General features: G+C 40.9%; 196 protein-coding genes, 3 tRNA genes and 2 rRNA genes (1 of these 201 running past the window's edge). 90 read left to right on the forward strand and 111 right to left on the reverse strand.

From position 1 onward, the window contains the following. On the reverse strand, positions 1 to 872 hold the beginning of the coding sequence (gene gyrA / locus AC3KVK_RS08460; RefSeq protein WP_490311968.1) for a DNA topoisomerase (ATP-hydrolyzing) subunit A. Its footprint begins 1,810 nt before the window's first position; the window shows 872 of its 2,682 coding nt (coding positions 1–872); it begins with the start codon at positions 870 to 872; its stop codon lies beyond the left edge, outside the window. A gap of 155 nt (positions 873 to 1,027) precedes the next feature. Here gyrA and ubiG point away from each other — a divergent pair, with 155 nt between their 5' ends. From ubiG to yfaE, 5 genes are all read left to right on the forward strand, one after another. Then, positions 1,028 to 1,735, forward strand: a complete 708-nt coding sequence (gene ubiG, locus AC3KVK_RS08465) for a bifunctional 2-polyprenyl-6-hydroxyphenol methylase/3-demethylubiquinol 3-O-methyltransferase UbiG (protein WP_490311967.1) — start codon at positions 1,028 to 1,030, stop codon at positions 1,733 to 1,735. Beyond that, a complete protein-coding gene (locus tag AC3KVK_RS08470) occupies positions 1,735 to 2,385 on the forward strand; it encodes an HAD family hydrolase (protein ID WP_490311966.1) in 651 nt (216 codons plus the stop codon). Before ubiG ends, AC3KVK_RS08470 begins: the two co-directional genes overlap by 1 nt. A 401-nt stretch (positions 2,386 to 2,786) precedes the next feature. Next, complete coding sequence (gene nrdA / locus AC3KVK_RS08475; RefSeq protein ID WP_490311965.1) at positions 2,787 to 5,069, forward strand: class 1a ribonucleoside-diphosphate reductase subunit alpha; 2,283 nt, start codon at positions 2,787 to 2,789, stop codon at positions 5,067 to 5,069. A 55-nt stretch (positions 5,070 to 5,124) separates the two neighbouring features. Further along, entirely contained in the window at positions 5,125 to 6,255 is a 1,131-nt protein-coding gene (nrdB, locus tag AC3KVK_RS08480; protein ID WP_490311964.1) for a class Ia ribonucleoside-diphosphate reductase subunit beta, read from the forward strand. Then, entirely contained in the window at positions 6,255 to 6,518 is a 264-nt protein-coding gene (gene yfaE, locus AC3KVK_RS08485; RefSeq protein ID WP_490311963.1) for a class I ribonucleotide reductase maintenance protein YfaE, read from the forward strand. Before nrdB ends, yfaE begins: the two co-directional genes overlap by 1 nt. On the opposite strand, the gene AC3KVK_RS08490 is transcribed toward yfaE, so the two are convergent. Further along, positions 6,515 to 7,051 (reverse strand): YaeQ family protein, encoded by a 537-nt coding sequence (locus tag AC3KVK_RS08490; protein WP_490311962.1) that lies wholly within the window; start codon positions 7,049 to 7,051, stop codon positions 6,515 to 6,517. The two genes, yfaE and AC3KVK_RS08490, sit on opposite strands and share 4 nt — an antisense overlap. A 163-nt stretch (positions 7,052 to 7,214) precedes the next feature. On the opposite strand from AC3KVK_RS08490, the gene AC3KVK_RS08495 reads away from it, so the two are divergent. Beyond that, a complete protein-coding gene (locus tag AC3KVK_RS08495) occupies positions 7,215 to 9,623 on the forward strand; it encodes a TonB-dependent receptor (protein WP_490311961.1) in 2,409 nt (802 codons plus the stop codon). Between the two features lie 56 nt (positions 9,624 to 9,679). On the opposite strand, the gene AC3KVK_RS08500 is transcribed toward AC3KVK_RS08495, so the two are convergent. From AC3KVK_RS08500 to AC3KVK_RS08540, 9 genes are all read right to left on the reverse strand, one after another. Further along, positions 9,680 to 10,297, reverse strand: a complete 618-nt coding sequence (locus tag AC3KVK_RS08500; RefSeq protein ID WP_490311960.1) for an FKBP-type peptidyl-prolyl cis-trans isomerase — start codon at positions 10,295 to 10,297, stop codon at positions 9,680 to 9,682. A gap of 50 nt (positions 10,298 to 10,347) precedes the next feature. Then, complete coding sequence (locus AC3KVK_RS08505) at positions 10,348 to 10,752, reverse strand: hypothetical protein (protein ID WP_490311959.1); 405 nt, start codon at positions 10,750 to 10,752, stop codon at positions 10,348 to 10,350. A 50-nt stretch (positions 10,753 to 10,802) separates the two neighbouring features. Continuing rightward, positions 10,803 to 10,893, reverse strand: a tRNA-Ser gene (locus AC3KVK_RS08510). 66 nt (positions 10,894 to 10,959) lie between these two features. Next, positions 10,960 to 11,337 carry a hypothetical protein gene (locus AC3KVK_RS08515; RefSeq protein WP_490311958.1) on the reverse strand — a complete coding sequence of 126 codons (378 nt, stop codon included), beginning with the start codon at positions 11,335 to 11,337 and terminating at the stop codon, positions 10,960 to 10,962. A gap of 150 nt (positions 11,338 to 11,487) precedes the next feature. After that, the gene (locus AC3KVK_RS08520; RefSeq protein ID WP_490311957.1) at positions 11,488 to 12,861 is read right to left on the reverse strand and encodes an SLC13 family permease; all 1,374 of its coding nucleotides are present in this window, start codon (positions 12,859 to 12,861) and stop codon (positions 11,488 to 11,490) included. Next, entirely contained in the window at positions 12,849 to 13,865 is a 1,017-nt protein-coding gene (gene nagZ, locus AC3KVK_RS08525) for a beta-N-acetylhexosaminidase (RefSeq protein ID WP_490311956.1), read from the reverse strand. The genes AC3KVK_RS08520 and nagZ overlap by 13 nt, the downstream gene beginning before the upstream one ends. 7 nt (positions 13,866 to 13,872) lie before the next feature. After that, on the reverse strand, positions 13,873 to 14,421 hold the full coding sequence (locus tag AC3KVK_RS08530) for an NAD(P)H nitroreductase (RefSeq protein ID WP_490311955.1): 549 nt from the start codon (positions 14,419 to 14,421) through the stop codon (positions 13,873 to 13,875). Positions 14,422 to 14,479: 58 nt separating this feature from the next. After that, on the reverse strand, positions 14,480 to 15,166 hold the full coding sequence (locus AC3KVK_RS08535) for an HvfX family Cu-binding RiPP maturation protein (protein WP_490312047.1): 687 nt from the start codon (positions 15,164 to 15,166) through the stop codon (positions 14,480 to 14,482). A 78-nt stretch (positions 15,167 to 15,244) separates the two neighbouring features. Next, positions 15,245 to 17,206, reverse strand: coding sequence for an FAD-dependent oxidoreductase (locus AC3KVK_RS08540; protein ID WP_490311954.1), 1,962 nt, complete (start codon positions 17,204 to 17,206; stop codon positions 15,245 to 15,247). Positions 17,207 to 17,374: 168 nt separating this feature from the next. Here AC3KVK_RS08540 and sppA point away from each other — a divergent pair, with 168 nt between their 5' ends. Together sppA and ansA are read left to right on the forward strand one after the other, a co-directional pair. Next, positions 17,375 to 19,243: a signal peptide peptidase SppA gene (sppA, locus tag AC3KVK_RS08545; RefSeq protein ID WP_490311953.1), complete on the forward strand. Its 1,869-nt coding sequence runs from the start codon at positions 17,375 to 17,377 to the stop codon at positions 19,241 to 19,243. A 39-nt stretch (positions 19,244 to 19,282) separates the two neighbouring features. After that, entirely contained in the window at positions 19,283 to 20,293 is a 1,011-nt protein-coding gene (gene ansA / locus AC3KVK_RS08550) for an asparaginase (protein ID WP_490311952.1), read from the forward strand. A 47-nt stretch (positions 20,294 to 20,340) separates the two neighbouring features. On the opposite strand, the gene gnd is transcribed toward ansA, so the two are convergent. Beyond that, complete coding sequence (gene gnd, locus AC3KVK_RS08555; RefSeq protein WP_490311951.1) at positions 20,341 to 21,714, reverse strand: NADP-dependent phosphogluconate dehydrogenase; 1,374 nt, start codon at positions 21,712 to 21,714, stop codon at positions 20,341 to 20,343. A gap of 376 nt (positions 21,715 to 22,090) precedes the next feature. Here gnd and pyk point away from each other — a divergent pair, with 376 nt between their 5' ends. Continuing rightward, positions 22,091 to 23,524 (forward strand): pyruvate kinase, encoded by a 1,434-nt coding sequence (gene pyk, locus AC3KVK_RS08560; RefSeq protein WP_490312046.1) that lies wholly within the window; start codon positions 22,091 to 22,093, stop codon positions 23,522 to 23,524. Between the two features lie 97 nt (positions 23,525 to 23,621). Next, entirely contained in the window at positions 23,622 to 24,623 is a 1,002-nt protein-coding gene (locus tag AC3KVK_RS08565) for an ATP-dependent 6-phosphofructokinase (RefSeq protein WP_490311950.1), read from the forward strand. Here AC3KVK_RS08565 and AC3KVK_RS08570 read toward each other — a convergent pair. The 7 genes from AC3KVK_RS08570 to AC3KVK_RS08600 all read right to left on the reverse strand — a co-directional run bounded on the left by AC3KVK_RS08570 (position 24,620) and on the right by AC3KVK_RS08600 (position 32,032). Further along, on the reverse strand, positions 24,620 to 25,444 hold the full coding sequence (locus tag AC3KVK_RS08570; RefSeq protein WP_490311949.1) for a LytR/AlgR family response regulator transcription factor: 825 nt from the start codon (positions 25,442 to 25,444) through the stop codon (positions 24,620 to 24,622). The two genes, AC3KVK_RS08565 and AC3KVK_RS08570, sit on opposite strands and share 4 nt — an antisense overlap. Beyond that, positions 25,437 to 26,513, reverse strand: a complete 1,077-nt coding sequence (locus AC3KVK_RS08575; protein WP_490311948.1) for a sensor histidine kinase — start codon at positions 26,511 to 26,513, stop codon at positions 25,437 to 25,439. Before AC3KVK_RS08575 ends, AC3KVK_RS08570 begins: the two co-directional genes overlap by 8 nt. A 143-nt stretch (positions 26,514 to 26,656) precedes the next feature. After that, positions 26,657 to 28,213: a SulP family inorganic anion transporter gene (locus AC3KVK_RS08580; RefSeq protein ID WP_490311947.1), complete on the reverse strand. Its 1,557-nt coding sequence runs from the start codon at positions 28,211 to 28,213 to the stop codon at positions 26,657 to 26,659. Positions 28,214 to 28,374: 161 nt separating this feature from the next. Then, positions 28,375 to 28,833, reverse strand: a complete 459-nt coding sequence (locus AC3KVK_RS08585) for an Lrp/AsnC family transcriptional regulator (RefSeq protein ID WP_086745093.1) — start codon at positions 28,831 to 28,833, stop codon at positions 28,375 to 28,377. A 76-nt stretch (positions 28,834 to 28,909) separates the two neighbouring features. Continuing rightward, positions 28,910 to 29,554: an MBL fold metallo-hydrolase gene (locus AC3KVK_RS08590; RefSeq protein WP_490311946.1), complete on the reverse strand. Its 645-nt coding sequence runs from the start codon at positions 29,552 to 29,554 to the stop codon at positions 28,910 to 28,912. A gap of 1 nt (position 29,555) precedes the next feature. Beyond that, positions 29,556 to 31,304, reverse strand: coding sequence for a M14 family metallopeptidase (locus AC3KVK_RS08595; RefSeq protein WP_490311945.1), 1,749 nt, complete (start codon positions 31,302 to 31,304; stop codon positions 29,556 to 29,558). 14 nt (positions 31,305 to 31,318) lie between these two features. Continuing rightward, entirely contained in the window at positions 31,319 to 32,032 is a 714-nt protein-coding gene (locus AC3KVK_RS08600) for a substrate-binding periplasmic protein (RefSeq protein ID WP_490311944.1), read from the reverse strand. Between the two features lie 106 nt (positions 32,033 to 32,138). Here AC3KVK_RS08600 and AC3KVK_RS08605 point away from each other — a divergent pair, with 106 nt between their 5' ends. Further along, positions 32,139 to 32,966: an SDR family oxidoreductase gene (locus AC3KVK_RS08605; RefSeq protein WP_490311943.1), complete on the forward strand. Its 828-nt coding sequence runs from the start codon at positions 32,139 to 32,141 to the stop codon at positions 32,964 to 32,966. A 64-nt stretch (positions 32,967 to 33,030) separates the two neighbouring features. Here the strand turns inward: AC3KVK_RS08605 and rplT are convergent, their stop codons facing one another. The 4 genes from rplT to thrS all read right to left on the reverse strand — a co-directional run bounded on the left by rplT (position 33,031) and on the right by thrS (position 36,316). Beyond that, a complete protein-coding gene (gene rplT / locus AC3KVK_RS08610) occupies positions 33,031 to 33,390 on the reverse strand; it encodes a 50S ribosomal protein L20 (protein WP_490311942.1) in 360 nt (119 codons plus the stop codon). A gap of 15 nt (positions 33,391 to 33,405) precedes the next feature. Beyond that, positions 33,406 to 33,606, reverse strand: coding sequence for a 50S ribosomal protein L35 (rpmI, locus tag AC3KVK_RS08615; RefSeq protein ID WP_086745099.1), 201 nt, complete (start codon positions 33,604 to 33,606; stop codon positions 33,406 to 33,408). Positions 33,607 to 33,788: 182 nt separating this feature from the next. Beyond that, the gene (gene infC, locus AC3KVK_RS08620) at positions 33,789 to 34,349 is read right to left on the reverse strand and encodes a translation initiation factor IF-3 (RefSeq protein ID WP_490311941.1); all 561 of its coding nucleotides are present in this window, start codon (positions 34,347 to 34,349) and stop codon (positions 33,789 to 33,791) included. Between the two features lie 56 nt (positions 34,350 to 34,405). Next, complete coding sequence (gene thrS / locus AC3KVK_RS08625; RefSeq protein ID WP_490311940.1) at positions 34,406 to 36,316, reverse strand: threonine--tRNA ligase; 1,911 nt, start codon at positions 36,314 to 36,316, stop codon at positions 34,406 to 34,408. Positions 36,317 to 36,567: 251 nt separating this feature from the next. Between thrS and AC3KVK_RS08630 the strand changes: the two genes are divergently transcribed. Further along, complete coding sequence (locus AC3KVK_RS08630) at positions 36,568 to 37,557, forward strand: endonuclease/exonuclease/phosphatase family protein (protein ID WP_490311939.1); 990 nt, start codon at positions 36,568 to 36,570, stop codon at positions 37,555 to 37,557. 66 nt (positions 37,558 to 37,623) lie between these two features. Continuing rightward, positions 37,624 to 38,076: a DUF3010 family protein gene (locus AC3KVK_RS08635; protein WP_490311938.1), complete on the forward strand. Its 453-nt coding sequence runs from the start codon at positions 37,624 to 37,626 to the stop codon at positions 38,074 to 38,076. Positions 38,077 to 38,147: 71 nt separating this feature from the next. On the opposite strand, the gene AC3KVK_RS08640 is transcribed toward AC3KVK_RS08635, so the two are convergent. From AC3KVK_RS08640 to cobU, 4 genes are all read right to left on the reverse strand, one after another. Next, a complete protein-coding gene (locus AC3KVK_RS08640) occupies positions 38,148 to 39,407 on the reverse strand; it encodes an amidohydrolase family protein (protein WP_490311937.1) in 1,260 nt (419 codons plus the stop codon). A gap of 13 nt (positions 39,408 to 39,420) precedes the next feature. After that, positions 39,421 to 40,803 carry an amidohydrolase gene (locus tag AC3KVK_RS08645; RefSeq protein ID WP_490311936.1) on the reverse strand — a complete coding sequence of 461 codons (1,383 nt, stop codon included), beginning with the start codon at positions 40,801 to 40,803 and terminating at the stop codon, positions 39,421 to 39,423. Between the two features lie 121 nt (positions 40,804 to 40,924). Further along, entirely contained in the window at positions 40,925 to 41,521 is a 597-nt protein-coding gene (locus tag AC3KVK_RS08650; RefSeq protein WP_490311935.1) for a histidine phosphatase family protein, read from the reverse strand. Further along, complete coding sequence (gene cobU / locus AC3KVK_RS08655) at positions 41,518 to 42,084, reverse strand: bifunctional adenosylcobinamide kinase/adenosylcobinamide-phosphate guanylyltransferase (RefSeq protein ID WP_490311934.1); 567 nt, start codon at positions 42,082 to 42,084, stop codon at positions 41,518 to 41,520. The genes AC3KVK_RS08650 and cobU overlap by 4 nt, the downstream gene beginning before the upstream one ends. Before the next feature lie 162 nt (positions 42,085 to 42,246). On the opposite strand from cobU, the gene cobT reads away from it, so the two are divergent. The 4 genes from cobT to AC3KVK_RS08675 all read left to right on the forward strand — a co-directional run bounded on the left by cobT (position 42,247) and on the right by AC3KVK_RS08675 (position 45,208). Next, positions 42,247 to 43,242: a nicotinate-nucleotide--dimethylbenzimidazole phosphoribosyltransferase gene (gene cobT / locus AC3KVK_RS08660; RefSeq protein ID WP_490311933.1), complete on the forward strand. Its 996-nt coding sequence runs from the start codon at positions 42,247 to 42,249 to the stop codon at positions 43,240 to 43,242. Beyond that, positions 43,239 to 44,021 (forward strand): adenosylcobinamide-GDP ribazoletransferase, encoded by a 783-nt coding sequence (locus AC3KVK_RS08665; RefSeq protein WP_490311932.1) that lies wholly within the window; start codon positions 43,239 to 43,241, stop codon positions 44,019 to 44,021. The genes cobT and AC3KVK_RS08665 overlap by 4 nt, the downstream gene beginning before the upstream one ends. Then, entirely contained in the window at positions 44,014 to 44,610 is a 597-nt protein-coding gene (gene cobO / locus AC3KVK_RS08670) for a cob(I)yrinic acid a,c-diamide adenosyltransferase (protein ID WP_490311931.1), read from the forward strand. The genes AC3KVK_RS08665 and cobO overlap by 8 nt, the downstream gene beginning before the upstream one ends. 232 nt (positions 44,611 to 44,842) lie before the next feature. Next, positions 44,843 to 45,208, forward strand: a complete 366-nt coding sequence (locus AC3KVK_RS08675) for a DUF3718 domain-containing protein (protein WP_490311930.1) — start codon at positions 44,843 to 44,845, stop codon at positions 45,206 to 45,208. A 63-nt stretch (positions 45,209 to 45,271) separates the two neighbouring features. Here AC3KVK_RS08675 and AC3KVK_RS08680 read toward each other — a convergent pair whose 3' ends face one another. Beyond that, a complete protein-coding gene (locus AC3KVK_RS08680) occupies positions 45,272 to 45,973 on the reverse strand; it encodes a DUF445 domain-containing protein (protein ID WP_490311929.1) in 702 nt (233 codons plus the stop codon). Positions 45,974 to 46,186: 213 nt separating this feature from the next. Between AC3KVK_RS08680 and AC3KVK_RS08685 the strand changes: the two genes are divergently transcribed. Then, on the forward strand, positions 46,187 to 47,059 hold the full coding sequence (locus tag AC3KVK_RS08685) for a fructosamine kinase family protein (RefSeq protein ID WP_490311928.1): 873 nt from the start codon (positions 46,187 to 46,189) through the stop codon (positions 47,057 to 47,059). 57 nt (positions 47,060 to 47,116) lie between these two features. Beyond that, positions 47,117 to 47,320 (forward strand): CPXCG motif-containing cysteine-rich protein, encoded by a 204-nt coding sequence (locus AC3KVK_RS08690; RefSeq protein WP_086745114.1) that lies wholly within the window; start codon positions 47,117 to 47,119, stop codon positions 47,318 to 47,320. A 48-nt stretch (positions 47,321 to 47,368) separates the two neighbouring features. On the opposite strand, the gene AC3KVK_RS08695 is transcribed toward AC3KVK_RS08690, so the two are convergent. After that, on the reverse strand, positions 47,369 to 47,992 hold the full coding sequence (locus AC3KVK_RS08695; RefSeq protein ID WP_490311927.1) for a riboflavin synthase subunit alpha: 624 nt from the start codon (positions 47,990 to 47,992) through the stop codon (positions 47,369 to 47,371). 69 nt (positions 47,993 to 48,061) lie between these two features. On the opposite strand from AC3KVK_RS08695, the gene AC3KVK_RS08700 reads away from it, so the two are divergent. The 4 genes from AC3KVK_RS08700 to AC3KVK_RS08715 all read left to right on the forward strand — a co-directional run bounded on the left by AC3KVK_RS08700 (position 48,062) and on the right by AC3KVK_RS08715 (position 50,684). Beyond that, positions 48,062 to 49,411, forward strand: coding sequence for an MATE family efflux transporter (locus AC3KVK_RS08700; protein WP_490311926.1), 1,350 nt, complete (start codon positions 48,062 to 48,064; stop codon positions 49,409 to 49,411). Next, entirely contained in the window at positions 49,395 to 50,402 is a 1,008-nt protein-coding gene (locus AC3KVK_RS08705; protein WP_490311925.1) for a DUF3080 family protein, read from the forward strand. Before AC3KVK_RS08700 ends, AC3KVK_RS08705 begins: the two co-directional genes overlap by 17 nt. Before the next feature lie 102 nt (positions 50,403 to 50,504). Beyond that, a tRNA-Val gene (locus AC3KVK_RS08710) sits at positions 50,505 to 50,581 on the forward strand. Positions 50,582 to 50,607: 26 nt separating this feature from the next. Next, positions 50,608 to 50,684 (forward strand) — tRNA-Val (locus tag AC3KVK_RS08715). A gap of 262 nt (positions 50,685 to 50,946) precedes the next feature. Here the strand turns inward: AC3KVK_RS08715 and AC3KVK_RS08720 are convergent. The 5 genes from AC3KVK_RS08720 to AC3KVK_RS08740 all read right to left on the reverse strand — a co-directional run bounded on the left by AC3KVK_RS08720 (position 50,947) and on the right by AC3KVK_RS08740 (position 56,365). Further along, entirely contained in the window at positions 50,947 to 52,191 is a 1,245-nt protein-coding gene (locus AC3KVK_RS08720; RefSeq protein WP_490311924.1) for a DEAD/DEAH box helicase, read from the reverse strand. 191 nt (positions 52,192 to 52,382) lie between these two features. Next, positions 52,383 to 53,492, reverse strand: a complete 1,110-nt coding sequence (locus tag AC3KVK_RS08725; protein ID WP_490311923.1) for a hypothetical protein — start codon at positions 53,490 to 53,492, stop codon at positions 52,383 to 52,385. A gap of 325 nt (positions 53,493 to 53,817) precedes the next feature. Beyond that, positions 53,818 to 54,471: an HAD-IB family hydrolase gene (locus tag AC3KVK_RS08730; RefSeq protein ID WP_490311922.1), complete on the reverse strand. Its 654-nt coding sequence runs from the start codon at positions 54,469 to 54,471 to the stop codon at positions 53,818 to 53,820. 113 nt (positions 54,472 to 54,584) lie between these two features. Further along, complete coding sequence (locus tag AC3KVK_RS08735) at positions 54,585 to 55,556, reverse strand: L-threonylcarbamoyladenylate synthase (protein ID WP_490311921.1); 972 nt, start codon at positions 55,554 to 55,556, stop codon at positions 54,585 to 54,587. Next, complete coding sequence (locus AC3KVK_RS08740; RefSeq protein WP_490311920.1) at positions 55,553 to 56,365, reverse strand: DUF6671 family protein; 813 nt, start codon at positions 56,363 to 56,365, stop codon at positions 55,553 to 55,555. Before AC3KVK_RS08740 ends, AC3KVK_RS08735 begins: the two co-directional genes overlap by 4 nt. A gap of 335 nt (positions 56,366 to 56,700) precedes the next feature. Between AC3KVK_RS08740 and AC3KVK_RS08745 the strand changes: the two genes are divergently transcribed. Next, entirely contained in the window at positions 56,701 to 56,841 is a 141-nt protein-coding gene (locus AC3KVK_RS08745) for a hypothetical protein (RefSeq protein ID WP_490311919.1), read from the forward strand. Between the two features lie 116 nt (positions 56,842 to 56,957). Here the strand turns inward: AC3KVK_RS08745 and lodB are convergent, their stop codons facing one another. Together lodB and lodA are read right to left on the reverse strand one after the other, a co-directional pair. Further along, positions 56,958 to 58,064: a lysine-epsilon-oxidase maturase LodB gene (gene lodB / locus AC3KVK_RS08750; protein ID WP_490311918.1), complete on the reverse strand. Its 1,107-nt coding sequence runs from the start codon at positions 58,062 to 58,064 to the stop codon at positions 56,958 to 56,960. A gap of 2 nt (positions 58,065 to 58,066) precedes the next feature. Further along, a complete protein-coding gene (gene lodA / locus AC3KVK_RS08755; RefSeq protein ID WP_490311917.1) occupies positions 58,067 to 60,301 on the reverse strand; it encodes a CTQ-dependent lysine 6-oxidase LodA in 2,235 nt (744 codons plus the stop codon). Between the two features lie 457 nt (positions 60,302 to 60,758). Here lodA and AC3KVK_RS08760 point away from each other — a divergent pair, with 457 nt between their 5' ends. Next, positions 60,759 to 60,899 (forward strand): hypothetical protein, encoded by a 141-nt coding sequence (locus AC3KVK_RS08760; protein ID WP_490311916.1) that lies wholly within the window; start codon positions 60,759 to 60,761, stop codon positions 60,897 to 60,899. 150 nt (positions 60,900 to 61,049) lie between these two features. Here the strand turns inward: AC3KVK_RS08760 and AC3KVK_RS08765 are convergent, their stop codons facing one another. Genes AC3KVK_RS08765 through AC3KVK_RS08775 form a run of 3 tightly spaced genes read right to left on the reverse strand, consistent with a single transcriptional unit; the run spans position 61,050 to position 62,563 of the window. Continuing rightward, positions 61,050 to 61,277, reverse strand: a complete 228-nt coding sequence (locus AC3KVK_RS08765; RefSeq protein ID WP_490311915.1) for a hypothetical protein — start codon at positions 61,275 to 61,277, stop codon at positions 61,050 to 61,052. Between the two features lie 27 nt (positions 61,278 to 61,304). Continuing rightward, entirely contained in the window at positions 61,305 to 62,003 is a 699-nt protein-coding gene (locus tag AC3KVK_RS08770) for a DUF2589 domain-containing protein (RefSeq protein WP_490311914.1), read from the reverse strand. 38 nt (positions 62,004 to 62,041) lie between these two features. After that, entirely contained in the window at positions 62,042 to 62,563 is a 522-nt protein-coding gene (locus AC3KVK_RS08775; RefSeq protein ID WP_490311913.1) for a DUF2589 domain-containing protein, read from the reverse strand. Between the two features lie 277 nt (positions 62,564 to 62,840). Here AC3KVK_RS08775 and AC3KVK_RS08780 point away from each other — a divergent pair, with 277 nt between their 5' ends. Together AC3KVK_RS08780 and AC3KVK_RS08785 are read left to right on the forward strand one after the other, a co-directional pair. Beyond that, positions 62,841 to 63,521: a hypothetical protein gene (locus AC3KVK_RS08780; RefSeq protein ID WP_490311912.1), complete on the forward strand. Its 681-nt coding sequence runs from the start codon at positions 62,841 to 62,843 to the stop codon at positions 63,519 to 63,521. Positions 63,522 to 63,708: 187 nt separating this feature from the next. After that, positions 63,709 to 63,849 carry a hypothetical protein gene (locus AC3KVK_RS08785; protein WP_490311911.1) on the forward strand — a complete coding sequence of 47 codons (141 nt, stop codon included), beginning with the start codon at positions 63,709 to 63,711 and terminating at the stop codon, positions 63,847 to 63,849. A 141-nt stretch (positions 63,850 to 63,990) separates the two neighbouring features. Here the strand turns inward: AC3KVK_RS08785 and AC3KVK_RS08790 are convergent, their stop codons facing one another. Then, the gene (locus AC3KVK_RS08790) at positions 63,991 to 65,199 is read right to left on the reverse strand and encodes an erythromycin esterase family protein (protein ID WP_490311910.1); all 1,209 of its coding nucleotides are present in this window, start codon (positions 65,197 to 65,199) and stop codon (positions 63,991 to 63,993) included. Between the two features lie 254 nt (positions 65,200 to 65,453). Between AC3KVK_RS08790 and AC3KVK_RS08795 the strand changes: the two genes are divergently transcribed. The 3 genes from AC3KVK_RS08795 (at position 65,454) to AC3KVK_RS08805 (ending at position 66,477) form a co-directional block, all read left to right on the forward strand. Then, positions 65,454 to 65,609, forward strand: a complete 156-nt coding sequence (locus AC3KVK_RS08795; RefSeq protein ID WP_490311909.1) for a hypothetical protein — start codon at positions 65,454 to 65,456, stop codon at positions 65,607 to 65,609. Between the two features lie 10 nt (positions 65,610 to 65,619). Beyond that, positions 65,620 to 65,799, forward strand: coding sequence for a hypothetical protein (locus AC3KVK_RS08800; RefSeq protein ID WP_490311908.1), 180 nt, complete (start codon positions 65,620 to 65,622; stop codon positions 65,797 to 65,799). A 315-nt stretch (positions 65,800 to 66,114) separates the two neighbouring features. Next, a complete protein-coding gene (locus AC3KVK_RS08805; RefSeq protein ID WP_490311907.1) occupies positions 66,115 to 66,477 on the forward strand; it encodes a hypothetical protein in 363 nt (120 codons plus the stop codon). Positions 66,478 to 66,551: 74 nt separating this feature from the next. Here AC3KVK_RS08805 and AC3KVK_RS08810 read toward each other — a convergent pair whose 3' ends face one another. The 3 genes from AC3KVK_RS08810 to AC3KVK_RS08820 all read right to left on the reverse strand — a co-directional run bounded on the left by AC3KVK_RS08810 (position 66,552) and on the right by AC3KVK_RS08820 (position 69,688). After that, positions 66,552 to 67,592, reverse strand: coding sequence for a hypothetical protein (locus AC3KVK_RS08810; RefSeq protein WP_490311906.1), 1,041 nt, complete (start codon positions 67,590 to 67,592; stop codon positions 66,552 to 66,554). Between the two features lie 11 nt (positions 67,593 to 67,603). Then, positions 67,604 to 68,482 carry a nuclease-related domain-containing protein gene (locus AC3KVK_RS08815; protein ID WP_490311905.1) on the reverse strand — a complete coding sequence of 293 codons (879 nt, stop codon included), beginning with the start codon at positions 68,480 to 68,482 and terminating at the stop codon, positions 67,604 to 67,606. A 294-nt stretch (positions 68,483 to 68,776) separates the two neighbouring features. Next, positions 68,777 to 69,688, reverse strand: a complete 912-nt coding sequence (locus AC3KVK_RS08820; RefSeq protein WP_490311904.1) for a YeeE/YedE thiosulfate transporter family protein — start codon at positions 69,686 to 69,688, stop codon at positions 68,777 to 68,779. Positions 69,689 to 70,069: 381 nt separating this feature from the next. Between AC3KVK_RS08820 and AC3KVK_RS08825 the strand changes: the two genes are divergently transcribed. The 5 genes from AC3KVK_RS08825 to dndE all read left to right on the forward strand — a co-directional run bounded on the left by AC3KVK_RS08825 (position 70,070) and on the right by dndE (position 77,279). Then, complete coding sequence (locus AC3KVK_RS08825; protein WP_490311903.1) at positions 70,070 to 72,112, forward strand: DNA phosphorothioation-associated putative methyltransferase; 2,043 nt, start codon at positions 70,070 to 70,072, stop codon at positions 72,110 to 72,112. Positions 72,113 to 72,231: 119 nt separating this feature from the next. Continuing rightward, positions 72,232 to 73,317, forward strand: a complete 1,086-nt coding sequence (gene dndB, locus AC3KVK_RS08830; protein ID WP_490311902.1) for a DNA sulfur modification protein DndB — start codon at positions 72,232 to 72,234, stop codon at positions 73,315 to 73,317. Beyond that, positions 73,314 to 74,939 carry a DNA phosphorothioation system sulfurtransferase DndC gene (locus AC3KVK_RS08835; RefSeq protein ID WP_490311901.1) on the forward strand — a complete coding sequence of 542 codons (1,626 nt, stop codon included), beginning with the start codon at positions 73,314 to 73,316 and terminating at the stop codon, positions 74,937 to 74,939. The genes dndB and AC3KVK_RS08835 overlap by 4 nt, the downstream gene beginning before the upstream one ends. Then, positions 74,936 to 76,927, forward strand: coding sequence for a DNA sulfur modification protein DndD (gene dndD, locus AC3KVK_RS08840; protein ID WP_490311900.1), 1,992 nt, complete (start codon positions 74,936 to 74,938; stop codon positions 76,925 to 76,927). Before AC3KVK_RS08835 ends, dndD begins: the two co-directional genes overlap by 4 nt. 1 nt (position 76,928) lies before the next feature. Next, the gene (dndE, locus tag AC3KVK_RS08845; RefSeq protein WP_490311899.1) at positions 76,929 to 77,279 is read left to right on the forward strand and encodes a DNA sulfur modification protein DndE; all 351 of its coding nucleotides are present in this window, start codon (positions 76,929 to 76,931) and stop codon (positions 77,277 to 77,279) included. A gap of 31 nt (positions 77,280 to 77,310) precedes the next feature. Here the strand turns inward: dndE and AC3KVK_RS08850 are convergent, their stop codons facing one another. The 6 genes from AC3KVK_RS08850 to dptF form a co-directional block, all read right to left on the reverse strand. Then, positions 77,311 to 78,522, reverse strand: a complete 1,212-nt coding sequence (locus AC3KVK_RS08850) for a hypothetical protein (RefSeq protein WP_490311898.1) — start codon at positions 78,520 to 78,522, stop codon at positions 77,311 to 77,313. 2 nt (positions 78,523 to 78,524) lie between these two features. Beyond that, positions 78,525 to 80,474: a ParB N-terminal domain-containing protein gene (locus AC3KVK_RS08855; RefSeq protein ID WP_490311897.1), complete on the reverse strand. Its 1,950-nt coding sequence runs from the start codon at positions 80,472 to 80,474 to the stop codon at positions 78,525 to 78,527. 130 nt (positions 80,475 to 80,604) lie between these two features. After that, positions 80,605 to 81,726 carry a PIN-like domain-containing protein gene (locus AC3KVK_RS08860; protein ID WP_490311896.1) on the reverse strand — a complete coding sequence of 374 codons (1,122 nt, stop codon included), beginning with the start codon at positions 81,724 to 81,726 and terminating at the stop codon, positions 80,605 to 80,607. After that, a complete protein-coding gene (gene dptH, locus AC3KVK_RS08865; protein ID WP_490311895.1) occupies positions 81,716 to 86,770 on the reverse strand; it encodes a DNA phosphorothioation-dependent restriction protein DptH in 5,055 nt (1,684 codons plus the stop codon). The genes AC3KVK_RS08860 and dptH overlap by 11 nt, the downstream gene beginning before the upstream one ends. Further along, on the reverse strand, positions 86,751 to 88,049 hold the full coding sequence (dptG, locus tag AC3KVK_RS08870) for a DNA phosphorothioation-dependent restriction protein DptG (RefSeq protein ID WP_490311894.1): 1,299 nt from the start codon (positions 88,047 to 88,049) through the stop codon (positions 86,751 to 86,753). Before dptG ends, dptH begins: the two co-directional genes overlap by 20 nt. A gap of 3 nt (positions 88,050 to 88,052) precedes the next feature. Beyond that, complete coding sequence (gene dptF, locus AC3KVK_RS08875) at positions 88,053 to 89,645, reverse strand: DNA phosphorothioation-dependent restriction protein DptF (protein ID WP_490311893.1); 1,593 nt, start codon at positions 89,643 to 89,645, stop codon at positions 88,053 to 88,055. Positions 89,646 to 90,189: 544 nt separating this feature from the next. On the opposite strand from dptF, the gene AC3KVK_RS08880 reads away from it, so the two are divergent. Beyond that, positions 90,190 to 90,684 carry a DUF1842 domain-containing protein gene (locus AC3KVK_RS08880; protein WP_490311892.1) on the forward strand — a complete coding sequence of 165 codons (495 nt, stop codon included), beginning with the start codon at positions 90,190 to 90,192 and terminating at the stop codon, positions 90,682 to 90,684. A 301-nt stretch (positions 90,685 to 90,985) separates the two neighbouring features. Here the strand turns inward: AC3KVK_RS08880 and AC3KVK_RS08885 are convergent, their stop codons facing one another. Both AC3KVK_RS08885 and AC3KVK_RS08890 read right to left on the reverse strand, forming a co-directional pair. After that, positions 90,986 to 92,914 carry a M6 family metalloprotease domain-containing protein gene (locus AC3KVK_RS08885; protein ID WP_490311891.1) on the reverse strand — a complete coding sequence of 643 codons (1,929 nt, stop codon included), beginning with the start codon at positions 92,912 to 92,914 and terminating at the stop codon, positions 90,986 to 90,988. 177 nt (positions 92,915 to 93,091) lie between these two features. Beyond that, positions 93,092 to 93,850 carry a hypothetical protein gene (locus AC3KVK_RS08890; RefSeq protein ID WP_490311890.1) on the reverse strand — a complete coding sequence of 253 codons (759 nt, stop codon included), beginning with the start codon at positions 93,848 to 93,850 and terminating at the stop codon, positions 93,092 to 93,094. A gap of 219 nt (positions 93,851 to 94,069) precedes the next feature. Here AC3KVK_RS08890 and AC3KVK_RS08895 point away from each other — a divergent pair, with 219 nt between their 5' ends. Together AC3KVK_RS08895 and AC3KVK_RS08900 are read left to right on the forward strand one after the other, a co-directional pair. Beyond that, positions 94,070 to 94,837, forward strand: a complete 768-nt coding sequence (locus AC3KVK_RS08895) for a substrate-binding periplasmic protein (protein WP_490311889.1) — start codon at positions 94,070 to 94,072, stop codon at positions 94,835 to 94,837. A gap of 252 nt (positions 94,838 to 95,089) precedes the next feature. Beyond that, on the forward strand, positions 95,090 to 96,292 hold the full coding sequence (locus AC3KVK_RS08900) for a phospholipase D-like domain-containing protein (protein WP_490311888.1): 1,203 nt from the start codon (positions 95,090 to 95,092) through the stop codon (positions 96,290 to 96,292). Between the two features lie 11 nt (positions 96,293 to 96,303). Here AC3KVK_RS08900 and AC3KVK_RS08905 read toward each other — a convergent pair whose 3' ends face one another. Beyond that, a complete protein-coding gene (locus AC3KVK_RS08905; protein WP_490311887.1) occupies positions 96,304 to 96,852 on the reverse strand; it encodes a DUF6436 domain-containing protein in 549 nt (182 codons plus the stop codon). Beyond that, a complete protein-coding gene (locus AC3KVK_RS08910) occupies positions 96,836 to 98,302 on the reverse strand; it encodes a methyl-accepting chemotaxis protein (RefSeq protein WP_490311886.1) in 1,467 nt (488 codons plus the stop codon). The genes AC3KVK_RS08905 and AC3KVK_RS08910 overlap by 17 nt, the downstream gene beginning before the upstream one ends. A gap of 287 nt (positions 98,303 to 98,589) precedes the next feature. On the opposite strand from AC3KVK_RS08910, the gene AC3KVK_RS08915 reads away from it, so the two are divergent. The 4 genes from AC3KVK_RS08915 to AC3KVK_RS08930 are packed head-to-tail and all read left to right on the forward strand — an operon-like array spanning position 98,590 to position 102,121. Next, positions 98,590 to 99,618, forward strand: coding sequence for a MipA/OmpV family protein (locus AC3KVK_RS08915; protein ID WP_490311885.1), 1,029 nt, complete (start codon positions 98,590 to 98,592; stop codon positions 99,616 to 99,618). Positions 99,619 to 99,627: 9 nt separating this feature from the next. Then, on the forward strand, positions 99,628 to 100,053 hold the full coding sequence (locus tag AC3KVK_RS08920) for a DUF3019 domain-containing protein (RefSeq protein ID WP_490311884.1): 426 nt from the start codon (positions 99,628 to 99,630) through the stop codon (positions 100,051 to 100,053). A 26-nt stretch (positions 100,054 to 100,079) separates the two neighbouring features. After that, complete coding sequence (locus AC3KVK_RS08925) at positions 100,080 to 100,805, forward strand: response regulator (RefSeq protein ID WP_490311883.1); 726 nt, start codon at positions 100,080 to 100,082, stop codon at positions 100,803 to 100,805. A 5-nt stretch (positions 100,806 to 100,810) separates the two neighbouring features. Continuing rightward, positions 100,811 to 102,121: a HAMP domain-containing sensor histidine kinase gene (locus AC3KVK_RS08930; protein WP_490311882.1), complete on the forward strand. Its 1,311-nt coding sequence runs from the start codon at positions 100,811 to 100,813 to the stop codon at positions 102,119 to 102,121. A 54-nt stretch (positions 102,122 to 102,175) separates the two neighbouring features. On the opposite strand, the gene AC3KVK_RS08935 is transcribed toward AC3KVK_RS08930, so the two are convergent. From AC3KVK_RS08935 to lrp, 7 genes are all read right to left on the reverse strand, one after another. Next, positions 102,176 to 104,173 (reverse strand): alpha-amylase, encoded by a 1,998-nt coding sequence (locus AC3KVK_RS08935; protein WP_490311881.1) that lies wholly within the window; start codon positions 104,171 to 104,173, stop codon positions 102,176 to 102,178. A 156-nt stretch (positions 104,174 to 104,329) separates the two neighbouring features. Continuing rightward, positions 104,330 to 105,634, reverse strand: coding sequence for a serine--tRNA ligase (serS, locus tag AC3KVK_RS08940; RefSeq protein WP_490311880.1), 1,305 nt, complete (start codon positions 105,632 to 105,634; stop codon positions 104,330 to 104,332). A 10-nt stretch (positions 105,635 to 105,644) separates the two neighbouring features. Next, complete coding sequence (gene crcB / locus AC3KVK_RS08945) at positions 105,645 to 106,031, reverse strand: fluoride efflux transporter CrcB (protein ID WP_490311879.1); 387 nt, start codon at positions 106,029 to 106,031, stop codon at positions 105,645 to 105,647. Further along, complete coding sequence (locus AC3KVK_RS08950; protein WP_490311878.1) at positions 106,018 to 107,361, reverse strand: replication-associated recombination protein A; 1,344 nt, start codon at positions 107,359 to 107,361, stop codon at positions 106,018 to 106,020. Before AC3KVK_RS08950 ends, crcB begins: the two co-directional genes overlap by 14 nt. After that, a complete protein-coding gene (lolA, locus tag AC3KVK_RS08955; RefSeq protein WP_490311877.1) occupies positions 107,354 to 107,974 on the reverse strand; it encodes an outer membrane lipoprotein periplasmic chaperone LolA in 621 nt (206 codons plus the stop codon). Before lolA ends, AC3KVK_RS08950 begins: the two co-directional genes overlap by 8 nt. An 18-nt stretch (positions 107,975 to 107,992) precedes the next feature. Further along, on the reverse strand, positions 107,993 to 110,545 hold the full coding sequence (locus AC3KVK_RS08960) for a DNA translocase FtsK (protein WP_490312045.1): 2,553 nt from the start codon (positions 110,543 to 110,545) through the stop codon (positions 107,993 to 107,995). A gap of 63 nt (positions 110,546 to 110,608) precedes the next feature. After that, positions 110,609 to 111,103: a leucine-responsive transcriptional regulator Lrp gene (gene lrp / locus AC3KVK_RS08965; RefSeq protein ID WP_490312044.1), complete on the reverse strand. Its 495-nt coding sequence runs from the start codon at positions 111,101 to 111,103 to the stop codon at positions 110,609 to 110,611. A gap of 129 nt (positions 111,104 to 111,232) precedes the next feature. Here lrp and ald point away from each other — a divergent pair, with 129 nt between their 5' ends. Beyond that, positions 111,233 to 112,351 carry an alanine dehydrogenase gene (ald, locus tag AC3KVK_RS08970; RefSeq protein ID WP_490311876.1) on the forward strand — a complete coding sequence of 373 codons (1,119 nt, stop codon included), beginning with the start codon at positions 111,233 to 111,235 and terminating at the stop codon, positions 112,349 to 112,351. 134 nt (positions 112,352 to 112,485) lie between these two features. Here the strand turns inward: ald and pssA are convergent, their stop codons facing one another. Beyond that, positions 112,486 to 113,817 carry a CDP-diacylglycerol--serine O-phosphatidyltransferase gene (pssA, locus tag AC3KVK_RS08975; RefSeq protein ID WP_490311875.1) on the reverse strand — a complete coding sequence of 444 codons (1,332 nt, stop codon included), beginning with the start codon at positions 113,815 to 113,817 and terminating at the stop codon, positions 112,486 to 112,488. 260 nt (positions 113,818 to 114,077) lie between these two features. Between pssA and trxB the strand changes: the two genes are divergently transcribed. From trxB to infA, 4 genes are all read left to right on the forward strand, one after another. Then, positions 114,078 to 115,028, forward strand: a complete 951-nt coding sequence (gene trxB / locus AC3KVK_RS08980; protein WP_490311874.1) for a thioredoxin-disulfide reductase — start codon at positions 114,078 to 114,080, stop codon at positions 115,026 to 115,028. A 111-nt stretch (positions 115,029 to 115,139) separates the two neighbouring features. Then, positions 115,140 to 115,856 (forward strand): leucyl/phenylalanyl-tRNA--protein transferase, encoded by a 717-nt coding sequence (gene aat, locus AC3KVK_RS08985; RefSeq protein WP_490311873.1) that lies wholly within the window; start codon positions 115,140 to 115,142, stop codon positions 115,854 to 115,856. Next, positions 115,849 to 116,553 carry an arginyltransferase gene (locus tag AC3KVK_RS08990; protein WP_490311872.1) on the forward strand — a complete coding sequence of 235 codons (705 nt, stop codon included), beginning with the start codon at positions 115,849 to 115,851 and terminating at the stop codon, positions 116,551 to 116,553. Before aat ends, AC3KVK_RS08990 begins: the two co-directional genes overlap by 8 nt. A gap of 90 nt (positions 116,554 to 116,643) precedes the next feature. Then, the gene (gene infA, locus AC3KVK_RS08995; RefSeq protein WP_009839780.1) at positions 116,644 to 116,862 is read left to right on the forward strand and encodes a translation initiation factor IF-1; all 219 of its coding nucleotides are present in this window, start codon (positions 116,644 to 116,646) and stop codon (positions 116,860 to 116,862) included. 127 nt (positions 116,863 to 116,989) lie between these two features. Here infA and AC3KVK_RS09000 read toward each other — a convergent pair whose 3' ends face one another. Both AC3KVK_RS09000 and AC3KVK_RS09005 read right to left on the reverse strand, forming a co-directional pair. Continuing rightward, positions 116,990 to 117,655, reverse strand: a complete 666-nt coding sequence (locus AC3KVK_RS09000; protein WP_490311871.1) for an RluA family pseudouridine synthase — start codon at positions 117,653 to 117,655, stop codon at positions 116,990 to 116,992. Positions 117,656 to 117,897: 242 nt separating this feature from the next. After that, complete coding sequence (locus AC3KVK_RS09005) at positions 117,898 to 120,027, reverse strand: UvrD-helicase domain-containing protein (RefSeq protein WP_490311870.1); 2,130 nt, start codon at positions 120,025 to 120,027, stop codon at positions 117,898 to 117,900. 255 nt (positions 120,028 to 120,282) lie between these two features. On the opposite strand from AC3KVK_RS09005, the gene AC3KVK_RS09010 reads away from it, so the two are divergent. Beyond that, a complete protein-coding gene (locus AC3KVK_RS09010; protein WP_490311869.1) occupies positions 120,283 to 121,878 on the forward strand; it encodes a mechanosensitive ion channel family protein in 1,596 nt (531 codons plus the stop codon). A 55-nt stretch (positions 121,879 to 121,933) separates the two neighbouring features. On the opposite strand, the gene AC3KVK_RS09015 is transcribed toward AC3KVK_RS09010, so the two are convergent. The 3 genes from AC3KVK_RS09015 to AC3KVK_RS09025 form a co-directional block, all read right to left on the reverse strand. Further along, a complete protein-coding gene (locus tag AC3KVK_RS09015; RefSeq protein WP_490311868.1) occupies positions 121,934 to 123,640 on the reverse strand; it encodes an MFS transporter in 1,707 nt (568 codons plus the stop codon). A 223-nt stretch (positions 123,641 to 123,863) separates the two neighbouring features. Beyond that, the gene (locus AC3KVK_RS09020) at positions 123,864 to 124,718 is read right to left on the reverse strand and encodes a hypothetical protein (protein ID WP_490311867.1); all 855 of its coding nucleotides are present in this window, start codon (positions 124,716 to 124,718) and stop codon (positions 123,864 to 123,866) included. A gap of 22 nt (positions 124,719 to 124,740) precedes the next feature. Continuing rightward, positions 124,741 to 125,589 (reverse strand): hypothetical protein, encoded by an 849-nt coding sequence (locus tag AC3KVK_RS09025; RefSeq protein WP_490311866.1) that lies wholly within the window; start codon positions 125,587 to 125,589, stop codon positions 124,741 to 124,743. 215 nt (positions 125,590 to 125,804) lie between these two features. On the opposite strand from AC3KVK_RS09025, the gene AC3KVK_RS09030 reads away from it, so the two are divergent. Continuing rightward, positions 125,805 to 127,109: an NAD(P)/FAD-dependent oxidoreductase gene (locus AC3KVK_RS09030; RefSeq protein WP_490311865.1), complete on the forward strand. Its 1,305-nt coding sequence runs from the start codon at positions 125,805 to 125,807 to the stop codon at positions 127,107 to 127,109. Between the two features lie 36 nt (positions 127,110 to 127,145). Here AC3KVK_RS09030 and AC3KVK_RS09035 read toward each other — a convergent pair whose 3' ends face one another. The 3 genes from AC3KVK_RS09035 to clpS all read right to left on the reverse strand — a co-directional run bounded on the left by AC3KVK_RS09035 (position 127,146) and on the right by clpS (position 131,047). Then, the gene (locus tag AC3KVK_RS09035) at positions 127,146 to 128,006 is read right to left on the reverse strand and encodes an IS982 family transposase (RefSeq protein WP_248532008.1); all 861 of its coding nucleotides are present in this window, start codon (positions 128,004 to 128,006) and stop codon (positions 127,146 to 127,148) included. A 426-nt stretch (positions 128,007 to 128,432) separates the two neighbouring features. Next, complete coding sequence (clpA, locus tag AC3KVK_RS09040; protein ID WP_490313052.1) at positions 128,433 to 130,697, reverse strand: ATP-dependent Clp protease ATP-binding subunit ClpA; 2,265 nt, start codon at positions 130,695 to 130,697, stop codon at positions 128,433 to 128,435. Positions 130,698 to 130,729: 32 nt separating this feature from the next. Beyond that, on the reverse strand, positions 130,730 to 131,047 hold the full coding sequence (gene clpS / locus AC3KVK_RS09045) for an ATP-dependent Clp protease adapter ClpS (RefSeq protein ID WP_490313051.1): 318 nt from the start codon (positions 131,045 to 131,047) through the stop codon (positions 130,730 to 130,732). A 212-nt stretch (positions 131,048 to 131,259) separates the two neighbouring features. On the opposite strand from clpS, the gene cspD reads away from it, so the two are divergent. The 9 genes from cspD to AC3KVK_RS09090 all read left to right on the forward strand — a co-directional run bounded on the left by cspD (position 131,260) and on the right by AC3KVK_RS09090 (position 140,069). Next, positions 131,260 to 131,478, forward strand: coding sequence for a cold shock domain-containing protein CspD (gene cspD, locus AC3KVK_RS09050; RefSeq protein ID WP_490313050.1), 219 nt, complete (start codon positions 131,260 to 131,262; stop codon positions 131,476 to 131,478). A 327-nt stretch (positions 131,479 to 131,805) separates the two neighbouring features. Continuing rightward, on the forward strand, positions 131,806 to 134,034 hold the full coding sequence (locus AC3KVK_RS09055) for an NADP-dependent isocitrate dehydrogenase (protein WP_490313056.1): 2,229 nt from the start codon (positions 131,806 to 131,808) through the stop codon (positions 134,032 to 134,034). 92 nt (positions 134,035 to 134,126) lie between these two features. Continuing rightward, positions 134,127 to 134,750: a pseudouridine synthase gene (locus tag AC3KVK_RS09060; RefSeq protein ID WP_490313049.1), complete on the forward strand. Its 624-nt coding sequence runs from the start codon at positions 134,127 to 134,129 to the stop codon at positions 134,748 to 134,750. Continuing rightward, a complete protein-coding gene (locus AC3KVK_RS09065; protein ID WP_490313048.1) occupies positions 134,750 to 135,187 on the forward strand; it encodes an NUDIX domain-containing protein in 438 nt (145 codons plus the stop codon). Before AC3KVK_RS09060 ends, AC3KVK_RS09065 begins: the two co-directional genes overlap by 1 nt. 78 nt (positions 135,188 to 135,265) lie before the next feature. Further along, positions 135,266 to 136,366, forward strand: a complete 1,101-nt coding sequence (gene mnmA, locus AC3KVK_RS09070) for a tRNA 2-thiouridine(34) synthase MnmA (RefSeq protein WP_490313047.1) — start codon at positions 135,266 to 135,268, stop codon at positions 136,364 to 136,366. Continuing rightward, positions 136,363 to 136,968 (forward strand): high frequency lysogenization protein HflD, encoded by a 606-nt coding sequence (gene hflD, locus AC3KVK_RS09075; protein WP_490313046.1) that lies wholly within the window; start codon positions 136,363 to 136,365, stop codon positions 136,966 to 136,968. Before mnmA ends, hflD begins: the two co-directional genes overlap by 4 nt. 32 nt (positions 136,969 to 137,000) lie before the next feature. Next, entirely contained in the window at positions 137,001 to 138,368 is a 1,368-nt protein-coding gene (purB, locus tag AC3KVK_RS09080; protein WP_490313045.1) for an adenylosuccinate lyase, read from the forward strand. Between the two features lie 80 nt (positions 138,369 to 138,448). Continuing rightward, positions 138,449 to 139,597, forward strand: a complete 1,149-nt coding sequence (locus tag AC3KVK_RS09085) for a JmjC domain-containing protein (protein ID WP_490313044.1) — start codon at positions 138,449 to 138,451, stop codon at positions 139,595 to 139,597. A 13-nt stretch (positions 139,598 to 139,610) separates the two neighbouring features. Further along, complete coding sequence (locus AC3KVK_RS09090) at positions 139,611 to 140,069, forward strand: GNAT family N-acetyltransferase (protein ID WP_490313043.1); 459 nt, start codon at positions 139,611 to 139,613, stop codon at positions 140,067 to 140,069. Here AC3KVK_RS09090 and AC3KVK_RS09095 read toward each other — a convergent pair. From AC3KVK_RS09095 to AC3KVK_RS09115, 5 genes are all read right to left on the reverse strand, one after another. Continuing rightward, positions 140,053 to 140,481 (reverse strand): DUF4826 family protein, encoded by a 429-nt coding sequence (locus AC3KVK_RS09095; RefSeq protein ID WP_490313042.1) that lies wholly within the window; start codon positions 140,479 to 140,481, stop codon positions 140,053 to 140,055. The two genes, AC3KVK_RS09090 and AC3KVK_RS09095, sit on opposite strands and share 17 nt — an antisense overlap. Positions 140,482 to 140,597: 116 nt before the next feature. Beyond that, positions 140,598 to 141,128: a DUF924 family protein gene (locus AC3KVK_RS09100; protein ID WP_490313055.1), complete on the reverse strand. Its 531-nt coding sequence runs from the start codon at positions 141,126 to 141,128 to the stop codon at positions 140,598 to 140,600. Between the two features lie 11 nt (positions 141,129 to 141,139). Further along, entirely contained in the window at positions 141,140 to 142,369 is a 1,230-nt protein-coding gene (locus AC3KVK_RS09105; RefSeq protein WP_490313041.1) for a lipoprotein-releasing ABC transporter permease subunit, read from the reverse strand. Continuing rightward, the gene (lolD, locus tag AC3KVK_RS09110) at positions 142,366 to 143,064 is read right to left on the reverse strand and encodes a lipoprotein-releasing ABC transporter ATP-binding protein LolD (RefSeq protein ID WP_490313040.1); all 699 of its coding nucleotides are present in this window, start codon (positions 143,062 to 143,064) and stop codon (positions 142,366 to 142,368) included. The genes AC3KVK_RS09105 and lolD overlap by 4 nt, the downstream gene beginning before the upstream one ends. Continuing rightward, the gene (locus tag AC3KVK_RS09115; protein WP_490313054.1) at positions 143,057 to 144,271 is read right to left on the reverse strand and encodes a lipoprotein-releasing ABC transporter permease subunit; all 1,215 of its coding nucleotides are present in this window, start codon (positions 144,269 to 144,271) and stop codon (positions 143,057 to 143,059) included. The genes lolD and AC3KVK_RS09115 overlap by 8 nt, the downstream gene beginning before the upstream one ends. Positions 144,272 to 144,556: 285 nt before the next feature. Here AC3KVK_RS09115 and AC3KVK_RS09120 point away from each other — a divergent pair, with 285 nt between their 5' ends. The 4 genes from AC3KVK_RS09120 (at position 144,557) to AC3KVK_RS09135 (ending at position 149,886) form a co-directional block, all read left to right on the forward strand. After that, a complete protein-coding gene (locus AC3KVK_RS09120) occupies positions 144,557 to 146,227 on the forward strand; it encodes a SulP family inorganic anion transporter (RefSeq protein ID WP_490313053.1) in 1,671 nt (556 codons plus the stop codon). A gap of 77 nt (positions 146,228 to 146,304) precedes the next feature. After that, complete coding sequence (locus AC3KVK_RS09125) at positions 146,305 to 147,063, forward strand: substrate-binding periplasmic protein (protein ID WP_490313039.1); 759 nt, start codon at positions 146,305 to 146,307, stop codon at positions 147,061 to 147,063. A 165-nt stretch (positions 147,064 to 147,228) separates the two neighbouring features. After that, the gene (locus AC3KVK_RS09130) at positions 147,229 to 148,767 is read left to right on the forward strand and encodes an AbgT family transporter (RefSeq protein ID WP_490313038.1); all 1,539 of its coding nucleotides are present in this window, start codon (positions 147,229 to 147,231) and stop codon (positions 148,765 to 148,767) included. Positions 148,768 to 148,956: 189 nt separating this feature from the next. Then, the gene (locus tag AC3KVK_RS09135) at positions 148,957 to 149,886 is read left to right on the forward strand and encodes a tetratricopeptide repeat protein (RefSeq protein WP_490313037.1); all 930 of its coding nucleotides are present in this window, start codon (positions 148,957 to 148,959) and stop codon (positions 149,884 to 149,886) included. Positions 149,887 to 149,889: 3 nt separating this feature from the next. Here the strand turns inward: AC3KVK_RS09135 and upp are convergent, their stop codons facing one another. The 4 genes from upp to AC3KVK_RS09155 all read right to left on the reverse strand — a co-directional run bounded on the left by upp (position 149,890) and on the right by AC3KVK_RS09155 (position 155,202). Beyond that, entirely contained in the window at positions 149,890 to 150,522 is a 633-nt protein-coding gene (gene upp / locus AC3KVK_RS09140) for a uracil phosphoribosyltransferase (RefSeq protein WP_490313036.1), read from the reverse strand. A 19-nt stretch (positions 150,523 to 150,541) separates the two neighbouring features. Further along, positions 150,542 to 151,183, reverse strand: coding sequence for a lysoplasmalogenase (locus AC3KVK_RS09145; protein ID WP_490313035.1), 642 nt, complete (start codon positions 151,181 to 151,183; stop codon positions 150,542 to 150,544). 101 nt (positions 151,184 to 151,284) lie between these two features. Then, the gene (locus AC3KVK_RS09150) at positions 151,285 to 154,149 is read right to left on the reverse strand and encodes a TonB-dependent receptor (RefSeq protein ID WP_490313034.1); all 2,865 of its coding nucleotides are present in this window, start codon (positions 154,147 to 154,149) and stop codon (positions 151,285 to 151,287) included. Between the two features lie 456 nt (positions 154,150 to 154,605). Further along, positions 154,606 to 155,202, reverse strand: a complete 597-nt coding sequence (locus tag AC3KVK_RS09155; protein WP_490313033.1) for a TetR/AcrR family transcriptional regulator — start codon at positions 155,200 to 155,202, stop codon at positions 154,606 to 154,608. Between the two features lie 157 nt (positions 155,203 to 155,359). On the opposite strand from AC3KVK_RS09155, the gene AC3KVK_RS09160 reads away from it, so the two are divergent. The 5 genes from AC3KVK_RS09160 to fghA all read left to right on the forward strand — a co-directional run bounded on the left by AC3KVK_RS09160 (position 155,360) and on the right by fghA (position 162,673). Then, positions 155,360 to 156,550: an efflux RND transporter periplasmic adaptor subunit gene (locus AC3KVK_RS09160; RefSeq protein ID WP_490313032.1), complete on the forward strand. Its 1,191-nt coding sequence runs from the start codon at positions 155,360 to 155,362 to the stop codon at positions 156,548 to 156,550. A gap of 2 nt (positions 156,551 to 156,552) precedes the next feature. Then, complete coding sequence (locus AC3KVK_RS09165) at positions 156,553 to 159,714, forward strand: efflux RND transporter permease subunit (protein WP_490313031.1); 3,162 nt, start codon at positions 156,553 to 156,555, stop codon at positions 159,712 to 159,714. 73 nt (positions 159,715 to 159,787) lie between these two features. Next, positions 159,788 to 160,573, forward strand: a complete 786-nt coding sequence (locus AC3KVK_RS09170) for a PIG-L deacetylase family protein (RefSeq protein ID WP_490313030.1) — start codon at positions 159,788 to 159,790, stop codon at positions 160,571 to 160,573. A 76-nt stretch (positions 160,574 to 160,649) separates the two neighbouring features. Beyond that, positions 160,650 to 161,780, forward strand: coding sequence for an S-(hydroxymethyl)glutathione dehydrogenase/class III alcohol dehydrogenase (locus AC3KVK_RS09175; protein WP_490313029.1), 1,131 nt, complete (start codon positions 160,650 to 160,652; stop codon positions 161,778 to 161,780). Positions 161,781 to 161,827: 47 nt separating this feature from the next. Further along, a complete protein-coding gene (gene fghA / locus AC3KVK_RS09180) occupies positions 161,828 to 162,673 on the forward strand; it encodes an S-formylglutathione hydrolase (protein WP_490313028.1) in 846 nt (281 codons plus the stop codon). 68 nt (positions 162,674 to 162,741) lie between these two features. Here the strand turns inward: fghA and AC3KVK_RS09185 are convergent, their stop codons facing one another. From AC3KVK_RS09185 to msrA, 3 genes are all read right to left on the reverse strand, one after another. Beyond that, the gene (locus tag AC3KVK_RS09185; protein WP_490313027.1) at positions 162,742 to 164,439 is read right to left on the reverse strand and encodes a carbon starvation CstA family protein; all 1,698 of its coding nucleotides are present in this window, start codon (positions 164,437 to 164,439) and stop codon (positions 162,742 to 162,744) included. A 239-nt stretch (positions 164,440 to 164,678) separates the two neighbouring features. After that, entirely contained in the window at positions 164,679 to 166,643 is a 1,965-nt protein-coding gene (locus AC3KVK_RS09190; RefSeq protein ID WP_490313026.1) for a methyl-accepting chemotaxis protein, read from the reverse strand. Positions 166,644 to 166,743: 100 nt separating this feature from the next. Next, positions 166,744 to 168,033, reverse strand: a complete 1,290-nt coding sequence (gene msrA / locus AC3KVK_RS09195) for a peptide-methionine (S)-S-oxide reductase MsrA (RefSeq protein ID WP_490313025.1) — start codon at positions 168,031 to 168,033, stop codon at positions 166,744 to 166,746. Between the two features lie 136 nt (positions 168,034 to 168,169). Between msrA and AC3KVK_RS09200 the strand changes: the two genes are divergently transcribed. Then, on the forward strand, positions 168,170 to 168,970 hold the full coding sequence (locus AC3KVK_RS09200; protein ID WP_490313024.1) for a transporter substrate-binding domain-containing protein: 801 nt from the start codon (positions 168,170 to 168,172) through the stop codon (positions 168,968 to 168,970). On the opposite strand, the gene AC3KVK_RS09205 is transcribed toward AC3KVK_RS09200, so the two are convergent. Then, positions 168,934 to 169,365 (reverse strand): GNAT family N-acetyltransferase, encoded by a 432-nt coding sequence (locus AC3KVK_RS09205; protein ID WP_490313023.1) that lies wholly within the window; start codon positions 169,363 to 169,365, stop codon positions 168,934 to 168,936. The genes AC3KVK_RS09200 and AC3KVK_RS09205 overlap by 37 nt on opposite strands. 141 nt (positions 169,366 to 169,506) lie before the next feature. Here AC3KVK_RS09205 and AC3KVK_RS09210 point away from each other — a divergent pair, with 141 nt between their 5' ends. The 8 genes from AC3KVK_RS09210 to AC3KVK_RS09245 all read left to right on the forward strand — a co-directional run bounded on the left by AC3KVK_RS09210 (position 169,507) and on the right by AC3KVK_RS09245 (position 179,975). After that, the gene (locus tag AC3KVK_RS09210) at positions 169,507 to 170,085 is read left to right on the forward strand and encodes a PilZ domain-containing protein (protein WP_490313022.1); all 579 of its coding nucleotides are present in this window, start codon (positions 169,507 to 169,509) and stop codon (positions 170,083 to 170,085) included. 85 nt (positions 170,086 to 170,170) lie between these two features. Continuing rightward, complete coding sequence (locus AC3KVK_RS09215; RefSeq protein WP_490313021.1) at positions 170,171 to 171,208, forward strand: agmatine deiminase family protein; 1,038 nt, start codon at positions 170,171 to 170,173, stop codon at positions 171,206 to 171,208. Between the two features lie 4 nt (positions 171,209 to 171,212). Continuing rightward, positions 171,213 to 172,100: a carbon-nitrogen hydrolase gene (locus AC3KVK_RS09220; protein ID WP_490313020.1), complete on the forward strand. Its 888-nt coding sequence runs from the start codon at positions 171,213 to 171,215 to the stop codon at positions 172,098 to 172,100. Between the two features lie 84 nt (positions 172,101 to 172,184). Then, positions 172,185 to 175,655, forward strand: a complete 3,471-nt coding sequence (gene mfd, locus AC3KVK_RS09225) for a transcription-repair coupling factor (RefSeq protein ID WP_490313019.1) — start codon at positions 172,185 to 172,187, stop codon at positions 175,653 to 175,655. A 5-nt stretch (positions 175,656 to 175,660) separates the two neighbouring features. Beyond that, on the forward strand, positions 175,661 to 176,524 hold the full coding sequence (locus AC3KVK_RS09230) for a CsiV family protein (RefSeq protein ID WP_490313018.1): 864 nt from the start codon (positions 175,661 to 175,663) through the stop codon (positions 176,522 to 176,524). Positions 176,525 to 176,535: 11 nt separating this feature from the next. Further along, positions 176,536 to 176,784 (forward strand): DUF3862 domain-containing protein, encoded by a 249-nt coding sequence (locus AC3KVK_RS09235; RefSeq protein ID WP_490313017.1) that lies wholly within the window; start codon positions 176,536 to 176,538, stop codon positions 176,782 to 176,784. 276 nt (positions 176,785 to 177,060) lie between these two features. Then, positions 177,061 to 178,263 (forward strand): type III PLP-dependent enzyme, encoded by a 1,203-nt coding sequence (locus AC3KVK_RS09240; RefSeq protein WP_490313016.1) that lies wholly within the window; start codon positions 177,061 to 177,063, stop codon positions 178,261 to 178,263. 140 nt (positions 178,264 to 178,403) lie between these two features. Beyond that, on the forward strand, positions 178,404 to 179,975 hold the full coding sequence (locus AC3KVK_RS09245; RefSeq protein ID WP_490313015.1) for an amidase: 1,572 nt from the start codon (positions 178,404 to 178,406) through the stop codon (positions 179,973 to 179,975). A gap of 41 nt (positions 179,976 to 180,016) precedes the next feature. Here AC3KVK_RS09245 and AC3KVK_RS09250 read toward each other — a convergent pair whose 3' ends face one another. Together AC3KVK_RS09250 and arfA are read right to left on the reverse strand one after the other, a co-directional pair. Next, positions 180,017 to 180,571: a GNAT family N-acetyltransferase gene (locus AC3KVK_RS09250; RefSeq protein WP_490313014.1), complete on the reverse strand. Its 555-nt coding sequence runs from the start codon at positions 180,569 to 180,571 to the stop codon at positions 180,017 to 180,019. 53 nt (positions 180,572 to 180,624) lie between these two features. Next, a complete protein-coding gene (gene arfA / locus AC3KVK_RS09255; protein WP_490313013.1) occupies positions 180,625 to 180,822 on the reverse strand; it encodes an alternative ribosome rescue factor ArfA in 198 nt (65 codons plus the stop codon). Between the two features lie 414 nt (positions 180,823 to 181,236). Between arfA and hemH the strand changes: the two genes are divergently transcribed. Beyond that, positions 181,237 to 182,256, forward strand: coding sequence for a ferrochelatase (gene hemH, locus AC3KVK_RS09260; protein ID WP_490313012.1), 1,020 nt, complete (start codon positions 181,237 to 181,239; stop codon positions 182,254 to 182,256). A 49-nt stretch (positions 182,257 to 182,305) separates the two neighbouring features. Further along, positions 182,306 to 183,163: a CPBP family intramembrane glutamic endopeptidase gene (locus tag AC3KVK_RS09265; protein ID WP_490313011.1), complete on the forward strand. Its 858-nt coding sequence runs from the start codon at positions 182,306 to 182,308 to the stop codon at positions 183,161 to 183,163. Positions 183,164 to 183,195: 32 nt separating this feature from the next. Here AC3KVK_RS09265 and AC3KVK_RS09270 read toward each other — a convergent pair whose 3' ends face one another. The 7 genes from AC3KVK_RS09270 to AC3KVK_RS09300 form a co-directional block, all read right to left on the reverse strand. After that, entirely contained in the window at positions 183,196 to 184,047 is an 852-nt protein-coding gene (locus tag AC3KVK_RS09270) for an SMP-30/gluconolactonase/LRE family protein (protein ID WP_490313010.1), read from the reverse strand. Between the two features lie 104 nt (positions 184,048 to 184,151). Continuing rightward, entirely contained in the window at positions 184,152 to 186,584 is a 2,433-nt protein-coding gene (locus AC3KVK_RS09275) for an NERD domain-containing protein (RefSeq protein ID WP_490313009.1), read from the reverse strand. Positions 186,585 to 186,730: 146 nt separating this feature from the next. After that, on the reverse strand, positions 186,731 to 187,006 hold the full coding sequence (locus AC3KVK_RS09280; protein WP_490313008.1) for a hypothetical protein: 276 nt from the start codon (positions 187,004 to 187,006) through the stop codon (positions 186,731 to 186,733). A gap of 136 nt (positions 187,007 to 187,142) precedes the next feature. Next, positions 187,143 to 187,754, reverse strand: a complete 612-nt coding sequence (locus tag AC3KVK_RS09285) for a DsbA family protein (RefSeq protein ID WP_490313007.1) — start codon at positions 187,752 to 187,754, stop codon at positions 187,143 to 187,145. Between the two features lie 349 nt (positions 187,755 to 188,103). Further along, positions 188,104 to 188,814 (reverse strand): outer membrane protein, encoded by a 711-nt coding sequence (locus tag AC3KVK_RS09290; protein WP_490313006.1) that lies wholly within the window; start codon positions 188,812 to 188,814, stop codon positions 188,104 to 188,106. 125 nt (positions 188,815 to 188,939) lie between these two features. Then, complete coding sequence (locus AC3KVK_RS09295) at positions 188,940 to 189,680, reverse strand: substrate-binding periplasmic protein (protein ID WP_490313005.1); 741 nt, start codon at positions 189,678 to 189,680, stop codon at positions 188,940 to 188,942. Between the two features lie 218 nt (positions 189,681 to 189,898). Beyond that, positions 189,899 to 190,792 carry an N-acetylmuramoyl-L-alanine amidase gene (locus AC3KVK_RS09300; RefSeq protein WP_490313004.1) on the reverse strand — a complete coding sequence of 298 codons (894 nt, stop codon included), beginning with the start codon at positions 190,790 to 190,792 and terminating at the stop codon, positions 189,899 to 189,901. Between the two features lie 97 nt (positions 190,793 to 190,889). Between AC3KVK_RS09300 and AC3KVK_RS09305 the strand changes: the two genes are divergently transcribed. The 4 genes from AC3KVK_RS09305 to AC3KVK_RS09320 are packed head-to-tail and all read left to right on the forward strand — an operon-like array spanning position 190,890 to position 194,398. Then, positions 190,890 to 192,035 carry an anhydro-N-acetylmuramic acid kinase gene (locus AC3KVK_RS09305; RefSeq protein WP_490313003.1) on the forward strand — a complete coding sequence of 382 codons (1,146 nt, stop codon included), beginning with the start codon at positions 190,890 to 190,892 and terminating at the stop codon, positions 192,033 to 192,035. Beyond that, positions 192,032 to 192,781 (forward strand): 5-oxoprolinase subunit PxpA, encoded by a 750-nt coding sequence (locus tag AC3KVK_RS09310; protein ID WP_490313002.1) that lies wholly within the window; start codon positions 192,032 to 192,034, stop codon positions 192,779 to 192,781. Before AC3KVK_RS09305 ends, AC3KVK_RS09310 begins: the two co-directional genes overlap by 4 nt. Next, complete coding sequence (pxpB, locus tag AC3KVK_RS09315) at positions 192,774 to 193,463, forward strand: 5-oxoprolinase subunit PxpB (RefSeq protein WP_490313001.1); 690 nt, start codon at positions 192,774 to 192,776, stop codon at positions 193,461 to 193,463. The genes AC3KVK_RS09310 and pxpB overlap by 8 nt, the downstream gene beginning before the upstream one ends. Further along, positions 193,460 to 194,398 (forward strand): 5-oxoprolinase subunit C family protein, encoded by a 939-nt coding sequence (locus AC3KVK_RS09320; protein WP_490313000.1) that lies wholly within the window; start codon positions 193,460 to 193,462, stop codon positions 194,396 to 194,398. Before pxpB ends, AC3KVK_RS09320 begins: the two co-directional genes overlap by 4 nt. Positions 194,399 to 194,422: 24 nt before the next feature. On the opposite strand, the gene AC3KVK_RS09325 is transcribed toward AC3KVK_RS09320, so the two are convergent. After that, positions 194,423 to 195,646, reverse strand: coding sequence for an alkaline phosphatase family protein (locus tag AC3KVK_RS09325; RefSeq protein WP_490312999.1), 1,224 nt, complete (start codon positions 195,644 to 195,646; stop codon positions 194,423 to 194,425). A gap of 81 nt (positions 195,647 to 195,727) precedes the next feature. Continuing rightward, on the reverse strand, positions 195,728 to 197,065 hold the full coding sequence (locus AC3KVK_RS09330; protein ID WP_490312998.1) for a DEAD/DEAH box helicase: 1,338 nt from the start codon (positions 197,063 to 197,065) through the stop codon (positions 195,728 to 195,730). Between the two features lie 200 nt (positions 197,066 to 197,265). Here AC3KVK_RS09330 and AC3KVK_RS09335 point away from each other — a divergent pair, with 200 nt between their 5' ends. Then, on the forward strand, positions 197,266 to 197,421 hold the full coding sequence (locus AC3KVK_RS09335) for a DUF2986 domain-containing protein (RefSeq protein WP_490312997.1): 156 nt from the start codon (positions 197,266 to 197,268) through the stop codon (positions 197,419 to 197,421). Here AC3KVK_RS09335 and AC3KVK_RS09340 read toward each other — a convergent pair. The 3 genes from AC3KVK_RS09340 to aceK are packed head-to-tail and all read right to left on the reverse strand — an operon-like array spanning position 197,418 to position 200,664. Further along, positions 197,418 to 198,335, reverse strand: coding sequence for an apurinic/apyrimidinic endonuclease family protein (locus AC3KVK_RS09340; protein ID WP_490312996.1), 918 nt, complete (start codon positions 198,333 to 198,335; stop codon positions 197,418 to 197,420). The genes AC3KVK_RS09335 and AC3KVK_RS09340 overlap by 4 nt on opposite strands. Positions 198,336 to 198,349: 14 nt before the next feature. After that, entirely contained in the window at positions 198,350 to 198,871 is a 522-nt protein-coding gene (locus AC3KVK_RS09345; protein WP_490312995.1) for a DUF4240 domain-containing protein, read from the reverse strand. A 29-nt stretch (positions 198,872 to 198,900) separates the two neighbouring features. Beyond that, positions 198,901 to 200,664, reverse strand: a complete 1,764-nt coding sequence (aceK, locus tag AC3KVK_RS09350; protein ID WP_490312994.1) for a bifunctional isocitrate dehydrogenase kinase/phosphatase — start codon at positions 200,662 to 200,664, stop codon at positions 198,901 to 198,903. Positions 200,665 to 200,781: 117 nt separating this feature from the next. Between aceK and AC3KVK_RS09355 the strand changes: the two genes are divergently transcribed. Both AC3KVK_RS09355 and AC3KVK_RS09360 read left to right on the forward strand, forming a co-directional pair. Further along, the gene (locus AC3KVK_RS09355) at positions 200,782 to 201,729 is read left to right on the forward strand and encodes a LysR family transcriptional regulator (RefSeq protein ID WP_490312993.1); all 948 of its coding nucleotides are present in this window, start codon (positions 200,782 to 200,784) and stop codon (positions 201,727 to 201,729) included. Positions 201,730 to 201,859: 130 nt separating this feature from the next. Further along, entirely contained in the window at positions 201,860 to 202,387 is a 528-nt protein-coding gene (locus tag AC3KVK_RS09360) for a hypothetical protein (RefSeq protein WP_490312992.1), read from the forward strand. 15 nt (positions 202,388 to 202,402) lie between these two features. Here AC3KVK_RS09360 and AC3KVK_RS09365 read toward each other — a convergent pair whose 3' ends face one another. Then, positions 202,403 to 203,683 carry an isocitrate/isopropylmalate family dehydrogenase gene (locus AC3KVK_RS09365; RefSeq protein ID WP_490312991.1) on the reverse strand — a complete coding sequence of 427 codons (1,281 nt, stop codon included), beginning with the start codon at positions 203,681 to 203,683 and terminating at the stop codon, positions 202,403 to 202,405. Positions 203,684 to 203,960: 277 nt separating this feature from the next. Continuing rightward, a complete protein-coding gene (locus AC3KVK_RS09370) occupies positions 203,961 to 207,161 on the reverse strand; it encodes an HD domain-containing phosphohydrolase (protein ID WP_490312990.1) in 3,201 nt (1,066 codons plus the stop codon). A 177-nt stretch (positions 207,162 to 207,338) separates the two neighbouring features. Here AC3KVK_RS09370 and AC3KVK_RS09375 point away from each other — a divergent pair, with 177 nt between their 5' ends. The 4 genes from AC3KVK_RS09375 to AC3KVK_RS09390 all read left to right on the forward strand — a co-directional run bounded on the left by AC3KVK_RS09375 (position 207,339) and on the right by AC3KVK_RS09390 (position 209,430). Further along, complete coding sequence (locus tag AC3KVK_RS09375; RefSeq protein ID WP_490312989.1) at positions 207,339 to 207,641, forward strand: YkgJ family cysteine cluster protein; 303 nt, start codon at positions 207,339 to 207,341, stop codon at positions 207,639 to 207,641. A gap of 258 nt (positions 207,642 to 207,899) precedes the next feature. Next, complete coding sequence (locus tag AC3KVK_RS09380) at positions 207,900 to 208,616, forward strand: YebC/PmpR family DNA-binding transcriptional regulator (RefSeq protein WP_490312988.1); 717 nt, start codon at positions 207,900 to 207,902, stop codon at positions 208,614 to 208,616. A gap of 91 nt (positions 208,617 to 208,707) precedes the next feature. Further along, a complete protein-coding gene (locus AC3KVK_RS09385; protein ID WP_490312987.1) occupies positions 208,708 to 209,049 on the forward strand; it encodes a HopJ type III effector protein in 342 nt (113 codons plus the stop codon). A 90-nt stretch (positions 209,050 to 209,139) separates the two neighbouring features. Next, positions 209,140 to 209,430: an Lpp/OprI family alanine-zipper lipoprotein gene (locus AC3KVK_RS09390; RefSeq protein ID WP_490312986.1), complete on the forward strand. Its 291-nt coding sequence runs from the start codon at positions 209,140 to 209,142 to the stop codon at positions 209,428 to 209,430. A 72-nt stretch (positions 209,431 to 209,502) separates the two neighbouring features. Here AC3KVK_RS09390 and AC3KVK_RS09395 read toward each other — a convergent pair whose 3' ends face one another. The 6 genes from AC3KVK_RS09395 to AC3KVK_RS09420 all read right to left on the reverse strand — a co-directional run bounded on the left by AC3KVK_RS09395 (position 209,503) and on the right by AC3KVK_RS09420 (position 217,291). Beyond that, positions 209,503 to 212,208, reverse strand: a complete 2,706-nt coding sequence (locus AC3KVK_RS09395) for a DUF349 domain-containing protein (RefSeq protein WP_490312985.1) — start codon at positions 212,206 to 212,208, stop codon at positions 209,503 to 209,505. Further along, positions 212,198 to 212,479: a YeaC family protein gene (locus AC3KVK_RS09400; protein WP_490312984.1), complete on the reverse strand. Its 282-nt coding sequence runs from the start codon at positions 212,477 to 212,479 to the stop codon at positions 212,198 to 212,200. The genes AC3KVK_RS09395 and AC3KVK_RS09400 overlap by 11 nt, the downstream gene beginning before the upstream one ends. A 5-nt stretch (positions 212,480 to 212,484) precedes the next feature. Beyond that, positions 212,485 to 212,808, reverse strand: coding sequence for a hypothetical protein (locus AC3KVK_RS09405; protein WP_490312983.1), 324 nt, complete (start codon positions 212,806 to 212,808; stop codon positions 212,485 to 212,487). Positions 212,809 to 212,885: 77 nt separating this feature from the next. After that, on the reverse strand, positions 212,886 to 214,562 hold the full coding sequence (locus AC3KVK_RS09410; RefSeq protein WP_490312982.1) for an alanine/glycine:cation symporter family protein: 1,677 nt from the start codon (positions 214,560 to 214,562) through the stop codon (positions 212,886 to 212,888). A gap of 37 nt (positions 214,563 to 214,599) precedes the next feature. Further along, complete coding sequence (locus AC3KVK_RS09415; RefSeq protein WP_490312981.1) at positions 214,600 to 215,724, reverse strand: M14 family metallopeptidase; 1,125 nt, start codon at positions 215,722 to 215,724, stop codon at positions 214,600 to 214,602. Between the two features lie 121 nt (positions 215,725 to 215,845). After that, positions 215,846 to 217,291: a glyceraldehyde-3-phosphate dehydrogenase gene (locus tag AC3KVK_RS09420; RefSeq protein WP_490312980.1), complete on the reverse strand. Its 1,446-nt coding sequence runs from the start codon at positions 217,289 to 217,291 to the stop codon at positions 215,846 to 215,848. A gap of 142 nt (positions 217,292 to 217,433) precedes the next feature. On the opposite strand from AC3KVK_RS09420, the gene AC3KVK_RS09425 reads away from it, so the two are divergent. Then, the gene (locus AC3KVK_RS09425; RefSeq protein WP_490312979.1) at positions 217,434 to 218,231 is read left to right on the forward strand and encodes a DUF2989 domain-containing protein; all 798 of its coding nucleotides are present in this window, start codon (positions 217,434 to 217,436) and stop codon (positions 218,229 to 218,231) included. A gap of 57 nt (positions 218,232 to 218,288) precedes the next feature. Here the strand turns inward: AC3KVK_RS09425 and ihfA are convergent, their stop codons facing one another. The 7 genes from ihfA to AC3KVK_RS09460 form a co-directional block, all read right to left on the reverse strand. Then, on the reverse strand, positions 218,289 to 218,588 hold the full coding sequence (gene ihfA, locus AC3KVK_RS09430) for an integration host factor subunit alpha (protein WP_009840442.1): 300 nt from the start codon (positions 218,586 to 218,588) through the stop codon (positions 218,289 to 218,291). A gap of 2 nt (positions 218,589 to 218,590) precedes the next feature. After that, on the reverse strand, positions 218,591 to 220,978 hold the full coding sequence (pheT, locus tag AC3KVK_RS09435; protein WP_490312978.1) for a phenylalanine--tRNA ligase subunit beta: 2,388 nt from the start codon (positions 220,976 to 220,978) through the stop codon (positions 218,591 to 218,593). Between the two features lie 14 nt (positions 220,979 to 220,992). Next, positions 220,993 to 221,973, reverse strand: coding sequence for a phenylalanine--tRNA ligase subunit alpha (pheS, locus tag AC3KVK_RS09440; protein WP_490312977.1), 981 nt, complete (start codon positions 221,971 to 221,973; stop codon positions 220,993 to 220,995). Positions 221,974 to 222,075: 102 nt separating this feature from the next. Next, a complete protein-coding gene (gene hda / locus AC3KVK_RS09445; protein ID WP_490312976.1) occupies positions 222,076 to 222,786 on the reverse strand; it encodes a DnaA regulatory inactivator Hda in 711 nt (236 codons plus the stop codon). Beyond that, positions 222,787 to 223,839 carry a DUF2066 domain-containing protein gene (locus AC3KVK_RS09450; protein WP_490312975.1) on the reverse strand — a complete coding sequence of 351 codons (1,053 nt, stop codon included), beginning with the start codon at positions 223,837 to 223,839 and terminating at the stop codon, positions 222,787 to 222,789. 237 nt (positions 223,840 to 224,076) lie between these two features. Next, positions 224,077 to 224,191, reverse strand: a 5S ribosomal RNA gene (gene rrf, locus AC3KVK_RS09455). A 130-nt stretch (positions 224,192 to 224,321) separates the two neighbouring features. Beyond that, positions 224,322 to 227,205: ribosomal RNA gene (locus AC3KVK_RS09460) — 23S ribosomal RNA — on the reverse strand. Positions 227,206 to 227,258 lie beyond the last annotated feature (53 nt).

A 227,258-nucleotide genomic window follows, 5' to 3' on the forward strand; every position in this document is an offset into this window, starting at 1 on the left:
AATGCGCTGATCCCTTCTATTTTTTTATCTTTAACTAACTCCGCTATTTTTTCAATTAAGCGGGCTTTATTGACCTGATATGGAAGCTCATCAACGATGATAGTTTCTTTACCTTTATCATCAGTCTGAACTTCGGCATTTGCTCGAATATAGACCTTTCCACGCCCCGTTTTATAGGCTTGTTCAATGCCTTTTTTTCCACTGATAATTGCTGCGGTCGGGAAATCAGGACCCGGAATATATTCAAGCAATTCATCAATGGTAATCTCTGGATTATTGATGAGCGCTAAGCAACCATTAATAACTTCATTAAGATTGTGCGGGGGAATATTTGTTGCCATACCAACAGCGATACCTGACGAACCATTCACTAATAAGTTAGGGATTTTTGTCGGTAATACCGCAGGTATTTTTTCAGTGCCGTCGTAGTTATCAACATAATCGACGGTTTCTTTTTCAAGATCGGCCAATAGCTCATGAGAAACGCGCGCCATTCTAATTTCGGTGTAACGCATCGCAGCTGCCGAGTCACCATCAACAGAACCGAAGTTACCTTGGCCGTCTACTAGCATGTAACGAAGAGAGAAAGGCTGTGCCATACGAACAATGGTATCATAAACAGCAGAGTCACCATGTGGGTGATATTTACCGATTACATCACCGACGACACGGGCAGATTTTTTATACGGTTTGTTCCAATCATTCTTGAGTTCATTCATCGCAAATAAAACACGGCGATGAACTGGCTTTAAGCCATCACGAACATCAGGTAAGGCACGCCCTACAATTACACTCATTGCATAATCGAGGTAAGAACCTTTGAGTTCGTCTTCAATATTAACTGGAAGGATTTCATTGGCGTGATCAGTCATGTTGATTTCACTTCCTTCAGTCGACTAAAAATTGTTAATCATTATTGTTGTCGGTACCATGCTACCACATAAATATAAATTTTACAGGGCGTAAAGAGGTGTGTTTTTGTGTTTTCACCTTATATAATGCGCCCAGATTAACGAGGAACCTTTTTATGACCGAACATCAAAATGTAGATCAAGATGAAATTGCAAAATTTGAAGCAGTCGCACAGCATTGGTGGGATCTCAATGGCGATTTTAAACCTCTACACGATATCAACCCACTCAGACTCGATTTTATCATGGATAAAACGAATGGCTTATTTGAACTGAATACACTAGATGTGGGTTGTGGTGGGGGTATTTTAAGTGAGAGTATGGCCCGCATGGGTGCAAAGGTAACGGGTATCGATATGGGTCTGGAGCCGTTGAATGTTGCAAAACTTCATGCACTCGAAGCTGGAATCAAGCTTGAATACCAACAAACTACCGCGGAGGCATTTGCAGCTAACAACCCTGCTCAATTTGATGTCGTGACCTGCATGGAGATGCTCGAGCACGTCCCCGATCCTCAATCAGTCATAGCTTCAGTTGCAAAACTGGTTAAACCTGGCGGACATGTATTTTTCTCTACTTTGAATAAAACCGTGAAGTCGTACCTATTTGCGATATTAGGCGCAGAGAAAATTTTAAAGATGGTACCTGAAGGCACTCATGACCATGATAAATTTATCCGGCCAGCGCAACTCATCACTTGGGCTGAAGCATATGGCTTAAAAGTGCGTGCAAGCAATGGTCTTAGTTATAATCCACTCTCAGGCCAGTATAAACTCGGTGCAGATGTAAGCGTCAATTATATTCTTCATTTTGAGAAGCTGTAATGACGACTTCATCCATATTGTTCGATTTAGATGGCACATTACTCGATACCGCTGATGATCTAGGCGCAGCGCTAAATCATGTTTTAAAGGCGCATAATTTCCCGCCGTTATCTTCGCAGCAATACACACAGCATGCATCGAATGGTAGTGTAGCATTATTACAGGCTGGCTTTGGTGAAGATTGGGCCATTCAGCCCCAAAAAAGCCTTAAAGCTGAGTTTCTTGATTATTACCAACACCACATTGCCATTCACACCCGTTATTACCCAGATATTGAACGTGTATTGCTTAAACTAAACGAACTGGCTATTCCTTGGGGCATCGTCACAAATAAACCGACCTATCTCACGCAACCTTTGTTAAGCCACTTTGCGCTGTTAAATGAATGTGCCGCTGTTGTATGCGGAGACACCTTGCCCGTTGCAAAGCCTTCGCCAGAACCCATCTTATTAGCTTGTCAGCAACTTAATATCAACCCAGCTGACTGTTTATACCTCGGTGATGCTCATCGAGATATCGAAGCGGGATATAATGCCGGGATGAAAACAGCTATTGCTAGCTGGGGGTATCTACCAAAAGATCTCATTCTATCAACTTGGAATGCTGATTTAGTATTCAACGATGCTCAACAACTAATCAACTACATATAGTGTTTTTAAGTAAGGTTAATCACTATATGTAGTTTTTATTCTTTCGTAAGTGCTGAGTTTTATATTGCACAGTGTTAAAAATAATCAACAAAATAAAAAAAAATAAATATTTAATTATTCAAGATCATTTGTTGATTTTTAATTATTTCTAATGAATCAAAAGGCAAAAGGTTAGTGTTAACTAACCTTTTAATTTTATCGCCAACTTATCCACAATCTGACTGAGATCTGTCCCTTGCAAATAAAATCATACCACTCTATCTTGTGATCCAGAATTGAGTTGCACCCATATATAGTGTTTAAAAGCTAAACAACTTAATGCGCTTAATAAGTACACAGGCCTACCGCCTAAAACTAAAACAATAAATTTCGCTAACACCCTAGGAAATGCAGGCATATATATGAACCAACAGCTATCTGTGAGCAAACGCGATGGAAGAAAGGAATCGCTCGATCTTGATAAAATCCATCGTGTCATTACATGGGCCGCGGAAGGACTAAATAACGTCTCGGTCTCACAAGTTGAATTAAAATCTCATATCCAGTTTTATGACGGTATCCGTACTGAAGATATTCATGAAACAATCATTAAAGCAGCCGCTGATCAAATCTCAAAAGAAACACCTGATTATCAATTTTTAGCTGCCCGTTTAGCTATATTTCACCTTCGCAAAAAAGCTTATGGACAATTCGAGCCACCAAAGCTTTATTCTCATGTAGTTAAAATGGTTGAAGACAAGCGATATGATGCACATCTTTTAGCTGATTATACAGAAACTGAATTTGAAGAACTTGAGAATGTGCTCGATCATGATAGAGATTTAACATTCAGTTATGCCGCTGTTAAGCAACTAGAGGGAAAATACTTAGTTCAAAACCGAGTCACAGGTGAGATCTATGAAAGTGCACAATTTTTATACATTTTAGTCGCTGCGAGTTTATTTGCTAAATATCCGAAATCTAATCGTCTTGATTATATTAAACGTTTTTATGATGCAGTCTCGACATTTAAAATCTCGTTACCTACTCCAATCATGGCTGGAGTGCGAACTCCCACGCGCCAGTTCAGTTCATGTGTATTGATTGAATGTGGTGACAGTTTAGATTCAATTAATGCAACATCTTCAGCAATTGTGAAGTATGTGAGTCAACGAGCGGGGATTGGCATCAATGCAGGTCGTATCCGAGCACTTGGTAGCCCTATTCGAAATGGTGAGGCGTATCACACTGGCTGTATTCCTTTTTATAAGCATTTCCAAACAGCTGTTAAAAGTTGCTCTCAAGGCGGTGTACGTGGCGGAGCTGCGACTTTATTCTACCCGCTTTGGCATTTAGAAGTTGAAAACTTACTGGTATTAAAAAATAACCGTGGTGTCGAAGATAATCGCGTTCGTCACTTAGACTATGGCGTGCAATTTAATAAATTAATGTACAGCCGCCTAATAAAAGATGAGTATATCACCTTATTCAGTCCATCTGATGTACCAGGCCTGTACGATTCATTCTTTGAAGATCAAGCTGAGTTTGACCGACTATACGTCCAATATGAGCAAAATGAGCATATCCGCAAAAAGCGTATTAAAGCGATTGAGTTATTCTCTATGTTTGCGCAAGAGCGTGCGAGCACTGGTCGTATTTACTTACAAAATGTCGATCACTGTAATACTCACAGTCCATTTGACTCAAAAGTTGCGCCTATCCGACAGTCAAATCTATGTCTCGAAATAGCCTTACCGACTAAGCCATTGCAGCACGTAATGGATGAAGAAGGTGAAATAGCTCTATGTACCTTATCTGCATTCAATTTAGGAGCTATCGATGACTTATCTGAACTGGAAGAGCTAGCTGAATTGGCCGTACGAGCACTGGATAACCTTCTTGATTACCAAGACTACCCTGTTCCAGCTGCTAAAAATGCTACGATGAATCGTCGTACTTTAGGAATAGGCGTTATTAACTATGCCTACTATTTGGCGAAAAATGGTAAAAAATACTCAGATGGCAGTGCAAATAGCTTAACTCATCAAACGTTTGAAGCAATTCAATATTATCTGATGAAAGCTTCTAATGAATTAGCAAAAGAAAAAGGTGCATGCCCTAAATTCCACGAGACAACATACTCTCAAGGGATCATGCCAATTGACACCTATAAAAAAGATCTTGATACAGTTTGCTCAGAGCCACTCAAGCTAGATTGGGATAGTCTTCGAGAGAGTATCCAAGCTCACGGTATGAGAAATTCGACTTTGTCTGCACTGATGCCATCAGAAACATCGTCGCAAATTTCAAACGCAACCAATGGAATCGAGCCGCCGCGAGGTCACGTGAGCGTCAAAGCAAGTAAAGATGGTATCTTAAAACAAGTTGTACCAGAATATGACAGACTCAAAGATCAATATGAATTACTTTGGGATATTCCTTCAAATGATGGCTACCTTCAGTTAGTTGGCATTATGCAAAAGTTTGTTGATCAAACTATTTCTGCCAACACTAACTATGATCCGGGTAAATTTGAAGGTGGGAAAGTCCCAATGAAATTACTACTGAAAGATCTTTTAACAGCATACAAATATGGGGTTAAAACACTGTATTATCATAATACTCGTGACGGTGCAGCTGATGCACAAAATGAGATCGCGCCGGATGCCGATGATGATTGTGCCGGTGGTGCGTGTAAAATTTAATTAAATTACTGGGCAAGCTCTCTTGCCCAGCTTCTGTTTGCCTTTGAGAAAATTTATGTCTTATTCAACTTTCAGCCGTAATCATAACGATCAATTAAAAGAACCCATGTTTTTCGGTCAATCAGTGAATGTGTCACGTTACGACCAACAAAAACACCCTATCTTCGAAAAGCTAATCGAAAAACAACTTTCATTTTTCTGGCGACCAGAAGAAGTCGATGTCAGCAAAGATCGACTTGACTTTCAGGGTCTTCCTGAGCATGAAAAACACATTTTTTTAAGCAACTTAAAATACCAAACCTTGCTTGATTCTATTCAAGGTCGTTCACCAAATATTGCCCTACTACCGATTGTTTCATTGCCAGAGCTCGAAACTTGGATTGAAACTTGGTCATTTAGTGAAACCATTCACAGCCGATCTTATACCCACATCATTCGAAACGTAACAAAACAACCTGAGCTAATCTTTGACGATATAGTCAATAATGATCGTATTATCGAACGTGCTGATGAAGTTACGCGCTATTATGATGATTTAATTGAGTTTACTTCAATTTATAACTTATATGGTGAAGGTAAACACATTTTAAATGGTGAGACAGTAGTCATTAACTTATTTGAGTTAAAGAAAAAACTTTATCGCGCTATTATGTCCGTGAATATATTAGAAGCAATCCGTTTTTATGTCAGTTTTGCCTGTTCTTTTGCATTTGCTGAACGTGAATTGATGGAAGGCAACGCTAAAATCATCAAATTAATTGCACGTGATGAAGCCCTACACCTTTCAGGTACCCAGCACATACTTAATATCATGCAAGAAGGAAGTGATGATCCTGAAATGTCAATCATCGCTGCGCAGTTACGTGATGAATCTATCGAGATGTTTAAAACTGCCGCTGAGCAAGAAAAAGAATGGGCGCAATATCTCTTCAAAGACGGATCTATGATAGGTTTAAATAAAGATATTTTATGCCAGTATGTTGAATATATTACCAATGTTCGTATGGCAGCTATTGGCTTACCACAACAATACGCGATTACTAGTAACCCAATACCTTGGATTAACTCTTGGCTAGTATCAGATAATGTCCAAGTTGCACCACAGGAAGCTGAAATAAGCTCTTATTTAGTGGGTCAGATTGACTCACAAGTTGAGGCTTCAGACTTTGGTGACTTTGACTTGTAATGAAGCAAGTTAAAATCATTAATACCGATCAGACTCTAAATTATGAGTCTGATCGTCATACCCTGCTTGAATTCTTAGAAATACATGACATACCAGTTCAATACCAGTGTCGAGAGGGTTATTGTGGCGCATGCAGGTGCAAGCTCAGCCACGGTAAAGTTGAGTACCAGCAAGAACCGCTAGCGTTTATTCGCGAAGGTGAAATTTTATTGTGTTGCTCAAAGCCAACAGATGATATTGAACTAACACTACCATTCATTTAATAATTTATTTCACAATCTTGATTTAACGATGTTTCGTAATAACCTAAATTATTACTGATCGTTAATTTATTATGCTCGATGATCACAGACCAATCGAGTCGTTTAGAAATGTCAGTTCTTAACTGATTTAAAAAACCGATATCTATCGCGATTATTTTAATTTTATGTTTATCCAGATAACCTTTCATATCGTTTAGCCAATCCGTTGCTTTTGGCGTAATTAAGACTACTTGGCTTGCGAGTTGACAGGCTTTATCTAGTCTTTTTTGTGAAGGAAACCCCACATCCACCCACAAATTGTAATCCCCGATTTCATTTTGCAGACCAAGATCTGGATGAATGGGTTGATCATTGTTTTTAGACCAGCACGTACTTTCTAAAGGCAATAAACAATAACCGATTAATTTTAATAGAAAATGCTCGAGATCTTCTTTTGGTAGCAATGAAATAGTGACATCTTTGTGCTCATAACGATGATGATTGATATCAGAGACATCAAGATGTGCCTTAAAAACGATTTGCTTATTAGCCATGAATCTACCTCATATCATTGACTCCCTTTAAGTATAGAACATGAAGCAAAAACTGAGCCGTTTGAATAAACGTCTTAATAAAATATGTTATACCATAACAACAGTTGATTTGTTTTTTTATGCGATGTTACAATATATCAATTATAAATAATGAAGTAACACGATGAAACACACACTTTTATATGCAACGATTATCAGTGCTTTAGGCTTAACTCAAGCCCAAGCAGCGCAAATCAACGGTCAGGTCTTAAATGAAAACCAGCAACCAGTCTCAGGTGCTAGCATTCATATCCACGGCAAAGATAAAGCGGTTTATAGTGATGAGAATGGCTATTTTACACTGAATATTGATGCTCAAGGTCAGCTACACATATCAAAAGATGATTATATTGACCAACGTATAGCTGTTGAAGAAAATCAAAGTGATCTCATCGTTCAATTACTAAAATCATCCATCGAAACAGTGACTGTTTATGCCTCGGGTTTACATAAAACCAATATGGATATGGCCTCCCCTGTCACTGTTCTCAGTGGCGATACATTAAAGAACAAGTCACAAGCTACATTGGGGGAAACTTTAAAAGGTTTGCCTGGCATTAACTCAACTTATTTTGGTCCTGTCTCTTCTTCACCGATTATTCGGGGTCTCGATGGTCCTCGGGTAAAAGTATTGCAAAATGGTTTAGACAGCAGTGATGCATCGCGCATCGGTGCAGATCACGCTACAACTAACGAATCTCTCACCGCACAACAGATCGAAGTCCTTCGAGGCCCTGCAACTCTTTTATATGGTTCTGGCGCAATTGGAGGAGTTGTAAATATTGTCGATCAACGCATCCCAACAGATCAACTTGATGCATTTCAAGGAGCGGGTGAAATTCGTTATGACACTGTCTCTGAAGGCAAAACCGCTGCAGTAAATTTAGCGACTGGAACTAATGGGTTTAATATTAACCTAAATGCGTTAAGACGACAGTCTGAAGATTATAAAATACCTAAAATGCATGTTGATGATCACCATGACGAACACGAAGAAGAAAGCCATGATGAAACACATGAAATAGTGAATAGAATTGAAAATACATTCATTGATTCAACAATTTTTGATTTTGGCGCAAGTTATGTAGCCGAGCACTTAACGCTGGGTCTGTCATACGGGAACATCAATACAGAGTATGGCATCCCAGGTCACGAACATGACCACGAACATGACCATGACCATGACCATGACCATGAAGAGCATAATGAAGAACCTGAGGCTGAACATCATGTTTATGCTTTATTAGAACAAGATCGCTGGCAAGCGCTAGCTGTATACACACCTCATAACGCCATAGTCGAAAAAGTAGAAGCTAAACTTGGCTTCACCCGTTATCAACATGCTGAAATCGAAGATGGTTTTATTGGTACCACATTTAAAAATGATACAAATGAAGGCCGACTATCTATCGAGCATACTCTTGGGCAATGGCATGGTATTGCTGGTTATCATTACTACCATTCTGACTACGAAGCGTTAGGAGATGAAGCATTCAGCCCTTCTTCTAAAACCACACAAAACGGTTTATTCGTATTACAAGAGCGCAAAGTGGGTGATATTACAATCGAGTTAGGAGCACGTTATGAACAATTCAAGCTCGATGCCGCAGATATTGAATTAGAGCATGGGCATGACGAACACCATGAAAATGAAGCACATGATGACGAGCATCATAGCGAAGCAAGTTATAATGAAACATTCGATAACTTGAGCCTTTCCGCAGGCCTCGTATGGCACTTTGCACCGGGTTATTCGAGTTCATTTAATGTCACCCATTCCGAGCGAGCTCCTTCTTCAGCTGAGCTTTTGTCAAATGGATTACATATTTCCACTGGAACGTATGATTTAGGATTAGGCTATGAAATAGAAGATGGCGAAATTCATTTTGAAGCTGACCACATCCAGCAAGAGACGGCCAACAACTTCGATTTAACCTTTAGAAAATTTTCTGGTGATTTTGGTTTCACTGTAAATTTATATTATAACCAAGTCGATAATTTTTATTTCCAACAAGCAACTGAATATGCATTTGATAGCCATGATCATAAACTTGTTCACATAAGTGAAGCAGACGAAGGTGCAGCGGCGGTATACCATTACGCAAGTCAAGATGTGACTCTATATGGATTAGAATATGATCTGCACTATGCATTTTCATCTGATGTAGTAGTCAAAGTATTTGGTGATCATAGTCAAGTTCAATTTGATGATGATAGTTATCTTCCAAGATTACCGGCCAATAAATTAGGCACTGCTGTAGATTGGAATATTCAAGACATAAGATTAACAGCGTCAGTCACACATTATTTTGAACAAGATAAGATTGCTTTCAATGAATCAATAACTGACTCATATAGTTTGGTTGATCTTGGGGCTGACTATCAGTTTAACATTAATAAAGTTGATGCTAATTTGTATCTCAATATAAATAACTTAACTGATAAATTAGCTTTTTCACACAGCTCGTTTATTAAAGATATTGCCCCACTACCCGGTCGCAATATCGCATTAGGGATCCGCGCCTACTTCTAGAGCGGATTTAAGAGATAAAAAAAAGCCGCATTAGCGGCTTTTTCTTTGTTTATAAATTAGATAATTTCTAATAACTCAACATCAAATACAAGTGTTGAGTAAGGTGCGATTGACGCGCCTGCTCCACGTTCACCATAGGCAAGATCGTGTGGTACATATAAACGCCATTTTGAACCAACAGCCATCATTTGTAATGCTTCAGTCCAGCCTTTAATGACGCCACCAACCGGGAATTCAGCCGGCTGACCACGGTCATATGAGCTGTCAAAAACAGTACCATTAATTAGTGTACCGTGGTAATGAGTGCGTACTGTCGAATCAGCTGTTGGCTTGTCGCCTTCACCTGTTGTAATTACTTCATACTGTAATCCAGATGCAGTCACTGTAACTTCTGCACGAAGTGCATTTTCAGTAAGAAAAGACTCGCCTTCTGCCGCTAACACTTTAGCTTCTTCTTCACGACGAGCTTGAATTTGAGTATTGATCTCTTCAAAAGCAGCTTGAATGGCTGGGATTTCTACTTGGAAATCAGCGCCTGCGTAAGCATCTTTCATACCTTCAAATACAGAGTTTAGGTTTAAACCTTCAAAAGGATTGCCTTTTAATTGTTCACCCATTTGTAAACCAATACCGTAGCTTGCTTTTTCAGCATTATTTGTAAATTTTTCTGACATAATTTCCACTGATTTATCGTGTAGTTAAAAATGTAATCTTACCATAATTTCTAATCAGTTTTTGCTTTGTTTGTCTCTAAAGCCATTAAAAACCTTATTACTTCAAAAACAATTGGAAGAGCAATGATGGTAAAGATAAAAAAGGGTCGTTCTAGTAACACAGCGAAGCCATTGCCAACATCACTTTGTATCCATGTAAACAAACCACTTGCTACAAGTGTTGTAAACCAAACACAGATCCGAGGATGACGTGTTTCATGTTTGATAATGAGATGGCTAAACAACGCCATATATAAGCATATAAAGCCAGAGGCTTTGAGGTGCATAAAATCTAAAGTCAACGCATCAGGGTACGCATCAAAGATAAGGCGGGTTACTACACCATATCCCGTAAAATACAAAGCACTGCCTGCCAGCCATTTGAGAAGTTTAAGTGGGTAGCCGTTCATAAACATAACACTCCTAAACGAAAAAAACCGCCATATAGGCGGTTTTGGGAATGAGGTGGCGGAGAGATAGGGATTTGAACCCTAGATAGGCTACAAACCTATGCCGGTTTTCAAGACCGGTGCATTCGACCACTCTGCCATCTCTCCGTTATGGGGCGCATGATAATCACTTCCAGCTAATGTGTAAAGTAATAATTTGATTAAAACCAATAATTAATAATATTGAGGCGGTGTACGAGCAAAAATTGCACTGATAATACAAATAATCAAACCACCCACAATGAAGAAACCTAGTTGGATCCCTAATTGTAAATCGCCAAACAACCCATCATTGACACTATTGACGAATAATAAAGGTGAGACACTCAAAGAGAAAACGGTAAAACACACCTTAAATGCGCGATTAAAACTGAATCGTTTGCTTGAAGCCATCTGCCAAGTTAGCAAGATGATTATCGTACTTATCGCGATGAGACTCACTTGAGTGCTATTTGAGTAAATGGCCAAACCTGCTGTAAAGCTGGCCCCACATACGCCCCAAATAGCCCATAGCAGCCAATTTTCTTTCTCACGATAAAAAAGATTATTCATCTTGTTAGCCTCTGTTTTTATTTTTATCACACCACAATAACAAAAAATGTACAATTTAAAAACTGACAAATCATATTTATTGTACTAGCACTTCACTTTTTGTATCAGTGGCGTCGATTAACTCAACATTTAAGATATATATGTAAATGTTTAAAACAACAGTACTAAGCAAACACATGAAATTATCACTGCTAGCAAAATATTAAGTAACATCCCTTCTCTGACCATATCTGCAATTTTTAGTTCACCGCTAGCAAATACAATCGAGTTTGGAGCTGTCGCTACCGGTAAACAAAAAGCACACGAGCAACTTATTACAACGGGGATCATTAATAACTCAATCGGTAAATTAAGGGCCATTGCTGCAGATGCTATAATTGGCATTAGCAATGTTGCGGTCGCAGTATTTGAAGTGATCTCTGTCAAAAATGACACACATAAAGTCATCCCGAGCAACATAAAAAATACAGGTAATGTGCCTAATAAACTCAAATAATCACCAATTAATTGGCTTAAACCACTGCTGACAAACGCACTGGCAATACAGATCCCGCCCGCAAATAACAACAACATCCCCCAAGGAATTGTTTTAGCATGCTGCCACTCCAATAACTTTCCGCCTTGCCCATTAGATGTAATGGCCATCAAAATGACACCAAACAAAGCGACGGTCGAATCCCCAACTTGAGGTAAGTCTAATGCAGTAGACCACCCACCAAAGGGTTCTTTACGAAACACCCACAAAAATGCTACCAAGGCAAAAATAACCAGTACCCTGATTTCTGCTTTTTGCCACGGACCACTTTTTGGCACGTGGATTTCGCTTGATAACGTTATACCTCTTGTTAACCAAAGCGCACATAATGGAATTGAAATAACGATAATCGGCACTGCGACCTTCATCCATGAAACAAAGCCATATTCTTTTCCTGTAAATTGTTCATAAACAGATGCAAAAATAACATTCGGTGGCGTCCCGATAATTGTGCCAACTCCTCCTATCGATGCGGAATACGCTAACCCAAGTAATAACGCAATTTTGAATCGGGTATTGTCAGTCGTCACACAAATAGCCAGAACAACTGGTAACAGCGCGACAACCGTTGCAGTGTTCGATATCCACATTGAAAGGAGTGCCGCTGTCACCATGATAGAAAAGACAATCCGTTGTGCACTTTGTCCACCAATCAGCTTTATAATATTAAATGCTAGGCGCTTGTGAACTTGAGATTGCTCGATTGCAATCGCCAACATAAACGCGCCCATCAATAAAAGAATAACGTGATTGCCAAGTGCACTGGCTGCTGTTTTATGTGTTATGACCCCTGCAAGTGGAAACAAAACAAACGGTAATAACGATGTTAATGGGATCTCTATGGCTTCAGTAATCCACCAGTAACCAGTCAGCGCCGTTATTGCTAATGTATAGACGATAGGTTGTGCAAGACCCACGTAAGAGGTCCACCCTCCTACAACTAATGAAAATATCAATCCAAAACAGATGTGAGAGTTTAAAAAGCGCATTGATCACTCAGCTTAGCAATAATTGTCTGAGCGTGTTTCCACATAGCGTCAGTCTTAAGTTCTGTCATCGTCAGATGTGTGGATGCAAGGTAATTTATAGCTCGCTTCCCATGGTGCTGGTATTCTCGAATAGATAACCCGTCAAGTACTTGATACAGGCCATCAGGCTCATTGCATACTAATGCAATATCACACCCTGCATCGAGGGCAAGTTTAGTCCGCGTAAGGTAATCACCCATTTGAACGGCACCTTGCATACCTAAGTCATCAGAAAACACCACTCCGTTAAATTGCAGCTGTTTTCTCAAAACAGATTGTAACCAAAATGAAGAAAAACAGGCCGGCTTATCATCACACTGAGAATAAATAACATGAGCAGGCATTACACCATCACAGAGTCCGCTAGCCATTAACTGAGAAAACACTGATAGATCATGTGCAAATATTTGTTCTTTTTGTCGTTCATCAATAGGCATTGCAATATGAGAATCAGGACCAACAGAGCCATGGCCAGGAAAGTGCTTTACGACATTTTTCATCCCACAACGTTTCATGCCAGCGATAAATTGCGAAGCATAACGAATTACTTCATCAGGCTTTGATGCAAAAGCGCGGTTGGTGATCACTTCGGAAATACCATTAATATCAAGCACGGGCGCAAAACTAAAATCAACCCCATGTGCGCGTAATTCAGCACTTAAAGTAAAACCAAGCGGGGCCAAAATATCTTCGCTGCCTAAACCTTGTACACGACCAGCATCAGCCATAGCTGGTATCGCCGAAAAGCCCTCTCTAAATCGTTGTACCCGCCCACCTTCATGATCAACACTGATCAATAAAGTCGGCGCCACCGCTTTGATTTGTTTCGTCAGAGTCAGTATCTGCTCATTATCTTCGTAATTTCGAGAAAATAAGATCACACCTGCAACGAGTGGATGTTGTAATATTTCGACTTCATGCTGTTCCAGCAAAAGACCTTTGATGCCAGTTAAAATCGGACCCATCGTTGCCTCAAAAATCTGTGAAAAATTGTTCAGGTGTCAAACGACGAAGCTTTTTATGTTGAATTTCAGGGGTTCCCAGATACAAAAAACCCACTAACTCGTCATCTTCGGCTAAGCCCAACGCTGCTTTTACAATTGGACACTGTGCATAATGTCCGGTTCGCCATACACCGCCCAGCCCTTGTGCAAACGCAGCCTGTTGCATCGCAAACACAGCACAACCTGCAGATTGAACCTGCTCGATCCGTGGCACTTTATTACTTGGGACATATTTAGCGATGCAAATGATAACTAAAGGAGCCCTGAGTGCTAACGTTTTGGCTCGTTCAATGTTTCTATCGTCCAAGTTCGAGGCGACAGCAGAACGATAGAATAACTCTCCGAGCCGCTCACGACCGGTTCCTGTCACAAGTTGAAATTGCCACGGCGTTAATGCGCCATGATCTGGCGCTAACAGTGCCGCATTTTGAATGTTTATAAGTTGTTCAGCTGATGGGCCGGGTGAAATAAGTCGAGCATCAGATTGACGGTGTAGCAGTAGTTCGAGTGCGTCCATAATTTGTTATTCATTAAATTTTTTCTAAGAATAACAAATTATGTTCTAAATGACAGTGTTAGCCTTTGTCCAAGTAACGTTTTATATAATGATCGACACTTGTCCAGCGACCCCCGCCTGTAAAAAATATACTCAATAGCATGACAAAATACATGGCCGAAAACTCAATACCATTATTCAGTATCACAGGTTGACCTGTTTGGTACAGATAATTAGTATTGCCATACTCTTCGTTGATTTCTTTGATTTTGGTCAGACGTTTTTGAGCTTCTAGACTATTTTTCAAGCTTTGTTCTGCTCCTGGAATTGAAAGCCAGTCATAAACCTTTGCCGCACTTGTATTTGGATTTAACGGGGTAATTGCAAACCAACCATGGTTCCAGTGAACCGTCGTCGCCGCCACAATCATAGTGATCATCAAAGGGATAGTCACAAAACGGGTCAGTAAACCTATAAGTAATAACCACCCTCCTAAAAATTCACTCCAAGCAGCCAAAAACGCTAATATATCAGGAAAAGGAAGCCCTAGACCCCATTCTGTATTGCCAAACCAGTTGACCACATTTGGATCTGCAAGTAGCGCTTCGGTAATCGATTGCCACTCTCCACTGAGCCCCAGCTTACTATAGCCTGCAATAATAAGAACAGGCGCAAGTATCAAACGCAGTATGAGAGGAACTATTCCATCCAATTTCTTTAGATATGAAAACAGATTTGTATAACAAGAATAAGCAGCTGTAAGCATAGATGAGGCCTTTGATTTGAGGTCTAATAAAGTCATCTTAGTAGACCTCATCATAACGGGAAATATTTCAATCAAATGCTAAATAGATCGCGCTACCATTAAAGCTTCATAGATTGCACGCTTAGCATCAATGGCTGAAGCCAGTTTTGCTCCGCCAATAATATGGCAATTTGCCTTATCTTTTAGTGGTTCAAAGAGTTCATCATTAGACACTTGTCCAATGCAGGCTATCACAGTATCAACATCTAAAAAGCGTTGTTCGCCTTTGTGCTCAATTTCTAACCCTTTATCAGAGTAACTGACATAATTGGCTTCTGCAATTTGTTCAACATTTTGTTGCTTTGCTACAGCCCGATGGATCCAGCCAGTCGTTTTACCTAAATCTGAACCAAACCGCCCTGCACTGCGTTTTAGCATGTAAATTTTTTCTAATGCTTGATGTGTCTGCTCTACACCATCGATCCCCCATTGGGATTTAAACTGTGAAATCGACTTATTTTTTTGTTCTGTTAGAAAGGCAACCATATCAAAGCCGATCCCTCCTGCTCCTAAAATAGCCACTTTTTGACCTATTTCGACTTCACCACGAATCACTTCGTCATAGGCCACAATTTGCTTATTATCGTCACATCGTATGTTTGCAATCCGAGGGCGTACACCTGTAGCAAATACAACATCTTGATAATCATCTAGCATAGATTCTTGATATGCAGTGTTTAAACAGACTTTTACACTAAGACGTGAGAGTTCGGACTTAAAATAAGTCAATGTATAATTAAAATCTTCTTTACCTGGCACACGCATAGCGAGTTTGAACTGTCCCCCCATTTCACTGGCTTGGTCTATTAGAGTAACTGTGTGCCCTTTCTCAGCTAAATAACACGCACATGCCAACCCGGCAGGGCCTGCACCAACAACAAGGACCTGTTTGGCTACCACTGCCTTGTTTAATGGATATTCTAATTCAAACCCTGCTCGAGGATTCACTAAACACGTTGCGCGTTTCCCTTTAAATACATTATCTAAACAGCCCTGATTACAAGCGATACAAATATTGATATTGTCGCTTTGCTTGTTCACATATTTATTAAAAAAAGCGGGATCAGCAAGCAATGGTCTGGCCATCGAAATTAAATCCGCTTTTTCTTCTGTGAGAATTTGATTTGCAAGCTCTGGGGTATTAATACGATTCACTGCAACAACAGGCACATCGACACATTGTTTTAAAAATTTCGATGCATCTTGAAACGCTCCTTGTGGCACCATACTGGCAATAGTTGGAACTCGGGCTTCATGCCAACCAATCCCCGTATTAAATATATCAACTCCCGCGGCTTGCAGTGCTTGGGCTTGGGCTTTTACTTCATCAGGCGTTGAGCCATCTTCAACTAAATCTTGAACTGACAAACGAAATACAATGATGAATTGCTCAGAAACAAACGCTCTTACTGCTTTAACTATCTCTACGGCAAAACGCATTCTATTGTCATTCGTTCCACCATATTCGTCAGTACGCTTGTTAGTACGCGGCGCCATAAACTCATTAATCAAATACCCTTCAGAACCCATAATTTCAACACCATCGTAACCGGCCTGTTCAGCCAACTTAGCCGATTTAGCGAAGCCTTTAATCGTATTTTTAATAGCATTGGGGGACATTGCTTTTGGTTTATATGGATTAATCGGTGCTTTAATCGCGCTTGGCGCTTGGTTAAATGGGTGATAAGCGTATCTTCCAGCATGTAACAGCTGCAAACAAATTTTGCCACCGGCTTGGTGCACAGTGTCAGTAACAGAGCGATGCTTTAATACATCTATCCAGCTATTAAAAGTCGATGAGAAAGGGGTGAGTTTTCCTCTTAAGGTTGGACTGTAACCACCGGTTATAATCAGGCCGACACCACCTTCAGCACGCTCTTTATAAAATTCATTGAGCTTTTTGCGGTTGCCCCAACCTTCTTCAAGCCCTGTATGCATTGACCCCATGACTAAACGGTTTTTTAATTGGTTATTTTTTAGTTTTAATTGTTGTTCTAACACAATATGCCTTATTTATACTGGTCGTACCTGTAGCCAACATTAGCTTTTTTTACCGTGAAGTACAAGATAAACACTTCGTAACTATTTAGATTTAAGTTTAAGAATAAAATCGGTTACTATTAAGTTATAGATATATAGTTGTATCAAATCTACTTTAAGGACATGATTTTGATTAAAAAATTCTTCTTACTCATTTGGAATACGTTAAACTTCTCACGGCGTTTAATTTTAAACTTGCTGTTTTTGGTCATAATAATCAGCATCATCGTGGGTATTAACTCTGATGAAGGTAAAGTCAACATTGCCCAAGGCTCGGCTCTTGTCTTGAACTTATCTGGCCAAATAGTTGAACAAGAAACATATATTGACCCAGTAGAAGCTGCGTTAAGCGACTCTATGGGGCAAAATGACCAACCGCCAGAAGTACTATTAGATGATGTTATCAATGTCATCAATGATGCTGCGCATAACCCGAAAATATCAATATTGGTGCTTTCTTTGCAAAATATGCAAAACGCACATCTTAATAAACTCCAAGAGATCAGTCTTGCACTGGAAAATTTCAAAGCTCAAGACAAAAAAATAATTGCAACCGGTGATGCTTATAGTCAAGCACAATATTACCTCGCGTCCTATGCTGATGAAATTTCAATGCATCCTTATGGTTGGGTTGGCGTTGAAGGGTATGCGATGTATCCGCTTTATTTTAAAGAAGCCCTAGAAAAGTTATCCGTTTCTCAACATATATTTCGGGTGGGCACGTTTAAATCTGCTGTCGAACCATTTATTCGTAATGACATGTCTGAAGCTGCCAAAACCGCTAACCAAGAGTGGTTAGGAGCTTTGTGGCAACAATATAAAACGGATGTTGCAAAACAGCGTGGTTTCGAACTAACGAATTTTGACGAGTCAATGACACAGTTTTTAGACAAATTTTCTAAAGCTGAAGGCGATTCTGGTCAATTCGCTCTGAATAACGGCTGGGTAGATACACTAAAAACCAAAGAAGAGATACGCCAAGATTTAATCGCCCTAGTTGGTCTTGATAAAGAAGGCAAATCATTTAAGCAGGTCTCGTTTCAAGATTATTTATCAACGATCAAAATGCCTTTTCCTTTTGAAAACCCGATGACTGAAAAAGTAGCTGTCGTTGTCGCTAAAGGCAATATTGTTGATGGTAAACGAAAAGCAGGTGAAATCGGTGGTGATTCTACAGCCGCACTTCTTCGCAAAGCACGTCTAGATGAAAAAGTTAAAGCTGTCGTACTTCGGATTGATTCAGGTGGTGGTAGTATGTTTGCATCTGAGGTCATACGTGCAGAAGTATTGGCATTAAAAGAAGCCGGTAAGCCCGTAGTGGCATCGATGAGCTCAGTCGCAGCCTCTGGTGGTTATTGGATTGCTTCAGCAGCAAACGAAATCTGGGCTGCACCGAGTACCATTACGGGTTCTATTGGGATCTTTGGGACAATTATGACTTTCGAAGACTCAATGGCACGCTTAGGTGTGTATTCTGATGGGGTTTCGACAACCGAAATGGCTGGTTTTTCACCTCTACGGGAATTGAATCCACAATTAGGCAATATGATTCAAATGAGTATTGAACGTGGTTACAGTCGTTTTCTTGGTATAGTCGCAGAAGCCAGAGGAATGAGCATTGAAGAAGTCGATCACGTTGCTCAAGGGCGGGTTTGGATCGCGACTCAAGCGAAAGAATTAGGATTAATTGATAAACTTGGGACTAAAAAAGAGGCCATCGAATCGGCAGCAAAATTAGCAAGTCTTGAGTTTTATGACGTTATAACCATAGAGCAAGCTCTCACACCTCAAGAACAGTTCATGAAAGAGCTGCTTTCCAATACACATGTCCAAGCCATGATTGGCCAGCCTCATTCTGAATTCGAATATCAGGCTGGACTTCAGTCAAACCTAAAAACTGTCATGTTACGTTTACAGCAAGAGGTGAAGTCTCTTGACCAATACAATGACCCCAATGGTGTCTATGCGCGTTGCTTAGTCTGTAATTTAGCGCAATAACCTTCTATACTAGCCCAGTTATTTAACTGGGCTAGTATTATGAAAAAGAAACGAATTTACATCGCCTACACCGGCGGCACAATCGGGATGAAAAAATCAGCACAAGGCTATATTCCTGCCGAAGGCTACCTCACCCAAACGGTCGAAAATAATGCCGAATTCAATCGAGATGAAATGCCCTATTTCGATATCCATGAATACAGCCCACTGATAGATTCTTCAGATATGTCTCCTGCTCATTGGCAACTTATTGCAGATGACATTAAAGCCAAGTACCAAGACTATGATGGCTTTGTTGTTTTGCATGGTACTGACACCATGGCTTACACAGCTTCAGCACTGTCTTTTATGTTTGAGAATTTAACTAAACCAGTGATTGTGACCGGCTCACAAATTCCATTGTCTCAACTGCGTTCGGATGGGCAAGTAAATTTATTAAACGCGATGTTTTTAGCTGCTAATTATCCCATTGCTGAAGTCAGCTTATTTTTTAACAACCAGCTATTTCGCGGTAATCGAGCCACCAAAGTACATTCTGATGGGTTTAACGCATTCGGTTCGCCCAATTTTGAACCCTTAGCGCTTTCTGGGATTAATATTGAATTGATCAATGGAAGCCTAAGCCCATTTATCGAGAGTCAACTTGAAGTCAGTGAAATTACCCCCCAACCTATTAGCGTGCTTTATTTATACCCAGGCATTAATACTGAGATTGTTCGCAGCATGCTAAATGATCCCGTTAAAGCACTCATTATCATGAGCTTTGGCGTCGGAAACGCGCCACAAACCCCCAGCTTATTAGCTGAATTAGAAGCCGCTGCGAAACGTGGAGTCGTTATCATTAATTTAACCCAGTGTTTGAAAGGCAGTGTGAATATGGGCGGCTACGCAACTGGTAACGCATTACTCAATGTTGGTGTGATCTCAGGGTACGATATGACGCTTGAGGCATGTTTAACAAAATTGCATTATTTATTCAGTAAACAATTAGAAGTCGAAACAATCAGACATTTGATGCAAGATAATTTACGGGGTGAGTTAGAGCGCTAATATTTAAAGAACGAAAAAAAGGCCATGATATTCATGGCCTTTTTATACTAGCGAACTTTTGCCTCTATTTCGGCTAAATCAGTTAAGTGACATAATTCACCAGCGTGGGTGACTAAACCATGCTCTCCAAAATAATCTCGTTGAGCTTGAACTAAGTGTCCATTGCTGGGCGTCGATAACGTTGCATAATAAGTTTGGCTGGCTGCCAGTACAGGAAATGCTAAACCAGTAGATAATGCGATTCCCGAGATATTACGCAGTGCCTGTACTTCAGAATCTAGGCCATCAATAAACTCGTTACCTTCTGCAACTTGATCTAAGTAATCGGCACGAATAATACAACCTGCGCGCCAAGTTTGCAGCGTTTTAGATAGGTCAACTTTCCACTGATGTGTACGTGATGCCCCTTTTATCAAGGCTAAGCCTTGGCGGTAACACAACAGGCTAGCAAAATGAAATGCTTGCTTTAATTCATCTAAATCTAAATTGGCAACCGTTGTTTGACGTGGTTTATACGTCATTTCTTTTGCTGCGTGGGTTGAATACGTGTTGGTTAAATGGCGTGCCTGCACGGCTGCAACCAATGATGGTACAGCAATACCCAGTTCAAGTGCATTCTGTGCAGTCCACAGGCCCGTTCCTTTCGCACCAACTTTGTTATCAATCAAGTCAACTAAAGGCTCATTGTTGCTGCTTTCGAGTTTTAGGATATGGCTAGAAATAGACAGGAGATAACTATTAAGTGAAGTTTCAGACCACGTATCAAAAATTGCAGCAATTTCTTGTGGACTTTTACCAGCACCTAAACGAAGTAAATGATACGTTTCTGCTATGAGTTGCATCAATGCGTATTCGATGCCGTTATGCACCATTTTCACAAAATGACCACTGGCAGACTGACCGACACGAGCAAAGCATGATTCACCTCGAAAGCTTGCTGCAACTTTCTCTAAAGCAGGTTCAACACGCTCCCAACCACCTTCAGAGCCGCTGGCCATCATTGCAGGGCCATGGCGAGCACCTTCTGCACCACCAGAAATACCCATAGTAGCGAACTCAAATTTATTCTGGTATTTAAGTTTTCGTGCTATGCCATCTTTGTAATTACTGTTGCCACAATCGACAATTAAGTCTGCAGGTTCAACGCCTGCTTCTATTAGCTCTTCACAAACTCGTTCAACCAATTCACCAGCAGGAACTAATAACAAAATTGAACGAGGTGTATCAAGGCGTTTAATCATGTCGGCTAAATCGGATACGATATGGAGTCTTTCAGATAAGCCTTCTGATTTTGCAATACTTAATAGATCTTCACCCGCGTCTGGGTTTTTATCATAAGCAACTAATGTTATCCCTTTTTCGATTAAATTGAGTGCTAGGTTTTTACCCATCACACCTAAACCAACTAAAGCGACCTGCATGTAAACTCCTCATCGACACAGTTGTAAACCAAACTATCTTTGGCTAGAAAATATAAATACGCATACTCTAAAGGCGCGCATTATAGGTCATTATACCTAGCTTTCAATGGACTGATTAAAAATAAAATAAAAATTTCGTCTATTAATGACATTTGTCCGTGACTTTCGTTTAAAAATTGATTAAAGCACTCAGTTTTACTCTATGCCCCTGCCATTATTCAAATGACATTTTAATGACAATTGATTCTCCGATTGACCGAGGCTGACACCGGTGTCATAATCAAATCATAAATTTTAGATAAGTATTCATTTTTCATCAATTAAAGTGAATGTTGAATCGATTTCATATTTTGCAACGTATCAACTGGAGAACATGATGCCTAGACGTACCAAAATCGTCGCTACACTCGGACCTGCAACAGATAGAGACAATAACTTAGAAAAAATTATCGAAGCTGGTGTCAATGTCGTTCGTTTAAATTTCTCTCATGGTGTTGCCCAAGATCACAAAGACCGTGCGCAAGCGGTTCGCGATATTGCACAAAAACTAAAAAAGCATGTTGCTATCCTTGCAGATTTACAGGGGCCTAAAATCCGCGTATCAACTTTCAAAGAAGGTAAAGTGGTTTTAGAAGTCGGCGCAACTTTTGTGCTAGATGCTGATATGGCCAAAGGTGAAGGTGATGTCAATGCCGTCGGGATTGATTACAAAGAGTTACCGCAAGATGTCACCAGTGGCGATTTATTGCTGCTTAATGATGGATTAATTCAATTAACCGTTGATCGTGTTGAAGGTCAACGTGTGATCTGTACCGTCACAATCGGTGGCGTGTTATCAAACAATAAAGGGATTAATCGTTTGGGCGGCGGTCTTACGGCCCCTGCTTTTACCGCTAAAGACGAAGAAGATTTGATCACCGCCTCTGAAATTGGTGTTGACTATATTGCAGTCTCTTTCCCTCGTAGTGGTGATGATATGCGCCATGTACGCGCTCTTGCTGAAAAAGCGGGTAGCAACGCACAGTTATTAGCCAAAATTGAACGTGCTGAAGCGGTTTCATCTGTTGAAGCTATTGACGATATCGTTTTAGCATCCGATGCTGTCATGGTTGCTCGTGGTGATCTCGGCGTCGAAATTGGCGATGCTGAACTCGTAGGTAAACAAAAATTGATTATTAGTCGTGCGCGTTCGTTAAACCGCGTGGTAATTACTGCCACACAAATGATGGAATCAATGATTGATAACCCTATGCCAACACGTGCTGAAGTCATGGACGTAGCGAACGCGGTTATTGATGGTACTGATGCAGTTATGCTTTCAGCTGAAACGGCCGCAGGAGATTACCCTGTTGAGACTGTAAAGGCAATGGCACGTGTGTGTGTTGGCGCTGAATCACAGCCAGAAACTAACGTGTCAAAACATCGTCTTGATAGCATGTTTGCTGATACTTCAGAGACATTAGCGTTATCTGCTATGTACGCGGCTAATCACCTAAGTAGCGTAAAAGCCATTGTGGCTTTAACTGAATCTGGTAACACTGCAAAGCTTATGTCTCGTATTAGCTCTGGCTTACCCATTTATTCGTTATCACGACATGCCTCAACGCTTGGTCAAACGGCTTTATATCGTGGTGTATACCCTGTGTATTTTGATTCTACCCATTGCCATGATGACACTGTCACTCAAGCTTTAAACACATTAAAACAGCTAGGTTCATTAAATGTTGGCGATCAAGTCATCCTAACACATGGTGATTCGATGGAAACGGTCGGTGCTACGAATACATTGAAAATTGTTACTGTAAAATAACCGTACCTATAATTTTGAATAAAAAAGCGAGCTTAGCTCGCTTTTTTATTCTCTTTTTTTTACTATTTCAATTATTTCGAATTCGGATCTTCACAACATGAGTACACTCAAACGCATTGGCTTGCTAACATCTGGTGGAGATGCGCCCGGTATGAATGCAGCCATTCGCGCAATCACCCTGAAATGTGTCAATGCTGGTTGGGACGTAATAGGAATTGAAGCGGGCTATAATGGGCTCTTTTCACAAACAAGCCGAGTGCTTACTTGCCGCGATGTCGATAATATTATTCAACGCGGAGGCACAATATTAAAAACAGCTCGATGCCAAGCTTTACGAGAATCAAATGGTCCGAGTCTTGCCGCCGAGCAGCTCGAGCGGTTAGCCATCGATGCACTGATTGTCATCGGTGGTGATGGCAGTTTTCGTGGTGCAACTCAGATTAATAAGTACTGGCCAAAGCCTATTATCGGGATCCCTGGCACCATAGATAACGACATCAATGGTACTGATCAGACAATCGGGTTTTGGACTGCGATTGACACGGCATTAAATTGCATTGATAAAATTCGAGACACCGCAGATGCCTTTGAGCGGATTTTTGTTGTTGAAGTAATGGGCAGAGATTGCGGATTTATTGCGATGGAATCTGGAATTGCCTGTGGTGCAGAGCAAATAATTTGTAAAGAAATTATTGATAACGAGGCGACTTTCTTATCTGAACTTTACGCTTCCATTAGACATGCTGTTACTTGGCGACAGACACAAAGTTATGTCATTGTCATCGCAGAAAATGCGCTCTCTATCAGTGCGCACACTCTCGCCGAAGAAATTAAATTATACACAGATGTGGACACTAAAAGTGCGATTTTGGGCTACGTGCAACGCGGTGGCGCACCGGTAGCGATGGACCGTGTTTTAGCAACTCAGCTAGGTATTGCTGCTGTTGATGCATTAAAACATGGGAAATCAGGAATTATGGTTGGCACTGAAAACAATACAATCGTAGAGGTGCCATTAGCCAATACGGGCTTGAAGAATAAAGCTAATCAAGCCCTAATAAAACGGTTGAAACAATTTAATTTTGATTTAACTGACTAGCTCGCCAACGCGGATTTCACTTTGTCACGATAACTACGACTGACTTTGAGCTCTTGACCATTTTCCAATACCAACTGATATTCGCCACTCACTTGGGTGACTAACTTGGTAATTTGTTTGGTATTAACGATCGCACTACGGTGCACGCGAACAAACAAATTAGGATCAAGCTCTTGCTCCAGCTCTTTCATCGTTTTACGTAATATATGTGTTTTACCATCTGAACAATGCAAACACATATAATCACCTGCCGCATCAACCCATTGAATGGTTGCAGCAGGGACACGAATAATTTCGCCCTGCTCTTTAACCGCTATCGATTCCGGATAACGCTTATCGTCAAGTTTCGCACCAGTGGCAAGTTTCTTTAAAATATCTTCACAGTCATTGCCTGTGATCCCTGCTACAAAACTGGCTAACTTTCTTTTATGAACCTGGTCTTGCTGTGTTTTAATGTGAGAGTGCACTTTGTCTACCGCCTGTTTTAATCGATTTTCATCAACGGGTTTTAGTATGTAATCCAATGCATGAACGTCGAAGGCCTTTACAGCATATTGATCAAACGCAGTAACAAACACGATAGCAGGGAGAATCATGTCAAAATTAAGCAACGTTTTAACCACTTCAAAACCATTCATACCTGGCATTTGAATATCTAAAAAAATAAGATCCACTTTTTGGCTTTTACAGACGTCTATCGCCTCTTTACCATTTTTACATAATGCGATTACGTCTAATTCAGGATAATCTGTCAACCTTACTGCCAGCCCTTTACGAGCCAAAGGTTCATCATCAACAATAATCGTTTTTATGTTAGTCATGCTTTTTTGCCCTTTCATAAGGAACACGAATGTTAATTTTTAATCCTTGCGGCTCATTGTCTGCGAGTACAAAGGAATAATTGTTGTCATAGAGCGTTTTAAGTCTGTCTTTGGTGTTAGCTAAACCTACACCTGATAATTTCGCAAGCTCACCTCTGATAATATCAGTCCCGGGGCCATTGTCACTGACTTCTAGTAAAAGCTCGTTAGCAAACACTTGGGCGTTTATTTGTATTTGCCCGCCCGTCTCAAGCGAAGCAATAGCATATTTTATTGAGTTTTCAATTAAAGGCTGCAAAATCAAACTTGGAACTAACGCTCTATTTGCTTGTGCGCTAATATCTACTTCAACTGATAACCGATCTTCAAAGCGCACTTTCTCAATCTCAAGATACAGCATTAATGCATGAATTTCTTGTTCTAAAGGCACTTTTCTGATCGGATCAGTATTGAGTGTATAACGTAAAAAATCACTTAAACGTGAAACCATTTGATTGGCGTTCTTATTTTCTTCGACCAAAATCAGGGTCGATATTGCATTAAGTGTATTAAATAGAAAATGAGGGTTTAATTGATAACGCAGCATTTTTAGCTGTGCTTCATGGGCCATCGTGTTTGCTTTAAGCGCTTTTTGTTTTTCACTTTGAAGAAGCTGATAGTACTTGACTCCAAAATACAAACCACTCCAACACAAAACAATATAGACAGAATCAAGTCCTTGCTGAAAATAATAAAACCATTCCGTAGGCCGGTAACCGTGACGATATATTTCCCACAAGTTAAACTTTTGTACCACCGACCAAAGTGTACCCACGACATAAGACGCACTAAACACCACCCCTAACAAGACTAACGGCTTGGCATTCCAAATACGCCGGTAAAGGTATCGTAATGGGATAGTCATCAAACAACCTGCATAGGCATTTAAAATGATGACAAATATATAAATATCACGCATTTCAAACACTTTAGAACCGATATAATTTAATAACGCATATCCTAGCCAGCCTGCAACCTGCAAGACCCAGAAAAATTTATGTCGGTTTTCTACTAGTTGTTGCCAATTCAAAATATAAGACGATCTTGTTGAATGTTTTAAACATTATAAAATGTTCCGTTAATAAAACACTGTTAATCATCTTGCTTTTATTACACCTTAACGCAAACAAAAAAGGCGCCTTAGCGCCTTTTTTGATTCGAGTAAAAAGTTGATTAACCGAGTTTATCCGACACTACTTTATAGGTTGGATCTTCGATCACATTGTATTCAACTAAGTCCGATGCTTTTTCTAGTAATTGCGTACAGTCTTGACTTAAGTGTCTTAAATGCAGCTTTTTACCCGCTTTTGTATAGCGTTCTGCCAAGGTATCAATCGCATCTATGGCACTGTGATCGGCAACACGACTATGTTTAAACTCGATAATAACCTCATTAGGATCATTCTTAATATCAAATAACTCTAAGAAGTTTTTCACTGAGCCAAAAAATAATGGGCCATGTAACTCATAGACTTTTGAACCTTCTGAGTCGATATAAGCAGAAGTATAAATGTGCTTTGCATGTTGCCAAGCAAACACTAAAGCTGACACGATTACACCTACACATACCGCAATAGCTAAATCAGTTACGACTGTCACACCTGAAACCAATACAATCACAAATGCGTCTGATTTAGGCACTTTATTCATAATACGTAAGCTCGACCACTCAAACGTCCCTAGAACAACCATAAACATCACGCCAACTAATGCCGCAAGAGGGATCATTTCAATCAGGCTAGAAGTAAATACAATAAAAACCAGTAACATTAAAGCCGCAGTAATACCTGATAAACGGCTACGACCACCAGAATTAATATTAATCATCGATTGACCGATCATCGCACAGCCGCCCATCGCACCAAACACACCACAAGTTACATTGGCAGCACCTTGCCCAATACACTCTTTATTTCCATTACCACGAGTTTCAGTGATTTCATCAATTAGCGTAAGCGTTAATAGAGATTCAATTAGACCAATCGCCGCTAACACTAATGCATATGGGAAAATAATTTGTAAAGTTTCAAGATTAAACGGCACATTCGGGATATGGAAAGTCGGTAAACCGCCAGCCAGTGTCGCGCTCGCATCACCAGTCATACCTCGTAAGAAATCAACGACAGTCCGCGCTTCTAGATCAAAACCAATGACAATACCAGTAACAACAACGATTGCAGCCAGAGAAGATGGAATTGCAGTGGTCAGTTTTGGTAAAAAATGAATAATAGCCATCGTTAATGCAACAAGGCCGAGCATGATATAAAGTGCCTCACCTTGCATCCACTGCATCACACCACCTTCATCCGGCGTTTTAAACTGGGATAACTGAGCCAGAAAGATTACAATTGCAAGACCGTTGACAAAGCCAAGCATAACTGGGTGTGGGACCATTCGAATGAATTTACCGAGTTTAAAAATGCCAGCCATAATTTGCAGAAAACCCATCAACAGAACGGTCGCAAATAGGTACTCTACACCGTGATCGATCACTAAGCTGACCATTACCACCGCTAAAGCCCCAGTAGCACCCGATATCATACCTGGACGACCACCAAAAATAGCAGTAATTAAACCAACAATAAAAGCCGCGTACAAACCGACTAACGGATCAACATGTGCAACAAAGGCAAATGCGACAGCTTCAGGCACCAGCGCTAAAGCGACCGTTAAACCTGAAAGTACATCATTTTTGGCCGATTTAGGTGCTCGACTCAGCAAATTAAACATTAATTATCCCGTTCCTGTTGGTTTATTCTAAAAAAATGGTTGCAAATTTTAGCAAAGAAACAGTTTAGCTACAATTAAACCCTTGGTTTTAAGCTTAAAACAAAAATGACAGTACATGATGCAATTTCATCATGTACTGTCATTTTTTAGATAGCTTTTAATTATAACGGGAGCGCAGTACTACGTTTTACGCAGGTCATCGTAACGTTTGAATGGACTTCTTGCACGTAATCTAAGCTCAGTAATTTGTCTCGTACAAAATGCTCATAACCTTCAATCCCTTTTGAGATAATCCGTAACATAAAGTCCATTGTGCCAGCCATACTGTAACACTCTGTTACCTCATCATAACTCATGATGAGCTCTTCAAATTGCGCTAACTGGGCTCTGCCATGACTAGACAATCGAACATGGGCGTATACAAGCATATCAAAGCCGAGTAGTTTCGGGTCCAATAATGCGACTTTATTTGTGATGTAGCCTTCTTGTTCGAGACGTGCGATACGTCGCCAACAAGGTGATTGTGACAGACCCACCTTATCAGCAATTTCTGCAGTTGATAAACTGGCATCTTTTTGTAGCAAAGCCAAAATCTGGCGATCAACTTGATTCAATGACATTATTAATTCTTTATTTAATCAATAGTTAGTAAAATTATATAGGTGAAAAACCTATATGTCTGTTATTTTGTTTAAATTAACCAAATTGTCCACTGACATACGGGTTAGTTTGTTTTTCCCTCCCAATCGTAGTCGTAGGTCCATGCCCTGGATAGACAGTAAAGTCATCAGGTAAGGAAAAAAGCTGTGTTTTAATCGAATTGATAAGCGCTATTTGATCGCCTTTAGGAAAGTCGGTGCGACCAATTGAACCTTTAAATAATACATCGCCCACTATAACGCTATGACTCGGTTCATGAATTAAAACAATATGCCCAGGTGTATGCCCCGGGCAATGGCGCACAGATAAATGTTGCTTACCAAATACTATTTCATCATCATGGACTAGCCAACTATCGGGCATAAATGTGTCGATAGGTGAAAAGCCAAACATTTGCGCTTGTTGTGGTAAGGCATCAAACCAAAATTTATCATCTTTATGTGGCCCCATTATATTTACACTAAAATGAGCAGCAAGGGTGCGAGCGGCCCCGACATGATCTAAATGGCCATGTGTCAAAATGATAATCTTCAAATTACACTGATTAATTTTAACTAGATTTATCAAAACCTCAGGATCCCCACCAGGATCAACTAAGACCGCTTCTCGTGTCTGTGGACAAATTAGTAAGCTACAATTTTGTGCAAAAGCAGTGACTGGCTGAATGTTAATTTTTAGCATATTAAAACTCAAGTAAGACTGGGTATTTTAAATAACCCTGATCATAATAGGGGGTGTGCTGATATAACCAGGCTGCACGCTTTTCAGGCGAGGCGGCAAAATCTACATCCGTGGCTAATTTATTCTGAAACACTTTATCAAGCGCAGTATTGTCTGCGAGCATGTTAGTCGCATAAGGAACAAGAGCATAATTTTCGACATACTCAGTACGCTGAAATAAGGTATTAAAAAAGCCCCATTGAAAAAAGGAATCAACAGCTTGTGGATGGAGTAAGTGTGCAGCTAACTTCCCTAAAGGCTGGTTTGTGTCCACTCTAAACCACGTGTTATCGAGGCCCATGTTTATAATCGTCTGATCGAAATGTGCGTTGACGCGCATCCGCCCTTCAAAGGGCAATGAATCAAATTGATAGTTAGAAATTACGAGTTGAGTCAAAGTTTGTTGCCCCGCATGAGAAACGGGTGAAACCTTTAGCCCCTGTATCTTTAATTTAGCGACGATTTCTTTATACTGCGGTGGAATATAAAAGCTTTTAGGTATATCAAAGATATCGGCTGGCTCTTTTTGCCAAAAAATTGGTAACTGCTCAAACAATTCAGCTTTACCCAGGTATCTAACCTCTTTTTGGCCTGTTAATTGGCTTTCGAAGTGACTAAAACTGATCCCTTTGAAATCAATATGCTCGGCTGTTCGGCTGTAATTTCTTCGTCCGACTAACTGACTTGGTAAGTCTATTTGTTCTCGTATGACCGACTTTTGAAGTACATGTTGGTGTTTGGCTAAGGCGTTTATAGATGCTTCAAGAAAAACATAAGTCCCTAAAACCCTTTGTTTGTAAGGTTTTAGGGAATGGTTTTCTACTAATATTGTGGGTAGATTGCGTAAGTCACCCCAACCATTTGAGAAACGAGGTGTGGCAACCCAGCCCGCTAAGCCCTCTTTAATATTTTGTTTATTCATTACAAATACGAGTGGCCCTGGTATATGTCCCATCCGCTCTAATGCGTTATCAATATCAGGCTTCAAATAATCATCGAGTACCTGTGAAATTTTAGGGGCATTACTGGCAAACGTTGGCATATAACCATACGTCACATCATATTGATAATCTGCACCATCTGTCACATGTACATCGATGTATAAGTCAGGTTGGTAATCATTAACAGCTTTAACTAAAGCCGACACTTCGGGCGTGTCCAGTTTAGTAAAGTCTCGATTCAGGTTCAAATTTTTTGAATTAGTACGAAAGCCCATCTGTGTTGGGCCTCGTTGATTGATTCGATTAAAAGTAGAGCTTCGTTCGTGACCATCAACATTTAGAATGGGAATAAATAAAATGTTCACTTTTTTTAATAATTCACGTTTCGAAGATGTTGCAATATCTCGTAACAACATAAACCCCGCATCCTTACCGTCAATTTCACCACTGTGGATACCGGCTTGAATCAACAATGTGGGCTTATTCTCAGGACTCTTATCGATAGCTTTCAACATCAAGATTTCGCGATTCTGATCACTGATCCCAATCGTTTCGATGCTAAAAATATCTGGGTATTCAATCGCCAGTTTTTTTAAATAGGCCATTGTAGAATCATAATTCGGGCTGTCCTGCCCCTCAGATAATTCAAACGCCGTGGCTAAAGTGTGCGATGGTTGCATTAACTGGGTACTTTTGCCATGCCAAGGCAAATTGGGTGGTAAATGAAAATCCGCGCTTAATGCGGCTGACAAAGCTAATATCGAAAGCATCGGTGTTTATTCTCTTATAATTTGTTATCTGCTTTTAGCTGTCGTAAAGACTGGTTAAAAAGTGAAATGCCCTGTGCACAGCCGGCATACTTTTGGCTGCATACTAAATAAATCGGTTGTCTCGAAAGATAATCGACATGCTGAAACTGAAGTTGATTAATTTCGCCTAAGAACCAGTCATTGAGCAAATTTTTTGCGACCAATGGCTCAACAAGCAAGATATCTGTTTCTCCTGCTAAAAACCTTTTTAACCCTTCGTAATCAGATTGTGATTCTACAATTGATAAAAATTGTTTATAGGCGTCAAATTGTTTGCCGTAGCTATAGCCGCGAGTCAACCCAATTTTATATTTTCTCAACTGATCTAAGCGCTCAAATTGAATCGCTTTATCCCGCTTAAATACCAAATCAGTCTCTAAATAATCGATGGGCTGTGAATAAATCCAATCAAGTTCAGTGTCTTCTGATTTATACCACATAAATGTGAAACCCTGACCTTGGGCAATTTTATACTGGGTTTCTGGCCAGCTCATAAACTCGAACTTTACTTGTCGTTGATGATGTGCAAATACCGTTTTGACGATTTTTCCGAGAGAGCCTTTATCATAACGTCTCCCATCGATATACGGAGGGTAATTATCAACACTTAAAATTATTGATTTAGGCTCTTCAGCTTTGAGTCCAAAAATCATGACTAATAAAGACAAGCTTATAAGCACTTTGTGCATGGGATTTATCCTCTTGCATCGGTAAATTCACATTAGCATAATCTCATAGCGTAACAAAAACTATGATAAGCTCAACTAAACCTTTAATAACAATGATTTTTAAAACATGAGTCAATCAATTTTAATTACTGGCTGCTCTTCGGGGATAGGCCTTTATTGCGCTCAGAAACTCCATGAACAAGGTTATCTTGTCGTGGCTAGTTGTCGACAACTCGAAGATGTTATCCGTTTGAAGTCTCTAGGCTTACATTGTGTTCAGCTCGATTTAGCTTGTACTGAGAGTATCACGCAAGGATTAAAAGACGCTCTTAGTATTACCAACGGTCAATTAGATGCGCTATTTAACAATGGCGCATTTGGCCAACCTGGCGCAGTAGAAGATTTACCAACTCATGCATTAAGACAACAATTTGAAGTGAATTTATTTGGTTGGCATGAATTAACTTGTCAGGTTATCAAAATAATGCGCAAACAACACCATGGCCGAATTATACAAAACTCATCCGTGCTTGGGCTGGTATGTTTACCTTATCGAGGTGCGTACAATGCCAGTAAGTTTGCATTAGAAGGGCTAACCGATACTCTCAGACTCGAACTTAAAGGTTCTGGTATCCAAGTTAGTTTAATAGAACCCGGTCCAATAGCGTCAAAATTTAGAGCAAATGCCCTCAAGGCTTTTATCAACAATATAAAAATAGAGTCGAGTGCTCATAGACATAATTACTTAGCTCAACAACAGCGATTAGAAAGTCAAACTAAACCTCAGCCTTTCACACTTGGTCCTGATGCCGTATTTAAATCACTTAAACATGCCCTCGAAAGTAAAAAAGCTAAGCCACGTTATTATGTCACTTTTCCGACCTACCTTTTTGGTTATTTAAAACGTATTTTATCGACTCAAATGCTTGATCAATTACTAAGTAAATCTAAATAATTAAATTTTGACCACAAAAAAGGGAACCTAAGTTCCCTTTTAACGTTTGCTTTTAATCAAAAGCTTACGCTGATAGACCTTCTTTAGCTTTAGCAACTAATGCTGCGAAAGCAATTTGGTCATATACTGCGATATCTGCAAGGATCTTACGATCGATTTCTACAGAAGTCTTTTTAAGACCGTTGATGAAACGGCTGTAAGTAAGACCATTTTGACGTGCAGCTGCGTTGATACGTGCAATCCATAATTGACGGAAAGTACGTTTCTTCGCACGACGGTCACGGTAAGCATATTGACCTGCTTTAGTAACCGCTTGGAATGCTACGCGATAAACACGTGAACGTGCTCCGTAGTAACCTTTAGCTTGCTTTAAAACTTTTTTGTGACGTTGACGTGCGATAACACCGCGTTTAACTCTTGCCATGATTAAAAACTCCTATTAAGCGAATGGTAACATACGTGAAACTAAACCAACGTCACGTTTGTGAACCATTGTCTTAGGACGTAAGTGAGACTTACGCTTAGAAGATTTCTTAGTCAAAATATGACGAAGATGCGATTGCTTACGCTTGAAACCGCCAGAAGCAGTCTTTTTGAAACGCTTTGCAGCGCCACTGTGGCTCTTTAATTTATAGCCCATTGCAATTACTCCATGAGATTGCATTAATATTAAGTAAGCAGGCGGCTGAATAAATTCAACACTTTTAAGGCCTAACTCACTCGCTAATCCGGCGAATGCGATAAAACATTACTTTTTTGCCGGTTAAATCAGGTGAAACGTTTCAGTTTACTTGTAAACCTGATTTAAATTCGATTACTGATTTATTTTTTCGCTATTGGAGCCATCATCATCACCATTTGGCGACCTTCGACTCTGTTAGGGAAAGACTCTACAGATGAGATATCTTCTAAATCAGTTTTAATTCGGTTCAATAAAGCAATACCAATTTCTTGGTGAGCCATTTCACGGCCACGGAAACGAATGGTGATCTTGGCTTTATCGCCGCCTTCTAGGAATTTACGTAAATTACGTAATTTCACATTGTAGTCACCATCATCAGTACCAGGACGGAATTTAATTTCCTTAATCTGGATCTGTTTTTGTTTCTTCTTTTGCTCTTTTAGTTCTTTGCTTTTTTCGAAAATGAACTTGCCGTAGTCCATGACCTTACAAACAGGTGGCTCAGCATTGGGGCTGATTTCAACCAGATCAACTCCGGCTTCATCTGCCATAGCTTGTGCGTCACGTAATGACACAATACCAGCTTGTTCGCCATCTATATCAATTAGCCTGACTTCTTTGCCTGTAATGTCTTCATTGATCCGATTTTTCTGAGTCGATTGTTGACCCTTCTTTCCGCCTCTAATGATGCGTTCCTCCAAGAGATACTAAATTAAACAAAGCGCGTAATTGTATATTAATTACGCGCATTGCACTATTAAATTCTATTATTTATTTCGTCAGATAATTTGCTTATGAAATCATCTACTTTGAACTTACCTAAGTCATCACCAGAACGAGTTCGAACTGCAATTTCATTCTGCTCAACTTCTTTATCCCCTACGACTAATAAGTAAGGGATTCTCTTCAAAGTATGCTCCCTGATTTTAAAGCCTATCTTCTCATTTCTCAAGTCAGCACAGGCTCTAAATCCAAGTTTATTCAATTTTTCTACAATTTCGTGGCAATAATCAGCTTGTTTATCAGTAATATTCATTACTACAACCTGTTTTGGCGCTAACCACGTTGGGAATTGGCCTGCATATTCTTCAGTCAAAATACCGATGAAACGCTCAATTGAACCTAAAATTGCACGGTGAATCATGACTGGTGTACGTCTTTCGTTGTTTTCGGCAACATACGTTGCACCTAAACGACCTGGTAATGCAAAGTCAAGCTGCACTGTACCACATTGCCACGCGCGATCTAAGCAATCATATAAAGTAAATTCGATTTTAGGACCATAAAATGCGCCTTCACCGGGAAGGTAGTCAAATTCAATTTCATTGGCAGTTAAAGCTTCTGCCAAGGCTTTTTCAGCTTTATCCCACATGTCGTCGTCACCAATACGCTTTTCAGGGCGTGTAGATAACTTAACAACGATCTTTTCAAAACCGAACGTTTCGTATGTATCGTAAACCATTTGAATACAAGACGACACTTCGTCCATAATCTGCTCTTCAGTACAGAATATGTGAGCATCATCTTGAGTAAATCCACGAACACGCATCAAACCATGCAACGCACCAGATGGTTCATTACGATGACAGCAACCAAACTCAGCCATACGTAATGGTAAATCACGGTAAGACTTTAAACCTTGATTAAATATCTGAACATGTCCAGGACAGTTCATTGGTTTAATTGCATACTCACGCTTTTCAGACTCTGTCGTAAACATGCCATCTTTATATTTATCCCAGTGACCAGACTTTTCCCACAGAGCACGGTCCATCATCATTGGACCCTTCACTTCTTCGTATTTGTATTCGCGTAATTTTTCACGAACAAAGTCTTCAAGCTCGCGGTAGATACTCCAGCCATCATTATGCCAAAACACCATACCTGGCGCTTCTTCTTGCCAATGCCATAAATCTAACGCTTTACCAATTTTACGGTGATCTCGCTTTTCAGCTTCTTCTAAGCGTTTTAAATAAGCCGCTAATTGTTTTTTATCAGCCCAAGCGGTGCCATAAACACGTTGCAACATTTTATTATCTGAATCACCGCGCCAATAGGCACCCGCAACCTTCATAATCTTAAAATGATGGCAAAACTTCATGTTTGGTACATGGGGTCCGCGGCACATATCGACATATTCTTCGTGATGATACAGACCAGGACGGTCATCACGGCTAATATTGTCATCTAGAATTTCTATTTTGTATTCTTCTCCTCGTGCTGCAAACGCATCACGAGCTTCTTGCCAGCTTACTACTTTCTTAACAACATCATAATTGGTCTTTGCAAGTTTAAGCATGTGCTTTTCAAGGGCATCAAGATCCTCTTGTGTCAGTGAGTGCTCCATGTCGATGTCATAATAGAAGCCATTGTCAATTGTTGGACCAATAGCCATTTTCACATCGGGGTAAAGTTGCTTGATTGCATGCCCTAATAAATGCGCGCAAGAGTGACGAATGATTTCTAATCCATCATCGTCTTTAGCTGTAATAATTTGTAGTTGGCTGTCTTGAGTTATTAAGTGACACGCATCAACACGTTCACCATTAATTCGCCCGGCGATCGTTGCTTTAGCAAGGCCAGGACCAATGTCTGTTGCAACATCCATTACAGAGACAGCTTGTTCGAATTGACGTTGACTACCGTCAGGAAGAGTAATAATTGGCATGATGTTTCCTTTCTACAGTGGTGATCCCTACAATGCATCACGTGTAGCAGTAAAATTAAAATAAAATACAACGCATAAAACACTTTTACGAGTAAGCATTTGGCTGCATGTGTAGTTTCGAAAACTACAAAAAGGCATTTTGTCTTTTTTAACGTATAATTACAAGATTAAATAAGGAGATAACGACAGCCTATTTTGACATCTACCGAATTATTCCCATACTTGGGTGATGATAAACAAAAGATAGTCCAATGTCCGAGCTGTTACTGCCCACTAAAAATCTGCGGATTGCATCATTAAATTTATTCAATTACGCAGCTCCACCTTTTAGTTATTATCAACTTGATGATCACTACAGCGCACTTCAATGGCAAGAAAAAAACGACTGGCTCTCTCAACAATTACAGGCCTTAAACGCTGATGTAATTGGCTTTGAAGAAGTGTTTAGTGTCGATGAATTACGGGCTGTTTGTGCATCCCACGGTTTAATCTATTTTGCCACGGTGACAACTCCAAAAATAGACTCAGATGATCCCTTTCTATTTTTTCGCCCCGTGGTTGCCATCGCATCAAAATATCCCTTTATCTCCACACATTCAGTGCAAGCAAGTCATTCGTTATTATCCGCGCTCAATTTACCCACAGACTTTCAATTTAACCGTTTACCAATCAAAGCGGTGATTAACATTCCCGAGCTCGGACATACTTGCTTTTTTGTCGTTCATTTAAAATCAAAGCGTCCAACCCCACTATCGCATTATACTGATAGCCATTATTCACCTGATTCCTACGCCAATGCATTATTAAATGAAACCATCGGTCGGTATCACAGCGATATGCAACGGACATTAGAGCTAGCACTCATATTTAATGACGTAGTCAAAACCCAAACCAAGCAAAAGGTACACACCATTGTCATGGGTGATTTAAACGATCAAATTAATGCCGATGGCTTAGGTTTTATTTTCAATGCTGTGCCCGACGACCCCAATCCGGAGCTTGCCACACTAGGGTTAGTTGATACCTGCTATGCGACTAAAACTCGACCTTTTACCCATTATTACCGCGGTGAAGGGAAAGTACTCGATTATATTCTCATCGATAAGATGATGAGCCATCCAGATTCAAATTTTGACGTGTACTACCATTCATGTGACCAACATATTGTTAATACCTCACCTCAAACACAAAAAGTAAGCAGTGATCATGCATTGATATATATCGATATCGTTAAAAAATAAAATCTTCACGACAATAAAAAACATTCGATGATATACTAAAAAAAATTTAGTTTACCGGATTATACAATGAGAACATGTGGTGTAGAAATCAAAGGCAGTGAGATTTTACTGTGTCTATTAAGTAAAGAAGACGATGTTTTTGATATTCGCGACGTGCGCCAAACACGCTTTACCTTATCTAACTCTAACGACGCAGAACAAGTAAAAAAGTTTCAATTTGATTTCAAAAAATTACTTGAGGACTATCAAGTCGATACTGTTGCAATCAAACAACGTCCACATAATGGTAAGTTTGCAGGAAGCGCTGTTGGTTTTAAAATGGAAACAGCCATACAACTAATTGAATCTATCAATGTTGTATTATTGTCAGCCAACGACATCAAAGATCAACTTAAGCGCAATCCATTACCCATCGATTTTGAGTCAACAGGTCTCAAAAAGTTTCAAGAGTCTGCATTTATTTCAGCTTACGTTGAGATTATGGAACGTACTTACCCTCGTTCTCAAACGGAAAATTAATCATTTTATACAAACAAAAAACCGCTTAATATTCATTAAGCGGTTTTTTTAAGATCGTCTTTCAATCAATCTTACTTAGTATACGCGCGTGGAAGCACCGATTCTGTAGTATAACGCTCTGCTAGCTTATCCTGACGAGATTGAGTGCCGTAAAGCTCGCCACCAATCCACATTTTCTCAACTTTTGTGCTTATCTCAAATGGATCGGCACTCCAAAGGACTAAGTCAGCCGCTTTGCCTACCGCTATTTGACCTGCATCAATACCAAACACCTCAGCAACATTTGCAGTGATAGCTTTTAATGCTCCTTCAGGTGACATCCCATTAGCAACTGCAATCCCCGCTTCATATCGAAGTTGATACATATTGTGGCTCGCATCACCAGCAACAGTAAGTAAGACTTTCACACCTGCTTTTTCAAGAACGCCCGCCGTAGTGAGTGACGAATGTAACGAATCGAAGCTGCCAGGTAAATTAGCTACTGTACTAATAATTACGGGTATATTGGCATCTGCCAACTGCTTAGAAATTAGCTGTGCGTCATGTGCGCCGGCAAACACTAGCTTTAATTTTTCAAACTGGTTTTTCAGTTTAATTAATTCAAGCATGTCTTGTGCACGTGACACTTCAACGATGAGGGGTTTGTCCCCTGTTAATAACTCAGTTAAAATCGTTTCTTTTTTAGACGGATCTTTATCATCTTTATCGTCTTTATCGTCTTTTTTCGATTTCTTAGCCGCTTTAGTTAATTTCTTTTCTTGGCCTTCTAAAGTATCAATGAGCTCTTGTAGGCTATATGCACGAGATCCTTTACTGCGCTCACCTAACTCAACTAACACCGCGTTACGCGGAATTAACACACTATCAAACTTACCCGATAGATCGACTACAGAGGTTAACCCTGCAAAAATCTCATCCCCACCAGAAGGGGCTATCACATCGCGAGTAATCCCACCTTTGCGTGCATAAGCAATCAGACTTGAGCGAGGATTAAACGCTAAACTCGGATCAAAGCCAATGTCGGCTTTTTTATCACCTGCATCACGTGATGCAGCAACAGCCCCCACTTCAACCAACCCTAATTGATTAAGCGAGCTAATAATTCCAGGGCTTAATATTTTACCCTTCGCATCAATCATTTGCGTAGCATTGTGAGACTCAGGGTTAATTGCAATAATTTTCCCTTCATCTATGACGACAGTGGCACCTTCAAGAGTTCCTTGTTCTGCCACAGTGTAAACAGTGGCATTAGTAATAGCCACTGGCGCTGCAAATGCAGAAAATCCTGACAATAAGGCAACAGCTAAAATAGACTTTTTAAAACCATTCATTTTTATCATTTCCTTATCGCTGACCTAACATGAAATCACTTTTTGCTTGGTATTTTTCATCAAAACGATCAAATACTTTTGCGCCATCAATAAATACTTGCTCTGCATGCGCATAAACGCTAAACGGGTTTTGATTCCAAATAACCACATCCGCTTGCTTACCAGCTTCAATAGTGCCGGTTTTATCTAAGATACCCAAAGATTTTGCTGGATTAGCGGTAATCCAGGTAATCGCATGTTCTTCTTTGATGTCATAACCAATGTGATTACCGCTGGTCATCGCTTTAGCGGCTTCTTGGTTTAAACGCTGAATAGTCGTATCAGAGTCTGAATGTACAATTGCACATGAGTTTTTGACCGCATCAACGATAGCAATGTTCTCATGCACCATATCGTAGGCTTCCATTTTAAAGCCCCACCAATCTGGCCAAAGTGCTGCACAGTTTTTATTTTCAGCCAGTAAATCGGCAATTTTATACGCTTCGATACCGTGATGGAATGTACCAGCGTGATAACCAAACTCTTTTGATAAATCGATCATCATCGCCATTTCTTCGGCTTTATAACAATGATTGTGGATCATGACCTCACCATCTAACACACCTTTAAGTGTATCAAGCATTAAATCACGCTTTGGTGCTTCTGGATTTTTTCCAGCCGCGTAGTCGCGGTCATACTTTTCCCATGCCATTTTATATTCAGTTGCTAACACAAACGCATCACGATAACCGGCCATATTTCCCATACGGGTTTGAGGCGCCACACGGCGGCTACCATATACACGTTTTGGATTTTCACCACAGGCCATTTTTAAGCCGTATGGGGCTTCTGGGAATTTCATTGCTTGCATCGTATGTGCAGGCACATTTTTAAGCGTGACCCCACGACCACCAATTAAGTTGGCTGAGCCTGGTAATATTTGCATTGTTGTAATACCGCCGGCACGGGCGGTATTAAAACCTGGGTCTTGTGGCCATACTGAGTGCTCGACCCATACCTCTGCGGTAACTGGGCTAGTCATTTCATTGCCATCTTGATGCGATTCAACACCTGGATTTGGGTAAGCCCCCAAATGAGAGTGAACATCGATAATACCTGGCGTTACCCATTTACCTTTCGCGTCTATCACTGTTGCACCATCTGCAATTAAGTCTTGGCCGATTTGACTAATTTTTCCGTCAACGACTAACACATCGGCATCATCTAAACGCTCACCAGTGCCAGTTAATACCACGGCATTTTGAATTAATGTTTGTGTACTCGGTAAAGCTTGATACGTGCTCGGATACGGATTCTTATTGATTGAAATTTTTGGATCTTGAGGACCGGACTCATTACAGCCAACCAGCGCTGCGCTAAGAGCTATCATCATCACCGATGGGGCAAAGTGTCGCATTATTGTTATTCTCCTTTTTATAGATAACAACACTTTAGCGAACAATCAAAGAGATTGCGATTCATTGGCGGCAAAATCACAAAGAATAAAGGTGAATCAAGGCAAGTTTTAGTATCAATATTTACAGAGACAAAGTTAAGGTTAATTCCTTGTCACCACTTGAGAAACATTCAAATAACAACAAAGAAGCGAAACCTATTTTAACTGATAAATATCCGCTTGTTTTATCTGAAAAATGAAAGCCTAAACTTCGCGCTAATACACTTCGCATCACTCCTGCGTGGGTGACAATCAATATCCGCTTACCTTGATGTTCGTGCACAATATTTGTAATCGCAGACCACACTCGTTTATCAAATTCCTGGGTACATTCGCCATTAGGGATAGTGTTCAAATATGGGTGGGCAAAATATTGCTCTGCCGGGCTGTTTTTCTCACTAAATAGGCTTGCATAAAATTGGCCATCCCAATCACCGAAGTTAATTTCAGCGAGTCTATGATCGACTATTAACGCAAATGCTTGCTGATTTTTATATTCCTTTGCAAACTGCAAACAGCGGATTAAAGGGGACGAAATAATGACATCAAATGCCATGTCACCTACTGCTTGTGCCATTTGTTCTAACCCTTGTTCAGTGACGGGATCATCAGTCACCCCTCGTAAGATCTCGCCACCTGCGACTTCCCCATGCCGAAGAAAATATAAATACGTATTCATTGCAGTTCCTTTAATCTAACAGGCAAACCTGCAACAACCAAAGTCACAGAATCGCAGCTCTGTGCTAATGCTTGGTTAAGCCAGCCTTGATAGTCTGCAAATACTCGGGATAACGGGTTATCTGGGGTAATAGAAAACCCAACTTCATTAGATACTATTACCACAGTGCCAGTAAATTGGTGTAAGGCGAGCAGAAATTGTTGTTTAACGAGATCAAATTGATGCTCAAAATCCTTACGGAAATCGGCACCATAATCAGTATATCTCTGTTTTTTTGAGACACAATATAACCAGTTATTCAACCACAACGTCATGCAATCAATCAAGATTGTATGATTGCGGTAACGTGTATCACAGAGGATTTGATGTAACTGTAGTGGGCATTCGACGGTTAACCATCCACGTGGCCGCTCTTGCTGGTGGAGCGAAATACGATGCTGCATTTCTGAATCAAGAGGCTCTGCCGTTGCGACATATACCACACTTAAACCCGATTCTTTCGCAAGCTTTTCAGCTAAGCGACTTTTACCCGAACGTACACCACCTAAAATTAAGTGCTTCATAACTTTCTCTAGTTTTTATGATTAGTGTACCAAATATTGAGAATATAATAATGTTCTAAACTCATACCTTCACAGTTCTTTTGCTAGTTTTACTCTGGATTCTTTCTGGTATGCGCACTGAGATTTCCCTACAATAGGGCAAACAATACACTAGGCGTTGCGATGTCAGCTTACCAAACTATTATTGATCAAAAGACAAAACCGCCAGGCTCCCTTGGCCAGTTAGAAACTCTCGCGTTAAAAATTGCGCAGAGCCAACAGTCGAGCACGCTGACGTTGTCGGCTCCCCATATGTTGATTTTTGCAGGAGATCACGGGATCAGTCAGCACAATATCAGTATCGCCCCAAGCGATGTGACAGCATTGATGATGAATAATTTCTTGCAAGGTGGTGCGGCTATCAATTGTTTTGCTCGTACTTTGGGATGGCAACTTCAAGTTATTGACTGTGGTACATTAACCGATATCAACCACGCAGAGTTAATTAAGAATAGATTAGGGTTTCGCTGTGGCGATATCAGTCTCGAACCAGCACTCACCACGCAACAATGGCACCAAACTGTCGCATTCACAGATCAATATATCGCTTCACTTCATCGTAAAGGTTGTAACTTAGTCGGTCTAGGTGAAATGGGAATTGGCAATACCAGCCCCGCCTCAGCTATCTTGGCTGCACTTTTACATTGCAATGCTGTTGATATCGTTGGCCAAGGAACAGGTATAAACAATGAGCAACTGATACGAAAACAGCAACTCGTGCAATCTGCACTTGACCGATATAGCGCCCACCCTTCGCATCGTCCTCTCGATACACTTTTACAGCTCGGTAGCTTCGAAATTGCGCATTTAGTAGCCTCGATGTTGAGTGCCGAGCGCCATCAAATGATAATGGTCATTGATGGGTTTATTGTCACAGCGGCAGCCATGCTTGCAATCAAACTTAATCCTCAGTGCCAGAAATGGATGATTTTTGCACATTGCTCACAAGAGCAGGCCCATAAAGTGATGCTAGAGTCACTCAATGAAACCCCTTTACTCGACTTGGGTTTACGTCTTGGCGAAGGTACGGGGGCCGCATTAGCATTACCCCTAATCCAATCTGCGGTGAGTTTTTATAATGACATGGCCAGCTTGAATGATTTAGGCATTGAGTTGTGACCCATATCAAACAGCAATGGACTGTATTTTTAATCGCTCTGGGGTTTTTAACTCGCATTCCTATTGGCACAATTGACTTTAGTGCGGACAAACTCAATCAAGCGAGTCGTTATTTTGCGCTTGTAGGCACTATTATAGGACTTATTTGTGCCTCAGTTGTATGGGCTGTTAGCCAGTTTTTAGATCTCCCTACTGCTATCTTTTTATCTATGATAGTGGGGTTTTATCTCACAGGCGGTTTTCATGAAGATGGGCTCGCCGATGTGTGTGATGGTTTTGGTGGCGGTTATACCCCTGAAAAAAAACTCACTATAATGAAAGACTCCCGGCTAGGAACATACGGCACTTTAGGATTAGTAAGTGCGATCGGGCTTAAATTTTTACTCTTGTGTCAGTTAACACATCCTATGCTTGCCTTAGTTTTAATGCACACGTTAAGTCGGGCTACTGCAACATCCATTATTTATTCATCGCGTTATGCATCAGCTGATTTAAATAACAAGACAAAACCTTTAGCCCAACAAATGAATATAACATCATTGCTTGTACTCGCTCTGACATCACTGATGGTTTTGCTGATTCTCAATACGCTTTACCTCAGCGCCCTACAAGTAACTGCCCTAGTCTGCGTTTGTGTAACTGCACGGCTGATATTAATAAAATGGTTCGAACACCACTTAGGTGGCTACACGGGAGATTGCTTAGGTTTCGCACAACAAGTTATCGAAATTTTGGGGTATGTTACCCTTATTTTAGTATTAGGAAACTCACATGTCTGATAAGAACGAACGCCATAAAGCGCGACAAGAAAAACTCAAACAAGCCGTTGATGAAAAAATTGCCAAAGCACAAACAGTCAAAGGCTTACTTATTGTTATTACCGGTAATGGAAAAGGAAAATCGACATCCGGTTTTGGGACAATCGCGCGCGGCGTGGGCCATGGCTTAAAATGTGCTGTGGCTCAATTTATCAAAGGCAATTGGGAGTGTGGAGAACGTGAATTGTTAGCCCGCAATGGGGTTGATTTTCATGTAATGGGGACTGGCTTTACTTGGAATACACAAGACAGAGAGTCTGATACCCTCGCAGCCGAGGAGATTTGGCAAAAATGTGAGGCCATGCTCAAAGATGACACAATTGATTTAGTTTTGCTCGATGAGCTGACATATATGGTTACTTACGATTATGTTTCATTAGAGCGTGTAATAACGGCTTTAAATAATCGCCCTGCGATGCAAAGTGTTGTCATCACAGGGCGTGCTGCTCATCGTGAATTAATTGAGTTAGCCGATACCGTATCAGAAGTTCGCAACGTAAAGCATGCGTTTGATTCTGGTGTAAAGGCCTTAAAAGGAGTCGATTGGTAACCAAAATATTATCGCTTTCAACATCATCACGTGCTCTTTGCTATCCAGCCAAGAGCACCATAGCTAAATTAATTTCGTCTCTTTGTAATAATTAACCTGCTCTTTTCAAAGCTATTCTTATTGAGATGTGTCACCATTTCACACTTGCTTACACCTTGTAGCGGACTGTTAACAGGAATTAATTCCATTTGATGCATACTTAAACTCGTCAACTCACATAAGGACGAGCATCATGAACACTATCACTCAAGTATTTTGCTTCACCGTAACAACCATCGCTTGTTTTGCAACTTTTACCAGCGAGGCTCATGGCAATAAATTTGTCGCGGTAGACAGTAGCCCAAGTACTGAACTTTGCATGGCTGTGGCATCAAACAAACCAATAAACCTAATCAAGCGTATCAACGATTATTCAATGACTCGAAAATCAGTCAGTAAGGTCGTCAAATGCAATAATATGCCGATAGCAAGTTTCGCTAAAGTGTATGAGCTTGACCGTACAGGTCGTTTATTGAAATACGAAAATGCGCCGTCTATTTCGATTAAGGATATCGCCATGCTAAATAAAGATAATATCGTGATTGCAGGATCACGCTAAATGTTCAAACAAAAAAACCACTTTGGTATAGCAAAGTGGTTTTTCTAATCTTAAAAAATATGCCTACACAAAGCTCGCAAGTAAACCAAAAGCACCACCAAAAACGCCCCCCCACAGAACCAACCATCCAAGGTGGGTTTTAATCATAGTTTGCACCATCTCTTTAACCATTTTCGGGGTGAGTTCGGCTAGACGCGCATCAATGATCTGAGCGACCTTTTCTTGTAAATCTCCCATCAACTCAGGTTTAACCAACTGATTTTTTAGCATTTCATTAAATTCGTCAGTTTCTGAGATAGCAATAATTGAGGTTTTCATTTTTTCGATAAATGGCGCTTTCATTGGTTGCAGTGCTTCTGTACCGCCAAACATAGCAAGCATGCTACCAAATTGAGACTGCTCGACTACCTCAACTAAATTATCAAAGGCGGGCCCTAAATCTATCTGCTCGATTATTGGAGAAAGTTCAAAATGATGCGCTTGACCATTTTGCTCACTCATAAATTTATTAATGTTCTCTTGTGTAAAAAATTGTTCCATTATGAGTGTTTTTATCGCGGTTTTAAACTCTTCGAATTTCGCAGGGATCACCCCTGACCCATACAGAAAGGGCACTTTCTCAAATAACATGTGGACCGCAAGCCAATTAGTGAAAGCGCCAGATAAGGCAAACAAGCCGACAGTTAACAATAAAGTGTGATTGATACCATAGCCAACAATCACTAATACACAGGCCAATAAATTAGTTATAACGCTTTTATTCACATAAACCTCTAATTATTGCGTTTAAAACGACCGTATTGTAAGCGCTGTAGGCTTTTTACCACAAGTGGTTAATCTATAATTATTTGTTGAATCTTTACAATACGCTAGTCAAATAAAAGCCTAGATAAATACTATCCGTTTTAGTTATTTTTGCCATACTTAGGTCTGTATCATCCACTCAGTCTTGTTCTTAAACTAAATAGCGAATTGATTATGTGGCACGCCATTTCAAAACACATTAGCGAACAACTTGGTATTCCTTTTATCATCACCCATAAAGAGCAACTCAATTTAAGCTCACGTAGCATCACCTTCATAATTAGTGATGATAAACATCAGTTTTTCGTCAAAGTTGATGAACCACAAAAGCTCGAACAATTTGAAGCTGAAGCCTACAATCTCAAAGAACTTACGCTCCACAGCACCTTATTTATTCCTGACTGTATTTGTTATGGCTTAACTCTGAACCATAGTTTTATCGTGCTCGAGTGGTTGCCACTCACCAATCAAGCTGATGACAATTGGTTCGAAATGGGTCAATCAATTGCGCTCATGCATAAAAAACACGAACAAGCGATGTACGGCTGGCCAGATGATAATTTCTTAGGCCAAACAACTCAAACCAACCGTTGGCATAAACATTGGGATATATTTTTTGCCGAGCAACGGATAGGTTGGCAATTGCAATTATTGGCTGAAAAAAATCTTAATTTTTGTGATATCGAAGATTTTATTGAACTAACAAAAACGACATTGCATTCACATGTTGTACAGCCTTCATTACTTCATGGGGATTTATGGCGCGGAAACGTCGGGTTTGTTGATGGGACTCCAGCCTTATTTGATCCAGCATGTTATTTCGGAGATAGAGAGCTGGATATTGCCATGACGCAATTATTTGGAGAATTTCCCGCTGAGTTTTATCTCGGGTACCAAGCGCAGTATCCATTAAGTGTTTCTTACGAGCAGCGCAAACCTTTCTATCAGCTCTACCATATTTTACAACATGCCAATGCGTTTCAAGGCCACTACTTAATCGAAGCCAAAGAGAAAATCGCCGAGTTATTACGAACTACGACAAGGTAATAAGTGACAAATAGGCTACACTTTAATTAATGCAAAATGCACAATAAAGTTGGCTTTATGAAAGACCATAAAATGCAATCAATTAGCTGCCCACATTGCGGACATCATGTATTTGTTGAAATTGACACAACGTGCGGTGATCAAGATTACTTCGAAGATTGTTCAGCTTGTTGCAATCCGATCCATCTCAATATGCACATTAATGACCTTCATAATACGATTGAACTACATGTTGACAGTGACGATGAGCAAGTTTTTTAGTTTAAAGCCAAGCTAACATCGCTTGGCTTTAAACCTTATCAGGTAACTTTAGCGATTTTTCATATAACGCTCAATCGTTTCAACGATAGTGTATGTCTGTTGATCGACTTCAATATTAACTAAATCCCCGTGCGACAATAGCCCTAAGTTAGTCACTTCGAGTGTTTCGGGGATTAAATGCAAATAAAAACCGTCATCGTTGACTTCACCGACAGTTAAACTTGCGCCATTCACAGAAACAAAGCCTTTATGTAAAATATACTTCAACCAACGGGGCGCTATGGTCAAATAAAAATAGCAATTATCGCCAGTATGGCTCACCACCTGAAGTTGTGCGGTGGTATGAATATGACCCGACACGATGTGACCGCCTAATTCTGTACCAAACGTAACCGAACGCTCTAAATTGACTTGATCACCTTGCTTCAGTGAACCTAAATTAGTCAAGCGTAGCGTTTCGTCAATCACATCAAAATGTACTTGTCCGACGACATCTTTCATACCCAATTCATAATGCACAACTGTTAAACAACAACCATTAATGGCTATACTCGCGCCAATATCAAGTTGATTCAAATAATGCCCAGAAACCGATAAAACTAAACGTTTAACCCCTTCACTTTGCGTGACAGACACCACCGACGCTTTCGTTTGTACAATACCGGTAAACATTTTATTTTCCTTCTCTCAACCAATTTAGATTACAATCGCTTTTTTATTCTTTGAGCAGTCATTATCATCATGAGATTCAGCCCGTGGGAAGCAAAGTATTTACTTAAACTTGCCCTACCCGTTTTTATTGCCCAAGTCGTACAAGTCCTTATGGGCGTGGTCGATACTATCATGGCCGGTCAAGTCAGTCCCACTGATTTAGCTGCTTTATCGATTGCGACTGGCTTGTGGATTCCTATCTTGTTGACACTTCAAGGAATATTACTTGCACTGACGGGGATTGTCGCTCATTACCATGGCGCAGATGACCAAACGAGTATTCGTGAACAATTGTACCAAGCAATATACTTGGCCGTTGTCTTGACGGGAATGGGGTTATTAGCAATCACGTGGATCAGCATTCCTATCAGCTATATCGATATGGAGCCTGCTGTTGCAGCAATGAGTTTAGACTATATAAACTTTGTGAAATACGGCTTACCGGCATACCTGATTTTTTGCACATTTCGTAATGTATCCGAAGGTAAAACACTGACCAAACCTGCGCTGTATATCAGTGTACTGGGCTTAGCAATCAATGTTCCGGCCAATTATATTTTCATCCATGGTTATTTTGGTCTGCCCGCACTAGGTGGTGCTGGCTGTGGCATTGCCACTGCGCTAGTTTTTTGGGCGATGGCAATAGGCATGATCACCTATACTTATTTCAGTAAGAAAATCAACGGCCGTTTTTTATTAAAGCAACCAATCAAACCTGATTTACGAGCCATGTGGAACATGTTTAAAATGGGGATCCCGATATCTCTAGCGACCTTCTTTGAAGTCACCTTGTTTGCGTGTATACCGCTGTTCATTGCCAGCATGGGCGCTGTCGTAGTTTCTGGTCACCAAGTAGCGGCCAGTGTTTCGACTGTCTTATTTATGATGCCACTGAGCCTCTCGATGGCAATTTGTATTCGCGTAGGTAATTTAGCTGGCCAACAAAACTTTGAGCAGATGAAGCAAGCAATTTTTACCAGCTTCATGCTTGCAATTGGTATATCAGCCATCGTGGCATCAATCACATATCTCGGTCGTGACTTTATTAGCAGTATTTATTCTGACGATCCTGAGGTAATCATATTGGCCTCATCTATTTTAGTCCTCGCGTGTTTTTATCAATTGCCCGATGCACTGCAAGTGGCTGCCAATGGGGTATTACGCGGATTAAAATACACTAAGCCCATTTCGTATATCACCTTTGTTTCCTATTGGATGATCGGCTTCAGTTTAGGCTACGTATTAGGACGAACTGACTTAATTGTGCCAGCAATGGGCCCGCATGGATTTTGGCTCGGGATTATTTTGGGTCTTACAGTGGCGGCGATTTTAATGCTAATTACCGTTAAAAAGCGGATTAATAATGAGATTTATAACTAGCTTAATTACCTGTTTATTACTCGGTGGGTGCGTTGAAGCCCCCACTGATACGTACCAGACCTATCAATATCGCCTACAAAACGTCTATGAGTTTTCACTCATAGCTGCTGAGCCTTTACACCCTATTGATGTAAAAAGTCAGTGGCGTTCAGCTCAAACGGCCACTTTTAGCTTGCTTGAACTAAGTAGGATAAATCATTGTAAGCTCAGCCAATTTATTGCCCATCATAATTCTCAACTGGGCAAAGTTGCTGTACCAAGTGAACAATTAAAATATCAATTAAACTTTGTAAAACACGCACCTCATTGTATCAAGCAACTCGAAAACGGAAAAATAAAGAGCACTCTTTTAGCTATCGAGCAACAAAAGCAAACAGAGTTGTACAGCCAATTTAAACACGTGTTATTAACAGAAAAAGAAACGCGCTCTCTATTCCAGCTCAGTAATCAGCTAAACATTGATGAAGCAGCAGGTTTAAATTCGACGATAGAAGCGCTCGCAACTTTAGTGTCATTAGATAGAAAAATTAATAATCAAGCATGGGATGAAATCATGCCAGATTCCCTCACTCATGCCCTAGCCAAGTTAAATCGTACTCAGTTCACTAGTAAATTAATTGCTAGCATGCAACAGCAAATTAATTTAAATAACCAGCTGACTGCCTCATTGCACCAAATTGATTTGGCGTCCCTTTGCCCAAGCGGAAAAAATAAAAATAAAGCCACTATTTTCGCAAACGTGTTTAGCCAATTTTACCTAAAGAAACTACAAGGCTACCAAGCACAGTTGACCCAACAATTTCGACAATTATCGCCGTACTTATCTACGCTTTGGCATGACGAGCACAATCAATTTCTTTCACCTGAGCTCGTTCGGTTAATCGGCTCCGTGAATGAACCAAACTTAGAACAACAACTTAGTAACAGTGCCAAACAGCATGTTCAATGGTGGCAAACTTTCTTTAAACAATGCAATATCTCACCGAAATGAATAAAAAAACGGCAAACAAATCAAATTATTAAATTCAAGCTTGATCCCAATAACAACTCGCTATATATTAGCGACCTGTTCACGAGACAAATGAACAATTGTACGACCGTAGCTCAGTTGGTTAGAGCACTACCTTGACATGGTAGGGGTCGGTGGTTCGAATCCACTCGGTCGTACCAACTCTTCACGAGTTAAAGCCTGCAATACAACCGTAGCTCAGTTGGTTAGAGCACTACCTTGACATGGTAGGGGTCGGTGGTTCGAATCCACTCGGTTGTACCAAATTCCTGATTACTGCCTTTACTAAATTTAAAGTCTGATTCTAAATTCTGTTAAACCTAACGTTTCATTCCAATTCTAATGCAATACTCATTTAATATTTGAGAAACAAACAATCCATTTTGTTACTTAATACAGGCCAGCAGCATCATTCCTTTTCGTTTTTAGCTGCGGGTGCACCCCGCAACAAGAACTTCATTATTATTAGTAAAATAGCTTGTTGATTTAAACCTAACTAACCTAATTACCTACAGTAAGTTTGATATTACCTTTTGCCCTTTCGCTTTTGTGATTTACCTCTGCGCTGACGCGGCTCTGGACTAGGTTCGAAGTTGCCATACTCGTCATCATCGTGTTTACTGGATTTTTTAGAGGGTGGCGTGGGTGCAAATTGTGGAATAATTTCGCGCAGCAAAGTTCGATCTATCAGTCGCTCAATCGCATTTAACTGCTTTGTTTCATCGCTGCTGAATAATGAAATCGCTAGACCAACAGTTCCAGCACGGCCAGTCCGGCCAATCCGGTGAACATAATCTTCAGGCACATAAGGTAAATCAACATTAATGACACAAGGCAATTGGTTTACATCAATTCCGCGCGAGGCGATATCGGTTGCAACTAACACTTTAATGTCACCTGATTTAAATCCTTCAAGGGCATGAGTGCGAGCATGTTGGGTTCGATTGGCATGGATAGATGCACTGTTGATCCCCACTAGATTCAATTGTTCTACCAGCGTATCAGCGCCCTGTTTGGTTCGACTAAATACCAACACTTGACGCCATTGATACTTCTTAAGCAAATATATCAACACTTCAGTTTTTCTGGGTTTCTCAACCGCGTAGAGTGTTTGTTTAACCGTGTCGACCGGACTGTTTACAGGGCTAACCTCAATCACCTGTGGGTTAATCAGCATGTCTTTAGTCAGCATTTTGATTTCATCAGAAAACGTTGCTGAAAACATTAAGGTTTGTCGCTTACTTGGCAATAAAGTTTGGATACGATTAATGTCATCAATAAAGCCTAAGTCCAACATTCGATCGGCTTCATCTAATACAAACACTTCAAGCTGCTCGAAGTTAATGGCGTTTTGATTATACAAATCAATCAATCTGCCAGGCGTCGCGACCAATATATCGATACCAGCTTCTAACTGCGCGATTTGAGGCTCTATTCTGACACCACCAAACACCACCGCAGAACGAATGGCCAAATAATTACTGTACAACTGCACACTTTTCGCAACTTGAGCTGCGAGTTCTCGTGTGGGCGTCAGGATAAGTGCACGGACAGAATTAGCGGTAGGAGCAGAGCCCGTTGATAACAATTGTAACAAAGGCAAGGTAAAACCAGCCGTTTTACCAGTGCCGGTATTAGCCACAGCCATGACGTCACGTAAACTAAGCACAGCAGGTATTGCTTGCGTCTGGATCGGGGTCGGGATTGTATACCCTTGCTCTGTAACCGCTTGTACTAACTCATTTCCTAAACCTAACGCGTCAAATGACATATGTTCACTTTAATTTTACTAACAATACTGAGCGCTATTATGCCTGTTTGAGTAGTACAAACCCTAATAATTTGTGATAGAGCCAACGAGTTGCATTAAAGTGCGGTATGACATTGTTGCTACATCTTTATACACGATGAAGATCCTAACTTTTCAACCTATTACACACAACTAGCTATAGGTTAATTCCCTTAGCTGTTAGCCTTGATTAAAAAGTGGCGATTAAGCCACAGTTTAAAATCAACTTCATAATTTAAATAAAAGTCGATGACTAACGCTAAAATGTCATCTTCTTCTAGTAATCGACAGGTTTCTTTTCGTTCTTCTCGAAGCAAAGCTCTGAGTAATAACAGTCCTTTATCTTCCATAAAGAAAAAAGTTAGCCATAGTTTGCCACTCATATAATAACGCGAGGTATCGTTAGCGTCCCATTGCTCTTGCGAGTTTACAATGGTCTGGAAACTTTCATACTGCAACAGCTGTTCATTTGTTTCGTCAAAATCAATTGTGGCTTGATGGGCACCACTTTTAACCATAGATGAAAACAGCTCAGCTAAGCCTTCATTGATTGCCCGCGGCATGACACCAATCAAATGAAAATTAAGACCATGGATTGCTTCGTGGATAGTGGTCTCCATCGCTTGTTGATCATTTTGATACTTGATAAACGCAGAATCACTGCCATGAAAAAACAGCCCTTGGCTAGTACCTGGCACATAATTGTCGATAAACATTGCACCAAAAAAGTCGTAGGTTCTTTGATCTGGCAGCATAATCATTTTTAAGTTGATTTGGCGCTTTGCTCTGATATGAAAGTGACTGCTATACAACTCGTAAACGTAAAAAAGTCTTGCTTGCAGTTCCTTTACGAACTCAGCGCTTAAATTTTTTGCATAAAGGGTGACACTAACATCATTATTAATCTCGATTTGATGCGCTTTAAAGTTGCTATTTAAGGCTTCAATCTGTTGTTGCCAATTAGTTTGTTGTTCAAGCGCAAAATCCGAAGTATCACAACGATGACTTTCTTGCTGAGAGTCTGTTATGTGTTGCTTTAGCGGCCTTGAAGCTAAACTTGGTTTTTCATAATTCGCTTTTTCGACTTCAGTATGACTTTCTTCATTTTTGGATTCAATTGATTGTACAGAGCTTAACTCAATAGATAGCCCATTAAGCGTGCTCATAAACTTAATAAATTGAAAGCGTATGACCAATACACAGACGACCAACAAAATAACCACTAACATGAACCACATTAGCCGAGATTTTTTACGTGTTTGGGCATTTTTAGAAATTGCCATAAAATAAAGCCCTTTTTAAAAATTTAAAAGCAACAATAATGAGCAGTTGAATACAATAAAGAAAACTCAGCAGTTATTCACCCAATGCACAATAAAAATGAATTGACGTAAAGTAAACAGATATAAGCGCACGCCAACTACTGTACGTGCACAGAGTGACAGATACAAAGCCGACCACAGGCAGATAAAACAAGCACATTACCCTACCGCGAAACAAAATCATTTTACCTTCTTCGCAGCTACGATTTTTAATTAGCACCACTAAAGTATGATGTGTTCTAGATGGTATTTCTTACTAAGTGCTGTCTGGACTTTCCAGTCTTAGTTAATCTATATTGGTTATTTTTTGCCAATTCATGTACTTTTCATCAGCAATCGCCAGCATGGCCAAATCTTCTTCTGTATCGCCGTACGCATAAATTGTCGAAAAATCGGTTAAATCGAATAGTTGTTTAACTTTATTTACTTTTTCTTGATTGCTGCAATCTGTTTGTTTAAACAGACCCGTAACAAAACCATGCTTAACCTTGACCTGATTGCACAATAAAAGTAAACCATGTTGCTTGCACCAATGGGACAAATACACATCAAGCGAGGCCGACACCACCACAACAACATCCCCTTTTGTTTGATGCATACGAATTTGAGCTAGTGCGTTCTCGCGCAGATATTGAGGGATCACTTCGTGAGAAAAACGACAACCTATCTTATCAACGTCACTAAAGCGCCGCCCAGCCAAACCTAAAAAAGCCGTCAGCTTTCGAAGTTTAATCGGACTAAATAAACCTCGTCGATACAATAAATAAAAAGGCAGTACAATCAGGTTACCCAACCACTTACGATACGTTGGCGCACTAAAACGCAAAAATACACTAAACATTTCCCGTTCAGTAATGGTGCCATCAAAATCAAATAATGCGAGGTTTGGTTTGTGTGTCGCCGATGTCATTATGTATTGATTAAAAAGATAAAACGCCATACTAACTCAAACTAACCCATCACTCATACCGTTAAATTCAATAAATGGGCTTTTCAAAACAAAAAAAGCACGAACCCGTAAGGCACGTGCTTTTTAAACTTAAAATGAGTTGATTAAATCACTGCGGCTGCGCGGCTTAGCCTGTCGTGGACGGCTCCCCACTGTTCATCACTGGGTGGTTGCTCTAACCAAATTTCGTTCACACCTAGCGCATCTGCAGCGGCAAGCTCACGGAACAAGCGCTGCCCGTATTCCTTCGCATCGCTCGGCATCGCAATCATGCGCGCATTTTCTGTTGCTTCAAATTCAGACAAAATCAGCACCACAATTGATTGAGACTCTGTATTAAGTGCTGTTTTCAACTGCGATGTCGTCATCACTTTTAATAAGGTATTGGGCTGATAGTGTGCTTTTACGTTGCCCGGTACCGCTACATTATGTTTTTTAGGCTGCGTGACTGGTTGGCCAATCACAGCGCTTATTTCTTGCGCTGAAATAGGGCCAGCTCTGAGCACTTGTACATTATCACTTGTTAAATCAACAATGGTCGATTCGAGGCCATGCTCGCAATCTCCGCCGTCCAGTACTGCTGCTAACTTGCCATTTAACCCTGTCATCACATGCTCAGCACAAGTGGGGCTTAGCTTTTTGTAAGGATTGGCCGACGGCGCCGCAATCGCTAAATTATGCTCTTTGAGTAACGCCAATAACGCTGGGTGGGCCGGCACACGCAATCCGACCGTGCTTAAACCGCCAGTGACCACATCATTGACATCATCGGCTTTATTGAGCAACACAGTCAGTGGTCCAGGCCAAAACGCTTTGGCTAATTTTAACGCCGCATCAGGGACCGAACGTCCCCAAACATGCAATTGATCTTCACTGGCTAAGTGCACAATAAGCGGGTGATTTTTTGGGCGCCCTTTCGCTTCGAAAATTTTTGCGACAGCCTGCGGATTACGCGCATCTGCTGCTAAGCCATAAACGGTTTCGGTAGGCACAGCAACGAGTTCACCTTGTTCAATCAAGCGTGCTGCTTCGCCTAAGTCAGCAGGTTGTTGTGCAGATAATAAAACGGTTTTCATGGGTTACACCTTGGGCAAAAATCTGGCTGAGCATAAGGTTCAGCCACAGAGTTCATTTGGGTATAGTCACAATGACCACACTCCGAAATACGGGTTTTAATTTTATCGGTCGCAGTATGACACAACTCGCACGGTAAGCCAGTTTCAAAGCGATCAGGCCAAAAACCTGGTGACTGGCAAGACGGACATTTGCACAGTAGTCGCTCGACTAAATTTTCCGCAGCTTTTCTGATATGCGCTTGACGAGCCGGGCATTGATGCGCTCGTAAGTCATAGCTTAATTTTACCGTGCCTCGTTCAAGCCAATGGCTAAGCTCACTCTGCACATCATCAACTGTCAGCCCTTTTTTAACTTCGCTTAACTGATCCGCTAATTGTAATACCAAACCTTGATTTTTTGGCACGTCACTCAAAAATGCTGTCGCCTCTTCGAGTTGTTTTACATCGATACCTTTAACCAAAATAGGACCTGTAAATTGGCCAATGACGCGATGACTGGTTTTGCTATCTACATAAGCAATTAATTCACGATTAAACGTTCCAAATCCGTAAGGTCCGGGGCTAAAGCTCCCCTCACTCCCTAGTCCGGCGTTTAACCCCGTTAGTTCGATTGCTAACAGTGCTTTTTCAAAGGCGCACTCTTTAGCGCTTTTTAACCGAGGTGGCTCCCCAGTAAAACTACCCAACGAGTCGGTATCAAACTCAGTAGTTAAGACAACGGTTGACGCTAACCTTTGTGCAAATACGGGCCCTATCTGCTCAAGTTTACCATGTAAGGTTAACAATGCGATGCGATCATCAAAGCTCATAAGTGCGCCACCTAAAAATAAACAGGCTGTTACGGTAACCCGCCGCCACAACGACAGACAGGCCACAAGTATAAAAAGGCGCTATTGTGCTAATTCCCATTGATGATGTAAAGCAAATATTCAGGCCATCTTTGGTTCAAAATGATTTTGATTAGCCAACCCCCTATTCAAGCCATGAGCACATGGACCATCACGCCAATTGACCCACGAACACCGCAATCAACCACTCATCACTTAAGCTAAAACACTCAACGCATTCTGTCCTATTGTTACTTCAACGACACGGCAAACAGCCAATTTAAACAACGTTATAAAAGAGTAAAAAGGATATCATTATGAACACTTCAACATTAGAAATCACACTGGCAACATCTTTAACAGCATTAGTAATTGGTGGGTTAGTTATCGCAGGTATGGCAAGTGCTCTTGTGGTCGGCACCATTGTAGGTGGCATGGTAGTACTTGCAACTCGTTAATACAGCTGGCTAAAAAAACTGGCCAAATCAAATTTCAACTCAAAAGGCCTCGCCTATGCAGTTTTACAAACGTGAATAAAAAAGCACAGTACCATTTGGAACCGTGCTTTTTTAATTTAAGCAAAACGTCGTTGCCAAAAATCAGCGTGTCGCCACCTTACCTCTTGTTGGTACACCTGTTTATGTATTTGGCGGTAGTTTTCGAAGTTTTTCACAACATCTTGATGATACACAGTCAAAGGGCCTGTTGATTGCTGCTTCATCGTTGCATCAATTGCTTTGGCAGCAAAGCACGCTGAGCTCATCGCAAACCCAAGCCCCATCGAAGAAATCGGATCAAACGCCGCCGCTGCATCACCAACAGCGACAAAATTGTCAATGTTTCGACCTTCACTCAACTGAGAGCTTGCATTACGCAGCCACAATTTATCACTCAGGCTTTGGCTACCACTGATCCTTCCTTTCATGTAGGTTGTACTGGCTAAGGCATGATTCCATTTTTCATGCTTGTTTAATTGATGGCGTTTAACCAGATCCATATCAGTAAAAAACGTGACCACAGCTTGGTTATTAGGCAAGTTTGCACTGTACCACCAACCATATTCAGTTGTTTCAATCAATTGGTCGTGCGATAAATCAAGCCCTGTCACATCAACAAAACATCCAACACCAATCAAGTCATCTTTTTTGTGCCGCTCAATGCCGATGGATTTACTCACATGCGCATTTCTGCCACTGGCATCAACCAAAAATTGCGCTTTTATCTCAATCGCACCGCGCACACTATGCTGCATTCGCACTAACCAATGGTGATTAGTTTGTTGTTCAAAACTAATTTGTGCGCAATCAAGTAATACGTGGCCACCGACTTCAACAAAATTGTACAAGAGCCTAGTATCAAATTCTGAACGCTGTAATTGATAAGTGTCACCTGCTGCGGTAAACAAACTACTGTGCTCGTTTGCATGTTGACTGCCCCAATAACTTGTTGTGCCGTAATTTTCGCTTACAAACTCACTTTGAGGATGAATATCAGCCACTTGTAAGTAATCCATAAATTCAAAAATACTGGCAGTAACATGTTCGCCAACACGTGTGTGTTGCAAATCACTGTTATCAATGATCAACACTTCTTTATTTGCATGATTGCGTAACGATAACCCGCAGGCGGCCCCAGCAGGGCCCGCCCCAACAATCAGTACATCGACTTCATGTTGTTCCATTGTTAACGCCTTACTGTTGTACCAGAGCGAGGCAAGCCCAAGCCTTGTGCACAGACTTTAATGGGCGAAAAAGCGCGTTCAGAAAAGTACTCAACCATTAACTTTCCTTTTTCGCTTTTTTGTTCAATTACTTGCCGATTATCATTAATAAAGAACACAGGCACCGACGTCCCATCATCACTCGGGTTTCCTGTTAATTGGCTCGTTGTGACTTCTTTGTATTCGAACAATTCATTGTTTCGTTCTTGTTCAGTAAAGTATGGAAAACCCGAGTTTTGAGCATTCTTATTACGAATAAACGCTAATGCAGACCAATGTTCAACCATTTGCGTAAAGCTATTGATCCCTCTTTGATAATTGACTTGCTGACCCGCACTCAGGTTATTTTGCGCCTGACCCAGTTGTGTTGTTTCGCCCGTTAAAACATCCCAAGGGCTTTGTGGTGGCCACCAGTAACTATAATAAGTTGGCGTAAGCGGTTGCGGTTTTGAAGTGGTCTCGGTCAGTGTTACCTGCTCAGTCGAGCCAAGTTGGATGGTTTCTTCATTTAAATCGTTTTGATTCTCTGAGTTTACCGTCGCAATCGAGGCGTTTAGATTCGCTTTTACCGCAACAGAATCTTGATCCCCTTTTGCTAAACTAAGCTGCCAAGTTTGCGTCGTTTTAGTGATTTGTTCTGTTTTCAAGGTCGCTTTGTTGATTGAAGGCTCAGTGAAATTCACAGATTGCACAGTACATTGAAAAAAGTCAGCTTGCCACGGGCATGCCATGCGCTTAGTTAAATCACCTGGCTGGCAGCCTCCGCCTTCACATTCATCTCGCGAAGGTGTTAAACCGCTCTTGTTATACGCCCCTAATCCCCCTTCATCTGCGATCACGTACGCAGACTCATATAAATTGGGGTTTTGTAAACTCCACGTGACTTCGATCCCAGGACACATAGGTAAACCAACACAATTGCCCACACTGGCTTTATCTAACGGATGCACCGCAAATTCAGCTGGCTCAGGTGTATCTTCAAATTTGCCTTGCGCCCACTGGCCTAGTAAAAATAGTTGCGTGTTATCAAGCGCCATAAATTTTTCGACTGTGGTGTTACTGACCGAATTACTACCTGAATTCATTGGCATCATAGGTAACTCTCCACCATGTGCATGGCTAAAGAGGTTTTCTTGTGGTTTTTCGACTGCGCCAATTTTAGGATCGGGCTTTCTGAAGTAATCGTAATAAGCTTGGCGTTTAGCGCGACTTGCCTCAGAGTTATCGGCAAAATTAAATTGATAACTAAAAAACCCACTCATAGACTGCACATTCGCAACCCATTGATAATTACTGATACGCTCAATAATTGGCAAGATATCGCGTTTATAGTTGGCAATATAATCAAAATTAAAATGCCCATTTGCAAATAAATCGGGGGCTAGGTTTTTATAGCGCACCCCAATATCAAAAAACGTGTCGTCTAAGCTAGAAATATTGACAATTTCTGGGGCAAAATCTGGCGAGCCTACAACCACCCACGCTTTAAGGGTTTTTGTCGTACCATCTGTATAGTTGACTTGGCAATATACCGGCCCATCGGCTGTGTCATCGTGCCAAGTATCTGAGCCACCATAGCTGGTTAACGCTTCATCTCCACCAGCATGACCATAACCACCAAATACGATTAAACGCCCTTTTTTATCTGTTTTCAACGTGCCCAAGGTTTTAATCGCAGATCCATACTTTGGTTCATCTGATGGGAAAGAAGCATGTTGGTAATCAGCCGGAACGGAGCTGCGATCAAAATCAATGGGCGTCGCGTTTGCACCAGAAATTGTGCGTGGGCCTGGGTCGATAATTAAACTTTGACGATTAGGTTCGTTGGCATTTCTAAGCGGTACTTGCCTTGCCTGATAGCTGTTTTGAGGACCATAAAGCAAGTTTCCTTGTAATTCACTGTATTGATACCAGGCAGCTTTTTTATTTGCTAAATGGACTGTCCACACCATAGAAGCTATTTGTGAATTCTCTAACGTTATTTCTGTATTACCATCAAACACCTTAAATACTTGGCCTTGGCGTTTAATTCGTCCGGCCTTATCTTTAAAGTACGTGACAGGTAAAAGTGTCTCAGGATCAAGCGGCAAACCACCGATTGTCTCAGGGCTTAAACATTCACTACTGTCGTTATTTTTGAGTTGCTCACTATTGCCTAATCGGGCGACGCCCACAGAGGGATGGATAGCTAGATTCATCGTCTTTTCCTTGATTGATTAACAGGTTATACGAGGGACCCAATTCCAAATGAAAAAGGGACAAATAAACGTAAAACGAAGTGTAGTCCATTAAATAGAAACAACCCTGATAATTGGCCACCAAAGCGTATTCCCGCTGTACACATTTAAGTATTTACTCGACCAATTAAATACAACAAATTGATTTATAAGTATTTTAATTTGTAGGAATTTAATATAAACACACTAAGGTGTAATAGACTGTAATAAACATACACGCTAAACCACCTTACTCACTTGGATTAAAACCACCCATTAAAAATACTCAACAGCTCTAAAATTTGCCGTAAATCACCGCGATTATCCATTCATCACTTAAGTAAAAACACCCTCAATAATCTGACCTATTGTTACCTCAACGACACAGCAAACACTGAGTCAAACACACACTACATACACTTTTTAAAGGACATAGATTATGAACAATTCAATTTTTGATATCAGCATGGCAACCGTATTAACAGGCGCAGTTGTTGGTGGTTTAGTAATAGCAGGCATGACAAGCGCGTTAGTGATTGGCTCTGTCGTTGGTGGTGCCGTGGTTTTGGCAACGCGTTAACCTCATAGAGCTGTACACCACAAAAAACACTTTTTAATTGAGAAAAATACAAGGTTTCGCCTATGCAGTCTGATCAGCGCGAATAAAAAAGCACTTAAATCTAACCGATTAAGTGCTTTTTTAGTTTTCGCTTTGCCATCGAGTGATTAACTATATCTCGGCGACACTCGACTCTTTGGTTTTCATACCGTCGAGCTTATTTTTTAAATTCGAAAACTCATTCACGCCCTTCGCTAACACTTCTTTGCTTTCATCTGCCACGCCAATACAGGCAAAACAGGTCCCACACGAAAAAGACTGCCCTGCGGCAAGCAAGCGCGCATCAATCGGAATTGTCCCCACTTTACAAGCTGGACAGGATATAGATGTAATCATCATTTCTCCTTTTTATACTGAATAGACAAACTAAGTTGGTTGACCTGACGATGTGACTGTTGGCATCATAATGGGCGACACATTTTTAGCATAAGCATCAATAATCGTGGTCACCCCTTTCGGTAATGGCAATTGACCCGCATGCACTGCGACATGATATTTGGCCGAATTACTTGAACTGTAATGGCTGTCTTGTTTGGTGCTACTTGATGAATCGTGCGAGACGCTCCCAGAAATACTCACTTTAAATGGCCCAAAGCCCCCGCTCCCGGTAAATTTTCCGCCAGCATGGGTGCTACTGGCAGTTTCATTGCTGTTGTTTTGGCTTGAACTCGATTTCACTTCCATATCAAAGGTGATATCGACGCTGTCTACTGCTAACGAATTAAGCGGCACAATCGTCAACAGAGGAAGCTCAAATACAGTGCTGACTTCTTCAATTCTTGTTGGTTGCGCCTCGACAGGCTGCGTTGGTGACGCCCCCCCTGTTCCAGCAGGAGTTGCCGGAGTAATGACACCACGTTTTAATATCATACTGATCATCACTGGATGAAATGATTTTTGCTCACTGGTGGTATCTTCTTTAAAACACGTGGTCATTAAAAACTCAACTTGAGTCATTGCCATTTGTGAGTTTGCTTGAGCTGCCGACATCAGTGGTCCGCCAATCAGCGCCCCCATTGGCAGGCCCGAAAACTGCTGCGCCATTGATAAGAGTTGTTGTGCCATACGTTCGTTCCTCTTTGTTGGTATGGAGTGTGATATTGTTAGTTAGGTACTTGAGCACGGAGTACTTTTTCGTAACCTTCAATAATGGTTGTTACCCCTGTTGGTTTTCCTCCAGGTGCAATCTTTATTTTGACTCGGGCATTGTGCGCACCCTGTGTTGAGCTGCCCGAACCAAACATCGACTTTTTATGACTTGGAAACCCCACTAATAAATCGCCGTCTTTTTCTATAAACTCCATATCTATGTCTATTTCCATTTCAGACAGCTGAATATTATTTACAGGTGACAACGCAATTAAAGGCACGTGTACATCATGGGTGGCCGCCCCTTCGGCATTTTCGGTCGGAAACTGTAACTTGACCGACTTGGGCACCAAATTGACAAAGTCATCGGGACTTAACGCGGCATCTTGCTCGGCTGCATGCTCGGCCTCTTGACGAGATTGTTTTTCTACATGGAAATAAGTCATTAATGTTTGGAAATTTTGCTGAGACACTGAAAATGCAGCTAACTCAACAGAATTTTGAATTGCAGACACTAAGTCCGAAAATTTGATCACGCTCTCAATCCTTTCAATCAATACTCATTAGGCATCTTGAGGCCCTGCTCTCAATGCCTTGCTATTAAAGGTTTAACCTAGTACCTAAAACAGAAAATAAATATTACACCGTATTACAGCAATCGTTAAAAGTTGTTGTTAAAAACGCTTGAGGAAACAAAATTTAAAACAAGAGAACACCATAAATTAATCAGGTTGTATGACAGAAAACAAAAACTGAAGCATGTTTTTAATTGATTTTTTCGGTACAATCATCGAAAAAACAACAAGGAACCCCATGTTCAGATCCCTTTTAATCGCGACTGCATTACTGTGTGTAATGGCCTGTAGCGACCAAGTAAATACCGCGCAAATTGAGGCGAAACATATCTCAAGTTATACGGCTAATTTACGCAATGTGATGATTAATCATTATAATTTGATGAGCCAAGTACAGCATCCTGTGCAATCTCACGAGAAACAACAAAAAACCTTGGCCGAAATAAAGCGCGTAAAAACTGAGTTTGAACAATATACCGATCTCGAAACGCTTCAAATCATAGTGACGCTTTACGATACTGCACTTAATCAGCTGTTTATCCGCAACTTACAACTACTTGAGCTCTCTGCCCCACTGTGGGTGTCAGATCCTAATAGGCGTTTTAACCTCACCCAAGACGAGTATTATTTTGAGCACCAACAACGCTTAACAGATTTAATCAATATGGTGGATGAATTTGACAGCCTCATGCTCGAGCACCTTGAATTTGTTAGGCAAGATATGATGGCCAGCAGCTTAACCAAACAACAGCGTACTCGTGTTTGGCCTGATTTGCAGTCGATTGTCGGTGGCTATTTAAGCTCAATAAAGCCGACTATTCATAGTTTAAAAGGCTCAGCAAAAGTCCAACGAGCCCACTCAGAAAAGCTGTATAACCAAGCGAAAGATTTCTACAACCAAGTTGAAACGCAATCTTAAGTTTGTTGCAGGGTTAACCGTCAATGGTTGGCTCTGCTCTTCCCTTTTATTGACCCCTAATCACCGCGATTATCCATTCATCACTTAAGTTAAAACACCCTCAATAATCTGACCTATTGTTACCTCAACGACACAGCAAACACTGAGTCAAACACACACTACATACACTTTTTAAAGGACATAGATTATGAACAATTCAATTTTTGATATCAGCATGGCAACCGTATTAACAGGCGTAGTTGTTGGTGGTTTAGTAATAGCAGGCATGACAAGCGCGTTAGTGATTGGCTCTGTCGTTGGTGGTGCCGTGGTTTTGGCAACGCGTTAACCTCATAGAGCTGCACACCACAAGAAACACTTTTTAATTAAAAAATACAAGGTTTCGCCTATGCAGTCTGATCAGCGCGAATAAAAAAGCACTTAAGTCTAACCGATTAAGTGCTTTTTTAGTTGTCAGTCAGCCCATTTATTATTGATTTTGTACAGAGGGTGTCACAGATGCAAAATGAATGAGGGTGTCCCACTTATGAGCGACAGTACTCACTGGCACACTTAATTGATAGTTAACAAACAGCACCTCATCATCACTATGCTTTTGAGCTAATTGCTCCGCATTTACTACACAGACCTGACACTGTGCCTTATTGAGTGCATATTCAACACTGCCTTGTTTAAATTCAGGTACGGTTTTGGTTTGCATATCAATAAAGTCAACATACTCACCCGTTCCTCCGGTAAAATGGCTAACATAATATTGCTCACCAAATTCAGCTAGCATCACTTGCCCTGCATTGGCCGTTTCGCTTGCGCGGTCTTTTTGAATATGAAATGTATGAGCCCAAATAACCATTTTTGCTTTGGGCTGCTGTTTAGCCAGCCAAACCAAATTGTGACCCATTTCATGGCTTCGCGGATCGGCCAATTGCCACTGACGTTGCGCCTGCGATTTTAAGCCCACTAACACCCGCTGCCAAAAGTCGGGCCGTTGTTCGATTTTTTCTGCATGGGTGATCAACGCATCAAAGTCTGCAAAAAATTGCTCTGAATTTACTGGTTGGGTACTGTTTATTTCAAGCACTTTTTGTATCGTTTCAGCTAATGTATGCCATTGTTGCTGATTAAATTGTTCATTAAATGGCGGTAACACTTGCTGTAATTCACTGACTAGAAACTTGGCTGATATCCCCCCCGTTAATTGCGAATCAAACCCCACTAATTTTAAAGGCCGACTTGTTTGATGAGAGCGCTCAATGTAATCAAACAAAGGTTTTAACTCTGCACTATTGGCATACATATAAAAAATATTACCCGGCGCATTTTTAGTAATGGATTGTTGTCGGGTTAAAAATTGACGATACAGCCAATCGACGTCAAACAGGCCACTTTCGAGGGCTAAGACATCAAAGCCATGATCTTGATGTAAAGTTTTAACGACCTCGCGTTTAAAGCTAAATACATTCCCCGCACCGTGACTTTGCTCACCCAGGGCCACATACTGATGTTTTCCGGCCGTTTTTGCTAGCATCTGCACGGCTTCATCAATCCCAGAACTCATGTATAACGGTTCGGCTTTATTATCAGCCAGTCGTGTAGCGGGTTCAGCCGTAACTGGTAACGTTAAAACACAAGCTAATAAAATACTGGCCTTTGCTACAAACGGTTTAAAATGAGCGTTCATGATGGTTCCCTATAAAAATTAAGGCCCATACTCTACCTTTGCAACGTATTTTGTACCTCGAGACTTTAGTCTTATTTTTGTATTTTCAATAAAACTTTAGGCCAAACAAATTTATCCTTCATTATTGCCCTTAATCACCGCAATTATCCATTCATCACTTAACTAAAAACACGTGCCAGCTTGTGACCTATTGTTACCTCAACGCAAGGCAATTACAGCTTTGGTAGATTAAAATAAACACAAGGAACATCAACATGAACGTATCTAAAATCGACATTACAATCGCAACAGCGTTAACAGGTTTAGTGGTAGGTGGGTTATTAATTGCGGGGATGGCAAGCGCATTAATCTTAGGCACTTCAATTGCCGCAGCGATTATTATCGACAATAAATTACAACAAACAGCTTAAGGAGATCATCATGAAAGTGAACACGCTTATGGGCATTACTTTTACCGTGATTGCACTTGGCACCCTAGCCGAAGGCTACAACCTTGCCAATCACCAAGAAATGGCCAAGACAACTTGTAAAACTAAAGAACAGATTAAACACGTCGACAGCAAAGGATTTAAATGTAAGCAGACTCAACAAAACATATAAGGCGCGCCTATGCCATTTAAAGCAACGCATAAACTCGAATAAAAAGCACTTAACCAACAAGTTAGGTGCTTTTTTTAGTTTGAAACGTCCCTCAGGCATCATCATTTCGAATTAATAAAGCAGATCCCCTGCTCGCTTAACAAACAGCAATACAAGCACCCTCAACGCAGCCCACTCAACATCACTTGTACCTATTTTGTAATGGGGTGTAATAACATTCGCTGGTTCCTCACTTAAGCTTCATGACGTTAGCAACAGTCGCTAACAAAGGAACAAACCAGCGTATTTAACGCATTTTTTTGAAGGAATATAATTATGGCTATTTCAGCTTCGTTACAAATTTTCAATTCTACGAGTAACAACATTAAAATTACCAGTGTCGGAAAAGTGAATGATGATGCAACCTTCGCAGGTATAGAAATCGGCGACATTATTAAACCGGACTGTTCAGAAACACTCGCGATGGGTAATTCATCGGTATTTATTGCCCCACGTGGCTGTGGCGCAGATGTAAGCTTTGTGATTGCCAACGACAATATCGATATTGGCGACATTCATTTAGATATCCCAGCAGTTGGTAAACATCACTTTACGTTCGCCAATGAAGATGTCATTTCGTATGAAGTGTCTAACCCAAGTGGCAATAACTACATTGTGCGTGTATCAGTCAAAGGCTAATACATGATGGAGGCCTAGTGCACGAGGCCTCCTTACATTGACACTCTCAATCACGTAACAACATGCTTGGTCACTCAACTCAATGGTTCTGTTTTAGAAAAGCGACAAATGGGCGCATCGCTACAGGTTAATGTTTTGGTTCGGGCTTGCATATTGATTTCTTCGACCACTTTTTCTAAACAAAATGGGCAATTCATTCTGATTTTATCGTGCACGCCGTCTTTTTTGTCGTCATCAATGGGTTGGATAAGAATGGCTTCGGCCCCAGTTTTGGCCGCTGAAGTTGTATCTGCCGATAAGTGCAACGATGCTGACGTAGGAAACTCAATCACCTGATTATGCTTGTACTGTTTGTTTTTGTTGCGTTTGAATACCGCATAACAAAAAGCAAACACCACAATAAAAGCCAACCACCAATAGACAAAAACCAACGCCAAAAACTCACGCCAGTAGTCGCTAACATTCTGTTTATTAATAAGATTAAAAAACGCATACCAAGGTGGCGACTCAGTAACGCTTTCAGGAGTTGTCAATATTTGGCCATTGCCAATATGCGCACCACTGAGAGATACGTTAAGCGGGTTGACCGGAACAGGCGGAAAACTTAACGCACCGCTATTTACCGCCCAAAATGTTTCAAAATGACTTTTTTGTTGCCGCTTGTCTTCACTACACCAAACAAAGTCGGCATAACTAATATTTTTAACTCTGCATTTTTCAGGAATCACCAAAAAGCTCAGCCATGCATCGCCTTTACTCCCTTCATACAAGGCATTATTGGCAGACATATCTGGAAATTTTTGGCTCAGGATTTCCCAGTCTTTTTGCGCTTGCAACGCCAGCTGTTGTTGGCGTTGATTATAACTCAGCCCCTTCGGCTCCCCCGACGCCCCAGCAAAGCGCTGACCTGAACAATGTCGCGACAACTCTATAAACAAATAGTCATCGCGCTTACGAAGCCGCTCACCTTCACTTGCAGAATAACCCGCACGCTGGCGGGCTCTAATTTGCTCGCGCTCATTTTTAATTGATTCACAACGAGCACGAGAATACTCCGCCTGTACAGTACCACTAAACAACAACCCAACTAGGCTAAACAACAAAGTCCATTTCATTTTTATTCTACTTATTTACCAGTTAAACAACGTTGCACGACTTGATAACACACTGCATTGATTTGCATAGGATCTAGCGGTGTACCGCGCAGCGTCGGGATTGTTTTTTCTAATTGCTTATGATTAACAACAGGAAAAGGCGGTTTAGATTTTAAAGTTACAAACCATCCAGGAAAAACAAGCAAAGGCATCACATTAAGTGATATACTACATGCTTTGTTTAACCACGTTGCCACCCATTTAGCTTGGCGTTCGGCTTGTTCAAGCGGCTCTTTTTCAAACCAAGACGGAAAATTTAGCTGATTATTTTCAAAGCTCATTACATAATCTTTCTGGCCGTTTTTTGCATCGTTGGTACGTTTATGACGCCCTTTGGTTTCGACTGCAAATACACCATTAGGCCCAACCACTAAATGATCAATATTAAACCCATCAGCTTGAACATCATGAAAAACTTGGTAACCCGAAGATTGTAACTTCATTAGTTTACTGGCTACTGCTAATTCTGCATCACGACCAAGTTTTAGCTTGATAAGCTGATCTGTATATTTCCAAGCTTTTACACAACCATAAATCACACCAAGCCCAATTCCTATCATCACCGATATAGTAGTGGGCTCCATAAACGAAATATATTGAGAACCAACAAACACTAAAGGCGAAGTCGTAAGTGCCGTGATGCCCACAGCCAGCCCCATCACTTCTATTGACGTATCTTGAATTTGCGAATTAAGAGCCTGAGCAGGCATACGGATTAGTTGACTGCGTTCAACCGGAAGGCGGTTTTTTCGGTTATGAACAAATATACGAGCAAATAAAACACCAAATACAAGGTATATTCCACCGACAAAGCTCAAAAAAATGAAAGTATTGACTAGCCAATTACTCATAATTCCCTTTACGACATAAAATAAAAAATGTGGACTTTATACCATATAATAGAGTTTTCCACTTGATATATTTTATATGCTATCTGTCAGATTTTAGAGAATTGATAGGTCATTAAGAGGGAGTTTGCGATTAAAATATAACACCAGTTTCCAAACGGAATATAAAGCCCCATTATATCCCTTGAAAAGCTAATTTAATAATCAAAAGAAAAATCCATGTTTTAGATTGACAATTCTATGTGCTTTAAATTTTGTTCAAATTACTTGATTAAAAAATTATGGATTAAGTCACTATTATGACATTTTAATTACCGCCTTAAGTTTAAATGTCAATATAATACCGAGTAACATACTAATTACTGTCGAAAATCCTGCAGGAGACAAAGAAGGTAGGCCCAACAGTAGTTGACTATCATTGCCGCCATTCGCTGTCGCTGCACCTATTCCCATTAAAATACCAGCAAATAAATGAAAAAAACACTCTTGCCGTGACAAAATAATCAATCTGAAAGTTTTAGTTTTTAGCGCTGCGATCGCCATACCTAGCAATAATGACACAATTAAAACCATTCGTTGCCATGATGGATAGTTCGAAACACTTTTCGACCAAAAAGCTAAGGAACTGTCTTTTAAAAAGCTACTCGGTGTCCACAGAGGTTCAATCATAAAAACTACACTCGCCATTAAGCCAATAGTGAGTATCATAAACCATATTTTTCTGTTCTCTGATGACATAAAACACAGTAACAAAACAGCCAAGAAGCTAAATGCCATCAAAATAAAAATATGAAAACCATAATCAACCGTAAACAAAACATGCTTTGCTTTAGGTACAAACTTGACTAATAACACCCAACCTATAAACCATCCAAACACAGTCGCTAACATTTGCGTGTGACCCCGTGCTAATTTACTAATAGTAGAAACACCGCAACCATTATTGATACACGCACCAATACCAAACAAAAAACCACCAACAGCAGAAAATATAGAAAGCTGATTTGAAATAAAGCTGAGTGAAAGCCCCATACTGGTCGCGAATAGCATCGTTAACCAAACAAACGACCCGCTAAATAAAATAGCTAATAAAAAAAGAGGCTTACCAGATAGAAACTCATTTACACCTCTCACTAAACATAAACCCGATGTTTGTGCCAAATACCCCAGTGAAAAAATCAGTGATCCACTGATAATTAGTAACAGCATTACAAATACCCAGTATTCAAATAATTTTTTAGTATGGTTTATTCTCTATAAAATTGTTGAAGTACAACACAATTAGAGAACTATTTATGAATAATGTTTATTAATACTAATGCTTGAACAATTTTCAACTGAGCCAAAGTTTTTAAATGGTTCCTTTTATTATCAATTATTGATAGTTTAAACAGAATCTTACGAGACTTGAAAGCAAGTAACGACCAATGCAAAACAACAAAAATGGCCAATGGCTTAGTAGTAAAGAAACACAAGCTCACCTTAAAATTACCGGCTGTAAGCTGATGCATTTACGAGAAACTGGCAAGTTAAAATTCGAAAAAAGAGGCCGCGTATTCTTTTATTATTTTGACAAATAAACCAATAAACATGAACTTCCCTGAATATAAAACGCATGTAAAAAGCCTACAACATGGTAAAAAGTTACCTACAGCTATTTACCTTCATAAAAGTGCGCTCAGTCACACGCTACCTAAGCAACTATCTGAATTTTTAGAAAAAGTTATTTTATTACTCGATTTAAGCAGCCCTTGGAACCTTATAAAATTTTATAAACGTGACTACAAACTAACCCTGCTGAATTACCCTGATTTTGACAGCTACGCATACCCAGAGCTAATGCAAAGTATCACGATTGATCTTGTTGAAATGAGATTTAAAAAAACTGATTATTCAAATTCAGATAACCCACCTATTTTGCATCGAAAAGAAACGTTTGTTTTAGATACTTACCCTCACACTGAGTTATTTAAAGCAATCACAAAAGAAGGCGTTGATATTGGTTTATATCAAAATACTAAAACGATTGGTTTTAAACAAAACTGGCAAAAATTAATTAAAAAGTCAGGCCATTCGCTTGATGATAAAGGCCGTCTACACCCATTAAATACGATAACAACAGCTAGTACTAAAACTGATTCCAACCAAATAAACACAATTCAGCGCCACCTCACAGCGATTAATCGTGACCGTTTATCAGCACCTTTTCAACGACTCGCCAAGCATGGGTACCTCAATGGTGAATACTCTATTCTCGATTATGGTTGCGGTTTACAAGATGATTTAAGAGAACTCGAAGCGCACGGGCTCGATATAACAGGCTGGGATCCTGTGCATTTACCAGACGGTAAAAAACATCCTAGTGACATTGTGAATTTGGGCTTTGTCCTCAATGTGATTGAAGACCAAAACGAACGTAAAGATGCTTTAATTCAGGCTTTCCAACTTGCGAATAAGTTATTAGTTGTATCTGTAATGCTCATTAACGAAGCAAAGCTTGAGCAGTTTAAGCCCTTTAAAGACGGTGTGATTACTAAATGGAATACGTTTCAAAAATACTTTAGCCAGAGCCAAATTAAAACGTATATTGAAACCATACTAGGCCAAAACAGTATCACGTTAGGGCAAGGAATAATTGCCGTTTTTAAAGACAAACAATTAGAAGAGCAACATCACCTCGAAAAACAATACAACAGCTTAAATTGGCAACATATCACGGTTAGGCCAAAAATAAATCAAAGCCCAAAAAAAGCAGCTCCAAGTTTAATTGAAAAACACACCCCTTTGCTCGAAACATTCTGGCAACACTGCTTACACTATGGCCGAATACCCAGTAACGACGAATTTGAACTGAGCACACAAATTCGTAAACATTTTGGCAGCCACAACAAAGCCTTTCACCTATTAACAGACTTATTTAACTTAGAAGAATTAGAACAAGCAAAACAAAAACGAAAACAAGACTTACTCGTCTATTTTGCATTGAGTTTATTTGGAAAGCGTCAAGCCAAAAGCCATCTACCACCAAGGTTAATCCGCGACATTAAAAATCAATTTAATAGTTTTAATGATGCACTAGACCAAGCACAGAGCTTACTCTTCAGCGTTAACCAACCTATATTAATCGGTCAAGCTTGTTACCATGCCTTTGAGCAATTTAATATTGGGACTCTCAGCGATAACCACTCTTATATCTTTCCCGCATCACTACTGAACAAAATGCCCAGTGTTATAAGGGTATATGTTGGCTGTGCAGCACAACTGTATGGTGATTTAGATGAGATAGACCTGATCAAAGTCCATATGCGCTCAGGTAAATTGACCTTACTTAAATACGACGATTTTTCTAAGCCGCTCCCATTACTGACGGAACGAATCAAAATTCGTTTAATCGACCTTGATATCGACTTTTTCTTTTACGGTGATGACTACCCTTACCAACCCTTGTACTCAAAAATTAATTATTTAAGTAAAGACAACAAAGAATATGCAAAGCAGAAGAGGTTTGATAAAAAACTGGCTGATATGCTTAGAGGTGTTGAAAAAGCAGAATGGCCCAATTGGCCTATTCTGCTTAAAGTATTTAACTTTTGGAAAGTTGAATTAAAGGATGGGAAATTTTATAAGGTTTAAGGAAATCTTCATTTATTAGTTATAAATATGCATTATTTATTAAAACGGAACAATAAAACCTGTATTTATCACGTAAGGTACGTAATAATATTACGTACCCCACGTGATGAGACTAATTTATGAGCAACCTTGAAAGCAATTATTGTTACAGCTTCCCCGCAGTTCGAGGCCAGCAGGCTGGCAAACCATTTTATATAGCAACTTGCCCTTTAAGGCTCATACCAAAAATATTCATGTATGACGAAGAAGAAGTCCCCGTTGAGCTTAGAGCACAACGTACTTTAAATAAAAGTCGCATTCCTGAAATGGCACGTTACTTAGTTGAATCACCTCACGACTATGTATTTTCAGCTATTACTGCCTCAATCGGCGCAGAAATTGACTTTATTGAAGTCGATAAAAATAGCAACATTGGCAACCTAAAAGTTCCCATGGATGCACAAATTTTAATTAACGATGGGCAACATCGTCGCGCAGCTATTGAAGAAGCTTTAAAAGAGCGCCCTGAGCTCAGTCAAGACAACATAGCCGTACTATTTTTTGTAGACGAAGGTCTAGAGCGCAGTCAACAAATGTTTGCCGATTTAAATAAATACGCTGTACGCCCTAGCCCATCGCTTGGCACCATGTACGATCACCGTGACCAAGCGTCTGAACTTGCACGTTATTTAGCCTTAAATACAAAACCTTTTGCTGGCTTTACCGAGTTTGAACGCTCTACAATTGCCGTTAAAAGTAGTAAACTGTTCACCCTAAGCGGTATTAAACAAGCAAACCGTGTTTTACTTAGCAAAGGAACCAAAGAAGGCTTTAACGAAGACGAAAGGCAAGTTGCAGCTAACTTTTGGGAAGCACTTAACATTCATATGCCTGAGTGGATTCAAGTTCAAAACAAACAGCTTTCTGCAGCTGAGTTTAGGCAAGAATATATTTCAGCACATGGAATTGGTCTTCAAGCACTTGCACTAGTTGGTAGAAGCTTATTAGCAATGAGTGAATCAGAAAAACAAAGCAAACTTAAGTTAATAGCGGATATTAATTGGCTCAAAAGTAATCCCGCTTGGGCACATAGAGCGATGCAACACGGCAGATTATCTAAAGCAATGAGCAATATTTTCCTCACCAGTATGCAAATTAAACGCGAAATAGGCCTTCCTCTTTCAAAAGAAGATGTGCAAAAAGAGAATGAATACTTAAACGCATGAAATTATTAAATCAGTACGATCTACAAGACTACATCGAATTTATCGAAAACGAATCGTTTGCAGGTAGTCAATTGCATGACTTTGTAGCCGACACTCAACGAGTTTACATGGCCGATAAGCGACCATGGGTATTAGGTTACAGTGGCGGCAAAGATTCATCTGCCGTAATGACTCTAATTTACTTTGCATTACTAGGTTTAAAACCTGAAGACCGCCATAAGCCTGTTTTTGTCGTCGCGTCCGACACCTTAGTAGAAACACCAATGGTGGTTGATCACGTCGATAAATCTTTAAAGCTTATTGAAGAAGGCGCAAAGCGCGAAGGCTTACCAATAACCTCACATAAAGTAGTACCTAAATCTAATAATACGTTTTGGGCTAATTTACTAGGTAAAGGCTACCCTGCCCCAACGCGTAACTTTCGCTGGTGTACAGAGCGAATGAAAATCGACCCTGTTAGTACGTTTATTAAAGAGCGCGTAAGTGAATACGACGAAGTGATTGTTGTATTAGGCTCTCGCTCGCAAGAAAGCGCGTCGCGTGCGCAAGTAATTAAAAAGCACAAAATCGATGGCTCTGATCTCGCCGTACACACTACTTTAAGCAACGCTTTTATTTACACGCCGATTGATACATGGAGTGTTGATGATGTTTGGAAAATACTACGTCTCTGCCACTTAAAAACCGAAGAAACGCCATACGGCACTAAAAACAAATGGTTTGATAAGTACGACCTCGAATGGGAAAACCCATGGGGTGGTAAAAACCTTGTGTTATGGAACCTATACAAAGACTCATCAGGCCAAGGCGAGTGCCCAATGGTTATCGACGAAACCACACCATCGTGTGGTAACTCTCGTTTTGGTTGTTGGACATGTACCGTAGTAACGCGCGACCGTGCAATGGAAAGCCTCATTCAAAACGGCGAGCAGTGGATGACACCACTACTCAAATATCGCAATATTTTATCGCGTAGTACATCGCCTAAGCTTAAAAAGAAATACCGTAACCATATTCGTCGCGATGGCCGTTTAGCGTTTAAAACCCTAAAAGAAGACAAAGAGCGCGTACTAACAGACGACTACACAACAGGCCCGTATTTACTAAAATATCGCCAGCATGCCATGCGTTTACTGCTTAATATACAAAAGCAATTTAACGACCAAGGCCGTGATGTAGAGCTAATTACCGTTGATGAATTACACGCAGTAAGGCACGAATGGTTTAACGATCCTAACGAGCCTGATTGGGACGATACCCTTCCCGGTATTGTATTTGATGCGCTAGGCATAAAGCTCGACTGGACAATAGACGACTCTAACCAATTTAGCTTAACCGAAGGTCAATTACTTAACGACATTGCACCTAAGCATGGCGTATCGCCACAAATGGTTAAAAAGCTAATAGACGTTGAAACTCAAATGAGTGGCCTTGCCCGCCGCACGGGTATTTTTAATCGTATTGGCCGCTTAATACAGCAAGATTGGGAAAGCGCCGAAGCTATTATTGCCTCTAATTTAGATATTCGTCAGAGCCAAATGCGCCAAAGTAACGAAGTAAAAGCGCTAGAAGACGACCTAAAACAAATTACTGCATTGCTCAAAGCTGAGGGCATAGAATGATTTTTAAAACACTGACCCTAAATAACTTTCGAGTTTTTAACGGCCAAACGACTATAGATTTAAACCCGCGTAAAGTAGGCATGTTTGAGCGCCCTATTATTTTATTTGGGGGCTTAAACGGTGCAGGTAAAACCTCTATTCTTACTGCTATTCGTTTAGCCTTATTAGGTAAGCGTGCGTTAGGTGCTGTAATCACTAAAAAAGATTACCTCAGCTACTTAAACGAGCAAACTAATAAAACAGCTACCAAAGCCAATAAAGATGCCGAGGGCAGTATAACCCTTAGCTTTACCCATACTCACCAAGGCATACATAACCTATACGAAGTAACCCGTAAGTGGCGACTTGAAGGTGACGAGCAAGTCTTTTTGACTATTAATGGCGAACAAGATTCCTCATTAAACTCAGAGCAAGTACAAGCTTTTTTGCATGAAATCGTCCCGCCGGGTATTGGCGATTTATTCTTTTTTGATGGTGAAAAAATAGCTGAGTTAGCAGAAGATGATACCGGCTCTTACTTAAAAGAGGCCGTACAAAAGCTGCTTGGCATCGATATTATAAACCGCCTCAGCAACGACCTTGATATTTACCTAAAAGGCCTAGGCGCAGAAACTGCCGATAAAGACACGCTTAAAAAGATTAAAGCCGCAGAAGATCAAAAAAAGAAAATTACACAACAAGTAAATGCTACAATGGATAAAGCCGACAGCATTGGTGCACAATTAACCGAGCTTAAAAACAAAATAGCCGCCAAAGAGCACGAAATACAAGCCCAAGGTGGCGCATGGGCTAAAACCAAAGATCAAGAGCAAGCACAAGCCTCTGAGCTTATTGAACTTGAAAAAGAGCTAACCGCTAAAATACGCCAAGAGCTAAGCGGCAGCCTACCAATGGCACTTGCGCCAACAGCTATGCAAAATTTAATTGAACAGCTAACCAGCGATCAAAAAATCAAGCAAGCCAAAGCATTTGGTAACGAGCTAGTACAAGCGCTACCTAATCTTGAAAATGCGCTTAATCAAAAGTTTGATGCCCAAAGCAGCGATATAATGGCAACTGTAAATAGTTACTTTGGTCAGCTTGTAAATCAAACCGCGCTTGCCGAGCCAAAACTTGATATTTCAGACTCTGAATTTGCACTTATAAACGCACAAGTTACAGAGGCTTCGCAGTCGCAAGCGTTAATAAAAGAGCTATCGACAGCGCTTACTCAAACACAAAATAAATTAAGCTCACTTTCAATTAATATTGAGCGTGCCCCCGATGCTGCCGACTTACATGAGTTATATACATCGCTGCGCGAACTTGAAAAGCAACGCGATGCTACAAGCAAAGAGTACATAAGCGAACTATTAAAAGCTAAAGAGTTTAAAGCTAAAGAGTTAGAGCTAGCTAAACGCCTAGAGAAAGACTACGCCAAGCTTAAAAACAACCACTCAGCCGATAAAGCCGTTGAGCGTGTTGAGCTAAGCCAATATGTATTGCAAGACTTTAAACACGCCCTTACAGAGCTGCGTGTAACGCAATTAGAAGAGCTATTTGTAAAAGCATACCGTAAGCTTGCCCGTAAAGAAGATTTAAAACTTTCAGCTAAAATAGACCCAAACAGCTTTGACGTAAACCTAGTCGATGCCGAAGGCGTTATTATTAACCGTAAATCAATGTCGGCAGGTGAAAAACAAATATTTGCCTTCGCTATTTTAGAAGCACTTGGCAAGCTTTCGGGTAAAGTACTGCCAGTGGTAGTAGATACGCCACTTGGACGTTTAGATTCAAAGCACCGCGATAAACTTATTAGGCACTACTTCCCAGAGGCCAGCGAACAAGTAATACTGCTTTCAACCGATACCGAAGTAGACGAAGATTTTTACCAAGCTATTGAGCATAAAGTGTCTCACGCGTTCGAGATTGAATTTAACCAACATACTAATTGTTCAACTCTGCGAGAAGGTTACTTTTGGGCAGAGCTTGCACAGGAGGCTATATAACATGCTCCCACAAACTATGTGGCTTAATAAAGCCGTAGAAGAACAGCTTCAAACCCTAAAAGGCAAAACAGGCGTTACACCAAACGTAGCAGCCCGTATCGCGTTTTTTCGCTCTATCGAAAAGGGATTTATATTCAATAAAGAAAAAGACTACAAGCTTTCTGGTAGCCTTAAACTTGATAAATTCACGTGGCTAGGTAAAACCCAAATGGTGACTGAGCTATTACTCAAACAGCGCTACCCTGAGTATTCTGATAAAGAATTACAAACAGCTTGGGCAGCGCACGTTGAGGATGGGATTTCCAGCATTAGAAATAAAAATACTAATCAATTTTTTAAAGTTGTATCTTGAACGAAGTTTTAAAGCTCAAGCCAATTGAGCTTTAAGCCAAGTTAAAACCTTTTGAAAGCAACCCTTTATGTAAGTCATTATCTAAATAAACCCATTCTAAGTCGCACTTACTAAAGAAAGTACTATTCGAATTAGATTCTATCTCAAAAATAATATTCCTTATCGTATCTATGGCTGTCTCGGCCCTAGCTTTAGTCAATGATAAATAACCATGTCCATAGAATGATATATTACGATAACTAACTATAGAATCAACTTCATTCTCTAGGTGGGTCGGCAGAGTACCAGGATAGAAAAGCTTAAAACAGCCCCAAATAGCACCGAAGCCATTAGCATTTAACCACTTCCCTTTATCATTTTTTATCTTTATCCTCTTATTATGAGGTTTTGCCATAAAGTGTTTCATCAAGTAACCAGTCAAATACACCTCCAAAACTCGGACACACATAGCTAAGCAAACGGCTATTTTATTGGAGCTATATAAATTCTTAGCCACTATGTGGTAATAGAAAGCTAAATGATAAAAAACTTCTGAATCTTCACTTTTCTCATAGTAGATATGGCTCAATCTTTCAAGCCTTTTTATATATGTAACCCTCTGATTCAATAAAAAAGATACTTCGCTGGTCAGAAACCTATTATCCTTTAGAAGCTGAAGAAGCCTATTTTTATACTCGTTAAAAGACAACTCCATAAGCCTGTCCTTTTCGCATAGTGTTAAATAATGATTATCACAACTAGTTGAAGGATTTAAAAATAATAGTTCATAATTTATAAAGTTAGATAGCTTTCTTATAACTCTTTTATAGATAATATTAATATATGGATCTTCAAATTTTATTACCGAAGAGCCACTTATGATACCTTTCTTCGTGTACAAACAACTATCATAGAGTTTCGTTAATAGCTTAATACCTTCATATTTAGCTTCCACTAAAAAAGCTTTAACATTGCCAACTGAATTAACTCCGTAAAATAAATCGTTAAGTTTTAACAATGTTTTTAAATTGACATATTCATTTAATTGAACTTTATTTTTTTCATTCAGAGGTATGAAACTGAAGTCAAAAAAGTCACACAATGGGTGACTTGTCAGAATTCGTTTAATATCCCTATAAGTAACAGACGTACCAAAAACAACAAACTCATAATCTTTAACTGGTCGAGTTAGAATAAACTCACTTAAAACATTTGTTATTTTTGTAACACTATCTAATTTATCAACAACAATAAAAACAACCATAATTAATTAACTATTGTTAAATCAAATCCAATTAAATTTCTAAGTTCCTGTATTGCTTCTTCTACCTCCTCAGAAACATAATTAGATACTAACTTTTCGAAAGTATAGTCAATATCTGTCTTGTCTATTTTCCCAGCTTTCACTTTCGTTAAGCTTATCTCGAACATTCTCTTTGCTTGATCAAGCTCTTCTATTTCATCTTCAGTAAGTAGAGAAGATCTAACATATTCAACCTGAAATGATTTTTGTCTATTTTCTTTATATTTAACAAAATAATCATTTAGTGCTTTTTCAGAGGTACCTTCTAGCTCGTCGACTACACTATCAATATTTTCATGAGTCATATTATTTTCAAGTAGGATTTCTCTAATATTTAATCCACTTAAGTTTCCAATAATTAAGTCATGTATATTCTTTTTAGTGCCTTCTCCTTTTTTTATCCCTCCGTCCAGCCAAATATTATACTGACAAAATTTATTACTCAGTGATAATAAACCAAGTTCATCCGTTAAAGCTTTGTTTATAACAATGATTGCAAAATCAGTAACAACCTCTGCATTATAGTAAGCTCGCAATTTAGTTAATAATGTATACCAAACATTAAAGAATGCTCTCTGAAACAGTGCATAATTTATTACCATTGTTACATTATTTTTTCTAAATTGCTGGGAATCAGATAAAAGCTGAGCGTAAATATCTTCGATTATTCCTTTTTCATCACTAGGAATAGTAGTTGCATTTAAAATTGCTTTGTGAACTATTTTATATTTTGTTGAATTGTTAGTACCACATGTTTTTTCTTCTATGGCATTCAATAAAGCAACATGCTTATCAAAACAGCTCCTGTATACATCGATGCCCATTATAAATGTATAAATTCTTTCAACCAATGTTCTAGAAATAACATCATCAAAAAAAGCTCTTTGAGATAGATCAAAGTTTTCCCACTCAATTTCAACTTCATTATCTAAAACATAATTAATTACTCTTTGTGAGTTCCCAATTGTTTCCGATAATGCTTTTTCAATGATGCCTATGCTTGTCACGCTATACCTTTTAGTTAAGACAGTTGCATCTTTTTTACTCTTAGTATTCCATTCAATTGCTGAGAGAGTTTCCCTGCCATAGTCGCTATCACGAATTATCTTATCGCAGAGCTTTCTTATTGCCACTGAACTTATATTGTTATCCTTTAATAAAATAGTAAAGTGCCCGCCAACCTGCTCCATTGTTGCATTTACATCTACAAACAAATGCCGAAATACTTCAGTAGATGAAGGTACTCTATTTATTTGATTAGGTTCAGTTGCGTTAGGAGGAAATACAATACATACAGGTAAGTGAAGATCTTCCAATGCCGATTTTTTATCTGAATTTAACATTTCTTTAATTGCAAATAATCGATGTTGGCCATCAATTACAACTAACTTAGCTCCATCACTATTTGTGTTCAACCCTATTTCTACAGGGGACTTTTGGACTCTGTAATCACCTAACTTACTAGACTGTTTCAGGTTTTCATCAGAAAAACCTTTAATCTTAAATAAATCGCCCCACCTAGATTCAACAAAAGCACCGTCAATATTATCTTTTCTTTCAGGGTAGTAAGTTAGTATTTCATCGTCTTTTACTCGCAAAATAGCTACTATTATAGGCGGAAAAAATACTATATTTGACTCTAGTTCTGTTGAACTCTTATTTGATGGATATATATATTCCGCAAGCTCTTTACGGGCTCTATCTTCATCGATATCACGCTGCATCATCATCTCGAAATCCAAACTATTACTAACTAATTCCCTTGCAAATGTTAGATGCTTCAAGTCTTCAATATCAAATGAAGTTAATACGTAATCAACGGGAAAAGAGCCTGCTGCTGAAAAATTACCAAACGTTCCTGTTCTTTTCAGTTCAAAAGTATCTCTAGGTGCAAAGCCTTTTAATTCACTCATAACTTTCTCTTTATAAATTAATGATTTTTCAATTTTGCTTATTAGTTATCAAACCCTGTGCCTTTAATTTTTTAATCAAAATATGAAGGCAAGATTTTTCTTAAGCTCTGAATTTAAAACAATTACAAAGTTACCTTAGTTCATATAAACCACTTTCTACTCGCTTAAATATATCTTTTTTCCCTAAATAAGCTTTAACATCAGAGCAATGGTTACAAATAGTCCTGAGAATTATTTTTTCCCATGTAGGAGGTAAGTCTCGCTCTGTATTTTCGTAAAAATGTCTACTAATTTCCTTTAAAGCCAGCGGTCTATTATAGCAGTAAAACACTTCTAAAATTTCCTCTAGCCAACCAGAATTATCTTTGAAATTTAAGTTTGTAATCTCTGTAGTAGTCTCTTTTGATAGTTTGCGTTTCAGCTTTGGTTCGAAGTACCGTTGAAAATTTGGTAGTGAAAGTGCATAAAAATCGTGACCAGTTTTAAGCTTGAATTCGTTAATTAACTCTGGGTGTACTCTTCCGAAATCCTTTGATTGCCAATCAGGCTTTTCATCACCAGTTACAAAAATTAGCGCAGTTTGGCTATCTATAGCCTTATCGATTAATTGACTCCAAAGTATGAAATCTCCATATTTTGATTCAATTTTTGTACCTAAATAACTATAAGTGATTTCTTTCCCATAATCATCAAATCCCGGTGGTATATTATGCAAATACCTATATTCACCTTCTTTCTCCAACTCACACATTTTATCTAGAGAATAATTTTCACCAACAACTCCATCAAAAATTTCGTAAACTTGATCTATAACTTTATCATCTCGTTTAGTTTTTTTATGCTTTTGGAAATGTTTTTCAATAATATTACTTATCTCATGAAAGTGAGGACCCAGCTCAGCCTGCAAGGGTGCTAGCTCACTATTTTTCCCTCCAACCTGAGCTAACCCTCTAACTCTTTTTCTAAATGAGTCAAAATCACTTTTAAACATTTGAACTGCTTTGCCTTGCGTCTTAAAAGTAGATTTTCTTTGTAAGTTAAATTCTAATGCTACTTGATGAGGCAACCAAACCTCAAAAAAGTCATTTCTTTTTAGTGACTTGATTTGAGAAACAATGTCATTAGCGATTTTCTTTTCATAACGATATAAGTTTAATAAAATATTTGTGTCAAAGACAACTGTCACTTTTTTACTTGAAAGAATATATTTTTCTAAATAATTATCATCAAAACCTGGGAATTTACTCCTCATTCAATAACTCCCAAAACGCTTTATCTTTAATGCGCTTGATCTGTTTTTCACCATCAATGTAAAGGCTGGTGTGCTTTTCAAGCTCGCGGATGTTTTTCATCAGTAGCTCTTGCTCTGACTTATCATCTTTGTTGAATATACCTTTAATATCTTGGGTTTTTATTTGCGCAACGCGATGCACAATCCAACTTAATATGTAGGCAGAATAATCATTTTCGCTGGTCTTGAAATGGGTGATATCTTGGGTTGATAAAATAACCCCCACGCCATATTCACGACCTTCTTTTAATATTTTGCGTAGGCTTGGAAAGTTTTGCGACATGAAGTTGTCGGCTTCATCAACCAGTACCAATTTAGTAACTTGTCTAAAGTCGCCTTGTACTTCTGGTTTACCTTGTTTTTGCATTTGCGAATAAAACAAATCAAGTGTCAGGGCCACAACTAGGTTTTGTATTTCACCTGGGTAGCCCGCCAGCTCAACTACGGTAATGCCATCTACAAGCTCGTAAAGCGACATACACTTGCTAGTATCATCTTCAAATATTTCAAGCTCACATATGCTCTCAAGCGCTGCGTAAAGTGAATCTTCCGCTGGCTCGCTATCTAAAAACAATGACCACAAATCAGCCATAGTCGGTGCAGCTTTGCTCCATGTAGATTTATTCGCTTTATGAATACCTGCCAAGTCGTAAGCATCGCCAATTAATTTACGTAACTTAAGCTGTTGCTTAGTGCCTAAGTTAAACGCTTTGCCCATAGTCTCTGAAAAGCCACGTGCTGTGTGCACAGGCAGCATGGGTGTATCACCAAATAAACTAAGCGGGTTATATGGAAGCTTATGTAAATTAAACTTTTTACCATTGGTGGCATCAATAAACTTATCGTCTACATAATCCGATTTGTAATCAAATATCAGTATGCCAATTGGTTTACCATCAACATTATTGTGCTGATTGCGATAAAGCTGCGTCACTACTGATTTAGTACACTGTGTTTTACCAGTGCCCATAGTGCCGATAATACCTGAGTTGGTATTCATAAATTTAGCGGTGTTAGTTGGCTCCCAGTACACAGGCTCATTATTTTGCATAACATGGCCAACAAGCACTTTTAATGAGTCTGTAGCCGCAGGCTTTACAACAATGCTTGGTGCTGCTTCTTCGGCAACTTTAGGTAAAACATCATCTACAGGTTTTGGTTTATCTGGGTCTATTTTTTCAATGGGCTTTATTGGCGTCACACTACTTTTATTTACCACTTCGCCTTCAAGTATGTATTGCTCTGATATATAACAAAGCTCACTACTTTGAATGTTAGAAAGTAATGTTTGTAGTGGCGTGCTTATAAAACGGTTTAAGTTAGCGCTTGGTAGTATGATTTGTAGAATATCGTCTTCAACGGTGTATTCTTCTTTGGCAAAATCGGCGTTTTCAAAAAATGCCATCATAAAACCTTGCGGGTAGTCAGCTAAGTCGGCAACTTGGTAATCACCTTGTAACCACCATTCACGATTATTTTGTAGCTCGTTAAAGTAGCCATTCTCGTAAACTTTGTATAATTCAAACTTATCAACTTGCATCAATACTTGACGAATAAACAAGCCTCGGTATAAATGCCCTGCTAGATCGTCACGGCCAAATAAGTTTTCGACTAAATAACGCTTAAGCTCTTTAGCTTGTTGAATGCCTTTGCCGTGTGTGCGCTTTTTACCAATTTTAACTTCAAGCGGTAGCAAGTACATGTTGCTACCTTTAAAGCCAACAAATAAAACGTCATCAGATATAGCGCCGCTTTTTATATTTTGTGAGTAGCGCGAGAAGTCGCTATCACTCATTTTTAAGCCAATATTACCTGCTACACGTAGCATTTCGGCCACACTCATTGGCACCCATGTAATATCGCTTTGATGCAGCAAACAGTTTACGTATTTATAAGCACCTATTATGCTTTTTTTCTCTTTTCGGTCGTTGTCGTTACTGGTGATCATTTTTAGTAACCATTCACCATTAAAGGCATTAAATTCGTCTATTAGGCCTTTAATACCTTGAGAAAGTACTTGGTCGTATAAGTCTCGGCGCTTGGTAACGGTTATCGCATCGTAATTTGCTGAATTAGTAAAGTTGTCTGAGTAGTGGATGAGTACCGCATCTTTTTGACCTTTAAAAAACTCAAGTGTGACTTTAGGATCAATAATCACCGTCCATACGGAGTTTTCGTATACCCCATCAAGCAGCTCTGACAGCTGCCCCGCCACTTTTAAACCTAAGCCATTACTAGTTTCGTACTTTTGCCCGCACCATGCAGCTTTTGCCAAGCTGTTAAATTGACTACTTAGTTTTAATGTAGCTGTACTGTCAACATCGAGTTTATTTAGGCCAAAGGTTGTAAAGTAGGTTTGTTGCTCTTGATATGCGGTTTCACCAGCTAATAAGCCATGACAGGCAACGCCTGTTTTTTCGGTCAGTACATCAACTGGCACTGGCTCTACTGTTGTATCGTTACGTACAAAACTAATGTGTGCATAATTAAATGTTGGTTCTTGTGCATTGAGCTTAAACTTACTGTACGTAATGCGATTTTTGAGCATGTCAGCAATGGCATCGGCTTTGTCTTTTTCGCTACCTAGATCAGCTATCTCTTTTAGTTCGTCATAGCTTGGCGCATCGGCAAAATCATCAAAGTAAGTACGTTGTAGTGCTTTGTCGTAAATATTTACGTGAATACGGTTTGCTTCGTCAGGTGATTTCTTTTTTAGATAATCCACTAAGCCCAAAAACAATGCTGTATTGTTGCCATTGTTTATAGAATTAATATAAACGGTCTCTTTACTGCCTTTATCAAAAAGAACATCAAACGCTTTAGTAAACTCACTCGTTTTTTGCTTTACTAATGGGCGTACATATTCAAGTGCAGCTTTTTTATTAGAAACTAGCTTGCACCACATACGGTTATCAGCCACAGCTTGATTGTATGCAAAACCGTCTGTTGCATGCCATACAAACGGTAATAAGCCTTCGGCATTTAAACGTACAATTGTGGCTTTAGGTAAGGTATTAAAACTACTGTCGTTTTCATCACTGGCACGTGTTACCAGTTGAGAAAAATAAGCGAGTGTTAATGGGTGCAGCGGTGTTATGTATTCTTGATCTTCAAATTCAGCAATACCGATATTCACTAGCATATTAGCTTGTGGTGATAACAGGGATTTGGTTTCTAACTTAGTAATGTGAGCTAAATAGCTTTCAACAACCTTAGTTGCTAAACCTAAAAACTCGGGACCCCACGAGCAAGTACTTATAAGTGCCTTTCGCTCGTCTAGGTAATCAAATAGTGATTGATAAGCTGCAAATAAATCTGGGAATGCGCTTTCAATATTGTCTAATGTAACTTCTGGCCTACCAGCGGCTTCTGTTGCAAGTATGCGCTCATCTTGTAGTTTTGCTTCCCAATTTAATAGGTTTTTTCGCATGCCTGTTGGGTTTAAGTCTTTCCCGTCAATAACCACCTTTTCTTTAGCGCGGTTATATAAGCCATTAAAATTATCATTGTATAAACGGTTAAACAGGTTGGTGTCTAACACGAGCGGTAAGCTTAACGTGTCTGACGAAACAGCGCCGTCCACTTCAAAATTAAGTACATGCGACCCACTTTGTACTGCAAAAGTTAAGCTGTCTGTTTCATTGGCAAACTGTGCGAAGTCTACAGTTTGAAAATCTTGCACTGAAAATGTTTGGTTTGAATGAGTAACTGTTGTGAGTTGTCCCTGCTCTGCAATTTTTAAACTACCTGCATTAGTTTGTAGAGTAATGAGTTGTTTTTTAGGGTGTGTTGCAAGCAAAAAGCTATCAGCTAAATCATCAAGATAAAAAGCACCTTGCGGTATAACTAACACTCTGTACTTAAAGCGCTCTTGTGGTTTTTCGCGTTTAAAATCAACACTAAAATAAAGTGGCTTATTATCAAACGACCCTGAAATTTCAGCAATACTTCGCTTTTGCGAGCGGTTATTTACATCAAGGATAATTTCTTCTTTAGTGTGCTGTAGTTTTAATTCATTTTTTTGAATTTTACCGCCAACAAAACTAGCTTCAATTTTAAAATCGGTTTTGCCCTCTGGCATTTGAATAATTAAATGACGCTCTTTTTTGCTTTCTCGGGCTATAAAGTCAATATCGGCTATTGTTTCACTTTCGAAAGACAGTAGGTTTTCTTTATTATCTCGCCGCTCTTTAAGGATGGCTCCAAAGTCTAGCTCCTCCCACTTCTGACCGTCTGCAAAATGGGTATTTACAAACTTTTCACTGAGGTCTAAGTCGCCCAATTTTTCTACAAGCTCTTGTGGGTATTTTTCGACTATTTCTCCAATATACCCGTATAACTGGTGGTTTTGTGACAAACGCTTATCGATCTGGTCTGTATCGTCCCAGCTGACAATCGTGTTATCGTTAAATAGACCTAATTCGCTAAATTGAATCACACCATCTTCTAACGCATCATAAAGTTCGGTAAAACCAAACATGGTGGCACCATCTTCAATGATTAGTTTAAAGCGATGATCGAGCAGGCACTGAGATACTTTGTCAGTGCCGCTAATTGATAAAATAAGCTCGCTGAGTGATTTTTTTATTGTTGAGGGATGCCACACTTCCCCAGTTTTTCCTAAATCACGTGCTGAGTTAATTAAAGTATCTAAATAAGAGTTATGAATAACGAGTAATGCACAGTCTTTTAAAGGGCCATCTTGCGCTGATACTAAATCGCGTAAATGCGAGATAAAGTTTTCACTTAGCCCTTGCGCACTTTCGCTATGTACAACAGGTATTAACGTAGAATTACCAAAAGTGATAGCTGGCAGTGTTTGATCTATGTCATTTGTTTTCAATTCAACGCTTGTATCTGCCTTATTAAGCATTGCCTGATAAAGCTTTAAACTATTATCGCTATCTGGTGAGCGAAACTGAAAGCGACTTTCGCCTTCAAAACCCTTAGTTGCCCACTGACAAAAATGATCAACTAAAAAGTCTTCATATAGTTTTTTTGACATAAACTGCATCTCCACTGTCACTCATTCTTTCTACATTGCCCATTCTTTCAAACAAATCGATCAAACACTCTTCACTACTTTTATCAAAAAACACACCGCGTTTTTGAAACTCAATTAACAACTCGTGGAGTCTTAACTTTTCGTTTTCACCAATACACAAATTCGTAAGCAACAATAGGTAGTCTTGGTTTAATACTAAGAATGAGCCTGCTCTGCGGCGGTTTTGCTCAAAAGGCTTGATTAAGGTTTCACGAGTTGCTTTTACAAAATTGTTAAAAGCAGTTTCACGCGTGGCACCTTTTTTAAATTGCTCAGTAAAAAGCTTGGCTAAATAACTAATTGCTTCACTTAGCGTCCCCGCTGGAGTTTGTTGACTCGTTAAATTTCTATCAATATAAAATTCGGCAGCATAATTGTTTAAAGCGTCGATATCACTATCAGTGAGCTCTTCAAATAATTGCCATAAAGGACTTATCGTTATTTTTGCATCTTGTAGGCTTTCATTTAGAGCCAAATATGGAAAAAGTGAATAGCTAGATTCAATCACTTGCTTGTGCCCATGGAGTTGCAATTTTGTGCGCTCTTTACTGGCTTTTTCGTTGTCTAAGATAAAATAGCAAGGTTTTACCTCTGGCTCTTGTGCCCAGCCTTTTATATTGAGTGATAGTTGTGCGGTATATAAAAAACCATACAGCTTTAAGAAGGCTTTAATATTTTGTAAAAAATGTTCTGGGTGGCTAACTAAAAAAACTAAGTCTTTTTGGAATTGGTCTGTTAAAAAAGGCAGGTAAGCACTATGTTGTTTGCGAACTTTTTGATTTTTATTAGTCACAAGTGGCGAGTCAAATACCTTTTTAACCTCTTGCTCTAAAAAGTTAAGCTGTGCTTTTGGTGCATTTGTAACTTCAACACCACCCATTAAACTATTAAATAATGACGTTAAACGTTCGTCTCCTGAATTACTTTTGTCAGGGTTCAACACTTTTAACGCTTGCATCTCAGGAGCTATATTTAGTACTTGCTCATTATCAAAATACATTTTTTCGATAACATGCCATAACGGTTCGCCATCTAGCTTATTGGTAAAATGCGTTTTACATAGTTTTTTAAAATCTTCTAGTGACTCAATATTTTTTTCCAGTTTAAGACTGTGTAGAGACTTGATGAAAAAACCAACTACCGTTTCCCAATCATACTTATTGTTAGCGCTATTAGCTGAAACAGGGAAATAACTAGCAGCACTATTATTTTTTGGCTTTAACTCTTCTAATAATGGCATTTATTAACCCTCACTAACCATAATATCTTCATCATCTAGTTCTAAATGATATTTACCATCAACACCTGTAATGACTATTTCTGTTGCAACTTTTGCTTTCTGTACGATTTCCGCAGCTAACTCATCTAGCAGTATTACCGAATTCTTGTCATGTTTATTAGGTCGATAACCATTGTTTATATTAATCAGTAGTGACAAAAGGTTAATATTAATTGGCAGCTTAAACTTTTTATCTTGCAGCTTTAAATGTGCATTAAAAAATGCACTACTGGTGGTTGTAGAGTTCGCAATAGATTTAGCATCCATAGTTAAATCTGCTGGTGCTGCAATTTGGTAATCACCAAAATCTGAAAGTAAAAAGAACTTTTTACCTAACTTTGGTGCATTTCGATTTATGTAGGTACGAATAGCTGAGATTAGGGTGTCTCTATAAAACTCTTTTAAACTGTTTTTTTGCTTGTTGTCGCCGCTGTAAGACTTATGTAGCTGGTAGACAGAGATATAGCTTTCGATTAATAATTCGTTAAAGTCATCAGTAAAATTTTGATGATAATTATTAGCAAACTCATCATATTTAAGTAAGTAAAATAAACGCAGATACTGAGCTCCGCTTTCAATATTTGTAATACCGAACTGGTTTAATGCATTTTTAAAAGTATCAAACTTTGCATCAGGCAAACCTAGATCGAAAGCTAGAATAAAACGGTCGACTTCTTTAGTACGAAGGTGCGCGGGGTCAAAATTCTCAATTTTATTAGCAAGCTCGTTATCCCCACCTGCAAATAAGTTGTCGAATAAATAGCCTTCTCCGAGTAAAAGCTCATGAACAAAATCAAGTAATGCTCGCGCAGTTAAAAACTGATCTCGCATTAAACGCGCTTTGAATAGCAGGTCAATAATCACTTTTTGGACAGAAGGTAAACTGAGTAATTCGAAGTTAGCGATAAAGCGTAACGTTGAAACATCGTTTTGTTGTAGTTTTTCTTTTTCAATAAGCTGGCGAATGATGTTATTTTCTTGCTGTGTAATTCTTTGTAGGAGTTTTTTTGCAAAATCACATTTATAACCATCATCTCCTATTTCAAACTTTGGAAAATCTTCAAAATTAATAAAAATAGCAATGTCATCTTTGATATTTTTATTTTTAAGATATGCACTGACTTTACTACGAATAAATTGATTTTGACCTTCTTCAGCGTAATTACCTAACATACCGGCGTTTATTCCAACTACCAATGGTCTGTTTGATGCTTCAAAATCATTGAAGACTTTATCTAATGTTTGAATTGCAGAACCTTGTGGGTCAAAGCTGTGAGTAGCATCTAAATGGAATTTAATCCGTGAGCCAAAATTAACTTTAGCTTTTGTTAAAAGTTCAGATTTACCATCACCACTACTACCACATAAAAAAAGTACTTTTTTGTCGTTTGCCCCAAAACTCGAAATAGTGTTATTTACCACTTCTTCTATAGGCATTTGAATGTATAAATAAGACTTAATTTGATCGAGTAAAGACTCTTTCTTATCTGTTCTCTCTGTCGAAACAGCATACGGTGAGGCTTTTGATAAAACACTGAGGGCTTCTATTAATCGCATTTTTAAAACCTATAGACAGGTGGCTGCGCTACAACCACACTTTGGTTAATTAAGGTTAGAGTTTTAGTGTGGGTCACTATGTGCAAACATATAGTTTGCTTGGTGCTTGCATGCTGATTGTAATAATCGAGAGTGGTGTCCGTTTTGTTGGCAGTCATCCGCGGGTCCTTTGCGTGATTTATTGTTGTTTTATATCGCTCAGTCGCGGTTTTGATAATTTGTAAATGGCCATTAAATGAGTGCCTGCATAGTGAGCACGTTATGTTTGAACAAGCACGCTATTTTTGAAATGTATCATAGTTTTTTAATATAAAACAACTAATTGAGCCCTATTAACGCTGGTACTTTAGCCTTATTTGAAGTCTATTCTTTACCTAGTGGCTATGTGTTAACTGCGCAACCAAGCGTGTTTACAGAATCTCGATGTAATAGCGTGTAATAATTTTACCTCTCAGTTGTTCTAAGTTAGTAGTCATTGTGTACCCATTACTTTTATCCGTTTGATTGTCGAGTGGGCGTTTTTGCTATTGGTATAGGGATAGTTATGGCATCGATTGCAGCTGGGATTGGATTATTTCCGTTAACGTATCATGTGTGTAGTAATACCAAAGGATCTGACACGCTCGCAGTGAATGAGTTGCTGCTGCACTTTTTACTCGATACCAGTAAACATACTATTAGTGGCGTTGCGCATATTATTGGTTGTGATAGCCACTCTACCCTTGATTCGTCCTCGTTTATTTATGGTGATTGGTGTGTGAACACCGAGCAAGACATGTCGCCCATTTTAGTGGTCGCCGATGGGGTGTTTCCGTATGCGGTGTTTGTAGATAACACCCCTGCGGAGCGCGAAAATTTAAAGCTAACCTTGTCGTTAAGCGATGATTGGCAAACGGGGTTTGCGAATGTGGCCTATTTTGAGGCGGGCCGTTGGCTTGAAATGAACTCCGCCCACGTTACGCTTTCGGCCTGTTGCGATGTTGAACAGTTGATTGCGTTAAGTCATAGCCACCAGCCGTATAAAATGTCGGGTCATTAGTTTTTTGGTTGTGTGTTTTTATGTTTTTATTCCTCCTTTTTTAGATCCTGTCGCGGGGTCAACCCGCTGCTACGGGTTGGTGCCTAACCGTAAATCTTGCGTGCGTCTTGTATGTGTCGATTATTCATCACGTTTGTAGCTGCGACTTTATGTCGCTACTTTTTAAGTTGATGATTGTGTGCGGTGTTTAAGAGCTGTCGCGGGGTAAACCCGCTGCTACGGGTTGGTGTTTAGCCGTAAAGCTTAATGGCTTCGCGCATATGTCGAGTGTTCAACGTATTTGTAGCAGCGGGTTGTTGGTTTATTTCGTTACGGTTAAGGTGTAATTACCTGCTCCCGAATACGAATACACAACAAAGCGGTAGTAGCCAGAACTTGCGTTGTAGCTAATTTGCTCGGTCGATGTCGGTGTTTCAGACAGTGCCACTTGTTGCCACGCACCGCCCTGCCAGCGTTCAATTTTCAAATCGAAGTCGGCGTTACTTGGGCCCGTAAGATCAAGAGTCATCGCGCCACCAGCGTACTGAAACCATGTGCCATTCGGCTCGATGGCTTGCTGTTTATCTTGCAAGTTGCCGGTATAGGTTTCGCCTACTGGTGGTTCGATTACACTGCTACCTACCGTAAAGCTCACTGTTTTATCAGGTGCGCTAATATTGCTGATGCTTAGGCCTGAGTCTTGACCATTCCACCATAAGGCGTTGGTTCCCCGTGATGTTTGTGCATTGGGCAATGTGCTCGAAAACTCCCCGGCATAAGCAAACAAATCGGTTGCATCGCCGCGATTGCGTTTGTATTCGGGGTCTCGGTTGCCATCTGCGTGTTCCATTTGAATGTATGGTTTCCATTCATTTGAATTATTGCCTTGGCTATCGACATGCCAAATCGCTAAACCTTGGTCTGGTTGTTCTGAGCTTTGCCCAGACTGATGAATCGCTTCGATGTAAAACGCTTCGTTTGTTTTAGCTGGATTGGTCCATTTATAGGCGGTGTTGCTGTCTGAGGTATGGCTCAATGTACCTGTTGGCGCGTTACGATTAATGGCTGGGTTGAGCTCAGTGACCGTATCCCACCCAGCAAGTGCACGAAAGTGGGCCACCGGTGGTGTAGGTTTAAAGCGGTTTGTGCTACCAATAGCCCCGTAACCCATGACGCCAAAGCTTGCGACTGAGCCTTCAGAGCTGCCATCGTAGTCATATAAATCTGGCCAGTTAGTGATGAGATGCCCTGATTCGTGAACAAATGTACCAATTGCTAGACTGCTGCGCATATCGGTGACTTGGTAGCGATCGGTACATACACCATCGGCACAAAAGCGTGGGCTGAGTCTGGCCATGTGCGGCCATAACCCTTTTGACCACGCACTGTCTGAGTTACCGGCATACAAAATATTCAAGCCGCGTATGCCCCCTGAGCTATTGGTGGTCAGGCTTGCAAAGTTAAAACCTTCTTGGAACTCAAGCCAATTGAGCGCTTCGCTGATCAACTCTTGTGTGCGCACAGTGGAGCTTAGGCTTGAATCTGCATAATACGCTTTGTTCTTTTTCGCGGTGTAATACCGCGTTACTGTGTTGGTGTAGTCTAATTTGTTACCTGATACACTTTTGAAATAGCCCCGAACAGACTGTGCATTGCCAAACTCGTTGTAGTTGATGTCGTTTAAAAAACGTTCAACTTGCTGTTTACTAATACTGCCGCGCTCATCAGGAAAATCGATAATAATGGTCAGCCCTTTTACGTTACCGCTAATTTGCGTGTTCAGATCAGAAGTCTGATCAACGCTGGGGTGCCTCGGTTGGTCAACAGGCTGCAGAGTCAACGTGTCATCCTTGTGATCAAAAGCTGTATGGCCAAGCAGCTTTTGCATTTTTTCGGCCACCAGCTTGGCTTTAGCATCAGTGCTGAGCCCTCGTTGACTGTGTGCCGATAACGGTTCGAGTTGCTGTTGTTCCACCTTAATTTGATTACTGACCAACTCCCCGGTTGATTCTAACCCCGTCCCCGCAAGATTGACCTTGGCATACGCCATGCCACCTAGTGTGTTATCAAACATTACTAAACGGCCATCTTGGGCACGCTGCTCGGCATAATAGTCGTTACCATTAAGCGTTAACGTGATTTCTTCACCATTGGGTTGTTTAAATGTGTATTGAGTGTTGTGATATGGAATGGCTGCAAATGCGTTTGCGCAAACCACTGCCGCTGCACAGAGTGTCAATTTTACCTTCATGTTGTTCCCTTCAATTCAAATTACCCGTATTAGGTAATTTAAATTTACATAAAATTCACACTTATTAAAGTATGGCGTCAACATTTTAGGGAAACACTTACCTAATTTTGTATCGATTTAGATACAACGTGCGACGATTCTGTTGATTTCTCTGTTGAGTCGTGACTTCGGCCTGTTCTACCTTTTAGCGAGCATGGTTGCCTGACAAGGTGCGTGGGTTAAATCCTCGCATAAACGAATTCGCCAAGGCGCCTCTTCATGTTTTAGCGCTGCAAATTTTTCATACTCTGTTAAGGTAAAAGGGCCGATGACTACTTGGTAAAATTTTCCTGTTTTTAATAATTGTGGCTGATGTTTTTGGTATTCTTTACGTCTTATTTTGGCATAACTCTGTTGGATAAATGTGCCGACAACGGCATAAAGTTCGGGGATTTCATCAGCTGGAATTAACCGATCGTAAAACTGATCTGTGCGTGATGTGATTGATTGCAATGGTTTAGTTTCAAGCGGCTCTAATCTCTGGTTGTTAAATCCTACAGCAGTGAACTGTGTGATCGCTTTTAATGTCACTGCGGGTGCAGCAGTGTCTGGCTGATTTACATTGGTCGGGGGCACTGCTTGAGTGCTAACAGGCTGCTCAATGGCTTGGCTGTTGAATGCGTTTAAACGCCATTTATTATCGGCTTTTAAAGGATTGGGTGAGTTTAACACCGCAATATAGTCTTGAGTGGGCGCTAAACAGGCTTGTTGACCGAGTGCTAGCCGATGTAAGGCGCAATCTTGCGAGGTAACTTGCGAAATAACATGATCTGTCACAGATTTACCCGTAAACGAATAGCTCAACGCACTAACTCCAAACGAGACCAAGTGTAAAGTTGCACAACCAGACAAGGCTAAACATATTAGTGTAATTAACAGCGCTTTAAACATATTCATAACAGACCACACAACTACCATTGATTGTATTTTAAACAGCAAGGTTTATTCCAACTTACAAGGCTGGCACCCTTTTAAGTTATCAATCACTTATCAATTGGTTAGCAGCCTTGATTACAGGCAATTTTTTGACAATCACATTTATCGCGCCTTAAGGTTCGCGCAAAATAGCTTATCAACCATAATTAAACCATCTCGATTGTATTTTAGGGGATTGGTTTGGCTCGCTTAATGATCGCTTTGTTGTGGTGTTTGTGTTCGTTTAGTTTTTTTGCTTTTAGCAAAACATACACTGTGCTCAGCTATGATGGCGCAAACCCGCCTTATAGCTATTTTGAACATGGACAAATAAAAGGGATTTTTCCTGATATTTTTGCACGACTCAGTGAACTAACCGGGCACGAGTTTAAATTTATTGCTGTCTCGGTGATGCGAGGTCAACAACTCTTTAATCAGGGACTCATTGATATTGAACCGGGGATCAATCCTATCTGGCGTCAGCATAACGAAGTAGCTGGGGTTTACAGTATCGATTACATGTTTTCTCGCGAAGTGATTTTAGCCCGTGAGGCTGAAACGGTTCATCAGCCAGAACAACTCTATGGTAAAGTGATTGGTGTGGTACGTGGCTATAAATATGGCGAGTTTGAACGCCATTTTGCGCCAGATAAACTAATTAAGATTGAAAATTTATCTGAATCACTGCTACTAGCACAACTGCAACATCAACGAATCGATTATGTCTTGATTGGTGATGTCACTGCTTATTATTTTATAAAAATGAACCCTAAATATCAGAGCTTTCATTCTATTTACCAAGTCAGTAAGTTGCCTGTCGCAATGCGGATGCAACCAAACCTAAGCTCGTTACTTGAGCAAATGAATCACGCCCTTGAGACCATGATTAAAAATGATGAATTTGGCGCCATTTATAATCGATATATTTATCGTGGTCTTTCAAGTTCCACTCAGGCCGAACACCCCTAGCCCCTGTGTGCTACCAGCAAATTTATTAATTCGTTAGATATATACTAATCAACCGCCTCACTGCAGCTTAAATATCAATAACATCATAAGATATGTACTTAAACATGTCCCGTGAGACAAATGAATTACACTGGTGTTTTAATTTTGCACTTAATGGAAATTAAATTAATCTGCCACTGTTATTCTTGCCATCAGTGCAATAAAGTACACTCTCTACGATTAAGCCACTAATAATACTAATTAAAGGCAATTATGTTTTGTATTAAACAATCTGCCGCAGCATTGCTGTGTTGTGTTTTAATGCCCTCGCTTTGTTGGGCAGACGATATTCAAGTTTTTTTTAATCGTGCCGTCAATCCTCCAGCTCAGCAGGCCAACCTTGAGCATAAAATTATAGAAGTCATTGGCTCTGCCAAGTCCAGTTTGTACATTGCAATCTATGACCTTGATTTACTCGCTATTTCGCAGGCGATTGTTGCAGCAAAGCAACGGGGGCTTGACGTGCGTTTAATCACCGATAAAGACAATCTCGGTACTGATAACCACCTTGCTCTGAGCACATTATCTCAAATGGACGTGCCGTATATTGATGATACTGAAAACGGGTCGAAAGGTTCGGGGATCCAACATAATAAGTTTATTATTGTCGATAACCAAACCGTCTTAACAGGCAGCACCAACTTTACTCAATCCGGTATTCACGGTGATCTCGATCAGCATGGCACCTTAGTCAGCCAGGGCAATGATAACCATATTGTGATCATCGAATCTGTCCAATTAGCAGAGCAATTTACGCAACAATTTAATCTAATGTGGGGCGATGGACCTGGGCTCCGTCAAAACTCATTATTTGGGCTAGCCAAGCCCGATCATGCCTTGACGACCGTTTTTACGAGCAATGATAACATTCGGATTGACGTACAATTTACGCCTCAATCGCCCACTCTTTATAGCGGCTCTAGCCTAGACTCAATCGAAAAAATAATCCTCACAGCCAAAAAGCGGATCTACCTCGCACAATTTGTGATTAGTAGTCAAAATATTGCCGATGCGATGTACCGCCGCCACCAGCAAGGTGTCGTGGTAAAAGGAATTGGCGATGCTTCTTTTTTTTCACGATATTATTCTGAGTTTATGGATATGAAAGGCATTGAAAAACGCAATCAAAAAGGACAAGTCGAAACAGATAGTTTTACAGGGCTCGCCAATCAGGTTTGGCTAAAGCCCGCAGATGTTCGCATTGCTAATCTGGCTGGTGGCGATAAATGGCATCACAAATATCTGATTATTGATAACGTCGTTGTGACGGGTTCACATAATTTAAGCGGTGCCGCAGCATTTAAAAATGATGAGAATATTGTTGTTATCTATGATACTCAAACAGCCTCAGAATTCGCCGCACATTTTGATCATTCGTTTTGTTTAGCGGGTAAAAATCGTAACTGCTTGTTGTAACTTGATGGACTTTAACTGGTCGGGCAATAACAGCCTTTGGCTTGATTGATCACTAAGGCAGAATTAAAGCCTTTTTGTAAATTGTTGAGGACAGTCGCAACGACATCGGTGTTTTGTGTGCAGGCAAACCCTTGCCCGTATGGCCCTAAATACGCTAATTCCCCTTGTTGATTGATCATCAGTACCGCCGGTGTCGAGGGTATAACAGCCCTTAGTGAGTCGGTTAATTTTAAACTAACCAGATTGACGCCCAATGTTTCTGCTTGCGCGCTTAACTTACTCATATGAGGTTGGCTAGTCAGATTGCACCGACAGCCTTCTTCAGTAAACTGAAATAAGGTAACGCTTTTTGATGGCGTTACTTGGTCTAATTGCGCGTTCTGCTCTGTCAATACAGCCTCAACAATCTCTTGATGAGAAAGCTTTTCAAGTAATTGATTCGGGTCAAATTCAACCACTTTTTTACTAATGAAAAAACTGGCAGCAACTAAGGTGACCAACAGCCATGCTGCAACGAGCCAATAATGTGGCGGTGTTGCGGTATCATTTAAAATTCGCAATATTACGCTCGAGCGTTTCTATTGAATGTTTAATTTTATCTGTTTCACTCGACAGCAAAGATATTTGATGTAAATCATCGAGGCTCGCTTGTTTCATATTATCCGTACTCGACGCTATGCTGGCTGTCGTGGATGATTGTTCATCCACCGCACTTGCAACTGAGCTGGCTATATCACTCGATAAATTAACCAATTGAGACGCTTCTTTCATCTGTTTATTTGCTTCATTTGCAACTGCGAGCACCCCATCCACAATTGAAACACAATCCTGCATCGCGTCGGTTGAACTTTTCGAGTAAGTCGTTAGCTCAGAAATTGTTTTAGCAATTTTTGTTGTGCTGTCTTTAGTGCGATTTGCCAATGCCCTCACTTCATCTGCCACGACTGCAAAGCCTCGGCCTTGTTCTCCCGCTCGAGCCGCTTCAATGGCCGCATTAAGAGCAAGTAAATTCGTTTGTTCGGCAATACCGGTGATTTCAGAAAGCACTGACGTAATGACATCACTGGCTTTAGCTAATTCTTGAATTTGACCGCTAGTACTATTGAGAGCTTCAAGTAATACGTTATTTTTATTGTTAATTTCCGTAATATTACGTTCAGAGCTCTGAGTCAATTGGTTTGCTTGTTCCATTTGGTTGCTGAGTTGGTTAGTTTGATTGGCAATCATATTGACGGTATCGAGTAATTGTTCAACTGACTGAGCAATATGTGCGTTTTCTTGTTTGCGAATTGATGCAGAGGCAAATAACGATTCTTTTAAACTGGCTAGATGATGAGTATTGTTTACTAAATCATTGGCTTGATTTTTAGCATCGCTGATCAGAGTATTAAGTAATACCAATAACTGATTAAAGCCATTTAAGGTGAGGTTATCTTGCGCATTGGCTCGCAACGACAAATCAATTGCTTGCTTATTTTCGGTCAATTGTGCTGTGACCGTTGAGAGCTCCCTGCCCACGTGGCTATCATCGCGCATTGTTTTTGCAATATAACCCGCAATTATCGATTCAACAATGGCATACACGGCATGGATCAGCACCGTTGAAAACATCAAACGGTCTTGATCAAAAATATACACACCAACATTGTTAACTTGCATAAAGTAAAAAGACAAATGGTGAACTGCCACAACCGCTATCGCGGTAATGAATACCTTCCAGTCACTGAAAATTATCAGAAACGCCATTAAAATAAATATTTCAAAATGCACTTCGATCAAGCCATTCATTTGATGGATATGTAAGCAGGCAAAAATCATGGCACCTAGGGCGGCTGCATGGCGAGATAACGCACTATCAGGCACGGTTTTAATTAAGTAAAGCGGTACCAGCAAAGCTGGTAAACCTATTGAAATCATGGCTAAGTATGTGTCATAAACAAAAGACATCGCCACAGACTCGATAAAAAGTGCAATAAAAAGCACAAAAAACAATTTACTTTGTGTAGTCATATTTAATCCAAACGCTCAATCATATTGACACTCGTTTAAGTGAAAATAGCCCGCTCAATACTGATCTTAACTGTAGTTAAGCTGACTTAGAGTACCAAATAAGAAGTTTACTTTTTGTGGGTTATCAGCCTTAGCTTCAATCCCTTATTGTGTACCGTGCGCTAATTTGCTGTAATGATCGCTTAACTGATACAAAGTGATACATTTGCACAAGATGTGATACGTCTTTTTGTCTGGCATCTCCATAGACTAAGGGCATCTTAATAAAAAACGTTCACAGGGATTTTATGACACACTTACCAAAAACATTGCTAGCACGTCTTATTTCAAGCGCTTTATTTCTCAGCCTATCTTTTTATAGTCTGGCGTCAGAGCCAAACGATGTGGATCCAGCGACACCAATCGAGCAAGCCCCCTTACCAGATAATAAACCTCGCTCTCAGGACGATTTTCGCCAAATTTTAATCGACTTTGAGAATGACCAAATCAGCAAATGCAGCATAAAATGCACGAGCAAAGACACGCATAGCATTGAAATTAACCGTGATGATGAAAAACAAGCCGAAGATGAAGATGTGCATTTTCGCTTTGAATCAAACCCTCGCGATGGCTTTTACCTCGGCCTCAGTGCAATCAGCACCTTTGGTGATGACTTTCGGTATTTATCTGTCGACGAGCCCAGCTCAGAATTTGATATCGACCTCAATTATCGTTTGCAATTATTAGGGTTTTTTATTGAAGCACCAGGCCTTGCAACGCGCAGAATGCATGGCATGTATTCATTACCTGCTTGGGGCTTTAACCTGATTAACACACCCACTTGGTCATTTGATGTGTTTTATCAGCGCGATAACAAGGGCATTGAAGGACTCGAGGGCTTAACTGTACAAAACCTACATAAACGAGGTGGTTTTAGAGCATCTGGTTATTTCGAAAATAGCCAAATGGAAGTCATCTACTCTCCTTTTAGCCGCAATGAAATTGGCAGTGATGGCGTAGAAGCGTCCCTTTCTTATCGGTACGATGGGCAGTTTAAAAATTGGAGTTACTATGCCAATGTCGGGATGCAATATCGTTCACGTGAGGTCATTCCACATGAAAAGACCTTGTTTGAGTATGATTCGCGCACAGGTTTGTCTAAAAGTGCAGGCCTAAGCCACAGCGCTGAAGTTGGCTTTGAATATCCGTTGTCGACTGATTGGGTTTTTGGTACTTTTGTTAATTATACGGAGTTATCTGACCGTGTCAGTTTAGATCGGCCCGAAGCGGTAGAAGATGGCTTTCGAGCTGGTTTAATTCTCAGTTTTGTTTTTTAAGGTGGCCTAATGAAACACTTTATTAAGCAAACCAGCCACAGAGCCGCTCATTCATTTAGCAACGTAATCGCCTTCTTATTGTTAACCGCTGCGGGGATCAATATTGCTAATGCGCAAGAGCAGCAATTAACCTTAATGCCGACTCAGTGCGTAGCAATGCAACAAGGGCAAGATTGTTATGTCACTATTGAACTTAACTGGTCCAGCCAAAAAACGGATGATTACTGCCTTTATGCAACAAATAAAGTCGCCCCGTTACAATGCTGGCAGACCAGTCAACAAGGGCTGTTTAAAGGGGAAATTAAAACCTCTCACTCCATTGATTTTCAATTATCCACTCCTGATCGAACTGTGATCCTATCGACGGCTCAATTAACAGTCGCCTGGGTTCATAAAAAGAAAGGCAAACCCCGGACTTCTTGGCGATTATTTTAATCGCCAAGACATTTTAAGGCCAAGAAATGGACTCAACACATCACCCACATTTATTGTTAGTCGAAGACGACATCGAACTTGCACAATGGATCAGCGAATATTTAACCGCACGGCAATACACAGTGACCTGTTGTCACCGGGGAGATGAGGCGGTTGAATTGATAAAATCTCTTAATCCTGATTGTGTGTTACTCGATGGCATGCTGCCCGGTATGGACGGTTTTGATGTGTGTAAGACAGTGAGACCCGACTTCATTAACCCAATCATCATGATCACAGCCCGAGATGAAGAAATCGACGAGATTTTAGGGCTAGAAATGGGTGCGGATGATTACATTACTAAACCTGTTCGCGCACGTGTGTTACTTGCACGGATCAAAGGCCTACTGCGTCAGCAAGAGCGCTTAGGCTCACAGACAGCTCATGACGAAGCCAATTGCGAGCGATTTTTACAATTTAATGGCTTGCACATTAATGAGTTGAACCGGACTGTGACACTCAATGACGAGCCTATCAAGCTTTCATCAAATGAATTCGACGTCTTGTGGTTTTTAGCCCAACGAGCCGGCGAAGTGGTGTTACGCGAAGCTTTAGTGAGCCATTTTAGAGGTTTTGAATACGATGGCTTTGACCGCTCGATTGATTTGCGGATTTCGCGGATCCGTAAAAAACTCCACGATAACTCAACACAGCCTTTTCGAATTAAAACCATTTGGGGCAAAGGCTATTTATTTGCAAGCGATCAATGGTAATTGCAATGCGTAATTTAACCGTATCTTTATTATTGATGGTACTGATCGCCACTATCGGGCTTGGTTGGGTCTTTGATTCGTTTTATCAATATTATGCCCATGACAATCAACAAACCGATCAGGATCCGATTATGGTGGTTGAGCAGCTAGGTCTACAAATCGCACGGACTGTCGATCAGCTCGACGACCCACAGTCTTTCATCAACCAGTGGCCGACGCAGCAAGATTACACACTGTCATTGGCTGAATTTGATGCAACTCCCCTTCCCGAGACGTTGCGCCAATCATTGAGACACGGCGAACCCTTGTTACTCGAGACTGCACTCAATTTATCGTTTTATTATTTTTTACCCCAGTCAAACAAGCTGCTAATTTTAAATTCACCACCCATGCAACTCACTAGTCAGCACTCTTCATTGAGACTTTTAATGACAGGCGCCTTTTATTTAACGGTGCTCGCATTGATGGTGGTATGGTTAGTGCCGTTAGCTAAACGTTTATTAGCGATTCGCAAAGCTGCCACTTTATTTGGCCAAGGTCAGCTTGGACAACGCATTCAAGTCAGTAGTATTTCATATATTCGCGATATTGAAATCGAATTTAACCATATGGCTGATCGCATCGAAGCCTTAGTACAAGATGTAAAGTTACTCAGCAGTGCCGTTTCTCACGATTTACGTACCCCTTTGGCTCGTATTCGCTTTGGCATTGATACTTTACAAGAAGAAGACGATCCAATCATGCGCAAACGCTACGAGCAGCGCATTAGTAATAATGTCGATGAAATGGTTAATTTGGTAGAAACGCTACTCAATTATGCCCGCTTAGATCAAGCCATACTTAAACTCAACAAATCAGCCTGTGACTTAAATCAACTGATTGAAGAGTGTTTAAAAAATAAGGCTCATGATGCTATTGCTATTTCGTTTATTCCTGCCATCAGTCAGCCAATTATTTACGGTGATCGAGCTTATTTAATTATTTTATTGAGTAACTTAATCGAAAACGCACTGCAATATGGCCTAACAAAGGTGGCCGTGCGAATTGAACAATTCAACAATAGTGTCACTGTGTGTATTGAAGATGATGGGCCCGGCATTGCAAAAAACGAGCTACAGAGCATTTTGAAACCCTTTATTCGAGGTGAGCAACATCGGCAAACCACGAAAGGCTTTGGCATAGGTTTGGCGATTGTATCGCGCATCTGTGAGTGGCATCAGGCTGTGTTATCAGTCGAAAACGATAGCCAATTAGGTGGGGCATTATTTCGGATAAATTTTAAAACGACTCAAAACAAAGTTCATCCAGATATATAAAGTTCGGAGTTAATAAGCCCGAACTTTCGGGCCTATTAACATATAAACTCACTGTTAGTTAAAATTCACATGTTGCGAGTGGTGTTTACCAAATTCAAACACATTCAATTTACCGCACTGGGCGAAGTGGTTTTTACTGATGTAAGGTGCGTTTGCTTGTTCAATATCTCCTTCCCAACCTTGGCCATTTTTTACAAAGGCTTTTAGTTCAAACCAGCCATTAACTGTATTGCTGCAATCCATTTGTACATCAAGCAACCAATAGTGTGCACCAAAGGTATTGAGCGGCGTTTCTCCGTAACCATGCTCTCCCACAGTTTTGCGGCTGCCCCAACTTGTCGGCCATAAATTAGTTGTCCAATCAAGTGGGCTGCCTTGTGCTTGATTTGATTGAGATGGTTGCGCACCTTGCCAATCGAGGGTTGTATCACCTTGCTTCCAAGGTGACGTGGTCGGATTCAGCCAGTTATTATGGCGAATAGCGAACGAACAATCTCCCGGGTTGTTATCACAATTTCGACCGATTGATGCCGCAAATTGATGGTCAATCCCACCACGAATAAACATATCTTGGCCATTTTGAGTCTGTGCCTTAATCAGCACGGCTGTTCGCTGCCAATTTGGCTCTACAACCGCCGTAAGCAACCGACTGCTGTTATGAATTGCTATCGCATTCATGCTGCTGACATTGACGAATGCCACGCCATCATTGTTAACTGTAATCACCGCACCGCTGCACTGCTTTTTATCACTCGACAAACTGCCTGAAAGCACATCACAATACTGCCCTGCAGCCAGCCCTGTTTGTAAAGACGCTTGCATAGGACTTGCTTCTCGGTTGATCGCTACAAAGCCCTCTGTACCACGAGAGAACGCAATTTGGTTATTACCATTGTCCCACCAGTGATTGACTTGCCATGCTGAGGCCGTATTGTTTCTAAAATCTACCGCACCTGCAATCATGTCTTTACGATGCTCACACTGCCAGCCATCAGCAGTGCAGTTAACCTGACCATTTTGATGAACTGACTGGGTTGGGCCTCCGGCATCTGTATCATGATGAAAATTGTAACTCGACATCACTTTTGGGTAACCATATGGATAAGCCAGCATAAATACATTAGCCAGTTCATAAAGTTTGCCATCTGCAAACGTAACTACATTACCAGCCCCCCCATGACCACGTTGATTATCATGGTTATCAACAAACACCACCGCTTTGTTGCTTGGCATCATGCCCCATGCTTGACCAAATTGGCTCAACCAGGCGAGTTTCCCAGTTTTAAATGTCCGGCCAAGCTCTTTGCTGTATTTAAATTCCGTGACTAATCCATTATTAAAATATTCACTGGCTGATACCGCTTCACTGCCTTGATCGATCACTTCTTGAAATATTAGGGGTGCTCCATTAACCTTGGCTAAAATGCTGGCGATGTCGCTGCTCGGCATATGTTTAGATGCATCTAAACGCATCCCTTTGACCCCTAAATTAACTAAGTCATTTAAAAAGCCTGCTAAGGTGTCTTGCACATAGTTTGATGCTGTATCCAAGTCAGCTAAACCCACTAACTCACAATGCTGAACGCGCCATGGATTATTGCCATAATCCTCACCATTAATCGCACAAGTCTCATGAAAATCTTGAGGGCTGTAGATTGGGTATTGTTTATTTGCAAACGTGTTACCCGCCACCCCAACGCCACTGCCTGCGGCCATGTGATTGATCACAGCATCCACATAAATATCTACTCCGACAGCCTGACAGCGTCTCACCATATTGGCGAACGCTTCGCGATCCCCCCCTCGGCTTTGAATTTGATAACTGACTGGTTGGTAGCGCGTCCACCATTGATCACCAACGATGTGTTCATTAGGCGGAGATACTTGCACAGCAGCATAACCTTTAGGGCCTAAAAACGTTTCGCATTCGTTAGCAATATCCTGCCAATTCCATTCGAATAAATGCACAAATGTGGTGGGTGTGGCCTGCACCACGGGTGTCTGTAACAGCATAATGCTGGCTGCTAAGGCGCTAAAGGTCATGTTTTTCATCGTGTGTTCCTTTATTATTATTTACATTTCAATAACAATAGCGAACCTTTATCAGAAACACCCTTTGAATACGTATGCATTGTTTATATATTGTCTGCTTGCACACAAAAAAACCAGCATACGCTGGCTTTTTTAAGTGCTATATAATCGGTGGAATTATTTAGCAATCACCTCAACACCGCCCATGTATGGCTGCAGCACTGACGGCACCACAATCGAACCATCGGCTTGTTGATAGTTTTCAAGGATCGCAACCAATGTGCGGCCTACCGCGAGTCCTGAACCATTTAAAGTGTGAAGTAATTCTGGCTTTTTCTCACCTTTACGGCGAAAACGTGCTTGCATACGACGGGCTTGGAAATCACCCATGCTCGAACACGATGAAATTTCACGATAAGTGTCTTGTGCTGGCAACCATACTTCTAAATCGTACGTTTTAGTTGAACCAAAGCCCATATCACCCGTACATAACACAACTTTTCGATACGGTAATTCAAGACCTTGTAGAATTTGCTCTGCATGACCTGTTAATTCTTCTAACGCAGCCATTGAATCCTCTGGTTTAACCAACTGCACTAATTCAACTTTATCAAATTGATGCTGGCGGATCAGACCGCGCGTATCGCGGCCATAGCTCCCGGCTTCACTACGAAAACATGGTGTATGAGCCGTTAATTTAATTGGTAACTCGGCTTCATCATAAATTTCGTCACGTGCACAGTTTGTCAGCGGTACTTCTGCCGTTGGAATTAAACTGAAACCATCATGCTCAACGCCATCATCGTCCACTAACCCTTTGGTGTGAAATAGATCAGCAGCGAATTTTGGTAATTGACCTGTACCAAATAAACTGTCTTTGTTAACTAAATACGGCACATACATTTCTGTGTAACCATTGTGGTCTGTATGCGTATCTAACATGTATTGAACTAACGCTCGGTGCATACGAGCGATTTGACCACGCATAACGGTAAAGCGTGCACCGCTTAATTTTACACCCGCTTCAAAATCAAGCCCTTTATTCAAGCTTTCGCCTAAATCGACATGATCTTTCACTTCAAAATCATATTGCTTAGGCGTGCCCCACGTTAAAATTTCAACATTTTCTGATTCATCTTTTCCTTGCGGGACTGATGCATCTGGTAAATTTGGTAACGTCGCAGAGATGGCTTGTAATTCAGCCAGTACTTCGTCTTGGGCCTTTTTAGCTGCGTCAAGTTCATCACCTAATTTGCCCACTTCTGCACGAAGTGGCTCAATGTCTTCACCACGGGCTTTAGCTTGACCAATTGCTTTGGAGCGAGTGTTACGTTCGTTTTGCAATTCTTGAGTTTTAACTTGTAGCGCTTTTCGTTGTTCTTCTAACGCAGTAATTTGAGCTACATCAAGCGTAAAACCACGACCCGCTAGGCGAGTGGCTGCTTCTTCGATATCTTGACGTAAAAATTTTGAATCTAACATATTCTATTTTTTAACCTTTTTGCAAAACTAACTGTATGCCCAACCACGCTACAAAAACACAGCATACAACATTGAGTGTGACGTTAAGCGCCATTTTCAGCCATTGACCTTGTTGCATGAGCAATAAAGTATCCAGTGAAAATGTCGAAAATGTGGTCAACGCACCTAAAAAACCGATCCCGATAAGACTTTTTGCAGGGCTAACAGAAATGACACCTTTTTCGATTAGCCCAAATAACATGCCCATCAATAATGAACCCAGAATATTAACTGTCAGGGTGCCAAAAGGGAATCCCTTTCCAAGAAGTTTTATTGCCAGATCGTTGATAAAAAAACGCAAACAAGCACCTGTGGCGCCTCCCGTTGCGATAAATAAATACAGTTTAATTGTGTCCATAACGCTTTTGGTTACTGTGTTGGTTCTGTTGTGACAGATAATCGAGTTTGTCTTTTATTTGTTTTTCAAGACCACGATCTGTTGGTTGATAATACTGCTTATCTTTTATCGCTTCAGGGAAGTAATTTTCGCCTGCTGCGAATGCACCTGGTTCGTTATGCGCATAACGGTACTGAGCACCAAAGCCTAACTCTTTCATCATTTGGGTCGGCGCATTTCGTAAATGTTCGGGCACTGGGTAGCTGGGTAAATTGGCTGCATCTTGCTTAGCTTGATTAAATGCGGTGTAAACAGCATTACTTTTTGCTGCGCTAGCTAAGTATAAGGTGGCCTGTGCAATCGCTCGCTCCCCTTCGCTTGGTCCGACACGGGCAAAAATATCCCACGCATTGAGTGCCACTTGCATGGCTCTCGGATCAGCATTACCGATGTCTTCGGTGGCAATCGCCAGCAAACGCCTTGCTACATACAATGGATCGCCACCGCCAGCTAAAATACGGCAATACCAATATAAGGCGGCATCAGGATCCGAACCACGCACAGATTTATGAAACGCAGAAATCAAATCGTAAAACTCATCTCCCCCTTTGTCATATTTAGCGAGATGTGTGGGTAAAACATGAGCCAACACTTCTGCGTCGATCACTGTGTGACCATTTTCTTGCTTAGCTAAATCGGCTGCTTGCTCAAGTAAATTAAGCAATTTTCTCGCATCGCCATCGGCTGCTGTGCAAAGGGCCTCCTTAGCAGATTGAGCAATGACGATATTCAATGATTTGAGGCCAATTTCAGCCTCTAACGCTCGTTCAATAACTGAGAGTAAATCAGCGTTATCAAGTGATTTAAGCACGTAAACGCGCGCGCGCGATAAAATAGCATTATTGAGTGCAAAAGATGGATTTTCGGTGGTTGCACCGACAAACAAGAAGGTGCCATCTTCAATGTGGGGCAAAAATGCATCCTGCTGCGATTTATTAAAGCGGTGAATTTCATCAACAAATAATAATGTGCGTCGGCCTTGGCTTTGTAACGCGAGCTTGGCGGCTGCAACACTTTCTCTGATCTCTTTTATGCCTGATGTCACTGCTGACAATTGAATGAATTCTGCTGTAGCATGGTGCGAAATCAACTCTGCTAAGGTCGTTTTGCCTGTTCCTGGTGGACCCCAAAGTATCAACGAGTGACAACGCCCCTGAATAATGGCTTGATGCAGCGGCTTGTCAGCAGCGAGTATATGTTGCTGCCCACAGTAATCAGCGAGTGTTTTCGGCCGCATCCGTGCTGCCAATGGCCGCACGTCTGGCGCGAAGTTAAAATCAAAATTACTCACCTTGAGTTTGATCGTCTACCGCGACGCCCTCGGGTAACACAAACTCAAACAAATTCGACATCAAAGGTTGGTTGAGTTTTCTGTCTTTAAAGCTAAAGTGAGTTTGCTGGCCTGTCGCATCTAAAATACTGATCTGACTAAACCCCAGACTGTTTTGATCAAATTGAATATCTAAACGCTTTACTTGGCTGTCTTCATCATTGATCGGCGTGAGCTGATACGTATTGGCGTCGTAAACCACAGAATAATTCAGCCAAAGCGATTCATCTTGATGATGAGTCAGTAACACAAAGGGCGTGCTGCTAATTAAGCTTTGAGTATCCATGATGGTGACTTGCTCAGCAAAGCTGTCAAAATAATAAGTACGTGGGCCAGAGCTCACTAACAACGTTTCTTCAGGGCTGATTTGTTGCCAGCGCATCTGATTGGGTTGCTGCAATTGCAATGTCCCCGTCACCTTCTGCAACACATTATGCTGCTCATCAGTGACAACTTGTTCAAATTGAGCGTCAAAGCTACTTATTTTGCTCAATTGTTGTTGTAAATCGGTTTTGGCATCAGCCCACAACATTGGGCTTAGAAGGAATAAAGAAGATAAAAAAATTCGTTTCATGTATATACCTATAAAAAATTAATGCGCGCCATTATTTGGCGATAAGACTTCACGAGTACCATTGTGCCCCGGCGAACTAACTATCCCGGCGGCTTCCATTTGTTCAACTAAACGTGCTGCACGATTGTAGCCAACCCGTAAGCGTCGTTGCACGCTCGACACCGATGCGCGACGGCTTTCTATGACAAAAGCAACCGCTTCGTCATATAGCGGATCTTGTTCTGCATCATCGCCCCCTTCTGGCGCTTCGCCCGGTAGCAGCACATCTTCAACCGCATCGCCGTTTAAGATGTCTTCGATATAATTAGGCTTACCACGTGCTTTCCAATCATTGACCACCGCGTGAACTTCATGATCATCGACAAACGCACCATGAACACGAACTGGCACACTGGTACCAGGTGGCAAATAGAGCATGTCTCCCATTCCCAATAAGTTTTCTGCGCCTTGCTGATCTAAAATAGTCCGTGAGTCGATTTTAGACGACACCTGAAATGCCATACGAGTTGGAATATTCGCTTTTATCAAACCCGTAATCACATCAACAGATGGGCGCTGAGTCGCGAGCACTAAATGTATGCCTGCTGCACGGGCTTTTTGCGCAATACGGGCAATCAACTCTTCGACTTTTTTACCCACGATCATCATCATGTCAGCAAATTCATCAATCACGACGACGATGGCGGGCAATTTCCCAAGTTCTGATGCTTGCTCAGCCATGCCATCACTTTGCTTAAAAAGAGGATCTAAAATAGGCTGACCCGCCGCAATGGCATCGGTCACTTTTTGGTTATAGCCTTTTAAGTTTCGGACTCCCAAAGCTGACATTAGCTTATAACGACGCTCCATCTCACCGACACACCATCTGAGCGCATTAGCGGCTTCTTTCATGTCGGTTACGACTTCACAGAGTAAATGTGGGATCCCTTCATACACAGAAAGCTCTAGCATTTTCGGATCGATCATAATTAATCGAACATCATCTGGCGTTGATTTATAGAGTAAACTAACAATCATTACATTAACGCCCACTGACTTTCCTGAACCTGTTGTTCCCGCGACTAACAAATGCGGCATTTTGGCTAAATCAACAACAACAGGTACACCCGCAATATCTTTACCTAGCACCATCGACAAGGATGATTCATTGTTCGTAAATTTAGGGGCACTAATCACCTCTGATAAGCGCACCACCTCACGGTATTTATTCGGTAATTCGATACCGATGTAAGTTTTACCTGGAATAACTTCTACCACACGTACACTTATCGCTGATAAAGAACGGGCTAAATCTTTGGCTAAACCAGTGATTTTTGACACTTTAACGCCTGGAGCAAGATCGAGTTCAAATCGAGTAACCACTGGACCTGGATAGACTCCAACCACTTTAGCTTGGACACCAAAATCAAGCAACTTAACTTCGACCAGCTCAGACACCGCATCCAGCTCTTCTTGTGAAATCGGGTTTTTCTTTTTATCTGGACGGTCGAGTAAATCAAGTGTCGGCATTGGTGTGCTAGGGGGTTTATCTTCAAGCAATGCTTCAAACTTTTCTTTCGCCGTCGGAGGCGGTACATAAGCAGGTTTATTGGGCGTGGGCATCACAGCCACATCATCTTGTTCAACTGGTATCGACTGCTCAGGAAAGCTGCTATCTATGGGCTGCAATTCATCCAGAGCATTAAGCGCAGAGCGTGTATCTATTGGTTCTTCTTCTAATGCACTAAATGATAAATCATTGTTTATCATCTCATCGAGTTCATCGAATGCCGGATGGGGTTGAGCCGCCGATTGATATCCTTGCTCTGATGGTTGTTCTGTTACGGAGGTTGGGTCAGTTGCACTATCTGTGGTCGCAGTTGCGAGCTCTTGCGGTGCTAATTCTGGTAAATCAAGCGGATCAACCTTGCCACTGACCAACGCCGTAGGCTCAGCGCGTTTGTCTTCTATTGCCGGCTTTGACTCTTGCAAAGCCCGATGTTGTTGCCAAACTTGTGGTTGTTTGTGCAGCCAAAGCCCAACTTTCACAACTTGTGCGCCGATAAAATCAACAAATTCAACCCACGAAACGCCTGTGAGTAAGGTCAATCCAACAAAAAAGAAGCATAAAAGTAATAAGCTAGTACCTGTGAAATTAAACGCTGGCATCATAGCATTGGCTATCACATCCCCCACTACCCCGCCGGATGAAAAGTAAAAAATATCATCGAAGTTGATACTACTGATAGCAGAAGCGGATGTAACAAAAAATACTAAGCCTAACACACGTAAGCCCATCGTCATGTAATCGAGCTGTAAAAGCTTATGCGGGCGCTTAAAACAAAAATATCCCAACATTTGAATAGCTGCAGGGACAAAAAAAGCAAGCCAACCAAAAGTGAACAGCAAAATATCGGCGATCCACGCGCCTGCTGTACCTGTAATATTTTTCACTTTAATAAATTCGCCAGTCTGTGACCAAGAAGGATCAGCAGGATCAAAACTGATTAGCGCGCACAAAATAAACAACGCTAATGTTGTGCTGATAATTAATCCTGTTTCGAGTAAGCGCTGGACACCATTTAGGCGCATAGTCCGTTTATCCTCAAGCATTTAAAACCTTTTTATTATCTTTATACCTTATCAGGAAATTGCTTACCTTGCACCGGGTTTTAGTGGTGACATATCTTCGTTTTTCACCTCTTCCATCACCACATAAGTGCGACTTTCACTGACGCCGGGTAAGGTTAACAAGGTGTCTCCTAGTAGCTGCCTATAAGCGGCCATATCTGCCACACGAGTTTTTAATAAAAAATCAAATTTACCAGATACTAAATGGCATTCTAGTATTTCATCGTGCATTTTGACTGCTTCATTGAAATCTTTAAAGACATCAGGGGACGTTTTGGTCAATGTTATTTCGACATAGACTAAAAGTGCCGCACCAATTTTTACCGGATCTATAATCGCTTTGTAACCCCGAATAAACTTCTCTCGCTCGAGCTTTTTAACTCGCTCTAGACAAGGTGTTGCACTTAAGCCTATACGCTTTGCTAATTCGACGTTTGAAATTCGTCCGTCTTTTTGTAATTCAGCTAAAATCTTTTTATCGATACGGTCTAGTTGATGTGCACTGGATGCTTTAACCATATAATTCACTACCAATTTATAAAATACAGAGTTTTCCACTGTATTTTACCTTTAATATAGTGAACAAATAAAGTATTTAACGAATATACTAGTCGAATTACAAAACCATGTTCAAAGAGGCTTTTTATTATGATTATCGGTGTACCTAAAGAAATCAAAAACCATGAATACCGTGTAGGTATGGTCCCTGGCAGTGTGCGTGAACTTATTAATCACGGCCACAAAGTATTTGTTGAGCACAATGCAGGTATTGGTATTGGTTTTACCGATGAAGATTATCAAGCAGCAGGTGCTGAAGTATTAGCTACTGCCGCTGACGTTTTTGCGACTGCAGAAATGATTGTTAAGGTGAAAGAGCCTCAAGCTGTTGAGCGTGCAATGTTACGTGAAGATCAAATCTTATTCACTTACTTACATCTTGCACCTGATTTACCGCAAACTGAAGACTTAGTTAAAAGTAAAGCAATCTGTATTGCTTACGAAACAGTGACTGATGCACGTGGCGGTTTACCACTTCTTGCACCTATGTCTGAAGTTGCTGGTCGTATGTCTATTCAAGCTGGTGCACAAGCACTTGAAAAATCTAACAATGGCCGTGGTATGTTACTCGGTGGTGTGCCAGGTGTTGAAGCGGCTAAAGTCGTTGTTATCGGTGGCGGTATGGTCGGTGCAAATGCTGCACAAATGGCTGTTGGTATGGGTGCTGATGTTGTTATCTTAGATCGCAACATTGATGTGCTTCGTCGTTTAGATGCTCAGTATGGCAATAAAATCAAAGCCGTTTATTCAACAGCTGACGCATTAGAAAAACACGTACTTGAAGCTGACTTAGTGATTGGTGGTGTATTAATTCCAGGTGCTGCAGCACCAAAATTAGTCACGGCTGAACACATCAAAAACATGAAGCCTGGTTCAGCGATTGTTGACGTAGCAATTGACCAAGGTGGGTGTATTGCAACGTCTAAAGCAACAACTCACGCTGATCCAACTTATATCGTTGATGACGTTGTTCACTACTGTGTTGCAAACATGCCAGGTGCTGTACCATTGACATCAACATTTGCTTTGAACAATGCGACTTTACCATTCATCATTAATCTAGCAAACAAAGGTTATAAGAAAGCATTATTAGATGATGCTCACTTCCGTAACGGCTTAAATGTTTACAAAGGCCATGTAACATTCAAAGAAGTTGCAGAAGGGTTTGGTATGCCATATGTAACAGCATTAGATGCATTAAATGGTTAATCACCTATCAAATGAAAAAAGCAGCCTCGGCTGCTTTTTTTATGGTTCAAATTTAGCTGTGGCATCTGACAACTTATGCTATCAAACAGTCAAGGCACATAAATAGCACCTTGACTTTTTATCCTAGCAACATGTTATATAAAGCGCTTGATAATAAAATCCACTTTGACACGTTTCGCCTGACCGAGGATTTTGCGCACCGGCTCAGGGTAATGCTCGATTGTGTCGATTTCAGCATAACTGTTAATTTCTGTACAATGCGCCAAGATTTGCTGTTTTTCTTTTTCTAGATCAGCGGCTAAATGGCCATGTGGATCTGTCAGTAAAATCCCATTTTCGATATCCAAGCCCCAGGCTCGGGGATTAAGATTATGCCCAGTCATCAAATGAACCTTTTTGTCTACACTGATCCCTTTAAGATGAAATGAGTTTGTATCGTGTTTCCACAGAAAAACTCGTAACTGCTTTGATTCAACAAACTGATGCTTTCTCTCTAAAAAGCGTTGCAAGATAGTCTCATATAAATACGGCAATGCACCAATCTTGCTGAAACGCTCTTCAGGCGGAATGTAGAAATCGTTCGCAGTTTTATCCCCAACCACAATCGTGACTTTGATTCCTTTTTTCAACTGTTTGGCCAGAATGCGGAGCAAAGGTGCCGGGAAATTAAAATAGGGCGTATATAAAATCAGCTCATTCTCTGCTGATTGGAATAACTGTTTGATCACTTTGTTTAATTTATTTCCACGACGGCCTAAGCCTAAATAAAGCTGCGCATGAAGATCGTCTTGGGTTTGATTAGTCGCAGAAGCATAGCTGGCCGTCTTGAGAAACTTAACTAGCTTTCTGTGGCGCATTTTAAGTTCAACAAATTTAGGTACTGGTTCTATATCCAGTCTAGGGACAGCTTCACTTTGAACAAACGCCGCATTTAAAAAGTCAACCATGGCTGTGGCCAGCTCGGGCTGACGAATTACAAAGTAACGATCGAGTCGATAGCGTTCGGCATGTTGGCAATACACATTGTTCAAACTCGCCCCGCTATATAAAACGGTATCATCAAAAATAAAGCCTTTTAGGTGTAATACGCCAAACAATTCTTTGGCTTTAACTGGTACCCCTAAAATTTGTACATTTGACTGATATTGCTCGTTATAGTTTTGGTAAAAAGCGGCATTGCCCCCTTGTGCTTTCGCGCCAATTAAACCACGCTGTGCACGGTGAAAATCAACAAACACTTTAATATCCAATTCTGGGCGAGCCAAAGAGGCTTGGTGCAACGCGGTCAAGATCTCTTGCCCAGCTTCATCATCTTGTAAATAAAGAGCTGTGATGTAAATGCGCTGGGTGGCGGTGGCAATTAAAGACAATAAGCGAGATTTATATTGCGCTGCACTAAACAGGACGTCTATGTCCGAAGCATTTAGCCCATAACCGGGCTGTTGTTGCCATAAAACTTTTTGCACGTATCAACACCTTTACTAACGTTACTGTTTCTCAAACCGTAAGAACTTACGAACATATCAAAAAAAAATGGTGCGGTCATGAAATAACGTCAAATCCTTGTTTACTCGTATAAATAAAGCACAATTTACACAGTTAAGTACACTTTATTGAACAACTTTAGTTTTTTATAAAAAAAGATTTATCGATTTTATTTTACATCCTGCTTGTTTTTCTTAGAATCGGCGCAATAAATAAGCCAAAGGCAATTAGGAAGAATTCAATGAGCACCACAAAACACTGTAAATTACTTATCTTAGGTTCGGGTCCCGCTGGGTACACGGCTGCGGTCTACGCTGCACGTGCCAACTTAAACCCTGTTTTAATTACTGGTATGCAACAAGGTGGTCAGTTGACGACCACCACTGAGGTTGAAAACTGGCCAGGTGATGCACACGGGTTAACAGGCCCTGCATTGATGGACCGCATGAAAGAGCATGCTGAACGTTTTGAAACTGAGATTGTTTTTGACCATATCCATACTGTGGATGTCAAAAACCGTCCGTTTACGCTGACTGGTGACAATGGTGTCTATACCTGTGATGCGTTAATTATTGCAACCGGTGCGTCTGCGACTTATTTAGGCCTTGAGTCTGAAGAGAACTTCAAAGGTCGTGGCGTGTCAGCGTGTGCGACCTGTGATGGTTTCTTCTATCGCAATCAAAAAGTAGCGGTTGTAGGTGGTGGTAATACCGCTGTAGAAGAAGCGCTATACTTATCGAACATTGCCTCTGAAGTACATGTGATCCACCGCCGTGATACTTTCCGCAGTGAAAAGATTTTATCTGATCGCTTAAAAGATAAAGCCGAAAATGGCAATGTTACTCTTCATTTTAACCGCACTTTGGATGAAGTCTTAGGTGATGAGATGGGTGTGACTGGCATGCGTATTAAAGCAACAGACTCTGATACCACTGAACAATTAGATGTGGCGGGTGTGTTTATCGCGATTGGTCATAAACCAAATACTGAAATGTTTGTTGATCAGTTAGAAATGAAAGATGGCTACTTAGTTGTTCAATCTGGTTTACATGGCAATGCAACTCAAACCAGTGTTGAAGGTGTCTTTGCAGCAGGTGATGTGAGCGACCATATTTATCGCCAAGCAATCACTTCAGCGGGTACTGGTTGTATGGCAGCCCTAGATGCAGAACGTTATTTAGATAACCAATAAATAAGAGTAAGCCGATAAAAACCCTTGCCGCGTCAGCACAAGGGTTTTTTTAGCTCGTTTTATAAGTGCGATTTGTTAATATAGTTCTCTATCTATTCTTAATGGACTTTCATGAACAACACTTTATTCCAACTTTCTGAACAGTCTTTTACCTTTCCTGACCCGCGTTTAGCATTAAGTGATCCTGATGGATTACTCGCAATTGGAGGTGATTTAACCCCCAAAAGATTGATCAATGCCTATCAAAATGGCATTTTCCCATGGTTCAATGAAGATGACCCCTTGATGTGGTGGTCACCAAAAGAGCGTGCAATTATTGAATTGGATGAATTTCATATCAGCCGATCAATGAAAAAATTTCAGCATAAACATAAATTTACCGTTACTGTTAATCAAGCCTTTCCAGAGGTAATGTTTGCATGTCAACAACAACGAATAGATGCTGAAGGGACATGGATCACTGATGAAATGGAACATGCCTATTATCGCTTACATCAATTAGGATTGGCGCACAGTGTTGAAATATGGTTTGAAGAACAACTAGTCGGTGGCTTGTATGGGGTGATGCAACGACATGCATTTTGTGGTGAATCGATGTTTCATACAATGGCTAATACTTCTAAATTAGCATCATGGGCATTGGTTAATTGGTTAAAAAGACACAATGCCGCTTTCATCGATTGCCAAATTATGAACCCGTATTTGGCATCGCTGGGCGCAAAAGCCATTTCCAGAGAGGCTTTTTTAGCTAAATTACATCAACCATGGCCTACGCTTAACTTATCAAACATGTGGCAGGCGCAAACTCTGGATAATATCTATGACTAATCGGATCCCCATCAAGTTGGGATTGAGCCAACCGCTCCCTTGTAGTTATATTGATGGGCAGCAAGAGCAGCTATTAGTTACCATGGATGAAATATGTAACACCCCTACTTATTTTGAGCAATTGCTCGCGATGGGATTTCGCCGTAGTGGAGACCAAATTTATCGCCCTCATTGTCCAACATGTCAAAAGTGCCAAGCCGTACGCGTGCTCGCCGATTTATTTACCCCTTCAAGATCTCAAAAGCGTAAGCTCACTTATCGTAATAAGCACTTTAGGGTCCAGTATAGTGATGTCATTCAACCGCACTATTATCCCTTGTACGAACACTATATCAACTTACGCCACAGCGACGGCGCTATGTTTCCCCCCAATCGTGCTCAATACGATAGCTTTATTGCTTGTAGTTGGTTATCGATTGTTTATATTGAGTTATGGGATCAGGATAAACTGATTGCTGTGGCAGTCACTGATAAGTTACCAAACGCCCTTTCTGCTATTTATACGTTTTTTGATCCTGACTATTCAAAAGCGGGGATCGGCAGCATTATGATCATGGAGCAAATCAAGCTTGCGCAGGCACTTGCTAAATCTTACGTCTATTTAGGCTTTCAAATTGATGAATGTGCCAAGATGAATTACAAAAATCAGTATAAAGCGCAGCAAATCTTACGTTTTGACCATTGGCAAGACAATTAATTTACAAATATCGGCTCAGCCGCTTTACTTATGCGACTGTTTTGGGCAAAATCTGCAGCTTCAAACAGACTAAGAGGTGTTACGCTAAACATGGCGAAAGAAGACGTAATTGAAATGCAAGGTACGATCCTTGACACTTTACCAAATACTATGTTCCGAGTTGAGCTGGAAAACGGTCACGTGGTTACTGCTCATATTTCTGGAAAGATGCGCAAAAACTACATCCGCATCCTAACAGGTGATAAAGTGACAGTTGAAATGACACCTTATGACCTAAGTAAAGGTCGCATCGTTTTCCGTGCCCGTTAAGCACCAGAATATATAGATTGGGCTTTGATAGCGCAATCTCGTTTTGCAAAACAAAACGAACAAACCTTAGGCCAGTTGTTTCAACTGGCTTTTTTATTGCCTGTTATTTCATTCTTTTGTCAGCCATTTAAAAAGGGCACTCTGCTCGAGCTGTAATTAGCTGATTACTGATCGGATGGCTAAATGTGATCTCTGAGGCATGGAGCATTAAACGCTTGGCCGCTTGCTGACTATTACCCTGACTATATAAATCGCAGCCTAAAATAGGATGACCAATTGCTTGACTGTGGATCCTCAACTGATGCGTTCTTCCGGTCAGTGGTTTGAAAAGTACCGTGCTGGAATTTGAGTGCGGGCAAAAATGTAATACCTGATAGTGACTCTTTGCCTGTTTACCTTGTTGATGACAAATAATTTGTCTTGGAAACTCCCCTTTTGCTATGGGTAAGTCAATCATACCATCAATGGTGCTTAACTGCCCTTGCAGTATTGCTTTATAGTGTTTTTTGATTTGACGTTGCTGAAATTGCTTCATCAAAATTGCATTGTATTGCTTTGAAAGTGCTACAAGCATAATGCCTGATGTTCCAAAATCTAATCGGTGTAACAAGGTCGCGGTTGGAAAGTCTTGCCTAATTCGATAATGCACCGAATCAAAGTTAAGCGGGTTTTTACCTGACAAGCTAAGTAATCCACTGGGTTTATTAATCAGTAAAAGGGCTTCGTCTTGATAGAGGATCTCTACTGGGTGTTCGCACGGCGGTGCGATAAAAGGATCGGGTAATGTTTGCACGCTTAACGACTCAAAATAAAACAGCGCTCAGTGTAACGGCTTAAGCACGAATTAAAAAGATTGCATTACTAATACGCACAACAAACTGAGTGTAGCGAGCTGTAAAATACGTATTTTGCACTGTAAGCCTCGAACTTGTTGTGTTTTTTTAATGATCTGTAGCTCTAAGGCTTTGCAATATTGTTGGCTGATCATCTTGCCTCCAAGTGTAATTGGGTTAATGTGTAATCATGCGCCATCCTTTAAGCACCTATGGTAGATCTATCGGCCTCAATTGATATATCTTGACTGATTTGTATTTGATTTAGATGAACCGGATTATCTAAGAGCTCCAATAAAAAAGGGCTTTTCTTTGCAAAGGGCGCAACTAAATAAACATGATGCTTCGCTCGGGTTAACGCGACATAAAACAGTCGTCTTTCTTCTGCAAAAGCAAACTCATTCTCAGGAGCTAAAAAGATATCAAGCAGCCAATGATTCTGTTGTGTTGATGGAAAACCGTGTTTTCCTGCGTGTAACCCCATTATAATTACTGAATCAGCCGTTTTCCCTTTACTAGCATGCATGGTCATAAACTGTATATCTAATTTCATAAACCGTCGCTGCAAGGCATGTCTAAATGGTAAATCAGGGAGCATAAAATGATTACGTGCCAATACAAAAATACACTTATCCCCTCTTTTACTACAAGCTTCGATACTGTGCAGTAACACACTCTCCCCGTTGATCAGTGCATTATCCGGGGTCAGGATACTCACGCACGCTTCTTTTACCTTTACATGACTCACCAGCTGCTTTTTTATCTGATTGGGGTTAGTTAAAATAAACGGTTCAGCAACCTGTGAAATTTTATTGTTGAAACGGAAAGTCGTAGTTAATTGATGGTGAGTCGCTGTCCCAAAGTAATGTTCAAATTGAGTGGTCAATCTGATATCAGCGCCATTAAACCGATAGATTGCTTGCCAATCGTCTCCTACCGCAAATAGATTTGCCTGCGGGTGCTGTTCAAACAAAGCTTTGACTAATTGTGCTCTTGATGCCGAGATATCCTGGAACTCATCGACCATTAGGTATCGCCAAGGACTATTAAATTGGCCATTTTTAACATAGTGAGTCGCACGGGTAATCATATCGTCATAATCGATAGCTGCGTCCTGATTTAACAGTGTTTGGTAATAACTCAATAAAGGCATGAGTAAATTTAATGTGAGCTGTAAAACAGGTTGTAATGTAGGGTTGATCTGCGCTTTTAAATGTTCAGGTTCAGCACAACCTTTATATAACGGCACCATTTTGCACAATAGCGCAGCCAATTCGATGACTCTTCCCTGCTCAGTGAGTCGCTTGATAAATTGTAGCGAACTTTCTTGATCTTGTTGGCGTGTTTGCACTGCCAAAGTGAGATTAAAATACTCAATTAACTGACTTTGATAGCTTTCTTCTTGGCTGAGTAATCGGATGAAGTGCTGTTTGAGTTGATGAGTCAATGCCTCACGATTATCGGCATACTTTGACAATACTGGGTGTTTTGCTTCTACTTCTGTCACTATCGCTAATGCGAGGCTATGAAATGTGCGACTTTTGACCTGTTTATGCTTTAGCGCCAAGCCTAAGCGCTGATCCATTTCGACGGCTGCTTGTTTACCATATGCTAGTAATAAACATTCTGAAGTTTTGGCCTGTTCGCTTTGCAATAAATAGGCAACTCGAGCGACTAAGACACTGGTCTTACCCGTTCCAGCTCCCGCTATAATCAGATTAGCATCATTATCTAACAGGCATGCTTTGACTTGATTATCGGTCAGGGGAGTTTGCTCAATTGCATTAAAGAGCGATTTGTAAAGTGTAGTCTGATGACGGATATAGCGTTCTCTTATCGCGCTTATTGCTGATGCATCTAGGCCTTTGTAGGTGATGAGTTTGTCGACGAGTAGAGAAATATTTGAATCGAGCGGGTGCGTTTTCGCCCATGGCAACCAACGCTGTGATTGTTCATTAATAATTGCCCGAATAACCACAAGGTGAGAGTCTCGAATAAAACGCCCTTGCACCATCTGGGCTATGTCATTAAATGCAATTTGCAGTGCCTGACTATGATGCTTAAGCCAATACGATAAAGCTGCACTCTTATGGTTTTCATAACTGTTCACGGTTAAACAGCTAATCGAGAAGAACTGCTCACCCGTTTTAATAGTCACTGAGCAACCAGACCAGCCCAATTTAAACGCTAAAGGCTGGATAATATCTCGCCAAGGTAACGTCTGAAGCTGTCCATTTTGATAAAAGTGAACAGCCTGCTCATCAATAATTAGTTTGCTAGCGACACCAAAAAGACGAGCAAAAATATGGGCCTGTAAAATAAACGTGTTCAATCTTCATCTCTACAACTTATAAGCATTGCAAGTATAACGATTTGAACAACAACAGACGAAAGCTTTTGGCTCTCACGCCTTTAATTGAAGACTGTTTGGTGTTTTATCAGTCAATTTGTCTGACAACATCGATTTAAGAATTAAGAACAAGCTTTTTTGAGTTAAAAATACATGGTTTCGCCTACGCTAAAAAGTGTCCTATCCCACCAGTCAGTGATAATATTCGATGTAATTATTTTTAAAGGATTGATATCAATGGCTTTTGCCCTGCGTTGTTTTTTTACATTATTATTGACGCTGAGCTTTACACTCCAGGCGTCCTTGACAAGTATTGCGACTCCCATTTCAAGCGAACCACAAGCAGAAGAGAGCGCCGTCAAACCCTATAATTATCAAGATATCCTTAGACGTGATACCCCTCGGGGTGCATTACAAGGATTTTTAGACTCAGCTTATAAGCAAGATTTTAAAACCGCAGCCGAGTATCTTGATGTACGTTATTTGCCTGATAATCTCGCCAAACAAGATGCCGAACTTTACGCAAAGCAACTACAAGCAATCATCGAACGCAATATCTGGGTTAATTTTAGCGAAATTAATGACACGCCAGCAGGCATGGCCAATGATCGTCTACCTGAGTACAGAGACACATTTGGTACGATTCAAATCAATGGGCAACAGATAGACCTGTACCTACAAAAAGTGCCAAACAAAGACATTGGTTTTATCTGGAAAATCTCTAATGCAACGCTCGCAAAAGTCCCCAAGCTCTATCAAGATCTTGGCTATGGCCCTCTGGTCGAATGGTTTATCGAGAACACACCTGAAGGCTATTTATTTAAGTTAAACTTATGGGAATGGGCGCTTTTACTGTGTTATTTATTTTTTGCTTTGCTCATTGTGATCCCAATCACTTGGTTGATTAAATGGTTTATTCTTCGCAGCGAAAACCAATTTAAGTTAGAAATTAGTGCGATTGTCACAGGCCCATTTCGCCTATTTTTGGCACTGGCTCTTGATCGAGCTTGGTTAGCCAATACCACACTCTCGGCATTAGCCACTGAAATTATCGATAATGGCGTGCTGTTTGTTCTTACTATTATGTGGTTAGTTTGGTCGTTAATTGGATTATTCCAATCTATTTTCCGTGAACACTTAATTAAAAAAGGCAATAAGCAAGGTGCATCATTACTGCGTCCTTTAGTTAATTTTGTACGAGTTATTTTATTAATACTCGCTCTTTTAATATGGCTTGAATCGCTCGGCTTTAATGCTGGCGCAATTTTAGCCGGTATGGGGATTGGCGGTGTTGCAATTGCGTTAGCGTCAAAGCAATCCATTGAGAACTTAATTGGCACAATGACACTTTATTCTGCTGCACCAATCAAAGTCGGTCATTTATGTAATTTTGGCGCAATGCGGGGAACAGTTGAAGAAATAGGCTTGCGCTGCACACGTATTCGAACCGTTGATCGTTCCGTCATTCATGTGCCCAATGCAAAGCTGGCCGAAATGGAAATCGAAAATATCTCTGAGCGTGAGAAAATCCGCTTTAAAACCGATATTCGTTTAGATTACTCAACCACTACCGCTCAGCTCAAAGCCATTACTGCTGATATTAAGTCATTACTTGAAAGCCATGAATTAGTTGATGAAAGTCCATTACGTGTCACCTTTAAAGGGTTTGGACAACATGGATTAGAAATCAATATTTTTGCATATCTGGGTACAACTAACTTGCCCAAGTACCAAATTGCAGCTGAAGAATTACAGTTCGGTATTATGGATATTGTTGCCAAGCATGGTTCGAAAATCGTGCCGATTATGCCGTATTTTCCCCCTAGCATATAAGGTTCTGTTTGCTCGAACACATACAAAGACCGCAGCTCTCGCTGCGGTTTATTTATTAAGTAGTGAGCGTTTGGCTTGAAAAACCGTCTGCTCTACGCGTGAGTTTCGCATCAAACCACATCAAAAATACCGCAGTAACTCCTCCTATAGCTGCAAAAATCCCCCACATCATCATCGGCATGTTGGCTTTTTTCGCAAGATCCGCATACAACCAACCAGATAAGAGACCTGCAAATAAATTTCCTAATGCCATCGAAACAAAATAGTAACCCATATACATTGCGGTATTTTCTTTTGGTGCGATAGCAGCGACATATTCTTGGCTTTTAGGCGAAGCCACCATCTCACCTAACGCAAAGACCAAAATCGATGTCACCATGAGCGTGCCTCCTAATAACATGCCATGCGCTAAACCTCCCATTATGTAACCTGCGGCCACTAACAGCGTACCGACAACAATCACTGGCAGAGCGTTTAATTGGTTACATAATTTACTAATCATGATTTGGCATAACACAATTAAAGCGAAGTCTAAGTTTATTAAATATTCTGGGTTAACTTGACGATATTGATTAATCCAATCACTGGTTAATTGTGATGCAGTTGAAGTGTGATTTATCACCCCACTGAGCCCTTCTTTAATTGCTTCAGGTGGCACCATCACTTTGTAATTAACCAAATCAAAATACAGGGCCTGAACATAGACTGGATCATTAACATCCCCTTGAAGCACTGCCTGTTCAATAAATTCAGTGAGTTTTTCTGGGTTAACAGCGGCTAAAAAGTCTAACCAACTCGGAACGAATTCTTTGATAATCAGAACTAAATCCTGAGTGTTGACAAAATCACGTATATACAACGGCGTAGTGATAAATAACTGTAAATACATGGTCCAAAACCCTGTTAATATCAGCAAATAAGTAACAAAATTTTTATTACCCACCTTGATTTTCTCTTGATACCAATATCCACCCGAAACGTTATTAACCATGCGACTCCAGACAACATTCAGTAATACCCACAACAGAGTGAATTGAATAAACATCGTAAAACTGATGGCACCTTTTGCTGCAATCATAATTGCGATGATTAAAGGCAGTACAAATACCGCTAAGCGACCATTTCCTAAGACTTGTTGCGCTTGTGATAAGACTGTTTTGAAACTTTCCGTACGAGTGGTTGTTTGAGGTTCATGGTAGAAAAAGATCACAGGAATAAAATTCAACACTATCCATAATGATGACATTATAAACACCATATCCCAGCCTATCACTCGCATGTACCCTGCAATCAACGGGCCTAAGAAACCACCAACATTAACCATGGTATAAAAAATTCCAAACCCTAAACCGCGATTTGTATCATCCGTCACACGACCGACTGTACCGACTACAATCGGCTTAAAACAAGCGGCACCTATCGCAACCGCCAAAAACACAGCGCAAAAAGACCAAAACTCCGTGACTTGCCCCAACAAATAGTAACTCGGGGCCATGATCGAAAATGAGACAATAAACATTTTTTTGTAGCCATAACGGTCCGCTAATGCGCCTGTAATAACCGGAAACAGATAGAGTAAAAATGGAATCATCCCTTGTAGAAATCCTCGCTCTTTATCACTAAAGCCCAGACCGCCTTGGGCTATTGGACTTGTCATGTAAAGCGATGACAGTGTGAAAAATCCATACCAAGCAAGACGCTCGAAGATTTCCATGGTGTTGGCGACATAAAAAGTTTGCCCAAAGGCAGTACGTTGGCTCATAATTGACAGCTATTATTGAATATAATATACAAAATATATTTTATATCTGGCAGATGCAACTTATTTAAGAAAATGTCTGAAAGGGGAATGTGAAAGCGTAACGTCACATTACGCTAGCTAATCTTTAGAAATTAAAAATAAAGAGTGACAGTGGTAAACCTGCACAAGTGATAAAAGTAAATAACACTTCTGTCATACTGGTTTAATGTAAAGGGGCTTTACATTACGGGCTTTCAAGCCAATTTAGTCCATATTCGGTTTGATAAAGGCTTAATAACTCAACAGCTTGTGCTTCAGAAAAGTGTTGATAATGATAGTCTTTTAACCACTTCTGAAATGCCGGAGTGTGATAAAGCTGATTAATTTCACCGATCACTTTTTCGCCTACTTTTGATTGACTACAAACAAAATACCCCGCTTCATTGGTCTCGTATTCTGAAATATTAATACTATAAGGTTGGATATCGGATGGTAATAGGTATGTATCAACGACAGATTGATATTCCACAATAAAATCTAAACGCTCTTTCATTAACATATTAACTAGCTGTTGATGGCTATTGATACCTTCAATAAAAACTAAATTATCTCGGTTAACATCGGCAGAGTAATTGAGTGCGCCCAAATAAGCTTGGGCTACTAAGCCTATTTTATGATGTGCAGACAAAGAGGCAAGGGATGCTGTTTGTGAAAAAATTAATAACTCAGGATTAACAAAAAACAGTTTTCGTTTAGGGTAGATGGAAGAAGGGAAATGTGAAAACAACATGGCTTTAGCACGCTGTGGATTCTTTAAAATATTATATGAGCAATAATCGCCTTCATTTTCTATTAGACTAATGCCTCTACCTAACGTTGTTTTAAATAGATCGGCGTCAAATTCTGGTGCTAATGCAACGTAAATCATTTGAAAAAGTGTCTTTTCTAACGGTTCATATTCAAACTCCCCTACTCCAACAGAACGAGACATAAAGTGCATTGTTTGTACTTTTTGACCTTCTTTTTCAATTGCCTCAGCAACACTAAATAATGTAAATGGAAAAAACAGCATCAAAAAAAATAAGCTTCTGAGTAACATAAGCTGACCTTACTTTTTAGGGTTACACTTTCACTTTAACCGCTTCTTTGAGTACAAAAATTGATTTTAATCGCTCAAACCAAAATGGAGCACCTAGTGAAATTAAAATAATAGAACAAATCAGGCCAAACATACGATTTAAAAAAGTAAACCAATCAAATTGGTTATTTTGATGGGGTATAAAGTATTCCATACCATGAGGCCAGACACTTAGCGATACTATCTCTGCTTTAATGAGAGTATGGCTCAGACAACTCAATTGTTGTTCGGTCGTTTTTGTACTCAAACATGAATTTTGGATACTTTTTGAAAATTGCTCGTGATCACTTACGCTGACAGCGATCCCTTTTTCCATCAAGGTAATTGTATTCAGCTGTAGTGATAAAACCAATAGACTGGAGCAAATTAAGGCACTGATGTGTGTCAGCCGCCTAAATCTAAATCGCATTTCAACTTCGATACGCGAAAAATAAGCCGCTAGTGTATCAAATAATTCTCTTTTAACGGAGGCTGTACATTCAATGTGGCGCAGCAAAACAATCTCAATTGCCTGCTGAACTTCTAAGAAACTGACTTCACTGCGCTCAAAAGAGCAAACTCTGAACTTAGTTTTAAGCGCTGGTTGCAATAAGCGAAGCAGAGCAATGTTAACTTCGTTTTTAAGGTCAGGCTTATTAACCACTTTGTTACTATCATGTGTATCGATCAAGTCAACACAATAGCTACCTATTGCATGCAACCCTAAAATTAAATTTTTCTGTCGCCACGAGGTACACTTTTGGATAACTTGAACACAACTACTGACGATTAAGCTCATAAATAGCATGGTCGTACAGAGTATGATTAACATCCCTATTATTTGAAAAATCATTTAAAATCATCATTATAATCTTTTCCAATAGTTGAGCATGTTTTGTTAATAAACTCAATATTGAACCTCTGTCACCGTTTAATTTTATTTTAAAAAATTATTACAATTAACTTATATCTTCTTTTCAATTGTTTTGGCACACTCAAAATGTTTCTAAGAGGTATTAAAGGGCTGACGCATTAAAGTCATCCCTTTAATACTTTTGAGGAATTAACATGTCAACAAAACGTCCAAAAATTGTGATTGTCGGCGGTGGAGCTGGCGGGCTTGCACTGGCAACACAATTGGGTCACAAATTAGGAAAAAAAGACCACGCAGAAATTTTTCTAGTAGATAAAAATCGAAGTCATATATGGAAGCCTCTATTGCATGAGGTCGCCACAGGCTCCCTTGATGCTGATTTAGATGGCGTCATTTATAGTGCTCATGCAGCGAAGCATTCTTACCGATTTGTTTTAGGAACATTTATCGATTTGAATCAACAAGATAAAACTGTCACGTTAAGTGCTTTATCAGATGAAGATGGCCATGAGATCCTACCGCAACGCTCTATGGATTATGATTATTTAGTTTTAGCGATTGGTAGTGTCTGTAATGATTTCAATACTCCTGGCGTAAAAGAACAGTGTTATTTCCTTGATTCCAATCAGCAAGCAGAGCGTTTTCAACATGCCCTACTGGATAATTTTACCCGGGTCCATCAAACGAGTGATTCTCACACCCCTTTGAAAATTGCAATAGTCGGTGGTGGGGCCACAGGAGTCGAACTATCAGCTGAGTTATACCATGTGACGGATTTACTCAAAATGTATGGCTTAACCAATATGACAGCGAGTAAATTACACATTAGCTTAATAGAGGCTGGACCGAGGATTTTACCGGCATTATCAGAACGTATTGCAATCTCAGCCAAACGCGAATTACATAAATTAGGTGTCAATATCCTCGAAAATACGCAAGTCAAGGCTGCATTTTCCGATGGCTTCATGATTCAAGATGAACATCGAATTGAAGCGGATATTATGGTTTGGGCGGCAGGCGTTAAAGCACCGGATTTTATAAAAAATTTAGCGTTTTTCGAGCGAACCCGAAACAACCAGATTAAAGTGAATGACTTTTTACAATCAACCGTTAATGACACCATATTTGTTATCGGTGATTGCTGTGCTTTTACACAAGCTGATGGTTCTCAGGTTCCGCCTAGAGCTCAATCTGCACATCAGATGGCAAACACTGTCAAAAACAATATAATCGCCTGCGTTGAAGGCCGTGCCCTTCAAAAATTTAACTATCAAGACCATGGTTCTCTTGTTAATTTATCGCGTTTTAGTACAGTGGGTAGTTTAATGGGTAATTTAACTAAGAACAGTTTTTTTATTGAAGGCAAAATTGCAAGAATGATGTATATCTCGTTATACCGAATGCATCAACGCGCTATCCACGGTGTTTGGCGAACGATGGGCTTATGGCTTAGCGAAAAAATGCTGCGCATTGTTAGACCAAAAATGAAATTACATTAATTAATTTATGTAATTAACCTCAGATCTGCATAAGAATTAAAGCCGAGTCACTTTTATACTCGGCTTTTTAGTCTGAAAAGTATAGGCAATTAATCCAGCCATTAAATTAACCATAAATGAGATGCAGCTGCGGTGCCTTGTGTGGTCTATTTGAGCCATATTTTTCAGCTGGTCGAAAACTGTTTCAATGATGAAACGCTTTGATAACATCGCTCTATCCCAAGATGATATTGGCTGACGTTTCATATTACTTCGTTGACCTGTAATAAAATCAATGCCTTGCTCAGCAAGTTCCGCTTTTAAGTTTGCAGATACATAACCTTTATCAGCGTATAAACTACCTGTAACATTATCAACCATATCTAATACCGGCTGTCTATCATCAACATTCCCAGCTGTCACTTTTACAGCTAATAAACCCCCTTCATCATTCATGATGAGGTGAAGTTTAAAGCCATAAAACCAGCCCATTGTTCCTTTGCCTCGTTTGGCTTCTCCCGCGAAAACTTGGTGACGAGGAATACGCATGTTGTGACACACCTTGAGAGAAGTGGAATCGATAAATGCAATGCCTGTTGGTTTATCAAAGCGCTGCTTCAGATAGCTGCACAGAGCAGGTAACGTGGCCTGAAGTAACTTCAACATACGTGTATAACTGACTAAATCAGGAAAATAATGTCGCCAATACTGACAAACAAATTTGGTGTAGTAAGTTTTAAAATCGCGATAACCTGATTGATGAAAAGCAATTAATATAGTCATCACTTCGCTAGAGGATAGTCGAGATGGCTTAATGCGTTGCTTTTCACCTGATTCTATTAGGTGTTTAAGCCATTGAGGTTCAAACAATAAACAAAAATCATCGACATCTACGTAAATTGCATCTAAGTTATTCATGCCCTTGCCTCGGTAATCTTATGTTTCTTGGTCGAAAGATCTGATCACCGCAAGGGCATTTAGTTCCATTTCTTATGTGCGGCTCAGGTTAATTATCGGCGGCTCAACAATTAACGTTGAGTCGAACGCACATAATACAAAGAGTGAATTGATTTTACTCATCCCTGACTTTAGTTATCTACGCAACCCACTGCCACTACCACTACCACTACCACTACCACTACCACTACCACTACCACTACCACTACCACTACCATGTATCATTCGCGTCTCAGAAGCTGTTAGCAACTAAACCAGGCTGAAATATCGGCCATTATTTTGTCATTGTATCTTTAAACTAGCAATTTCTGACAAACAAAGCGTCCCACCGATACAAGCGGCATAAAAAAAGCCCAGTTAAACTGGGCTTCTGATTCATTTTAAAAATTACACTGTGGCAAGGTTACCTTCAAAGGTAAAATCGAGTTTATTATCCTTAAGATTAATTTTAACTGTGCCGCCTTCGGTAAGTTCACCAAACAAAATTTCATTCGCTAAAGGTTTTTTCAATCTTTCTTGAATTACGCGTGCCATCGGGCGCGCACCCATTGCTTGATCATATCCTTCATTTGCTAGCCATTGGCGTGCCTTCTCTGACAATTCAAGGCAAACAGATTTCTTATCAAGCTGTGCTTGCAATTCGACAATAAATTTATCAACAACTTGTAAAATCACTTCTTCGTTAAGATGATTGAACCAAATAATATTGTCTAAGCGGTTTCTAAATTCAGGGGTGAAAGTTTTATTGATTTCAGACAACGCATCATGTGAATGGTCTTGTTGTTTGAAGCCAATTGATTTACGGATTGTTTCTTGTACACCCGCATTAGTCGTCATCACTAAAATAATGTTTCTAAAATCAGCTTTACGCCCATTGTTATCTGTCAATGTACCATGATCCATCACTTGCAGCAGGATATTAAAAATATCAGAGTGAGCCTTTTCTATTTCATCCAACAACACCACTGCATGGGGTTGTTTAATCACAGCTTCTGTGAGTAAACCACCTTGCTCAAAGCCAACATAGCCAGGAGGCGCACCGATCAGGCGGCTAATCGCGTGACGCTCCATGTATTCAGACATATCAAACCTGATTAAATCAACCCCCATACATTTAGCAAGCTGCTTGGTGACTTCGGTTTTCCCCACCCCTGTTGGACCTGCAAATAAGAATGAACCTATCGGTTTGTCCTCACTCGACAAGCCTGAGCGAGATAATCTAATCGCGGCGGTGAGCGCATCAATAGACTCGTCTTGCCCAAACACCACCATTTTAAGGTTACGGTCAATGTTTTTTAAGGTTTCTTTATCCGACGAAGAAACACTTTGCTGAGGGATACGCGCCATTTTTGCAATGATTTGCTCTATATCTGCCACACCGATGGTTTTTTTGCGTTTCGACGCCGTCAACAAGCGTTGGTTAGCACCTGCCTCATCAATCACATCGATTGCTTTATCAGGTAAGTGACGTTCATTAATGTATTTAGCACTGAGCTCTGCAGCAGCACGTAATGCTTTTTGCGTATAACGGATTCCATGATGCTGTTCATAACGTTCTTTTAAACCATTTAAGATTTTTGTCGTATCTTCTACTGAAGGTTCAGCGACATCTATCTTTTGGAAGCGTCGTACTAACGCACGATCTTTTTCGAAAATATTTTTAAACTCACCGTATGTAGTTGAGCCCATACAACGGAGCTTTCCGCTCGATAGTAACGGTTTAATTAAATTCGAGGCATCCATCACACCACCTGAGGCCGCACCAGCGCCGATAATAGTGTGTATTTCATCTATGAATAAAATGGCGTCAGGTTCTTTTTGAAGCTGTTTTAGCAATGTCTTAAACCGTTTTTCAAAATCTCCGCGGTATTTTGTACCCGCTAATAGCGCCCCCATATCCAAAGAGTATACAACAGCGTCTTTGATGACTTCTGGCACATCGTCATTAACAATGCGATAAGCAAGCCCTTCAGCAATGGCCGTTTTACCGACACCAGCTTCACCGACCAATAACGGATTATTCTTTTTACGACGACATAACACTTGCACAGCACGCTCAACCTCAGCATCACGTCCTATTAAAGGGTCAATATGACCTTGTTCAGCTTGCTGATTTAAATTTGTCGTAAAATTAGAGAGTTGATTCGATTCTTCTTGCGGAGATTCAAGTATTTCATCCGACATTTCATCATGCTCTTCGTCATCATGATGAGAGTCCAGTTTTGAAATACCATGAGAGATATAATTAACAATATCAAGCCGAGTAACGTCATTCTTTTTAAGTAAATAAACGGCCTGACTTTCTTGCTCACTAAAGATTGCAACCAATACATTCGCACCGGTTACTTCGTTCTTTCCTGATGACTGCACGTGAAAAACTGCGCGTTGTAAAACTCGTTGGAAGCCAAGTGTTGGCTGGGTTTCTCGATCTTGCTCAAGCTCGGGAATTAAAGGTGTTGTTTCATCAATAAAGTCAGACAAGGATGACTTTAACGAAGGTAAATCGGTGCCGCAGCCCGTTAACGCTTCAATGGCGGCTGGGTTATCAAGCAAAGCTAATAGTAAATGTTCAACCGTCATGAATTCATGGCGACGGGTTCTCGCTTCACGAAAAGCTGAGTTTAGGGTAATTTCAAGATCTTTGTTTAGCATAGGCAACTCCTAACAGCTCAGAATATATCTGGTTATACCTGCTCATAACTACAAAGCAGTGGATGCTCGTTATCACGTGCGAATTGATTAACTTGAGCCGCTTTGGTTTCAGCAATTTCTGCAGAATACACACCGCACACTGCTCGACCCTCATAATGAACTTTAAGCATAATCTCTGCCGCTTGTTCATTCGTCTTATTAAAAAACTTCATGATTACTTCTATGACAAAATCCATAGGGGTGTAATCATCATTATTTAAGATTACTTGATACTGTTTAGGTGGCTTAAGCTTTTGCTTTTCACTGTCCTTTACGGTATCGATTACATCTGACTCTTTATAACCACTCATAATATTAATATAGTCATCTCATGGGTTCTCAAGCAAACTTGAGAAGGAAAATAATAAAAAAATATTTGATTAAAAAAACAACCAAAAAACACTTGACTGATTGCTCATTTAAACTACAGTCGTTTATGAACATGGTTAGTCACTAACCAGTTTACCAATTTATAGTTGTTTAGAATAACTAAATTAGTCAACTTATAGAAGGATGTAGAAGTATGGCTTGCGGAAAAGTCAAATGGTTCAATAACGCAAAAGGGTTTGGTTTCATTGTCGCTGATGGTCGTGAAGAAGATATCTTTGCTCACTTTTCAACAATCACAATGGATGGTTACAAAACCCTAAAAGCTGGCCAAGACGTTACATTTGAATTGCAGGAAGGTCCTAAAGGGCTTCACGCAACGAATATAGAACCAAGTGGTGAAATACTCGAGTGAGTGTTTTTTAAGCAATAAAAGCGGGTTAACCCGCTTTTTGTTTTTTAAAGTTAGCCCATCCAATTTTGTGTTTCTTCTTATACTATTCGGTAATAAGTATCCCCCTGTTTTATTTACTAACTCACTGATATACTAATGCGCGAAAACGTGATTGGATTAAATAACTATTTTTATGTGCCGTTTAAATCCAGTTTCAAATTGTCCATCTAACATGGCTTTAAGTGTTCTTGTTATTGGATACCTCTAATTGACTTACTCTATTTATACTGAGTAGCAATGAAATGCATTGTTGATTAAGGCGTTTACGCCCACACTTTAGGAAGAATGATGACTACAAAAACATCAAAGATCATATACACAAAGACCGACGAAGCGCCGGCTTTAGCAACGTATTCTCTTTTACCAATTATCCAAGCATTCACCAAAGTTTCTGGTGTTGAAGTTGAAACGCGTGATATTTCTCTAGCTGGTCGTGTTATTGCAAACTTCCCTGAGTACCTTACCGAAGAGCAGCGCATTGGTGATGCGTTAGCTGAACTAGGTGATTTAGCAAAAACACCTGAAGCAAATATTATCAAACTCCCTAATATCAGTGCATCAGTGCCTCAGTTACAAGCCGTTATTAAAGAGTTACAAGCACAGGGTTACGCGTTGCCTAACTACCCAGAAGAAGCAAAAACTGACGAAGAAAAAGCGATTAAAGCAACTTACGACAAGATTAAAGGCAGCGCTGTAAATCCAGTTCTTCGTGAAGGTAATTCAGATCGCCGAGCACCAGGGTCTGTAAAACAATACGCAAAAACAAACCCTCACTCAATGGGTGCGTGGGATAAAAACTCCAAATCTCACGTAGCAAGTATGACTCAAGGTGACTTTTTCTCATCAGAGCAATCAGTCACAGTTGAACAAGCAACTGATGTACGTATCGAACATGTTGCCACAAATGGCGAAACCACTGTTTTAAAAGCAAGCACACCACTTTTAGCAGGTGAAGTAATTGATTCTTCAGTATTAAGTGCTGCAGCTTTACGCGAGTTTCTAGAGCTTGAAATTAACAATGCTAAGCAAGAAGATGTACTTTTATCTGTCCACTTAAAAGCGACCATGATGAAAGTATCTGACCCAATTATTTTCGGTCATGCTGTAACGGTATTTTTCAAAGATGTTTTTGCTAAACACGCAGCACTTTTTGCAGAACTGGGTGTTGATGTCAATAACGGTCTAGGTGACGTGTATAGCAAAATTCAAACATTACCATCACAAAAGCGTGAAGAAATTGAAGCTGATATCGCCGCCGTTTACCAACAACGACCTGCACTTGCTATGGTTGATTCAGATAAAGGCATTACGAATCTTCACGTTCCTAGCGATGTTATCATTGATGCGTCGATGCCTGCTTGTATCCGTTCTTCAGGTCAAATGTGGGGCCCTGACGGCCAATTAAAAGATACTAAAGCAATCATTCCTGACCGTAGCTATGCCGGTGTTTACCAAGCAACCATCGATTTTTGTAAAGAGCATGGTGCATTTGATCCTACAACCATGGGTAGCGTGCCTAATGTTGGTCTAATGGCTCAAAAAGCGGAAGAGTACGGCTCGCACGACAAAACGTTTGAAGTAGCCGCAGCCGGTGAAATTCGCGTAGTTGACACAAACGGTTCTGTATTACTACAACACGCTGTTGACCAAGGTGATATCTGGCGCATGTGTCAAGTTAAAGATGCACCAATTCAAGACTGGGTTAAACTTGCTGTTAACCGCGCACGTTTATCGGATACCCCAGCAGTATTTTGGTTAGATGAAAACCGTGCACATGATGCCCAGTTAATCAAAAAAGTAAATGCATATTTACCGCAGCATGACACCACGGGTTTAGAAATTCATATTCTTTCTCCAATCGATGCAACGAAATTTTCGCTTGACCGTATTAAGCAAGGCTTGGACACTATTTCTGTAACAGGCAACGTATTGCGTGATTACTTAACAGATTTATTCCCTATCCTTGAACTTGGCACCAGCGCGAAAATGCTTTCAATCGTGCCGCTAATGAATGGTGGTGGTTTATTCGAAACAGGCGCAGGTGGTTCAGCGCCTAAGCATGTTCAACAGTTCGAAAAAGAAAACCATTTACGTTGGGATTCTTTAGGTGAATTCTTAGCGTTAGCCGCATCTTTAGAACACCTAAGTGTGACCGCTAACAATGACAAAGCTAAGGTATTAGCCGACACACTAGATGAAGCGACCGCTAAATTCTTGCAAGAGAATAAATCACCTTCACGCCGTGTTAATGAGCTAGATAACCGCGGAAGTCACTTCTATTTGACTCTTTACTGGGCTCAAGCGTTAGCAGCACAAACAACAAATGCTGAACTAGCTGGAATTTTTGCAACGCCTGCAGCTGAGCTTGCAAACAACGAAGCCACTATCGTAAACGAATTAAACTCTGCACAAGGTGTGAGTGTTGATGTAAACGGCTATTACTTCCCAAGCGATGAGCTTGCAAGTAAAGCAATGCGCCCAAGCGCCACCCTTAATACAATTATCAACAATATCTAATTGATAGTTGATTGAAACAATCAGGGCACTTCGGTGCCCTTTTTTATTTATCTCGGTATAATTAGCTTATTAATCGATTTCAGAGTGACCTTATGCCTTCTCACCAAAGTAGACGCCCTCCTGTTTCACGTAAAAAACCCAATCAGAAATTCGTTAAACCACGTCCGGAAGAACAAAAGATCGTACTGTTTAATAAACCATTTGATGTGTTGTGCCAGTTTACCGATCAAGAAGGCCGTCAAACATTAGCTGATTTTGTCTCAATTAAAGATGTATATGCAGCTGGGCGGCTAGATCGTGACAGTGAAGGATTATTGGTGCTGACCAATGACGGGCAACTACAAAATAAGCTGGCTTCCCCTAAACATAAAACTAGTAAAACTTATTGGGTTCAAGTTGAAGGTGTCCCTTCTGAGCAAGCTATCATATCATTGTGTCAAGGTGTCGAGCTTAAAGACGGCATGACCCTGCCCGCAAAAGTCGAAATCATGGCTGAACCTACAATCTGGCCGCGCACGCCCCCTATTCGAGAGCGGCAAAATATTCCTACGACTTGGTTATCAGTGACATTGACTGAAGGAAGAAATCGACAAGTACGACGAATGACGGCACACATTGGTCATCCAACTTTACGTTTAATCCGCTACCGCATTGGCAAATGGACTATCGATGGAATAGAAAATGGCCAATGTAAAGATGTCTCTAAGGTCAAATAATGCATAAACCGAATGTGACTGTCGCCGCTGTTGTTCAATACCAAGATACTTACCTTTTTGTAATAGAAAAAGACAAAGCATCTAACCAACAAGTAATCAATCAACCCGCTGGGCACTTAGAACTCAATGAAACGCTTATCGAAGCCTGCCAAAGAGAACTATTTCAAGAAACTGGTTTGAGTTTGACTCCCGAAAGTTTCATAGGTTCATATCGATATCTCGCCCCGACAGGCACTGACTATTTACGGTTTTGTTTTTATTTTCAGATCGATAGCTTAAGTCAGCCTCTCGCGCCACAGGATAAAGATATCGAACAAGCGCTTTGGCTAACAAAAGATCAACTCAAACACTACTCCTTACGTAGCCCATTAGTCCTGCAATGTATTATCGATGCAGAACAACGACCAAGGATAAGCCTCGATTATATTTGTGGTTAATTAGCATTAAGTTACCATTTAGCCGTCCGCAATTGCGTGCTACAATATGCGCCTTTAAAATCTTTAGTTAGTATCACTATGAGCGACAACAGTAACATCAAAGTCATCGTCGGTATGTCCGGTGGTGTCGATTCTTCCGTTTCAGCCTACTTGTTAATGCAACAGGGGTATCAGGTTGAAGGTCTTTTCATGAAAAACTGGGAAGAAGATGATACTGATGAATACTGTGCGGCTGCCGACGATCTCAAAGACGCGCAAGCCGTGTGTGAAAAATTAGGGATCCCACTCCATACCGTTAATTTCGCGTCTGAATACTGGGATAACGTGTTCGAGTATTTTCTTGAAGAATACAAAGCAGGCCGTACACCAAACCCCGATATTATGTGTAACAAGGAAATTAAATTTAAGGCCTTTTTACAATTTGCAGCTGAAGCCCTCAATGCAGACTTCATTGCAACCGGTCATTATGTTCGTCGAGCCTTACGTGATGATAAATATGTCATGTTGCGTGGTGATGATAATAACAAAGATCAGAGCTATTTCTTATACACGCTCAGTCATGAACATTTAGCCCAAACCCTTTTCCCTGTCGGCGAAATCGAAAAGCCTGAAGTACGTCGTATTGCTGAAGAGCAAAACCTTATCACCCATGATAAAAAAGACAGTACCGGGATCTGCTTTATTGGTGAGCGTAAATTTAAAGATTTCTTACAAAAGTTTTTGCCGGCGCAGCCGGGTAAAATCGAAGATACCGACGGCGAGGTTGTGGGTGAACATGAAGGCCTGATGTACCACACGCTAGGCCAACGAAAAGGTCTATTAATCGGTGGAATGAAAGAAGGCTCTGGAGAGCCTTGGTATGTGGTTGATAAAGATCTCGAACGAAATGTTCTAGTGGTTGGTCAAGGGAAAGATCATCCTCGCCTGTTTGCCAATGGTTTAATGGCCAACCAGCTTCACTGGGTTGATCGCATGGGTCCTAAAACAACTTTACGCTGCACTGTAAAAACACGTTATCGTCAAACAGACGTGCCATGTACCCTACTTGTTGGTGACGATGGCTATGCCCGTGTATTATTTGACCAGCCAGAAAAAGCGGTCACACCCGGACAATCTGCGGTGTTTTATTTAGACGATGTTTGTCTGGGTGGCGGTATTATTGATTCGGTAATAAAATGAGTATTCACAATCAAGTAATGGCACTGGCTGCAATGTGCCAAGTTGCAAAATATGTTCAAAAAGTAGCGCAGTCGGGCCAGCTGAATGACCATGATCTCGACATCATGTTATTAAGTTTAATTCAAACAGATCCAGACAGCCCTGAAGAAATTTATGGTGCTCATGCTAATTTACGTGAAGGATACCGCCTTGTTGTTCAACAACTAGAAAGTGGCGCTGAAAAAGATATTGAAATGGTCAAGTATGTCGGGGGATTGATTCAACTAGAACGTGCACTCAATGCTAAACCACAAAATATGGCCTTACTAGGTAACCGCCTTGATGACATTAAACGACGTTTGAACCATTTTGATATCCATGATGAAACAATCATTGCGAGTTTTGCCGATATCTACGCCGAAGTAGTCAGTCCCCTTGGCCAACGGATCCAAGTTTTTGGCAAACCAACGTTACTTTCACATAAGCCTGTTCAAAACAAAATTCGAGCCTTATTACTTGCCGGGATCCGTGCTGCGGTTCTTTGGCGTCAAATGGGTGGCAAACGTCGCCACTTCTTTTTGGCAAAAGGTAAAATTGTTACAACTGCAAAATCAATGTATTAACTTAAGATCTTACATTATTATTAGGAGCTATTATGGAGCTTTCAGCGTTAACCGCTATCTCCCCTGTTGACGGTCGTTACGGCAGCAAGACATCAGAACTTCGCAGCATTTTCAGCGAATTTGGTTTGATCAAATACCGTGTTACGGTTGAAGTTCGTTGGTTACAAGCACTGTCTCGTGCTGAAGCCATTGCTGAAGTCCCTGCTTTTAGCGATGAAGCCAATGCAATTTTAGATGCCATCGTCACTGACTTTTCTGAAGCCGATGCGGCGCGTGTTAAGGAAATCGAACGCACCACTAATCACGATGTTAAAGCGGTTGAATACCTTCTAAAAGAAAAAGTAGCCGATAATACAGAGCTTCATGCTGTAAACGAATTTATTCATTTCGCATGTACGTCTGAAGATATTAATAACTTATCTCACGCACTCATGTTATCTGAAGCCCGTAGTACGGTCTTATTGCCTTACTGCGATCAGCTATTAGATGCAATTAAAGGCCTTGCTAACGAATACCAAGCTATCCCAATGATGACTCGAACTCACGGTCAGCCAGCTTCACCTTCAACTATGGGTAAAGAAATGGCTAACGTGTACGCGCGTTTAAAACGTCAACGTGACCAAATTGCCAATATCGAAATGTTAGGTAAAGCAAATGGCGCAGTCGGTAACTATAACGCCCACTTAAGTGCATATCCAAATTATGATTGGCATGCACATGCTGAAGCCTTTATCACTGGTCTAGGAATTACATTCAACCCGTTTACAACACAAATTGAACCGCATGATTACATTGCGGAGTTATTTGATGCTGTTGCACGCTTCAATACAATCTTAATCGATTTTGACCGTGATGTTTGGGGATATATTGCACTCGGTCACTTTAAGCAAAAAACTGTCGCTGGTGAAATTGGTTCATCAACGATGCCGCATAAAGTGAACCCGATTGATTTCGAAAACTCAGAAGGTAACTTAGGATTAGCCAACGCTATATTTGGTCATTTAGCACAAAAATTACCAATTTCTCGCTGGCAACGTGACCTTACAGACTCAACGGTATTACGTAATTTAGGTGTCGGTATGGGTTATGCGGTTATCGCTTATCAATCAACACTTAAAGGGATCAGCAAGTTAGAAGTGAATGAAGCGAAGTTACTTGAAGAATTGGATCAGAACTGGGAATTACTCGCAGAGCCAATTCAAACAGTGATGCGTAAATATGGCATTGAAAAGCCATACGAAAAGCTGAAAGAACTGACGCGCGGTAAACGTGTTAATCAACAAATCATGGCTGACTTTATTGATGGTCTTGAGCTCCCAGAAGAAGCAAAAGTCGAGATGAAAAAATTAACGCCTGCTAACTACATTGGCCGTGCTATTGAGTTAACGAATACTCTATAATAGCGCCAAAGGCACTGTTTAATAAAAGCGAAAGGTCTGCCTTTCGCTTTTTTTTTCCCAACAATGTGGATATCCGTAATATGTATGAATTAACCATCAATGGTTTAACCAAGCAACAATTTCTTGACCAATACTGGCAAAAAAAACCGCTATTGATTAAAAAAGGATTCAATAACTTTGTTGATCCACTCAGTGCAGAAGAACTCGCCGGTTTAGCTGTTGAAGAGTGCGTTGAATCGCGAATTGTCACCAACCATCAAAACCAGTGGCACGCTCATCATGGACCCTTTGAAGACTTTTCGCTCTTAACAGATAGCCATGCCACTTTACTGGTTCAAGCAGTTGATCATTGGCACCCAGAGGCCGCTGAGCTATTAGCCCCTTTTCGCTTTATCCCTAATTGGCGAATCGATGACTTAATGATTTCATATTCCACGCCTAGGGGAGGAGTTGGCCCACATCTCGATCAATATGATGTATTTATTATTCAAGGCGAAGGCAAGCGCCATTGGCGAGTCGGCGTAGCCGAGCAAACTCTCGATGAAGTGATCCCCTGTAAAGATTTACTGCAAATCACCCAATTTGATGCGGTCATTGATACAGTTTTAGAACCTGGTGATATTTTGTATATCCCGCCAGGCTGTCCGCATGAAGGCTATGCAACAGAAAACGCTCTTAACTATTCAGTCGGCTTTCGTGCTCCCAATCAAGTTGATATGCTTTCATCATTCAGTGATTATTTAATCGATAATGAGCTTGGGAAAGAGCGCTACAGCGATCCCGATTTATCAATGCCTTCATCAATTGGTGAAGTAACTCACTCTGAATTTTTACGTATTCAAGCATTACTACTCAATCAAATTCAACAAACAGAACATTTACAAACCTGGCTGGGTCAATTTTTGTCATCTGCCAAACACGAAATGGATTTAGTCGCGCTTGATGAGCCTTATACTATTGATGAGGTCAAAGAGCTGTATCATTCTGATGATATTACTCTACATCGCATCGGTGGTTTGCGCGCGATTTATCAGCTACAACCTGATAGCCTCTTATTAAGCATTAACGGTACTAATTATAATTTACCATTAAATCAGTTGGATGATGCAAAATTGTTAACGGATTGCACCACCATCACATCCGACCAGTTAAAAAGTTCAATAAACAAGCAAGTTTTCATGCAAACCTTAACTACACTTATTAATGAAGGCTACTGGTATATCGAGTAAATAAGGGGTGTATATGTCTTACCACGTTCATCAAGTTAACTGGCTTAATTGCCAAAAAGAACTCAAGGAGATACGTGAGAAAGTATTTGTTTACGAATATCATATCCCTAAAAATGTCGAGTTTGACACCCTGGATAATCTGGCAAGACATATTATTTTAAAAAATGAGCATGAAGCGGTCATTGCCACAGGCCGCTTAAGTGATGATGGACTAATGAGTCGAGTTGCAGTGCTAGCAACGCACAGAAATCAACAAGTATATAGAATAGTTTTTAGCTTTTTAGTCGAATTAGCTAAAAAGCAAGGGATTGAAAAGGTGTCATTTAACTGTATTTTGCAAGAAACCGATAAATTTTTAAATGCTGGGTTTGAAGCACAAGGCCATGTATTTATGGAGGCCGGGATCCCAAGACTACGCTTGAGTTGTCCCGTTTCCACCTTTAATCCCGAGCCTTTTACGCTGGTTCATTAGTCCAAAGTTCATCTTTTTCGAAAAACTCATATAAACCGTGAGCTCGATTAACCAATAGGTTTGCAAAGTCGAGTTGCGTTTGTTCTTTTATGCCACTTTGGACAATCTCATCTGCTTTAAGTTGCCATTGAAAAGAAAAGTGACGAATTGCATCACGCGCTGTTGCAGCAGCTGTTGCTTCAACATGATCTGTCGGTAAACGACCAGAAATGACCCAATACGATTTACCATTTTGCGATTTAATTTTCCACACAGCAAAAAATGGTGCTAAATAACGGCTCTCTTTATCAAACACTGACTGAGGAATGATCCCTTTAGACGCTAAGTGTTTTTGCGAGTTTTCGAATGTGTCACGTTGCCATTGTGCAATTTGCTGCTCTGTCGGCTGAGTTGCGGTATTTGTTTGTTCCATTATTACTTCTCCGAATGGTTTGCACTTACTCTATGATGTTATCATGCTGTTATCAAGTATTTAGCCCGAAACTCAATCTGAAAACTGCCAAACGTTTAAAACTCCAGCAATTCAAACTAAAAATGGCTGTTGCCCTGCTTTATAAAGCGCAGTTCAGCAGGTGTTGATTTCCTGTCAAGTGCCTTGTTTCGATGAGGGTAACGTTGAAATTGCACAAGTAGCTCTCGATGAGCAAGCTCAAATGGTTCTTGTGCTGTACCACGAAACAAGCGCATAGCGATGTCATGAATACGCAAACTTTCACTGTGCATAAATGGCAGATACATAAATGTGCGTTCTGTAGCTGTTAAAACGGTATCAAATCCTTTTTCGATTGCAAATTGACTTAATGTCAATGCCTGAGGATCACTGGCAAACGCTAACGCTTTATCACGAAACATATTGCGGCTAAACTGATCCAATATAATAATTTCGCATAAACTACCCTGAGCATTATCGCGCCAATGACTCAGCTCACCGTTGACAGCAGCTTGATGATACGCATAAAAACGCTCAGTGATTAATTGATCAAATTCTACCGACTTTTTAAACCAATCTGATGGCTGACACTCTTCAAACCAAAAATTATAAATAACGTTAAAATCCATCATTTCTCTCCTTATTGACCCAGGACTTTTGCAGGATCGATTCTGCTAGCCTGCCAAGCAGGATAAAATGTCGCGATGCAGGTCATCGTCATCGTCACTGCCAAAATCAGCAACACATCACTGATGACAAGTTTAGAAGGTAGAAATTCGACAAAATACGCACCGGCTAACACATTTGTACCACTTAGCTGATTCCACCATAAAAATAGGTCAGGGATCCAAATCGCTAAAATCACGCCGATCAAAGTGCCAAAGCCCATTCCTATCAATGCTTGTGATAAGCCTTGGTAAATAAACGTGCTAATAATCACCCTATCGCTGGCTCCCATTGTTTTTAGAATCGCGATATTCGCCTGTTTTTCTTTCACTTCCATCACTAAAGTCGAAACTATATTAAAACTCGCTACTGCAATAATTAAAAATACCACTAAATAAATAATGGTCCGGACCATTTGTATATCCTGATACAAATTTCCTTGACTTCTAAACCACGTATTTACATACACATAATCAGTTAATTTCGCCCCAGCAGACATAGCAATTTTATTTGCCGAAAAAACATCGGTGACCGCTAATCGCAAGCCACTAACTTGATCATTGGTATAACCCAATATTTTTTGAGCTTGCGCTAGACTGATCAGTGCACTGCTTTGGTCAACAGGTCCACCCATTTCTATCAGTCCGACTACCTTCAAGCGTTGTTTTTTAGCTGCCGATAAGCTGTTATCTTTAGTCAAGTCAGGCAACAACAAAGTAACCATCTCCCCGATTTCGACACCAAGTTGTTTTGCAACTTGCTTTCCTAAAATCACCTCACCGTCAGCCAATTCACTTAACTTAATTGCGTTAATATAATCTGCAATCTTCGATACTTGGTTCTCATATTCTGCTGAAATGGCACGGATTTCGACCGCTTTTAACTGTGTTTTAAATTGAGCCATTCCATTGAGTTTTATAACAGGCGCAGCCGCACTGACTCCCGGTTGCGCTTGTAATAATGCGATCTTTTGCGGCCAATTCCTGATCGCTTGATCGGGCGCATCATATTCGACATGCGGGATAACCGACAGTAACCGCTCTTCCAGCTGTTGCTGAAAACCATTAAACACCGATAACGCGACTATCAATACCGTGATCCCGAGTGCAATTCCCGTACTTGATGCTTTACCGATAAAACCAATAAAACCATTCGCATGTTTTGCTTGCCTAAAACGACGACTTAAAAAATAGCTGAGTCTCACGCTGACCTCGCCTGCGAATGATACTTTAACCTGCCTTCATCCAAGTACGCGCTTTTACTCAATTTTGCCGCTAATTCCAAATCATGTGTGACAACGATAAAACTGGTTTTAAGCGTCTGATTTAATTCACTAATTAATTGATAGATATTGAGCGCATTGTGTTTATCGAGATTTCCTGTTGGCTCATCTGCAAGGACTAAAGCGGGTTCATTCACTAAGGCACGAGCAATCGCTACTCGCTGGCGCTCGCCACCGGACAACTCAGAAGGCTTATGATGTAATCGGTGACTTAACCCAACTTTTTCTAGCATATCAGATGCTTTCTCATGTGCTTGTTTAGCCTTCATCCCTGCAATTAATAGTGGCATTGCTGTATTTTCTAATGCAGTAAACTCCATTAACAGATGATGGAATTGGTAAATAAATCCTAAATGTTGATTGCGAAACTGGGCTTGTTCTTTACGAGACAGCGCGCGAATATCTTGTTCTAAAATCGTCATTTTGCCACTGGACGCCTGATCAAGCGTTCCCAAAATATGAAGCAGCGTACTTTTCCCCGAGCCAGAGCTCCCCACTATCGCTAATGTTTCACCTTGCTCTAGTTGCAAATCCACCCCATTGAGTACACCTGTACTGAGCTTACCATCTTGATAGACTTTGCTTATTTGCTGGCAATTGACAACTAACTTATTCATATCTTAATACCTCTGCCGGCCTAATTGCGGCGGCTTTTGCTGCGGGATATAACGTAGCGAGAAAACTCATCGCGATACTACTGCTAATAATGAGTGTTAACTGGACCGGTTCAAACAATACTGGTAACGCTGCACCGCCTAAAAAGTGTAAGCCTACGGCGGACAAAATTTCATTAATATTGGCTGCAAATAACAAACCTAAACTTGCCCCAATAAATGTACCAAGTACACCATTATATAAACCTTGCACAATAAACACTTGTTGAATTTTCGCCGGAGCTAACCCTAATGTTTGTAAAATAGCCACTTCAGATTGCTTTTCACCCACCATCATTATCAGTGCAGAAACGATATTAAATACCGCGACCAGGACAATTAGGCCCAATAGCAGAGACATAATCCGTTTTTCCATCGCAACTGCACTAAATAACGTGCCTTGTGTTGCCCGCCAGTCACGGGTCTTAAACTGGCTAAATTTCGCCTGATAATCATTTAATACATCATCAATTAAAAATGCATCATCAAGTTCAAAAGCTATTTCAGGTACTTGAGTCGGCGATGTTTTGAGTAAGCGAGATACAAACTCACCACGAGTAAATGCCAACGCAGTATCCACTTCCGAGCCAGTCGAAAATGTTGCGACTAATGTAAAAAGTCGTTGACTAGGTACGCGCCCTACTGGCGTAAAGCTCGATGCTGCAGGCACAATCACGCGCACTTGATCTCCGACTCGCAGATTTAATTTATTAGCCAAATATTGACTCATAGCAATGCTATACCGAGACGAAAACAAGCGTTGCCACTGCCCTTGAGTCATTTTTTCTTGAAGTGCCGCAAACTGCTCAGTCAAAAATACACCTTGTAATAAAATTGGCCTTATTTCAGCACTCGTTTGCAATAGCGCCTCAGCTTTTACATACGGTGTTACGTGATTAATTCGCGGATCGGTCTTAAAACCTTGAGAGAATAACTCTACATCTTCTAATGTATGGTTTTGATTTTCTAAACTAATATGAGGAATATAACCCAACATACTTTTTTTTAGTTTATCTTCAAAACCATTCATTACAGATACAACGGTGATTAATGCAATCAGACCCAGTGTGATACCCGTTATTGAAAAAAAAGAAATAAACGAAATAAATGCATTGCCTTTGGCTGCGCGACTATAACGAAGCCCTATAAACAAACTAACAGGTTGGTACATCAATAAGTTCCACATGACACTTTGCCAATAAATGTAATGGGATTCTAACATTAAAATCGTTCGTGTCTCTGTGAGTGGGCAACATATTTATGTAAATATTTGTTAGAGTTAAGGCTGCTAGCACTTCGACGCCAAGCCCCTACAACGCCTTTTTTGAACAGCTCTGATCAGTTAAAAAAAACGGCCTTATTAACGCCGAAGGCTACCATCACACAGATAGGGTGTTAAAATGCGCCAGATTTTTCTTTCGAGGTTTTAACATTGTCTTTTCAACGCTTTGCTCATATGAATGTTAAAGGTGATTTATTCGGTGGGGTAACCACTGCAATAATATCACTTCCTTTAGCCCTCGCATTTGGTGTCGCATCAGGTGCAGGTGCCGAAGCAGGCATATGGGGTGCCATCTTAGTTGGCTTATTTGCCGCTTTGTTTGGTGGCTCAACCTCGTTGATTTCAGAACCGACCGGCCCAATGACTGTGATTATGACAGCGGTTTTAACCACTATGGTCGCAAAATACCCTGAGCAAGGCGCAGCGATTGCTTTCACTGTTGTTATGATGGCCGGTGCATTTCAAATGCTACTTGGGGCATTAAAGCTCGGTAAATATGTCACCCTTATGCCCTATAGTGTAATTTCAGGGTTTATGTCAGGCATCGGCGTAATATTAATTATTCTTCAATTGGCACCATTATTGGGCCATGCAGCCCCAAATGGGGGTGTAATAGGCACGATTTCACACCTTCCAGAACTGATTTTTGATTTACATTTTTCTGAATTATTTTTAGGGGCACTCACCTTAGGAATATTATTTTATTTACCAGAAAAGTACCGCCGAATTGCCCCGCCCCAACTTGTTGCTCTTGTTGCTGTTACACTCATTTCAATTATTTTATTTGATCAAGACAGTATCCGCCGAATTGGTGAAATACCAAGTAGTTTACCTGCCTTAGTCCTGCCGACCTTCTCGTGGGATCTGCTAACCAGCATGTTAATCGACGCGCTTGTTTTAGGTACATTAGGGTGCATAGACACATTATTAACTGCCGTAATTGCCGACAGTTTGACACGCACAGAACATGATTCAAATAAAGAGCTAATTGGCCAAGGCGCTGCGAATATGATTTCAGGTTTGTTTGGCGCGTTACCGGGTGCTGGAGCAACAATGGGGACGGTTGTAAATATTCAAGTCGGTGCTCGATCTCCGCTTTCTGGTATAATTCGTGCCCTTATTTTAATGCTCGTTGTCTTTGTTGCTGGGAGTTTAACCCAGCCAATCCCGATGGCTGCGCTAGCTGGCATCGCAGTATATGTTGGCTTTAATATTCTTGACTGGAGCTTTTTACACCGCGCCCACAAAGTCAGTATGCAGCAAACTTTCATCATGTATGGGGTGATGTTTCTGACGGTCTTTATCGATTTAATCGTGGCGGTTGGTTTAGGGGTGTTTATTTCTAATATTTTAGTGATTGAACGTTTAAGTCGTGAGCAGGCTAAAAATGTCCGTGCGATCAGTGATGCTGACGATGATGATGTGCCTTTAACTAAACAAGAGCGACGTTTACTTGACCAAGCAAACGGACAAGTGCTGTTTTTCTATTTATCTGGACCAATGATTTTCAGTGTATCAAAAGCGATATCACGGCAACATACCTCTGTCAGCCAATACCAAGTAATGATTCTAGATTTAAGCGATGTCCCGATGATTGACGTTACCGTCGGGTTAGCGCTGGAAAATGCGATAAAAGATGCCATTGATGCGCATTGCGAGGTTATTATTTATTCGCCCAATACCGATGCAAACGATAAATTAGACCGACTTGGAATCAACCAGTTGATCCCTGAAAACCAATTTGCTCATGATCGTGTTTCAGCCCTAAATCATGCGTTAGCCATTATTGAAACTCATAATGACGCAGCAGTGAGCAATGAAAAATCACCAGAAAAACCCGATTAGCAGCCGTATTTAGTACTTGCTTAATCGGCTATTACCACGTTAATGTGGCGTCAATTAATGATTACGAGTGAACCTATATGAAGGTGTTCTGTCTGTGCTTAATTTTATTTTCAACCCTTTGCTCAAGTCAGACGGTCACTTTTGTTGCTGAAGAACTCCCTACATTTCATTACTTTAATCAGCAGAACCAACCTGAGGGTGCATTAGTTGATGTCGTACATGCGTTAGCACAGCATACAGACTTAACTGTCAATATCGAACTCATGCCCTTTGCTCGGGCTTACCACCAAACTCAAATTGAGCCCAGTACGTTGTTGTTTTCGTTATTGCGTACGCCAAGCCGAGAAAAGCAATTTAAGTGGCTCGGTCAAACGTATCAAACCACCGCTTATTTAGTCGGCTTAAAAACCAAACCAAATAATCTTAGCTCGCTTGAACAGGCAAAGAAGCAGACTGTTGGTACCATCCGTGGTTATTACAGTGAAACCTTTCTAAAACTTCAAGGCTTTACAGAAGAACAAAACTTAGTTTTAAGCGTTAATTTTGACCAAATGTGGCATTTATTGTTTAAAGATCGAATTGATTATGTGTTAACAAATACAATTGCACTTGAGCGCGAACTCACCAGCGCTAATTTGCCTCCGGACGCTGTCGAACAAAAGCTAGCAATTAAAGACTTTCCACATGATCTCTACATTGCGAGTCATATAAAAATCAATGCTGATGTTGAACAACAAATTATTAAAGGGCTTGCTGAAATTAAGAAAAATGGTGAATACCAGCGTATTTTATCACGTTGGGGATTAGCACAGCCGACATTCACAACAGCACCATAAACGGGTGTGATGAACACATATTAATGATTGTTTGACTCATATTGTTCATAATTAATGCGTTTGTTCCTCTTCCCTCGCTTTTTTGTGCTGTTTTATCGAGAATGATTTTGATTTTTTGCTAATGAAGGTAGTATTTAAGCCCAAACACAGTAAATGGATTAAAACATGGATAAAACAAACAATTTAAAGCCAAGTTTGATCAATCGATTTTTAAACTCGATTGAACGTTTGGGTAACACTTTGCCAGATCCGGCAATGATTTTTTTAATGGCGATGCTACTCATTTGGGTTTTGTCAGCGTTATTTTCAAATACACAGTTTGATGCGATTGATCCACGTACTGGCGCTCCAATCGTTATTCATAATTTACTCAGTGGTGATGCCCTAGCTGGTTTTTTGGCCTCATTAGTTAAAACCTTTACAACGTTTGCTCCATTAGGTGTGGTATTAGTTGCAATGTTAGGTGTCGGTGTTGCAGAGCATTCAGGCTTTATCAACACTGGCTTAAAATTGATGTTAAAACGGACGCCTAAATTTTTACTGACGCCTTCTATCATTTTAATTGCTATTGTCAGCCACACCGCAACAGATGCTGGTTATGTATTAGTCATTCCATTGGCGGGCGTTATTTTCTATGCCATGGGTCGTCACCCATTAGCAGGGATCGCAGCGGCTTTTGCAGGTGTCAGTGGCGGGTTTGGTGCAAACTTTATCCCTTCCGGTATTGACCCGTTATTGCAAAGCTTTACGCAAAGTGCAGCCCGTATTATTGATCCTGAAATCGTTGTTAATCCATTAAACAACTGGTTTTTTGCCTCTGCCTCAAGTTTATTTATTGTTTTATTAGGCTGGTATATTACCGATAAAATTATCGAACCTCGCCTAGCAAATACTAAAGTGGATGGCGACACAAATGAATTACCGTCTTTTGATGAGGCGACACCGAAAGAGAAAAAAGGCTTTGTGATTGCTTCATCAGTGATGCTTGCGGGTGTGGCGTTGCTAGCATATACCTCATCGTTACCTGATTCACCACTGCGTAGCCCATCAGGTTCGCTCACCGAATTCACAGCCCCGCTAATGCAATCTATTGTACCGCTTATCTTCCTGCTTTTTTGGATTCCAGGTGCAGTATACGGGTTTGTAACAGGGGCATTCACATCAAGTAAGGACATGATTGATGCGATGAGTAAATCTATGTCGTCGATGGCTTACTATATTGTTATGGCTTTTTTCTGTGCATTGTTTATTGCGGCTTTTTCTAGTTCAAATCTTGGTGCATTAATGGCGATTGAAGGTGCAGAAGTCTTAAAAGCCCTTGCGCTGCCAAGCACAGTGACAATTGTCGGAATTATTTTCTTAACAGCTTTTGTTAACCTTTTTGTCGGTTCAAGCTCGGCAAAGTGGGCATTACTGGGCCCCATTTTCGTCCCTATGTTAATGCAATTAGGCATTTCACCTGATCTTTCTCAAGCAGCCTACCGAGTAGGTGATTCAAGTTCAAACATCATTACACCGCTGATGCCTTACTTCCCCTTAGTCGTGGTGTATTGCCAGAAATACGTTAAGGATACAGGGATTGGTACGCTTATCGCATTAATGTTGCCTTTCTCAATTGCATTTTTAATTGGTTGGACGTGTTTCTTATTAGCTTATTGGGCGATTGGCGCTCCCCTTGGCTTACAAGCAAGCTACACCTATTAACTAAAATTAACCATCAAACGGGCTGCCTTTTTAGGCAGCCTCTTTATTTGTGATAAAACATTTTTCTTTTTTATCATTAAACTAGCGCTCAATTTCGTCTTCCATATTTACATTGTGTTACAGACACCTCTTGCTTCTCAAGCCCTTTAACGATACCGTTTCATCAGTTCAATATTTAGGATCATCTGGATGCCGTTTTTTATCCGCCTGATCAGTGTTATTTTGTGTCTCAATCTGATTGCTTCAGTCCACGCACACCAGACTGCTTTCACGCGTTTTGAATCTGTCTGTGATTTAACAACCTCAGATTGTTTGGTCGAATTGCAAGGCGCATTAGATTCATTAGAACCATATAGCCCCAAATGGTTTGACACAAAACTCGCAATGTTAGAGTTATTGTTTCAATTACATCAATACGACGCCCTCTACAGATACGCCACGGCTTTAGTCACCGAGCCCGCACTACCGAAGACATTTTTAACCCAAGTCGAAATTTATTTGGCTAAGTGCCTGTATCACATGGGTAAGTCCGTAGAGGCTACAAATATTCTTAATCACGCAATTGTGCAACTTGAAAGCCTTAATAATACGTTACCCGATCCGACACGTTTAATTGATATTGCAAATTTATTGCATGTAAATGGGGATCCTCAGCGGGCTTTTCGTATTTTAGTACGTTTAGAAAGCCAACTTGGTAAACGCTATCAGCCCTTGTTTAACCGAGAGTTATATGCAAATTTAGCTCAAGCTGTAACGAAGTTAAGCGACAAAGAGCTCGCGATTGACTATTACACGCAAGCCTTATATTGGTCAAAATTAGTGGGGGATAAGCAACAAGTGGCCGTTATTCAGGCCAATATTGGCATGATGTATCTTCAATTACAAAATTACCAGCCTGCAGCGGAGGCCTTTACGATTGCAGTCACTATTGCGACGGATGCTCAAGACCTCCCGAATAAAGCTGTCTACCAGTTACGCTTAGTCGAATCTCTGCTGGCACTTTCTGAGCTTGACCAGGCTCAGTCACAGTTTTCATTAATCACGGTCGCTCACCTGCCTACTTTCAGACAGGATTTGTACCAAAGCCTAAAGCAAAAAATTGCCAAGCCATTACGATAAAAATTAGTCCTCTTTTGTACCAAAAATTTTGTCGCCTGCGTCACCAAGACCCGGAATGATATAGCCTTGTTCATTCAAATGGCTATCAATGGCCGCACAATAAATACTGACATCAGGATGAGCTTGTTCCATTGCAGCCAAGCCTTCTGGCGCAGCGACCAATACCAACGCTTTAATATCAGTGCACCCAGCCTCTTTCAAAAGCGCAACAGTCGCAATCATTGAGCCCGCCGTTGCTAACATCGGATCAATAATCAGTGCGGTACGATGGGCCATATCGGACACAAGACGGTCAAAATAAGGCACGGGTTCTAACGTCTGTTCATTACGGTATAGTCCTACCACACTAATTTTGGCTGCCGGGATCATCGATAATACGCCATCTAGCATGCCGACTCCTGCTCGAAGGATAGGTACCACCGTCAGTTTTTTACCCGCTATTCGCTGACCTGACATTTCTGCATTCCAGCCAGTGAAAGAGTAACGTTCCAAAGGCAGTGATTGAGTCGCTTCATAAGTAAGCAAGGCCGCCACTTCATTACTGAGCTGTCGAAATTCACGTGAACTCAGTTTTGCTTGGCGTAATAAGGCCATCTTATGCTGAACCAATGGGTGGTCAATGGCTTTAATGGTCATAATTTTCCTTCAAAATGTATTAGCGCGGTGATAATAAACCCAGCACCAGTAATGTTTGCGCTAAATAATAGCTACTGAGGACAATACTATGGCTGATTGGCCATGATTTTACAAAACGCGAAAATCCCAGCACCGAATCTGAAAATAAGAAGTACAAGGCCCCTATCAAACATAGATATTGTGATGAAGAATGACTTCCTGATAATGCGAAGCTTCCCGCACAGAGCACCATTAATTGAAGCACTAATCCATAGGCGACAACCGGCAACTGTAATTGGCCAGCCTTAGGTAAAATTACATATAAATAACCTGAACCCACCAGCATTAAACCAATAAGTAGCCCTAAATGAATTGTCAGTGGCGCAGCATACAAAAATGCGCTGATATACAGCATGTGCGCAATAAAAAAGCTCACTAATCCTGCCAGAAACCGATCGGACCGCAACATTAAAAAGATATCGCCTAACAGGCTAAAGACCAAGGCAAAGATCACCAAAGCTGTAAACGTGTCAAACGCTGGCCAAGTTAAATATTGAGCCAAAAAAATAATGCTCAAGGTTGTTGCAGGTTTAAGCAGGTATGCGGCCTGCCAGACTCGAAAGTAATCGGCGATAATATGGGCCACTGCAAGCGCGGCAATAATATAAAGTAATGTGGTCATCGTCACTGTTAAATTTTACAAAAAACCATCATATCAAACTTTTTTGCTGACCCAATAAAAAAGCGACCTACTCGGTCGCTTTAATGTCTTAAATCGTTAGCTTAAAAGCGATACGAAACAGAGCTGTAATAGAAACGACCAATATTATCATAACTGGCACTGCCCGCTCCCGTACCTGTTGTAACACCAGGCAAATCACGATCAAAAATATTATCTACCCCGACAGAGACACTTAGCCCAGAATCAAATGCATAGGCAATGCTCATATCTGACACTAAGTAACTGCCATAGTACATGATGTCTGATGGGTCAGGGTTCGTAATCAAGTCTTGCTGGTTATATAAATCCACATCACTTAAATATCGGGTTTTCCAATTAGCTGTCCATTCATCTTGTTGATATTCAACACTGAAATTTTGTTGCCACTTAGCTTCACCGACGGTTCCTGCATTTTCTTCAAAATCATTGGGATTGTCTTGGAAGGAATAAGTCTTGCGCGATTTTAAATACGTCCCTACTAGCTTGGTTTTAAAATTACCTGCCAGAGCTTCGAAATCATACCCTATCTCAAAATCGATTCCGGTTGCATTTTGTGCCGCCACATTTTGACTAATTGAGGTAATCAATTTCAATTCATGATCCGCAGGATCACGTGCTATTAATTTACAAAATTGATTGTCAATGCCCGTTGACGAATCAACACAGCGATCTAGAATGTTTTGAGCTGATACGCTTGAAATTGCATCATCAATCTCAATCGACCAGTAATCCACAGTCATCACCAAACCATCGATAATTTCAGGCTCGTACACGAAACCAAAAGTGAAGCTCGTTGACTCTTCAGGCTTCAAATCTGGGTTGCCTCCACTTAAACCTTCAATACTCGATGCCGTTGCTGTCGGATCAAAGTCAGCGGGGATCCCAAGTGCCGCACAATTTTGTACTCTAATAGCTGATTGCGCATATTCAACACTACACGGATCGTTTACACGGAAATACGTTTGATTTTGCGGGCCAAATAATTCGCCTATATTCGGTGCGCGTAATGCAATTGAATACGTGCTGCGTACCCGCACTTCATCATCAATCGTCCAATCTAAACCTGTTTTCCAACTGGTTGCATCCCCGATAGAGCTATAATCCGCATAGCGAATAGCGAAGTCAAAAATTAGATCTTGAATTAAGAACTGATCAACAATCAGCGGGACGGTAAACTCTGCAAAAATTTCTTTGACATTAAACTCGCCGTGCTCCTCTTGTAATGAGTTCAAAAACGTTGCACCTGTGGCAGCAAACGCATCAGGGACACTATCGCTTTGTTCTTTACGATACTCAACCCCAGCCGCAAAACCCACAACACCTGCAGGCAAATCGAATAAGGCGCTATTAGACACGCTGGCATTAAACACTTGTTGTGTAATGGTTGACTCAGAGACTGAGGTTGTATTAAACCACTGCTTTGCTTGCTCATTGACGGCACCGTAACCGAAAATACTGGTTGGTACGCAACCCGCTGCCCGTGCTTGTTCGTCACGACACACAGCCTCACCATCGACTAAAATGGCATCAATACTTTGTGCAAAGTTTTTACGAATTAAATTATTATAATTTGTTTGCTCAAGCGTGGTCTCACCATGAACAAAATACGTGTCAAACCCCCAATCATCATTTAAATAGCCGTCAAAACCTGTGACAAAACGAACTGTCTCACGTTCGTTCTTTTCTAAGCGACGGCCTGCATCTTTATTGAAACGGTGAATATAAATCGCGTCTTGCTGAGTCTGTTGCATCAGCGTACGTAAACTATCATCAATGTAGGCATTATCAGCTGTGATAGTCAACGCAGACCCATATTCAAAAAATGAAGGCTGCCCTTCGCTGTTCGCTTGGCTATTAACATATTTTGCATCGGCATAAAATTGTACATCGTCGTTAATGTCATAGTTTGTTTTGAAACTAATGTTATAACGGTCAAAATCGGGCTGTAGATCGTTGTATTCTTTTAAATTTAAGAGCTCACAGTTTGTACAACGCCCCCATTCTCCGTAGGTCGTGCCTAACTCTTGTGGACGAACTGAACCATCGGGATTGAAAATATACCAATTAATGCCATCTTCTTGTGATAAGTAAAAATTCCCTGCTATTGAGCTATCGTACCACCCTGTATTTGCGACAGTGATACGATCAGGGATACCGTCGTGAATTGTTTGACCATTTTCGTCTTTATAATCCCCATCGGCAGGGTTTCTAACTGCCATGTAAGGCGTACGAGTCAGATCGCGCTCTGTTGCATTCAGTGCATTTTGGCTTGATAATTCAAACGCTATCGCCGCATTACCGCGCCCTTCGGCATAATCTGCACCATACGAGAAGCTCAGTTTATTATTCTTGTATGGATTGTCTTCTGCTTTGCCTGCGGTCAGGCTGATATCTAAACCTGTGATATCTTTTTTCAGCCTGAAGTTCACCACACCTGTGACAGCATCAGCACCGTACACAGCAGAAGCCCCACCGGTAATAATTTCGACCGAATCAACCCATGCCGTTGGAATCGTATTGGTATCAACCGATGCGGAACCTGCGCTACTCGATACATGGCGTTTGCCATCTACTAATACGAGCGTTCGGTTCGCGCCCATGCCACGAAGGTCCAGTAAATTAAGCCCAGCAGTGCCGATATAATTGCCTGAGTTAGCCAAAGAATAGGTATTGGCGAGTGAAGGCAGTTCGTTGAGAGCCTCACCGATATTCATTGCACCTGTAGCTAGTAGTTCTTTACCACTAATTGAAGTCACGGGTGATGGCGCTATCGCACCTTCGCGAAGAATTCGTGAACCCGTAACTTGAACGCGTTCAATACCGGCTTCTGATTCAGCTGCGATGACAGGTGAGCTAAACGTTGAAAGAATAGCACTTGAAGTTAAACCTAAAGTGATCGCGCGCGCGAGTAAATTTACTTGTAACATATGACCTCATAAAAATTACAATAGTTAACAAATATTTATTAAAGCGTTAAGCATTTAACTTATTAAATATCAGTTAGATAGTGTTTAAATGTTTCATAGTGAGGTTACATTAAAATTCATTTTTACTAGATATAAATGCAGATTTTTATGATTATTTTGCACCTAAGTGATGACAAAACAACCAAACAGCGCAATAAACAATCGTGGCGAACTTTATTTTTAGCTGATAGAACTGCAATATGGATTTGCTAAAGTCGCAACACCGAATGATAGGATTAAGCCGCTACATGATTAACTTATTAACAAGTAGACACAGTAAAGAGCTTATGATGCTTAAAATAGCCGCAAAAATCACAGCTATTGACATCATTTAAAAAAGAGTAAGCGATCCCCCGGACTCAAAAACAGCCTATTTATTAACAATAATTCCCAAAGTAATACTTGTTATAAACTCAGTTATGCCTGCAAACCTGCAGTAAATAACTGGCATGTTTGTGTGATAAATTGCTCTAACTCATCATCAGGTAAGGCCGGTTGCCAGCGTATTGCTTGCTCCCAAAAAGTTAACTTTTTAATTCCACCAAAAAATAACGCGGAGATAAAACGAGGTTCATACAGCCCTAATGCCCCAGCTTCTTTCGCTTGGATAAACCATACTTGTAAGCCTGCTTCACAATTTTTAAATTGCTCGTCTAATTTTTTTGCTCGACTATGACTACGCATGGATTCGATAATCACTATTTTAGATAAGCGTAAATAATCCTCATCTGAACTGAGTGATACAGATAAATAAGCTAAATTTTTTAGCTGACTCGCCACATCAAGCTCAGCGTCATAAGCCACACAGCATAAGCTTGCTATACGCTCGAGTAATAAAGCCACCACCGCATCAAAGAGCGCATCTTTAGATGAATAATGCTTATACAATGTACGTTTGGATACCTTTGCACGTTTTGCAATTGCTTCCATAGTAGTCGCGACCATGCCCTTTTGCGCAAATTCTGTGATTGCAGCGCACAACACATCGTTATGTTTATCTATACTTCTAACCATTATCGCCCCCGATTACACCAAGGGGATTATAACTAATTTTAATTAAATAGGTCAGTAAAAAGTACACGTAATCGTTTACCCCGCTAAATAATAGGTATACACTTGCGTTTACTTTTCAATATGACAACGATCCCTTTTAAGCTGGAGCTTTTTAATAATGACACGTTTTTCGTCCCTTTGGCCCACTTCTTTGTTAGCTGTTTCAGTTCTGACTTTACTGACAGCGTGCTCAGAACAGCACCCCGATGCAGCCGCGCACGCCATGCAACCTGCGATGGTGTCGGTTTTATCGGTTCAACCAACCACCGCTGAGTTTTCAATTGAATTACCTGCCACCTTGTCGGGCTCAAAAGAGGTTGAAGTCAGGGCGCGTGTTGCCGGAATTTTAGAATCGCGTAATTTCTCAGAAGGTGAAAAGGTCCAAAAGGGCCAATCGCTTTTTACCCTCGATCTGCAGCCATTTTTATTAGATGAGTCACTCAATCAAGCTCAACTGCAAGCAGCTCAAGCGAGACTCGATCAAGCCAATCGAGAAGTCAACCGTTTACAAACATTACGTAAAGAGCGTTCGGTTTCTCAACGAGATTACGACAATGCTGTTTCGGACTTAGAAATTGCCCAAGCAGAAATCAAGTCAAGCCAAACTCGCCTTAAAGAGGCCCAGCTCAATTTACAATACGCTCGGGTTGAGTCACCTGTCAGTGGTGTACTTGGTCGAGAATTTGTTTCTGAGGGTACCTACGTACCAGGCCCAGAATTACTTTTAACACAAATTACCCAACTAGATCCCATCCGTTTACGGTTTGGTTTATCAGAGCGTGAACAACTAAATATGCGTGAAGATGTAGCAGCCGGGCAATTGATTTTACCTGAGAATGGCCATTGGACCACGCATATACAATTACAAAGTGGCAGCATGTACCCGCTTGCTGGCTCCGTTAATTTCAGTGATGTCCGGATCAATCCATCAACGGGCACAAGTGAAATGCAGGCTATTATCCCAAACCCTGATTACCAGCTACGGCCAGGGCAATTTGTAACAGTCATTTTAAGTGGAGCTAAGCGCGACAACGCCATCGTAGTCCCGCAAAAAGCGGTGCTTGATAATGGTATGGGGAAATTTGTTTATCGAATGATTAAAAATGATCAAGGGCAAACAATTGCAAGCCCGACCCCTGTTGAGGTGGGAGAATGGACATCCCACAGCCAACAAGGCGTAAGTGGTAATTATTGGATCATTCGTTCAGGCTTAAATGCAGGTGATCAAGTCATTGTAGATGGAATGGCCCGGATCTTCTTCCCTGGCATGCCCGTTGCGCTTTCTCCTGCGACTGCTGCGAAGGAATAACTATGTTTTCACGATTTTTTATTGATAGACCCATTTTTGCCTTTGTTATCTCGATTGTGATCGTTTTAGCAGGTTTAGCAGCAATGCGTGCGCTGCCCATCGCCCAATATCCTGAAATTGCCCCACCAGTCGTACAAGTGACGGCTGTTTACCCTGGTGCATCTGCTGCGGTGCTTGAGCAAACAGTGGCTTCGCCAATTGAAAACGCCATCACCGGAGTGGAAGGCATGATGTATATGTCTTCAAACTCCACCAGCTCCGGTGTCACCACGGTCGAAGTAACATTTGAAATTGGCACTGACATCGACCAAGCTGCAGTTAACGTTAATAACCGTGTTAAACAGGTTGAAGCCCGGTTACCTGAAGAAACACGCCGCCAAGGGGTCATTGTCCAAAAAGGCTCATCGAGCTTTTTACAAGTGCATGCTTTCTACTCGCCAGATGGCACACGCGATTCTTTATGGACATCTAATTTTGTCACTATGAATGTGCTGGATCGGATTAAACGCATTCCTGGCACGACTAATGTGCAAATTTTTGGCGCAAAAGACTACGCGATGCGCATTTGGCTTCGCCCTGATTTAATGAGCCAACTCAAAGTCACTGTAGAAGAAATTACTCATGCAGTACGCAGCCAAAACTCCCAATATGCAGCGGGTAAAATTGGTTCGACGCCAACATCAAGTTCGCCCCAAGAAATCGTCTATAGTGTGACCGCACAAGGACGTTTATCGACCGCTGAAGAATTCGCTAACATTATTATTCGCGCAAACCCTGATGGCAGCAACTTGCGTTTAAAAGATATTGCCCGAGTTGAACTTGGCTCAAAAGATTACGACTTCAATGGCACCATTAATGGAAAACAAGCCGTATTACTGGGAATATTCTTACAACCGGGTGCCAATGCCCTTGATGTCGCTGCGCAAGTTAATCAAACAGTTGATGAGATTAAATCTCAATTTCCAACAGGCTTAGCGCACCTAACTCCATACGACACCACTCGTTTTGTTGAAGTCTCGATACGTGAAGTCTTGATCACGCTTGTAGAAGCCATGGTACTGGTTTTCTTGGTCGTTTATTTATTTTTACAAAATTGGCGTGCAACCTTAATCCCAACCTTAGCTGTACCAGTGTCATTACTGGGTACTTTTGCGGGTTTGTACATGTTAGGTTATTCGATCAACACCTTAACCTTATTCGGTATGGTGCTGTCGATAGGTATTGTGGTCGATGATGCTATTGTTGTGCTTGAAAATGTTGAACGTTTAATGCACGAAGAAAAACTCAGTCCTCGCGATGCGGCCATTAAAGCAATGCAAGAAGTCAGCGGCCCCGTCGTTGCGATTGTGTTAGTGCTGTGTTCTGTGTTTGTGCCCATTGCCTTTTTAGGTGGATTAACTGGCGAATTATTCCGTCAATTTGCTATCACAATTTCAATAGCCGTGAGTTTATCAGGGGTGGTCGCCTTAACCATGACCCCTGCGCTCTGTGTTTTAATTCTCAAGCCTGAACATAAACAAACTGCGAAATTTTTCTTATGGTTTAATAATTGGTTCCATCGCGTCACGGGTCACTATGTTAACGCTGTTAGTTTTTTTGTTCGTCGTGGTGTACTGGGTTTCGTACTTGTTGCGGGGATGATTGCACTCACTGTGGGTATTTGGCAAAAAACACCCGGTTCGTTAGTCCCAGATGAAGACCAAGGGTTTTATATCTCTGCGATATTTTTACCTGATGGCGCATCTTTGGAGCGTACTGAAGAGGTAGTACAACAAGTAATTGCGGCCGCAAAATCTAACCCCGCAAACGAAAATGTCATCGCGTTTACTGGTTTTGATTTTATTGGTGGCGGCTATAAAAATAGTGCTGCAACCTTATTTGTAACTCAAAAACATTGGGATCACCGTGAAGTCACCAGCAAACAATTGGTCGGTGAATTATTTATGAAAACCGCAGGGATCAAAGAAGCCTTAGTGCTGGCTTTTAATCCGCCGCCGATCTTTGGTTTGGGCAGTACGGGGGGCTTTGAGTTTTACATCCAAAATAAAGGTGCGGGAGGGCCTGAAAAGCTTCAGCAAGCAATGGGCATGATGATGGGCGCAGTCCAACAAAGCCCAATCATTGCCGGTATTCAAACACTGTGGCGTCCAAATACACCCCAGCTCAATGTCGACGTCGATCGTGAACAAGCCCGAGCAATGGGAATTGAAATCAACGATGCCTTTACAGCACTATCTGGCACACTTGGGACCGCTTATATCAATGATTTCAATAAATTTGGTCGTGCATGGCAAGTTCTAATGTCTGCTGAGGCCAGCTTCAGAATGTCGCCAGAGGATATTGGCCGTATTTATGTCAAAAATAACCAAGGTGAGATGGTGCCGATTTCCGCGTTTGCTAACATAGCCCATAGTCGTGGACCAGACAGCCTCAATCGATACAACAATTTACCCGCGGTCAAAATGCTAGGTAATGCGGCGCCAGGTTATAGCTCAGGCCAAGCGATTGCTGAACTCGAACGCATTGCTAAAGAAGTGCTGCCTCCTGATATGACTTATGACTGGACTGGCACTGCGTTTCAAGAAAAACGCAGCTCTGGTACCACAGGTCTTGCGCTTGCAATGGCTGCAATTATGGTGTTTTTGATTTTGGCTGCTCTGTACGAGCGTTGGTCATTACCTTTTTCTGTGATGCTTGCTCTGCCTTTTGGCACGTTTGGAGCGTTAATTTCTGTGTGGATTGCGGGGTTAACAAATGATGTCTACTTCCAAATTGGGTTAGTCACTTTATTAGGCTTAGCCAGTAAAAATGCCATTTTAATCGTTGAATATGCGCTGATGAAATACCAACAAGGTTGGTCTGCCAGTGCTGCCGCACTCGAAGCGGCACGTTTGCGCTTTAGACCGATTATTATGACCTCATTAGCATTTATTTTAGGTGTTGTGCCTTTGGTGATTAGCTCAGGAGCAGGTGCTGGTGCTCGCCATAGTGTTGGAACTGGCGTGATGGGTGGCATGATGGCTGCAACCTTCTTGGCTATTTTCTTTGTGCCCTTGTTTTTTTATTGGCTGACAGAGCGTCGATTCTTTGAATCGCGAAATAAACAAGCGCTTAAAGATGAAATTGCTCAACATCACCAACAAGCGAACACACAAGCAGATTAAACTGTTATCATTAAACATAAAAGCAAGCTTCGGCTTGCTTTTATGTTATTGACTAAATAAATAGGAGAGATCAATGCGTCACTGTCTGTGTTTACTGTTGGTACTCTTGGCTGGCTGTGCTTTGTACCCTACGCCTGCTCCGACAGTTATTGCTGTTTTTGCACATCCTGATGATGAAACATGGATCGCGGGAACGTTAATGCATTTACAACAGCAGGGCATAAACCTTGTGCCGGTTTATGTTACATCTGGTGACCGCGGTTCCGATCGTTCAGGTCGAGGTTTAAACGGTCCAGCTTTAGCTAAAATCAGAGAGCAAGAGACTCAACAGGCACTATTTAACCTCACCTTGCCTGAAGCAATTTTTTTACGCTACCCCGATGGGAATACCGCATCGCATCTTGAAGCAATTGCCAACGACATCAATGCAATCAGCAAGCAATACCAAGCACCGGTGATGTTATGTTTTAGCCAAGGTGGGATCACTCAAAATAGTGATCACGTTGCGCTGGCCGACCTCTGTCAGTCACAATATTCAGACCATTTACTGGTATTTAGTTTATCGCAAACACGTGCCAATATCCTTGAGGCCACAGCTCAATCGCATCACTTTCAATACCCAATCAAATCAGCAGTCAGCGATTCGCTCATTAGCCACCGAATTGGTATCGAGCCGTTTAAAACGCAAAAAGTTAACGCGCTTGATAGTCACTCAACACAATTTCCGAAGATGATGGTGCAAGCCTTTGCTGATTTTGTCGATCAGGCTCCATATGAAGAATTAATTGTTACATCACCTTCAAACCGGGTTCAAAAAGTGCTTGATGCTTTGTCAGCCCAGAACCATGAATCCCATTAATTTAATCATGTAAGCCATTGATTAAATATTATAAACTAACCGTATTTCGTCTACTCTCACTAGCAAGGACACCATAATGGAAAACCAATTTATAAAATCAAAAGCCGCCATCGCTTGGGGGCCAAATCAGCCATTATCGATTGAAGAAGTCGATGTGATGCTACCAAAATCAGGCGAAGTATTAGTTAAAATTATCGCTTCTGGCGTGTGTCATACTGATGCTTTCACTCTCTCTGGCCAAGATCCTGAAGGGGTGTTCCCTGCCATCATGGGCCATGAAGGTGCGGGGGTGGTACAAGCTGTCGGCGCAGGCGTCACCTCTGTTGCAATTGGTGATCATGTTATTCCTTTGTACACGCCAGAATGCGGCGAATGTAAATTTTGTACATCTGGAAAAACCAACCTTTGTCAGAAAATTAGAACCACACAAGGCCAAGGCTTAATGCCAGATGGCACGACTCGTTTTTATAAAGATGGTCAGCCTATTTATCACTATATGGGCACATCGACATTCTCTGAATACACTGTTTTGCCAGAAATTTCATTAGCGAAAGTGAACAAAGCAGCGCCGCTAGAAGAAATTTGTCTGCTTGGTTGTGGTGTCACCACGGGCATGGGCGCGGTAATGAACACAGCAAAAGTACAAGCTGGTGATACGGTCGCCATTTTTGGATTAGGGGGTATTGGCCTCTCTGCCATCATTGGGGCACAAATGGCCGGTGCAAAACGCATTATTGGAATTGATATTAATACGAGTAAATTTGATCTCGCGACAAAACTCGGTGCAACTGAATGTATCAACCCGAAAGATTACGATAAACCGATCCAAGAAGTCATCGTTGAAATGACAGATGGTGGGGTCGATTTTTCATTTGAGTGTATTGGAAATGTGGATGTGATGCGCTCTGCGCTTGAGTGTTGTCACAAAGGCTGGGGGGAGTCCATCATTATTGGTGTGGCCGGTGCCGGTCAAGAAATTTCGACCCGCCCTTTCCAGCTTGTCACAGGCCGAGTTTGGCGCGGCAGTGCATTCGGTGGTGTTAAAGGCCGCTCTGAGTTACCTGAAATTGTCGAACGTTATATGGCTGGTGAGTTCAAACTTGATGATTTCATTACCCACACTATGGCCCTTGAAGACATTAACTCAGCCTTTGAGTTAATGCACAACGGCGAAAGCATCCGCTCAGTCATTCATTTTGATAAGTAAACTTCAGAATTTTCAGCACCCGAAGAGGGTGCTGAATAAGGTATGTTATGACGATTAGATTAATCAGTGAAAATAAAGTTGCAGGTGGTCTTCACCAGCAATTTGAATTTGATTCTGTTGCATTAAATAGTACCACGCGATTTGCAATTTTTTTACCGCCGCAAGCCATTTCGGGGCAAGCTGTGCCTGTTGTTTATTGGCTATCAGGATTGACCTGTAACGATGAAAACTTTATGCAAAAAGCCGGCGCATTTAAAACGGCTGCCGAACTTGGACTGTGCATTGTAGCGCCCGACACCAGCCCTCGAGGAGTGAATATTCCCGATGATCCTGACCAGAGCTATGATTTTGGTTTAGGCGCAGGCTTTTACGTCAATGCCACCCAAAAACCTTGGACGACCCATTACCAGATGTATGATTTTATTGTTGATGAGTTACCTTGTGTGGTCGAAAACCATTTCACAGTCACGACTGAACGCGCTTTATCTGGTCATTCTATGGGTGGACACGGTGCAATGATGATCGGCCTTCGAAACCCAGGTCTTTACTCATCCATTAGCGCATTTAGTCCAATTTGTCAGCCTAGCCAATGCCCATGGGGGATCAAAGCTTTCAGTGGATATTTAGGTTCAGATACACAAACATGGCGTGCGTATGATTCTACAGAGTTAATGAACACGGTTGACCAAGAACAGTTTATTCCTTTATTGATTGATCAAGGCGATAAAGATAACTTTTTACAAGTGCAGCTAATGCCAGACGAACTGATCAGCGCCGCCAAGGTTCGTCAATACCCGTTGACGTTTCGTTTGCAAGAAGGCTATGACCACAGTTATTACTTCATTAGCAGCTTTATCGATGATCATTTACGTTTCCATCATCAACATTTTTAATCAGCCAGTAAGTTATCAGGCACAAAAAAGGTTTACCTGTGGTAAACCTTTTTTGTTATCAATAGAAGCTATGTGTTTTCGGGTTCATTGTCGGTCAAAGAGACTGACTGCTTATTATGTTTGGCAATCACCGACCACGCCTCGAGCATCACCATGACACAGACAATAAGAACAATTGCGTCAATGCTGACCAATAACCAATTACCTTGTTGGTAATATTCTGCAAGTTTAATTAAGCCAGCTAAAAACGCCATAGTTAAAACAAATACCATAGGGATTAACGTGTAGCGCGCTGGTTTACCCATTTTGATTAACATCACGGAGATCACTAACAAAGTTAAACTTGCCAAAATTTGATTCGTCGAACCGAATAATGGCCAGATTATCATTCCGCCAGAACCGGACGAACCACCGGCACCAAATGCAAGTAATAAACAACAGCCTACAGCCAATAACGTTGCGATTACGCCATTTTTGATCAATTTAATATTATAAATATCACCCCATTCTTGAATGATATAACGTTGTAAACGTACCCCAGAGTCCATAGTCGTGCCAGCAAATAACACCACCATAACGGCTAAAAGAGTGGATGCGAGTTCTTTGGGGATCCCCCACCCACTTTGGATTAAATTAGCGCCACCTGTAATAAACGCACCAACGCTGCCCGCGCCAAGATGGCTATACACTTCGTGCCATTCAGCTGGTGAAAGAGCAAGGGTAACACCACTAACCGCGACTATGGTGATTAGAGCCAAGGAGCCCTCGCCCACCGCACCTAAATAGCCGACAAATCGTGCATCTGTATCTTTATCTAATTGTTTTGAACTGGTGCCCGATGACACAATGCCATGGAAGCCCGACACCGCACCACAAGCAATGGTCACAAACAGAAGCGGGATTATACTCGGTGTATCAACAGCGACCTGTGTATTAAATGCAGGTGCGGTAATATCAGGCATAAATAAAAATACAGCCCCATAAAGAAGGAATAAACCAACCAATAATTGCACGCCATTTATAAAATCGCGTGGTTGTAACAGTACCCATACCGGTAATAACGATGCAATTGCAGCATAAACAAATAAGATAATAATCCAATTGGCTTTATCCGATAAACCAAACATTTCCGTAGGTAAAGCAAGCGGCATGACACTGCCCGCATACACACTCAAATACAACGCGATCACGCCAAAAATACATAATACAATGATATTAAAATTACGATGAAGTAACTGACCAATCACCAGCGCAAATACAATGGCTGCCCATGCAGGTAACACCGCCGTTGGCTGGCTAACAAATGAATTGGCAATCACCACACCAAATACCGCATTAACCATCAGTAAAACTAAAAACACCACCACCATAAACAGAGCGCGGGTGCGTTTGCCGATCACAGACTCAGACAATGCCCCCATAGATTTGCCTTTGTGACGGCTACTGGCCCATAACGCGCCCATATCATGCACACCGGCGAAGAAGATAGTCCCTAAAACCACCCACAGTACGGCTGGCACCCAACCCCAGTACACCGCAATAGCAGGCCCGACAATCGGTGCTGCGCCTGCCACGGAGGTAAAGTGATGACCCCAAAGCACGAGTTTATTAGTAGGTACATAATCAACACCATCATTAATTTGGTGAGCTGGGGTGATGAACGAATCGTCCATTTGGAAAATTTTACTGGCGATAAATTTGGAGTAAACAAACCAGCCAAACAACATTCCAATAATGCCGAAAATGACAATAGCGATGGATTGCACGTTATTCTTCCTTTTTATTTTAGTTAGATGACATAAGTACTGCGTTTGCCCCTACTCTATCAGCAAAATAAAAAGGTGACTGTAAACCGATAGTCTAATAGCAGAAAAAGGAATGAAACGGATGTTTTCATTCCTTTTTATCTCAAAAAATGAATAAGCCTAATTCGACCTGTCAGATTCAATTATGTGGACTGAATTAAGTCTGGCAGATCCAGTAAGCGACTACACATAAAACTTGATTACTTCACTTTAAACTCTTTTGCTATCATCGCTAGCTCGTTTGCTAATTCAGCCATTTTTTCGCTTGACTGCTCTGCCTGTTGAGCACTTTGTGCCGATGTTTCTGAAGCATGGGCGATGCTAGTGATATTTTGATTAATATCTTCACAGACACTCGATTGCTCCTCGACTGCGACAGCTACTTGATTATTCATATCGTTAATCGAGCTTATCATCGCCAAAATTTGTGTCAGTGCATCGCGTGTTTCTTGTGATAGCTGGACTGAGTTTCGAGCTTCTTGACTACTTGTGGACATGCTATTGACCGCAGCTTGGGTGCCTGTCTGTAGTGATTCAATCATAGTTTGAATTTCATTCGTTGATTCTTGCGTGCGCTGAGCTAAGCTTCTCACTTCATCCGCAACAACAGAGAACCCTCGGCCTTGTTCGCCCGCTCGGGCAGCCTCAATCGCAGCATTCAAGGCTAACAAATTTGTTTGCTCAGAAATTTTGCGAATAACCTCAACAACAGCCCCAATTGCATCACTGCTTTGTGCAAGATCGTTGATATCAACCATGGCTGTTTCAATGGTATCTGCAAGGTTATTATTTGCCGAAACAGTCTGATCAATCAGGTTTAAACCCGTTTCCGCCGTCTGTTTTGCTTCATTGGCAGACTCTGCTGAGTTCGTTGATAATTTAACAACTTCTTGAATACTATAGGCCATTTGGTTGATTGCTGTTGCGATTTGAGCGGTTCGTTCTCTTTGCACATTTACCGCGTCATTGGTTGATTTTGCAATGTCACTGGCGTTAATAGCCGCATCTTTAATAGCGTCACCATTGCCTATAATTCGTAAAACGATGGCTTTTAAACTCATCGACATCGTTGTGATAGATTTAAAAATCCCCGTCGAAACCGCGCTGTGCTGATAGTCTTGTGATAGATCTCCTTTTGCAATTTTGGCTGTAATTGCAGCGATTTCTGCAGGCTCTCCCCCGATGGGCTTACGAATAACATTGGGCAAAATAATGGCCATCAATATCCCAAAAATCAACGCAGCCAAAGATACCCCTTCAACCAAATAAATCATAAACTCAACTTCATCGATCACTTGCGGACCGAGTTCATCTTGCTCAGCTTTAATACTCAATTTGACTTGTTCAAGGTCATCGGCTATTTGAGGACCTATTACATTCAGCCCATTATTAATGATTTTATTCCGCTCAATAATTGTTTTTTCTATTGCCTCTAACGCCGATAAGTATTGACTTTTAAGTTCAAAAAATTGTTGCAACTTATTACGTTCTGCTGGTTCGGTCATAACATCGAGTGCGCGCTGATACATGGTCTTTGAATTAACATCTAATTCATCATGAGCTCTTTTTGCATCATCTATCGCATTGGTTACTAAAAACTTAACCACATACAAACGTCCCAATAAAAGTGATTCTTGTAGTTTTGCAAGAATATACACTTGCTCTTGTGATGCATTTTGGCTCGAGTCCAAAAGCTCGGTAACAAGCACTCGCATTGCCTTGCCAGCCGGATCTAGCTGAGTATCCACAATGGTATTGCGTTTTTCAATGAGATCCACCACGTCTTCAAAATGACGTTCATAACGAGCAATACGCTCTTTACTCGTTTTAATTAATCCTAAACGAGTGGGGTTTTTGATTAAACTTTCAGCTTCTAAAACAAATTCATTGGATTTTTCTATACGTTGTTTGAAATCGGCCAAAGTTTCAGGCTCGGCATCTTTGAGATACTTTAAAACATTCAAGCGTGAATATAATAAGTTTGCTTGCAACCTACCCGCTAAGTTCGTGCTGATAGCCAAAGACCGATACTGCTTAAAATTATTTTCCGACGATATCAAACCGATATAACTTGCTACCGATACTACAATTAATAATAAAACTAACACTAAAAATGAGATTCTCAACTGATTAGATAATTTCATTTTTTCGATAAAACGTCTCATAACTCCCCCCAAAACAGAATGCTCACTTTTAGCATAGCCAAAAGTTCTTTGCTTTGAGAAATAATGATGGAAAACGTGTATTAAACAGTTTGTTAACCTTTTATACCCGAGGCTTAAACTCTAAAACGGTGGCATTGATACAAAATCGACGCTGCCCATTTGGTCCATCATCAAACACGTGGCCTAAGTGAATTCCTGATGATTTTGAGCGGATTTCAGTGCGCTGCATACCATACCGGTTATCGGCTTTTTCAATCACACTATTGGGCAAAGCCCGAGTGAAAGACAGCCAACCTGTACCAGAGTTAAAGCGATGGCGCGTGTCAAACAAAGGAACACCACTTAATTTATCGATAAACACTCCATCCGGAGTATTTTTAAAAATTTCATATTCTTTACAAAAGCGACCATCCGTTCCCTCATCAAAAGCAACATTAAACGCTTCACTGTCTTTGAGCTTGAATCGACCTAATAACAAATAAAACTCATCTGGGCTCAAATAACCCTGACGCCCAAACACCTCTTTCCCATCTTCAATAAATAAAATAGTGGGTGTCGCCCAAGTCGGCGTTTTAAGTGTTAATCCATCAAGCTGGCTTGCTAAGCGCGTAGAAACGGGAATACTACCTTTGTAGTCATTTAAGACATCTTTTTTAAATTTTTCACAGTATGGACAATAGCCCTGCGCCTCTATCACGACAATGTGCTGTCCTTGTAACAAAGGTGTATTATCAATTTTTACTGCAACCGTGTCTGTTTGTGTAAATGTCACGCCCGTTCTTAAATCTGGGCAATAGCCATTCGGATTTTTAGCTAAATAGTCTTGATGGTAACTTTCGGCCCGATAAAAAACATCTAAGGGTTTGATTACAGTTACGATTTCGCCAAATCCTTGTGTTGTTAATAACGGCTGGAATTGTGCTTTTAATTCTTGTGCTAGGCGCAGTTGTTCATCTGTCGTGGTCAGAATAATAGACCGGTACTGAGTACCAATATCGTTTCCTTGACGATTGAGTTGGGTCGGATCATGGTGTTCGAAAAAGTGCTTTATCAAGGTGCTGACACTGACTATGTTGCGGTTAAACGTCACTTCGACAACTTCTCCATGATTATTTGGGTTATATTTATTACTGCGTTTTGTAATTGCTTTATAGGTTGGCGACACTCCTTGACCATCGGCATAACCTGAGACAGCATTCAGAACCCCCTCAATTTGTTGATAGCGCTTCTCAGCTCCCCAAAAACAGCCTGAGCCAAGAATTATTTTTTCAATATGGTCTGTGGCTTGGTGTTTTGTCGCCGTTTCTGCTGCCTGTATGCCCATCGAAAAGATTAGTAACAACACATACATCAGTGGGTAAGATAATAAAGACATTAATTTTTGTTTCATAATTGACCTTTGAGGATTTCTTTCATAACTAACCAGACCTTAAAATCCACGAGTTGCTTTCAATTAAAAGAAATTCTGCCGTTTAGCAGGTTATTGTCTAACCTGTATACATGGCTAATAAATAAAGTGATCACATGTGAAATACCTCTTGTTTATACTGTACGTGTATTCAATAACGCTTTTTGCCAGCACTGAGCACCCCGTCAAACTGCTATTTTGTTATGAAGATAAAGAGCTCGCTCCGTACTTTTTAGGAAAAGGAAGCCATACCCCAAGCCAAAACCCAGGAGCGACGATCGAGTTACTGCAACATGTAACCCAAGAGATACCTACTTTATCGCTGACATTTATTCGTCAGCCTTGGAAGCGCTGTTTAAATGATTTGAAGCTAAATAAAGTCGATGCACTGATTGCCAGTCATCAAATTAAGCGAGAGATCCTCGGGGTTTACCCAAAAATAAATGATCACATCGATTCTTCTCGTGCATTGAGTGCACATGGGACATGTTTTATTAAACGATCTGATACTCACATTATTTGGAATGGTCACTCATTAAGCGGACAAGTCGAGCCGAGCATTGCCCTACCAGCTGGATATTCAAGCTTAGAACAACTCGAACCCTTACCGATTAAAGTCGTCCAAACCGACTCTGCCAATACCGCACAGCGGCTGTTAAAAGAAAAGCGAGTTGATTTAGCGCTGAGTCTTTGTCAAATTAATGAAGCATTACCTCATCTTCCTCAGTCTGAATACACTGATCTTGTTGTGCTGTTTCCGCCACTGGTGATCAAGCATGGATATTTAGTTTTTTCTTATCAGTTTTACGATGCTCAAACAGATATCGCTCATGCACTTTGGCAAAAAGTGAGTACATTTGATTCAACGCCTATTTTATCGCGTTATCTTGACACTTCATCCAATGGTTTAAAAAAATAATAACGTTTTCCGTTTGTAGGATAACCATCGTAATGAAATGCTTCTTGATAACCGTGTTTTTGATAGAAATAAGGGGCCTGAAATTCTAACGTATCGACCATCACTTTGTTGCATCCTTTTACAGTGGCTTGTTTCTCAATTGCTTGGAGTAATCGGCTGCCTAATTGTTGGCCTCGTAACGCACAATCGACCCAGAGCCATTCAATCATCAACCAATGGCCAAATGTATGACCGCTGACTCCTGCCATTAATTCGTCCTGCTCATTGTGGGCTGAAATCGCGATGGGGAATCGTTGCTTGACTTCAAAGTGCTGTTGATTGAACTCAATGACTTTCGCTCGTAATTGATTGCTGATGTCGCCTTCGTTGTCATCTGAATAACTTAAATGGATCATCGCCTACTCTCTATAAATCTTGATTTAGTTTGTTGCTCAGCGGCACAATAACGTAAAGCAGTCAAAGTGAACTAGCTATTTTCTTTGATGCTCGCTAACATAAGCATAATCAATAGATTAGTAAATCTTAAGTGGCTTTTTATGTCTAACCAACAACTTGATGTGTTTAAACAGTATTTTCAAATCCAAGAAGTAATTAACGTTAATCTCAAAGCTGTTTCTCCTCACCAGGTTCCCTGTGATGTTCACACGCTCGAAATGACCATCCCACCATTATTTAAATTGGCAAATGAAGTCAATACGCTCGAACAAAGTGCATTACGCCCTTTAAGGGGTTTAGGGGATCTCGCGGATGAATTGGCCCAATTTTTACAATTACAGTCACGCAAAATAGACTTAATCATGGCGCATATACTCGCCACTGAGCATCAAGATGAACAACAATCTCAAACAATCTCTTATGGCGGGGGGGGCATAGTCATATTTGACGAGACTGAGTTTGAGTTAGGTCAACACTTTTGTAGCAAGCTCTTTCTTCATCACGAAGCGGCCGCAGTATTTTGCTATAGCCAAATCATTTTAAAGCAGCCCCATGAATCTGGGTGGCATTATACTTTGGCTTTTTGCCAAATACGTCCTGAAGATCAAGAGCTCATGGTCAGAGCGAGTTTACATGCCCAGTCGCGTCAGTTGCGAGAGCGTCATCGTCCCACTAGCTAAATGCAGATTTTATTGGACAAAGTTGCTGACAGCGTGTCACTTAATGCTAAAATATCGCCCTATTTACCTTAGCTAACCTATATTTATGGCTTACACACTCCCTGCTGAATGGGCATCACAAGATGCCATTATGTTTACTTGGCCACACGCAGATACAGACTGGGCACCCATTTTATCGGATGTTGAACCTGTTTATCTTGATCTTTGCCGCCATATTCTTACTTTCCAATCATTGGTGTTGGTGGTTCATAACGAACAATTAAAGCAGCATGTCAGCCAATTGCTCGCTTCGTATCAGCTTGATTTATCTAAAGTTACATTTGTAGTTACGCCAGTTGATGATACCTGGGCACGAGATCACGGCCCAATTAGTGTCTACCAAGAAGACGGGACTGTCCGCGCACTCGACTTCACATTTAATGGCTGGGGCAATAAGTTTGACGCTAAACAAGATAATGCCATTAACCAAGCCGTCTGTAAGGCTGTACTTAATACACATGCTCACTATGAAACTATCGATATGGTGCTTGAAGGAGGCGGAATCGAATCTGATGGCCAAGGCACCTTATTAACAACGTCGATTTGTTTATTGAATACCAATCGTAATCCAACTCTGACGAAAGACGATATCGAAGCGTTACTCAGTGAAAAATTAGGCATTGAACACTTTTTATGGCTCAATCATGGCCATCTTGAAGGTGATGATACTGATAGCCACATCGACACACTTGTACGCCTAGCACCAGACAATACCTTAGTCTATGTCAAATGTGACGATAAAGAAGATAGCCACTTCACAGAGCTTAATTTGATGGAACAAGAGCTTTTAGCCTTGCGTACCAAAGAAAATAACGCTTTTAACTTAGTGCCTTTACCTTGGCCAAGTGCAAAATACGATGTCCATGGTGACCGATTACCCGCTACCTATGCGAATTTTCTTATCATCAACGGTGCTGTGTTAGTGCCAACATATCAAGATAACAATGATGCACTGGCGCTAGCACAAGTGGCTAAAGCCTACCCTGAACACACCGTGATTGGTGTGGATTGTTTACCCCTCATTCATCAATTTGGAAGCTTACATTGTATATCGATGCAATTGCCGAGCGGTTTTTTAAGGTAACCTTATGACTAAAAAATTACATGTTGCTCTGGTGCAGCACAGCAATAGTGCTGATTTAGCACATAACTTCGCAAAGACTCAAGACGGGATCAAAAAGGCCGCAGCCAAAGGTGCTAAATTAGTCGTTTTGCAAGAATTACATCGCAGCCTTTATTTCTGTCAAACAGAAGACACAGACTTATTTGATTTAGCCGAAACCATTCCAGGCCCGAGCACCGACACGTTAGGTGCCTTAGCCAGAGAGCTCGGAATCGTCATTGTTGCGTCTTTATTTGAAAAGCGTGCCACAGGTCTATATCACAATACTGCTGTGGTATTAGACTCCGATGGCTCCATTGCTGGTAAATATCGCAAGATGCACATTCCAGACGATCCGGGGTTTTATGAAAAGTTTTATTTCACACCGGGTGATTTAGGTTTTGAACCCATTCAAACCTCTGTTGGCAAGTTGGGTGTGTTAGTCTGTTGGGATCAATGGTTTCCTGAAGCTGCGCGCTTAATGGCCATGGCTGGGGCAGAAATTCTGATTTACCCGACCGCCATTGGTTGGGATACACGTGATGATATCGACGAACAAACTCGACAATGTGATGCATGGGTTATTTCACAGCGCGCACATGCTGTTGCCAATGGCATTCCGGTGATCAGCTGTAACCGGGTCGGCCATGAAAGTGATCCAAGTGAAAGTTCAGACGGTATTTTGTTCTGGGGCAATTCTTTTATTGCAGGGCCACAAGGCGAAATCCTCGCACACGCGGGTGCAAAAGAGGATGAAATATTGAGCGTTGAACTTGATATGCAGCGCAGTGAAGATATTCGCCGAATTTGGCCATATTTGCGTGACCGACGCATTGATCATTACCAAGATTTACTAAAGATTTACCGCGATTAATCTGCACTAGGCCATGCTTTGATGGCCTTTTATATAAAAATAACCAAACGCGCGACGTTACCTTACTTTGCTACGGAGTTTTGAATGGCACTTACACATTGGGCACAATTACCTTGGATTAAATCGGCCAAAGATAAAATCCACTGGGGACAATTAACCGGCAGCGCGCTCAGTATTGCCATCGCTCAAGGTGTAAAAAATCATGACTCGTTAGTCGTCTTAATCACCCCAGATACACCAAGCGCATTAAAATTAGAAGCGGAACTTGAATATTTACTCCCCGATCACAGTGTGATGGTTTTTCCTGATTGGGAGACTCTGCCGTACGATCACTTTTCGCCTCATCAAGATATCATTTCACAGCGATTAGCCACCTTAAATCGTTTAAAACAAAGTAAAACAGGCATTTTATTATTACCTGTTTCTAACCTCATGTTGCGTACAGCTCCTGCCCAATTCATCTATGGCAATACACTTGTTTTTAAACAAGGCGATAAAATTGACCCGCAACAATTGCGTTTAAACCTCGATGGTGCTGGTTACCTCAATGTACAGCAAGTGATGGAGCATGGAGAGTTTTCGATTCGAGGCTCATTAGTCGATATCTATCCCATGGGCAGCAAAGAGCCCATTCGCCTTGACTTGTTTGATGATGAAATTGACAGCATTCGTTTATTTGATGTTGAAACACAGCGCTCAAGTAAGCCCATCGCAAAAATTGATTTAATGCCTGCCCATGAGTTCCCGACGCAAGATAAAGACATTGAAACTTTCCGGATTGCCTACCGAGAGCAGTTTGGCGCTACCAGTGATCAAGATTCCATTTATATGCAAGTCTCTAAAGGGGCTTGGCCTGCGGGCATCGAATATTACTTGCCTTTATTTTTCGATAAACTTGCCACTTTATTTGATTACTTACCTGATGATACGGTGATGATGACACTCGGTGATATCGAGTACAGCGCAAAAACGTTTTGGCAAGATGTCGAAAAACGCTACGAGAACCGTAAAGTGGATCCGCTACGCCCATTACTTGCGCCCATTGCACTGTATCAACCAATTGAAGAACTGTTTGCCAACATCGGTCGATTTTCTCGCATCGCATTATCACAGGCAACCCTAGGGACCAAAGCAGGCCATCATAATTTAAACGCCACACTGATTGATAACATTCGGGTTGATCATCAAGCTAAAGTTCCTTTTGCCGCTATTTCTGATTATTTACTGACACAGAAAAAGCAAAAAAACCGAGTACTGTTTTGTGTCGAAAGTGAGGGTCGCCGCGAGTCTCTTTTAAGTTTATTTAAACCGACTGGCATTAAAGTCACCACTTTTGACAGTTTCGAAGGCTTTACACATAGCGAGACAGATACCGGTTTAATTGTTTGCCCACTTGAACAAAGCGTCTTTTTATCGGGTAAACCAGGCTTATCTTTAATTACAGAGCAAGAACTACTCGGCGTAAAAGTATCGCAACGTCGTCGCCGTAAACACAAATACGAAGCCAGCCAAGATGCTATTATCCGCAACCTTGCCGAACTCAAAGTTGGTCAGCCGATTGTCCACCTTGATCATGGCGTAGGTCGTTACCAAGGATTACAAACTCTTGATGCAGCTGGTGTGCAAACTGAATTTGTGACCATTTCTTACACTGGCGAAGCAAAATTGTATGTGCCTGTTTCCGCACTGCATATGCTAACCCGTTACTCTGGTGGCGAAGAAAGTAGCGCCCCCCTGCATAAGCTAGGCTCTGATGTATGGGAAAAAGCTAAACGAAAAGCCGCCGAAAAAGTGCGCGATGTCGCCGCTGAATTACTCGATATTTACGCAAAACGCAAAGTCAAACTCGGTAATGCCTTTAAGCATGATAAACAAGCGTATCGACAATTTGTCGATACTTTCCCATTTGAAGAAACTGACGATCAAAAAAATGCCATCTCTGCAGTATTGACTGACATGCAAAGCGCGCAAGCAATGGATCGCTTAGTCTGCGGCGATGTAGGCTTTGGTAAAACAGAAGTGGCCATGCGGGCTGCTTTTGTTGCCGTGAACGAAGGTAAACAAGTTGCAGTGTTAGTACCGACGACGTTATTGGCCCAGCAGCACTATGAAAATTTTAAAGATCGCTTTGCTAATTTAGCCGTCGAAGTCGATGTACTTTCTCGCTTCAAAACCACCAAAGAACAAAATGAAGTGTTAAAGAAACTCGAATCTGGCCAGGTTGACATTGTGATTGGAACACACAAGCTCATTCAATCAGGGATTAATTTTAAAGATCTGGGTCTGTTGATTGTCGATGAAGAACACCGCTTCGGGGTCAGGCAAAAAGAAAAGATCAAATCATTACGTGCCGATGTTGATATTCTGACTTTAACTGCCACTCCGATCCCGCGTACGCTCAATATGGCTATGAGTGGTATGCGCGATTTATCGATTATTGCCACACCACCCGCAAAGCGTTTAGCGGTTAAAACCTTCGTTCGCAAAGGTGAAGCCGATTTAAAACGCGAAGCAATTTTGCGTGAAATCAAACGTGGCGGCCAAGTTTATTATTTACATAATAACGTTGAAACCATCGAAAAAACGGCTGCAGATTTGGCTGAACTCGTGCCAGAAGCCAGCATCACCACCGCGCATGGACAAATGCGAGAAAGTGAACTTGAGCACTTAATGGCAGAGTTCTATCACAAAAAATACAATGTATTGGTCTGTACAACAATCATAGAAACTGGGATTGATGTGCCCACAGCCAACACAATTATAATCGATCGCGCCGATAAACTAGGTCTCGCCCAACTGCACCAGCTTCGTGGCCGCGTGGGTCGAAGCCATCACCAAGCGTATGCCTATTTGTTGATTCCAGATCCAAAAGCTATTTCTAAAGATGCAGCAAAAAGGCTTGATGCAATCGAATCACTTGAGGATTTAGGTGCAGGTTTTGCTCTGGCTACCCACGATTTAGAAATTCGGGGTGCCGGAGAGCTGCTCGGTGATGATCAAAGTGGTCAAATACAATCAATTGGCTTCACGTTATACATGGAGATGCTTGAGCAAGCTGTCGAAGCACTCAAGCAAGGTAAAGAGCCAACCCTCGAAAACTTGCTACAACAACAAACAGATGTAGATTTAAAAATCCCTGCCCTGCTACCCGACGATTATATCTATGACGTCAATACTCGTTTGAGCCTGTATAAACGTGTTGCAAGCTGTCAAGACAATGAACAAATCGATGAGTTACAGGTCGAGCTCATCGACCGTTTTGGCTTGTTACCTGAACCGGCTAAAAATTTATTCGCTGTGCAACAACTCAAACTGAAGGCCCAGCACCTTGGCATCAATAAAATCGAAGCCAATATTAAAGGCGGTTTTATTGAGTTTGGCGCGCAAACTAAAGTTGACCCACGCTTTATCATCGGCCTTTTACAAACTAATCCAAAGGTTTATAGAATGGAAGGCGCAAATAAGTTACGATTTAATATCGAAGAACCCGACAGTGCTGCCCGTTTGACGTTAATGAATAATATGCTTAATGACTTTGCACACAAGGTAAGTTAATTAATATGAAAAATCGTTTTACTTGTGCTTTATGGTGCTTGCCGCTCCTCATTTGTTCAACTTGGACACAAGCCACGCGTTGGTTTGAGGCTGAAATCATCATTTTTGAACAAAAGTCAGATCCCGAATTACGTGAAGATTTTTCTTTTGATATCAAACCTATCGACCACACGCAGAGCCAAAATTTGCTCATCGATCAGATTGAACAACAACAATTAACAGCCTGTTTAAATAACGCACGTCCTATCTTTGTTGACGATGCTTTAATTAGCACTCGCCAAGTGATTCAATCTGTCGATTGCCCTGAACACGGTGAATATTTAACACACCTTGAACGTATTCCGCAGGTTTTAGCGGCTGAGCCTTTTGATCATATGGATTCGGTTTATGTACTAGCACCAGAGCAATTGCAATTTAACCCTGTCATGCAACGTTTGAAAAATCAGGGGCTCAAACCTCTGCTTCATACCGGGTGGCGATTTCCAGAAGCTCCCGAAAAGCGCGCGCCTATTTATCGCGTTTTAGCGGGTAAGAAACTCGAAAATAAAGCACAAATGAGTTTTATTGATGGCACATCATCTCAGCCCCAAACACACTCTGACGATTTATTGCCTTTTTTACTCAATCAGAAAACACCTGCCCCCCTTTCGTTCCCTGCACTTTGGCAAATTGATGGGCACATCCAAATCTATGTTCAGCACTATCTATTTATCAATGCTGAGTTCAATTATTTAGCCCCAAATGCATTATCAGGCGAACTTGAAAGTGCATATTTCGAACAGTTTCGCCGCGTGTACAGTGGTGATGTCCACTACTTAGATCATCCAAAATTTGGCTTAATTATCCAAATCCGAAAATTCAAACATTAAAGGAAAACGCTATGAAAAAATTAATCGTTCTTGCTGCAATTTCTGCAGCACTCGTTGGTTGTAGCAAAGTCGATATCGAGCATTACCAGCAAATAGAAGTCGGAATGGACAAAGTAGAGATTGAAGCCCTATTAGGCTCTGCCGATCAGTGTGAAGAAAAAACCTTACACACTAACTGTACGTGGGGTGGTGAAAGCAAAAATATTTCTGTGACACTCGTCTCTGATAAAGTGACGTTATACAGCAAAAAAGGCTTCTAGTTTCAGCCCGAAATCTTTCTACACCTCCATAGATATGCAGCCATAATGAATTTATATTTATTTGCTAAAATATAAAAAAAAGGTTGCATCCTCCCTTTTTTTCAATATTATTGCGCTGCTTCTTGTTGATAGCCAATCCGAGTACATCGCATTTTTTTGCGGCCAGGCGATAGAGCAACTATCCAAGAGTGAAATTAACGCTTAAGAGTTATTGCTGAAAAATAGCTCAAACCAGCAAGGTTTTGTTAGTAATTTTACTTTAATCGGAGAGTTGACATGACAGTCACCCCAGTAAAAAACGCCGTTGAATTTACCTCTTTTGCAGCCAAAGATTTATCAGAAGTTGAATTAATCGAGTCTTTAGTTGCTCGTATGGGCGCACCTTTATTGATTTTAGATTGCGACGTCGTGCGTAATCAATATCGTGCACTTCAGGCTGCACTCCCGAATGTCAAATTACATTTTGCACTTAAGCCGCTTCCTCACCCTGCGGTTGTCAGTACCCTGCTAGATGAAGGCGCTTATTTTGACTTAGCAACTAATGGCGAAATTGATTTAGTGGCGAGCCAAGGCGTACCTGCAAACAAAACTATTCACACCCACCCAATCAAACGTGACAGTGATATTAAAGCGGCGCTGGAATATGGATGCACGACATTTGTTGTCGATAATATCAATGAACTTGAAAAATTCATTCCGTATACCGAGCAAGCTGAAATTTTAGTCCGTTTAAGTTTTCCTAATGCACAAGCGTTTGCCGATCTGTCTAAGAAATTTGGCTGTAGTCCTGATAAAGCGATTGAGATTATTGAGTATGCGCATCAGCTTAATATCACAGTACGTGGTTTATCATTTCATGTTGGTTCACAAACTGCGACCCCTGATAAATATGTTCTCGCTATCAGCCGCTGTATTGATGTTTTTGCTCAGGTTGAAGCTCTTGGCTTGCCATTACTGAAGACGTTAGACATTGGTGGTGGGTTTCCGGTGAGTTACACACAAGACGTGCTGCCAATCGATGAGTTTTGTACACCCATTCGCCAGGCTTTGACAGCTCTACCTGCTTATGCTGAAGTAATTGCTGAACCTGGACGGTTCATTGTCGCACCTTCAGTCACGAGCGTGGCTTCTGTCATGGGTCAAGCCGAGCGTGATGGTAAAATTTGGTATTACTTAGATGATGGTATCTATGGTTCGTTCAGTGGCATTATGTTTGATGCGGGTCACTACCCAGTTGATGCACTGCATTGGCAAGGTGAACGATTTGAAAGCGTACTAGCAGGCCCAACATGCGACAGCATTGATGTTATTGCTGACAGTATTATGCTGCCCAAATTAAACAACGGTGATTTAATTATTGGCCGTATGATGGGCGCATACACCAGCGCGACAGCAACCGAGTTCAATTTTTTCAAAAAAGCAGAATTTGTTGTACTTAATGAATATCAGGTTGCCGACACACTCAGTCAGGTGATCTAATCACACTATAATGTAAACGCCTGTTAACAGGCGTTTACCGCTCACTGTAACTGTTTTTTACTTATTTTGTTGCTCTGTTCGTTGTATATCTTCTACGCATCGTATAAAACTAACTCATAATAAAAAAATGAGTTTACCCAATGCAATTTAGCCTACTTTATCAACCCGCTCTTACAGTGATATGTTTCGCATTTTTCAGTTTGGCACATGCACAACAAACGCCTCACCCTCTTGATGAATTATCAATTATACAACTGCAAAAAAAAGTGGCTAATGGAGATCTGTCTTATCTTCAATTAACACAGTTTTATCTCGATAGGATCAGTGCCAACAATCAGCAAGGAATGAAGCTCAATGCAGTGATCACCCTAAACCCTGAAGCGATCGCGCACGCAAAAGCACTCGATATAGCAAGAAGTAAAGGTGAAACACTCGGTTTCTTAGCGGGAGTGCCTATTCTAATCAAAGACAATATTGAAACAAAAGACCCCATGGCCACAACCGCAGGTGCCCGGGCGCTTGCTAATAATCAAGCAAAGCATGATGCCTTTTTAGTTAAACAATTACGCCAAGCGGATGCGATTATTTTAGGTAAAACAAATTTAAGTGAAATGGCCAATTTTCGCAGCACTGCCAGTTCGAGTGGCTGGAGTGAGGTTGGTAAGCAAACTCGCAACCCCTATGTGCTCAACCGTACTCCCTGCGGTTCTAGTTCAGGTTCGGCCGTCGCTGTCGCCGCAAATTGGGCGCTGGCAGCAATCGGCACAGAAACCGACGGTTCAATCACGTGTCCTTCGGCACATAACGCGTTAGTTGGCCTCAAACCAACCGTTGGCTTAGTATCTCGACAAGGAGTGATCCCACTCTCTTCTTCTCAAGATTCACCTGGTCCTATGGCCCGAACCGTAACGGATGTAGCTATTTTACTCTCAGTTTTAGCCGCAGTAGATCACAATGATGCCGCCCAGCCACCTTCATTTACACCCGTTGACTACCGCGAACATTTGATTACTCATGGTTTACGCGGCAAACGACTCGGAATCGCACGCAACATTAGCGAGTTTAATCCCCATTCAAGCAAAGCATTTGAGCACGCTCTCACAATTTTAAAGCAACAAGGGGCGATCATCGTGGATAACTTAGTGCTACCCTATCAAAATGAGCTGGGTGATGCCGAGTTTGACATCCTACTTTATGAGTTTAAAAATGAGATTAATCAGTATCTTAAAAACACAAATCAGGAAGTAAACACCAAAAGTTTGTCTGAATTGATTGCGTTTAATCAAGCACTTGTACCTACATTTCCTGCGTTTAATCAAACTTTATATGAAATGGCCAATGATAAAGGTGCGTTAAACGAACAACGTTATGTTGATGCTAAAAACACAGTGGCTGACAAAGCACGGACACACGGTATCGATGCGCTGATGAAAACTCACCAATTGGACGCTTTCATCGCACCAACAAACAGCCCTGCATGGGTCATTGATACCATCAATGGCGATCATTTTGGCGGCGCAAGTTCTTCACCTTCGGCGATTGCTGGGTATCCAATTATTACTGTGCCGATGAGCTATTACGCTGAATTACCTCTGGGATTATCTTTTTTTTCAGGCCAGTATCAAGAAGGAAAATTAATTGAAATGGCATTCGGCTTCGAGCAAGCTCAACCGGTGAGAAAGGCCCCTTTATTTTTACCTTCCATCGATTAATCAAGCCCATGACTAGCACGGTATTTCAAATATCGCGCTAGTTATACTAAGTTCACACTGTATTCAACTGCGAACGATTCACCCTGTTCATCTTTATGAACATAATCACGGACTTTGTCCATACCCAGTTTTTTCATGATGGCAATCGAAGCACTGTTATCGACTAAAGCTGTAGCTGAAAACTGCGTGACTGCACCTTGTTGTCTAATTGTGTTCATGATGGTTTGAGCGGCCTCTGTCGCGATCCCTTTGCCCCATTGCTGCCGGAAAAAACGCCAGCCTAGCTCGATATTATTTGGCTGAGGCGCATCACTAAAAAAGCCCATCGGCCTCACCAATACCCAACCAAATGGTTCATTGCTCTGCAAACCACTCACTAGCCACAAGCCATACCCTAGCGTTTGATCGGCATAAGACGCCAAACGCGGTAAAAACGCTTCGACTATTTGTGCTCTGGTTGAGGTTCGACCTGAAGTTAGATACTTCATTACCTCAGGATCGTTATCGAGTTGGTAGAGAATATCTGCATCCTGCGCAGTGATAAATTTAAACTGTAATCGTTCAGTCGCCGGGATTTGTAACATTTTATCCGCCATTTTCTGCACTTTAAGTTGCGAGTAGCTAAAAGCCTTAGTTGAACTCAGCTGGTTTAAGCTGCGTTTAAATAAGACTCTTGGCCTTTATGCTTTAGCGTCCGTTTAAAGGCGCCTTTTCCTTTTTTAGCCGCAACGACTTGTACTCTAAATACTTTAGAGGTGACCAAAGCCGCTAATGCGTTGTCTTTTATCACTCCACGACCTGCGTCACAGCGCATTTTTTGATTCGGTCTACTTTTTTTACTCGCCATTTTATGTCCTAGGTATTTTTCTGACTTTCTCAGGCCAGCGCCCCTTCACTATGAAGGAGAGACCGCTACTATAATCAAGGTGATAAATTATGCTAGGGGTTTGCAAAAATATTTTTTACATCGACTGATCAACTATTCATTTCGGCACGTAGTACAGGTTGAAGGGAGCAAACGCACCATTATGTTTTATCTGATCTCTTCACAATAACACGGGCAACGCAGACCACTATCTAGGGAGGTTGTGAGTTCTCACGTTTAAGATAAATGTCGGAATATACTCAGAGGAGGCTATTCCAAACCCATTGATCGGCATAAATTGCCTAATTGCCTTATTTTATTAAGATAAATCATACCAATGTTATTTCTTATCACTATAATGCCTGTGTATTTGAGTCATAAGCAAAGGAGCTTCACGTGTCACGCTTTTCAGCCATTACAGATAACCCTCATGAACAACGTTTCAATCAAAGAACAGGGGTATTACTGACAAATTTAGGCAGTCCCGACGCACCCACGACCCAAGCGGTTCGCACTTATTTAGCTGAATTTTTATCCGATCCACGCATTGTAGAAATTCCACGCTTAATTTGGCTTATCATTCTTCATGGTATTATTTTACGGATCAGGCCAAAACGCTCGGCTAAGCTTTACCAAGGGATTTGGACTGAAAACGGTTCACCTTTAATCCATATCACGCAATTACAGCAACAAAAATTGCAAGATAAACTCCAATCTATGGGACTTGAACATGTCGATGTAATGATGGCTATGCGCTATGGTAACCCATCGATTGAAGCTGGGCTTGAAACTTTGCGCGATAAAGGCATCACAAAAATAGTGATTTTACCTCTTTATCCGCAATACAGTAGTCCAACAACAGGATCAACTTTTGATGCTGTTGCAAATGTATTAAAAAAATGGCGATGGGTGCCAGAGCTTCATTTTATCAATGGTTACCATAAACAACCGGCGTATATTGATTCATTAGCAAACAGTATTGCAGAAGATTTAGCGAAGCATGGCCAGCCAGAAAAAATCATCTTTTCATACCATGGTATGCCAAAGCGCTTTTTAGATCATGGTGATCCGTACCATTGTCTGTGCCAACAAACGACACGTCTTGTTATTGAAAAACTCAACTTAGATGAAAAGTCAGTGATTACGACTTTTCAAAGCCGATTTGGTAAAGCTGAATGGCTAAAACCATACACAGATGAAACTCTTGAAAACTTACCAGCACAAGGGATCAAAAATATAGCCATTGTGAGTCCAGCTTTTAGCGCCGATTGTTTAGAAACCCTCGAAGAGTTAGAAGAGGAAAACCGTGACATTTTTATCAATGCCGGTGGAGAACACTATCGATATATAGCTGCGCTCAATGATCGTGATGATCATATTGATGCCCTCTTTGATGTGTTAAAACCTATGCTTTAATCATTCAATAAACGGCTTCATTTGAGGCCGTTTATTTTAGGCGAATAACATGTTCAACACTGATTTGTTGCAATCCCATCAAGGGACCTGCATTGTTTTGTTACTCAGTATTGCTATAACAATGCTGAAACCACGTTATTGGCATACCTGCCTGATAAGCTTTCTGATTACAGCTTACATAGGAGGGGTGCTCACGGTTGCAGCTATTATTAGTGTGGGTCTTTTAATGACTATTGGTTTATCTAGCCAAAAGGCACGACCCAGTGTTCAACTCCTGCTCCAGATGTTGCTTATTATTGGCGCCCTCTCACTGGCACTTCACTTAGTACCGGGTTTTCATAACCTTCTGGTTATCGATAGCAGCGAAAAATCCTCGATAAGCTTGCCCTTTTCTATGTATTTAAACTGGGATAAAGCCCTGATTTTATTTTTATTCTTGTCGGCTTGGCCCACCCTGATTGATGAGCAACCTAAAGTTTCTGTGCGAATGTTCACGCTGCCAGTCCTGCAGTTTTTACTGTGTACATTGCTGTTTATTTCTTTATTTTTAGCCTGTATCAATATGAAATTAATCGCGGTTGATATCGCAGTGCCAAATTGGTGGTGGTTATTTGCCCTAAACAACCTGCTGATTACCTGCGTCGCTGAAGAAGTGTTTTTTCGTGGCTTTATTTTACAAAAATTACAAAAAGTCGTGGCGGTTATTCCCGCATTGATAATCAGTTCTCTATTATTTGGTTTAGCGCATTTTTCTGGTGGGATCAGTTATGTGATTGTTGCATCAATCGCAGGTGTATTGTACGGCTTGGTTTATCTCTGGACCGGTCATATTCGCTACAGTATCGCGGTGCATTTTTTAGTTAATCTAACACATTTGATTTTTTTCACTTATCCTATGTTGAAGTAGTGCAGCCACCTTAGGTCACTGCACAAATTGAATTAAAGCTTAATGACTTCGATACCCCCGCGTTTTTGCATCGTGACATATAAGGTATCTTCATTCGGATTCAGCGCCACATTGGTTGGATACTGGCCTTTTAAATGAAAAGTTTTTATGACTTTCCCTTGTTTTGATAACTTCACGATAGTGCCACTCCCATATCGGGCAATATATAAATGCCCTTTCGAGTCTGTACGCATGCCGTCGAGACCAAAGTCATCAAAACGGATTAACTCACGTTTATTACTGATCTGATAATCTTTATCTAAATCGTACGCCCACACCACCCTCTGCACACTTTCATTCACAAATAATGTTGTTTGATCGGCACTGACAGCCACGCCATTAGTCGTTCCCATATTTGCTTCTATTAATTGTGACGTGCCATTCGGGTTAACCCGCCACAATTGTCCAGATGATTGAGCCCAATTAGGATCACTGGCAAAAATAACCCCACCAGCAGTGACAGCGATGTCATTTGGTTGGTTAAAATTGGGGTTATGCGTCAAAACTGATATATCTTTCGTTTTAGAGTCAATTTTTAAAATATTATGACCAGTATAATCAGCTACCAGTAAATCACCACTCGCATCAAATTGTAGGCCATTACCAGTGCTGCCTTCAGGCAACGTGACATATAACGAGACCTCCCCTGATGGCGTGACCACACCTATGGTGCCTTGTTTGGCAAAATTTACCGCAAAAAGGTGCCCTTGGGACGACACGACGGGCCCTTCAACTCCTTGAGTGAAGGTATTATCACTGACTAAGTCTTGACTATCGATTGTACCAGCCTGCGCTGTGCTATAGGCTGATACAATCAATACGAAGGATAAAAATGTTGGTCTCATACTTTTTCCTCTGGTTATTGGTTTAGTGATAGAGAAACAGTTTTGTGGCCATTGCACAACTAGCTATTTGTCGCACTACGAGGAGATTTATCTCAATGAAGTCATCAGCGTAACGTTCTTTTAAAGTCACATTTAGGATACGACGAACACGTAAATATTTTCGCCCCTGAATCATCGGTAGATTGTTCAACCGTTGATAAGCACTGTGGGCAAAATGCCACCGCTTGTGTAATGAATGCTTGCTCTTCGCTCGTTGGCGGTTCTGAGCTAATATCATTATTTTTTTCTTGCTGTTGAGTCTCGGCTGTTTTTGCTGTTGGTTCAAACTCATGAGTGTTGCCCCAATCAGGATCAAGAGATAAGTTGGCAAAAAGGTTTTTCTTTTCACCTTCTTCTGCTGGGTTCAGTAGTGTTTTTGGATCATTACGAATTTCAGGCTTAAGTCCTTTGGCAATTTTTACAGGCTCAAAGTCCATTAAATGAGGTTCTGATGATGCCAAAGTATCTGTTTCAGTCAAAGATTCAATATCGTCAGTTGCGATACCTTGATGCAACGTCTCATCGTGGTCACTCTTTTCTGGCTCAGAATCATTCGCCTTGTCAGTGTTTAACTTAAGATCAACAGGGCTTTGATTATCAACCTCTTGAGTTTGATAAGAGGGTTTATTTTGTCGGCTTTTTATTTCGTCCACATCTTCATCTGGCTCAGGAATGTACTCTCGCACTACAGGCTCTTTAAACTGATGATCAGAATGTTGACGTACACGCTTCGCTTCACGAGCCTGTTCCATCGCATCTATTTGCGCAACCTCATCTGCATCAAGGCTCTCTTGTTGTTTTTGGGTTTCATCAACGGACGGTTCAGTCCGTATAAATTCATTTGTGAAGTCCGATGATGTCGGCTGCGGTGTGATTTCAGGCTCTAGCTTGTTTACCGATGACTCTTCAACATGGGCAGCATCAGAGTTGTCGCTATCAGGTAATGTTGTTAACTTGGTAGGATCGTTTATTTCATCGCCTGTCGACGCTTGACGTGGTGCCGTGTTAGAGCTGATATCTGCAATAAATGTAGCTGGGCTCACACACTCTCCCATATCTTGTTCTTTGTCATCATGTTGAGCCGCAGGTTCCTCAGTTAGCTGCGGATTCTCCTGTTTCGCAACCGGTGTCTCTTTAATTGGTTGCTTAAGTATCTGGGTGTCTGGCGCGTGTTCAGATCCGGTAGCAGATGTATTAACCCGCTCTAATTCTTTTGTTTCACTTTGCCCTGCCGAAGCAATAAAACCATACTCATCAACTGGCATCGCATCTTTTTGATGATACTGTTCATTAAACAGTGTCGTTAATATCTGTGTAAACTGCTCAACCTGCTCATCCATAAATTCAAGTTGCTTCACGCCCTTTATTGTCTCTATTAAAGCGTGGCGATGAATCACATTTTCTGGCATAGGAGATTTAAACGTGACTGAATCATGGAACATTACTAAAGGCTTTAACCCTTCAGAAACATCCAGCAACCGGCCTAAAGCATGTGATAATTGATTTGCCAGCTGCAGTGGGTTATCAAATGGCACTGTTTTATCGTCATTGTGTTCTGACCATTGTGCTGCGTTAGCTCCACCAAAGATTGCTCCCTTGGCTTCTGGGGCAACAATTACAAAAAGGCCATACGCTGAGACAATAACACGTTCTATGCTCTTTGTTTGTTGTCCCTCTACCACAATGTTTAATTGTTTAAACGAGGAATAAAGTTCAGGATCGAGCCCTTTGGCTAAACGTTTCTTTTTACTTTTATCTCGTTTAACCGCAATGGATTTCTCATTCACTTTTGCTGCTAAATCAGCCGTTTTAGCTTTAATTGCGGCGCCCCGCCCTTTTAATTGCCAAAGCCCTCCTGCAATGAGAATCAGTAAAACGATAATCGAGATCGTGGGCAGCAACAAATCAGCAAATAAAGAAGGCTCTTGCTGAGCAGGCTCGCGAGGCAAAACCGGGGCAGCTTTTATCGCGCTTTGCGCTTGTGCTTCTAAAAACGAAGGATCTGCAACAGAGGGGCTATTTTGTTTTTCTTGCTCTTTGTCATACAGCGCTTTTAATTGAGCTTGTTTTTCCTGAGTCTGCTGTTCTTGCTCGGGTACCGTCTGATCGGATGGAGCATTTAACAGCTCAGAAGGTTGATGATTCTTCTCAGCTTCTGCTCGACTCTCATTTTGATCATTAATTGATGTTGTCGGTGGTTCTATTTTATTTTCTATCGCGTCTTTTGTTATGGTGACAGTCTTATCCTCTATGCTTTCAGGCTCTATTTGCGTTGTCGAAGTCACAACAGGATCTGACTTCTTTTTTGGTAAATTTCGACAATCACGATCATAGGCTCTTTTTGCGTCCCGATATTGGCGGCTATTAGGAACATGGCTAAATTGCGAAACCTGTTGATTGAGTAAAAGGCATAATGCCTCTTGATTTGGCGCAGCCAAAACTGCTGAACTAAAGAAGAACAAGAAAAATAGAAGTGAGAGTGAACCAGTGCTAGACATAAAAATAAGTGTTTGTATTGATTTATATTTAGCTTACTTGTTTAGTGCTGATTTTTCCATTACAACTTGTTGCAAAAAAAAGGATATCGATGTCCATTGTTATACTTTATAAAAGAGCTAAGACCTTAGTGCTAGCAGCTCAATTTTTAGAAACTTAATTTTTCTATTTGTGTCAGCCCTACTCGGCCGTTTAAATCTTCGAATACAGACACCATTGCTGGATACGGAGACGAATGAGGCGTCACTTGGATAGCATTGCATAAAAAAGCGTAATTAGTTCCGAGGTTACTTTCTGTCGATACTGCAACAGGCTCATATAACACAGCATCAATCCCATCTAAGGCATCGGTAAAAGCACGGCGCGCTTGAGGACTAATTTCATGGCTGAACTCTTTCGGTCCCTGAATAAAATGATTTGACATTACTGATCCTTTGTAATTATTTAAGCAACGTTATGCCCGTTTTAAAGACTAATTTAAAAATCGCTCACTGCGTGTGTTTATCAGTGTAGTGCAGAAAATCAAAAAAATTATTACTCCGTATTACATTTCATTAAAATCATAGAAGTTGTTGAATCGTATCGAACGTGTCTTGCCAGTGTTTATAATTGATTTCTACGGAGCTTACTTGATCGCCCTGCATCAGAACCAACGATGGAAAACCCGAAATTGGCCACTGGTGTACCATTTCAATTTCAGATAGCAACGCATCTTGGATTTGAGCGCTAGTTAACAACCTCGTAAATTCATCAGCTGGTAAACCAATATCTTGTGCTAAAGCGATTAGTGTGTCCTCATCAGATGGATTTTGAGCACGAAGGTAATAAGCCTGTTGAATGGCAAAATGCATTTGGGCTTCTTTATTAAACTGTCTAGCGATTAACGCAGCACGGCATGCCGGGTACGTCGACCGCCTAGGTTGACACTTAAGCCAAAAATCAAAATTAAAATCAACATTCAACTGCTGACTGATGGTTCGCCACGTTTGCTGCAAATGGGTCTTCATATGTTGACTCATAGGTTGGTGACAATCAGGGGCAAGCCCACCTAATCGATATTGAATCATAACGTAAGGTTTAAGTGCTTGTTCAAGTGCTAGCCAAGTTTTTCTGTACCCCCAACACCAGCTGCACATAGGATCGTAAATGTAGTAGAGGGTGGTATTTTCCATGAGGCTTCCTTTATTTGAGCTTATATTTTAGCTCAAAGCACCTTTTTGCTCCAATACGGTAGGAATTTACAGTCAATCTCCTAAACATTTCTGAGGCCAATATAAAAGCACAGCCTTGGTTGGAGGCTGTGCTGAGTTGGGAAAATCAATTGCAAAAATATTGGATAATGAGCCCATCCATTGCTCTGTCAGTTCCTGTGACAAAATCAATGGATGTAAACTGTGATATGAACAATACAGATCAAGATTGAGAAATATTTAACAAAGTGATGAAAGGCCAATTTTGAGGATAAGTGGTCAGAAGACACATATAAAGCGAACATCACAGATTGAAGTTAACGACCTTAATTTATAAACGATACTCAAAGTTGATATACATTTTATCTATCGACATATAACTAAAGTGACTGTAGCCCATCTTTAATCCCCAGTTTGCATTAAAATCATATTGAAGCCCTAAGCCTAACTTTGCCCCAACTTCTAATTCCGTCGCTCTTTCCACATTCACGCGTGTATAAGGAGTCGATTCCATATTTCGATTATAAATAATGGCATCGATTTTATGTATGGCGACCCCCGCTAACACATACGGTGTGAATTTAGGCGTAAAATGCCAAGGATAATACGTGGCATCAAATTCAAAAATATCCATGTTAATTGCATAATAATCGTGTAATTTTATTTCATCGGGTTCGCAGCCTAACCAACAAATGTTTGTAGTCAAATTACCTAAAAAATCGATTTCTATATCTGCAGAATAATTAAAACGTAACGCTAAATTGTCATACACATAATAACCAATGCCAAGGTTATAATTGATGATATCTGACTCTTCTCCTTCGACCTGATACTGCTCAAGACGGTCTGTAATTTTACTCGGCAACGCTTCTTTTATATCGTTATTCTCATACTCGTAATAATTACTCAATGCCCCAGCATTGAAAAAAAAACGCCCTTCTTTTGTGAGTGAGTGTGACACTTTCTCGCTTGATGTTTCTGTTGCATGCAACCCCGAAGATGCACACAATAAGCCGACAAAGCACATTGAATTCAGATTCATAGGTAGTCCTTGAGATGATTCTAATTTGCCGCGATCATACCCGCAGTTCATTAAGAAAGAACCAAGTAATTTGTTAGAAAATGTATCGATTTTACAAACAAAAATAGAGCGAACAAAAAGACGAACTAAAAGGCCAAACTCTGCGAAATGGCATTTAATAAATCAAGCTTCTGCTGAACTTCGTACACTAATGTATCTTCTGTATCTTTATGAAATGCAATGCAAATAGGTAAGTTTTCTATCGCTTCAAGCTTCACCACTTTTTGAAGAGAATCATAACTCCGATTGATTTTTTTTAGTTGCTCAAGCAGAGCTGTTTCAGAATAAACAATAAAATCAATCCGTTTAGCAAATAGTTTATTGATACTTATTTGCCCATTTGCTGCAAGATCTAAATTTACCCCTAACTCAAAACCTTCTTTAACCAATACATCTTGTGCCAGATCACCTCGTGTGACACTCACTTGAAATCGTTTAACATCAATCAGTGAGCTTACGTCGAGATCGGTCCGCGACTTTAATTTATAGATGAAAGTGGGTAACGGAGAAATTAACGGACAAGCCCATTTGAACCTATGCTCTCTTTTTTCTGTTCGATATAAAGAATAGATTGCGACATTTTTCTTAGTGGTAGCTAAATCGATTGCACGTGCCCACGGGTAACTTTGCAGTGAATACGCGATATTTGCTTGTTCGAGGATCCAACGCACCTTTGCAGTGGCCGTCCCGACAACTTTGCCATTATCATTAGTAAAACTATAGGGTGGCCACTCTTCAGTAACAACAAGTAGAGGCGCTTTTGCCAAAAGTGAAAAACTAGCCAACCAGAGCAAACATATTAGGACAGAGCCTATTTTTTTTAGCATAAAATATGTTCAACAACATGAGTGAATTCACAGTCACTATAGCTAATAGATCAACATTCAGCCCACTAGATGTGAAAAACTTATGCAAAGGGTAAATGAAATATTGGTAATTTACCTTATCGTACAAACAAGGAGTCATCCCTCAAACCTGACTTGAGACACCGTGCTCGTGCAAATTATAATCATATAGAGTGGCACTCAACACTCGCAGAAACTTTTTAATCAACAGGCACACAATACCGCTCAATTACCCCTTCGCGATATTTTTCCATTAACGCCCATAACACTGAGATGGTTTTTACATTCAACTCGCCAGTTACTTGCCACGGTAAAAAGTGCAATTGGAATGCTTTAAGTGTGTCAAAGGTCTGTTTATCAAACTGCCCGGTTACCTCAATTCCATAACCATAACGCTGCAATGCACATTGCACCACTTCATAATTGGGCAGTGTTTCTCCTTGAAACTGCTGCCAATATTTAAAGACCGTTTCATCATCATACCAAGCGCCAATCCCATGTTGATAGAGCGTGTACCAAGGAAAATGCGGCCCAGGATCTTGTTTGTTTCCTAATTGAATATCAGAGTGACCAACAATGCCCGTCGGATCGATATTGGGGTAGCGCGTTAAAATGTCTTTTGCTAATGCGATTAATAACGACACTTGTTGCTGATCAAAACTGGGATATAAGCAAAAAGACTGCGAATCTAATTGTGCTGCGCTGAGATTTTGCTCGGTCCAAGTTAATGGCTCATACACACAACGTGCCTGATTCACCAATTCAATCCCTATTGATTGATCATTAATGTTTTCTCTACCTTGCCAATGACTGACACCCGCATGCCATGCTCGTTGCTGTTCGTTGACGAGTCGATACACAGATAGACCCCCTTCTGTGAAAGAAGTGTCGTGATTTTCTGGAATTAAATAATGCGCGCTCACTTGACCTTTAGTTAGCGCGTCAAGGGAGTCTTGCCAATTACCCGTAGTATAATGAATTACTAAAAACCGAACTCGGCTATCATAGTTATCTGATTGATACGTCTGTTTAATCCCGTGGCTACACCCTTGAAGCAGACCAAATAAGCAAAATAATAGAGCTTCCTTTTTCATGGCACGTCCTTAAATGAGTTTTTCAAATGATAAGGCTAGCACTTATACACTAAAGCCCCTAAAATCAGTGCTCTAATGATTTTAATCAGAGCAAGATGTGACTCCTCATTATTACATTGGCATTATGTCAGGAACAAGTTTAGATGGTATCGATGTGGCTTTAGTTGATATTCAAGAGCAAAACATCAGGTTAATCGCTGCCAGTGACACCCACTTTGAACCCGAGTTGCGCAGTCAATTACTGAAAATATGCCAAACGCCCACGGTACATTTAGAGCAATTAGGGGCCTTATCAGTCAAACTCAGCTTAGCGTATGCAAAAGCGGTGATGCAATTGCTCGAAGACTTTCAACTGCAACCTGCGGATATTATTGCTATTGGCTGCCATGGCCAAACTATTTACCATCAACCAAATGGATCTTGGCCTTTTTCAATGCAATTAATAAACAGCAGTGTTTTGGCTAGCCAATGTCAAATCACCACCGTCAGTGATTTCAGAAGCATGGATATTGCCTTAGGCGGTCAAGGTGCACCTTTAGTCCCACCATTTCATCAACAACTTTGCGCACATTTAATAGGGCAATATTCATCATTCGTATTGCTCAATATTGGTGGCATTGCCAACGTCTCCATTTTAAAACCCGAACCATTACGAGGTTTTGATACGGGACCAGGTAATGTACTCATGGACAGTTATTTACAACAGAAAAATGGTATGTTATTTGATGATGAAGGCAAAATAGCGGCCAGTGGTGAAGTCAATCAACCTTTGTTAGCACGCTTTTTATCTGACAGCTATTTTTCTATTGAAGGTCCGAAAAGTACGGGCCGAGAGTATTTTAACCTAAGCTGGCTAAACCAAATTTTATCCCAATTTGAAGCACTCTCACTCCCTGATGTGTTGGCCACTGTGAGTTTTTTTGTTGCAAAATCGATTGCATCGCCGTTACACAGCTTACCTGCTGGCACACTTTTAGTGTGTGGTGGAGGTGCAAAAAACAACCACTTATTAAAGAATTTAGCGCTGCAACTGCCTTTATGGCACATCGATACCACCACTGAACACGGTATTGATGCTGATTCTATGGAAGCCATGGCATTTGCTTGGCTAGCCAAGCAATGTCTTGATCGAAAAACAGCCAATTCGCCAGCCGTCACAGGAGCAAGGCAAGCCGAGATTTTAGGCCAAATTACGCAAGTTTATAGTCATCATCCCCACTCTTTAACAGGAGAAAGCCAATGAAATTAAACTGTGATTTAGGTGAAAGTTTTGGCCAATGGAAAATGGGTCTCGATGAAGCTGTGATGCCGCATATCGATATGGCCAATATCGCTTGTGGTTTTCATGCAGGTGATCCATTGATAATGACCAAAACGCTCGCTCTCGCCAAACTGCATCAGGTCACGATTGGTGCCCACCCTAGTTATCCTGATCTTGTTGGTTTTGGACGCCGTAGTATAAAATGCTCACATGAAGAACTCATTGCCCTGCTGCACTACCAAATTGGGGCTATTGATAGCATGGCCCAAAACCATAACTTGCAACTCACCTACGTTAAACCCCATGGTGCACTTTATAATGATATGATGGCAGATGCGGCCATTTTCACAACAATATTAACAGCGCTTTCCCACTACCATAAACCACTAAAATTGATGGTTTTAGCCGGTGCACTGAGTAACGAAAACCGTGAACTGAGCCGTCAATTTGGTGTTGAACTCCTATTCGAAGCCTTTGCTGATCGGCGCTATCTCGACTCAGGGGCCTTGACACCGCGAACTGAGCCGGGCGCAGTGTTATCTGAGACCGATATGTTAGCGCAAGTTGAGCAACTCATTAATCAGCAAACTGTCATCACCCAGAGCGGCCAAACTTTACCAATTGTAGCCGACACCCTGTGTGTACATGGCGATAACCTAGCTGCCATTGCACTGATTGAAAAAATACACGCTATGTGCCAACTTGAGCGGCCTCAATCAAATGCATAATTCACCTAAAATAGTCACAGCGGGTGATAATTCGCTGATTGTTTATCTTGCCGATCAGCCAAGCCCACAAAGCTGCAATGACATCGCTACAATGAGTGAGCGGATCAAACAGCACTTTGGCGAGTATTTAATCGATATCATTCCATCTTATATCTCGTTATTAATTACTTACAATGCGCTTGAGATTGATCATTTTTATGCCCGAACCCTGATAAAAGCCTGTTTCAACGGTAATAAAGCGAGGGAACGTTCAGCTAACCAGCATATTCGTCTGCCAGTCTTATACGATGCAGTCACTACGCCTGATTTAGCGCGTATCGCTGATCATCACAGTGTAAGCAAAGAGCAGATCATTTCGTTACACGTGGCACAGCACTATGATGTATTTGCCATCGGATTCGCACCTGGTTTTGCATTTTTAGGTGAAGTCGACCATCGAATCGCCATGCCTCGGCTTAATACACCTAGGCATCAAGTTCCCGCCGGAGCCGTTGCTATTGCGGATCGACAAACGGCCGTCTATCCGAGTGTTTCACCGGGCGGTTGGAATTTAATTGGTTTATGTCCTCAACCTCTGTTCAACCCAGAGCAGGCGCCTTATCTCCCATATACAGTTGGCGATACGGTTGAGTTTTATCGCATTGATGAAGCAGAGTTTTTAAAATTAGGTGGGAGGCTATGAAACAAGCACTCTATGTCAATCACCCAGGTTTTTTGAGTCAATTACAAGATTTAGGTCGTTTTGGTCAAGCACACATCGGATTAACAACCTCAGGTCCAGCAGATAAATTTGCTTTTCTAGTCGCCAATCGTCTGCTGAACAACCCGGATAATGCCGCTCAAATTGAGCTGAGTTATGGGGGGGCAAGCTTTACAGCTTTAACTGATTGCAGTATTGCTGTAACCGGTGCGCATTGTGATGTGTTAATTAATCAACGACAACAAGGCCATTGGCGCTCCATGCAATTAAAACAAGGAGATACATTAGACATTGGCTATAGCCAACAGGGTTTACGCTGCTACCTTGCAATCTCTGGCGGTTTTTTGGCCAAGGCGAGCTTTGGATCAGTCGCGACCACAGTGCGCGAAAAAATTGGGGGGTTGGACGGTCAAGCTTTATCAGCTCAACAGATTTTGAGCTGCCAGAAAGCCTCAATATCTAACAATCAAATGCTCGCTCCGTCTTTACAACCTACTTATAGCAAAGAGACGGTGCTACGACTCATCCCTGGTTACCAATATTCACTATTTCCAGCGAATGAATCACAACGATTTTTTCACCATGATTTTCGGGTTGATCAACAAAGTGATCGCATGGGTTATCGCCTTGAAGGGCCAAAAATTAGCAGCGGGTTATCTCAGCTGTATTCAGAAGGGATCAGTTTAGGCGCCGTACAAATTCCACCTGATGGCCAACCAATTGTTTTAATGAATGATCGGCAGACCATCGGTGGGTATCCAAAAATTGGTACAGTGTTATCAATAGATTGCCATAAATTAAGTCAAATGGCTGCAGGCAGTAAAATAAACTTTGAGTCTATCAGTATTGAACAAGCCCAAAATGCCCTGCATTTACAGCAATATCAATTAGCACACTTAAAATTTCAGCCATGCTAACAAACACGGCTGATCCCCTCGCCTTTATTTTAATATTGCATGCTTCAGAGTCTCTGTGCCATCGATCGGTCCGAGTAACTTTAAACCAAGCAAATGAGCCACCAACGGGTAAATATCTAAATTACTTGCAGATTCAAACTCGAAACCTTGTTTTAACTCAGGCCCTTGAGCGACAAAAAGCCCTGCCATATCTTGCGTATAAGCGTAACCGTGCGTGCCAAGGTAATCACTGTGTCCATTTGTAGAAAATGTTTTTGGAGCGCGGGTTTCAATAATAATATCCGCAATGCGTGGGCTATCCACATACCCTCGTTGCGCTAATACTTTATCTGATAACACCTCATAACGCCCCTTCGCCTTGTCTTGTAATTGAGACTTAATCTTTTTTACATCCAGTTGACTGGTTGGCTTTTTATAAAACTGCACACGTGTGCCACTATTTTTAACAATAAAATCATTTTCACTGATCCCTAAGCTGTCAATGGCGATAGATTGTTCAGGCTCGATAGCGGCCATCCCATGATCGGATACTAAGATCAGTGTCACCGGCTGACTGACCTGCGTTGCAATTCGCTGCGCGAGTTGCCCAATCAATGCATCGACAGTTTGTACTGCTTGAAATGTTTCTAGTGCATCTGGCCCAAAGTCATGACCTTGGGTATCGACTAACGAAAAGTAACCTGCAATAAACCCAGGACGCTGAGCCGGAGGGAGTGTAAGCCAAAAAATCATTTGATCAACGCGCGCCTGATAATCACTGTGTTTCGAATAATGATAATAATAATCCGGCTTTAAACCATTAAATAATGCATCCGATTCAGGCCAAAAATAAGTCGCGGACTTCACACCTTGTAATGAAGCTAAATTCCAAAGCGGTACACCTGACAACCAGGAGCTATCTTGTCCTCCATCAGCCATTTTGTAACATTGATTACGTTGTTTATCACAAAAATTATTATCCACGATACCGTGATTCACTGGCAGTAAACCTGTAATAATTGATAAGTGATTGGGAAAAGTTTTGGTTGGGTAAACAGGCTTTAAATGTTTCGCTCTAACACCTTTTTTAGCAATGTTAGCAATGTTTTTTGCTTGATGCTTTTCAATGTAGTCCCAGCGAAATCCATCAATTGAAATCAGCACCACACTGGGTGCACTGGCCGCTTGTGGGTTGGCATGCACAGATTGATTAATCCCAATTGCACTGAGTAAACAGCTTATATGTAAGAATAAATAAAGGTTTTTCATTGTGTGAACTTTAAGATCAATGACAAAAAATCAGTTTAACAAACTTAGATAAAAAAAAATCCATCTAACGATGGATTTTTTTTACTGCGCTGTTTTCTTTGGTTTATGTCGCCAAACCCGCTTTTTGGCTGGCTTACTTTCATCATTAGCCGATGTATTTTTTTTGGGCTGTGCACGTCTTGGCTTTTGACCTTCCGAAGGGGTAGCACGGCCATTATTAGCAGTTGGTTTTTTTGGCTTTTTCGGTTTTTTTATTTTTACGTTTAAATCTGTTTGTGGTACAGCCGCACTTGGTTCGAACCCCTTCACGATCTCACGGTTAATCAACGTCTGGATTAAGCGTTCAATATCAGAAAGCTCCGCAACCTCTTCGGCTGTCACGAACGAAATAGCATGCCCTGATGCGCCCGCACGCCCTGTTCGTCCAATACGGTGTACATAATCCTCAGCGATATTAGGTAAATCAAAATTAACCACTTGCGGTAATTGGTCAATATCTAAACCTCGAGCCACAATATCAGTAGCAACCAATACCCGCACTTCACCGTTTTTAAAACCTGCAAGGGCTTTCATCCGTGCGCCTTGGCTTTTATTACCATGAATGGCGGCAGCATTAATTTTTTCTTTTTCTAAGTGTTTCACCAATCGATTCGCGCCATGCTTAGTTCGAGTAAACACTAATACCTGTTGCCAATCATGTTGTTTAATTAAGTGTGTGAGAAGCGCTGATTTTCTCGACTTATCGACAGGGTGAACCGATTGTTCTACCGTTGCAGCCGTGGTATTGGCGGGAGCTACTGATACCTCAACTGGATCATGGATCAAGCCTTTCGCTAACGCTCGAATGTCGTTAGAGAACGTAGCAGAGAACATTAAGTTCTGGCGTTTTACCGGTAAGACTTTAATGATTTTTTTAATATCATGAATAAAGCCCATATCTAACATTCGATCCGCTTCATCGAGTACCAATACTTCTAATCGGTCAAATTTAATTGCCCCTTGATTAAATAAATCAAGCAAGCGACCCGGTGTTGCAACAAGAATGTCAGCGCCACGGCGCAGACGCATCATTTGTGGGTTTATTTTAACCCCGCCATACACAACAAAAGAACTTAAGGGTAAATTTTTACCATAAAGCTCCACACTTTCAGCAACCTGTGCCGCAAGCTCACGCGTAGGAGTTAAGACTAACGCTCGCACTTGATTATGACTGGCAGCTTTACCTGCTACTAATCGTTCAAGTAACGGTAAAGTAAAGCCTGCGGTTTTACCTGTCCCCGTTTGGGCCGCAGCCATCATATCGCGTCCTTCAATAATGGCGGGTATCGCAGCTAATTGAATAGGAGTTGGCGTGTCGTAACCTTGCGCTGTTACAGCATCAAGTATAGGTGCGGATAAACCCAGGCGGGCAAAACTCATAATTGCTCTCTTACATACATATCAGACCGCCAAATGCGGCGCGCCAGAGTACAGGAATTACCCCATGAACGCAATCAACCTCCAAAAAGAACCAGCCTTTGGGGTTTTGAGTGAAGTTTTTATCTCCAAAATTAAAAACAACTTGCCTTCAAGGTGGCAAAACGTACAATCGCGCCTCAGATCGATAGCTGGAGCAGGCCATGAACCGCAAAAAGAAAATTAACGATATTTTAAAAAAGAAACTAAAAAAGGCAAAGTCGAAATTACACACAAGTAATAAACCCGCTTATGTCTCTAAAGCTGAGCGAGCAAAATTAGCCGAAACATCAGAACAAACGCACGACAGCCAAGATTAATTCAGCTGCTGCATAATATGTAAATAAAGTGGCTGGCGAAGCGGTGGTAGCACTTCGATATTCTCTAATTGCTGAAACCATTCTTTGGCTTGAGAATGCTTTCCCAGTGCTAGGCTTTCTTGGGCAAGATAAAGAATGGCTAAATCAACACCAACAAAATCTTCAGCTAAACGCGCAGCTTGTAAAGAATCTGCAAAATATTGGTAGGCTTGCTGATGGTTTTTTTGATTACTATAGCCCCGTGCTAAATTAAATAAACTTTCGCCCAATTTGTATTGGCTGTTAAGCAACTGCGCAAAATGAACGGCTTGGTGACGATACGCCACCGATTTATCAGTTTCTGCGACCCGCTCAGCAAAGTGACCCAAATTTAAAAACAATTCATATTTAAATGCGGGTGACTGCCTGCGTTGAAATTTCTGGGCTAACCCTTTTAACATCCGATACGGAATACGTGGGTCGATATCACTATACAACTGCAAGTTTAATAGCTGCACCAGTAAGATTGGATCTTCGAAATTCTTATTTACTTCATTTAGTAACTGTTCCGCTTCGCTTCTAAATCGACTTGATTCTTCTTCTTTTTTTAATACTTGCAACATCTTAGTATGATAAATGTAAGCGTGGATTTTAAAATAAGGTGGTAAAGATGGCTGTAACACGAAGCGGCTCGTCAAACCATACAGCGTCTCAAAATGTGCTAACGCGAACAAAGTCTGCATATGAATAATCTGATATTCAAAATACTGAAACGATTGCAGGGGCACTTGATCTAATTGTTTGCGGATCTCGGTTAAACATCGAGCAGGTTGAGAATTACACTCTGAACGAATATCCACTGCATTTAACTTTAAAGGTACAATGAAGAGAATCAAAGTACTGACAAAGATTAGCCGTCGTAGCGATAGCACCATTGAGTGAACCTTATTTAATTGAGGCCTATTTGCCAATATTTTTGGTACAATTTTGGATAGACTTTTTTTAACTCTTTGGCTTTATCTTTAAATCGTTTCCCTTTAGGTTCTGATAGCCCAGATGGCACAAATGGCAATTCATCTTCAGTGCGCTCTTCGTACAGTAATCCCGCAATTAAGTCATATTCGTCCAAGAAGGGATAAGGTAAACGGTCTTTCATTGGCACCACGTCGAAATCAGCTAAATCATCCGGCTGTGCTAAGGTCGCATTTAAGACTTGTTCACCTCGAGATATTAACCAACAGCGGAATTCCGAAAAGCTGTATTCCGAATTACAGCCAGCTATCACAAACGCGGCTCCCCAAAGTGGCCAAACATAGGTTAAACGCATTTTTTGATTAAAATGCTTATCAAATGCAGCTAATTGCTCGTCTGTAAGCGGGGTTAAACGTTGTTTTAATTCATCAGCGATGTGCTCTGGAGAGGCGAGCGGATCTGTTGCAGTCACTAACTGCCAAAATTCTTGTTCGGTCATAATTTAACATTATCAGTATTTTGGTGACATTATACTGCATCTTTTCTTGAAAAGCGTGTCGTTTGCTTATATGGGAACACGTCAGCAATCAGCCCTTGTTGTAAATTGTTTTGAGTGGCAACCCAAAATTCGGGTGTGTATAAATCAGCGTGAAATCGTTCAAATAATTGCTTCGCTTTAGGATGGCCAGTAAAAAACACCGGGAACTGTTCTGGGAAAATATCATTGTCATCAATTAAAAACCAAGGCGTATCGGATAAACGCTGATATTGGGTATGTGCAACAGGTAATCGTCTAAAGTGGCACTCGCTTAACGGACAAATTTCATCATAATCATAAAAGACCACCCTTCCCCAACGAGTAACGCCAAAATTCTTCATTAACATATCGCCAGGAAAAATATTTGCAGCCGCCAGTTCTTTGATGGCGAGGCCATATTCATACATCACGTGTTCGAGTTGGTGGTCAGTCGCCGATTGGATATAAAGATTTAGAGGTATCATTTTTCGCTCTACATAGACATGTTTCAGTATCAGAGCCTTGCCTGATATCACGACACTTGATCTTGCCTCTTGTTGCAACTGGGCTAACAATGAGGGTGAAAAACGCGATAGGTCAAATGCTAAAAATCGAAACTCGTGGGTATCGACCAACCGCCCGACCCGATCAGCATTTTTGACAAAGTCATACTTTTCCATCACTTGCTTACGCGTAATTTGTTTGGGGGCCATAAATGTATCTTTGATCACTTTATACACGTAATCCGATTGCTCTGTAGTAAACACGGCCATCACCATGCCTTTTATCCCTGCAGCATTACAATAGCGCTCTGTGGGGGGCATTTTACGAGTCGAATCGACTTTAAAGCGATAAAACTCAGTCTTTGCATGTTTGATAAATCCAATCGCATTAAACAGCTCAAATCGCTCTTTATTGGGCAACAAACGAGACAGATACTCCACATAGGCCTGCGGTTTATCGGTATCCACCATAAAATAGGTTCTTGCAAAGCCAAATAACATACTCAGTTGTGCTTCACCGAGCATGATGCTGTCAATAAAAATCGCGCCCTGCTCATTATTTAACACTGCTATCGCAAAGGGGATGGGCGGCGTATCTAAACATTGAAGAGTTCCGATGATGTAAGCGGCTTTATTTCTAAAAAACAGAGAGTTACCATATTGAATCTTCCACCCACCGACTTGGTGAGCGATAGGGTTGGCGTGACAATCGATCGCTTGGACTAAGGCATTAATATCTCGGGTGAGGTTTTCATAAGGTAAGCGAAAATGAAACTGTTGCAATAGAGACGCTAATGCCACTGGTAATGATGCCGATTCTGAAATGCTTTTTTCTACTTTCTCACGACTCTGATTCTTTTGCCGATATTGACGTTTTAATATAAATAAATGAACATCACGAATTTTATTATGCCCGCGAATAGAACCAAACACCGAATTAAAAAACGTCTGGCTAATTGCATCGTTTTCATGCTCACTTACTAACTGTGCATAATAACGTTTTGCTTGATGCCACATCTTACTATCGTCTAGGCAATCAAAGGCTATCGTACTGACCGCCAGTTTCGCCACCGCCACTTTTGCTTCATAAACTTTGAGCCTGTCGCGCATGGCTTGCTGTACACCTTGCCACTGCGCTTGCTCGAACCGAGCTTGAGCGCTCAAGGTGATATTGAGAAATTCCGCAAACATAGCTTCAAAACTGGCTAAAATTGAACGAGCCACTTTTGCAGACACGCCTTGTTCAACCGATGTGATCGGTAGTTGAGTCATAACACCCTCAGATATCACCACAAACTATAGTGGTTATAGTTACATGCTTATTTACACACCTTAGCAGGACCGATTAAATAGAATTAATTTATAAATAAAATAGGTAGCATTGATTTGATGAATATTCGCAACGTTGATTTAAATTTATTGGTCTATCTGAACGTCCTACTCGAAGAACGTAATGTTTCAAAAGCCGCGAATAAATTAGCGCTCACGCAACCAGCCATGAGTAATGCACTCAAGCGTTTACGCGATTTATTTGACGACCCTTTATTAGTCAGAACTGCTGATGGTATGGTACCCACAGAAAAAGCCATTCAGCTAAAACCTGACATTACCCGTTTATTAATTTTAGCTGACACAATCACACAACCTGATGGCGAGTTTGACCCAGCCACCAGCAGTTACACTTTTCGAATTGTCAGCAATGATTATTTAGAAACCACTTTAATTTGGCCGTTTATTCAATCAATTATGTCAGATTGTCCAAATTTACATTTCGATATTTTAACACCGGGTGACATTAACTTAGCCGATATGGAACAAGGCAATATTGATTTAGCGATTAACCGATTCTCTGTTTTACCAAAATCATTCCATCAAGCCAGTGTCTGGCGCGATAACTTTTGTTGTTTAAGTCACCCCGAACACCCGATTGTCAGCGATAATTCTCTCCAATGTTATCTCGAATCTGAACATATTTGGTTAAACCGTCCAGGCTGGCAGTCTGAAACCACCACAGCCAATAAACCAGGCCATCAGCACTTAGGCTGGGTCGATGAGGCACTTTGGCAACTCGATCACACCCGCAAAATTAGAATTTACTCACGTCATTTGACCGCGGCACAAAGCTTAAACCAATGCAATAAATTGCTCGCTACCTTACCACGCCGCCTGGCGATGCACTTGTGCCAACAGCATGCATTGACCCTGTCTGCGGTGCCATTCCAAATTGTGCCAATTGAAATAAAAATGATTTGGAGCCCATTGCTTCACCATAGCAAACCCCATCAGTGGATAAGAAGACAGTTACTTGAATTTTCTAAAAATATACATGACCGATGACAAGTATTGATTTTATCAATACCAGTTATTGAAAAGTTAAATTTCAATAATAGTCAATTCCAACATAGTGTTAAAACAGAGCCAGACGGGTGAGCCGTTGAGCACTTTAAATGCGAATGGGGAAACAACTATGACGACACAAAATCAACACCAGCAAGGATTTATGCATATTGCAGCGTTTTATTTCAAACGTCCATTCGTGGACTTACTTGAAGACGATTTACTAGCCCGTGCTCAAATCGATAAAAATGATTTCTATTGCATGCTGGAAGAAATCAATCTACGTTTTTCACCCAAGCAACGAGTTTTAGCCAAAGCAATGGGCCAACCTCAGCAAAGTCAAATTGTCGATTATCAAACGTGGACCTGTTCACAACAAACAGTGACTGCGAATGAGTTTGCAGCTACATGCGTACATACTCTCGACCAACACCGCTGTCCCTTACCATTGATTGTGCTGCGATTAGCCGTTGCACAATTAGCCAGCGTTGTCACTAAACAATCAGTTGATTTGATTTTAAATATGCCCGCCGATCAGCAAGCTTTTTGTCTCCGGCTCTGCCAAGCGCTAAAAGATGAGTGTGATCATTTAGTATACAGTTCGGGCACTGTGGTTGAATTAACAACTGAGACCCCTCGTCAATTACTGCGTGCTTGATGGCTGATACGCGGTTCAATTAGAATCGCGTTTCTTTATATTCATAACCAGTGTTTGCATCACACTTTGGGCAAACGCATCGCAGCCAACTGGATCAACATCTGCCAACGTTAAATCAACATCTGGAGTCACCACTTTATTGGTCAACGTATCAGTGATCGCCTCGGTGATATTGGACGCTGCGGCTTCCCAACCGATATGCGATAACATCATCGCGCCAGACAAAAAGCTCGAAATAGGATTCATAGTATCTTGATTTACTAAAGACTCACAGGTGCCATGTGTCGGTTCAAATAAAGCCAATTCCTCTCCAAAATGGGCTGCGGGTGACATTGATACTTGACCTATTTGAGCGCATAAGGAATCAACTAATAAGTCACCATGATGATTGGCAACTGCAATCACGTCATATTGCTGAGGCGCAAGTAAACTCGTTTGCAGTATCACATCCATTAGCTCGTTCTTAATCACAACTTGATGTTGGCTCTTTGGACAAGTAATAACAAGCTGCATTGAGTGGCTGTCAGTCGTCGCATTAAATTCTGTTGTAGCCAGTTCATAGGCCCATTTGACAAACGCCCCTTCTGTGAACTTCATCACATCCCCTTTATGGACCAAGGTCACACTTCGTCGCTTATGTTTTAATGCAAACACAATCGCGGCTCTTACAACTCGTTGACTCGCTTGTTTTGAGATATGTTTGATACCAAGGCCGCATTCTTCGGTAAATCGAAAACGATTGACGCCCAGCTCTTGTTGTAAATAGTCGAGTAGACTTTGTGCTTGGAGCGAGTCGGCTTTAAATTCTATCCCCGAATACACATCTTCACTATTATCACGAAAAACCACCATGTCTATCTGTTCAGGCGCTTTAACCGGACTTGCTAACGGAGGTAGATAACAAATGGGTCGACATTGAACAAATAAGTCCATCTCATGCCGTAATGCTACGTTTAATGACCGAAACCCCGCTCCCATAGCTGTGGTTAAAGGTCCTTTCATTACCACTAAATACTCAGAAATTGCCGTGAGTGTTTCTTGTGGAAACCAATCACCATCATAGAGTTGTGCAGCTTTTTCACCATTAAATATTTCCATCCAGTGAATTTTTTTCTGGCCTGCGTAAGTGTGTTCAACGGCCAAATCGATTAGCTGACACATTAAAGGCGTGATCTGCTCTCCGACACCATCACCTTGTATAAACGTAATAATCGGTTGGTCGGGGATCTGCAGTTGCCCATCAGATGTAACCGTTATTTTTTCTCCGTTCAGAGGTACATTGATAAATTGATACACCACTCGGCCCTTTTGTATTTTTCAGCAGTGATGACTTCTGCATCCCTTTGTCTTAACAACCATACTAACTGCAACAAAAATAAAACTCGACCAAAATTCGATCACCATACATGGATATATTTTTTTAAAGTGAGGGCGAAACAAAACCTATCGGTTCGTATCATCACTAATATTCAACAACATTGTGTATTTATGCATTGTTGATAGAAAAAACGAGTTTATCGAACAGAAAACCCCTATCACCACAGACACCTTGTTGATTTTAAGACTAAGGCAATCAGGCCGTGGCTTTTAACTCAGTGTCGGTAATGTCATTCAAATAAAAATCGATATCGATCGTGCCTATTTGCGCGGCAGATAAATAACGGGATGCATATTCTTGATAAATGCCCGACGATAAGAACAACTTAAAAACATCCATATCGACATGTTGATCTTGGGCCATTTTATACAAAATATCGATAGCCACACTCAGTGGTTTTGCTTTTTTATAGGGGCGATCAGCTGCCGTAAGGGCTTCAAATATATCGGCTAGCACTAAAACTCTTTCAGGAATTGAAAGTTGCTCCGCTGTCAGTTTTCGTGGATAGCCCGTCCCAATTAAGGTCTCATGGTGAGTTGATGCATAGCGAGGGACTTTTGCCAGCTCTGCTGGAAACGGCATTTTATCTAACATTCTGATTGTGCTAATGATGTGCTCATTTATTTTGAAACGATCTTCAGCTGTCAATGTACCTCGTGCAATCACTAAGTTATGTAATTCTCCAAGATTTGCCCGAAACTCAGGAATTGCCATATTAATGCCTAACTTTTTGTCATATTCAATTGGGTGATCATGCGCAATAATATGCTCAGGCTTATCAGCTAACAATTGCTCGGTTACCGGCAATGGCTGCTTAGCAAGATTCACACGCTGCTCTTCAATCGGTGACAGACCTAACGTATCGTCAAAATAGCGCTGCCATGTTTTAGTTGAGAGTTGATTTAAGCGATCAATATGCTTTTGTGACATAAATTCACCGCCAACATTTGCGTGAGCAACAAATGCAAAATCTTCACGCAATTGCTGTTGTTGTTGATTTTTATCGGCTAACCATTGTGCTTGAGCTGCAGGCTCTGCGAGCAATTTTTGCCAATACTGTATTTCTGCATCTCGCCACAATACCTCAAAGCGCATCCTAATTTCATGAATGCGATTATAAATTGCCTCTAGTTTCGTACCTTTATCAACAATATGCTCAGGTGTGGTAATTTTTCCGCAATCATGTAACCAAGCTGCAATTTTAAATTCACGGACTTCATCTTCATTGTTAAATTTAAACTGCTTAAACGGCTCAGCGTCTGAGTTAGAAGCAACCTCAGCTAGCATCATCCCAAGCTCAGGAACGCGTTCACAATGACCGGCTGTATACGGCGATTTATCATCAATCGCTTGACCGATTAATTCAATAAATGAATCCATTAAATCTGTTTGATTCTGTTGATAACTTTTAATAGATGCTGTCATGCCTGCCATTGAATCTGTCAACTCTTGGATCTCTATAATATTTGAGTCATAAAATTCAATGTGATCGTATTGCCGCTCCTTAATACGCTCTGCCTGTTCTGCTAAGCGCTTGATTGGTTCGACTATTGGTTTAGCAAATAACCAACACAACGGCAGTAAAATCAGCAATAACCCTGCAGTAACCATAATGGCAACTCTTAGTTTTTTGAAGGCATTTTGTAACAGCTTATTTTTTGGAATTAACAATGCAAAATACTCGTCATGACCACTTAACTGACTAATGAAAAGGTACATATTCTGTTGATTAATTTGCACTTGAAGTAAATGATTAAAATTTCGCTGATCGTTAATCAAAGTGAGTACTTCTTTATAAGGGACGACCCCGACATGTTTCAATTCGTTTAACTGCTGCTGATTGAACAACCACTTTTGCTTCAAGGCTTCTTTTTGCTCTGCACTAATATTGTCAATCGCCAGATTAATGACCTCGAGCAACTCTGTGTGTGTTTTAGGGAGTAAAAAGTGCAAATCAGCCATTAGAGCTGGCTTATTTTGTGCTAAATCAAAATGATATTGCACTTTGTCTATAAAAAATTGTTTGGCGGTGTATTGCAGCACAAAGCGGTTATCAATACCGGCATAATAACGTCCTTGTTGGATACTTTTCAGCACCTCTAATGTGCTTGGTACTTCAACAATGTTTATTTGTGGATGGTACGCTTTTAATTCATCAATGACTGACCAATCGGCTGAAATCGCTAATGTTTTTCCATACAATTGGCTTAAACGGGTTATATCAGGCTCTTCTGGTTGGGTAATAATAGCAAATGGAGTCTGTAAGAAAGATTGGCTCATAATACCTAAATCACGGTTATTTTGGTTATCATAAGCTGCATTTAATAGGTGTATTTTTTCTTCCTTAAACAAGTTTATCAATTCTGCCCAACTAAAGCCGTTAATATAACTAAGCTCAAGCCCCGTCATTTCACTAATCACATTAAGTGTATCAACACTATACCCAGCTGGACGCCCTGCAATAGCAAAATCTAACGGTGCCCAATCAGACTCATTCGACACCGAGAGTTTCCCCACCTGTTTAACCAAAGCTTGCTGCTCAGGAGTTAAATACAATGGCTTTGAAGTTGGAATGCGAATAGTTGATAACCGCTGCTCGGTATTTGAAGCGATTAACTGACCCTCTTTTTCGAATAAAAACATTTCAACATTAAATTCTTGCTGCCCTTTATTATCTAAATTGAGTAAATATTCAGAGACTGAGGACAATGCAATATCAATGGCTATCACACTATTCTCACCCGGTAGTTTTAGGGAATATGTCTGACCAGGGGCTTGTAAATGCTGAAATAAATACGGAGAGCTTTTATAGATTTTATCTTCTGTCGCGCGTGAGAACCACATTCTTTCAACGGGATCATAATCTGTTTGTTGGATTAACGTATCCCGTAAAATTTGATCTTTGCCATAAAAGTGGGTCAATTTCTTCTTCTGTCCATCGACCATTTTAACTTCAATGACCGCCCATCGATCACTCGCAGCAGCTTTTATTTGACTTCGTACCAAAGGGCTAGCGTCTAAATTGATCACCTCATAAAACTCACTATTATCTAGACCTATATAGATGGCATAAAAATGTTGGCTCAGTGCCAAAATTTTAAAAATATCAGCCCGATTATGTTCCTCCATTAACTGGCTCTTTATTTTGGGGTTTTGAGAAAGGATTTCTAACGTATTTTCGACTTGTTGATTGAGTTTCGTCAAATCTGAGGCGGTATTTTCTGTTGCCATTTTAAAAATACGTGATGTGTATTCCTCGGCCATTTTAGAGTTAAAATAATACTGTAATAAAATAGCGACGCTTGCAGTCAGTAACACTGAGAAAATAAAAATACTGACAACTGTAGATTTAATCGAGAACAATAGGCGGTTTTTAACCACTTTAATCACTTCCATGTTTCCATTCTTGTATTATTCGCAATATATTTGCGTTAATGTTGATAAATCAAAGGCTTTCTTACTATTTTGATATTAGTCCCTATTTAGCTAAAGCCCAAAAAAAGAATATCTTTGTGAAGAACTTATCCATCTAGGGTATTTTTTTTAAGAATAAGTTACACTGACTTTTTTAGAATGAGAATTGCTGTGATCCCAATCATTCAACTACCCTCTGATGTAGTTTCCTGTGATACGTGCCAAGCTTGCTGTTGTCGACTAGAAGTCCTGCTAATTACTGACACCGGTGTGCCCAATCGATATATAAATAACAATCCCGATGAAATAGCGACTATGTCACGTTTATCTGATGGATGGTGCGCTGCGTTAGATCGCAACACCATGCGCTGTTCAATTTATGAAGTGCGACCTTTAATTTGCCGTGAATTTGAGCTTGGCGAAGCTGACTGTCGAACTGAGCGGACCAAATTTGGGTGCTAATCCCCCTTCGAGATAAAAATCTCCCCTCACAAACCATTAAATGTCACTCTTCAATGTACTCATAATAACCAAAGGGTAACTAAGCGGGTTAGCATATCTGCAGCTTGTCTGTAAGCATTAAAAACAGCTGCTTAGAAAATTGTTATTAGCCAGTCTAAAGACTAATAACAACAAACGATTCTTTTATATCAAAAAAGTGCATTTAACGTTAACATTCCACAAGGAAATTTAATAGAAAACCAGCAAGGCGAATGAAAGATGGGTAGAGCGTATCAGAATAAAAAAGACTCAATGGCAAAAACAGCTGGAGCAAAAACTAAAGTTTATTCGAAATACGGTAAAGAGATTTACGTATGTGCTAAAAACGGTGGGATAGATCCAGACGGAAATCTCTCATTGCGCCGTCTTATCGAACGAGCGAAAAAAGATCAAGTACCAGCACATGTTATTGAACGCGCTATTGAAAAAGCTCAAGGTTCAGGCGGTGAAGACTATAGTACAGCTCGCTACGAAGGCTTTGGACCTGGTGGTTGTATGATTATTGTTGATTGTTTAACTGACAATAATAATCGAACTTTTTCGGATGTACGTGTTTGTTTTACAAAAGCAAACTCGAAAATAGGCGCTCAAGGCTCCGTCGCCCATTTATTTGATCATTTGGCAATTTTTGCATTTGCCGGTGACGATGATGAGGCCGTACTTGAAGCATTACTTATGGAAGATGTTGATGTCATAGATGTTGAAAATGAAAACGGTAAAATTACTGTATTCACACCACATACTGAGTTTTATAAAGCTAAAACCGTCTTAGACAACCTTGAAGATATCAAACTCGATGTTGAAGAAATCGCTTTTGTGCCTCAAACGACCACCCCTATCTCAGGTGATGATGTAGAAGTATTTGAACGTTTTCTGGCGATGCTTGAAGATTGTGATGATGTTCAAGAAGTGTATCACAATGCCGAAATCACCTAATAATATAGTATGAAACGAATTCGCTGTGCTGTTTTACCAGACAGCCGAAATAATAATTCAGGCGCAATATTGCGCCTTTTTTGGAGCTCCTATGTCGCTAGATGATTTTTTACTCACCCTCAAACAATCCCCATACTCAATTACTTTTACGAATACAATCGACCTTATCGATACCTATTACCAATTTACTCCAACTGAGTTTAATAACGGTGGGCTTAATAATGTAGCAGGATCGAATAATGGCTCCTGTAAGATTTTTTCATTCGGGTTATTACACCAGCTCACAGAGCAACAAACCTTAACTTTATTTGCTCAATACTACCAAGATGTCATCAATAGCCCCAATGGTGAAGATCACCAAAATATACGACATTTTATTCGTACAGGTTGGGCGGGTATCACGTTTTCTTCACCGGCTTTGATTTTACGTTAAAAAAATAGTTGCTGTATTTAATATTTGCTGGAATTTTCGTACTTTAATGCAATACTTTACGGGCTAGTTAATTTAATCAAGGATAAGAACATGCTTAAAAAAGTCGCCCCCTTCTTCATTGCATTCGCTGCCTTAATCTCATTAAGTGGCTGTAGCAATACCAGCAATTTGGAAGAACAAGTAAAATCGTTAAATGCAAAAGTTGATTCATTAACTATGAAGGTCGATGGTTTATCTTCTGATGTGGCTTCAGCTAATTCGATGGCATCGCAAAATAACAACGAAATTAAGATGCTTAAGTCATCAATTGAGTCAGCACAAGCTGACGCCAGTAAAGCGAACTCTCGTTTAAATAATTTAGTGTCGTCATATAAAAAATAAAATATTTCTTTAATGACGAAAAAAACCTGCCTCAGTTGGCAGGTTTTTTTATTCGTTAAAGTGAATATTAGGTTATTGGAGAAATAAAAGCTTAATAAAACTAAGCTGCTGTTTATCGTCGCCAGTTAAAGGCCCATGGTTGACCCAAGCAATAAGTAATTGCTCTAACTGCGCTTCTTCACCCGACATTTTTTCAGATAACAACGCAACTTGCTCTGTCATTCGCATTGCAGCATCCCCATTTGGCTCAGAAACCTGTGCTAAAATTTCCATTCTCACAAACAACTGTTCGCGAGTTAGATCCGTTGATGTTAATTTTTGCCAGTATTCAGGCAATGGCTGTTCTTGCTCGAGTGCTGAAAATAACTCATCATAGTTAGCGTTTAATTGCTGCTCATTAAGAACGGATATTGCTTTTGCCACTGCGCTTAAGGCATGCTTCACTTGATTTTGAAGCGGCTTTGCGTGAGGATCGATGCGCTGCTGTAATGCTTGTAGCGAATCGGTTATATCCTGTAACTGAGCTCTTTCTTCTGAGTGCTGCTCAAAAGCTTTTAACAGTGTTGTTAATTCCAGCTCCTGTTCGGCGTTAATTTGAGCTGCTTGCTGATCTTGTTGCGCTTTAGATTCATCACGTCGAGCAAATAATGCATCGTTATATTGACGAAACTTTTGCCAAAGTTCAGGTTCTTGTTTGTTACCTGCGAAACCGAGTGTTTTCCACTTCTGTTGCAGCCCTTTGATTTCTTGGCATGCACCAAACACATCTTCACTTTCACTTAACAACTTTGCCTGAGAAACAACTTGCGCTTTAAGTTCTGCATTACTACGGTGCATGGTTCTGATTGCCGTGGAAATGGGTCGCTCTGCGCTCTTATAATCTTGTAATAAACCCTTATAAGCTTTTGCATCAACACTGCCGGCAGCGCGCCATTGTTTAAGTAGTTTATTAAATAGTGACTCTACGTGTTTGATATCAAACTCTGGTTGTTCAATTTCGAGAGCTAACGCCTGTAACTTTTCAATAATCGCTCGACGAGCAGCTAAGTTGTTAGCCCGCTCTTTTTCTTGAACCGCAAAAAATTCTCGACAAGGAGTAAAGGCAGATTCAACCAACTGATTAAAAATTTCTGCATTTTGTTTATCTTGATCTGAGACAATTTTACCTAAATCATTCCATTGGCGACGAAAGGTTTTGACTTCTTCGGCGCGTGTTTTTGGGTCAGAACATGATGATTGTACCAATAACTTCAGCTCTTCAATCAAAGCCTCCCGTTTTGGTGCGCCGACGTATTCTTGCCAATCTTTTGCTTTACTTAGCTCATCAGCAATATGCTGATAGTCTTTTTCGAGTTGTTGTTGGTAATTCGGCGTTAATGTTTGGTAGATGTCATCCATTCCCTTAAACACACCAAATGCAACATTAAAACGACCCTGATTAATTAAACGACGCAAATCTTTAAGCTTTTTATGGCACTGGTTTTTATTTTGCTCTAAAGGACCTTTTAACGCTTCGATATTAGTGTGCCATTGCTGTTCGTGGGCTTTTAGTTGTTTTTTAGCTCTCGTATTAAAGGGATGCGGTAATTGTTTTAGCAACAATTTTCCTTGCTTCAACCACTGTTGAAAAGCTTGACTCGTCTCATCAAACTGCGCTAGTTCGTTTGGCTGTGTCAGTTCATTAAATGTGGATAAATGAGAATTAAAAGCTTCAAGGCTCGCCATTGTTTCTGGTAATTCGGCTAAACTCGCAGCCAATTCTTTAAAACGCGATTGACTCTGTGTGCTCACCTGCGGCGTCATTTTTAGTAAAGCTTCTGTATGGCGTGCCATATCATTAAGCGTAGAGATGTTCTGAGAAGAAAGATCATCTAATACAGCACTCATTTTCTCTTCAAACTGGTTTAGCGCTTCTAACAATACTTGCTGTTGTGCGGCAATTTCTCGCACCTCTGCAGCTTTTTGTTCAGCTAAATGGTAAGCCTCTCCAAGAGCGGTAATTTTCTTTTCTAATTTTTGTTCAAGTAGCCTAAATTTGTCTTTGAACTGTTCTTTTAATTCATTATCAAGCCAAGTGAACTCTAATTGATTCCATTGCTCATACAAAGCAATCGCATCTTCTTTAACTTGTAAGTAATCGTTTTTATCACGCAATGCATTCAACTTAGCTAAAATTAAAGTGACTTCTTTGTTGATTTTAACTGGCATTTCTTTAGCTAATTTAGCTTGTGCAATTTTTTCTTCTATCAGTTCGAGTGCCGCTGGTTTAGCCTTGTTTTTTACATTTTTAACTAATTGATACTGTTCGATTAAATCGAGTAATTTCACTTGGAATTGTTCATCTGCTTGATTAAAAGCAGTCTCAATTAAGCTCGGTTTAGCTACCCGTTTGAGTAACTTTAGACGTAGCCCCTCATCCTGATCGTTGAGCGCTAACTTCTCTAGTAGGGTATTTTTGTTACAGCGATCTATATAATCAATACGATGCTCTGCTGGTAGTGATTGATCAGCATTCAAGACCGCCGACATAATTTGTTTTTCGGCTAACTCTTTAATCGATTGCTCTTGTTCTTGCTTAAACGCTTGCCACCATGAAGTCATATTATTGAGCTTAGTGAGTGCTTTTTTACGCACTTCTGCGGCTTCGTCACTAAAAGCAAGTTGATGTAAAATCTCGTGATCTTTACTTTGCTTGCAATCGAGCTTTTCTAGAGCCCCCAAACGAGTCGCAAGCTTTGGGTGTTTCCATTTAGGCGTGAAAAGAGTCTTAAATATCATTTTGGCTAAACCTTGCTATGTCGTTGCTATTGGCAAATTCGCGTTTCAATTCTTGTTTTGACTTTTGTACTATGTGGCCATCCGCTCCAACGGTAAATTGTTGTTCCGATTTTTCAATTTTAGCTTGATACAACATTACAGCTTGAATGGCTTGTTCTCTTTGATCTGGCATGAGTGCGGTACCATCTGGCCATTTACCTGTGGCAGCCCCATATTGTAAACGTTCATATAATTCTGGGGTAATAGTGTTTACGAGTTGTTCAATGTTCATTGGTCTTATTTCTTTTTCAAAAAAACGATGCGAATACGATTAATTAAGTACCATAAAAACCCTACGGCAATCGCGCCTTGGCAGATCAACATTTCACTTGATTGCGGCTCGGGTGTGCGAGAGTACATGTATAAAAAGCCTGAAAGGAACAAAATCAATGCTAGAAATGAATGATTCATCAGCTTTTGCTTTTGTTCAAAATAGTGCTGTGTTGCTATTGCTTGGCGACTCTGCTCAGTTAATCCTTGCAAAGCGTATTGACAATGTGGACATTGCTTATGCTTACTGGATGCCGGCTTTTTACAGTTGGGGCAATCGATTCGTGCCATACTCGCTCCTACTTACTACTTAACGACACCGTCAAGGGACAAGAATAAAAAAGGCGCCCTATTGGACGCCGCATATTCTACTCTTTTTCATCGTCCTTGTCTTTTTTAAACTTCACCCAATAATCATCCACTGATTGTTTCATTTCTTTATGGAGGATCATAATCCCGAGTAAGTTTGGTAAGGTCATGACAACAATAGCCACCGCGGCTAACTTCCAAACTAAAGTGGTGTCAGCAAAAGACGCCCAGAAGAAGCCTGCTACATAAAAAACGCGATACGGCATCACAGAGCGACTGCCTAATAAGTAAGTCATAGCTCTGTCACCATAATAAGACCAAGCAATCGCGGTTGAAAAAGCAAACAGGAGTAAACCTATTGAAACAATATATTTACCATTATCACCAAAGAAGCCTCGTGTAAAAGCAATGGTCGTTAGCTCAGCAGAGTGAACCAATGACTTGCCTTTAACCAAGATAGCAGTATCGTCAATCACACCATCAATAATATCTATTGTGCCTGTGTACACATGACGTTCGGTTAAGCCAAATCGAATATCTTCACCGATTGAGCGTGAATGAAGAACAGTAAAGTCTTGATTGACCGCCTTGCCTTCAATGACATTGATTTGACCATTATAAAGCTCAACATTGTTGGCCTCGTCATTAAGGTAATCAAACAATACTTTGCGATCAGCATCATCCTTCTCAGTATAATTTCCCTTCAGAAAAGTCATACTTGAACGTTCAAAACTGGTTTCAAATTTTTCGTTCCAGGCCCCAGACGATAAAATCACTAGACCCGTTAAAGTACAAATAATGATGGTATCAATGAATGGCTCTAGAATAGACACCATACCTTCAGAAACCGGTTCATCCGCTTTTGCCGAAGCATGAGCGATAGGAGCTGAACCCTGACCTGCTTCATTTGAAAATAAGCCACGGTTTACACCACGGTTAAACGCATAAGCAAACGATGCTCCTAAGAAACCACCGGCCGCAGATGAACCTGTGAATGCATTACTGAATACAGCAGCAAATGAAGGGCCAATATTTTCAATGTTATAAAAAATAACCGCCAAAGCACCTATGATATAAACAGCAGCCATCAGAGGCACAACTCTAGAAGTTATTGCTGCTATTCGCTTAATGCCCCCAAGAATGACCAAAGCTAACAAGACAGATAACACAGCACCAGTCGCGATTGGTGCAAAACCAAACGTCGCTTCCATTCCTTGAGCGATATTATTGATTTGTGGCAAACTGCCTGTTCCAAATGAACTAATCACCGTTGCGATAGCAAATAATATCGCTAACCATTTCATATTAAGACGTTTGTCCATGTAGTACATCGGACCACCGGCCATAGTCCCATCTTCTGTTTTTTCACGGTATTTATGAGATAAAGTAACTTCAACAAATTTGGTTGTCATACCAAAAAAAGCTGTCATCCACATCCAAAATAACGCGGCAGGACCACCTATCGAGATGGCCAGAGCGACACCACCAATATTACCGGTACCGACCGTACCTGATAACGCAGTAGCAAGAGCTTGGAAATGTGTTGTATCCCCTTCTGCTGACTTCTTTTCATGCTTACCACTGACAATTTGTACCGCATGTCTGAAGTAGCGAACCTGAGGGAATTTTAGGTAAATAGTAAAAAATAAACCGACCCCTAACAAAACATATGGGAACCAAGCAGCTCCCCCTAACATGCCATCTAGGCTGTCTAATAAATTACCAAACTCTTGCACGTGTTGTTCCTCTTATTATTATTTTTTCGAAGCCTTGTTAAAGCTTATCAATCACATTTAAAACAGCGATGAGTGTATCTTGACCAAACGAATATGAACGACGGTCAGACCAGCCATAATCAGGATCAGGTAAACCGATATTATCTTTAAATGGCATTTCAACGGTATATGATAATGTTTTAAATTGTTCGCCCACCCATGCTGCACCAACAGTTAAATTCGCTTGGCCTGGTTCATCTTTATCATACCCGTGCACATCTTGAAACTCTGGGGTTGCAGCATGCATCGCTGCCTTAAATGTTTCTTCGAGCGTTTGATGACGGGCATCGTAGCTTGGTACGCCTTCACAACCCGCTACAAAGTTATATGGGATCGCTTCATCGCCATGAATATCTAAAAACATATCCAATCCGACTTCGAGCATTTTTTCACGCACATAAAATACTTCTGGGCTATTCGTTTCACACGGTGCTTGCCATTCACGATTTAAATTGCGACCGACAGCATTCGTTCTTAGATGGCCTCGCGCACTGCCATCAGGGTTCATGTTCGGGACAATATAAAACACGGCTTTATTTAACAAAGCTGCAGCATGAGCATCTTCATCGTCGAGTAATTTGTGAAGAACCCCTTCAACAAACCATTCAGCCATTGTTTCACCTGGGTGCTGACGGGCTGTAATCCAGATTTTCTTCTTCCCTTCAGCGGGTTCACCCACCCGAATTAGGGTCATATCACGTTGATCGACCGTTTGGCCAAGCGTTTCAATCTGGCAAATCTCATGACATTGCGCCCACGAAATTAAATCTAAATGGCGTTCATAACTGTACGGCGCGAAATAAGCGACATAAATTTGGTCACATTCCATTTCACATTCAATACTTAATACACCATTGGCATACGATGTTGGGAGACGCAACCATGTTTGACGATCATACGAAGCCACGGCTTGATAGTTTTCCCATCCATCTGGATAGGCTGAAGCTTCTAATCCACCGATATGCAAATTGTGTACTTGACCACGACGAGAATCTAAACGAAAGTGAAACCACTGGAAAAAATCAGAATTATTGTCTTTTTGGATAGAGAGTTGAATATCGTTCGGGTTTTCAATGCTATTTACGACGATATTACCTGAGTCAAACTGACTAGAAATTTTCATTTAATTAACCTTTTTTGCACATTGGCGCCAAGACTACCACACTTATTTCGGTGGTAAAATCGCTCCGGAATAAAAGAAATAAAAAAACCAGCACTTGGCTGGTTTTTATACGTAACTCAAATTAACGCGGTAAGCTTGGGTGCGTTACTTCAGCCATATCGCGCATAACACGTACAACCTGACAGCTATAACCAAACTCATTATCGTACCAAACATAAAGCACGACACGGTTGCCATCAACAATCGTTGCTTGAGAATCAACCACACCTGCATAACGGCTACCGACTAAGTCTGTCGACACAATCTCGGTCGAAGCAGTGTAATCAATCTGGTCGCGCAAATCTGAATACAGAGCGGTATCGCGTAAAAACTCATTCAACTCTTCACGCTCTGTACTGCTATTTAGATTTAGGTTAATAATTGCCATTGACACGTTCGGAGTTGGAACACGGATAGCGTTACCTGTTAATTTACCAGCAAGCTCTGGAAGCGCTTTAGCCACAGCTTTTGCTGCACCTGTTGATGTGATTACCATGTTAAGCGCCGCGCTGCGACCTCGACGCTCTGATTTATGATAATTATCAATTAGGTTTTGATCATTTGTATATGAGTGTACCGTTTCAACATGACCATTTAAAATGCCATATTTATCATTAATAGCTTTCAGCACTGGTGTAATTGCATTTGTGGTACAACTGGCTGCTGAAATGATCTTATCTTCTTTTAAAATCACATCATTATTTACACCATAAACGATGTTTTTGATGTCACCTTTTGCTGGCGCCGTTAATAAAACCTTAGCTGCACCTTTTGATTGTAAGTGCTGACCTAAGCCTTCTTCATCACTCCAGATACCCGTATTATCAACGATAAGTGCGTTATCAATACCATAAGCTGTATAGTCGATTTCTGCCGGAGAGTTAGCATAAATAACTTGAATGTAAGCACCATTCGCTTTAATGGCATTACGTTCATGATCAACCGTAATTGAACCATTAAATGGGCCATGAATCGAATCACGGCGTAATAAACTTGCACGCTTTTCTAAATCACCATCACGGCCTCCGCGCACAACAATCGCACGTAAGCTCAAATCGGCGTGAGAGCCTCCGCGTTCGATCAATAAGCGTGCTAATAAACGACCGATACGACCAAAACCATATAAAACAACGTCGCGTGGCTTAGTATCATCTTTTACATTGACGATTTCTGCTAACTCATCATTTAAGTACGCTTCAATACTGCGACCTTCGCCTGCATTTTTATAAATATATGCGTAGGCGAGTTTACCTAAATCAATACGCGCTGAGGCTAAATCCATTTTGCTGATTGCTTCTAAGAAAGGGAAGCTTTCACGTAAACGTAATTTACTTTCTTCAAACTGGGCAACAGTCTTATGCGCTTTAATCACATCAATGGTACTAGCACTGACTAAAGGACGGCCATAAATTGCGATTTCAATACCTGCATTACGGTATAATTTACCAATAATCGGTTGCATACTTTCTGCGTAATCTTGGCGTTCCTGCCAACTTTTTTGATATTCTTGCTCGTGAGATAAGGTCATTTTTTCTGCCTAATAAACAAATTTTGAACGGATAGCCCTAGATGGGCGTGCCTATTCTAATTTAATATTGCTTTTTTCTCTACTGTTAGGATCCAGAACATTGAGCTAGACTAAGAAATGCTAAAAAACTAAAGGAAAATCAATGAAACGAGTGGCACTTATAATTGCACCATTTTTACTTATACAGGGCTGTAGTGACGAAGTATCAGTCCGAGATGTTTGTGATAACACCCCTAGTATGTGTAATGACCTCAACACAGATGGCCATTGTAATGTAGAGCGCTCGCAAGTAATTGTCGCACGTCATTATGAACAAACTCAGCCTAGCGATGAAAATAAATACATCCTACTTGATAACTTTGAACAATACTCCCGCTGTATTTATAGAGCCGCAGGCATTGAACATATAAAATTAAAAGATAAAAAAACATCTCGAGTAAACGGCTATTTAACGAGTTTGGCTGAAATCAAGCGACTATCAAACGAAACTATCGATTCAACCTACCCAAAACTCTTATATTACCATTGGTCTCGCAATGGCTCTGAAGACGCGATGGAAAAGCTGCTTCTACAAGAAAAGCACCCTTCGATGCAAACATCTGAAATGCAATTTCTACTTGCGACCTATTTTATTAAGTTTGACTTGGAGAAAACCTTAGATCTGCTTTATTTGGCTTTACAACTCAATCCTGCCGGTGAGGATGTGAATACAGAAATATATACGTCATTAGTTAATATTTTTTATAAACAGAAAAATTACAAACATGCGTATATTTGGGGATTAATCGCTCAAGAGTCGGGTGTGAAAAAAATTGATCTAGCACCACTTGAAAACTTACTTCGCGGTGAAGGGAAATCATTAGACGCATTACAAGATTTAGCCGATAAAACATATGATGAAATTAACAACGGAGAGTTTATTTCGCCCCGCGGTTTTTGATCCTTGACTAGAAAAACAATGAGTAAAAATAAAGGCAGCCTAAGCTGCCTTTATTTTTTAATTTGACTTAGTAGTCCCCACTTCAACTCTCGTCTTGAGTTTTTGGCCAGGCCTAAAAGTCACAACGCGACGCGCAGAGATTGGAATATCTTCACCTGTTTTAGGGTTACGACCCGGTCTCTGGTTTTTATCACGTAAATCAAAGTTACCAAAGCCTGAAAGCTTAATTTGTTCGCCGCTTTCGAGAGCTGCACGAATGTTTTCAAAAAAACTTTCTACTAGTTCTTTGGCATCTTTTTTATTAATACCCAATTTAACAAATAGGTGTTCAGCTATGTCGGCTTTAGTAAGCGCCATATCTAGTCCCTCAACGATGCATTAAACTCTTCAGCCAAAACGGCCACTACTTGATCTACTACCAACTTGATGTCCTGCTCTTCGAGCGTTCGGTCACCATTTTGTAGTGTTAGTGCAATAGCCAAACTCTTATGATCTGACTCAATACCATTGCCCTTATACACATCAAACAAGTTTAGGTCAACCAATTGATTTCCGCCAACTTTTTCTATAACTGAAAGAATATCGCCTAATTTTACATCATCTTTCACTACAATCGCGATATCACGGCGGTTGGCAGGGAATTTAGATATTTCTTTCGCCAAAGGTAATTGACGTTTTTCTAAACCTAACATTTCGATTTCAAAGACAAAAGTCTGACTATTAATAGACAGTTTAGCTTGAATTTCAGGATGTAAAGTACCAAAAAAGCCAATTTTTGCATTATTACGATAAATAACTGCAGATTGACCCGGGTGAAGACCCTCAACCACTTCACTTTTGACTTCAAAAGATGATAAATCAGCAGTCAATGCTAACAATGCTTCGACATCTCCTTTTAAGTCGAAAAAGTCAACAGAACGGGCTTTTTCTGCCCAGTGTTCACCCATAATAGTGCCTGTAATCACGCCACCGATCACAGCTTGCTGCGCAATGCCATTTTCGGCTTCTTCGTCTTTAATGAACTTAAGACCATGTTCAAATAAACGAATACGAGATTGCTGACGATTTTGGTTATACACCAAGGAGCTCAATAGTCCTGGTAATAAGCTGATACGCATCGCAGACATTTCACTTGAAATAGGGTGTGGTAAAATGAGCGCATCTGCAGATGGGTGAATTAAGCTTTGAGTTTTTGGATCTACAAAGCTATACGTAATAGCTTCTTGGTAGCCTCGGGTCACTAAGGTATTTCGAAACACATTAAGCGGCAAAACTGATTCATTATGATCTGTCATTTTCAATGCTGCTTTTGGAGCAACATTAGGGATATTATTATACCCGTAGACACGCGCCACTTCTTCAATAAGATCTTCTTCGATACTAATATCAAAGCGGAAGCTAGGGACTTCAGCTGTCCATTGACCATTCTGATAATGGGCAACTAAACCCAGTCTGTTTAAAATGTCAGTGACCGTTTCTGAATTTATAGCGTAACCAATCACTTTATCTAAACGCGATTGACGTAAAGACACTTCTTTCTTTACTGGTAAATGCGCGTCGCTCACGGCTTCGATAACTGGACCAGCTTCACCACCCACAATTTCAAGCAATAATTGCGTCGCTCGCGCCATTGCATCGTGCTGTAATTGATAATCAACACCGCGCTCATAACGGTGTGAAGCATCAGTATGCAAACCATAACTACGTGCTTGACCCGCAATCGCTAGAGGACTAAAAAATGCGCTTTCTAGTAAAATATCCGATGTTGATTCGGTGACCCCTGAATCTTCACCACCAAAAATGCCTGCTATCGCTAATGCTTTATTTTCATCAGCAATAACTAAGGTCGTTGGTTTTAATTTGGCTGTATTTCCATCGAGCAGAACAAGTTCTTCATTCTCATGTGCATGACGAACTTTAATACCACCTTCAATTTTAGCTAAGTCAAATGCATGCATCGGGTGACCAAGCTCTAACAATACATAATTAGTGACATCTACAACCGGATCAATAGAACGCACACCACTGCGACGTAACTTTTCAACCATCCAAAGTGGCGTCACTGCGTCTAAATTAATCCCCTTAATCACTCGGCCAAGGTAACGCGGACACGATTCTGGGTTCACTAACTCGATATTGATTACGTCATCAATGGTCGCAATAACAGGTGGGATATTTAATGTCTTTACATCGATAGCGTTTAATACACCCACTTCACGAGCCAAGCCTTTGATGCCTAAGCAATCACTACGATTTGCAGTGAGGTCAACGTCGATAATTGTGTCATCTAAACCCAGATATTCTCTAATATCTTGGCCGATAGGTGCATCAAGAGGTAACTCTAAAATACCCTCTGAATTATCACTCATCCCCAATTCTTCGAACGCGCACAACATTCCATGCGAAGGCTGGCCACGTAGCTTGGCTTTTTTGATTTTAAAGTCGCCCGGTAAAACCGCGCCCACTTTAGCAACTGCGACTTTAAGGCCTTGGCGACAGTTTGCGGCACCACAAACAATATCAAGTAGTTCATCTTCACCAACGTTTACTTTGGTAACGCGTAACTTATCGGCATCGGGGTGCTGTCCACATTCAACAACTTCCCCAACAACGACACCTGAAAAATTGCCTGCAACTGGATCTAAGCCATCAACTTCTAAACCGGCCATTGATAATTGTTCCGATAGAGCCTCGGTGTCAATTGCTGGGTTCACCCACTCTCTTAACCACTTTTCACTAAATTTCATTTAAATCTTCACTCTTATCGGAACTGGTTTAGGAATTTCAAATCATTTTCAAAAAATGCACGGAGGTCATTTACACCATAGCGGAGCATGGTAAGGCGTTCAACGCCCATACCAAACGCAAAGCCGGTATATTTTTCAGGGTCGATCCCTACGGATTTAAGAACATTTGGGTGAACCATGCCACACCCTAAAACTTCAAGCCATTTGCCATTTTTACCTTTTACATCGACCTCAGCCGATGGTTCAGTAAATGGGAAATACGAAGGACGGAAACGAATTTCCATATCTTCCTCAAAAAAGTTACGCAAAAAATCGTGTAAAATCCCTTTGAGCTCAGTAAAACTAACATCAGTATCGACCATCAAACCTTCCACTTGATGGAACATCGGCGTATGTGTTTGGTCATAGTCATTTCGATAAACACGACCTGGTGAAATGATCCGTAGAGGAGGTTGCTCAGTTTCCATGGTCCGAATTTGTACACCACTTGTCTGAGTGCGTAAAACTAATTTCGGATTAAAATAGAATGTATCGTGATCAGCACGCGCGGGATGATGTTCTGGAATATTTAACGCATCAAAATTATGAAAATCATCTTCCACTTCTGGGCCTGCTTTGACGGCAAAGCCTAATTCACCAAAAAAGCTTTCAATGCGTTCAATAGTACGCGTTACAGGATGCAACCCTGCTGATGGCAATACACGCCCGGGTAAAGTGACATCAATAGTCTCTGAGGCTAACTTCTTCGCTAACGCTTCGGAGGCTAATGCCTCACGCTTAACATTTATTTGCTCTTGGACTGACTGTTTGGCTTGATTAATAACCTGACCAGCCGCTTTGCGTTCTTGCGGATCCATTTTACCTAGCGTTTTAAGCAAATCTGTTATTTGCCCTTTTTTTCCGAGGTAATTTACACGCACATCTTCAAGTTGTGCGATTTCACTTGCATTTTCAACCGCTGCAAGTGCTTGCGATACAATATTTTCTAAATTCATTAGATTTCTGATCCCTCTAGTGAGGTAGATTTGCCGATTTTTAAGGATTTTTACAATCCCTAATGATAACTGAAAGTTGCAACTAGATGCTAGTCGCGAGGACTATAAGTTTAAAGTAACTTTAATAAATGGAATGGTGAGTTTTCGCTGTTGAACCATAGAAGCATGATCGAGCTTATCTAAAACATCAAGTAATGCACGCATATCTCGACTTAAACGAGTCAATAAGAAACGGGCACACTCATCGGTCAATTCAAGACCGCGCATATGAGCTCGTTTTACCAGAGCTTCGGCTTTATCATCATCGCTCATCGAACGAATTTGAAATGTCGTGCCCCATGTAAGTCGTGATTCTAAGTCCGGCAATTCGATATTAAGCATGTTAGGCAACAGATCAGCTGTTACAACAAGACATTTACCTGGTTCATTAAAGCGATTAAATAAATTAAATACTGCTTTTTCCCAAGGCTCATTACCTGCTATTAAATGCAAATCATCGATACATAAAACATCCAGAGAATCTAAGCCGTCCAAAACAATTGGCCCATATTCGAAGACTTCACGCATCGATAAAAGCATGGTTGACAAGCCTTTTTCTTGGGCATGAACACACGTAGCGTACAGTAAATGCGATTTACCTGAGTCCCCTAGCCCACAAAGGTACGTATATTGAAACGCATTAGGCAGATTATTAAATGAGTCTTTTAGATGACTCACCTCAAATGAGTCCTCACCTCCAAAATAACTCGAAAACGTTTCATCATCAGGTAATGTAACAGCCAAGGCCAATTGCATCGGTTCAGACATAGTCATTTAACGAACACCGAGCCATTGGTATTGTTCTACTGTTACTTCATCAACTGGCGCAAATGGATCAAAAACCCGCTTGAATCCTTTATCGAGGCTCAACGTATTAGACAAATCTTGTTTAGAACCATTTAAAATTAACTTAAGAGTAATTTTAGAGTCTGAAATTGACACAACCTGTATATCCTTAATTACTGTCAAAGTTAACAATCGTCTTTTGGCATATTCTAATTCAATGTAACTATCCACACCCAGCAATGTAAACAACTCGCCACGTTGGGTATTTTCTTGGTTTTTGTTCACGGCATAACGTTCAGCTAAAGCGGCTGAAATATCGTCAATCATTTGTGAGATAACTTGTTGTTGGTCACCAACAATTGATTCTACAGCAAGTTCAGTTTCATGTGTGAACCGCCAATCTAGATGCCAAGATGTTTGTTGATTAGGTTTATATAACCTCGCGGTTACAATTCGTTCTGGTTTATAGCGCTTCGAAGCGACATTTACCGGTTCAGAAAAATTCGCCCATACATCACTGACTGTTATGTTGAGCCTATCTTCTAAATCAAGTAATGGCAGAACTATTGGTAGCGCTCGTTTTTGTGATTGATCAGATAATACCTGCTCTAGTTGCGGGAAACCTTCACGCGTAATCAAGTCACGTTGCAATGCATCTTCAAAAGCTAACCAGATCAGTACTAACGGTCGTCGATTTCCCCATATTGAGTAACCAATTTCATTCAATAATGTATCAACTTTATTATTATCAAAGCGAATAATTAAATACTGCTCGCCATAATCAGCATCTTGATATTGATACTTACGCATATATTGTGAGATGTCATCGAAGGCAGTTTGAATTTCAGGTAGATTAGAATCCACTGAACGACCACTTACTTTGGTCAGCACCCCGAGCAAAGCAGATTTACTCGCTTGTTCTCTTGAATAAGTTGATTTATCTGACACCATTACACGAAATTGATATAAATCAGAAACCTCAGCAGATTGAATGCTTTTTGATGATAACACTAAGAAAATCAGGAAAATGAATCTACGCACAAAAAAATCATCTGTCAGAAAATGTAGTTTGATCCTAAAGCAAAGCCAGAAACAAATCAAAACTATCTTGACGAAAAAGTTAAAATGAAAGTCTCGCTATAGCGAAGAGTAAGCCTGAATTGAACGATTAAATTCTCAGTTGTAAATATCGTTAATCTTCGATAGAAAGAGATTTTCTTTGCAACTCACCAAACAGCAAAAAGCCCGACTCATTGAGTCGGGCTTTTCTTAATAGGAGCCTGGCGATGTCCTACTCTCACATGGGTAATCCCACACTACCATCGGCGCTGTTTCGTTTCACTACTGAGTTCGGAATGGGATCAGGTGGGTCCAAAACGCTATTGTCACCAAGCAAAATTTTTCCGCTTTACCGCTTTCGCCGTAAAACTAAATTCGGAACGCTGATTTTAAAATTGTCTACTTCAGTCTATCTAACTTCTTGCTTATTCATCAGTGCTTCATACAAACCACTTTGGCGTTGTATGGTTAAGCCTCACGGGTAATTAGTATAGGTTAGCTTAACGCCTCGCAGCGCTTCCACATCCTACCTATCAACGTTGTAGTCTCCAACGGCCCTTTAGTGGAGTTAAACTCCAAGTGAGAACTCATCTCGAGGCTCGCTTCGCGCTTAGATGCTTTCAGCGCTTATCGATTCCGAACGTAGCTACCGGGCAGTGCCATTGGCATGACAACCCGAACACCAGCGGTTCGTCCACTCCGGTCCTCTCGTACTAGGAGCAGCCCCTCTCAATTCTCAAACGCCCACGGCAGATAGGGACCGAACTGTCTCACGACGTTCTAAACCCAGCTCGCGTACCACTTTAAATGGCGAACAGCCATACCCTTGGGACCGACTTCAGCCCCAGGATGTGATGAGCCGACATCGAGGTGCCAAACACCGCCGTCGATATGAACTCTTGGGCGGTATCAGCCTGTTATCCCCGGAGTACCTTTTATCCGTTGAGCGATGGCCCTTCCATTCAGAACCACCGGATCACTATGACCTACTTTCGTACCTGCTCGACTTGTCCGTCTCGCAGTTAAGCTTGCTTCTACCATTACACTAACCGTACGATGTCCGACCGTACTTAGCAAACCTTCGTGCTCCTCCGTTACTCTTTGGGAGGAGACCGCCCCAGTCAAACTACCCACCAGGCACTGTCCGCAACCCCGATTAGGGGCCTACGTTAGAACATCAAAACTACAAGGGTGGTATTTCAAGGACGACTCCACAACAACTAGCGTCGCTGCTTCAAAGTCTCCCACCTATCCTACACATGTAGGTTCAATGTTCAGTGCCAAGCTGTAGTAAAGGTTCACGGGGTCTTTCCGTCTAGCCGCGGGTACACAGCATCTTCACTGCGATTTCAATTTCACTGAGTCTCGGGTGGAGACAGCGTGGCCATGGTTACACCATTCGTGCAGGTCGGAACTTACCCGACAAGGAATTTCGCTACCTTAGGACCGTTATAGTTACGGCCGCCGTTTACCGGGGCTTCGATCAAGAGCTTCTCCGAAGATAACCCCATCAATTAACCTTCCGGCACCGGGCAGGTGTCACACCGTATACGTCATCTTTCGATTTTGCACAGTGCTGTGTTTTTAATAAACAGTCCCAGCCACCTGGTTACTGTGACTGCCAACAGCTTAAGGAGCAAGTCCTATCACCGTCAGCAGCGTACCTTCTCCCGAAGTTACGGTACTATTTTGCCTAGTTCCTTCACCCGAGTTCTCTCAAGCGCCTTAGTATTCTCTACCTGACCACCTGTGTCGGTTTGGGGTACGATTCAGCATGAACTGAAGCTTAGAGGATTTTCCTGGAAGTATGGCATCAACAACTTCACTACCGTAGTAGCTCGTCTCGTATCTCAGTCTTAAGAACCCGGATTTGCCTAAGTTCTCAACCTACTTACTTTCACATGGACAACCAACGCCATGCTTGCCTAGCCTGCTCCGTCTCCCCATCGCATTCATGCCGAGTACGGGAATATTAACCCGTTTCCCATCGACTACGCGTTTCCGCCTCGCCTTAGGGGTCGACTCACCCTACCCTGATTAACATGGGATAGGAACCCTTGGTCTTCCGGCGTGCGGGTTTTTCACCCGCATTATCGTTACTCATGTCAGCATTCGCACTTCTGATACCTCCAGCAAACCTCCCGGTTCACCTTCAACGGCTTACAGAACGCTCCCCTACCCCGCATACATAAGTACGCAGCCGCAGCTTCGGTGGTATGTTTAGCCCCGTTACATCTTCCGCGCAGACCGACTCGACCAGTGAGCTATTACGCTTTCTTTAAAGGATGGCTGCTTCTAAGCCAACCTCCTGGCTGTCTGGGCCTTTCCACATCGTTTCCCACTTAACATACACTTTGGGACCTTAGCTGGCGGTCTGGGTTGTTTCCCTCTTCACGACGGACGTTAGCACCCGCCGTGTGTCTCCCGGATAGTACTTTACGGTATTCGGAGTTTGCAAAGGGTTGGTAAGTCGGGATGACCCCCTAGCCTTAACAGTGCTCTACCCCCGTAAGTATTCGTCCGAGGCTCTACCTAAATAGATTTCGGGGAGAACCAGCTATCTCCCGGTTTGATTAGCCTTTCACTCCTAGCCACAAGTCATCCCCTAACTTTTCAACGTTAGTGGGTTCGGTCCTCCAGTTGATGTTACTCAACCTTCAACCTGCCCATGGCTAGATCACCGGGTTTCGGGTCTATACCTTGCAACTATACGCCCAGTTAAGACTCGGTTTCCCTACGGCTCCCCTAATTGGTTAACCTCGCTACAAAATATAAGTCGCTGACCCATTATACAAAAGGTACGCAGTCACCTAACTAGTAGGCTCCTACTGCTTGTACGTACACGGTTTCAGGTTCTATTTCACTCCCCTCACAGGGGTTCTTTTCGCCTTTCCCTCACGGTACTGGTTCACTATCGGTCAGTTGGGAGTATTTAGCCTTAGAGGATGGTCCCCCTATATTCAGTCAAGATAACACGTGTCCCGACCTACTCGATTTCACTTACTATAGATTTTCATGTACGGGGCTATCACCCTGTGTCGCCGCACTTTCCAGAGCGTTCCACTAATCACAAATAAGCTTAAGGGCTGTTCCGGTTTCGCTCGCCGCTACTTCCGGAATCTCGGTTGATTTCTTTTCCTACGGGTACTTAGATGTTTCAGTTCTCCGCGTTCGCCTCGTTAACCTATGTATTCAGTTAACGATACCTGTAAACAGGTGGGTTTCCCCATTCGGAAATCTTAGTCTCAAGTGCTTTTTACTAGCTCGACTAAGCTTATCGCAAGTTAATACGTCCTTCATCGCCTCCAACTGCCAAGGCATCCACCGTGTACGCTTAGTCACTTAACCATACAACCCAAAATAGTTTGAATTATATATAAAGGACTGATTTAAACTTCGCC

Source organism: Pseudoalteromonas sp. J2K-J979 (assembly GCF_058169715.2).

What these genes read in the sequence shown, in the direction of transcription:
- ubiG (WP_490311967.1), top strand. Translation starts at nt 1,028, where the DNA reads ATGACCGAACATCAAAATGTAGATCAAGATGAAATTGCAAAATTTGAA.
- AC3KVK_RS08470 (WP_490311966.1), top strand. Translation starts at nt 1,735, where the DNA reads ATGACGACTTCATCCATATTGTTCGATTTAGATGGCACATTACTCGAT.
- nrdA (WP_490311965.1), top strand. Translation starts at nt 2,787, where the DNA reads ATGAACCAACAGCTATCTGTGAGCAAACGCGATGGAAGAAAGGAATCG.
- nrdB (WP_490311964.1), top strand. Translation starts at nt 5,125, where the DNA reads ATGTCTTATTCAACTTTCAGCCGTAATCATAACGATCAATTAAAAGAA.
- yfaE (WP_490311963.1), top strand. Translation starts at nt 6,255, where the DNA reads ATGAAGCAAGTTAAAATCATTAATACCGATCAGACTCTAAATTATGAG.
- AC3KVK_RS08490 (WP_490311962.1), bottom strand. Translation starts at nt 7,051, where the DNA reads ATGGCTAATAAGCAAATCGTTTTTAAGGCACATCTTGATGTCTCTGAT.
- AC3KVK_RS08495 (WP_490311961.1), top strand. Translation starts at nt 7,215, where the DNA reads ATGAAACACACACTTTTATATGCAACGATTATCAGTGCTTTAGGCTTA.
- AC3KVK_RS08500 (WP_490311960.1), bottom strand. Translation starts at nt 10,297, where the DNA reads ATGTCAGAAAAATTTACAAATAATGCTGAAAAAGCAAGCTACGGTATT.
- AC3KVK_RS08505 (WP_490311959.1), bottom strand. Translation starts at nt 10,752, where the DNA reads ATGTTTATGAACGGCTACCCACTTAAACTTCTCAAATGGCTGGCAGGC.
- AC3KVK_RS08515 (WP_490311958.1), bottom strand. Translation starts at nt 11,337, where the DNA reads ATGAATAATCTTTTTTATCGTGAGAAAGAAAATTGGCTGCTATGGGCT.
- AC3KVK_RS08520 (WP_490311957.1), bottom strand. Translation starts at nt 12,861, where the DNA reads ATGCGCTTTTTAAACTCTCACATCTGTTTTGGATTGATATTTTCATTA.
- nagZ (WP_490311956.1), bottom strand. Translation starts at nt 13,865, where the DNA reads ATGGGTCCGATTTTAACTGGCATCAAAGGTCTTTTGCTGGAACAGCAT.
- AC3KVK_RS08530 (WP_490311955.1), bottom strand. Translation starts at nt 14,421, where the DNA reads ATGGACGCACTCGAACTACTGCTACACCGTCAATCTGATGCTCGACTT.
- AC3KVK_RS08535 (WP_490312047.1), bottom strand. Translation starts at nt 15,166, where the DNA reads ATGCTTACAGCTGCTTATTCTTGTTATACAAATCTGTTTTCATATCTA.
- ansA (WP_490311952.1), top strand. Translation starts at nt 19,283, where the DNA reads ATGAAAAAGAAACGAATTTACATCGCCTACACCGGCGGCACAATCGGG.
- gnd (WP_490311951.1), bottom strand. Translation starts at nt 21,714, where the DNA reads ATGCAGGTCGCTTTAGTTGGTTTAGGTGTGATGGGTAAAAACCTAGCA.
- pyk (WP_490312046.1), top strand. Translation starts at nt 22,091, where the DNA reads ATGCCTAGACGTACCAAAATCGTCGCTACACTCGGACCTGCAACAGAT.
- AC3KVK_RS08565 (WP_490311950.1), top strand. Translation starts at nt 23,622, where the DNA reads ATGAGTACACTCAAACGCATTGGCTTGCTAACATCTGGTGGAGATGCG.
- AC3KVK_RS08570 (WP_490311949.1), bottom strand. Translation starts at nt 25,444, where the DNA reads ATGACTAACATAAAAACGATTATTGTTGATGATGAACCTTTGGCTCGT.
- AC3KVK_RS08580 (WP_490311947.1), bottom strand. Translation starts at nt 28,213, where the DNA reads ATGTTTAATTTGCTGAGTCGAGCACCTAAATCGGCCAAAAATGATGTA.
- AC3KVK_RS08585 (WP_086745093.1), bottom strand. Translation starts at nt 28,833, where the DNA reads ATGTCATTGAATCAAGTTGATCGCCAGATTTTGGCTTTGCTACAAAAA.
- AC3KVK_RS08590 (WP_490311946.1), bottom strand. Translation starts at nt 29,554, where the DNA reads ATGCTAAAAATTAACATTCAGCCAGTCACTGCTTTTGCACAAAATTGT.
- AC3KVK_RS08595 (WP_490311945.1), bottom strand. Translation starts at nt 31,304, where the DNA reads ATGCTTTCGATATTAGCTTTGTCAGCCGCATTAAGCGCGGATTTTCAT.
- AC3KVK_RS08600 (WP_490311944.1), bottom strand. Translation starts at nt 32,032, where the DNA reads ATGCACAAAGTGCTTATAAGCTTGTCTTTATTAGTCATGATTTTTGGA.
- AC3KVK_RS08605 (WP_490311943.1), top strand. Translation starts at nt 32,139, where the DNA reads ATGAGTCAATCAATTTTAATTACTGGCTGCTCTTCGGGGATAGGCCTT.
- rplT (WP_490311942.1), bottom strand. Translation starts at nt 33,390, where the DNA reads ATGGCAAGAGTTAAACGCGGTGTTATCGCACGTCAACGTCACAAAAAA.
- rpmI (WP_086745099.1), bottom strand. Translation starts at nt 33,606, where the DNA reads ATGGGCTATAAATTAAAGAGCCACAGTGGCGCTGCAAAGCGTTTCAAA.
- thrS (WP_490311940.1), bottom strand. Translation starts at nt 36,316, where the DNA reads ATGCCAATTATTACTCTTCCTGACGGTAGTCAACGTCAATTCGAACAA.
- AC3KVK_RS08630 (WP_490311939.1), top strand. Translation starts at nt 36,568, where the DNA reads ATGTCCGAGCTGTTACTGCCCACTAAAAATCTGCGGATTGCATCATTA.
- AC3KVK_RS08635 (WP_490311938.1), top strand. Translation starts at nt 37,624, where the DNA reads ATGAGAACATGTGGTGTAGAAATCAAAGGCAGTGAGATTTTACTGTGT.
- AC3KVK_RS08640 (WP_490311937.1), bottom strand. Translation starts at nt 39,407, where the DNA reads ATGAATGGTTTTAAAAAGTCTATTTTAGCTGTTGCCTTATTGTCAGGA.
- AC3KVK_RS08645 (WP_490311936.1), bottom strand. Translation starts at nt 40,803, where the DNA reads ATGCGACACTTTGCCCCATCGGTGATGATGATAGCTCTTAGCGCAGCG.
- AC3KVK_RS08650 (WP_490311935.1), bottom strand. Translation starts at nt 41,521, where the DNA reads ATGAATACGTATTTATATTTTCTTCGGCATGGGGAAGTCGCAGGTGGC.
- cobU (WP_490311934.1), bottom strand. Translation starts at nt 42,084, where the DNA reads ATGAAGCACTTAATTTTAGGTGGTGTACGTTCGGGTAAAAGTCGCTTA.
- cobT (WP_490311933.1), top strand. Translation starts at nt 42,247, where the DNA reads ATGTCAGCTTACCAAACTATTATTGATCAAAAGACAAAACCGCCAGGC.
- cobO (WP_490311931.1), top strand. Translation starts at nt 44,014, where the DNA reads ATGTCTGATAAGAACGAACGCCATAAAGCGCGACAAGAAAAACTCAAA.
- AC3KVK_RS08675 (WP_490311930.1), top strand. Translation starts at nt 44,843, where the DNA reads ATGAACACTATCACTCAAGTATTTTGCTTCACCGTAACAACCATCGCT.
- AC3KVK_RS08685 (WP_490311928.1), top strand. Translation starts at nt 46,187, where the DNA reads ATGTGGCACGCCATTTCAAAACACATTAGCGAACAACTTGGTATTCCT.
- AC3KVK_RS08690 (WP_086745114.1), top strand. Translation starts at nt 47,117, where the DNA reads ATGAAAGACCATAAAATGCAATCAATTAGCTGCCCACATTGCGGACAT.
- AC3KVK_RS08695 (WP_490311927.1), bottom strand. Translation starts at nt 47,992, where the DNA reads ATGTTTACCGGTATTGTACAAACGAAAGCGTCGGTGGTGTCTGTCACG.
- AC3KVK_RS08700 (WP_490311926.1), top strand. Translation starts at nt 48,062, where the DNA reads ATGAGATTCAGCCCGTGGGAAGCAAAGTATTTACTTAAACTTGCCCTA.
- AC3KVK_RS08705 (WP_490311925.1), top strand. Translation starts at nt 49,395, where the DNA reads ATGAGATTTATAACTAGCTTAATTACCTGTTTATTACTCGGTGGGTGC.
- AC3KVK_RS08720 (WP_490311924.1), bottom strand. Translation starts at nt 52,191, where the DNA reads ATGTCATTTGACGCGTTAGGTTTAGGAAATGAGTTAGTACAAGCGGTT.
- AC3KVK_RS08725 (WP_490311923.1), bottom strand. Translation starts at nt 53,492, where the DNA reads ATGGCAATTTCTAAAAATGCCCAAACACGTAAAAAATCTCGGCTAATG.
- AC3KVK_RS08730 (WP_490311922.1), bottom strand. Translation starts at nt 54,471, where the DNA reads ATGGCGTTTTATCTTTTTAATCAATACATAATGACATCGGCGACACAC.
- AC3KVK_RS08735 (WP_490311921.1), bottom strand. Translation starts at nt 55,556, where the DNA reads ATGAAAACCGTTTTATTATCTGCACAACAACCTGCTGACTTAGGCGAA.
- AC3KVK_RS08740 (WP_490311920.1), bottom strand. Translation starts at nt 56,365, where the DNA reads ATGAGCTTTGATGATCGCATCGCATTGTTAACCTTACATGGTAAACTT.
- AC3KVK_RS08745 (WP_490311919.1), top strand. Translation starts at nt 56,701, where the DNA reads ATGAACACTTCAACATTAGAAATCACACTGGCAACATCTTTAACAGCA.
- lodB (WP_490311918.1), bottom strand. Translation starts at nt 58,064, where the DNA reads ATGGAACAACATGAAGTCGATGTACTGATTGTTGGGGCGGGCCCTGCT.
- lodA (WP_490311917.1), bottom strand. Translation starts at nt 60,301, where the DNA reads ATGAATCTAGCTATCCATCCCTCTGTGGGCGTCGCCCGATTAGGCAAT.
- AC3KVK_RS08760 (WP_490311916.1), top strand. Translation starts at nt 60,759, where the DNA reads ATGAACAATTCAATTTTTGATATCAGCATGGCAACCGTATTAACAGGC.
- AC3KVK_RS08765 (WP_490311915.1), bottom strand. Translation starts at nt 61,277, where the DNA reads ATGATGATTACATCTATATCCTGTCCAGCTTGTAAAGTGGGGACAATT.
- AC3KVK_RS08770 (WP_490311914.1), bottom strand. Translation starts at nt 62,003, where the DNA reads ATGGCACAACAACTCTTATCAATGGCGCAGCAGTTTTCGGGCCTGCCA.
- AC3KVK_RS08780 (WP_490311912.1), top strand. Translation starts at nt 62,841, where the DNA reads ATGTTCAGATCCCTTTTAATCGCGACTGCATTACTGTGTGTAATGGCC.
- AC3KVK_RS08785 (WP_490311911.1), top strand. Translation starts at nt 63,709, where the DNA reads ATGAACAATTCAATTTTTGATATCAGCATGGCAACCGTATTAACAGGC.
- AC3KVK_RS08790 (WP_490311910.1), bottom strand. Translation starts at nt 65,199, where the DNA reads ATGAACGCTCATTTTAAACCGTTTGTAGCAAAGGCCAGTATTTTATTA.
- AC3KVK_RS08795 (WP_490311909.1), top strand. Translation starts at nt 65,454, where the DNA reads ATGAACGTATCTAAAATCGACATTACAATCGCAACAGCGTTAACAGGT.
- AC3KVK_RS08800 (WP_490311908.1), top strand. Translation starts at nt 65,620, where the DNA reads ATGAAAGTGAACACGCTTATGGGCATTACTTTTACCGTGATTGCACTT.
- AC3KVK_RS08805 (WP_490311907.1), top strand. Translation starts at nt 66,115, where the DNA reads ATGGCTATTTCAGCTTCGTTACAAATTTTCAATTCTACGAGTAACAAC.
- AC3KVK_RS08810 (WP_490311906.1), bottom strand. Translation starts at nt 67,592, where the DNA reads ATGAAATGGACTTTGTTGTTTAGCCTAGTTGGGTTGTTGTTTAGTGGT.
- AC3KVK_RS08815 (WP_490311905.1), bottom strand. Translation starts at nt 68,482, where the DNA reads ATGAGTAATTGGCTAGTCAATACTTTCATTTTTTTGAGCTTTGTCGGT.
- AC3KVK_RS08820 (WP_490311904.1), bottom strand. Translation starts at nt 69,688, where the DNA reads ATGCTGTTACTAATTATCAGTGGATCACTGATTTTTTCACTGGGGTAT.
- AC3KVK_RS08825 (WP_490311903.1), top strand. Translation starts at nt 70,070, where the DNA reads ATGAACTTCCCTGAATATAAAACGCATGTAAAAAGCCTACAACATGGT.
- dndB (WP_490311902.1), top strand. Translation starts at nt 72,232, where the DNA reads ATGAGCAACCTTGAAAGCAATTATTGTTACAGCTTCCCCGCAGTTCGA.
- AC3KVK_RS08835 (WP_490311901.1), top strand. Translation starts at nt 73,314, where the DNA reads ATGAAATTATTAAATCAGTACGATCTACAAGACTACATCGAATTTATC.
- dndD (WP_490311900.1), top strand. Translation starts at nt 74,936, where the DNA reads ATGATTTTTAAAACACTGACCCTAAATAACTTTCGAGTTTTTAACGGC.
- dndE (WP_490311899.1), top strand. Translation starts at nt 76,929, where the DNA reads ATGCTCCCACAAACTATGTGGCTTAATAAAGCCGTAGAAGAACAGCTT.
- AC3KVK_RS08850 (WP_490311898.1), bottom strand. Translation starts at nt 78,522, where the DNA reads ATGGTTGTTTTTATTGTTGTTGATAAATTAGATAGTGTTACAAAAATA.
- AC3KVK_RS08855 (WP_490311897.1), bottom strand. Translation starts at nt 80,474, where the DNA reads ATGAGTGAATTAAAAGGCTTTGCACCTAGAGATACTTTTGAACTGAAA.
- AC3KVK_RS08860 (WP_490311896.1), bottom strand. Translation starts at nt 81,726, where the DNA reads ATGAGGAGTAAATTCCCAGGTTTTGATGATAATTATTTAGAAAAATAT.
- dptH (WP_490311895.1), bottom strand. Translation starts at nt 86,770, where the DNA reads ATGTCAAAAAAACTATATGAAGACTTTTTAGTTGATCATTTTTGTCAG.
- dptG (WP_490311894.1), bottom strand. Translation starts at nt 88,049, where the DNA reads ATGCCATTATTAGAAGAGTTAAAGCCAAAAAATAATAGTGCTGCTAGT.
- dptF (WP_490311893.1), bottom strand. Translation starts at nt 89,645, where the DNA reads ATGCGATTAATAGAAGCCCTCAGTGTTTTATCAAAAGCCTCACCGTAT.
- AC3KVK_RS08880 (WP_490311892.1), top strand. Translation starts at nt 90,190, where the DNA reads ATGGCATCGATTGCAGCTGGGATTGGATTATTTCCGTTAACGTATCAT.
- AC3KVK_RS08885 (WP_490311891.1), bottom strand. Translation starts at nt 92,914, where the DNA reads ATGAAGGTAAAATTGACACTCTGTGCAGCGGCAGTGGTTTGCGCAAAC.
- AC3KVK_RS08890 (WP_490311890.1), bottom strand. Translation starts at nt 93,850, where the DNA reads ATGAATATGTTTAAAGCGCTGTTAATTACACTAATATGTTTAGCCTTG.
- AC3KVK_RS08900 (WP_490311888.1), top strand. Translation starts at nt 95,090, where the DNA reads ATGTTTTGTATTAAACAATCTGCCGCAGCATTGCTGTGTTGTGTTTTA.
- AC3KVK_RS08910 (WP_490311886.1), bottom strand. Translation starts at nt 98,302, where the DNA reads ATGACTACACAAAGTAAATTGTTTTTTGTGCTTTTTATTGCACTTTTT.
- AC3KVK_RS08915 (WP_490311885.1), top strand. Translation starts at nt 98,590, where the DNA reads ATGACACACTTACCAAAAACATTGCTAGCACGTCTTATTTCAAGCGCT.
- AC3KVK_RS08920 (WP_490311884.1), top strand. Translation starts at nt 99,628, where the DNA reads ATGAAACACTTTATTAAGCAAACCAGCCACAGAGCCGCTCATTCATTT.
- AC3KVK_RS08925 (WP_490311883.1), top strand. Translation starts at nt 100,080, where the DNA reads ATGGACTCAACACATCACCCACATTTATTGTTAGTCGAAGACGACATC.
- AC3KVK_RS08930 (WP_490311882.1), top strand. Translation starts at nt 100,811, where the DNA reads ATGCGTAATTTAACCGTATCTTTATTATTGATGGTACTGATCGCCACT.
- AC3KVK_RS08935 (WP_490311881.1), bottom strand. Translation starts at nt 104,173, where the DNA reads ATGAAAAACATGACCTTTAGCGCCTTAGCAGCCAGCATTATGCTGTTA.
- serS (WP_490311880.1), bottom strand. Translation starts at nt 105,634, where the DNA reads ATGTTAGATTCAAAATTTTTACGTCAAGATATCGAAGAAGCAGCCACT.
- crcB (WP_490311879.1), bottom strand. Translation starts at nt 106,031, where the DNA reads ATGGACACAATTAAACTGTATTTATTTATCGCAACGGGAGGCGCCACA.
- lolA (WP_490311877.1), bottom strand. Translation starts at nt 107,974, where the DNA reads ATGAAACGAATTTTTTTATCTTCTTTATTCCTTCTAAGCCCAATGTTG.
- AC3KVK_RS08960 (WP_490312045.1), bottom strand. Translation starts at nt 110,545, where the DNA reads ATGCGCCTAAATGGTGTCCAGCGCTTACTCGAAACAGGATTAATTATC.
- lrp (WP_490312044.1), bottom strand. Translation starts at nt 111,103, where the DNA reads ATGGTTAAAGCATCCAGTGCACATCAACTAGACCGTATCGATAAAAAG.
- ald (WP_490311876.1), top strand. Translation starts at nt 111,233, where the DNA reads ATGATTATCGGTGTACCTAAAGAAATCAAAAACCATGAATACCGTGTA.
- trxB (WP_490311874.1), top strand. Translation starts at nt 114,078, where the DNA reads ATGAGCACCACAAAACACTGTAAATTACTTATCTTAGGTTCGGGTCCC.
- aat (WP_490311873.1), top strand. Translation starts at nt 115,140, where the DNA reads ATGAACAACACTTTATTCCAACTTTCTGAACAGTCTTTTACCTTTCCT.
- AC3KVK_RS08990 (WP_490311872.1), top strand. Translation starts at nt 115,849, where the DNA reads ATGACTAATCGGATCCCCATCAAGTTGGGATTGAGCCAACCGCTCCCT.
- infA (WP_009839780.1), top strand. Translation starts at nt 116,644, where the DNA reads ATGGCGAAAGAAGACGTAATTGAAATGCAAGGTACGATCCTTGACACT.
- AC3KVK_RS09010 (WP_490311869.1), top strand. Translation starts at nt 120,283, where the DNA reads ATGGCTTTTGCCCTGCGTTGTTTTTTTACATTATTATTGACGCTGAGC.
- AC3KVK_RS09015 (WP_490311868.1), bottom strand. Translation starts at nt 123,640, where the DNA reads ATGAGCCAACGTACTGCCTTTGGGCAAACTTTTTATGTCGCCAACACC.
- AC3KVK_RS09020 (WP_490311867.1), bottom strand. Translation starts at nt 124,718, where the DNA reads ATGTTACTCAGAAGCTTATTTTTTTTGATGCTGTTTTTTCCATTTACA.
- AC3KVK_RS09025 (WP_490311866.1), bottom strand. Translation starts at nt 125,589, where the DNA reads ATGATTTTTCAAATAATAGGGATGTTAATCATACTCTGTACGACCATG.
- AC3KVK_RS09030 (WP_490311865.1), top strand. Translation starts at nt 125,805, where the DNA reads ATGTCAACAAAACGTCCAAAAATTGTGATTGTCGGCGGTGGAGCTGGC.
- AC3KVK_RS09035 (WP_248532008.1), bottom strand. Translation starts at nt 128,006, where the DNA reads ATGAATAACTTAGATGCAATTTACGTAGATGTCGATGATTTTTGTTTA.
- clpA (WP_490313052.1), bottom strand. Translation starts at nt 130,697, where the DNA reads ATGCTAAACAAAGATCTTGAAATTACCCTAAACTCAGCTTTTCGTGAA.
- clpS (WP_490313051.1), bottom strand. Translation starts at nt 131,047, where the DNA reads ATGAGTGGTTATAAAGAGTCAGATGTAATCGATACCGTAAAGGACAGT.
- cspD (WP_490313050.1), top strand. Translation starts at nt 131,260, where the DNA reads ATGGCTTGCGGAAAAGTCAAATGGTTCAATAACGCAAAAGGGTTTGGT.
- AC3KVK_RS09055 (WP_490313056.1), top strand. Translation starts at nt 131,806, where the DNA reads ATGACTACAAAAACATCAAAGATCATATACACAAAGACCGACGAAGCG.
- AC3KVK_RS09060 (WP_490313049.1), top strand. Translation starts at nt 134,127, where the DNA reads ATGCCTTCTCACCAAAGTAGACGCCCTCCTGTTTCACGTAAAAAACCC.
- AC3KVK_RS09065 (WP_490313048.1), top strand. Translation starts at nt 134,750, where the DNA reads ATGCATAAACCGAATGTGACTGTCGCCGCTGTTGTTCAATACCAAGAT.
- mnmA (WP_490313047.1), top strand. Translation starts at nt 135,266, where the DNA reads ATGAGCGACAACAGTAACATCAAAGTCATCGTCGGTATGTCCGGTGGT.
- hflD (WP_490313046.1), top strand. Translation starts at nt 136,363, where the DNA reads ATGAGTATTCACAATCAAGTAATGGCACTGGCTGCAATGTGCCAAGTT.
- purB (WP_490313045.1), top strand. Translation starts at nt 137,001, where the DNA reads ATGGAGCTTTCAGCGTTAACCGCTATCTCCCCTGTTGACGGTCGTTAC.
- AC3KVK_RS09085 (WP_490313044.1), top strand. Translation starts at nt 138,449, where the DNA reads ATGTATGAATTAACCATCAATGGTTTAACCAAGCAACAATTTCTTGAC.
- AC3KVK_RS09090 (WP_490313043.1), top strand. Translation starts at nt 139,611, where the DNA reads ATGTCTTACCACGTTCATCAAGTTAACTGGCTTAATTGCCAAAAAGAA.
- AC3KVK_RS09095 (WP_490313042.1), bottom strand. Translation starts at nt 140,481, where the DNA reads ATGGAACAAACAAATACCGCAACTCAGCCGACAGAGCAGCAAATTGCA.
- AC3KVK_RS09100 (WP_490313055.1), bottom strand. Translation starts at nt 141,128, where the DNA reads ATGGATTTTAACGTTATTTATAATTTTTGGTTTGAAGAGTGTCAGCCA.
- lolD (WP_490313040.1), bottom strand. Translation starts at nt 143,064, where the DNA reads ATGAATAAGTTAGTTGTCAATTGCCAGCAAATAAGCAAAGTCTATCAA.
- AC3KVK_RS09115 (WP_490313054.1), bottom strand. Translation starts at nt 144,271, where the DNA reads ATGTACCAACCTGTTAGTTTGTTTATAGGGCTTCGTTATAGTCGCGCA.
- AC3KVK_RS09120 (WP_490313053.1), top strand. Translation starts at nt 144,557, where the DNA reads ATGAATGTTAAAGGTGATTTATTCGGTGGGGTAACCACTGCAATAATA.
- AC3KVK_RS09125 (WP_490313039.1), top strand. Translation starts at nt 146,305, where the DNA reads ATGAAGGTGTTCTGTCTGTGCTTAATTTTATTTTCAACCCTTTGCTCA.
- AC3KVK_RS09130 (WP_490313038.1), top strand. Translation starts at nt 147,229, where the DNA reads ATGGATAAAACAAACAATTTAAAGCCAAGTTTGATCAATCGATTTTTA.
- AC3KVK_RS09135 (WP_490313037.1), top strand. Translation starts at nt 148,957, where the DNA reads ATGCCGTTTTTTATCCGCCTGATCAGTGTTATTTTGTGTCTCAATCTG.
- upp (WP_490313036.1), bottom strand. Translation starts at nt 150,522, where the DNA reads ATGACCATTAAAGCCATTGACCACCCATTGGTTCAGCATAAGATGGCC.
- AC3KVK_RS09145 (WP_490313035.1), bottom strand. Translation starts at nt 151,183, where the DNA reads ATGACCACATTACTTTATATTATTGCCGCGCTTGCAGTGGCCCATATT.
- AC3KVK_RS09150 (WP_490313034.1), bottom strand. Translation starts at nt 154,149, where the DNA reads ATGTTACAAGTAAATTTACTCGCGCGCGCGATCACTTTAGGTTTAACT.
- AC3KVK_RS09155 (WP_490313033.1), bottom strand. Translation starts at nt 155,202, where the DNA reads ATGGTTAGAAGTATAGATAAACATAACGATGTGTTGTGCGCTGCAATC.
- AC3KVK_RS09160 (WP_490313032.1), top strand. Translation starts at nt 155,360, where the DNA reads ATGACACGTTTTTCGTCCCTTTGGCCCACTTCTTTGTTAGCTGTTTCA.
- AC3KVK_RS09165 (WP_490313031.1), top strand. Translation starts at nt 156,553, where the DNA reads ATGTTTTCACGATTTTTTATTGATAGACCCATTTTTGCCTTTGTTATC.
- AC3KVK_RS09170 (WP_490313030.1), top strand. Translation starts at nt 159,788, where the DNA reads ATGCGTCACTGTCTGTGTTTACTGTTGGTACTCTTGGCTGGCTGTGCT.
- AC3KVK_RS09175 (WP_490313029.1), top strand. Translation starts at nt 160,650, where the DNA reads ATGGAAAACCAATTTATAAAATCAAAAGCCGCCATCGCTTGGGGGCCA.
- fghA (WP_490313028.1), top strand. Translation starts at nt 161,828, where the DNA reads ATGACGATTAGATTAATCAGTGAAAATAAAGTTGCAGGTGGTCTTCAC.
- AC3KVK_RS09190 (WP_490313026.1), bottom strand. Translation starts at nt 166,643, where the DNA reads ATGAGACGTTTTATCGAAAAAATGAAATTATCTAATCAGTTGAGAATC.
- msrA (WP_490313025.1), bottom strand. Translation starts at nt 168,033, where the DNA reads ATGAAACAAAAATTAATGTCTTTATTATCTTACCCACTGATGTATGTG.
- AC3KVK_RS09205 (WP_490313023.1), bottom strand. Translation starts at nt 169,365, where the DNA reads ATGATCCATTTAAGTTATTCAGATGACAACGAAGGCGACATCAGCAAT.
- AC3KVK_RS09210 (WP_490313022.1), top strand. Translation starts at nt 169,507, where the DNA reads ATGTCTAACCAACAACTTGATGTGTTTAAACAGTATTTTCAAATCCAA.
- AC3KVK_RS09215 (WP_490313021.1), top strand. Translation starts at nt 170,171, where the DNA reads ATGGCTTACACACTCCCTGCTGAATGGGCATCACAAGATGCCATTATG.
- AC3KVK_RS09220 (WP_490313020.1), top strand. Translation starts at nt 171,213, where the DNA reads ATGACTAAAAAATTACATGTTGCTCTGGTGCAGCACAGCAATAGTGCT.
- mfd (WP_490313019.1), top strand. Translation starts at nt 172,185, where the DNA reads ATGGCACTTACACATTGGGCACAATTACCTTGGATTAAATCGGCCAAA.
- AC3KVK_RS09230 (WP_490313018.1), top strand. Translation starts at nt 175,661, where the DNA reads ATGAAAAATCGTTTTACTTGTGCTTTATGGTGCTTGCCGCTCCTCATT.
- AC3KVK_RS09235 (WP_490313017.1), top strand. Translation starts at nt 176,536, where the DNA reads ATGAAAAAATTAATCGTTCTTGCTGCAATTTCTGCAGCACTCGTTGGT.
- AC3KVK_RS09240 (WP_490313016.1), top strand. Translation starts at nt 177,061, where the DNA reads ATGACAGTCACCCCAGTAAAAAACGCCGTTGAATTTACCTCTTTTGCA.
- AC3KVK_RS09245 (WP_490313015.1), top strand. Translation starts at nt 178,404, where the DNA reads ATGCAATTTAGCCTACTTTATCAACCCGCTCTTACAGTGATATGTTTC.
- AC3KVK_RS09250 (WP_490313014.1), bottom strand. Translation starts at nt 180,571, where the DNA reads ATGGCGGATAAAATGTTACAAATCCCGGCGACTGAACGATTACAGTTT.
- arfA (WP_490313013.1), bottom strand. Translation starts at nt 180,822, where the DNA reads ATGGCGAGTAAAAAAAGTAGACCGAATCAAAAAATGCGCTGTGACGCA.
- AC3KVK_RS09265 (WP_490313011.1), top strand. Translation starts at nt 182,306, where the DNA reads ATGTTCAACACTGATTTGTTGCAATCCCATCAAGGGACCTGCATTGTT.
- AC3KVK_RS09270 (WP_490313010.1), bottom strand. Translation starts at nt 184,047, where the DNA reads ATGAGACCAACATTTTTATCCTTCGTATTGATTGTATCAGCCTATAGC.
- AC3KVK_RS09275 (WP_490313009.1), bottom strand. Translation starts at nt 186,584, where the DNA reads ATGTCTAGCACTGGTTCACTCTCACTTCTATTTTTCTTGTTCTTCTTT.
- AC3KVK_RS09280 (WP_490313008.1), bottom strand. Translation starts at nt 187,006, where the DNA reads ATGTCAAATCATTTTATTCAGGGACCGAAAGAGTTCAGCCATGAAATT.
- AC3KVK_RS09285 (WP_490313007.1), bottom strand. Translation starts at nt 187,754, where the DNA reads ATGGAAAATACCACCCTCTACTACATTTACGATCCTATGTGCAGCTGG.
- AC3KVK_RS09290 (WP_490313006.1), bottom strand. Translation starts at nt 188,814, where the DNA reads ATGAATCTGAATTCAATGTGCTTTGTCGGCTTATTGTGTGCATCTTCG.
- AC3KVK_RS09295 (WP_490313005.1), bottom strand. Translation starts at nt 189,680, where the DNA reads ATGCTAAAAAAAATAGGCTCTGTCCTAATATGTTTGCTCTGGTTGGCT.
- AC3KVK_RS09300 (WP_490313004.1), bottom strand. Translation starts at nt 190,792, where the DNA reads ATGAAAAAGGAAGCTCTATTATTTTGCTTATTTGGTCTGCTTCAAGGG.
- AC3KVK_RS09310 (WP_490313002.1), top strand. Translation starts at nt 192,032, where the DNA reads ATGAAATTAAACTGTGATTTAGGTGAAAGTTTTGGCCAATGGAAAATG.
- pxpB (WP_490313001.1), top strand. Translation starts at nt 192,774, where the DNA reads ATGCATAATTCACCTAAAATAGTCACAGCGGGTGATAATTCGCTGATT.
- AC3KVK_RS09320 (WP_490313000.1), top strand. Translation starts at nt 193,460, where the DNA reads ATGAAACAAGCACTCTATGTCAATCACCCAGGTTTTTTGAGTCAATTA.
- AC3KVK_RS09325 (WP_490312999.1), bottom strand. Translation starts at nt 195,646, where the DNA reads ATGAAAAACCTTTATTTATTCTTACATATAAGCTGTTTACTCAGTGCA.
- AC3KVK_RS09330 (WP_490312998.1), bottom strand. Translation starts at nt 197,065, where the DNA reads ATGAGTTTTGCCCGCCTGGGTTTATCCGCACCTATACTTGATGCTGTA.
- AC3KVK_RS09335 (WP_490312997.1), top strand. Translation starts at nt 197,266, where the DNA reads ATGAACCGCAAAAAGAAAATTAACGATATTTTAAAAAAGAAACTAAAA.
- AC3KVK_RS09340 (WP_490312996.1), bottom strand. Translation starts at nt 198,335, where the DNA reads ATGGTGCTATCGCTACGACGGCTAATCTTTGTCAGTACTTTGATTCTC.
- AC3KVK_RS09345 (WP_490312995.1), bottom strand. Translation starts at nt 198,871, where the DNA reads ATGACCGAACAAGAATTTTGGCAGTTAGTGACTGCAACAGATCCGCTC.
- aceK (WP_490312994.1), bottom strand. Translation starts at nt 200,664, where the DNA reads ATGACTCAACTACCGATCACATCGGTTGAACAAGGCGTGTCTGCAAAA.
- AC3KVK_RS09355 (WP_490312993.1), top strand. Translation starts at nt 200,782, where the DNA reads ATGAATATTCGCAACGTTGATTTAAATTTATTGGTCTATCTGAACGTC.
- AC3KVK_RS09360 (WP_490312992.1), top strand. Translation starts at nt 201,860, where the DNA reads ATGACGACACAAAATCAACACCAGCAAGGATTTATGCATATTGCAGCG.
- AC3KVK_RS09370 (WP_490312990.1), bottom strand. Translation starts at nt 207,161, where the DNA reads ATGGAAGTGATTAAAGTGGTTAAAAACCGCCTATTGTTCTCGATTAAA.
- AC3KVK_RS09375 (WP_490312989.1), top strand. Translation starts at nt 207,339, where the DNA reads ATGAGAATTGCTGTGATCCCAATCATTCAACTACCCTCTGATGTAGTT.
- AC3KVK_RS09380 (WP_490312988.1), top strand. Translation starts at nt 207,900, where the DNA reads ATGGGTAGAGCGTATCAGAATAAAAAAGACTCAATGGCAAAAACAGCT.
- AC3KVK_RS09385 (WP_490312987.1), top strand. Translation starts at nt 208,708, where the DNA reads ATGTCGCTAGATGATTTTTTACTCACCCTCAAACAATCCCCATACTCA.
- AC3KVK_RS09390 (WP_490312986.1), top strand. Translation starts at nt 209,140, where the DNA reads ATGCTTAAAAAAGTCGCCCCCTTCTTCATTGCATTCGCTGCCTTAATC.
- AC3KVK_RS09395 (WP_490312985.1), bottom strand. Translation starts at nt 212,208, where the DNA reads ATGATATTTAAGACTCTTTTCACGCCTAAATGGAAACACCCAAAGCTT.
- AC3KVK_RS09400 (WP_490312984.1), bottom strand. Translation starts at nt 212,479, where the DNA reads ATGAACATTGAACAACTCGTAAACACTATTACCCCAGAATTATATGAA.
- AC3KVK_RS09405 (WP_490312983.1), bottom strand. Translation starts at nt 212,808, where the DNA reads ATGGCACGAATCGATTGCCCCAACTGTAAAAAGCCGGCATCCAGTAAG.
- AC3KVK_RS09415 (WP_490312981.1), bottom strand. Translation starts at nt 215,724, where the DNA reads ATGAAAATTTCTAGTCAGTTTGACTCAGGTAATATCGTCGTAAATAGC.
- AC3KVK_RS09420 (WP_490312980.1), bottom strand. Translation starts at nt 217,291, where the DNA reads ATGACCTTATCTCACGAGCAAGAATATCAAAAAAGTTGGCAGGAACGC.
- AC3KVK_RS09425 (WP_490312979.1), top strand. Translation starts at nt 217,434, where the DNA reads ATGAAACGAGTGGCACTTATAATTGCACCATTTTTACTTATACAGGGC.
- ihfA (WP_009840442.1), bottom strand. Translation starts at nt 218,588, where the DNA reads ATGGCGCTTACTAAAGCCGACATAGCTGAACACCTATTTGTTAAATTG.
- pheT (WP_490312978.1), bottom strand. Translation starts at nt 220,978, where the DNA reads ATGAAATTTAGTGAAAAGTGGTTAAGAGAGTGGGTGAACCCAGCAATT.
- pheS (WP_490312977.1), bottom strand. Translation starts at nt 221,973, where the DNA reads ATGAATTTAGAAAATATTGTATCGCAAGCACTTGCAGCGGTTGAAAAT.
- hda (WP_490312976.1), bottom strand. Translation starts at nt 222,786, where the DNA reads ATGACTATGTCTGAACCGATGCAATTGGCCTTGGCTGTTACATTACCT.